The organism is Cellulophaga omnivescoria (assembly GCF_027915275.1).
Classification (GTDB): Bacteria; Bacteroidota; Bacteroidia; order Flavobacteriales; family Flavobacteriaceae; genus Cellulophaga; species Cellulophaga omnivescoria.
In genome coordinates this window covers 2,017,571-2,248,256 of the sequence record NZ_CP115819.1, presented here as the reverse complement: position 1 = coordinate 2,248,256, position 230,686 = coordinate 2,017,571, and the positions used below count along the sequence as shown (strand labels likewise).

The window sequence follows — 230,686 nt, the reverse complement described above, 5'->3', positions numbered from 1 at the left end:
TGTTAATTGGTTAAAAGATTATGCTACTAAAGCAAATATAAAAGGATTTGTAATTGGCATATCTGGCGGAATTGATTCTGCAGTAACATCTACCTTGTGTGCTAAGACAGGATTGGAACTGCTATGCTTAGAAATGCCAATACACCAGGCAGAGAGTCAAGTTACTAGAGCTAGTAAGCATATAGATTGGTTACAAAGTAATTTTAAAAACGTAAACAGGCAGCAAGTAAATTTAACTCCTGTTTTTGACAGCTTTATAGATACGCTACCAAGCGTAACCAATGAAGAAGAAAGATTTTTATCCTTAGCCAACGCAAGGGCAAGACTAAGAATGACTACTTTATATTATTTTGCAGGATTACACGGCTATTTAGTTGCAGGCACCGGTAATAAAGTTGAAGACTTTGGTGTAGGTTTTTACACCAAGTATGGAGATGGTGGAGTTGACCTTAGCCCTATTGCAGATTTAATGAAAAGTGAGGTTTATGATATAGCAAAATTTGCAGGTATTAATTCTGACATTATTAACGCCGCACCTACAGATGGTTTATGGGGTGATGACAGAACAGATGAAGACCAAATAGGAGCGTCATACCCTGAGCTAGAATGGGCAATGCTTGAAGATGCTAAGGGCAAATCTAAAAATGATTTTACAGGAAGAGAACAAGAAGTATTTATATTATACAAAAAACTAAACAATGCTAACCAGCACAAAATGAAACCAATACCAGTTTGCGACATTCCAAATGACTTAAAATAGTCAGTCATCGCAGATAATGTATTGTAAAACGAAAAAAAGTTAAATAATGGTAAATTCTAACAAAAAAGTATCATTTTTGTTGAACAAACATACAATTTAACCTTACATACTCTGTCAGAATTAATGTTGTGGAAGACAGATTATGCTTAAATTTAATTAAAACCAAAAAAAATGAAAACAGTATTTATTGCAGATAGTCACCCTGTTGTGCAAGTGGGCATTACGCAGATGTTGAGTGTTGAGACGGGCTTTAAAGTTATTGGCACTGCTAGAACTTCATCAGAACTTTTTGAAAAATTGGAAAATGAAACTCCAGACATCTTAATGTTAGAGATGGATTTCCCGGAAATAAACGGGATTGCTTGTTTAAGAAAAATGAAGAAGAATCATCCAGATGTTAAAGTACTTATGTACAGCGGACAGTCTGAAGATGTTTACGCTATTAGCTCTATTAGAGCTGGTGCACAAGGTTACTTATCTAAAAATGCAGATTTAGATTACATAGTAGCTGCATTAGAAAAAATTAGTGACGGTAAAATGTTTATCACCAATGAATTAGCACAAAGGCTAGCCTTTGATGAAGGAACACAAAAACCTAGAAGATTATTTAGAAAACTATCTACAAGAGAAATAGAAGTTTTAAAAATGCTTGCTAGCGGTAAAAGAAACAAAGATGTTGCATTAGGTCTTGGTTTAAACGAAAAAACCATTAGTACTTACAAGGCTCGTTTAATGAAGAAATTAAACGTAGACAATATGGTAGACTTATTACAACAAGCTAAAGCATTAGATATTTTCTAAGAAAATTAGTACGTATTAATAATAAAAAAAGCCAGCTAAAAGCTGGCTTTTTTTATTATTAATACAAATCTTAACTAAAACCCAAACTACCTATTACAATACAATTTGTTGTTTAATTTTGTAGCTTTTAAAAACTCACTATCAGCGGTATGCTAAAAAAAATACTTAAAAAAATAATGGTAACAATATTTACAATACTTATAGCATTAGTAATAGCCTATTTTTTATTTACTAATTTTTACCCAACATTTGGTGGTGATATTACCAAAGAGCGTAAAGAAATTTATAAAAAATCTGCTCAATACAAAAACAGCAAGTTTAACAACACTTTACCTGTACCCAAAGATTTAAGTTTTACACAAACACTATCATTAGCCTACAAATTTTTTACAACTAAAGTACCTGATGCTAGACCTAAAAAAGACTTAAATGTAAAAACAGTAGACTCTGTTGATATTGCAAATTACAACAAAGAATCTCGACTTTTTTGGTATGGTCACTCTTCTTTTCTATTACAAATTGAAGGTAAAAACATTCTTTTAGACCCAATGTTAGGTAAAGTTGCTGCTCCACATCCATTAATGGGGGCTAATAGATTTAATTCTAAATTCCCTATAGCATTAGAACAGCTTAATAAAATTGATGCTGTATTGTTTTCGCACGATCATTATGATCATTTAGATTATGAAACCATTTTAAAAATTAAAGACAAAGCCAAACACTTTTATGTACCGTTAGGTGTAGGTGTACATTTAGAAGCTTGGGGCGTAGCAAAAGATAAGATTACAGAATTAGATTGGTGGCAAAACACAAAACTAGACAACTTAACTTTTGTTTGTACTCCAGCACAACATTTCTCTGGACGTAAACTTAACAACAGCCAAAGCACACTTTGGAGCTCTTGGATAATAAAATCTAAACAAGATAACATTTACTTTAGTGGGGATAGTGGCTACTCCCCACACTTTAAAGAAATTGGAGATAAATACGGCCCTTTTGATATTGCCCTAATGGAATGCGGACAATACAACCAAATGTGGGCAGATATACATATGATGCCCGAAGAAACCGCACAAGCGGGCGTAGATGTGCAAGCCAAAAAAATTGTCCCGATACACTGGGCTGGCTTTAAATTAGCTTTACATAGCTGGACAGATCCTGTTACACGTGTAAAAGCAAAAGCTCTAGAATTAAACTTAGAGGTTCTAACCCCAGAAATTGGAGATGAAATTATAATAAAAGACGCTGTAAACAAAAGCACTAATTGGTGGGAGAACTATTAAAAATAATTACGTACTTATATAATTAAGACAGTACTCTGGCCAATTTTTTACCCAATAAAGAGTTTAGGTTTAGATAATTCATTATTTCTTGTAAAATTTCTGAATTATCTAGGCTTGGATCTTGAGTTTTTTCTTGCAGTTCTCCAATTCTCCTTTTTATAAGGTAACAGCGTAAAGTTAAAATGGTTTCACTAACCAACTGACCTATACTTACAGATTTTTCTTTAGGATATATTTCTTTACGCTCCCAATCATGTAAAATATATTTTTCTTCTTCCATTAAAATAGAAGAAATTTCGGAGACTAAATCTTGATCTAAACCACCAATAAACTTATTTGCCTCAAAATGTTCCTTTTCGTTTAGGTTCTCTATAAGCTTATAATAAATATCTCTAAACTTAGCATTAGTAAGCTCTATTTCATCTTCCTGTAAATCCAAATATATTTTCTCAAAAACACGCGCCTCTACAGTTTCTTTTTCTAAAATAAGTTCTCCTTTATCATCTTCTTTTAGTAGCAAATCATCAAACTGCTGAGTAGTATCCCCGTAAAGTAAAAGCAATTCTATTATCTTTTTTTCTAAAACATATTGTACATCTAACTTTTCTTGTACAACCTCATTTTTTACTACCTGAAAAGGTTTTTGCTCTTCTTTTTGTTTTTTAACCTCGTCTGCAATCTCCTTTTTACCTATCTGCGCTAACGTATTAAATAGTACAGATTCTGAAATATTCATTAACTGCGCGCACTCTTGTATGTAAATTTCTTTCTTAATCCTGTCTGGTATTTTAGAAATACTATTTACAATATCACGTACAGTTTCTGCTTTTTTTATTGGGTCGTTAGCTGTTTCTTTAATTAATAAGGAAGCTTTAAACTGTATAAAATCTTTAGAGTTACTTTCTAAATATTGATGAACTTCTTCTAAAGAGTTGTTTTTAGAAAAACTGTCTGGGTCTTCACCTTCAGGAAAAGTACAAACCCTAACATTCATACCCTGTTCAAGAATTAAATCTATACCTCGTAATGATGCTCGCAAGCCAGCCGCATCACCATCAAACAAAACAGTAATATTTTTTGTTAGTCTATTTATAAGTCTTATTTGGTCTGGAGTAAGTGCGGTACCACTAGAAGCAACAACGTTGTGTATACCTCTTTGATGAAATTGAATAACATCTGTATAACCTTCTACCAAATAACAATTGTCTTCTTTAGCTATAGACTGCTTAGCGTGGTAAATGCCATAAAGCACTTTACTTTTATGGTAAATATCACTCTCTGGAGAGTTTAAGTATTTAGCCGCTTTTTTATCGTTAGTTAAAATACGCCCCCCAAAACCTAACACTCTACCGCTCATAGACTGTATAGGGAACATTACGCGGCCTTTAAACCTATCAAACTTTCTGGCCTCTTTTCCTTCTTGCTGCTTAACAATTGTTAAACCTGTTTTTTCTAAATACTCTAACTTATACCCTTTATCTAAGGCAGTATTTGTAAAAGAGTCCCACTGATCTAAACAATAACCAAGACTAAACTTTTTAATGGTTTCATCTGTAAAACCGCGCTCTTTAAAATAACTTAGACCTATAGCCTTACCCAACTCACGTTCCCACAAAACTTCAGAAAAGTATTTTTGAGCATACTCAGACACCAAGTACATACTCTCTTTTTCATTTGCCTGCTCTTTTTGCTCATCAGTACGTTCGGTTTCTTCTATTTCTATATTATACTTTTTAGCCAAGTACTTTATAGCCTCTGGATACGTAAAATGTTCATGCTCCATTAAAAAAGCAACCACATTACCACCTTTTCCACTACTAAAATCCTTCCAAATTTGTTTTACAGGAGATACCATAAAACTTGGTGAACGCTCATCTGTAAACGGACTCAAACCTTTAAAGTTGGTACCTGATTTTTTTAACTGTACAAAATCGCCAATTACCTCCTCTAAACGAGCAGTTTCATAAACTTGGTCTATAGTAGATTTAGAAATCAATTTTTAAAAAATTTTAAATAAGAGGGTAAATATAATGAAACTAAATATCAAAAAAATAAACTATTCTAAAATAAGTGTTTTTACCGTTACCCCTGTTTTCAGGGTGTGTATTTAGGCTAGCCAAAGGGTAATTTAAATTCTATAATGGCCGCACCTTTGTAACATCAAAATTAAATAAACCAATATTAATCTAAAAAAAAATTAAAAATTATGAGCTGGGGAATTTCTTTAATATTATTAAGCATTTTAGCAGTACCGTCTTTATTACTTTCTAAAAAACCAAATGCAAAAGAACTACTAGAAAAAATTGAACCTTACCAAGGTTGGATTGGAATGGTGTTTTGCTTTTGGGGAATTTGGGGTATAGTTAGTGCTATTTTAACTATAGGCTGGTTAAGTACTTGGCCTATATTATGGATTACTTACTTAGTAGGTAACATTGTTACAGCTGCTTTAGGATTTATGTTAGGGTACGGACTAATTAACAAGTATGTATTATCTAAAAACGAAGCTGCCAAAGCAAAAGCTGAAGAAATGAGAGCTAAAATTGCTCCTAAACAAGGAAAATTAGGTTTAGTAGGACTTATATTGGGTGCTTGGATGATTGTTTCATCATTCTTATACGTGGTAGTCTAATAAAATTAACAATACTTATTTGGTTGATAAGGGTAAGAATCTTGACTAGTTTAAATTGTCTCCATAGTTTCCACTAGCTCAAGATTCTTCATTTATTTAAAAAATTTAAGTAAAAAGTCCTAAGCGCAATTGCTTAGGACTTTTTTTATGTTAATTAATTTACAAATCAAAACGCAAGCCAACAGAAATATTGTGTTGTTCTACTAACGCATCTTTAAATATTGGGTTTAAATCGTACTTAACATACAAGACAGTTTCTCCAAAACCAGCATAAGCACTTAAACCATAAATTAGATCTGATGTATTGTAGTCTCTCTTAAACTTATCTTTTACTTTTTCCCCATCTTCTTTATATTTAAGTTTTTGGCGAGTTCCAATATTAAATCCTCCATAAGCTCCAACTCCAATTCTTAATTTTTTATCCAAATAATAACGTAAAGTTTCCTCTGTTTCTTCTTTAGTAGATGGCCCAAACTCAAAATGTACAGGAAATACCAAGTTATCCATTCTAAGCTTTGCTTTGTCTAAATTAAAATCAAACTCCTGCAACTCTGTTTGTTTTCCGTTCTCTACAAAATATAAGTTATCATCTAATTTAAGACCATTAAACTGAAAAGAAAAACCGTAATGTAAACGTACAGCATTAGAATTTTTAAACAGTCTTGTTTTCCAATTAATTCCTATTTCAAAAAAACGACTACCACCTATTTTATAAGGAGAATCATCTAAAGATTGGCCATCTATAATTGCATTGTTTAAACCAACAGCCATTACAAGTTCAGACACAGTTCTAACATCATACTTAACTTCTTGCTTTTTTGTTTCACTGTAAAAAATAGATTTATCGTTAAATTTTATATCAAATACATCCATTTCAAATTTAGCACCTAAAGAGTCTAGAGCCACAACTTTGTCTGTACCATTACGCTGTAACAGTGCTATTTTATTATCTAAAATAGCTACCCTATTCTCTATATTTAAAGCTCTATTTTTAGCAGCTTCTGTTTTTAAATTTTGAGCTTCTTCAGCTGTGATTTCGTTTTTATTTAAACGCTTGGTTATAGCTTCTATTTCTGCTTTTAGAGCATCTTTTTCATAAATTCTAATTTGCTCTTTTTCTTTTAGTAAAAGATCTATTTTAGACTTAATTTCTTCTTGAGCAAATGAGATTTGCACACAAAAAACCGATATAATTAATAAAATGTAGTGTGTAGTTTTTTTCATAATAATTAAATTTTAGATGTGTTTTATTATTCCTCTAGCATATTGAGCACAATATGCCAGAAGAAAACCATAAAACTCTGATTGATGAATGTTTATTTGTTAGTTAGCACGTGCAGCCACCGCAGTTTTTAATTTTAGATAGCGTTGTTTAAGATTGTCAAAAATTTTATCTCTAAAACTCACGTCTAGTTCGTTTTCTGCCTCTATTAATAAAGCCATAGCGTCTATAGATATCCCTGCATTAATTGCTTTTTCTGCTAAAATTTCTTGTTGCGCATTACGTAATAAAGAGTCTACTTCTGCATCTGTTACAGCAACATTATTCTCTTCTAACAAGGCTAGTTTTTCTATAACAACATTAAGTTTAGCATCTATTAACTTTTTTTCTGGTTCTGCTAATTTTAGCTCCTTTGTATTGTTTTGTTGCACCGCAACCTCTGTATTTTGTTTTAGTGGATTTTCTTTAATGGTTAATTTAGAATTTTGTTTTGTTACAACTTCCTTTATCAGGTTTTTATTTTCTTCTTTTGATGTAACAATAGTTGCATTTTGCTCTTTTAAACTTGTATTTGGTTTTAAAATTGATTCTTTTTTAGAATTAATCTTATCTACGTCTACCACTTGTGGGGTATTTACATCTGTTTGTGCGGTGTTAAAAACCCAAACAGAAGCTATTAACAAACCAATTAAACAAGCAGCAATAGCAAAATATGCTGGTTTTTTACTTTTTTGTTTTATTGGTTGGCTTTCCAAACCCGCAGCAATTTTAGACCAAGCCTTACTAGAAGGGGCAATTTCTCTACCTTCTAGTTTTTCTTTTAAATGTTCTTCAAATTTTAAAGGTGCCATTGTATTATTTTTTTTAAGATTCTATTGTAACAGAATCTGCTTTTTTAATTTTTTCTAATTTCTCTTGTAACATTTTTCTAGCCTTAAACAACTGAGATCTTGATGTATTTTCTGAAATACCCAATTGCTCTGCAATTTCAAAATGTTTATACCCTTCAATAGCATACATTACAAATACTATTTTATAACCTTCTGGCAAAGCATCTATTAACAACTGTACTTGCTCTACATCTAAATCTGGCGTACTAGTTATATGTTTAGGTGCAGAACGCTCATATACTTCGTCATCAAAAACAATGTGCTGTTTTTTACGTAAGTAAGTTATACATTCCCTTACCATTATTCTACGAACCCAACCTTCAAAACTACCCTCAAACTTAAACGTATCTAAATATTTAAATACCTTTAAAAAAGCGCCTACCATTACATCTTCTGCAAACTGTAAGTCTTTTATATACTGCCGGCAAACACTTAGCATTTTTGGCGCATATTTATTATACAAGCGCTCTTGAGCATCCCTGTCTTCTGCAGCGGCCTTTTTTATAAGGATATTCTCGTTTTTGTAAAGTTTAATAATTTTCACAGTAATGGTGTTCTATAAGTATAGACAACAAACACTACTGTAACGTTGCCCAGAAAATAAATTTATTTTAAAATAAATCACAACGCTCTGATTTTTAAAGTAATAAAATTATTATTTTTTTCTATCTACAACGTAATTTACCATTAGTTCTAGCGAACTTTTATAGTCAGACTCTGGATATTTATTTAATAAAGTAAGAGCTTCTGTTTTAAAAGATAACATTTTTTGTTCTGCGTATGCCAATCCTCCGCTTTCTTTTACAAAGTTTATAACCTCTTTAACTCGCTTTTTGTCTTTATTGTGCTTTTTAACAGAGTTTATTAGCCAACTCTTTTCTTTTTTTGTGCAGTTATTAAGCGTATATATTAAAGGAAGCGTCATTTTTTGTTCTTTAATATCTATACCGGTTGGCTTGCCAATGGCTTCATCACCATAGTCAAACAAATCATCTTTAATTTGAAAAGCCATACCTATAAGTTCCCCAAATTTTCTGAATATCTCTACATCATCAGAATCTGGATTAACAGAGCAAGCCCCCAAGCTGCAACAAGCTGCAATTAAGGTAGCTGTTTTTTGCCTAATTATTTCGTAGTAAACCTCTTCGGTAATATCTAGTTTACGTGCTTTTTCAATTTGCAGCAATTCTCCCTCACTCATCTCTCGCACTGCTACTGAAATTATTTTAAGAAGATCAAAATCTCCATTATCTATAGAAAGCAGCAATCCTTTAGACAATAAAAAATCACCAACAAGTACAGCTATTTTATTTTTCCAAAGTGCATTTACAGAGAAAAAGCCACGACGCTTATTACTGTCATCTACAACATCATCATGAACTAACGTGGCAGTATGTATTAGCTCTATAACAGATGCACCTCTATAAGTACGCTCATTAACCTTGCCACCAGACACCAATTTTGCTGTTAAAAAAACAAACATTGGCCGCATTTGTTTCCCTTTTCTGTTTACAATATAATAAGTAATTCTATTTAATAAGGCAACCTTAGAAGACATAGAGGCGTGAAACTTTTTCTCAAAAAGTTCCATTTCTTTATTTACAGGGTCCTTAATTTGTGCTACAATTTTCAAAAAAGCAATTCGTTAAATTTGGAAAGGTAAAAGTAATTAAATTATTAGATTTCAAGGCAATGATTTACGTTTTAGTAATATTATTACCTACCCCTGAAAACAGGGGTAAAATTTTCCCTACAAATAGGTCTATTTGTTTTCTTAATTAACGCCATCTTTGCTGTGTTATTATTAACAAAAAACAATTAATAAATCACACTTAAGATGAAAAAAAATCTATTTGTAGCAGCAATGTTACTTTTTAGCTGTAGCGCAATTGTAAATGCTCAGAAACTGAAAAAATTTGGAAGTTCTGTTGAAAAGAAAATAGGACCAAAAACAATTAAAGTACCTTACACAGATAACATTAGCTACTTAGGTTATGCTAGTCCTGGTAACGAAGATGAAGTAAAAGACAACAAAAAGTTTTACTACATATACGTTTGGGTGCCATTAGCTGCTCCTGAATTAGGGGTAAGAATGGTTTCTCCTGCCAATGGCGATAAAATTAAAAACGCTGTAAAATCTGCAGATTTTGACGAGCACGCTTCTACAAAAGACTTTTTTGACACATATATTACGTTAGAAAGATCTGATATTGTATCTGCTGCAAATGTAACTACAGAAGGTGCCAAAAGTGCAAACTGGGTTACTTTAGCTTCTAATGACGACACGTCTGAGTTACCTAAGCAACCAAGTGGCAGCAGTTACAACTCTTTATTACGTTACAAAAGCGAAGTAAGTAACCCTACTAAAGCCTTAACTGCTGGTTTATACCGAGTTGGTTTTACTACGTACAAAAGAGGCGAAGTTAAAGGAACATTTTTAGCTGAAGTTGCTGCTCCTATTAAAATACCTGGAGTTGTTATGGCCAAAACTATTGATGAGTTAAAAGCTCAAATGAAATAAAAAAAACATTGTGGTTAATGTGTTTTTTTAGTTAAAGGCGGGTGATTTATTTTCACCTGCCTTTTTTAGCTTTTATTTGCTAATTGCCCGCAAGCTGCATCTATATCTTTACCTCTAGAGCGCCTTACGGTAACTGTAATACCATTTCGCTCTAATGTTGCCACATACATATCTATAGCGGTGTTATTTGCTTGCTGAAACTCGCCATCATCTATAGGGTTATACTCTATTAAATTAACTTTAGACGGTGCAAACTTGCAAAAATCTACCAAAGCATTGGCATCATTTTGTGTATCATTAATACCATCCCAGACCACATATTCATAGGTAATTCTGCTTTTTGTTTTAGCGTACCAATACTGCAACGCCTCCCTTAAATCTTTTAAAGGAAATGTGGCATTAAAAGGCATAATAGATGTTCTTATTTCATCTACTGCAGAATGTAAAGACACGGCTAGTTTAAATTTCACCTCATCATCTGCCATTTTTTTAATCATTTTAGGAACACCAGATGTAGACACTGTTATTCTCTTAGGAGACATTGCTAAACCCTCTGCAGAGGTAATTTTATCTATAGCTTTTAGAACATTATTGTAATTCATTAATGGCTCTCCCATACCCATAAATACAATATTGCTTAATTTACGATCAAAATACAATCTACTTTCGTTATCTATAGCAACTACTTGATCATAAATTTCATCTGGATTTAAGTTTCGCATACGCTTTAACCTAGATGTTGCACAAAACCTACAATCTAAACTACAACCTACTTGACTAGATACACAGGCTGTTGTTCTTGTTTTTGTTGGTATTAAAACCGACTCTACAATTAAACCGTCATGCAGTTGTACAGCGTTTTTTATAGTTCCATCACTACTACGCTGCATTTGATCTACTTTTATGTGGTTTATTACAAAGTTAGCATTTAACAGCTGCCTTGTTTCTTTAGATACATTTGTCATAGCATCAAAAGAGTGTGCCCCCTTTTGCCATAACCATTCGTATACTTGGTTACCTCTAAAGGCTTTATCTCCTTGAGCTACAAAAAATGCTCTAATTTGTTCCTTAGTTAAGGCTCTTATGTCTTTTTTCTTAATTTTTTCCACAGTACTAAAGGTAGTAGATAAAAGTTAATCCCGCCAAATTCTATAAAAATAGAAAACTGACGGGATTTTATTTGTTTGTATTAAAATACCAATTAAATAATTAGCATTGCATCTCCGTAAGAGTAAAATTTATAGCTTTCTAAAATTGCCTCCTTGTATGCTTTTTTCATAAGGTCATGACCTATAAAAGCAGAAATCATCATTAACAATGTAGATTTTGGTAAGTGAAAGTTTGTTACCATACAGTTGGCAATACTAAAATCATAAGGAGGAAAAATAAATTTATTTGTCCATCCTTCATATGTATTTAAGCGACCGTTAGATGAAACAGCACTTTCTAAACCACGCATAGCAGTTGTACCTACGGCACAAATTCTACGTTTATTATCTATAGCTGCGTTTACTACTTCTGTAGCTTTTTCATCTATAATTAATTCTTCACTATCCATTTTGTGTTTAGATAAATCCTCTACCTCTACTGGGTTAAAGGTACCTAAACCAACATGTAATGTTAATTCTGCAAAATCTACTCCTTTAATTTCTAGTCTTTTTAATAAGTGTTTAGAAAAGTGCAAACCTGCAGTTGGTGCAGCTACAGCACCTTCGTGCTTGGCGTAAATTGTTTGGTATCTGTCTTCATCAGATTCCTCTACATCTCTTTTAATGTATTTAGGTAATGGTGTTTCTCCTAAATCTTTTAGTTTTTGTCTAAAGTCTGTATAAGAACCGTCATATAAAAAACGTAAAGTTCTACCTCTAGATGTAGTATTGTCTATAACCTCAGCTACTAGAGTTTCATCATCACCAAAATATAATTTGTTCCCTATTCTTATTTTACGTGCAGGATCTACTAAAACATCCCATAAACGTTGTTCTGCATTTAACTCACGTAACAAAAACACTTCAATTCTTGCCCCTGTTTTTTCTTTATTACCATACAAACGAGCAGGAAAAACTTTTGTATTGTTTAAAACCATTACATCACCTTCATCAAAATAATTGATAAGGTCTTTAAACATTTTGTGTTCAATTTTTCCGGTTTCTCTATGTATTACCATCAATTTAGCTTCATCCCTGTGTTCTGAAGGGTACTCGGCTAACAAATTGTCTGGAAGTTCAAAATTAAAGCTAGATAATTTCATTTAATATTTTTTATGATGTTAACGGTTATACATAACCTCTGAAAATTAAAAACGATATTATTTTATGCTAATAAAAAAGCACCCAACGTTTTACGGTTTAGTGCATATTTTTTAATTTTCCTTTTATGCGATTGCAAATATACTACGCTACAATAGGCGTTGTCAAGTAAAACACCAATTAAATAACAATTTAGCTATAATTAAGCTTCTTTAATACCAAATTGAAGCTGTTTTAGGTCTGTCCAGAAATCTGGGTATGATTTAGACACCACGCCAGCATCATTTATAAATAGTGTTGTTTTTAGAGCTAATGGAGCAAACGCCATTCCCATTCTATGATCATTATAGGTATCTATAGGAATATTTTTATTAATTTTTGTTGTTGGTGTAATGGTTAGTGTTTTATCTGTAACTGTTATTGCGGCTCCTAATTTTGTCAGTTCTGTTTTTAAAGCCTCTAACCTGTCTGTTTCTTTAATTTTAAGTGTGTGTAAACCTGTTAAATGGCAACCTAGTCCTAAACCAAAAACCGTAACCGCAATGGTTTGTGCTATATCTGGCGCATTACTTAGGTCTGTTGTAATTTTTTGTTCTTGGTTATCTGTTACCTTTTTTAAAACCACTTTATTGTTTAAAAATGTAGTTTCTACACCAAAATCTTTATAAATTTCTTGTAACACGCTATCTCCTTGTAAGCTGTCTTTTTTATATGCAGATAATGATATCTCTGTACCAACAGAAGACATAGCAACAATACTGTAATAATATGATGCCGAGCTCCAGTCTGATTCTACTACCAGTGTTGTATCATTTACTGCTTTTTTAGGAGATACTTTTATTATGTTACCCTCAAAAGAGTTTTCTACCCCTATTTTAGTTAGTAAAGCCAAGGTCATTTTAATATAAGGCACAGAAGTGATTTTACCTACCAACTCTAATTCTAATCCATTATCTAAACTTGGAGCAGTTAGCAATAATGAAGAAATATACTGGCTACTTATATTTGCTGGCAAACTTACTTTATTAGCCGTTATTTTTTTTCCTTTTATATGTAGTGGAGGATAACCGTTGTTTTCTAAATAAGTAATATCTGCCCCTAAAGACTTAAGCGCATCTACTAAAACACCAATAGGTCTCTCGGTCATACGTTTAGACCCGGTAAGTACCACTTCTTTACCATTTTGGCAAGAAAAATATGTTGTTAAAAAACGCATTGCTGTACCAGCATGATGTATATCTACTTCTCCTTTAGACACCTTAATTCCTTTTTGCATAACAACTGCATCATCAGAATTAGAAAGGTTTTCTATTTTTATATTCGGATATAATGCTTGTAATAACAATAGACGGTTAGACTCGCTTTTGCTTCCTGTTATTTTAATAGCAGAATTTAGAGTTTTATTTTCTGGTGCTGATAAATGTAATTTCAATGTAAAGGTATTTTAGTGGTTTGTACAACCAGATTATTTTAATTTTTGATTGTTGTGATGACGATCATGATCTCTTTTAGTTTTAAGATCTAATTTTTTATCAAAAGCATCTTGCAAATTTATACCTGTTTGGTTGGCAAGACACAGAACAACAAACATAACATCTGCTAGTTCTTCACCTAAATCTTTGTTTTTATCAGATTCCTTTTCACTTTGTTCTCCATACCTACGCGCAATAATACGTGCCACCTCACCTACTTCTTCTGTAAGCTGTGCCATATTTGTAAGCTCATTAAAATAGCGTACTCCATGTTCTTTAATCCAATTATCTACGGCTTGTTGTGCGTTTTGAATGTTCATTATACTTTTGTTAATACAACCTTTTCGTTCTCCTTCTCTATTAAAATTTTATAATAGTTTTTAATAGCCTCGTAATACGATGGTGTTATAATTGCTTTATTAATAGACTCAATAACTAATAAATGAATCTGATTATTTTTTTCAGTAATTTTATACCTAAAAGATCCTAATTGCTCTGGAAGAGCAATACTTTTAACCTCTGGCAGTGTCTCTACTTTGTACCCTTCAGGAAGCTCTATAATAATTCTATAGGTGGTTTCTGATGGGTAACTAAAATCTATAGGGTAGCTCCTTTTATCTAATTTAAAAGGGTTACTTTTAGACCTATAAAAAAACATTGGTGAAAAATAAATTTTATCGCCAATAATATCTGCCTGACTCTCTTTTACAAATTTATAACTTTCAGAGATTGGTTTACCTAAATCTAAGCTATTTTTTACTTCAAAATCAGATATTTCTAAATCTAAAGACTTTTCTATCTTTTCTATATAGCTATCTTCATCAGACTCATTATAATTATTGCGGTATATTCTAGCATTGTGCAGTTTAGCTAGCCTTCTAAATGACCCAGATAAATCTCCATTTTCTCCTAATTTGGTTGTCATCATTATTGTTCTAGAAGATTGTTGGTTAGGATACAAACTTATTGTAGATGATTGCCCATCCTTATTAATAATTCTACCTTCCCAATTTAGAGTTCTGGTTGGCAACACGTTTGGCATACTATACATACTAGTGGCATCTAATAATACAACACCCTCCCCTGTATCTATTGCAGATATTACGTAATTATAACCTTCTCTTGTTGGAAAAAGAGGAATACCATTACCTCTAGTGCTTATTAACACGGGATTAGCATTTACCCCAGCATACCTTAACATAGAGGTTAGCATTAAATTAATATCTGCTACATTACCTACATTTTCTTTATATGCCTTACGCACGCCATTATAGGTATATTTACCATATATACCATTCCATTTTACTTTACTTTTTACAAAATTATATATTAACGCAGATTTTTGCATAGGGTCTGATACTGCGCCAACTAAAGCGTCTATGTCCTGATTGTAATAACCTGTTTTATTTAATTCTGCTCCAAAATTTGGACTTGTATATATTGTTTTTACTACATCTTTCCAGGTTCTGGAGTAATATTTAGGTATACTATTTGGGTATTGTACGTAAGAAAGCTCATATTTTACAGCTGCTCTATAATTATTTATATTATTAATGTAAGGCTCTTCTTTTAATGCTGGAATGTTTGATAAATCATACACGTGTTTGTTCTCAAAAAAATCTATTTTATCATTATTAAAAGTAGTACCCACTACTCTTGATGACATACTAGACCTAGTTTTGCTTTTTATATTTAAACTAGAGTTTTCTCTAGTTATTTTGGGATATATACCCAAATAGCCTTTTGAGTTTAACTTATAATTAAAATATTCTGGAGAAGAAAAACTAGACTCTAATTTATTTACCGGTATACTATGCTGAAACACAAACTCATCTACATTAAAAATAAAAGGAGAATTAATTTTGTATTTAAATTCTATTACACTACCATCTTTAATGTTTGGCATTGTAAACTTTGTTTGATCGTAGTATTCAGACACTTCAGACTCAAAAATCCCATCTTTTTTTAGTTTTGACTCTTCAATTTTACCATCTATTATATTGTAAGTAACAGCCTTTAAACCAATTATATTTTCTCTGTTACCTTGTGATGCCTTATAAAGTGGTATTGCTTTAGTGGCAAAATCATACCCTTCTTTATTATAAATTTTTATTCTCTCATAAACTTCAATTACTAGTTCAAAACCACTGTTATCTAAATATCTAAAATAACATTTTTTACTTTTATATAAATATGTTGCACTTGCTGCTGAATCTATTGGGTGACTTTTTTCTTTTAACTCCTCTGATGAAACTTTACCAAAAGAAAAATCTTGAGCGGTAATAAGGTTAATAGCTAAAAAAAAGTACACTATTAAATTGCATTTTTTAATCATAATTTTGGTTTTGGGTTGTTTGGTTATGGTTTTTTATGGTTATTTTTTTACTAAGACAACTTTTGCATTATCGGTTAATGATACTTTTTTTCTAAAGTCCCGATAGTCCTTATATTTTTCTTTAGGGTAATAACCTTCTTTAATAAGTAATTTTCTTTTGTATTCTACATTTTTTAAGTCTTCTGATAACTTATAAGATACACTGTACATTCCAAATTCGTTTTCTATTAAAGTGTTATTAGGCATTGCCTCAACTTTAAAACTATTAGGCAACAAAATATTAAACTCATCTTCATCTAAATAGCCTCTTTGTATTTCTAAAGGCAACTTTCTATTTCTATACCTATCTGGCACTACATTATTTCTGTTTAGCGCATTTACTCTAAACAATAGCCTATCACCACTTACCGATGCGTAATTAGCTGCCTCCAAACTAACTTTTTCTGTAAACACAATACTGTCTCTATTATTTAAAAAATTATAATCCCCTAAAGTTAAATTGTTTATATACCTCCAATAAGACTTATAATGCTTTTTAATATCATCAAAGGGTTTTCTTTCTATACTAAACCTATCATCATATTGTATTCCCTTTGTTGTTATTATTACATCTGCAGCTATTGCGCCATTGTTAGCTAGTGTAATTAGAGCTTCTGTTTTTTGGTAATTATCTTCATTTATATAACTATCTGTTTGCACCAACTCTCCACCATTTGGTTTTATAACATGCACCATTCTACCATCTGTAAAATCTCCTAAAAAACCAAAAGGATGTATTTGAGAAGTACAATCTATCCAATAATACCTACCGTTACTTTCTACCGCTAAAATTACGTGGTTACCTTCTGCAAGAGATGCAAAATCCTTTTTAAAGCTTTCTTTATAACTACCAGCTTCTACGTGTGTATAATATGCTTTTACACCTACGGCCTGCAAAAGAGCCATTGTATAATTAGATAATCCTTTACAGTCTCCATACTTTACCCTATCTACATCTATAGCAGATATAGGTTGCATACCACCAATACCTACTTGTACGCTTATATACCTTGTATTATCCTGTACATATTTATATACTATTTTAGCTTTTTCTATATCTGACTTAGCTTCTTTAGTTAATAGTTTTATTGTATTTATTGTAGGTTCTGGCAACTTATCTCTATCTACAAGTAAATTAGAATACATCCATTTACCTAGATCTTGCCACGTGTTTATAGAGGCGTCATAGCCTCCGTAAGTAAAATTTACAGGTCTTATTTGTAGCTGCGGAGAAATTTTAAAAAAAGCCGGACTTAAACTTTCTTTTTTTAAAGCTGGTATATTTTTTACAGTGTAAGCTATTTTTCCTTTGGTAATGTCTTTTTTTACATCTAAGCCTTTTAAATTTACCTCTCTAACTTCTGGTTTAAAACTTTCCTCATCATAGGTAAATGTAATACTACTTTTTTCGGTACTTAAATAAAATTCATCTAAGAAATACCAAATTGGCAACAATTCTCCGGTATTTGATGTTGTATATTCATAAGTAAACTCTACAGTATAAGGGTAAGCAATTGGCGTATACTCTAAGTACTTAATTCTGGAATCTGAGTATAACGTACTACCATCTACAGCACTAACATCTTTAAAATCTTTTTCTTTAAACTTGTCTATTTGTTTTCCAAATTGATTAAAAACCAGCGCTTGCATAGATATTAACCTACTATCCAAGTCATAACCTCTAAAAGTATGTGTGGCATTACTACCGTATTTATTTAAGACGGTAACTATTCTTTTGTGTTTAATATTCATTTTAGTTTTAGAACTAATATGAATATTCATTTTATCTAACCTTACAACTGCATTCGCATTTTTGGTTAAATTAGAATTAATTAATAAAGATTGATTAATAGTTTCTTGTGCTTCAGACAGTTGTACTGCTAAAAGCAATATAAGGCTAAAAAATATGCGCATAGGTTGGTTTTGGTTGCGGATAAAATTAAGAAAAAATCTTACAAAACATAAAAATACAATATACGATTATTCCTTATTTTTTGTGTCTATAATAATTGTTACCGGACCATCATTAAGCAAATCTACTTTCATATCTGCCCCAAAGACACCAGTACCAACTGGCTTACCTAATACAGTTTCTAATTTTGAAACAAAAGTAGTATAAAGCGGAATTGCTACATCTGGTTTAGCCGCTTTTATGTAAGAAGGTCTATTGCCTTTTTTTGTAGCTGCATATAGTGTAAACTGGCTAACAACTATTGCGTTTCCTTTATTGTCTAAAAGAGAATTATTCATAACCCCGTCCTCATCATTAAAAATTCTGAGGTTTGCAATTTTACGAGTCAACCAATCTATATCTTCTGCTGTATCTTCTTCCTCTACTCCCAGTAAAATTAGAAGACCTACATCTATTTTAGAAATTAGTTTATTGTCTACGGTAACACTGGCTTTTGTTACCCTTTGTATTACTGCTCTCATTTTTTATCTCCGTAAATATCTTGCCTGTAATTTTCCTCATCACCCGTAATCATTTGCACATAACTTTTGTATCTGGTCCAAGCAACTTCATCATTATCTAATGCGTCTTTAACAGCACATTTTGGTTCGTCTATATGTAAGCAGTTATTAAACTTACATTCACTTTTTAAAGCAAAAAATTCAGGAAAATAATCACCTATTTCCTCTTTTTCCATATCTACAATACCAAAACCACGTATACCTGGTGTGTCTATAATTTGGGCACCAAAATCTAAATCGTACATTTCTGCAAAAGTTGTAGTATGTTGCCCTTGCATGTGCTGCTCAGATATTTCTTTGGTTTTTATATTTAACTCTTTATCTATAGTGTTTACCAAAGTAGATTTACCAACCCCAGAATGACCAGAAAACATACTTATTTTACCTGTCATCATTTCTTTTACCTTGTCTACGTTTTTACCTGTTTTAGCAGATATACCAACACAGGTATACCCTATACTACGGTACAATGCTGCTAAATATTTTACATCTAAAAGTTCGTCTTCATCGTAAGAATCTACCTTATTAAATAATAAAACGGCAGGTATACCATAGGCTTCCGCTGTCACTAAAAAGCGATCTATAAAACTGGTAAATGTTTGCGGATTATTTAACGTTATCATTAAAAAAACCTGATCTAAATTTGCTGCAATTATATGTGTTTGCTTAGATAAGTTTACAGATTTACGTACAATATAATTTTTACGGTCTTTAATTTCTGTAATGGTAGCGTTGGTCTCATCTCCACTTTTTTCAATATCAAAAGATACCCTATCTCCTACCGCTATAGGATTTGTACTTTTTATACCTTTTATACGAAACTTACCCTTTATTCTACAGTCGTAAAATACGCCATCATCTGTTTTTACAGTATACCAACTTCCAGTAGATTTATAGACAGTTCCTATCATTATTAATTATTTATTTTACTTTGTTTTTACAAAGAAACAATATAAGTGCAACAATATGGTATTTTTTTTGTCGTTAAAAATTTTACAAACAACAAACAATTTAACAATTATGAAAAAATTATTATTTTTTGCATTTATTCTTTGCTTAACAACCGTAGACTTAACCGCTCAGCAGTTTAAAGTTATTACTAGTGTAGAATCTATTGTACCTAACGGATTAGGTAGATCTAGATTAATTTCTGCAAACGAAGAAAAAGATTACAAAGAATATACTTCTACACAAACTGAAGAAGATAACACAAGAAATAAGTCTAAAAGAGGAGACATTAGAGTTAAAGGCTTTGATGAAACTAAATTACTTAACTTTTACAACATTGGCGGAATTAGATTTCAGAACATAGCAGCTAACGATGCTATAATTACTTCTAAAATTAATGCAATGGTTAAAGAAGGCTGGGAACTTGCCTTTGTAACTAGCGCTGTAGAAAGTGAAGCTGGTAAAGGTGACGGTAAAGGTATTTTTATTACCAGATACATTTTTAAGAAAAAATAATTTCTTAACCCTTTTTATAAAATCCCGATGCATAACTTACATCGGGATTTTTTTATACTCTAAATTATCCTTTAATAATTTTTTCTTGGTGGTTAATAGACTCTTGGTGTATTGCTTTAAACATTTTTAAAACAAACTCCTCACTTAACCCTTTAGATTCTCCTTCTAAAATCATTGCTCCTAAAATCTCGTTCCATCTTGTAGATTGTAAAACGGCTACGTTTTTCTCTTTTTTTAGAGCTCCAATTTGGTCAGAAATTTTCATTCTTTTTCCTAAAGTTTCAATTAACTGTGCGTCAATAACATCTATTTGTGCACGTAAATTACTTAAATCTTTATTGTATTCTGCTTCTGGGTCAGACTCTTTTCTAATCTTTAAATCGCGCATAATTTGCACTAATTTTTCTGGTGTTACTTGTTGTGCAGCATCACTCCATGCATTATCCGGATCAAAATGAGTTTCAATCATTAAACCATCAAAATTAAGATCTAATGCTGTTTGCGATACATCAAAAATCATATCTCTTTTTCCTGTAATATGAGACGGATCATTAATTAAAGGCAAATCTGGAAATCTGTTTTGAAACTCAATTGCCAATTGCCACTCTGGTATATTTCTGTACTTTGTTTTTTCATAAGTAGAAAAACCTCTGTGTATTGCTCCTAAGTTTTTAATTCCAGCTGTATGCAAACGTTCTATACCGCCTAACCACAATGATAAATCTGGATTAATTGGGTTTTTAACCAGTACTATTTTATCTGTACCAGCCAATGCATCTGCAATTTCTTGCATGATAAACGGACTTACAGACGTACGTGCACCAATCCACAACAAATCTATATCATGTTCTAATGCAAGTTCTACGTGTGCTCTGTTTGCAACTTCTGTAGCTGTTTTTAAACCTGTTTCTGCTTTTACCTTTTGCAGCCACTTTAGGCCTAAAATACCTACGCCTTCAAAATTCCCAGGACGGGTTCTTGGCTTCCAAATACCTGCTCTATAATAGTTAACATCGGTATCTTTTAATTGATGAGCAATTTTTAATACTTGCTCTTCAGTTTCAGCACTACACGGCCCTGCTATTACTAGTGGATGATCTAGCTTCATGTCATCCAACCATGTTCTCATTTCTTTTGAGTTTTCCATCTTTACTTAATTTTTATTCTGGGGTATTCCTTTTAATATTTTTTTTATCTTATTCGCGTTTTCCATTTCATTAAAAATGCCTGTATAATTGTCTTCTTCAATCATTTCTTTAAAGGCTTTTAAATTTTCAATGTATTCTTCTAATGTTTCTAAAACATTTGTTTTATTCTGTTTAAAAATAGGTGTCCACATTGCTGGCGAACTTTTTGCTAAACGCACAGTACTCTCAAACCCACTACCCGCCATATCAAATATATCGCGTTCATTCTTTTCTTTCTCAATAACAGTCTTTCCTAACATAAAAGAACTAATATGAGATAAATGAGACACATATGCTATGTGTTTATCATGGGCATCTACATTCATATAACGTATACGCATCCCCATATCTCTAAAAAGATCTAAGGCTTTCTCTTGCAATTTAAAAGCAGTTTTTTCTACCTCACAAATTATATTTGTTTTGCCTTTAAACAAGTTTTCTATTGCTGCAGACGGTCCAGAAAATTCTGTTCCTGCAATTGGGTGGCACGCTATAAAGTTTCTTCTTTTTGGGTGATTTTCTACCTCCTTGCAAATTAAACTTTTTGTTGATCCAGCATCTAAAACAATAGCATCATCATTAATAGCATCTAATATTTTTGGCAACTCTACTACCAATACATCTACAGGAATACTAACAATTACTACATCTGCCAACTGTAAATCATGATAACTTGCCTTTTGGTCTATTACGCCTAAAGACAATGCCTCTTCTAAATGTGCATCATTAATATCTACACCATAAATTTTAGCACTAGCATTTATTCTTTTAATATCCTTGGCCATTGAGCCACCTATTAATCCTATGCCAATTACAAATACGTTCATTATTTATTTTATATAATAGAAAAGATGTTGGTCGTAAAATTTACTTATCACTAAACTTTAATACCCCTACTTCTTTTAAAATCTACTTATTGCTTCTTTAATTTTCTCTTGGGTTACACATAATGAGAAACGTATATAACCTTCTCCGTTACTTCCAAAAATTGTTCCTGGTGTTATAAAAACATCTTTACTGTACAATACTTCATCTATAAATTCTTCTGATGAACTACTACCTATTGGCAGCTTTGCCCATACAAACATTCCTACAGCATTTTTATCATAAGTACAATTTAACTTGTCTGCTAACTGAAAAATTAAATCTCTACGAGTAGCATATATTTTATTTAAATTTGAGAACCAATCTTTACTACTTTTTAATGCCGCTATAGCTCCTTTTTGAATGCCGTAAAACATACCAGAGTCCATATTACTTTTTACTTTTAACACTGCATTTATATGTTCTGCGCTACCTAAAACCATACCTACACGCCAGCCTGCCATATTAAAGGTTTTACTTAGCGAGTTTAACTCTAAGGTACAATCTTTAGCGTTTTCTATACTTAATATGCTTGTTGGCGCATTGTTTAAAACAAAACTATAAGGATTGTCATTTACCAATAGAATATTATTTTTTAAGGCAAATACAACTAACTTTTGTAATTGCTCCTTAGTTGCTACCGCACCTGTTGGCATATGAGGGTAACAAACCCACATTATTTTTACCTTAGTCAAGTCTTGCTTTTCTAAGGCTTCTAAATCTGGAAACCAATTGTTTTCTGCAACCAAATTATAATACTTAGGCTCTGCCCCTACTAAATTTGTAACAGATGTATACGTTGGGTAACCAGGATTAGGAATTAGCGCCTCATCTCCTTGGTTTAAAAAGGCCATACTTATGTGTAAAATACCTTCTTTAGAACCCATTAACGGTAATATTTCTGTTGCCGGATCTGCAGGAACATTAAAATTAGCTCTGTAAAAAGCCGCCATACTTTCTCTTAGCTCAGGTAAGCCTTGGTAACTCTGGTACTGGTGCGCTCCTGCATCTTCAACAGCATTTTTAATAGCCTCTACTACAACTGTAGAAGGTACCAAATCTGGACTACCAATTCCCATATTTATTATAGGTTTACCGTCCGCCATTAAACCACGTACTTCTCTAAGTTTTTTAGAAAAATAGTATTCCTGTATATGTTGTAATCTATCTGCAGTTATCATCTTCTTGCATTTTTGTATTCTCCTAAAACTTTAAACTCTTCTGCCATAATTTGCAATAGCGCTTTTGCTTTTTTATAATCTTTATACTTTAAAAAAGTTACATCTACAAAGAAAGAATATTTCCAAGGTTGCTCTATTACTGGTAGTGATTGTATTTTTGTTAAGTTTAGGTTACAATCGCTCATTACATTTAAAACTGCTGCAAGACTACCTCGCTTATGGTCTAATACAAAGCGTAATGATGCTTTATTAATTTCTTCTTCTGGCAATTCTTTATTTTCTTTTTTAAGAATAATAAAACGGGTAGCATTATTAGATATGGTTTGTATTTCTGATGCTAAAACTTCTAAATTGTATAATTCTGATGCTACTTTTGGTGCAATTGCAGCAATACCCTTAAGACTATCTTTTTCTATACGTTGTGCCGTTTCTGCAGTATCTACAGACTCTACCAATTTTATATGCGAGTATGCTTTTAAAAAATCTTTACATTGCAATAACGCCATTGGGTGTGAATGCACCTCTTGTATATCCTCTATTTTTTGACCTTTTAATGCCATTAAATGATGATGAATATTTAAGTAATGTTCACCAATTATATGTAAATCATTATTATAAACCAAAGCATAATTTGGTATTATAGAACCTGCAATTGAGTTTTCTATAGCCATAACAGCTTTATCTGCGTAACCCGTCATTAATTGATGTATTAACTCATCAAAAGAAAGACACTCTACCAACTCTACGTCTTCACCAAAAAACTCATTAGCTACTTGGTGGTGGTTAGAGCCCTTTATACCTTGTATTGCTATTTTTAATGCCATTTTTAAATATCTCCTTAAACTTCAGTTTTATGCATAAAAAAAGTCCCGTTATACACGGGACTTTAATTTATATCTATAGTTAAAATATACTACAACAGTCCCGTACCTCTCTTAAAAAAGAAGTAAAAATAAAAACCGTTCCAGAAATATCTTGTGTTCATTATTCTTGTAATATGTGGCTAAGGTAATTATTAAATTTAAAAAACAAATTTTATTATTATTTTTTTTCACTCATCTAACATTATTTAATACCGATGTTATTTTTTTAACATTATATTAAGAGTTGCGTGTTTTAAAATGTTAAAATTTTGTTAATAAACAAAACCTTAAAACGTTAAAAATCGTCTTTTTTTCTTATCTCATTTAAAAACAAAATTCACTTATTTACGTTATTTTTGATAAAAAATATAAGTATGTCTATTTCGGTACAAAACATCTGTAAAACTTTTGGAAGTCAAAAAGCACTAGATAATGTTTCCTTTACTATTAATAAAGGAGAAATTGTTGGCTTTTTAGGTCCAAACGGAGCTGGTAAGTCTACACTTATGAAAATACTTACTACTTATATTTTAGCAGATAGTGGAGATGCTGCTGTAAACGACTTTAGCGTAGCAGATAAAATTAATGTACAAAAAAGTATTGGTTATTTACCAGAGCATAACCCATTGTATTTAGATATGTATGTAAAAGAATATTTAAACTTTAATGCAAATGTTTACAACGTATCTAAAACTAGAATTGAAGAAGTTATAGCACAAACTGGTTTAACACCAGAAGCACATAAAAAAATAGACCAACTATCTAAAGGGTACAGACAACGTGTTGGTTTAGCAGCAGCTTTATTACACAACCCAGAGGTGCTAATATTAGACGAACCCACCACAGGCTTAGACCCTAACCAACTTTTAGAAATACGTAAACTAATTAAAGAAATTGGTAAAGAAAAAACCATTTTACTTTCTACGCATATTATGAAAGAGGTAGAAGCTGTTTGTGACCGCGTAGTAATTATAAACAAAGGTTTGGTTGTTGCAGATAAAAAGTTAACCGACTTAAGAGACGCTACCGAACAAATTATAGAAGTAGAATTTGATTATAGGGTTGAAGAGCAATTACTAAACAGATTACCAAACGTTGTTACTGTTAATAACACTGCTGGTTTTGTATATGAAATTACTTTTAATACTGATGTAGATATGCGCCCTGCTGTGTTTGACTTTGCACACGATAACCAATTAAAAACACTACAACTTAGTCGTAAAAACAAAAACTTAGAAAGTTTATTTACTGAGATTACTGGTTAACATTCTTTTATTGTTCTACAAACTCCAATACAACCTCATCTAAAACAGTTTGTATATTGGGATTTGTACAGTTGGTTAGTATGGTAATAACCAAACCTTGCGTAGGGTACACAAAAAAGTTAGAGTAGCCGCCTACACCATTACCAATATGGCCATAGTACACATTGCCTTTTTTATCTGTACTTACTTGCCAACCCAAACCGTAGTAGGTAGAATCCCCTTTTACTTCTTGAGCCGTTAAAAATTGTTGTTGCGTAGCTTGTTCTAACAAATTACCTTTTAAATATGCGTTTCCTAGCTTTACTATATCTGCCGTAGTAGATAAAAACCCGCCACCAGCAAGCTTGTAATAATTATCAACTTCCATAGCTTTTCTAAAGCCAAGTCTTTTTTTAGAGTAAAACTGAGTAATACCTTTTATAAAGCTACCTTTTACATCTGCAAATGTGTGCTTCATTTGCAAAGGATCTAAAACTTTTTTTTGTACATATTCTTCAAAAGGTACACCACTTACCTCTTGCATTGCTAGTGACAACAAAACCCAATCATAACTATTGTAATAATAGTCAGTTCCTGGTTTAAAAAGTAATTCATCGTCTTTAAAAATAGCAATACTATCTTTAATAGTGTATGGCATATTTAAACCATATTCTTTTCCTCTGTAACCCCGTATACCAGCAGTATGACTAGCCAATTGATTAATTGTAAAGTCGTACTTTTTTTTAGGATAATAAGGAACATAAGTATAAAAAGACTCTTCCAAATCTATTACTCCATCTTGCACCATTAAAGCTAAAGCAGTTGCTGCAATAGGTTTAGACACACTTGCTATTCTAAATACAGTTTCATCTGGATTTACAAGTGTTTTTTTTTCAAGATTAGAAAATCCATATCCTTTATCAAAAATAGTTTTATTGTGTTGTGTTACTTTAATAGCAATACCTGGAACTTTTGCATTACTAATTAAAGATTGCAGTAGTTCATCAGCCTTACTATAGCTAATACTATTTGTTGTTTTTTTTGGTTTATTTCTACCAATTCTATTAGAAAAATAAGAGAAGAATCTTTTAAAACTCAATATTAAGCAACTTTAATTATTACTCTTTAAATATAAGCTTTCCTTTATAAAGCTCCTCTACATTTACAATATTTGGTTTGTTAAAACTAATAACATCACCAACACCTCTAATTGTACCAGATATACTCTCTTCCGGATTTACCAGCATATCATTAGAACTTCTGTGGTTTACACTTACATTTTTAGCTAATAAATTTTCGGCATTTAATCTAGAGTCTCCAGCTGCAAAAACAACATTTAAACTTTCTGCTGTTCCTTTTAATTTAAAATAAGCAGCTCCGTTAGAAACCAAAGAAACTCTTGTACCTGATAATTCTAAATCAAAAGACCCAGTTGTAAAATCTGCTTCTGAGTCACCAAAATCTTCAGATAAAAGGCTCAAATTTGGGTAACTTAAAATCCCATCACTACTAATATCAAAACCAGTACTACTACGTATAGATGTTATATTTGGTGCAGTAACATAGAAAGTAGTTAAACCATAGTCTCTAGTAAAATTACAACCGTTAGTATTAGTTAAGAGCAACTTACCATCTACAACTTTTGCATCTATATCATTACGCAAATATTCTCCTGTTTCTACCTCAACTTTTTGCACAGGACCTTCTTTTATTACTAAAGCAGAGTTTTCAAAAATAGTAATAGTAGTAAACGGTTCTACTACTATTTCTTCTGTAATTATATCTCCTGCGTTCTGTAAACAATCAGATACATTTTCACTATTACAACCATACACTAAAGCAAGTGTTAAAGTGTATAACAAAATTGATTTACCCGTAATTTGTAATCCTATATTTTTAATCTGTTTTCTTGTAATCATCTTCATATTTTTAAAAACGGATTCCAACTCCAAACTCTACGGCCTCTGCTTTAGCAGCGTGAGATTTTAAAGTAACTGCAGCAAACATTTTATCTCCAAAGTAACGCTTAAGTCCCATTCTATTATACATTCTACCTTCAAAATCAAACGGGTAATATACATAATAGCCTAGTTGTGTTACTACAGACATTTTGTTTATGTACAACTCGTGTCCAACAAAAACACCAACACGTTTATAATCGTCATTAGCATCTACTTCCTTCTCAGGAAAAGCAATAGAATTGTATGTAATTAATTCCTTTAAAAATTTAGAAAAGAAAACATCTGCACCTAACTGAAATCCACTTTTTCTACCAATTCTTTTATCTGCATAAGCAGATAAAATATAAAAAGGAGATTGTCCCAAACCAATAACATCACTTTCATTAACACCACCTCTAAAAGCTACATTTAAGTGTATAGGTTGGTTGTAATTTGTAGTATCTGTAATGGTCTTGTATGGTATTTTTTTTCCTCCGTCTAGGTCATACGTTAAACCTGCATTTAATGCAATGGTGTTTGTAGATGTATTTGGCGCCTTAAAATTTGCATTAGAATAGTGCACCAATGTTAGTCCGGCTTTAAAACCCAAGCCCTTATAAATATTCTCTTTATGGTAATTAACCATTGCATAGGTACTACTTAAAATATCAGACCCATATGCATTGTTTCTAAAGTTAGTTACTTTATCATAAGGGTTTGTAGTATATGCAATACCTTGCCCTACTCTAAGCTGTACATTTCTTTTAAAAAAATAAAAATTGTAATGTGCATACGCACCATAGTTTTTACCAAGCGTACTATTATTCATATCTTGGTAAATAAACGAGTATCCTAAATCTGGATAATTATAAAGTTGTTCCCAAGCCTCATTACCAAACGTTTTTTTATTGTAACTTAAAATTAAACCAGCTGGGTGCGCACTAATTAAATGCGCAATACTATTATTATGTAATGCAATAGAGCCGTAAAACTGATTTGCATCTATTACTATTTTACTTTTCTGCTGGGCAAAACAGCCTACAGAAAATAAGGCAATAAAAAGGATTCTTATATTCATTGCGTGCAAAAATAGCAATTTTACACCTACAGCAAATCTTTATAGGCTAATACTTACAAAAATTAAAAAAGTTCTTTTGCTATAGCCTTAATATTGTCAGACTTACCCATAGAGTAGTAATGCAACACAGGTACACCAGCAGCTTTTAACTCCTTAGATTGTTGTATAGCCCAATCTACCCCAACTTGGCGCACTGCTTTATTATCCTTACAATCCTCAACAGCATCTACTAAGTCTTGTGGTACATCAATTTTAAAAACTTGTGGTAGTAACTGTAGGTGTTTTTTAACAGCAATTGGTTTTATTCCCGGAATAATTGGCACATGAATTCCAAAATCTTTAGCAGCCTTTACAAACTCAAAATACTTACTATTATCAAAAAACATTTGTGTAACCACATAATCTGCACCAGCATCTACTTTTTGTTTTAAGCGTTTTAAGTCAGTTAACAAAGATGGTGCTTCCATATGTTTTTCTGGGTAACCGGCAACACCAATGCAAAAATCAGAGCAATTATCTGTTTCTATAACCTCATGCAAATAAGTACCACAATTAAGTTTTTGTATTTGTTCTACCAAGCTCACTGCATATTTGTGCCCTCCTTTTGTAGGCTCAAAATACTTTTGCTCTCGCATAGCATCACCACGCAGTGCCATAACATTATCTATACCAAGGTAATGACAATCTACCAATAAATATTCTGTTTCTTCTCTAGTAAAACCACCACACAAAACATGTGGCACAGTATCTACATCATATTTATGTTTTATAGACGCACAAATACCAACCGTTCCTGGGCGCATACGCGTAAGTTTTTTATCTAACAATCCATCACGGTCTATATAAATATACTCTTCTCTAGACGTAGTAACATCTATAAAAGGCGGTTTAAACTCCATTAACGGATCTATGTTTCCGTATAATTCCTGAATATTTCTCCCCTTTACAGGCGGTATAATTTCAAAAGAAAACAATGTTTTTCCGTTTGCGTTTTTAATATGGTCGGTTACTTTCATTTTTATATTTTTTGGCGTTCCTACGGTCGGGCTTTCGGTAGTCGCTTTTTATGGAGAAAAACCATAAAAGAGCTTCAACAATACCTTAATCCCTAACGCAACAACATACTATTAATCATCTGCTATATTTGGCGCAAGCCATTTTAAAGCCGTTTCCAATGCTATATTTTTACGAGCTGCAAAATCTTCAACTTGGTCTTCTTTAATTTTTCCAACTCCAAAATAGCGAGCCTCTGGGTTAGCAAAATAATATCCAGAAACCGATGCAGCTGGCCACATTGCCAAACTATCTGTAAGTTCTACACCTATTATTTCTTTTACTTTTAAAATATCCCAGATAGTAGGTTTCTCTAGGTGGTCTGGACAAGCAGGATATCCTGGTGCAGGTCTTATACCTTTGTATTCCTCCTTAATTAAAGCTTCATTATCCAAAGATTCATTACTAGCATAACCCCAATGTGTAGTTCTAATATCTTTATGCAAGCATTCTGCAAAAGCCTCTGCCAACCTATCTGCTAAAGCTTTTACCATTATAGAATTGTAATCATCTAAATCTTTACGGTATTGCTCTGCAATTTCCTCAGCACCAAAACCAGTACTTACACAAAAACAACCTATATAATCTTCTTTACCTGTTTCTTTAGGCGCAATAAAGTCAGACAATGCAAAATTTGGCTTACCTGCATACTTCTTTAATTGCTGACGTAAGGTTCTAAAGGTATGTTTTCCGTTAGGTGTTTCTAGCTCAATATCATCATCATTAATTGTATTGGCTTTAAACAAACCAAAAACTGCTTTTGCGGTTAGTAGTTTTTCTTCAATAAGTTTTGTAAGCATTTGTTGCGCCTCTGCAAACAAATCTGTAGCCTGTGTACCTACAATTTCATCAGTTAAAATATCTGGAAATTTACCGTGCAACTCCCAGCTTCTAAAAAAAGGAGTCCAGTCTATAAACTCAACCAACTTATTTAAATCATATTCCTCTATAACTTGTATTCCAAGTGCATTTGGTTTTACAATTTCAGATGTTTTCCAATCTATTTTATACTTGTTTTTACGTGCATCTGCTATAGATAAATACTCCTTATGTTTGGTACGCTTTAAAAACTGTTTTCTAAACTCTTCATAATCTAATTTTATAGTTTTTTTAAAGTCGTCTTTGGTTTCTTTTTGCAACAAATCTCCAACAACAGTAACCGCTCTAGAGGCATCATTAACATATACCACAGCATTTTTATACTGCGGATCTATTTTTACGGCAGTATGTGCTTTGCTAGTGGTTGCGCCACCAATAAGCAAAGGCACAGTAAAGTTTTGGCGCTCCATTTCCTTAGCTAAAAAAACCATTTCATCTAAAGACGGTGTAATTAAACCGCTTAAACCAATAACATCTACATTTTCATCTTTAGCAGCTTGTATAATTTTTTCTGGTGGCACCATTACCCCTAAATCTACAATCTCATAATTGTTACATGCTAAAACCACGCCCACAATATTTTTACCAATATCATGCACATCTCCTTTAACAGTAGCCATTAAAATTTTACCCGCATTTTTTGAGTCACCCTCTTGCGGATTTTTAAGTTTTTCCTCTTCTATGTAAGGCAGTAAATAAGCAACCGCTTTTTTCATTACTCGTGCCGACTTCACAACCTGCGGTAAAAACATTTTTCCGCTACCAAACAAGTCACCAACAACGTTCATTCCTGTCATTAAATGACCTTCTATAACCTCTATAGGTTTTTCTACACTTTGCCTAGCTGCTTCTACGTCTTCTACAATATACTGGTCTATACCTTTTACCAATGCTCTAGTAATACGGTTTTGTATTGGTTCTTCTCTCCATGATAAATCTACCGTGCTTTCTTTAGCTTTACCTACAACAGTTTCTGCAAAATCTAGCAAACGCTCTGTAGCATCATCTCTACGGTCTAACATTACATCCTCTACACGCTCTAATAAATCTTTAGGAATATCATCATAAACCTCTAGCATAGTAGGATTTACAATTCCCATATTCATACCAGCTTGTATGGCGTGGTATAAAAACACCGAGTGCATAGCCTCACGTACAGGATTGTTACCTCTAAAAGAAAACGACACATTACTAACGCCACCACTTACACTACAATGCGGCAAGTTTTCTTTTACCCAAGCCGTAGCCTCAATAAAATCTATAGCATTACGTCTGTGCTCCTCCATACCGGTAGCAACAGGAAAAATATTAAGATCAAAAATGATATCTTCTGGTGCAAATTTTACTTTGTTTACCAAAACATCATAAGAACGTTTTGCAATTTCTATTCTACGTTCGTAATTATCTGCCTGACCAACCTCATCAAAAGCCATTACAATTACAGCAGCACCATAACGTTTAATAAGCTTTGCGTGGTGTATAAATTCTTCTTCTCCTTCTTTAAGACTTATAGAGTTTACCACACATTTGCCTTGTACCACTTGCAAACCAGCTTCTATAATTTCCCATTTAGAACTGTCTATCATAATTGGGACTCTAGAGATATCTGGCTCTGCAATAATTAGATTTAAGAACTTAACCATAGCTTCTTTGCCATCTATAAGTCCGTCATCCATATTAATATCTATAATTTGAGCACCACCATCTACTTGGTGGCGAGCAATATCTAGGGCCTCATCAAACTTTTCTTCTTTTATTAACCTTAAAAACTTTTTAGAACCCGCAACATTAGTACGTTCACCAACATTTATAAAGTTGGTGTTTTCCGTAACAATTAAAGGCTCTAGTCCGGATAGTTTTAAGTATTTTGGTTTTTCATTTTTCATTACGATACCGTTTCTGCAGAAATACTTCTTGGTTTGTAATCTTTTGCTAAATTGGCAATTGCGCTAATATGTTCTGGTGTTGTACCACAGCAACCACCAACAATATTTACCAAACTTTTATCTAAATATTCTTTTATTTGTACAGCCATTTCTTCTGCAGTCTCATCATACTCACCAAAAGCATTTGGCAAACCTGCATTTGGATGTGCAGAAACTCCAAAATCTGTTTTTGCCGCCAAAACCTCTAAGTGTGGCACTAATTGGTTTGCTCCTAAAGCACAATTAAAACCAACAGTTAAAATAGGAATATGACTTATTGATATTAAAAAAGCTTCTGCTGTTTGCCCAGATAAAGTTCTGCCAGAGGCATCTGTAATTGTGCCGCTTACCATTATAGGAACATCTATACTGCGTTCTTCTTTTACCTCTTCTATAGCAAAAAGTGCCGCTTTTGCGTTAAGGGTATCAAAAATGGTTTCTACTAATAAAATATCTGAGCCACCATCTAACAACGCTTCTACTTGTTGTTTGTAGGCTATTCTAAGTTCGTCAAAAGTAATACCTCTAAAACCTGGGTCGTTAACATCTGGAGACATACTTGCCGTTTTATTGGTTGGCCCAATACTACCTGCTACAAACCTTGGTTTGTGTGGTTCTTTTGCAGTAAACTCATCTGCTACTTGTTTTGCAATACGTGCCGACTCATAATTTAGTTCGTACACTAAATCTTCCATAAAATAGTCTGCCATTGCTATGGTTGTACCAGAAAAGGTGTTGGTTTCTACAATATCTGCACCAGCTGCAAAATATTTACGATGTACTTCTGCTATGGCTTCTGGTTGGGTTAGCGAAAGTAAATCGTTATTGCCTTGTAATGGGTGTTCCCAGTCTGCAAAACGTTTGCCTCTAAAGTCTTCTTCGGTAAACTTGTAGCGCTGTAACATTGTACCCATGGCACCGTCTAGCACTAAAATTCTTTCTTTTAATATGTCTTGTATACTTTTCATTGTACCGTATAATATTATGTTGTGCGTTAAGGATTGATGCGGCATCTTTTTGGTGGCAACGGTTTGTAAAACCTGTTTGCTAAAACCAAAAAATACAGCAGAAAGCCTGGCCATTTGTGCTTGCAAACAAATGGAACGCTATAAATAAAATATCAAGTAAGGTAAATGAGATAAGACTGTGAATGTCTTTACTAATTTGTGAGTTATCTGCCGTGTTGTTTTGTAACAACGTAGTAGAATGTAGCACCTTCTTTAAATAAGAATAAAGGGTTGCTAAGGTTTCATAGGGTCTAATCCCTCCACCTTTCTTGATAACGTTTTCAGTCTATTAATGAACTAATTGAGCCACAAAGTAACAGCACAACTTTTTTATAACCAAATATTGCTGGTAATTTTTAAGCCTACACGTGTTTTTTACACATATAGGCTTAAAATTGTAATATTTTTACGAAATGCTTTGTACAACTTCTTTTTTGGCTTCTTTTTTTGAACCATCAAAACCTTCTACGCCACCTACGGTTGTGTATTTCATTACGTAACGTTTGCCTGGGTTTATACGTTGGTATGCACTTTGACACATTACGGCTGCTTCATGAAAACCAGATAAAATTAGTTTTAATTTGCCTTTGTAAGTGTTAACATCGCCAATTGCATAAACACCTGGTATGTTGGTTTGGTAGTCATAAGAGTTGTCTACTTTTATGGCATTTTTCTCTATCTCTAGTCCCCAATTTCCTATTGGACCTAATTTAGGTGATAGTCCAAATAAAGGGATAAAATTATCTACTTCTACGTAGCTTTCTCCTTTTTCCTCGTCGTTATATTTTACAACTACAGCCTCTAAATGATCGTCTCCGTATAACTTGGTTACTTGTGCCTCTGTAAATAATTTTATTTTACCTGCTTTTGCAAGTTCTGATGCTTTTTCTACAGAATCTAAAGCGCCTCTAAACTCATTTCTACGGTGTACTAAAGATACTTCTGCTGCTACGTCTGCTAAGAAAATTGCCCAGTCTAAGGCAGAATCTCCACCACCAGCAATAACAACTTTTTTGTCTCTGTATACTTCTGGATCTTTAATCATATAAGCAACACCTTTATCTTCAAAATTAAGAATGTTCTCTATTTGCGGTTTTCTAGGCTCAAAAGATCCTAAACCACCTGCAATAACAACTACTGGTGCATTGTGCTTTGTTCCTTTGTTTGTGGTTACCACAAAAGTACCATCGTCTAACTTATCTAAAGTATCTGCTCTTTCTGCTAATGTAAAACCAGGCTCAAAAGATTTTATTTGCTCCATTAGATTGGTAACCAAATCGCCTGCTAAAATTTCTGGAAAAGCAGGAATATCATAAATTGGTTTTTTAGGATATATCTCTGCACACTGTCCGCCTGGTTGCGGCAATGCATCTATTAAATGGCATTTTAGTTTTAACAAACCTGCCTCAAAAACGGTAAACAATCCTGTTGGTCCTGCGCCAATAATTAATATATCTGTCTTAATCATAATTTTAATTTAGTACTTACTAATGAGTATTTATCCTCATTCTAATGTTTTAATTATTTTCTTTTTTATCTACTAAGGAACTTGTAATCTGGTTCATTTTATCTACTTTTTCTTCAAAATCTCCTTTTATGGTTTTCCTGTAATCGTTTAAATTCTGAACCATTTTACTAATATCTTCTGGTATTACGTCTTCAAAAAACTGACGCAAACGTTTTGCTGTTGTTGGCGACTTACCGTTGGTAGAAATACCTATTTTCACATTGCCTTTGGTTACAATTCCGCCCATATAAAAATCGCAATACGGAGGATTATCTGCTACGTTTACCAATTTAAATTGCGCTCTACAATCTTTATAAACTTGTATATTTACATCTACATTATCTGTAGTGGCAACTACCATATGTTTACCATCTAAATAGCTTACATTATAGACATCTGTAATAGTTGTAACATTAAATTTATTAGCCAATTCTAGTGTTTTTTCTGCATACCAAGGAGATACCATTGTAACTACAGCATCTGGACTAGATTTGGTTAAAAAGCGTAGTTTTTCTTCTGCCACATTACCGCCACCTACTATTAGCAAGTGCAGTTGAGACGTTTTTAAAAAAACTGGATATAAATTGTTACGTTCCATTACTTTATTTTTAGTGTTACTGTTTTGTTTACCTCATCAAAAATAACCAAATAACTGTACCACTTAATTTACTACTACTTCTTTTGTTTTTATCTGTTGTTGTACCTTATGCAATTGCGCTCTATGCCTAACAACATCACCAATAACAATAATTGCAGGATTAGACAACTCATTTTCTTGCACTACTTTTTCTATGGTTGATATGGTACCAACACCAACTTTTTCGTTAACAGTGGTTCCGTTTTGTATAATAGCCACAGGTGTTTCTGCTTTACCCTGTTGTTGAAACAGTTTTATAATTTCTGATAATTTACCCATACCCATTAAAATTACTACTGTTGCGCTAGACTTTGCTGCCAAGTGCACATCTGTAGATAATTTATGATTTTTAGTTGTACCTGTTATTACCCAAAAACTCTCTGAAGCTCCCCTTTTTGTAACGGGTATATTTTGAAAAGCTGGTACTGCTATTGAAGAAGAAATACCCGGAACCATAGCTACTGCCACACCGTGACTAGCTGCATATTCCATTTCTTCTGATCCGCGACCAAAAATAAATGGGTCGCCACCTTTTAAACGTACTACATTACCGTGACTTTTTGCTCTGCTTACAATAAGCTCATTAATTTGCTCTTGTTGGTACGCATAACAACCTTTTCTTTTACCTACAAAAATTTGTTCTGCATTTGCCGCATACTCTAGCAACTCCTTATTTACCAAAGCATCAAACAAAACAACATCTGCATTTTGCAATGCTTTTATAGCTTTTAGCGTAATAAGTTCTGCATCTCCAGGCCCTGCACCAACTACTGTAAGTAGTCCGTTTGTGTTTTGTTTGTTTGCCATAATTTTAAGCTTCTTCTAATTCTTTTTCTCTAAACTTTTGTACTACCTCTAAAAACACTTTAGAATCTTTAAGGTATGCTTCTGCAAATTCTTGCGTTGGTTTGTTGCTTTTTATTTGCAACGCCAACTCCTCAAAAGACGTCTGTAATTTTATTAAACCGTTTGACACAAAATGAGTATCAAAATCTTTAATAATACTAATATGCGTGTTTGTTTTTGTGTTTTGTGCTGTAAGTAATGCTTTAGCAGAGTTTACCATTGCAGAATACGAATGAAAAATACTAGCAGACCATTTTTTATCTTCTAATGCTGCTGCTGCGTTTTCAATTTTTTCTTCGCTCTCAAACAATAAAGTTGCAATTAAATCTATAACAACACCAGCACACTCGCCTACTCCAATAGCTTTTTCATAACGTTCTGTATTTCCCCAGTCTATAAAATCTTCCTGAGTTAAATTATCTACGTCTGTTAGGTGTTTTAGAAAATCATAAAAATAATGCTCTCCTTTTTCTTTGTAATATTCTGTAAACGATTGTCCGTTTGCATTGGCATCAAAATCGTTTAAAATTAAACGCAAGGCTTCTGGGCCTCTTTTACTTGGCACTTTTACAACTTTATCTGCAAAAACGCCATTACCATCACCTAAATTACCACCACCTAATAGAACTTGCAAAGCAGGTGCTACCAACTTATCTTTTGTACGTACAGACATCCCTTGAAAACCAATGTTTGCCATATTGTGTTGACCACAGGCATTCATACATCCACTAATTTTTATAACAACATCTTTATTGTTTATGTATTGTGGATATTCTGCTGTAATTACTCTTTCTAACTCTGCTGCAATACCAGTACTACTTGCAATACCTAAATTACACGTATCTGTACCAGGACAAGCAGTTATATCTGATGCTTTGTTATAACCAGCCTCTACAAAACCAAGTTTTTCTAACTCTGTATAAAAGAAAGGAACCAACTCCTCTTTTACATAAGGTATTAGGATGTTTTGACGCAATGACAAACGAAATTCTCCCGCTGCATACGCATCTACTAAATCTGCTAATTGACGAGCTTCTTCAATATAAAAATCTCCTAACTTTACTTTTATACCAATAGCTACATAGCCTTGTTGTTTTTGAGGCACAAGGTTTGTGCTTTTCCATTGCTGAAAAGCTTCTGTATTTTTAATTGCTACTTCTGGTACTTTAGCATTTGCTACTTTTACCTTGGGATATGCATCTACATCTACAGGAAAAGAATCTTGCGGAATTGCATTTTGCTCTTCTTCTAACAATGCTCTAAAACCATCTAAACCAATATCCTTTAGCAAAAATTTCATTCTGGCTTTAGCTCTACTTTTACGTTCTCCGTACCTGTCAAAAACACGAATAACACCATCCATTAACGGAATAATTTTATCGGCCTCCAAAAAAGTATACAACTCTTCTGCGTGGCGTGGCTGCGAGCCTAAACCACCAGCTAAAAGCACTTTAAATCCTCTAACTCCGTTTTCAATTTTAGCTATAAAACCAAGATCATGCATATAAGAAAGTCCTGTATCTGTATCACTAGAAGAAAAAGAAACCTTAAATTTTCTTCCCATTTCTTGACTAATAGGATTTCTTAAAAAGTATTGAAACATTGCGTGTGCGTATGGAGATACATCAAAAGGCTCATCTACATCTATACCAGCAGTTTCACTAGCAGTTATATTACGTACTGCATTACCACAAGCCTCTCTAATAGTTATATCATCTTTAGCCAATTGCGCCCAAAGTTCTGGTGTACGCTCTATATCTACATAATGTATTTGTATATCTTGACGCGTGGTAATGTGTAAGCGTCCTGTAGAATATTCTTCAGATACATCACAAATACGCTTAAGCTGTGTAGATGTTACTTTACCATATGGCAATTTAATACGGATCATTTGTACGCCTGGTTGACGCTGACCATAAATACCACGAGCCAAACGCAAACTTCTAAACTTTTCTTCGTCTAACTTACCGTCATTAAACTGTTTTATTTTAGCTTCTAAATCTATAATATCTTTAGCTACTACTGGATTTTCTATTTCTGTTCTAAAACTTTGCATTTGCTTGTGATTATGGCTTTTTTTATAATTACTATTATCCTATAGATATAATAGGATTTTAGATAAAAAAGTGCTTAAAATAAACACTCTTTATTACTTCTTTTGGCTTAACTTATAAATCCTGCACCAGCCGTTGTGTTGGTTTGCGCATCAATTAAAATAAAAGCTCCATTAGATTTATTATCGTTATAACTATCAAAATAAATAGGCTTGCTAAGTTTAATACTCACTTCTCCTATTTCATTTAAGGATAATTTATTATTGTTTTCTTGTTCTCCTGTATAATCTGTTGCTATAACACTGTTTATACTATCAATTTTAGATAACACACGGTTAGTATTATGTTGTACAATATACTTAGTTCCTGGCACTAAGTTTTTACTATCCATCCAACAAACTGTAGCAGTAACTTGTTTTTCAATTTTTGGAAGTTCATCTGTTTTAACAAGCATATCTCCCCTAGTAATGTTAATATCATCTTCTAAGGTAATATTTACAGAACTACCTGCTGGTGCCTCATTATAAGTCTTATCAAAAAAGAATATCTCTTTTATTTTAGACTGCGTTAAAGAAGGTAAAACAGTTACAGCATCTCCTACTTTTAGGCTTCCACCTGTAATTTTACCTGCATAGCCTCTAAAATCGTGAAACTCATCTGTTTTTGGTCTGATTACGGTTTGCACAGGAAAACGTACTTTACCTGCATCATAAACATCTTGCGCCTCTAATTCCTCTAAATGCCCTAAAATTGTATCACCATTGTACCAAGACATTGCATCTGTTTTGTCTACAATATTGTCTCCTTTTAAGGCACTAACCGGAATATAACTAACTATTTGTTCTGCGTACGTACTTTTTGCATTTAAGGCTTCAAAATCTTTTTTAATGTTATTAAAAACCTCTTCAGAATAATCTACCAAATCCATTTTATTTACAGCAACTATTACATTTTTTACACGTAATAAATTGTTGATGAAAAAATGACGGTATGTTTGCTCTATAACCCCTTTTCTAGCATCAATTAAAATAATAGCCACCTGAGAAGTTGATGCACCTGTAACCATATTTCTGGTATACTCTACGTGACCAGGTGTATCTGCTATAATGTAACTTTTTGTTGGTGTTGAGAAATAGATATGAGCCACATCTATAGTTATACCTTGTTCACGCTCTGCAACTAAACCATCTGTAGCTAATGAAAAATCTAGGTAATCATACCCACGTTGTTCACTACTTTTTTTAATGGCTTCTAGTTTATCTTCGGTAAGTGATTTTGTATCGTAAAGTAACCTACCAATTAAGGTACTTTTACCATCATCTACACTACCTGCTGTTGCTATTTTTAGTACGTTCATTTTATGTGTATTAAGTATAAAGTAGCAAGTACAAAGACTTTGTTACTCTTACTTTTTTTATTTTAAATTTCTTTTTTAACTTATATACTTTAGACTAAGTACGCTGTACTTTTTAAAAGTACCCTTGTTGCTTTCTTTTTTCCATAGCAGCCTCGGAGCGTTTGTCATCTATACGTGCACCACGTTCAGATATTTTAGAATCTCTAATTTCTGCTACTACTTTATCTATAGAATCTGCTTTAGATAACACTGCTGCCGTACAAGACATATCACCAACGGTTCTAAATCGCACCCAACGTTCTTCTACCACCTCATCTTCTGCTCTAAAAACAACATCATCTTCTGCAGACCAGATTAAGCCATCTCTTAAAAAGATGTTTCTTTTGTGTGCAAAATAGATAGATGGAATTTCAATTTGTTCTTTTTGAATATAGCTCCACACATCTAACTCTGTCCAGTTGCTAATAGGAAAAACACGTACATTTTGTCCTATTTCTATTGTTCCATTTAACATATCAAACAATTCTGGTCTCTGGTTTTTTTCATCCCATTGTCCAAAATCATCACGAACAGAAAAAATACGTTCTTTAGCTCTCGCTTTTTCTTCATCTCTACGAGCACCACCAATACAAGCATCAAATTTAAATTCTTCAATAGCATCTAAAAGTGTAGTAGTCTGTAGCATATTTCTACTTGCGTACTTACCTGTTTCTTCTACTACTTTTCCTTGATCTATAGAATCTTGTACATTTCTAACAATAAGCTCTACACCTAATTCTTTAACCAATTTATCTCTAAACTCTATAGTTTCAGGAAAATTATGTCCTGTATCTATATGCATTAAAGGGAACGGAATTTTAGCCGGCCAAAATGCTTTTTGTGCCAAGCGTACTAGAGTAATACTATCCTTTCCGCCAGAAAACAACAATACAGGTTTTTCAAACTGGGCTACTACTTCTCTAAAAATGTAAATAGCTTCGTTCTCCAAAGCATTACCCAACCCTTGTAATGAAGTGTTGGCTGTTGTTTGTGATTTTGTATCTTTTATCAATGTTTCCAAAATATTGGTGTTTTATTTTATATCTTTTTAAATCCTAGTTTATCCTAAGTGTGTAAACCACACTCTCTGTTTTCTAATACCTTAGTAGGATCAAAATATTTATGTTCGTTTGGCAAATTACGTTCTGCTAAATATGCATCTAGCTGCACATCTGACCAGTGGTAAAACGGACTTACTTTTAAAATTCCGTCTTTACTTAAGCTTAAAATTCCTAGTGAATCTCTAAGTGCCGTTTGGCCTTTTCTTAAGTTAGTAAACCATACATCTGGCTTGTGTTCTGCCATAGCTCTTTTAAAAGGCTCTAACTTAACTTGCTCTGTAAACTCTTTATGTTTTGGATCGTCTATAGATGGTATACCCATTACAGCGTCTCTGTGTGCACTAGTTTGTAAAGGCACATATAATTTTACGTTTAAATCTAGTGTAGAAATTAACTCTTCTGCGTGTTTATAGGTGTTTGGTGTATTGTAACCTGTATCACACCAAACAACAGGAATATCTTTTTTAATTGCAGTTACCGCATTTAGTATAGCAACCTCATAAGGTCTAAAATTGGTAGTAATTACAGCATTTTTTGCATATTCTATTGCCCAAGAAATAATTTCTTCTGGCGGAATACCTCTAAACTGAGCATTTAAATTTTTTATGATATCTTCTGTAAAACTCATTTTTACTATACTTATATGTTATTTACCCCACTTAATTGAATTCCAAACACGCTCGTGAAAAAAATACAATACCATTTTTGTAACTAATTCTATTAAACCTATTGAGAACGCTAATTTTAATGTTCCTGTTACAAACCAAGAAATTAAAACGGTGTCTATTGTACCCACTACTCTCCAGCTAATAGACTTGACTATGCTCCTTTTAGGACTCTCTGACTGTTTGTCTGACTTGTAACTTCCTTTAGAAGTTTCTTTATTTAAAATCAATTGATCAGCAATCATTTACTTAATTTTTATTACCCTATTTAATTAGTAGGAATTACAAATGTATAACTTTTAACGATAGTAACTGTTAAAAAACGCATAAATCCTATGGTTTTAGTAGATTATCAAAAAATAAGAAGTTTTTTTGATAAATATGAAGTATCTGTAAAAGAACACAATAGAATATTGGTAGCCTTACAAAGCTAAAATAGTATAGCGGTAAATATTTTAATCTTAGATAAGATGACTAAGAGTGGTGTTTTTATATATTTCTAAAGCGCTGTCTCTTACTTTTAGCATTAGTTTGTGAACAGAACAAGTACCTTCATCTGGGCAATCATCACACTTTTCATAAAAATTTAAACTAACACAAGGTACCATTGCAATAGGCCCTTCTAACACTCTAATAACATCTGTCATTAAAATTTCTGATGGCTCCTTAATTAAGTAATAACCACCTCCTTTACCTTTTTTAGAAGATAAAACTCCTGTTCTACGAAGCATTAATAAAATACTCTCTAAAAATTTTTGAGATATGTTATTTTGTTGCGCAATTTCTCCAATAGGAACCGGATTCCTATCTTCTTTTTGAGCTAAATAAGTTAAGGCCTTAAGCCCGTATTTGGTTTTTTTGGATAGCATAGTACAAAGATAGGCAAAATTGGGATTTAAAAAAGTGCTGATTTTTAGCTATCTATTTTTAAATTAAACCCTTATTATAAAAGCCTAAATATATACTTTATTACTACAACCTACCCCAATGCTTGTTTTATATCTGCAATAATATCATCTATATGTTCTAAACCAACGGAAACCCTAACGGTACCATCTGTAATACCCACGGCCACTCTATCTTCTGCTGCAAGTTTACTATGCGTTGTAGATGCTGGGTGAGTTACAATACTTCTAGAATCTCCTAGGTTTGCAGAGAGCGATAACAACTTTATAGCATTAAAAAATTCTTGTCCTGCTTGCAAACCTCCTTTTACCTCAAAAGCAACTATACAACCACCAGCTTTCATCTGTTTTATAGCTACTTTGTATTGTGGATGCGATTTTAAAAAAGGGTATTTAACCCAGTTTACTTTAGGGTGCGCCTCTAGGTACTCGGCTAACTGCAATGCATTTTCAGAATGCCTATCTACTCTAATTGCCAATGTCTCTAAACTTTTAGACAATACCCAAGCATTAAAAGGAGACAAAGCTGGCCCTGATATTCTAGAGAAACGATAAACCTTATCTATTAAATCTGCACTACCAACCGTTATACCTGCTAGTACACGACCTTGACCATCTATTAATTTTGTACCAGAATGTATTACTAAATCTGCTCCAAAATTTATAGGTTGTTGTAAATATGGCGATGCAAAACAATTGTCTATAATTAAAATAAGATTGTGTTTTTTAGCAATAGCACCAAGCACCTCTAAATCTAAAATATCTACAGCAGGATTGGTAGGTGACTCGGCATATAAAATTTTAGTTTTTGGAGTGATTAAAGCTTCAATACCTTCTAAATTATGAGCATCAAAATAACTTGTAGTCACATTCCATTTGGGGAAAAAGTTTACAAATAAACTATGTGTAGAGCCAAATATACTTTTAGATGAAATAATATGATCTCCGCTCTCTACTAAAGCAGCAAAAGTTGAAAATACAGCTGCCATACCAGAAGCAAAAGCAAAGCCTGCTTCCGCTCCTTCCATTTTGCATATTTTTTGTATAAATTCTGACGTGTTAGGATTAGAATATCTAGAGTAAATATTTCTATCCTTTTCCTCAGCAAAAGACGCACGCATATCTTCTGCATCTTCAAAAACATAACTAGATGTTAAGTATAAAGGTGCAGAGTGCTCTAAAAATTGTGAGCGTTCTATTTGTGTTCGTATTGCGTTAGTTTCAAATTTATTATCCATAGTATTTCTTTTATTCTTGACCATCTATTATTAGCCATTAGCGCTATATTCTTTTTTCTTTACTCTATATTCTTGTCTCTTATTTCTAAGCAAAAGCTATCCTTTTTCTGCAATTCTTAAAATATCTCCAAATACACCTCTTGCGGTTACGGCGGCTCCTGCTCCTGCACCCTGTATTACTAATGGATTTTCACCATAAGACTCGGTATAAATTTCTATAATAGAATCTGATCCCTTTACTTGACCTAATGCACTTTCTTTAGGAACAGAAACTAATTTTACATCTAAAATTCCTTTTTCTTCTTGAAGATTACCGTGTAAATCGCCTACATAACGTAAAACGTGATTTGGTTTTTGGTCTGCTTTAATTTTAGAAAATGCAGTATCTAAAGCATCAGCTTGACTCAAAAATTCTGATTTACTACCTTCTCTTAATGCCTCTGGAATTAAATTTTGAATATTAATATCTGAAAATTCATTACTTAACTCTAACTCACGTGCTAAAATCAATAATTTTCTACCAACATCATTACCACATAAATCTTCACGCGGATCTGGCTCTGTGTATCCATTTTCCATTGCCTCATTTAAAATAGTAGAAAAAGGTACATTTGCTTCAGAATACGTATTAAAAATATAACTTAAGGATCCGGAGAATACGCCTTTAATTCTGGTAATATTTTCACCAGACAAATGCAATAACTTAATAGTATCTATCAATGGCAAGCCAGCTCCAACATTAGTCTCATACAAATATTGTTTCTGATTTTTAGCTAATATCTCTCTAAGTTTTTTGTAATAATCAAACCCTAAAGTATTTGCTATTTTGTTAGATGATACAAGATCAAATCCATTTTCTACCAAATCAACATAATTAGCCACAAAAGCCTCATTTGCAGTATTATCTATGGCTATTAAATTTTCTAAATGATGTTTTTCTGCATACTCAAAAATATCTGCAAGCTCATAGGATTTTCCATTTTCATTTAACTTAGTAGGCCAATCTTCTCCAATTCCTTTTTTACTAAGCAATACTTTTTTAGAGTTGGCAACTGCAAAAACATTAAGGTTAATTCCTTTACGTTCTTCTATGGCTTTAGCAGATTTTAATAATTGCTCTATAAGTGTACCACCAACAGTACCGTGACCAAAAATGGCTATGTTTACTTTTTTAACAACACCAAATATTTGTCCGTGCATTACATTTAAAGCTTTGTGTAAACTAGCTTTTTTAACCACTAAACTAACGTTTTTACCAGACACCGTATTATTAAACAACAATGGCACAATCTGGTTTTTTATTAATGCATTGTATGGCTTATGAAACGTACTTAAATCCTGACCAACAATAGATATTACAGAAACATCTTTTTGTACAGTTATTAGGTTGATGTCTTTAGAGTAAAAATCTGAAGCAAACTCGCGCTCTAAAACCTGTTTTGCCTTATCTGCACTTACAGCATCTACCACCAAGCCAATACCGCGTTCTGATGATCCTTGGGAAATAATACTAACACTAATTTTTTCATCACCAAGTGATTTAAATATACGTGCATCTATACCAGCCTTACCTAACAAACCACGGCCTTCTAGGTTTACAAGAGCCACATTTTCTATCACAGAAAGTGATTTTATACCCTCCTTAGTTGTCTTGGCGCTAATTAATGTGCCTTCATTATCACCATTAAAAGTATTTAAAATACGTAGTGGAATATTCTTTTCTAATAGGGGAATAATTGTTTTTGCGTGTAAAATAGTCGCTCCAAAATTTGCCAGTTCATTAGCCTCAGAATAGCTTAATTGTTCTATTCTTTTGGCATCGGAAACATAATCTGGATTAGCGGTAAAAATACCATCTACGTGTGTATAACTCTGTAACTCTACAGCATTTAAAAAGTTGGCAAATAAAGAGGCTGAATAATTACTACCGTTTCTACCTAAAGTTGTTGTTTTACCTTCTTCTGTAGACGCAATAAAACCTGTAATAACAGGCACAACATTACTGGCTAAACTAGAAATTATTTTTTGTGTTTTAGCTTTAGATTCTTCCTCTAACACGTTTGCATTACCAAAATTAGCATCAGTTTTCACTACTTTTCTAGAATCTATAAACTCAGCTTTTACACCTTCTTTAGCAAGTGCTTTTACAACATATTGTGCAGAAAGCAATTCTCCGTATGCTAATACCTGATCTTTAATTTTTAGGCTATAATCACCCAACAAGGCAACACCTTCTAAAATTTGTAATATCTCTTTATATTCTGTTGAAAAATCTAATTGTAACCCATTTTGCTGATAAGCTTTAAAATCTTCAAAGGCTGCTAAATACGGTTCTCCCTTTGCCGCTAAATCTAATAATTTTTCTAATACGTTTGTAGATTCTCCTCGAGCAGAAACTACTATCGCAATATTTTCTTGTGCCTTAATCTTAGATTCTATTTTGCGTACCACATTAGAAATACCCTCACCGTTGGCTAGCGATTTACCTCCAAACTTAATTACTTTTAAATCTTCAGTACTTTTTTGGTCACTAAAAATACCATTTAGCAATTGCTCTAACTGATCAAACTCTATTAAAAAAGCATCATGACCGTGAAGCGAGTGTATTTCCCCATAGGTAACATTACTATTAGCTTGTGCTAATTGTTTAAACGTATCTTTATTTTCTTTTGCCGTAAAAAACAAATCAGAATCTACACCTACAATATGTATAGATGTATTGCTATTTTGCAGGTTGATAAAAGCCTCATTACCATTTCTAGTAATGTCTATGGTTTTTAACAACTGATTCATTAATTTATATGCAGATAATTGAAAACGCTCTTGTAATTTTTTACCATGATGCGTTAACCAACTTTCTACATTAAACAACTGTTCTTCTGTATTTGTACTTCGATTAAAACGAGCCTTAAAAGATTCTGGTGTACGGTAACACAACATTGCATGCATACGCGCATCGTGTACAGGTTGTTTAGAGTTCACCAAAAACTGTTCTTGAATTTGGCAATTGGCAATAAGCCAATCTGTAGATTTCCAATCTGATGCAACCGGAATTAAATGTTGAGTTAGCCTTGGGTTTAGCGCTGCCATTTCCCAAGCAATACCGCCGCCTAAAGAACCTCCTATTATGGCGAAAAGCGAATTTATATTTAGTTCTTTTAATCCCAATAAAAATATATGCGCTATATCTTTAGCCACAAAATCTTTATAATTTTCTATTACAAAACCATCAAAACCATTGCCAGGAATATTAAAAGATAGCACTGTATATTTTGTGGTATCTATACATTTTCCCTCGCCAATTAGTGTAGACCACCAACCATTTTCACCAGACACATTAGAGTTACCTGTTAAAGCATGGTTTACAAGTACAATTGGTGCGGTGTGCAATTCTGCTCCAAATACCTGATATGACAAGTCTATATTTTGTGTGCTACCACTTAGCGTTGTATATTTTTTTAGTTTTATGTAATGCAACATAGTAAGTTGTTTTAATCTAAAGACCAATTAGATTATTTGTAATTTATTTTGAGAACTAATTATTACTAGGCCGTAACGGCAGATACTGCCTTAAAAGCCTCTTCTAAATCTAACTTTAAGTCTTCTATATCTTCTAGACCAACAGACAAACGAATTAAATCTTGACCAACACCTGCAGACTCCTGCTGCTCTACTGTTAATTGTTGATGCGTTGTACTTGCTGGGTGAATTATTAAAGATTTTGTATCTCCTATGTTTGCTAAAAGAGAGAATATTTTAGTGGCATCTGTTAGTTTTTTAGCAGCTTCAAAACCTCCTTTTACACCAAATGTAACTAAGCCACTTTGTCCTTTTGGTAAATATTCTTTGGCAAGGTCATAGTATTTATTACTTTCTAATCCTGGGTAATTTACCCAAGCAACCTCATCTCTACCCTCTAACCAAGCAGCCAATTCTAATGCGTTTGCACTATGTTGTTTTATACGCACTGGTAAAGTTTCTAAACCTTGTATTATTTGGAATGCATTAAACGGACTTAAAGCTCCACCAAAATCTCTTAACCCCTCTAAAATTAATTTATATGTAAATGCAGCATTACCAAGAGCTTCACTATATATTAAACCGTGGTACCCAGCAGATGGCTCTGTAAACTCTGGGAATTTCCCGTTTGTCCAGTCAAACGTACCTGCATCTACAATTGCACCTCCTAAAGAAGTTCCTTGTCCGCCTATATATTTTGTTAGCGAGTGTATTACTAAATTTGCACCGTGCTCAATTGGGTTTAGTAATGCTGGTGATGCTACTGTATTGTCTACAATAAAAGGCACTTGTGCTTCTTTTGCTTCTTTAGAAATTGCTTTTAAGTCTAAAACATCTAGCTTAGGATTTCCTAATGACTCTACAAAAAATGCTCTTGTATTTTCTTGTACTGCTTTACCAAAATTTTCAGGTTCAGAAGCATCTACAAAAGTGGTTGTAATACCTAATCTTGGTAAGGTTACATTTAACAGATTAAATGTGCCACCATACAAACTGCTAGATGCTACAATGTGGTCTCCCGCTCGTAAAAGAGTTAGTAAACCTGTAGAGATTGCTGCTGTGCCAGATGCAAAAACTACTGCTCCTACACCACCTTCTGCCGCTGCTAACCTGTCTTGTAATATTTGATTTGTAGGATTGTTTAAACGTGTGTAAATAAATCCTAATTCTGATAAAGAAAATAAGTTTGCTGCGTGGTCTGTGTCTTTAAAAACGTATGAAGACGTTTGGTAAATAGGTACTGCTCTTGTTCCTCCTGTTTCTGATGGGTTGTGACCTGCGTGTAATGCGTTTGTTGCTAATTTTTGAGTACTCATAATTTTGATTTTTTAATTATTAAAATTGATAAAATAAAAAAGCCAAAACCGCGTCTTGCCGACTTTGCAAGATGGTTTAAAAATTAAATGAGTTAAAAAGAAATTGGAAATTTGCTTTTTTTGAAATAAAAAAGCTTGTTTCGTTATCTGCCTATAGTACCGCTGTACTTGGTAGAATTTAGCACCTTCTTTGTATTGCACAAAGGGTTGCTAAGGCTTCATTGGGTCTAATCCCTCCGCCTTTCTTGATAACTATTCAATAAGTGTTTTGAACTTTGAGCTACAAATATATGTTTAGAAAAATTTAATATCCTAATCTTTTTTGAAAAAATATTGATTTTAACCTTTTTAACAAGCTTAAATAACAGAAACACAATAATTGTTTGTTTTTGTAACGATTTTTTAAATTAAAACTTTATTTGTGTTAGGGATTGCAGTGAAAATCCTTTTTTATATTTCTTAAAAAAGATTGAAACAAAAAGCCCGACCCTTGCGGTAACACCCAAATAAATAGCAAAACATCAAACACAAAAAAAGTGCTTTACCATTACAGCAAAGCACTTATATAGTATTAAAAACTTTATTTTAAAGGTTAAAAGCAGCTTTTACTGCGCTTACCATATCTAATTTTTCCCAAGTAAAAAGTTCTACTTTTTTTTCTACTTTACCATTGTATGGAGACTCAAAAACTTTTGTGATTGTTTTTGGTTCTTTACCCATATGGCCATAAGCTGCGGTCTCTAAATAAATAGGGTTTCTTAGCTTTAAACGGTCTTCTATGGCAAACGGACGCATATCAAAAATTTGTGCTACTGTTTTGGCAATTTCTCCATCTGTTAAATTTACTTTTGCTGTACCATAGGTGTCTACAAAAATAGATGTTGGTTCTACTACACCAATGGCGTAACTTACTTGCACCAAAATCTCGTCTGCAATACCAGCTGCTACTAAATTTTTAGCTGCGTGCCTTGCCGCATATGCTGCACTACGGTCTACCTTACTTGGATCTTTACCACTAAATGCACCACCACCGTGAGCACCTTTACCACCGTAGGTATCTACTATAATTTTACGGCCTGTAAGACCTGTGTCTCCGTGCGGACCACCAATTACAAATTTACCTGTTGGGTTAATGTGATACTGAATTTTGTTGGTAAATAACGCTTGTACTTTCTCTGGAAATTGCGCTATTACTTTTGGCATTAAAATAGAAATGATATCTGATTTTATTTGCGCTAACATTTTTTCATCATTAGCATCAAAATCGTCATGCTGTGTAGATACAACAATAGTATCTATACCTTGCGGTACGTTATCATCTGAATATTCTATGGTTACTTGCGCCTTAGCATCTGGGCGTAAATAAGAGATTTGTTTACCGTCTCTACGCAATGCAGCAAGCTCTTGTAATATTTTATGCGAAATATCTAATGCCAATGGCATATAGTTTTCTGTTTCTTTACTTGCGTAACCAAACATCATACCTTGGTCTCCAGCACCTTGTTCTTCTTTAGAACCACGGTCTACACCTTGATTAATGTCTTGTGACTGCTCATGTATTAATGAGATAACACCACAAGAATCTCCACTAAATTGGTAAGCTCCTTTTGTGTAACCAATGTTATTAATTACCTCACGTGCTATGTTTTGCAAGTCTACATAGGTATTGCTTTTTACCTCACCAGCAAGTACTACTTGCCCAGTTGTAACTAGTGTTTCACAAGCTACTTTACTTTCTGGATCAAAAGCTAAAAAATTATCTAATAATGCATCACTAATTTGATCTGCAATTTTATCTGGATGTCCTTCACTTACAGATTCTGATGTGAATAAATATGCCATAATATTGTACTTCTATTGTTAGTAGAGAAACGGTAAGATAGATTGCAAAAAAAACAGGAAAAGGCGTCAAAAAAAATTAACTAAATCTGTTTTAGCATTTTTTGTAGTACTGAGTAACAGTATACGAGGTTGCAATCAGTCAAATCCTTCCTCTTAAATTAGACTGCAAAAGTATAAAATTAGATTGGTTCTAAAATAGTTTTAACGAAAAAATAAGAGGCTATGGTTACAAATTAATTTGCAATCCATAGCCTCTATATAAACAAACAATGCTGTATTACAGGTTGTACCTTACTTTTAAGGTTACATATCTTGGCTGTATAAAATACTCACTTGTGCTAACAAACAAGGTATTATCACTATCCTGATTTAAAGATTCTGTATTAAAAAGGTTTGTTACTCCTAAAATATACTCCCATTTGCTATCCTTTTTTTGGTAGCCCAATGTTGCATCCATAAAAGAGTATGTATTTAAACTTTCTACCTCGTTTTTATAGTTGTAATAAGAGTAGTCTGCATTAAAAATAAAATCTCTTAAAAAAGTAGCATCTAATTTTATGGTTGGCTGATGTGTAAAGTATTTTATACTAGAGCCATTTGGCTGCTCGTAATTGTTTACGGCTAAATTATAACCAAACTCTATATTTGGCGCGTTTAAAAAACGTGTTCCTAAACTACCTCTGTAAGTAGTTGTAAAAGACTCGTTAATTGCTTGCTCATTATCTACAATTTGGTTAAACTTAGAGTAGTTCATAGTTGCTCCTAAACCTGCTTTTATTTTACCAAAAGTACGCTCAAAAGATCCGTTTGCAGAAAAAGTTTCATCTGCAAAGTTAGAGTTAAACGGAGACGATATTCTGTTAGATGTTTGTATAAACTCATCATCAGAAGTTGCAGGATAATCTGGGTTGGCAAAGTTTAAGAAATCTGATATGTTACGTACTTGATCTACCCTTTTGTTATATGATAATGATGCTCTAATATTGCTAAAATTAAACATATTAAAATTGTTATAACGCAGTGTTAAGTTATGAGACAATGCACTTTCTAAATCTCTGTTACCTTGAAAAAGAGAGTTGTAATTATTCATTACAAAAGAAGATGCAAACTGGTTAACATCAGAAAAACTAGTCATCATTCTGTAATTAAAGTTGATATCCTCGCTCTTTTTAATTTGTAATCTTGTGTTAAAACTTGGCAACAAACGAACAAAATCATCTGTAACAGTAGATCCTAATTGCTCATTTTTTGTTGTATAATTGTGTACAGAAACTGCGGGAGTAAATGTAAATGCACCTACTTTTACTCTATACTCAAAAGCCATATAAATATCTGTAAAGTTGTACTTAACATCATTTTCTACAGAGCTAACAGCATCATCTAACGTAAATTTATTACCGTTATCTAAAATCTGAAAAATTTCTGAATTAAACTTTTGTGTACTTAATAAAGAACCAAGTGTAAATTTTAAATTACTCTTATCTCCTGTAATGTACCAGTAATCTATTTTTGCATCTAGTTTATTGGTCTTTACCATTTTGTCTTGCACAACATCATAACCATCTTGGTTTTGGTCCATACCTAAAACCTCATCTAACCTAAACTGATCACTTTGTGCCAAAGCTGCATTGTAAAAAGGATCTTCTTGTTGTAATAAATATTGTGCTTCTACGGCAAAAATATTTTTTGCATTTAAAGTGTAGTAATAATTAGCGTTCTGATTTATACTATACGGGTCCTGTTTTTGAACTTCATCTATATCACCTGTTAAAGTTGAGTACAAATCTTGCACTTCTTTTTGGCTAGATATTCTACCAAAAATATCATAATCAAAATGATTATCTGCATTAGGTTTGTAACTAGAACTTAACTTTAGCAAAGCCAAATCACTTCTTTGGTTTGTTACACTCTCTGTAAATTCATCTGGAGATGGTTGGCTGCCATCTGCATTAGCTTTGTATTGTCTAAATGTATTTTGCTGCATATCTGTAACGTTACCAGAGTAGATTGCAAAACCACTTAAATCCCAAGTTTTTTTAGGAGAATAACTAAAGTTAGCAGCACCAAACTTAGAGCTTATTTCTTGAGCCCTATTATTTTGTAGTGTTAAAAAGCCCATATCACTAGAACCTACATTAAAACTTGTACCTGTATTTGTGCTACCTCCATTACCAAAACCACCAGTAAACCTAAAATAGTCTCTACGTGTAAATGGTACTTCGCCAATATTATTAAAGTTTGTAATTAAGTTTATACTATAATTAGGGTTGTAATAAAATAATTTAGGGTGCGCAATGTAACGTTCTTCATTACCTACACCTGCTGTGATTTCTCCAAACCAAAAATTCTTTTTACCTTCTTTTAGTTTTATGTTAATTGCGTAATTGTCTTGATTATCTGTTACACCTTTTAACTGTCCAACCTCATTGTAGTTTTTTAAAACCTGTATTTTATCTAAAGCATTTGCAGGTATATTTTTTGATGCCAATTTGCTATCGCCGTCAAAAAAATCTTTACCCTCTACCATTACTTTACCAACAGACTGACCTTCTACTTCAATTTCACCATCGTCATTAACCTCTACTCCTGGTAAATTTTTTAAAAGATCTTCAAGTTTTTTTTCTGTACCTGTAGCAAAAGAATCTGCATTATACTCAATTGTATCTCCCTTAACGTTTACAGGCATCTCATACGTAATTTCTACACCATCTAAACTTTCTGCCTCATCTAACAAAGTAAAATTTCTGTTTATATCTGTTTCTTTAGTTTCTAAAACAATTTCTCTTGTTTTAAAACCTAAATAACTTACCTTAATATTGTATTTAGAATTTTCCTCGACATTCATTTTGTAAATACCTTTTTCATTGGTAATTCCAAAACCATCTAATGCTTTAGTTTCTGCATTAATAGCTACTACGTTAGCCATTTCTAAAGGATTATTAAGACTATCCTTAACAACACCAGTAACAGTAATTTTTTGCGCCTGTACTACTCCGGTTACGGCAATACAAGCCATAACCATAAAAAATTTTATGATTTTTTTCATTATAAATATGTATTAATACTGATGAAATTTAACGACCTCTGCCGCCTGATCCTCTGCGCTGTTGAAAATTCTGCATCATCTCCTGACGCTTTTTTACCATAAGAGCATCAAAATCTTGTTGATTAATGTCTTTTCCTTTGGTTGGAGCTTTAACCTCTACAACATCATCTGCATTCATTACAATTTTAGTACAAACCAATGTAGATCCTTCTTGCTCTATTTCTAAAATTAAACCTGGTAAACCCCAGTATTCTGCAGGACCTTGACTAATAGGAATATCTAATGTATACCAAGCCACAACTGTTTTTTCTGTAGGTATTTTTCGCTGAGACTCTCCTCCTTGCCTACCACGTCTAAACATTCTGGTCATTGCTCCCATACCAGTAGTATCTATAGGAGTTGTAAGGGTTGCTTTGTATACTGTATAATTACCAATTTTTTTAGTTTCCGAGCCCATTTTCCATTCAGGTTTTTTTAACTCATCTTTAATTAAAAAATTTTTGCTGTACATTTCTACTTGGTTGGTATAGTTTTGCTCTTTAATATTTTTGTAATATTTACCAGTAGAACCTCCACCAACAAAACGCATCCAACCGGGTCCACCACCACCTGGGGCTTCTAATTTTTCGTCTTCTACATAGTAAGACTCTGTTCTGTTAAACGTTAAAATGTATGTTTTTTCCATTGCGCTTTTCATACGCTCCATAATCTCTTTTTTACGAGCCTCTGGCATATCTCTACCTCCAAAGTCTGGCGCCTTTGTTAGTTTTGTTTCATAAATAGCCTTACCCTGAAAATCCTGAGCCGTTACGGTAAAAACCGTAGCAACTAAAGTAAGTGCAACTAAAAAAATGTTCTTCATTTGTATGTGGTTTATATCCTTGTCGGATAGTTAGCTTTCAACAACTTAGACTACCATCTTTTAATATAGTTTAATGGCGAATTGTATTTTTTTTAAAAAAATCGTTTTAGACATACGTACAAGACTTATTTTATCGTTGTAACTTTGTACAAATACAATGGTTTACTACTGGTTTTAAAAAGTATTAGGTTTATTGCCGCAAACATTTTTAGATACTAGTCTTATCTTGTATATTGTGCGACCCCTATATCGGTCTAATAAAAAATAAAACACATACAGAATATGCATATTGCAGTAGCAGGAAACATAGGTGCAGGGAAAACAACTTTAACCAGATTGCTAGCCAAACATTTTAATTGGCAACCAAATTTTGAAGATGTTGTAGACAATCCTTACTTAGATGATTTTTACAACCAAATGGAACGTTGGAGTTTTAATTTGCAGATATACTTTTTAAATAGCAGGTTTAGACAAATTTTACAAATTAGAGAAAGTGGTAAAGACATAATACAGGATAGAACAATATATGAAGATGCCTTTATTTTTGCTCCTAACTTACACGCAATGGGACTATTAACTAATAGAGACTTTGAAAACTACACAAGTCTTTTTGAGTTAATGGAAAGCTTGGTACAACCACCAGATTTACTTATTTATTTAAGGAGTTCTATTCCTAATTTAGTGAACCAAATACATAAAAGAGGTAGAGATTACGAAAACACTATTTCTATTGATTATTTAAGCAGATTAAATGAACGTTATGAAGCTTGGATACACGGTTATGATAAAGGAAATTTATTAATTATTGATGTAGATAATTTAAATTTTGTTGACAATCCTGAAGATTTAGGTTTTGTTATTAATAAAATTGATGCAGAAATAAACGGATTATTTCAACCATAAAAACTAAAAAACCACACCAAAAAGTGTGGTTTTTTTTATGAATTAAATAAAATTATATATCAGTTTTTGTAATCTAGCCCTACTGTAATAGTTTTATTAGAGTTATTGTCTTTAGATACATTAACCTCCATATCTTCTTTTTCTTTAGCAGCTTTTATTTTTTTTGTAATTTCTTCTACAGTACCATTTACAACCTGTACATTTTTATTTAGTTCTCCGTCTTTTGTAGTTATAGTTGTAATAGTTGCCACAGCCAAATCATTACTAGTGGCATCAATTTTTATGGTTACTTCTTTTTTAGTTTGATGTTCCTTAAATACTGTGCTATCCTCTATATGTCCGCCTAAAATAGGAGCTATAACCAAACCTATTAAACACGTTAGTTTTATTAATATATTCATAGATGGGCCAGAAGTATCTTTAAAAGGATCACCAACTGTATCTCCTGTAACCGCAGCTTTATGTGCATCAGAGCCCTTGTATGTCATTTCTCCGTTAATTTCTACTCCTGCTTCAAAAGATTTTTTAGCATTATCCCAAGCACCACCTGCGTTATTTTGAAAAATAGCCCAAAGCACACCACTTACTGTAACGCCTGCCATATAACCTCCAAGCATTTCTGCAATAGCCATATTATTCATACCAAATAGCATAGGAACAAATGCAATAACAAGCGGAAAACCAATAGTTAGCAAACCAGGTAACATCATTTCTTTTAAAGAAGCTTGTGTAGAAATTGCAACACACTTATCGTATTCTGGTTTTCCTGTACCTTCCATAATACCAGGAATATCTTTAAACTGCCTGCGCACCTCTTGCACCATTTCCATTGCAGCCTTACCTACAGCGTTCATAGCCAATGCAGAGAATACTACAGGCACCATACCACCAACAAATAACATTGCTAAAACTGGAGCTTTAAAAATATTAATTCCATCTATACCAGTAAAAGTTACGTAAGCAGCAAATAATGCTAATGATGTTAATGCAGCAGAGGCAATAGCAAAACCTTTACCTGTTGCAGCTGTTGTATTACCAACCGAGTCTAGAATATCTGTACGTTCACGTACAATTGGTTCTTGTTCACTCATTTCTGCAATACCACCAGCATTGTCAGATATTGGTCCAAATGCATCAATAGCCAATTGCATAGCCGTAGTTGCCATCATAGCAGAAGCAGCTAAAGCTACACCATAAAAACCAGCAAAAGCATAAGAGGCCCAAATAGCACCTGCAAATAACAATACAGAAGGAAAAGTAGAAATCATACCAGTTGCCAAACCAGCAATAATATTTGTACCTGCTCCTGTACTAGATTGTTGAACAATTTTTAATATTGGCTTTTTACCTAAACCAGTGTAATATTCGGTAACCGACGAAATTACAGCACCAACAACCAAACCAACCAAAGTTGCATAAAAAACACGTATAGATGAGATAGCAATTTTACCTTCTCCAAAAAATTCCATCTGCATTGTTTCTGGTAGCATCCAGGTAACCAATCCAAAACAAGAAGCTGCCACTAAACCTATAGATACCCAGTTTCCTAAATTTAATGCACCCATTACTTGTGCTTCTTTAGCATCGTTAGTCTTTATCTTAACTAGCATAGTACCAATAATAGAAATTAATATACCTGCACCTGCTATAGCCATTGGTAATAAAATTGGGCCAATACCACCAAAGGCATCTTGTATAGAGCCTCCCATATCTTTTATAACATAATTACCCAAAACCATAGCTGCTAAAACGGTAGCAACGTAAGAACCAAATAAATCTGCTCCCATACCGGCAACATCACCAACGTTATCACCTACATTATCTGCAATTGTTGCTGGGTTACGTGGATCATCTTCAGGAATACCAGCTTCTACCTTACCTACCAAATCTGCCCCCACATCTGCGGCCTTTGTATAAATACCTCCTCCTACTCTAGCAAATAAAGCTATAGATTCTGCTCCTAGGGAAAAACCCGCCAATGTTTCTAAAACTATAGTCATATCACCAACATTTGTCCATCCGTTAGGCATAAAAACGTATTGGTAAAAAATTATAAAAAAAGCTGTTAACCCTAATACTGCTAAACCTGCAACACCAAGCCCCATTACAGTTCCTCCGCCAAAAGATATTTTTAGAGCATTTGGCAAACTAGTACGTGCTGCTTGGGTAGTTCTAACATTTGTTTTGGTTGCAATTTTCATTCCTATATTACCAGCAAAAGCAGAGAATATAGCTCCAAAAATAAACGCAACTACAATTAACCAATGAGTTGTGGGCACTACTATAGATACTATTGCAAGTAAAACACTTACAATTACTACAAATATTGCCAAGAGCTTATATTCTGCATTTAAAAATGCCAAAGCTCCTTCGTAAATGTGATCTGAAATTTCTTTCATTTTACCATCACCAGCGTCTTGTTTCATTACCCAAGTCTGTTTTATAACCATATAAACCAGTCCTAGTACCGCCATTATAATTGGCGCATAAATAATCATTGACTCCATATTTTATAATTGTTTAATTATTAACCTAGTAAATGTAAGAAAATGAAACTTAACAAAAAAACCCTCTCATATTTATCATATAAGAGGGTTTTTAGGTTATTTATTGATGATTTCTTATTTTAAATCTTAAAAGCATTTTTAGATTTAAATTCACTCTCATCGTATCTTTCTATACATTTATTCAAGATTTCGTAAGCTTCTTTGGCATCTCCCCAACCACCAACGTCTACTTTTTTCTTTTCTAAATCTTTGTACACCTGAAAGAAATGTTCAATTTCTTTAATTTGGTGAGGATTCATATCTGATAAATCGTTTAATATGTTCCAGATTGGATCTGATACAGGAACACAGATAATTTTTTCATCTGGACCTTTTTCGTCTGCCATATGAAAAACCCCAATTGGCTTTACCTCTACAACACACATTGGAAAAGTTGGTTCACCTCCTAAAACTAAAACATCTAATGGATCACCATCTAATGCTAAAGTTTCTGGTATAAAACCATAATCTGCAGGATACATCATTGAAGAAAATAACATTCTATCAAAACGTATCTTTTTTAAATCAAAATCGTATTCGTACTTATTTCTACTTCCTTTTGGAATCTCTATTAATACATCAAAAGATGTTTTTCCGTGTTTAGTCATTCTTATTATTAATTATTGTACAAAAATAGTGTAATCTATAGTAACAAAAAGTATTTTTTAGTTTAATTTATTGATAGCATTATATTAAAAATTAAATCCAAAAGAACCTGTAACACTAAAAGGGCGTGCATTTGGGTTATCAAAATAGTTACCTCTAAAATTAAAGTCAACGCGTAATATTTTAAAAATATTGCCTATCCCAAAAGAATATTCCCAATACATCTCATCAGATGGCGCCATTAACGGAATATTAGTTGGAGCATTTAAAGCAATATTTTCTGATGAAAGCTCTCCCCAAACACCTCTTAATCCTACAATTTCTCTTAAATTAAGCTTTCTCATAAACGGTATACGAGAAAACAGCCTACCATTAAAATTATGTTCTAAATGCACAGATGCGTATGTATCTGTTACAAATTCATAAAAATCTAAATTTGGGAATGTGTTATATATTGAAAATAGCGTTTGGTTACCCGGTATTACATTAAGTAACCCCAAAGGTACCTCGCCAAAAGTTTTACCTATTTCTACAGTACTATACAACCTGCCAAAACCGCCAATTTGCCAAGGTTGGCCGTAAGAAAACTGAATCTTATCATAATCAAAATCACTCTCCATAGGTCCTTTAAACCCTTTAGAATAATTAAATAGTAATGTACTATACTCGTCATTTATACTTTTACGTTCTACGCCGTAACCAATTGTACGTTTACCTGGTGTATAAATTAAGGTTGTGGTAAAGTCTAACTGCTTAATTTGTGACGAGATCCCTGTTGGAGACTCTGCATCTACATAATCTAAACTAAACGCATTTGGTAAGGCAGAACTTAATTTCCTGTATGAGTTACCAACGCGTAGTCTTACATTATTAACGGGTTCTACCTCTATACTAAACGCAGACAAATCTATATTTGTTAACCTGTCATTAGAACCTACAGTAAATACAGATGAGGAAGCAATACTCCTGCCTAAAACATCATTAGTTGCAGTTAAACTTAAACCTAATTGTTCTATATCTTGCCTGTGTCCTCCAGAAACTATTAACCTACTTTTTTTATCTATTAACCATTTTGCAGAAATACCGTGTTTTACTTTATCGTCATCAAAACCATAGGCCAAATAACCTTCTACACGCCACGGATCATTTTGCCCAAAATAAGTCCTTGCCCCTGCACGCACACGCACACCTTCTGCGTCATTATAACCAAAAACGCTATAAACGTCTCCAATATCCAAATTCCACTTATCTATTTCTACATAACCAGAACCCAAAATACTTACTATGTTATAGTAACTTTTAAACTTAGGTACGGTTTTTAATGTGTCTAAAAGTTCGTATACACCTTTTTCGTCCTTATTTAAACGCTCCAACCTATTTTCTGCCCAAAAATTATCATCCCTACTAAATGCTTCCGGACTGTACTCATCTACACTTTGCTTGTAAAACTTTTTATCCTTTGGAATATCAAACTTATAATTATTGTAGATAGTTGTACGCTTACCATATATACCTTTAGAGTTTTCTTTTTTGTTAAGGCTAAAATCACTTAGCATATAATCTCTTTTCAATAGAAAAACAGAATCGTTAACTACATCAAACTCCTGCTCTATATAAATCTCTTTAACCCAGTTAATGTTTGCACTTTTTGTAACCTCAAGATTAATTTTTTTAATAGCATAAGTAGAATCGTTTACCCAAAAATCTCCTTTAAAAGTAAGCTCATTTTTACGTCTTGGGTAATAAATAATATTGTAGCACCACTTGTTATCTATAAAAGCACTATCTGCTAAGGCATAATTGTAAACATCTACACCTGTTTTAGAAAGCGGACTTGTAAAACTCTTATCAAAAAATTTTAAATAGTTATTGTAAATATCGTAGTCTGAGTACAAATCTTCTACAAAAGCTGTTATTGCTTGGTTATTAGAAAAACCCGAGTTTTTACTCCCTTGTAATTTTTCTTTTTTAACACCTAAAACATTATCACCATTAACTTTATGAAATGTTTCGTTTAAAAATATAGGTAAGTACGTTTTTCCTGTTACTCTAGAGGTGTCTAAATCATTAAAAACAAACTCTAAACCTCTAAACATTTTACTCTTAATTAAAGCACTGTCTATGGTATTAAGGTCAAACTCTACTTTCTCATATTTATCATATTCGTATTGTTTATACTTACGTAATCCATTTTCTCTTTTTTTTGCCCATATTTTTTTAAGAATATCTATTGCTGGGTTATTTTTTTTTGAGAGTTTTCCTGAAAAAATAACTACTTCATCTAATTGTTCTCCAGACTCTTTTAAAACAGCTTCTATTTTATAGGTAACTTTTGCTGTAAGCGGTATATCTAAAGTTTCATAGCCTACAAAAGATATTTGTAAAACCGAATGGTTATTGTCTGACTCCATATAAAAGCGACCATCATCGTTTGTAATGGTACCTTCTGTGGAATTTTTAAATAGTACATTGGCAAATGCTACGGGTTCACCAAATTCATCTAAAACAACTCCACTTACTTTTGTTTGCGCATAATTTAAAGCGTAAACAAAACAAAACAGAACAAAAAAGAATTTTTTTATCATAACTAACTCTTAAAAGCAACCCTACACTAAAGTCTTTAAAAAAAGAAAAAAGCCTTGCCGTAACAGACAAAGCTTTAGTTCTTTAGCAAAACTAAAATTTTACTTATACATAACCTTTTTAACCGCTTTAATAACGTCTTTATGATTAGGTAACCATTCTTCTAATAAAACAGGCGAATAAGGAGCAGGTGTATCTGCTGTATTAATTCTTTCTACAGGTGCATCTAAATAATCAAATGCATTAGACTGTATATGGTATGTAATTTCTGTAGCAACGTTACCAAAAGGCCATGCTTCTTCTAACACTACTAATCTGTTTGTTTTTTTAACAGAATTTAAAACTGTATCATAATCTAAAGGTTTTACAGTTCTTAAATCTATAATTTCACAGCTTATACCTTCTTTAGCTAGTTCATCTGCAGCAGTGTATGCTTCTTTTATAATTTTACCAAAAGAAACTATGGTAACATCTGTACCTTCTCTTTTAATATCAGCAACACCTAAAGGCAATGTATACTCACCTTCTGGAACTTCACCTTTGTCTCCATACATTTGCTCAGACTCCATAAAAATTACTGGATCATCATCTTGTATAGCTGCCTTTAATAAACCTTTTGCATCCATAGGGTTAGACGGCACAACAACTTTTAAACCAGGACAATTTGCATACCAGCTCTCAAAAGCTTGTGAGTGTGTAGCTGCTAACTGACCTGCAGAAGCAGTAGGCCCACGAAAAACAATAGGACAATTAAATTGCCCACCAGACATTTGTCTAATTTTTGCCGCGTTGTTAATAATTTGGTCTATACCAACTAAAGAAAAGTTAAATGTCATAAACTCAACTATAGGTCTATTTCCGTTCATTGCAGAACCAATAGCAATACCAGCAAAGCCTAATTCAGAAATTGGAGTATCTATTACTCTTTTTGCACCAAATTCATCTAACATACCTTTAGATGCTTTGTAAGCACCATTATACTCAGCTACTTCTTCACCCATCAAATAGATAGATTCATCTTTTCGCATCTCTTCAGACATAGCCTCAGCAATAGCCTCTCTAAACTGTAATGTTTTCATTTATGTGGAATAAATTATTATAATCGATAAAAACGCTAGCAAAAATAGGAAATAATCTTTCAATTACAGTTAACATACTGGCAAAAAAACGATAAAATTTATTATGCATGCATAGTAAATTAGAAATTTTATTGGTATCTTAGCCAAGTTATTATAAAATTGATAAAAGATGAAAATATTAGTCTGCATAAGTAACGTACCAGACACTACTTCTAAAATTAACTTTACAGAAGGAGATACTAAGTTTGATACAAACGGTGTACAATTTGTAATTAATCCAAATGATGAATTTGGTCTTACAAGAGCAATGTGGTTTAAAGAAAAACAAGGAGCAACTGTACATGTTGTGAATGTTGGTACCGCAACAACAGAACCTACAATAAGAAAAGCATTAGCAATTGGTGCTGATGAAGCAATACGTGTTAACGCAGAACCTACTGATGGTTTTTTTGTAGCACAACAATTAGCCGAAGTAATTAAAAACGGAAGTTATGACCTAGTAATTGCTGGTCGTGAGTCTATTGACTACAACGGTGGTATGGTACCAGGTATGATTGCTACCTTATTAGACATGAACTTTGTAAACACTTGTACTGGTTTAGAAATTGATGGTGATACTGTTACCGCAACTAGAGAAATAGATGGTGGTAAAGAAAAAATTAGCACTTCATTACCTTTAGTTATTGGAGGTCAAAAAGGGTTAGTAGAAGAAAGTGATTTAAGAATACCTAACATGAGAGGTATAATGATGGCTCGTAAAAAAGCATTAACTGTAGTAGAACCAAGTGGTGCAGAAAGCGCAACAAATGACGTTAGTTTTGACAAACCTGCTGCAAAAGGGGCTGTTAAACTAGTTGATGCAGATAACATAGACGAGTTAATTAACTTATTACATAACGAAGCAAAAGCAATCTAATTATGTCAGTTTTAGTATATACAGAATCAGAAAACGGAAAATTTAAAAAGAGTGCTTTTGAAGTAGCTTCTTACGCTTACGCAGTAGCACAACAATTAGGTACAACTGTTACCGCTGTGTCTTTTAACGCAGATAACAATGATAGCCTAGGTAACTACGGTGTTACTAAAGTGTTAAATATTAGCAATGACACTTTAAAAACTTTTAATGCAAAGGCGTATGCACACGCATTAACCGAGGCAGCAGAGAAAGAAACAGCTAAGGTTGTTATTATTGGCTCTAGTACAGATAGTAAATTTTTAGCTCCTATAGTAGCCGCAAAATTAAAAGCTGGCTACGCACCAAATGTGGTAGAAGCACCAGAAAGTACTTCTCCTTTAAAAGTAAAAAGAACAGTATTTAGCAACAAAGGTTTTGCACACACAACTATAGACACAGATGTTAAAGTTATAGGTGTATCTAATAATGCTTTTGGAGCTAAAGAAAATACGATTTCTGCAAGTGTAGAAGATTTTTCTCCTGCAATTACTGATGCAGACTTTTCTACAAAATCTATAGAAATAGACAAAGTTGTAGGTAAAGCTACTATTGCTGATGCAGATGTAGTTGTATCTGGCGGAAGAGGTTTAAAAGGTCCAGAAAACTGGGGAATGATAGAAGAATTAGCAGATGTACTTGGTGCTGCAACAGCTTGTTCTAAACCAGTGTCAGATTTAGGATGGAGACCTCACAGCGAGCACGTAGGACAAACAGGTAAACCTGTAGCAAGTAATTTATACATTGCTATTGGTATTTCTGGAGCTATACAACACCTAGCTGGTATTAGCGCCTCTAAAGTAAAAGTTGTTATAAATACAGACCCAGAAGCTCCTTTCTTTAAGGCTGCAGATTACGGTATTGTTGGTGACGCTTTTGAGGTGGTTCCTACCTTAATTGAAAAATTAAAAGAATTTAAAGCCCAAAACGCTTAATTTTTTATAAATTGTGCCCATACTAAAGGGCTGTTTAAATACAAGGTAAAACCCTTTTATTTAAACAGCCCTTAGTAATTTTAAAAGTTTATATGAGTTTAGTACGATTAAAAATAAAAGGAATTTCTTATAGCCAAACGCAAAATGGCGCCTACGCACTTATACTTAATGAAGTAGAGGGCGACAGAAAACTACCTATTGTTATTGGTGCTTTTGAAGCACAATCTATTGCTATTGCACTAGAAAAAGAAATTAAGCCACCAAGACCACTAACCCACGATCTTTTTAAAAATTTTGCAGATAGATTTGCCATTGTTATTAAACAAGTAATTATACACAAGTTAGTAGATGGTGTTTTTTACTCTAGCATTATTTGCGAAAGAGATATGGTAGAGGAGATTATTGACGCCAGAACTAGCGATGCAATTGCATTAGCACTCCGTTTTGACGCACCTATATTTACGTACAAAACCATTCTGGATAAAGCTGGTATTTTCTTAAAATTTTCATCTAAAGAAGAAGATGAGGACAAGGACAAAGATGATAGTATAATGGTTGATGAAATTCTACAAGAAAGCGAAACCGTAGAAATAGAATCTAACCCTTCTGATGCTTACAGAGAATTAAATTTAAGTGAGCTTCACGAAGAACTTAACAAGGCAGTTGCCAATGAAGATTATGAAAAAGCTGCCAAACTACGAGATGAAATCTCAAAAAGAAAATAACACTTACACAAAATTTATTATGAAAAAAAGTTGCTGGATTTTCCTCATTGCTTTTTTTGCTATACTCCCATCAATAGCTCAGGATTCAATACCTGCTCAAGTAGCTACACAAGCTATTGAAACAACAACAAACAATATTACCAACCCAATTATAGATAATGAAGGTTTTACACTAAATAGCCTCATAAGAGGGTTATTAGGTATGGTTGTTTTAATACTTATAGCCTTTTTGTTTAGCGCTAATCGTAAAGCAATTAATTGGAAAACTGTTGGTATTGGTTTAGGCTTACAACTTATAATTGCTATTGGTGTATTGAAAGTAAATTTTATAGCTACGGTTTTTGACAAAATAGGCCAAGTATTTGTAAGCATCCTAGAATTTACAACCAAAGGAAGTAAGTTTTTATTTGAGGGATTGGTCACAGATATGGACAAATTTGGATTCATATTTGCTTTTCAAGTTTTACCAACTATTATATTCTTTTCTGCGCTAACTTCTGTATTATTTTACTTAGGAATAATACAAAAAGTAGTAAAAGCGCTAGCCTGGTTACTGTCCAAAACCCTTGGTATTTCTGGCGCAGAAAGTTTATCTGTAGCTGGTAATATATTTTTAGGACAGACTGAAGCTCCACTACTAATAAAAGCTTATTTAGAAAAAATGAATAAGTCTGAAATATTATTAGTTATGGTTGGTGGTATGGCTACAGTTGCTGGTGCAGTTTTAGCAGCTTACATTGGTTTTCTAGGCGGAAGTGATGAAGTTTTAAGACTACTTTTTGCCAAGCACTTACTAGCTGCCTCTGTAATGGCAGCACCTGGTGCAATAGTAATTTCTAAAATATTGTATCCACAAACAGAAGTAGTAGACACAGACGTACACGTTTCTCAAGATAAAATAGGCGCTAACATATTAGATGCCATTGCCAACGGAACAACAGAAGGCTTAAAGTTAGCTGTAAATGTAGGAGCAATGCTTTTAGTATTTGTAGCATTAATAGCAATGATTAATGGTATTTTAGGTGGCGCTGCAAGTTTTGATGGTTTTACTATTGACTCTTTAAACATATCTTGGCATTTTACATCTCTTAATACAATAATTGACAACAACCACGACCAATATGACAGCCTGTCATTAGAATTTATTTTAGGATACATTTTTGCCCCATTAATGTGGCTAATAGGTGTAGCAAAAGAAGACATTATGCTAATGGGTCAATTATTAGGTGTTAAATTGGCTGCTAGCGAATTTATTGGCTACACACAACTTGCCGCTCTTAAAAACGCCGCAAACGACACACATTTTACCTATAATAAATCTATTTTAATGGCCACATATATGCTTTGCGGGTTTGCAAACTTTGCTTCTATTGGCATACAAATTGGCGGGATTGGATCTTTAGCTCCAAAACAAAGAAAAACATTATCAGAATTAGGACTTAAAGCTGTTTTAGGCGGTTCTATAGCCTCTTTACTTTCGGCAACAATTGCAGGTATGATATTAGGTTAACATCAACCTAAAACACAATAAATTCACAAGTTAATTAATAAGTTTTGGATATATGATTAAATCATTATTCAGAACTTATTATACTATTAGTTATTATTTAATTACTTATTTTTACATAAGACTAAACAATTTCTGTTTGCATTAAACAGAAGAAAGATGCTGCTTTAAAATGAAACAATATCACGACTTACTTAAACACGTATTAGAGACCGGCAACCAAAAAGGTGACCGCACTGGAACAGGCACAATTAGTGTTTTTGGACACCAAATGCGTTTTGACCTTAGCAAAGGTTTTCCTATGGTAACCACAAAAAAGCTGCATTTAAAATCTATTATTTATGAGTTACTTTGGTTTTTAAAGGGAGACACCAATATAGCCTACCTACAAGAAAATGGAGTAAGAATTTGGAACGAGTGGGCTGATGAAAACGGAGATTTAGGTCCTGTTTACGGGCACCAATGGCGTAATTGGAATAGTGAAGACATAGACCAAATAAAAGAAGTTATTGAAACACTAAAAAACAATCCTAACAGCAGAAGAATGCTAGTTACAGCTTGGAATCCTAGTGTTTTACCAGACACCTCTGTTTCTTTTTCTGAAAATGTAGCAAATGGCAAAGCAGCATTACCCCCTTGTCACGCATTTTTTCAGTTTTATGTGGCAGATGGTAAATTATCTTGCCAATTGTACCAAAGAAGCGCAGATATCTTTTTAGGCGTACCATTTAATATTGCATCTTATGCATTATTTACTATGATGATGGCGCAAGTTTGCGGTTATGAAGCAGGAGACTTTATTCACACTTTTGGAGATGCACACATTTACAACAATCATTTAGATCAAGTAGAATTGCAGTTAAGTAGAGAACCAAGGCAATTACCTGTAATGAAATTAAACCCAGAAGTAAAAAATATTTTTGATTTTACTTTTGATGATTTTGTATTAGAAGGTTATGACCCACACCCACACATTAAAGGAAAAGTAGCTATATAATTTTATAAATTACAAGTTGTGCAAAAAATAATAGCCATTGCAGCTGCTGCAGAAAATAATGCCCTAGGAAAAGACAATGATTTGCTTTGGCATTTGCCAGATGATTTTAAACGCTTTAAAAAACTTACTACAGGCAACCCAATTGTTATGGGGAGAAAAACTTTTGAAAGTTTTCCTAAACCATTACCAAACAGAAAGCACATTGTAATTACAAGGGACAAAAGCTACACTATAAATTATAATAATTGTGTGGTTGTACACTCTTTAGAAGATGCTTTAAAAATTACCAAAGATAACGAGCTAGTTTACATAATTGGAGGTGGTGAAATTTACAAATTAGCGTTAGAATACACACATAAAATTGAACTTACAAGAGTACATACAGAGTTTGATGCCGATACATTTTTTCCTGAATTAGATAAAAATAATTGGGAAATTGTATTTGAAGAATATCATCCAAAAGATGAAAAACATAAAATAGATTTCACGTATATTACTTATATACGCAAATGCTAATTGGATTTTTAAAAGTCTAAATAAACAACATTAATAGTCGACTTTACTTCTGTCAAAAATGACTTTAAGATAGGTACATCTGCGTTTGTATAAAACCTATGAGAGCTTTTATTGTTTAGTGTATTTAATAAACTATTCTTTGTTAAAACCGCTTTAGTTTGCCTAGCCACTGCCTCACCAGAATCTATAATATTTACGTGCTTTGGAAGCAACTCTTTTAAAACAGGCACTAAATAAGGGTAATGTGTACAACCCAAAACAAGATAATCTATATTATGCGCTAGCATTGGAGCCAAAAAAGTTTTTAATAAGGTTTTTGTTTCCTTAGAAGAAGCCTTACCAGCTTCTATTAAAGGAACCAATCCCTTACCTTCTTTTTCAATTATTTTAATGCCTTCTGCGTGACTTTTAACGGTACTATGAAACAAACTACTAGACAAAGTACCTTTAGTTGCCAATACGCCTACAGTTTTAGAATTAGACTGTAAAACAGCTGGTTTTATTGCTGGCTCAATACCAATAAAAGAAACATCTGCATACGTATTCCTTAAATACTTAATTGCATTAGTAGTTGCCGTGTTACAAGCCACTACAATTAACTTACAGTTATAACTTAGTAGAAGCTCTGTATTTTTAACACTTAATTGAATAATTTCCTCAGTAGATTTTTCTCCGTAAGGAGCATTAGCACTATCCGCCAGGTAAATCGTATTTTCTAACGGAAGTAATTTATGAATTTCCTTCCAAATAGACGTACCACCAACTCCCGAATCAAAAACACCAATAGGATTGCTTTGCATTTAACTATAAAATTTATAAACTTAAATATAACACAAATAAACAAAAAAGGCTGTGCAAAAATGCACAGCCTTTGTAATAATAAAGTCTAGTAAATTAGAATTTTAATTCTTTTTTTACGTCTGCTAAAAGATCTTTTCCTTTAGACACAAGTAGACCCGCACCTGGACTAGCATCAATTACGTAGTCATATCCTTGAGCAGCTGCTACTTTCTCTATAGCTTTCATTGCTGACTCTTGTATTGGAGCCAACAATTCTTGTTGCTTTTTTTGTAATTCTTGCTGCGCCGCTTGCTGTGCAGTTTGAATAGTTTTTTGATACGTCATTATTTCCTGTTCTCTTTTAGCATTTTCTTCTGCTGTTTTAGAAGCTGCTTCATTTTGGTATTGCGTAGCCTTGTTTCTAGCTTCTGTAACACTCGCTTGGATATCTGCCCCAAGAGTTTCATTTAATTTTTTTAATTCTGCATCTGCTTGCTTCATTGCAGGCATCTCTTGTAACAACTGTTGTACATTAATATGCGCAACTTTAGACTGTGCGTTTACAAATGCCGTTGTAGCCACAAATAATACTAATGCTACTGCTATTTTCTTTAAATGTTTCATAATAGTAATTGAATGTTAATTTAAGTATTTAGTTAATTTTAGTGTATAGACCTTTTTAATTATTGTCTTTTTCTTCTTTGGTTTTCTTTTGTTTAGCTGCTTTTTCTTCTAATAACTTTTTTCTTCTAGCCTCGTATGCTTTTTTACGTTCCTCTCTTAATTTTAACTGCTCTGCTCTTTTCTCTTCTGCACTTTTAGCTCTTGCCGCATCTGCTTCTTTGGCTTGCTCTTGTCTAATCCTTAAAGCTTCTGTAATTGGTTTTTCTTCTTCCTCATCATCAAATCTACTTCTAGCGCTTTTTTTAGGTGCACTAATTTTTCTGGTTCTGGAAATTGCTCTAAGTACTAGCTCACTAATGTCATTTCTTTTCTCTGCATACAACATTACAACATCTGCAGATTTATCAAAAATAAAATCGTAATTTTTATTTTGTCCAATTTTTTGAACTTCACTAAAAACCTGATCTTGTATTGGCTGCACCAACCTTAATTTTTGCATGACCAAGTCTCCCTGTGGACCAAATCTATCTTGCTGGTATTGCAACATTTCTTTTTCTAATAAAGCAATTTCTTCTTCTCGCTCTTCTATTAACTCATTTGTTAATAAAACTTTTTCAGCAAGCAGTGTTTGCCTCATATCAAAGATTTCCTTTTTTTCACCTTCAATTTCTAGTTTCCATTTTTCTACTTTACTAGCTAGTTGTTCGGTTGCCTCTCTGTACTCTTCTACATTTTCTAAAATGTATTCCATATCTACATAGGCAATCCTAACACCCCTTTGAGCAAAAATACTAGTTGACAGTAGCAACGTAGTTACAATTAAAAGAACTTTTGTTTTCATTTTGTTTATCGTTTTAATACATAGAAAATATCGTGCCAAAAATATTAATTACCCAAAAACAAGCTTATTAATATATGGTAAATTAGAAATATTCTTTGTAATTAAAACTGCTGACCAATGATGAAGTGCGTCTGCCATCCACTTGGTTCAGTAGAGGTTGGCAAGTTATCCTTGTCAAACCCATAACCAAAGTCAATTCCCAATAGACCAAAAGCTGGCATAAATATGCGCAACCCTACTCCGGCCGATCGTTTTATTTCAAACGGATTAAATTCAGTAAAATTGCTGAAAGAGTTACCTCCTTCTAAAAATCCTAGTGCATAAATAGATGCAGAAGGCTTTAATGTTATAGGATATCTTAGTTCCATAGAGAATTTATTATAAACCACACCACCTTCTTGCTCATTAGAACTAGCAATAACGGGTGTTAAAGATTGGTTCTCATATCCTCTTAATTGTATTGTTTCTCTTCCGTCTAAAGTAAAGTTACCTAAACCATCACCTCCAACAAAGTAACGCTCAAAAGGAACATTACCTATATCATTATTATAATTACCCAAGAAACCAAATTCTGCATTAGTACGTAAAACTAAATCTCCTGTTAAAGTTGTATACCAATCTCCTTTAAAACTAGCCTTATAAAATTCCAACCACTTAAATCTATCTTCCTCAATTTCCTCTAATCGAGTTTGCTCATAAGCAGTTAAATTTCTGGTTGTACGTGCTTCTTGTAACTCATCACTTTCCTCTTTTAACCCTTTATAATCTTTATCTGAAAATAATGAATAAGGTGGTGTTGCTTTAAATTTAAATTGGAAACTAGATCCACCACGCGGAAATATTTTACCACCTGCTAAAGATTCTCTAGACAAACCAAACGTATAAGAAAATGAATTTGCAGAACCATTACCAAAATTAAACAAACCTATATTGTAATCTTTAAAATCATATAATTGGTATGCTAAAGAGTGAGAGGCCACAAAAAAGTCATCTGGCCACTTTAACCTTTTAGCTAAACCTACAGAAATACTAGATATTGAAAACTGTCTGTCTTTATCTACTTCTCTTTCTTGATAGTCATAAGCAAATTGCTGCGTTCTAGACAAAGACATATTAAACTGCACAGGTTTTTTACCTCCTAGCCAAGGCTCAGAAAAGTTAAAACTATATACTCTGTAAGTTCTACTAGCTTGTAACCTAATAGAAAATGTTTGTCCGTCTCCCATTGGTACAGGAACATAAGCATCTTTATTAAAAATATTTTTTAAAGAAAAGTTACTAAAAGACAGTCCTAATGTACCTATAAAACCACCGCCACCGTAGCCACCTTGTAATTCAATTTGACTAGAACCAGCCTCTAAAACATTATAATTAATATCTACAGTACCAGCGTCTGGGTTAGGGTTAAGAACATCCGGTTTAATACTTTCTGCATCAAAATAACCAAGAGCACCTAATTCTCTAATACTTCTAATAATATCTGCTTTATTATATTTTTGACCAGGACGAGTTCTTAGCTCCCTAAATATAACATGGTCGTTTGTTTTGTCGTTTCCTGTTACAGTAACGTGGTCTAAAAAGGTTTCCTTACCTTCTATAATTCTTATTTCAAAATTTATAGTATCATTTTCTGCAGAAACCTCTACTGGGTTAATTGTAGAAAACATATATCCATTATTTTGATATAAACTTGTTAAATCGTTTGGATCTGGTTTCGTATTATCAGAAATTCTTTTCTTTAATAATACACCATTATACGTACTACCTTTTTTGATACCTAAGGCTCTACTTAAAATTACGTCCGGATAAACTGTATTACCAACAAAATCTATATCTCCAAAGTAGTACTTGTTACCCTCTTCTACATTAATATTAATTTTAATGTTATTATCATTAACATTAGTAATAGTATCAGAAATTACTCTTGCATCTCTAAATCCGTTTTCTGCATATTTCTCTACCAATGCAGTTAAATCGTTTTTATAATCTTCTTCTATATATTTAGATTTTTTCCAGAAACGGTAAAACTTCTTCTTTTTAGTTTTTTTAAGAGCCTTACGCAATTTTTTATCAGCTAACTGGCTATTGCCATTAAAAGTAATGTCACTAATTTTTACTTTTTCGCCTTTTTTAATATTAATAACCATTTTTTGAGCATTGGTTTCTGATGTATCTACAGCAGTAGCAATGTTTACTTTAGTATTTAAGTACCCTTGTTTTTTGTACTTATTTTTTAAGTAGTTCTCTGTGTTATTAATAAGACTTTGTGTTATTTTCTTTCCTTTTTTAAGGTCTGTATCATTTATTATATCTGCTACCTTACGTTTTTTTACTCCGTATACAGTAACATCTGTAAGCGTAGGGCGCTCTACGATATTAAGTTCTAAAAATACTTCTTCTCCCTTAATATCTGTAATATAAAAATTGATATCACTAAAAAGTTCTAAAGCCCATAATTTATTAATTACAGCACTAATTTCTTCTCCAGGAAGTGTTATTGGCTGCCCAACCCTAAGACCGGTAAATGTTATTACAGTTTGCTCGTTGTAACTTTTTACCCCTGTAATTTCTAAACCTCCTAAAATATACTTTTTACCATCTTCATAAGATGCCTCTTGCCCAAAAGCAATAAGGTTTGTAAAAAGAAAAAGGATGGTAATAATAGAACCAAAAGTAATGGTTCTTTTGGTTGTGTTAGTTGAGTTGTTCGCTAGTTTTTCCAAATCTTCGTTCTCTGTTCTGATAATTTTTAATTGCGTCTACTAAATGATGCTCTTTAAAGTCTGGCCAAAGAACATCTGTAAAGTACAGTTCTGCATACGCTATTTGCCAAAGTAAAAAATTACTTATACGGTGTTCACCGCTAGTTCTTATAAGTAAATCTACGTCTGGTAAATTTTGCGTGTAAAGATGGTTATTAATAATGATTTCATCAATATTTTCGGGAGAAATTATATTATTTTTAACTTTGATACTAATTTCCTGAACAGCTGTTCTAATCTCATCCCTAGAACCATAGCTTAACGCCAATGTTAGTGTCATACCAGTATTTACCGAGGTTTTTGACATTACATTCTTTAGTTCTTCACCAGCTTTTGCAGGTAATAAACTTAGGTTTCCTATTGCGTTAAGTTTTATGTTGTTTTTGTTAAGAGTTTTAACTTCTTTCTTTAAAGAAGACACCAAAATACGCATAAGCGTATCTACTTCTAACTTAGGTCTATTCCAGTTTTCTGTAGAAAAAGTATACAATGTTAAGTAACCTACACCAAGCTTAGCGCAATTTTCTACTACTCTACGCACTGTTTTTACGCCATTTTCATGTCCAAAAATACGCAGTTTACCTTTTTGTTTTGCCCATCTGCCATTACCATCCATAATAATGGCTAAATGATCTGGAATATTTTCTTTATTTAAATCTTCTATAGTATCCATAAGTATAATTTACTCAAAACAATCTGAGCACGGTTTTCTACCAAAGGTGTAAGTTAACGTAAAACCTGAAAAAACATACCAATCATCACTAAAAATATTTCCAAACTTAGGATCTATAAGGGTTGCAACATTAGCTTTTTCTGGATTACTAGCGTCTAAATTGTCTGTAAACGTATATCTAGCACCTATTTCGGCGCCTAAGATAAAAAATTGATTTAATCTATACTTTAAACCAACTGTCATTGGAATAGCAAAATCTCCTTCACGCTGATCTAAATCTTGCAAAAAACCAACTTCAAAATAATTATAATCATACCTAAAATAAGTTACACCTGTATATAAATAAGGTGTAAATGCAGGACCCAACTTGTGTAAATTGTACTCTACAAAATTAACCTCTAAACCTGCAGAGAATTCTGTAATAGTATTCTCCATTTTTAATTGCCTTTTTTGCCTGTATGCCAAACCAGACTTTAAATCGTCTGCAACAAACTTTCCGTGAAGTATACTAGCTCGCCAAGCATAACGTTTACTTTTATTCCATTTAAAAATACCGCCATAAGCAAAACCGCTTGGACTTATATAGTTGGTTCTACCAACGTCACCAATATTATTTAAACCACCAGTTAGCACACCAACTTCATAAGTTTGCGCACTGGCATTGCCTAAAATAAAAAATAATATAATAGCAATAAATATTCTCATAAATCCTAAAAGTTTGCAAATATAATAATATTAGATTTTAGCAGAATCCTATTATTACACCTCTGTTCTCTTCATTGAATAACAGTTTTATAGCACATTTATTGTTTAACAAACAATTAATTACGCTTATCTTCTCCCCACAAAAGTTTATTGCGCAGGGTTTTTAAAAAGCTTTCTGATGTGTACTCTATTAACTTAACGGTAAAGTCTGCTTTTTTCACAGTTATTTCCGTACCGTTTTCTAAGGTAACTATTCTAGAATCTAAAGAAAGTAAATGGTTTTTTTCTCTACCAGACACTTTTAATTTTACCACAGTATTATCAGAAATAACTAAAGGTCTTGCATTTAAGTTATGCGGTGCTATAGGTGTAATTACCAAAGATTTTGCTGTTGGGGTAATTACAGGACCTCCACAACTTAAAGAGTAGCCTGTAGAACCTGTTGGCGTAGATACTATTAAACCATCTGCCCAGTAAGAGTTTAAGTACTCATTATTTAAAAAGGTCTCTACAGTTATCATAGATGTAGTGTCTTTTCTGCTCACTGTTACCTCATTAAGCGCAAAATTAATAGCGTTAAACTCTGGTATATTTACGTTAGAGGTTACTGCCACTAAACTCCTATCTACAACAGTATAATCCTTAGACACAAACTCTTGCACTACTTTTTTTACATCTTCTTTTTTAAAGGTTGACAAAAACCCTAAACGCCCCGTATTAACACCAACAATTGGTATACCTAAATCTTTAACAAAAGTAATGGCTCGTAAAATTGTACCATCTCCTCCAAAACTTACAAACATATCAAAAGATGCATCTAAACCACTATCTTCTGTAAAAATTGAAAAATCTTCAATTTCTTTTGAGGCTGTTATAAATTTGTAAAAATCACTTTCAAAACTAATGCTCGCATTATGCAGTTTTAACTCACTTAATAGCTCAAACACATAGTCTACAGTATCATCATTATAAGTTTGTCCGTAAATGGCAACTTTCATACAGTTATACGTTTAAGTATTTATCTAAATAGTTAGAGCGTTCTTTTAAATCTTGCAGAAAAAGATCATCATCATTACCAAATAAAATACTATAATTATAACGCCTAAAAGATTGTGTAATTTCATTTAAATTGGCAGAGGTTACTTTTAATGTAATTTGCACAACATCATTTTCTATTGCTGTAATAAAAGCACCATACAACTTTGCATTGTTACTCTCTACTATTTGGGCAACCTCACTAAAAGAATAATCAGACATACCTTTTGCTACCACTAAAATTCCACCTGGCTCGGTAAAAAAAGGAGTACCAATAAACAAAGCAACAATATCTGTTAAGTCATAATAACCCGTAAAAGCTTCATCTTTATCTAAAACAGGTAAAATGTTAGCATCATTTTTAGAAAACACTTCTAAAACATCTAACCAAGAGGTGTCAGAATTTACTGTAAAGTTCTCTAATTGATATTTATAATCTTCAATTTTTTTACCTTTTTCAAAGGATTTAAAATCGTTTTCGGCAATCATACCTATCAATCTATTATCATCTACAACTGCAACGTGCGAAAAAGTAGTTGTTTTAAAAAAACGAATTACCCCTTCCATACTATCGTTTATAGAGAATGTAGGAATTGTTGTTAATATGTTAGACTGTATCTGCATAGCTTAAAATATTACTGCAAATTAATAATAATTTTTTCGACCTAGGTTATAAATTACAAGGCATTTAATAAAAATAAAAAACCTTAACAAAGTAATAACAAAAGCTATGCCTTATTTGTATTTTTGCAGTAGCTAAACAAAATAAAAATGACAAAATTAAGCGTAAACGTAAATAAAATTGCCACTTTAAGAAACTCTAGAGGAGGCAATGTTCCTAATTTATGTAAAGTTGCAACAGATATAGAAGCTTTTGGTGCAGAAGGTATAACTATACATCCAAGACCAGATGAAAGACACATTAGATACCAAGATGCGCGAGATTTAAAAAATATTGTTACCACAGAATTTAATATTGAAGGTAACCCTATTAAAAAGTTTATAGACTTAGTTTTAGAAACCCAACCTACACAGGTTACTTTGGTTCCAGACGCCATAGACGCAATTACATCTAATGCTGGTTGGGACACTGTTAAACACAAAGATTTTTTAAAAGATGTTATTGCTACTTTTAAAGCAAACAATATTAGAACATCTATTTTTGTAAATGCAGACTTAAAAATGGTTGAAGGAGCAGCTGAAACTGACACAGACCGCATAGAACTTTACACAGAAAGTTACGCAGATGCTTTTGCAGAAGGCAACAAAACAGGAGTACAACCTTTTACAGATGCTGCAATTTTAGCTCATAAACTAGGCTTAGGAATTAATGCTGGCCACGATTTAAGTTTAGAAAACATAGCTTATTTTAAAGAAAAAGTACCGCATTTGTTAGAGGTATCTATTGGACACGCATTAATTAGCGAATCTCTTTACCTAGGACTAGAAAACGTAGTAAACATGTACCTTAACAAACTAAAATAATGCCTACACTACATTCTAAAATACTTGGAGAAGGACAACCTTTGTTAATCTTACACGGATTTTTAGGAATGTCTGATAATTGGAAAACTCTTGGCAACAAATACGCAGAAGAGGGTTTGCAAGTACATTTAATAGACCAGCGCAACCACGGCAAAAGTTTTCACTCTACCGAGTTTAATTATGACATTCTTGCAAACGACATTAAAGACTATATTGCAGAGTATAATTTAAACAATTGCATTGTTCTTGGCCATTCTATGGGAGGAAAAACAGCTATGCAATTAGCATGTAGTTATCCAAACTTGGTTAGCAAATTACTAATTGCAGATATTGCTCCAAAGTTTTATCCACCGCACCACCATGAAATAATTAATGGCCTTAAAGCTTTAAACCTAAATACAATTACCTCTAGAACAGAAGCTAGTAACGAGCTAGCTAAACACATTTCTAATGCAGGAGTACGTCAATTTTTATTAAAAAATTTATATTGGGTAGAAAAAGGAACATTAGGTTTTAGGTTTAATTTAGACGTTTTAGCAGAACGTATGGAACAAATTGGAGAAAACATAGATGCATCTGCAACATACAACAAACCAACATTGTTTTTAAGAGGAGACAAATCTGAGTACATATCTCCAATGGACACAGATATTATTAAAACACATTTTCCTAAGGCAGATATACAAACCATAAGCAATGCAGGACATTGGTTACACGCAGAAAACCCTAAGGAATTCTTAGAAAAATCGCTTACCTTTATAAAAAGTTAACCCATAAAATACATTAAGCTATGAAAACTATACTACGTATATTATTAAGCGCTATTGCCGTTGTTGTATTATCTAAAATTTTACCTGGCATTGGTGTAGATACTTACACTACCGCAATAATTGTTGCTATTGTATTAAGCCTTTTAAACTTTTTTATAAAACCACTTTTGGTAATACTAACTTTACCAGTTACAATAGTTACACTAGGCCTATTTTTGTTAATAATAAACGCTTGCATAATAAAATTAGCCGGATATTTTGTAACAGGATTTACTGTAGATAGTTGGCTGTGGGCCATAGTATTTAGCTTATTATTATCATTATTACAATCCGTATTATTTTCAGTCTTAAAAACAGATAAAGAAAAATAACATAGTCTTTTGTATTACAACAATTTAAAAAGTTGTAGACGTAATTAAAAAGTACTATTTTTGCAGCCCATTTTATTTAAGTAAAATCAGATTCAAGAAATGAATATTACAAAAGAGCAGATTGATGCATTAAATGCAGTTGTGAAAGTTGCTATCACTAAAGAGGATTACCAAGATAAGGTACAAGCAATTCTTAACGATTATAGAAAGCAAGCAAACATACCAGGTTTTAGAAAAGGACATGTACCAATGGGCCTTATTAAAAAACAATACGGTAAGGCTGTTTTAGTAGACGAAGTAAACAAACTTATACAAGACAACCTAAACAAATACTTAACTGAAGAAAAGTTAGATGTTCTTGGTAACCCGCTACCTAAGCAACAAGATGACTTTAACTGGGATGCAGAAAATCTAGATTTTGAATTTGAATTAGGTTTAGCTCCAGAATTTGAAGCTCCAATTAAGACTAAAAAAGCAATTACTCAATATAAAATAGTTGCAGATAAAAAAATGATAGACGAGCAAGTAGAACGTATTGGCAAGCAGTACGGAAAACTTATCTCTAAAACTGAAGTATCTAAAAAAGATGAAGTAACTGGAGTTTTTGCCAACGAAGAAGAAGAAATTAACAACAAAACAACTATAGAACTTAGCAATGTTAAAGCTAAAAAAGCTTTAGATGCATTAGTAGGTAAAAAAGTTGGTGATGTGGTTACATTAAAAACCAAAGGTCTTTTTAAAGAAGATTACCAATTATCTAGTGCTTTAGGTTTAGCTGCTGATAAATCTGCTGATTTAAATACAGAGGTTACGTTTACAATTGAAGAAATTAACGAACGTGAGCCTGCAGAAATGAACCAAGAGTTGTTTGACAAGTTATTTGGAGAAGAAAAAATTACTTCTGAAAAAGAACTTAGAGAAAAAATAAAAGAAGATACAGAAAAGCAATTTGAGCAACAAGCAGATCAAAAATTGTTAAATGACATTACTGAAAACTTTATTGAAAATGTAAAGTTTGATTTACCTACTGAATTCTTAAAAAAATGGATTCAAATGACAGGTGAAAAGCCATTAACAGAAGAAGAAGCTGCTGCTGAATTTGAAAAATCTGAAAAAGGTTTACGTTACCAGTTAATTGAAGGTAAAATAATACAAGAAAACAATTTACAGGTAAATTTTGACGAACTAAAAGAATTTGCCAAAGGTTTTATTAAGTCTCAAATGGCACAATACGGACAATTAAATCCTGCTGAAGAAGAATTAGACAATATTGCAGCAAGAATTATGTCTAACCAAGATGAAGTAAAAAGATTGTCTGAGCAGTTAATGAGTCAAAAATTATTAACGCTTTACAAAGAAAAAGCAAACCTTAAAGTTAAGGAGCTTTCTTATGACGATTTTATTAAAGAAGTTTACGGAAAAGAATAAATTTTACCCTGTGCATTGTTAAAAAAACACTAGCACATATATGGTAAAACAAAAAATTCCGTTAAATTTAGTATCAAACTATAGCAAATAGCTTTAAAAGCAAATTACACTATAGGTCGTCACTAAAAAAAATAAGTATATTTACGGTGCCGAAAGTATAAATTTTCGGCACCTTTTTTATTTAAAAATACCAAATACTACATATGGACTACGGAAAAGAATTTAAGAACTACGCCATAAAGGACCAAGGGATAAACAGCATGTACTATGATAAAATATTAAGTACAATGTACCCAAGTAATATGACGCCTAACATTATTGAAGAAAGACAACTAAATGCCATTGCAATGGATGTTTTCTCTAGATTAATGATGGATAGAATTATATTTTTAGGAACTGGTATTAATGACCAAGTTGCTAATATAGTGCAAGCACAATTATTGTTTTTAGAAAGTGCAGATGCATCTAAAGACATTCAAATATATATTAACTCTCCAGGTGGTAGTGTTTATGCTGGCTTAGGTATTTACGACACTATGCAATTTATAAAACCAGACGTTGCAACAATATGTACTGGTATGGCTGCATCTATGGGTGCCGTATTATTATGCGCAGGAGAAAAAGGAAAACGTAGTGGCTTAACACACTCTCGTGTAATGATTCACCAACCATTAGGTGGCGCACAAGGGCAAGCTAGCGATATAGAAATTACTGCTAGAGAAATATTAAAGCTAAAAGATGAGTTGTACAATATTATAGCAACCCACTCTGGCCAAACTTTTGACAAGGTTAGTAATGACAGTGACAGAGATTACTGGATGAAAGCTGATGAAGCAAAAACCTACGGTATGATAGACGAAATATTAGTAAGGGAAAAAAATTAAAAAACCGACTAATAAACACCTTACTCTAAAAGAGAAGAAGTAGACTTATGGCAAAGGAAAATTTAGAATGTTCTTTTTGTAAAAGAACCAAAGCAGAAACAAACATATTAATTGCTGGTGAGGGCGCACATATTTGTGACCGTTGCATAGAGCAAGCATATGGCATTGTTATAGAAGACACTAAACAGTCTAAAACAGACAGTTTATCTGCAGAATTGGTTCTTAAAAAACCTATGGAAATAAAAGCCTTTTTAGACACTTTTATTATAGGACAAGAACGTACAAAAAAAGTAATGTCTGTTGCAGTATACAATCACTACAAAAGATTATTACAACCTTCTAGCGCAGATGATGATGTAGAAATACAAAAAAGTAACATTGTTATGGCCGGGCAAACCGGTACTGGAAAAACATTAATGGCAAAAACAATTGCCAAAATGCTTAACGTACCATTAGCCATTGTAGACGCTACTGTACTAACAGAAGCTGGTTATGTTGGTGAGGATGTAGAAAGTTTACTAACGCGCCTTTTACAAGCTGCAGACTACAATTTAGAAAAAGCAGAGCGCGGCATTGTTTTTATAGATGAGATTGATAAAATTGCTCGTAAAAGCGATAACCCTTCTATTACTAGAGATGTATCTGGCGAAGGCGTGCAACAAGGTTTATTAAAACTTTTAGAAGGTACTGTTGTTAATGTACCACCAAAAGGAGGACGTAAACACCCTGATCAAAAATTTATAGAGGTTAATACAGAAAACATCTTATTTATTGCTGGTGGCGCTTTTGACGGCATAGAACGTATAATAACCAAACGCCTAAATATGCAGGCAGTAGGCTACAGCGCATCTAAATTAGAGGACAACGTAGACAATACTAACATTTTACAATACATTATTCCAAAAGATTTAAAAGAATTTGGTTTAATTCCTGAAATTATTGGCCGTTTACCAGTGTTAACACATATGAATCCGTTAGACGAAAAAACGTTACGTGCTATACTTACAGAACCTAAAAACGCAATTATAAAGCAATATGAGAAGCTTTTTGCTATGGACGACATTAAGTTTTCTATAACAGACCAAGCCTTAGATTATGTAGTTTCTAAAGCAATTGAATACAAGCTAGGCGCAAGGGGACTGCGTTCTTTGTGTGAAGCAATTTTTACAGACGCTATGTTTGAGCTACCAAGTAGCCAAGACAAAGAGTTTAAAGTAACACAAGAATATGCAGAACAAAAATTATCTTATGAAACAGTTAAAAAGCTAAAAGCCGTTTCATAAAAAAACGGCTTTTTAAAACTATACTATAAATATCCTAAAGGTATGCTTTAGGATATTTTTTTTGCCAATACTTTAACCTTAGCCTCTTTCTTAACCTGTTCTGGTTTTACCATTACTTTTTTTAAAAGATCTAAGCTTACTTTTTTTATAATTTCTGAGTCAGAGTACATCTCGTGACCATAATTATCTACAACTTCTAAATCTACTCCAATAGTTTCAGACCATTTTACAGAAGGCCTGTACAAATCTTTGCTTCCAAAAAGCATTTTTACATCTACATCTACACGCTCTACTTCTTTACGTATTCTTGTTGCAGACACTGTGTACAAAGATTTCATTGGTAATCCTTTTAAGTTTGCCTTCCAAGCAATAGAACCACCCATACTAAAAGCAAGGTAGTGAGCTGGTTTAGTTTCTTTTTTTAACAAATGAGATACAGCAGTATCAATACCTCCTTCTACAAAAGCGCTGTGTATATTTTTCTCGTTTTGTTTTAACAAATTTACATTTGCTAACTCCTGAATATCATAATATTCTATATCATAATACTGCTGTAAATATGCTAAATATGATGTAATCCACATTCCTTTTTTTGGACCCCACATATCTGACAAAACAACTAGTCTTTCTGAATTCATAATTTATAGTTTTATACACTGGTTAGGTTTATATATGCAATATGATATATAACCAGTAAATAAACCAATTTATTTGTTCATTAGAAGCAATTCATCGATATAGTCCCTTTTATTAGACAATCTAGGTATTTTATGTTGCCCTCCCAGTTTGTTTCTATCTTTTAACCAGTCATAAAAAAGATTCTCTCTGGCACTGTGCACTTTAGGCATAGTAAGTGTTATATTATTGTAACGCTTAGCTTCATAATCAGAATTTAAAGATTTTAAAGCATTATCTAACAATTCTGTAAAATGGTTAATATCCTGCGGCTCTTTTCTAAATTCTATAATCCATTCATGTGCACCTTTTTCTTTACCTACCATAAATATTGGCGCAACTGTATAGTCTTTAATTTGCGCACTTGTTTTTTTACACACCTTTTTTAATGATTCCTCTGCATTTTCAATAATTAACTCTTCGCCAAAAACATTAATATGATGTTTTGTTCTACCAGTAATTTTAATTCTATACGGATTTAAGGATGTAAACCTAATAGTATCCCCTATTCTATACCTCCACAAACCAGCATTTGTGGTAATTACAATTGCATAATTTTTATGTAACTCTACATCCCATAAAGCAACTACTTTTTGGTCTTCTAAACCATAAGCATCCATAGGTATAAATTCATAAAAAATACCATAATCTAGCATTAAAAGTAAATCATCCGCATTGTTTCTATCTTGTATAGCAAAAAAACCTTCAGATGCATTGTATATTTCGTAGTAATTAAATTGCTTACGAGGCAACAAGGCCTTGTACTGGTCTTTATACGGACTAAAACTTACACCTCCATGAAAATAAACCTCCAGATTTTCCCAAATTTCAAACAAATGATTTTTTCCGGTTTGCTCTAACATATTATTTAGTAATACCAACATCCATGAAGGTACACCCGCCAAACTAGTTACATTTTCTAACTTACTTTCGTTAATAATGGCGTTTAATTTGGTTTCCCACTCACTCATTAAAGACACCTTATTACTTGGCGTGCTACTCATTTCTGCCCAAAAAGGCATATTATCTATCAATATTGCAGATAAATCTCCAAAAAAACTCCCGTTATCTTCATACAACTCTTTACTACCACCCAAGCGCAAACTTTTTCCTGTAAACAACTGAGAGTTTTCATTATTGTTAAGGTATAAACACAGCAAATCTTTACCAGATTTGTAATGACAGTCTTCTAAAGCCTCTGAGCTAACAGGTATAAATTTACTTTTGGCATTGGTAGTACCGCTACTTTTAGCAAACCATTTTATACTTGTTGGCCAAAAAATGTTTTGCTCCCCTTTTCTTGTTCGTTCTATTAAAGGCTCTATCTCTTCATAAGAAACAATTGGCAAACGCTCTGCAAATTCTTTGTAATTTGTAATAGTAGCAAAATTATATTGCCTCCCCACTTCCGTATCTTTAGCAATACTTAAGAGTTTAAACATTACTTCTTCCTGCACCTCTGCAGGATATTTTAAAAAAAGTTCTATCTGGTGATACCGCTTTTTAAGCAACCAAGAAGCAATAGAATTAACAAAAGGTATTGACATTTTTAGGTATCTTTATCCTGAAAAATTTCAGTGGTTATTTTGATAAAAATAGCCTATACAACTTTAATATTCAAATACATTTTATGCAGTACCAAGGTGTTTTACAAAAAATGCAAACAGAGAACGGAAACCCTATACAATATTATTTACTTTTTGAGAATGATTTTTTAAATGTGAACCAGATTTTAAATAAAACTATAGAGATTAACTTTATAAAACACCAGTGCCTTAACTGCAAGTTAGACAAGCCAATATACAGACAAGGGTTTTGTAAATCTTGTTTTTTTGAGATCCCAACTGCCGGAGATTGGATAATGAGACCAGAGTTAAGCACAGCCCACTTAGACCAAGAAGACCGCGATTTGGCCTATGAAAAAAAAGTTCAATTACAACCACATATTGTTTATTTAGCAAACTCTAGCAACGTAAAAGTAGGTGTTACTCGCAAAGCACAAATACCTACAAGGTGGATTGACCAAGGTGCACATGAAGCCATAGAAATTGTTGAAGTACCAAACCGCTATTTAGCAGGAATTACAGAAGTTGCATTAAAAGAATACGTAGCAGACAAGACCAATTGGCGTAAAATGCTTACCAATACGGTAGATGATGAAAACTTAATAGAATGGCGCAACAAACTAAAACAATATATACCTAAAGAAGCCTTACAGTATTTTATAGAAGACAACCAAGAAACTCATTTACAATTTCCAGTAATGCAATATCCAGAAAAAGTAAAAAGTCTTAATCTGGATAAAACACCAACCTACAAAGGCACTTTAAAAGGTATTAAAGGCCAGTATTTAATTTTTGAAGACAATACTGTTTTTAACATTAGAAGCAACGAGGGCTACTACGTTAGTTTAACTATTGTTTAGTAGTATCTTTTTCGGTTTCTTTTTTCTTTTTGCCAAACAAGCCTCCTAAAATTTCCTTAACAGCTTCTTTTTGGGTTTCTTGTTTGGTAGTTGTAGTTGTATTTTCTTTAACCGCAGTAGTATCTTTTTTTCCTAACAACCCACCTACAACGTCCTTAACTACAGAAGTTTTTGCATCCTCCTTAGTTAATGAGTCGGTTTTAGACTTATTTTTGTTTAACAAATCACTAATAACACTAGTAGCTTTGTCTTTGCCTTTTGCTATTAGTTTTTGCTTTTCTATTTCTATTAACTGGCTAGTTAAGTTTTTTACACCACTAGTTAAGTCTGTTTTTACCTCTGGATTTGTAAAATTACCACCAATATTAGCTGTAACCGGTATTGTTAAATCTTCTAGCTTTTTATCATCAATTTTAGCAATTAACTTAGTTACATCACTTCCTAAATATTTTGCAGGCACCTCTACAGTTGCATTATAAGCCAACTTGCTATCAAAAGTATGGCTACCAGCAACATTCATTGTAATATCACCATAGTTAAGCTTAAATGGTTTTACCGCCACTTTTCCATTATCAAAAGATAAAGCAGTTTTTAATCCGTTTAAGTTTAATTTTTCTGGTTTTAAAAAGCTAAGCTTATCACTTAAAGCTGTTACAAATTTTTCTTGTTTTCCATCTAATTCCGTTTGCATTAACTCTGCCAACACTTTACCGGATATTGTAGCTAAATCTGGTGTAAAATCATCCTTTAAATTACCTGCAACAGAAATATCTGAATTTAAATTACCTCTTATAATTTTTGCTACAGGAGCTAACACCTCTAACATTTCTAACCCTTTTAGAGCCTGACTTATGTTAAACTGATTCATTCCCAAATTCATAGCAAAAGTAGCAGCTTCATTTTTAGTAGAAACCTCACCATTAAAAGCCATTTTACCACCAAATAAAGAGGTAGTCATATTAGACAATGTAGCAGTTTCATCTTTAATACGCAAAGTTCCTTTTACATCTTTAAGCGTTAAATTGTCATACAATACGGTATTAGCATTAGCAGTAATTGTAGCATCTAAAAACGATGGAATTTTTAATTTTTCATCGGCTACAGTTTGCTTTTCTTCTGTTGTTTTAGTTGACGTTTCTGTCTCCTCAACCTCATCAACCATAAAATCATTTAAAGCAAACGTATTAGAATTTAAAGCAAAATCTCCTTTTACCTTTTCATCCTTAAACATAAACCCTAACAAGTTTGTAATTGTACCCTTTGCTGAAAAATCAGTCTTACCAGTTTTTCCTTGAAACTCATTTAATGATACCGTTTTTGGATTAAATGACAAAGAAGTTGTTGTAATTTGTACAGGATTTTTAAGCTCATTAGAATTATACTCAAAATCTTTTAAATCTAACGTGCCACTTGTTGCTGTATTTTGATATTGTTCTTTTTCTATAGAAGCCATATCAAAAGCTGTAGTAACATCTGCCTTTAGTAAACCTTTTAAATTTAAGTCTGCTGGTACAGGATATGCTTGTGATATGTTTGCTAAGTTCATATTACCATCTAAATGCGCTTTTACCTTAGTGTTACCCATTAAATCTGTAATCTGAGAATTAAGATTAAACCTATCTTGATCTATTGCAAAAGCTAATTTTTTAATATCTACAGAAGTATCCTCTACCAAACCAGTTGTATTATCTATAGCGGCATTTATAAATATATTAGTAACAGACTTTGGTAAGTCTGGATATTTAAATGACGCATTGTCCGAATTTAATTTTACAGAAAACTTAGGAATATGTGTTTCATCTACAATACCATCTAACTTACCTTCTATCGTAAATTTTCCGGTTGTTTTTACATTCTCTATACTCTTAGTATATTCTTCTGGCACCAATGCTAAAAAGTTTTTAAACTCACTAGACAAAGTTTTAAAGTTGATGTTTACTTCTTGGTTATCATCATTAACCTTAACAAAACCATCAAAAACTAATGGCAACTGATTAATTAAAGCCTCATTCTTTAAAAAAGAATATTTACTCTGCTTTAAGTCTATACCTATTAAAGCATCTAAACCAACTTTATTTCTGTTTAAATAATTTGTACCGCCCATACCAAAAGATACCAGTGCATTTGTTTTAGTATCCAACTCAGACTTCTCCAAGGATAAATCTCCTGTACCGGAGTGCTGCAAATCTGTTAAAGCTAAAGCCATACCAGACGTTTGGTCTACATACACAATACTAGAGTTGGTAATTTTATAAGACTCCATTGCCAAAGTAAAGCTACTACCCTCTTCTTCTGTTGTCTCTGGCGTTACAGCAACTGCAGGATCTTTTTTGGCAATATCATAATTAGCAATACTATCTTTATTTACTATAATATTTAAAGTAGCACCATCTACAGCCAAACTCTTTATACCAATAGCCTCAGAAGAATCTTTAAAAAGTTCAGTTATTGCCATATCTAAAGCAATTTCTTTAGAGGCAAACAAGGTGTCGCCAGCAAAAGGAGCCTTATTTGTTAACACTAAATCATTAATGGTAACCTTAGCATTAGGAAAACTAGAAAATAAACTTAAGTCTGCACTAGCAAAGTCTAATGTAGCCTCTATATTATTGTTTACTTTATCCTTAATAATTTTTTCTATTTTTCCTTGTAAAAAGAAAGGCGCAGCAATTAATAAAATTACAATTAGCAACACTACAATACCTACAATTTTTAATATTTTCTTTTTCATACAGAACTATTTTTATCTTTTAAATTTAGCTAAACCAGACAAACAAATTATTGTTTTTAAAGCTGTGATATAAATCTTACAATTAAAACAATAATAAGCCAGTTTTATTATGACTCTAATGTTATTTCTTGGTTTATTTTTAAATTAAATCTTTTTCTCATTATATATACGAATAAATACAAGAAAGGGGTGTCTACAAATGCTATAATTATCTTAAAAATAAAACCGCTAATTAACAAACCCGTAAACTTATCCCATGCAATTTCTCCAAAAGAACACAAAAGCAACAAAACTGTACCCGTATCTACAAGCTGAGAAAAGAATGTAGAAAAGTTATTACGCAACCAAAGATGTTTACCTTGTGTTAATTTTTTCCAGAAATGATACACCTGTATATCTACAAATTGCGCAAACAAATACGCCAACATAGACGCTGTAACTGCCAAAATGGTATTACCAAAAACATCTTTAAACATTGCGTTATTAACAGAAGACCAACTTGTGGCTTGAGCTGAGGATGCCAAATACACAATTAATAACGAAAAAAAAGATGCAAATATACCTGCAACCACAATTTGGTTGGCATTTTTTTTACCGTAGATTTCAGAAATTAAATCGGTTAACAAAAAAGTAACAGGATAAGGCAAAACCCCTACAGAAATCTCAAACAAAGTAGCGCTAAAAATAGTAACGTCTCCAAAAGGTTGCCAAATAAAAAACTTTTGAAAAATTAAATTAGAAACTACCAAAGAAGTTATAAAAAGTGCTCCTAGGTATAAATAAATTTTAAAGGCTAATTTTTTATCTGTTTTGTTCATAAAAAGCAACTACTAATATAAATTACAACTAATTTGTAAAGATACTTAAGTTAAGCTTTTAATACCTTTACAAAAAAGATATTTAATTTTAAGATAGTGCCTTAAAAACTATTTTATTTACTTTGTTTTTAAATGAAGAAGAACGTTACAACTGCATACCTATCTATAGGTAGTAATTTAGGTGATAAAATAGTAAACCTACAAGATGCCATTTTTTTATTAAAAGAAAAAGCTGGTGATATTGTAGGTATATCTAAAGTTTACAAGTGCCAATCATGGGGTTTTGAGTCGGACGACTTTTTAAACGCCTGTGTATCTATTAACACAACTAAAGATGCTTTTGAGCTTTTAGATATAATTTTAAAAATAGAAAAAGATTTAGGCAGACAACGTACAGATGAAGCTGGTTACCAAGCCAGAACCATAGATATAGACATTATATACTTTGGCAAAGAGATAATTAACACAGATAAATTAGTGGTACCACACCCAAACTTGCAATTTAGAAGTTTTGTATTACGCCCACTTGCAGATGTTGGTCCGCAATTTTACCATCCAATATTAAACAAAGACTCTAGAAACCTTTTTCAGGAATGTAAAGACAAAGGCACTATAGAACGTACAGAAAGAAGGTTATACCCTAACAGAGAAAGCTTATTGGCAAAAGCTCAGTTTTTAGCAATAGAAGGTAACATTGGTGCAGGTAAAACTACTTTAGCTAATAAAATATCTGAAGACTACAATGCCAAACTTATTGTAGAACGTTTTGCAGATAACCCGTTTTTACCTAAGTTTTATGAAGACCAAACAAGGTATGCTTTTCCTTTAGAAATGTCTTTTTTAGCAGACCGTTACCAGCAATATTCAGATGATACATCACAGCTAGACTTATTTAGGTCTTTTATGGTTAGTGATTATGACATTTTTAAATCGCTAATATTTGCAAAAGTAACCTTACACCAAGATGAGTTTAAACTGTACCGTAAGTTATTTGATTTAATGTATAAAGATGTAAAAAAGCCCGATGTTTTTGTATACCTATACCAAAACACAGAGCGCTTAATTGCTAACATTAAAAAGCGTGGTCGTGAATATGAACAGGATATACAGACTGATTATCTAGAAAAAATTAACAAAGGTTATTTAGATTTCATAAAAAGTTACCCACAACAAAATACCTTTATTATAGACGTAAGCGACCTAGATTTTGTAGCTAATGACGCTGATTATGAGCACATTTTACACGAAATACAAGGTTACATATTACGTAATCTTTAAAAAAAGACAAGTATTAAATTAACAGTTATTTCACAATTTATTTGCAATATTGAAAACGTTTTCTTTAATTGCATATCTCTTAACAGAGGAACTAACTAACTCAAACTACATAATGGACCCAACTTAGTTGGGTCTTTTTTTATGCCTTAAAACTAAAAAGGTGTTTTATTTGTCTTGTAGTTTAGACCACAAATCCCAAACCACAACACCTGCACTTACAGAAATATTTAAAGAATGTTTTGTACCGTATTGGGGAATTTCTAAAACCACATCACTAGCTGTAACTACATCTTGTGCCACACCTTTAACCTCGTTACCAAAAATTAGTGCATACTTTTGGTTTTCATTAACCTTATAATCATTTAAAAAAGTAGCATTTTCTGCTTGTTCTACAGCAAGTGTTTTATAACCATTGCTTTTTAACTCTTGCACTAGAGGCAGTGTTTCTTCTACATATTCCCAAGCAACGCTATCTGTAGCGCCCAAAGCTGTTTTTTGTATGTCTTTATGTGGCGGTTTTGCCGTAATACCACACAAGTATATTTTTTCAATTAAAAAAGCATCAGCTGTTCTAAAAACAGACCCAATGTTGTTTAAACTTCTAATATTATCTAAAACAATAACAATAGGCGTTTTTTCTGCTTGTTTAAACTCTTCAATATTTAATCGCTCTAATTCGTTATTTTTTAATTTTCTCATTCTATTTATATCTAGTAAACTTATCCACAAATATCAACAAAGGTTTTGTAACCAAAGAGAAAAACTTAAATTCGTTTTGTAATTTTTAAGTTAATCATTAAGATTTTTCAATTTGCCTAAAACAAGTACACCAAAGAAGAAAAAGGTAACTCCTTTAATGCAGCAATACAACGCTATAAAAACAAAGTACCCAGATGCTATGTTGCTTTTTCGTGTTGGAGATTTTTATGAGACATTTGGTGATGATGCCGTTAAAGCATCTAAAATACTAGGGATTATATGCACACACCGTAACAATGGTGGAGAAAAAACAGAATTGGCTGGTTTTCCGCATCATTCTTTAAATACCTATTTACCAAAATTGGTAAAAGCCGGACAACGTGTTGCAATTTGCGACCAGTTAGAAGACCCCAAGCAGACCAAAACCATTGTAAAAAGAGGCGTTACAGAATTGGTTACTCCCGGTGTGGCTTTAAATGATGATATTTTATCTGCCAAAACCAACAATTTTTTATGTGCTGTACATTTTGGAAGAAAAAAAGTAGGTGTATCTTTTTTAGATATTTCTACCGGAGAATTTTTAACATCAGAAGGTACAGAAGAGCAAATTGATAAATTGTTACAAAACTTTGCTCCCAATGAGGTCCTAGTTTCTAAAACACATAAAAAAGACTTTTTAAAAATATTTGGAACCGAGTTTCATACCTTTTTTATAGAAGATTGGATTTTTCAGGAAGATTATGCACAGGAAACACTTACCAAACATTTTAATACCGCTACTTTAAAAGGTTTTGGCGTTGCACATTTAGAGCAGGGCATTATGGCATCTGGTGCTGTTTTACATTATTTATCTGAAACGCAACACCACAAACTACAACACATCAATACGCTACAACGTATTGCTGAGGAAGAATACATTTGGATGGATAGGTTTACCATTAAAAACCTGGAGTTATACCACTCTTACAATCCAAATGCAGTTACACTTTTAGATGTAATAGACAAAACCATATCTCCTATGGGTGGGCGTATGCTAAAACGTTGGTTGGCTTTGCCTTTAAAAAATGTAGAAAAAATAAAAAGAAGACACCAGGTTATTACCTATTTACAAGCTAATGATACCATTTTACACCAGTTACAACAATCTATAAAGCAAATGGGAGACTTAGAACGTTTAATTTCTAAGGTAGCAACAGCCAAAATATCACCCAAAGAAGTAGTACAACTTAAAAACTCTTTAGAAGCCATACTACCTGTTAAACAACTTACAAGCACTAGTAAAAACGAAGCTGTAAAACTTATAGGAGACCAATTACACGGTTGTGATCTACTACGCGCTAAAATTAAAGAAATGATTAGCGAAGATGCCCCAGTTAATATGCTTAAAGGCGAAACTATTGCCAAAGGATATTCTGCCGAGTTAGATGAGCTACGTGGTTTGGCATTTTCTGGCAAAGATTACTTAAATAAAATGTTAGAAAGAGAAACCGAACGTACCGGTATTACCTCTTTAAAAATAGCTAGCAATAATGTATTTGGTTATTATATAGAAGTACGTAATACCCACAAAGACAAGGTACCACAAGAATGGATACGCAAGCAAACCTTAGTAAATGCAGAACGCTACATTACAGAAGAACTAAAGGAGTACGAGAGCAAAATATTAGGAGCAGAAGAACGTATACAAGTTTTAGAGTTAGAACTTTTTAATAAATTAGTAATTTGGATGCAAGAATATATTGCGCCAGTACAGCACAACGCACAATTAATTGCGCAATTAGATTGTCTTTGTGGTTTTACACAATTGGCAACAGACAATAAATATACCGCTCCTGTTATAGACAATTCTACAGATTTAGAAATTGTAAACGGAAGACATCCTGTTATAGAAAAACAATTACCTGTTGGAGAAACTTATATTGCCAATGATGTTACTTTAAACAGAGAAGAACAACAAATAATAATGATTACAGGGCCAAATATGAGTGGTAAATCTGCCATATTACGCCAAACAGCCTTAATTGTGTTATTAGCACAAATGGGTAGTTTTGTACCTGCAGAGTCTGCAAAAATTGGTTATGTAGATAAAATATTTACCAGAGTTGGTGCCAGTGACAACATCTCTATGGGAGAATCTACTTTTATGGTAGAGATGAACGAGACTGCATCTATTCTAAACAACCTTTCAGATCGTAGTTTGGTATTGTTAGATGAAATTGGACGTGGCACAAGCACCTATGATGGTATTTCTATTGCCTGGGCAATATCAGAATACCTACACCAACACCCAACACAAGCAAAAACATTATTTGCTACCCACTACCATGAGTTAAATGAAATGACAGCAACATTTAACAGAATAAAAAATTACAACGTATCTGTAAAAGAACTAAAAGATAATGTTCTGTTCTTGCGCAAACTTACTCCTGGTGGTAGCGAGCATAGTTTTGGTATACACGTAGCAAAAATGGCTGGTATGCCACAGCAAGTTATTTCTAAAGCTAATAAAATACTTAAAAAGTTAGAGAAATCTCACTCTAGTGAAGAGCTCACAACAAAGCTAACAGATGCCCAAAACGAAATGCAACTGAGCTTTTTTAATATGGATGATCCTCTTCTTTTAGAGCTAAAAGAAGAAATAATTGATTTAGATATTAACACGCTAACACCGGTTGAAGCCTTAATGAAACTAAATGAAATAAAAAGATTGCTTTCCGCACAAAAAAAAGATGAAGTGTAAAACGCTCATTTTATGTTATTTGAAAATAAATTCTAAAATTAGATAAAAAATATTGATATTTTTTTTGAAAATAGCTTTGTGGTTTAGAAAAATGTCTTAAATTTGCACCCGCATCTGATAAAGATGTACGCTCATAAAAATTGCGAAAGTAGCTCAGGGGTAGAGCATCACCTTGCCAAGGTGGAGGTCGAGGGTTCGAATCCCTTTTTTCGCTCAGAAAAAATTATACCAATTGCCTGTTAGTAATAACAGCTAATTTGCTCGAGTGGTGGAATTGGTAGACACGTTGGACTTAAAATCCAATGGACATTAGTCCGTATGGGTTCAAGTCCCATCTCGAGTACAAAACCCTTGTTAATCTAACGATTTTCAAGGGTTTTTGCTTTTTATACCTTTTTGCCTTTTACCTATTTTAACTTACTCTAAAAATTTTAATTCGCATAACTTATAAAATAAGGTACTATTTTACCCACTTATTTTTATATTGCCATAAAATACAGCCAATTTTTATGAGTGACATTACACCACACAACCAAGAAGACAACCAAAAACAGCAACAACAAGAAACTTACCAAGCGCAACCTATTATTATTAATCAAAACAATAATAATGGCAAATCTAACCCAATAGGCATTGCAGGTTTTATAATCTCTATACTTGCTTACATTTTATATTGTATTCCTATTGTGGGGCACTTAATATGGATTTTAGGACTTGTTTTATCTATAATTGGACTTTTTAATCGTCCGCGAGGGCTTGCCATTGCAGGTGTAGTTATCTCTTTAATATGGATAATTTTTTATGTTATGCTTATTGCAGGATTATTGTTTTTTGATGCGGCGTCAACAGGTTTAGAAGGGTTTTAGAAAATATATTATGACTATAAAAACCTACGCCTTACTCTTTTTTCTATTTCTTGTAAACGTCACCGGCACTTGTCAATATACACAAGAAACAGACACAACAAGCCATTTAAAATCTGGCTTTTATATTTTAAACGATTCTGTTGGAGTAAAAGTTTTTGTTCCAGATTTTAATAAACTACAATACGTAAACACAAAAACATTAATTCCTATTACAGCTATTAAAAAGTGTTCTACTGTTGGTATAGATGCTACATTTAGAAATACCGGAGAAAAACAATTTGGTTTAAATTTAACCTTTACACCCAAAGGAGATATTAAAATGCAAATTGCTACAGACATAGCTTTTGAAGAGCGTAAAAGCATAGGTTTGTTTATAGATAACAAAATTATTAATGCCTTTTACGTAAATAGTAAAATTAGAAACGGAAATTATTTTTTAGCCCTTAATTTACCTTTTGCAGAGATTAAGAAATTGGAAAAGAAAATTAATTCGGAACTTAAAAAAAAGAAATAAAACACTAGTTTTAACAGCTATGAGAAAAACAATATTAATTATTGGTGTAGCACTTGCCCTTGTAAATGTTGTATATAGTTTTATGAGAGATGCAGAAACTGTGCTATTTTTTGGCAAGGATATAAATATATGGGTATATAGGTTAATTTGGGCATTTATGGCTATACTTATTTTAAATGCTTACCGTAAAGAAGCTAAAAAATAAATTATTTAGCAACGGTAATATGCCTAACTCCTACAAATAAACATTAGCGCATTACAATACCCTTTATATACCTTAATTTGTACTTTTTAATTTAGGTACAAAATGATGCGTAACAACATAAGAAATGCAACCATAACCAGCAGATTTAACTTTCTGTACATATTTTTACTATTTTTTTTTATTACCATTTTGGTTTTTCTTTATGTACTTCTAATTACTAAAGAAGAAATTATATTATTTTTAATAGCCTTTATGGCCTTTGTAACGTATGGCATTTATTATGCCTTAAAAAGTCTCATTTTTTATAGAGCAAACGCTAAAAACATTAAAATTGGCATATTTAAAACATATACTTATAATGAAGTAAAAAGTATTGAGTTACATAGTTCTGTACCTTCAAAATTTATGTTTTTTACCATTTACGAAAAAGGACTTACCATACACCTAAAAAACAATAAAAAAATATACCTAAAAGAAGCCTACTACACTAACTTTTGGAAACTACGTTTACACTTAGACAACACCTTTGGTAATAAACAAATAAAAATAAGTAAACCTGTTACTAATAGCACTATTGCTATTACCAACAAAACCACACCCATACCATTTTATATTACACTAATAAAAGTAATTATATTAATAGCATTAACTTCCTCTATTATATTATTGCTAGAACTGTTTATTTCCAACTACCTAGATCCAGGATATTTTATATTTAGTACAGGTACATTTCTTTTTTTGTTACTTTTTACAACACAAATGGGCTATATAGAAAGTTCTAAAAATTACATCATTATTAAAAACTTAATAAATCCGTTTGTAAAAAAAATAATACCTACAAATGTTATTACCCACACAACTAAAGAAACAGTGGGCGGTGGCAGAAACAAAAGAACATTTATAATTATACACACCGTGTATCATAAAAAATATAAAGTTACCATAGATTTTATAAGTTTTAAAAGAGAAAAAAATATTATTAAACAAATTAATAAACTAGAAATCCCTTATAGCGATTACACATAAAATTATATGGTATGAAAATAATAAAACGACTTAAAATTCTATTATTTGCATTCTGTATGTGCAATAATGCATTTGCCCAAGAAGATTACAATTATTCTGACGAGCTACTTACAACCACATTTAAAGCCTACCAAGCAGTAGATTTTGATATGGCAAACAGTATGTTTCCTTTTGTAAAGGAGCGTTTTTTAGAACATTTAAAAGACTCCACTAGTTTTACAAACCCATATGATAGTTTATCTAAACATATAAGCATAAAATACAGCTTAGACAGTGTAGTAAAAACATATACTTGGAGCCAAAGAGACCCTGGCTGTTGCCACAGCTCTGTTAGTTATGCGCAATACAAAAACAGTACTGGAGCTATTACATATATAAACTTAAAAGATAAAGATGATGGTGACCAAGATGTGTTTATACTTGGTGTACACCATATAGAAATTAACAACAAACCGCACTACTTGTTATTAGGCTGGGGAACCTGTTGTGGAGGCAAACATTACAGCACAGCAAAAGTGTACAGTATAATTAATGGTGTCTTACAAAAAAGTAAGTCTGCCTTTATTAATGAAGATTATATTTTTACAGAAGCCAACCGCGGGCAAGACATTAAAATAACATACAATGAAGAAAAAAAAATATTGTCTTATTTTAGTTACCAAGAAGATGAGGAAACTGGTTTTTACAATAACGAACAAACACATACCCAATGGAAACTAACTAACAAAGGATTTAAAAAAGAAAAATAATAGTGCAACCACAACTACCAAAACATAAAGGAGATACAGCAGCCGTAGCCAACTTAAATAACTATAGCTATAAGCAAGTAAAACCAATAGTGCCAGAGCTATTAACTTGGTTGCAAGATTTAAACTGGCCAGTTGCAGGCCCAATAGCATTGTATTTACAGTCTATAACAGAACATATTACAGATGATATTATTGTCATTTTAAAAGGTAAAGATGAAGTTTGGAAATACTGGCTTGTGTTAGTTTTTGGCACTAATGCAACAGCTCCAATAACCCCAAAACTAATGGCCGAATTTAAACGAATTGCCACACAACCTACAAAAGCAGAAATAGCCGAAGAAACACAAGAATTGGCTTTAGAGGTGATTAAAAAAATGAATACTAAAACCTAGAAAAGTAACTGCTTTGCTTAATACTCCATAATTAATCCTATGACCCTAAAAGAATACAAAAATAAATATACAGAAGAAGATACTGTTGGTTGGGACTATATAGACTCTGCAATAGAAAAAATATACCCTGAGCAAAACCCACAACATTATGCTCCACAATTACCTTATGCATTAGGTGGCACAGAACCTATAGATGGTATTAGCGTTTACAATAGCACCTTGCAAGAACCACACTTTCATTACATTTCATACGGATTTTCTGAGCTATATTATAACGAGGAATCTGTAGAAGAAGAATATAGTAAACTTGGTTTTGAACTTACGTTTAGACTAAAAAAATATAGTGATGACGATAATGTTAATTGGGCTTGTAATTTAATTCAGAATTTAGGAAAGTATGTTTTTAGCAAAGAAAAATGGTTTGAGGAGTACCATCTTATACCTGCAAACGGCCCAATAAGAAGTAATTACAATACAGATATTACTGCTCTGGCCTTTGTTATAGACAAAGAATTAGACATATTAAACACTCCACACGGTGAAGTTCAGTTTTTGCAAATGGTTGGCTTAACCAACACAGAATATGAGGAACTAAAACAAAATCCTAGTACCACAAAAACAAAAGAATTACTAGATAAACTAAAACAAAACAACCCTTTGCTTGTTACAGATTTACAACGTAAGTAAAAATTAACTACACTAACACTACACCTACTCCAACTTTATGTAAATTAGCTTTACTGCATTACGTCTCTTAAACCAATAATAACTATGCCTAAAAAATTGTTTACTTATTTATTTTTTACACTAGTTACTTTTGGTGGCATATCTCAAACCAAAAACAACGCAAATTTATTAGGTAGTTTTCCGTTTACTTTCACTCCTAAAAACAACATTGCAGTACAGGCTATTTTAAATAAAAAAGATACTGTTAGCCTAATGCTACACACAGCTGCAGAATCTATCACTTTAATAAAAGATAGCGCTGCAAAAACAACTAGCGTACAATGGAACACAGAAGATACTGTAGAAAGTTGGGGCGGAAAAAGCACATCTAGACATAGTAATAGCAACACATTACAAATAGGAGATTTTAATTGGGAAAATTTACCTATTTGGGAAAATAAAAACTCGGGACCAGGAACAGATGGTAAATTTGGCCCTAGTTTATTTAAGGGCAAAGCCCTACATATTAGCTTTACAAACCACAAAATAACGGTATACAAAACAATACCTAAAAAAATAAAAGGGTATAAAAAAATCCCTTTAAATTATAAAGACGGATTTATGTTTTTGGGCGGAGAAAGTAGTATAGCATCAAAAAAATATGAGAATTCATTTTTAATTCACTCTGGGTACACTGGTTTTATTTTGTTTGATGATGATTTTGCTAAAACCAATACATTAGATTCGCTTTTAAAAATTATAGACACCAAAGAACTTAAGGATTCTTACGGTAATGTACTAAAAACACAAAAGGCTATTTTACCTAAATTTAAAGTTGGCAAAACTACATTTAAAAATGTACCTATTGGCTTTTTTAAAGGCGCAATTGCCAAACAAAGTATGAGTGTTGTTGGCACTGACTTTTTAAAAAGGTTTGATTTTTACATTAGTGCAAATCGAAAATTTACATACTTAAAGCCAAACAGAAACTATAATTTACCTTACGGCAAGTAGTTATTTATATTATTCAGAGAACTTAGACGGACTAACTCCTGTATGTTTTTTAAAAAATCTAGAAAAGCTACTTAAAGACTCAAAACCCAGCTCAAAAGCAAGCTCTTTAATTGTTACTTCTTTTTTTACAAGTTGCCTTTTGGCTTCAGTAATTTGACGTTGTTGTATAATTTGTTTAGCCGTTAAGTTTAATTTTTCATTCAAAATCTGATTTAATCTTTTTTCACTTAACCCTAGCTCTTTTGCATAAAAGCTAGCTTGTGTTTCATTTAAAAAATAAGTTTCCATCAACTCTAAAAAATCAAAAACTCTTTTTTGTTTCAGATCTTGCTCTATAAAATTGTCATTACCAATACGTATTAAATGTAATAGTAAAACTTTTAATAGTGTTTTTATCATTATATATGATGCAGTAGTGTTATACTCTTCTACCACCAAATAAACCACACTTTTTACTTTTGCTACTTGCGCTTTATTTTTTAAAACCAATTGTGGTTGTTTGTTAAAAAGCGACATCACATCTAAAGCATATTCTATATCATCTTCTTCTATTAAATCTCTTTCAAAATTTAGTAATATTCCTTTTTTATGAGAAAATGCTTCTTCTAAGAAATAATCATTTAAAGGTTTAAAAAACACTAGTGAATCTTTATTTGTATAAAAACAAAAAAAGATTCCAAAAGAATTATCTGAAAGCATTTTTGTGCCTTTAGTTACCTTTTTATCAATTTTTATTTTGTGTTTTAAACCAGTTTTAGGCATCTATATTTAAAATTTAATTTAAATATAGGCATACTATACTTATTTGCTATGTACTTCTATTTTTTTAAACGCATAGTAAAGTAAAATACCAATAACCAATGCTAATAAAGACGCTACACCATATACAATAGCATAATTTGCAGATATATACTCTATAAAAGTTGATAAAAATTGCCCACCAAAAACGCCCATTGAGTAAAGACCTAAATTTTTACCTAAATTTTTTGTAGCACTAGCCTCTATCATCATGTGGTTTAAAAGTGGTATGGTAAATCCAAAGCCTGCGCCAATAAATATTGCGCTTAAAATTAGTAAAGGTAAACTGCCAACTATGGCTAGTGTTATGTACCCTAACATAAACAACAAAAAGCCTAAAGCAACTACGCAACCATCTCCTATTTTTTTTACTACTCTTGGCATTTGACTTGCCGTTACAATTGCTACTAAAGAGATAAATGCCATAAAATAACCTGTATAAGACTCTGTAAAACCAATAGATTTTGGCAAATAAATTGGTAAAGTAACAAAACTAACAAAGAACAATACCATTGAAAGCAATGAGGCATAAAAAATGATTTTTATAGCTAGTTTGTCTTCTTTTTTATCTTGAGTAGCTACAGCTATGTCTTTTTTAACCGCCTTAGGTAATGATTTTACTACTAACAACAAACATATAATTGCAATAAGGTATAGGAAAAATGGGTACTGCCAATGCCACTGCCCAAGTATACCTCCAATAGAAAGAAAAATTACACCACCTAACTCTATAGACATACCTTGCCAAGCAATAAGTTTCATTCTTTTTTCACCCGTAAAAAAATCTGCAATAAAAGAAGTTACAGACACTTGCACTGCAACTGTAGCAGCACCTAATAAAAACCGGTCTAGCATTAAAATATAGTCGTTTGTAATATACGCCCCAGCAAAGCCTAAAAAAGCATAAGGCACCAACCCCAAACACAACATAATAAAAGAACCTTTTTTATGTAAAAGTTTACCCACAATAGGAGCAAATACCACAACACCTAAAGACGGCAATGTTATTAACCAACCTGGCGAAAAACCAAAATTTAAATTATCTACAATTCCTGTTAAAGAAGGCGCTATAACGGTACCTACCATTATGGTTAAACTACTTACCAATAACAAGGTAAATATTCCTAAGTTTGTTATCTTTTTCATAGTGCAAAATTGCAACACTAATTTTGCACTTAGTATTCTGTTTTTCTAATAGAGTATACCAAAATGGAAATAACAAAGCTACTCCCAAATAAATTCTTTATATTTAATAACATATCAATTATAATCCCCAAAATAAATAGTAAATGGATGTTTTAGATCATTTTACAGAATTAGTAAATAAGCACTTTATTACACAACACGAGATTTCCTTCTACGAAAAAGAACTTGGTTTAAAACCCAAGTATTTAAGTAAACTTGCTAAAAAAAAGAATTTGCAACCACCTTGTCAAGTTTTATTAGAAAAGCAAATAACACACGGCAAACAATTACTAAAACAAACAGATAAAACCGTTAAAGAAATAGCTTTTGAAATGAACTTTGAAGATCATTTTTATTTTAGCAAAGTATTTAAACGCAAAACTGGGCAAACGCCTACAGAATACAGAAGTTCTTTAAAGTGAACCTTTGTCCATTGCCAATTGTTGTGCACGGCCATACCTTTGCTCTATTAAAAATTAAAAATGAGCAGAATGAAAAATTTTACAAAGCATAGCATAGAAAGCGCTCCAGAAGCATCTAAAGAACTCTTAAAATACGGAGAGCAAAAATACGGAGCTGTGCCTAACTTGTTTAAATATATGGCTGGCGCACCTGCAACTTTAGAAGCGTATAACAGTTTATTTAAAATATTTTCTACTACATCTTTTACAGCTGGTGAGCAACACCTAATATTACTTGCTGCTAGTGTTGTAAACAAATGTGATTATTGTACTGCTGCACATACTAGAGCCGCTAAAGCAAATGGTGTAGCTTCTAAAACCTTAAATGCTATACGCAAACAAAAACAGCTAGAAGACACTAGGTTAGATGTACTTATAAACACTACTAAAAAAATTACAGAGACCAGAGGTAACGTTTCTAAAAATGATTTAGAAGTTTTTTACAATGCAGGTTTTTCTCCAGAAAATATAATGGAAATTATTGTTGGTGTATCCTTAAAAACTTTAAGTAATTATATTAACCACATTACAGAAAATGTAATAAACGAATCTTTAGAGCCTTTTGCGGTTGGTAAAGAAATTGAAGATTAAGAAATACAGATTGTCATTATTCTATTACAAAAACCACCACTTAGGTGGTTTTGTTTTTTTAACTTGTGTACTATTAAGTAGCCTGGTTAAATAACCAAAACAACACATTGTATTATGAACAAATTATTGGAAAAAGATTTTAATAGTTTTGACAAATTATTGCATAAAATAGCTGAGCAAGGAACAGAATATTTTAAAAATGTTGACTTAGAAAAAACAAGTTTACCTGTATTAAAAACGTCTAAAAAAATCTTAAATAACGAAGGCATAGGCGGATTAAAAACTCTAAAATTATTTAATGAAAAATTTAGACATACAATTGTTGCTTCTTCTGGCCCACGCTATTTAGGTTATGTTGTTGGTGGCACTACACCAGCTGCGGTTATTGGAGATTGGCTAACAACCATTTATGACCAAAACCCACAAACAACTACTGCCCAAGGTGATGTTTCTGTACAAATAGAACAAGAAACCATAAAATTATTACTAAACTTATTTCATCTTCCTAATAACTTTTTAGGTGGATTTGTCTCTGGTGCTACAATGTCTAACTTTACTTGTTTGGCAGTAGCCAGACAATGGATAGGTAAACAGGAAGGAAAAGATTTTGCAAAAAATGGTATTACCAGCACCATAAATGTACTATCTGCAGTGCCGCATTCTTCTGCTATAAAATCTTTATCTATGCTTGGTATTGGTAGTGCCAATGTTATAAAAATAAAAATTGAAGAAGGTAACAGAGAATCTATAAATATTAATGATTTAGAGGTAAAAATTAAAACCTTAAATAATAAACCATTTATACTTATCTCTAGTGCAGGAACCGTAAATTCTGCAGATTTTGATAATTTTGAAGCTATAAACGCCTTACATAAAAAATATAATTTTTGGTGGCATATTGATGGTGCCTTTGGCGCTTTTGCATCTTGCTCTCCTAAATACAGACACCTTGTTAAAGGCTGGGAAAACGCAGATAGCATTACTATAGATTGCCATAAATGGTTAAATGTTCCTTATGACAGTGCTGTATTTTTTGTAAAAGAAAAACATAACTTATTACAGTTAGAAACATTTCAAAATTCTAATGCACCCTATTTAGGAGACCCATCAGAAAACTTTAATTATTTAAATTTTTTACCAGAAAATTCCAGAAGATTAAGAGCGTTACCTGCTTGGTTTTCTCTTATTGCTTACGGTAAAGATGGCTACAAAGACATTGTAGAAAACTCAGTTAACATGGCACAAAAGTTAGAAGAATTTATCTTACAAAATGAAGAGCTTACACTACTAACTCCAACACGTTTAAACAATGTTTGTTTTTCTTTAAAGGATAAAAATAAACAAGATAAAATACCTCTTTTTATAACCGAACTTAACAAAGAAGGTAAAGTGTATATGACACCAACAGTATATAGAAATACTAAAGGAGTTAGAGCTTCTTTTGTTAATTGGCGTACTAATGAAAAGGATATTTTGATAATAACCAAAGAAATTGAAAAAGCTCTTAAATACATTAAATAAATTAGTTTATGCTAGAATACACTAGCTACCTAAAAACTGTATCGTAGGTTTTTTTCTACAGATTTAACATCATATTAATTACAACTCTGCTCTAAATTTATATTTTAGCAAATCCTAAATAACTACCAATTATGATGAATAAAAGTTTTAGCCTACTGTTGTGTGCCGTTTTATTACTAGCAAGTTGCAATAATAACAAACCAAAATGGAAACAACTTTTTAACGGTAAAGACCTTAAAGGCTGGCAAGTAAAAATTAAAAACCACCCTTTAAATGACAACTACGCAAACACGTTTAGTGTAAAAGATGGCAACATACAAGTTCGTTATAACAACTACGGAGATTTTAATCAGCAATACGGACACTTATTTTACAAAAAACCATACAGCGCATATTTAATAGGTGTAGAGTACAGGTTTGTAGGTGAGCAAGCTAAAGGTGGTGAAGGTTGGGCTACTAGAAATAGTGGTATTATGATACACGGACAATCTCCTAATACAATGGCGGTAGAGCAAGATTTTCCTAATTCTATAGAAGTACAACTTTTAGGCGGTAATGGTAAAGACGACCGCCCAACTGCTAATATTTGCACACCTGGCACACAGTATGTTTTTAATAATGAGATAATACAAGAACACTGTGCAAAATCTACATCTAAAACATACCACGGAGACCAATGGGTACGTGTTGAAGCTTTGGTTTTAAAAGATTCTTTAATAGTACACTATGTAAATGGTGAAGAAGTGCTGCGTTATACAAAACCTCAACTAGATCCTGTAAACGGAGCCAAAGAAGGAAAACCATTAACTAGTGGTAGCATCTCTTTACAAAGTGAGAGTCATCCTGTAGATTTTAGAAAAGTAGAAATAGTAAACCTAGAAAAATACATTACAGATAAAGGTAAGCTTACAGAAGTAATTAACGAACTACTTACCAAAAACTAAAAAAATTAAAGCCTTTAGCAATACTAAAGGCTTTTTTTATACAGCTCGTTTATTAAGCCGTTTGTAATTTAGAACGCATTGTTTTTGCTGCAGCTACCAAATTCTCTAAGGCAGCTTTTGTTTCTGGCCAATCTCTAGTTTTTAATCCACAATCCGGATTTACCCAAATATTGTCTGTTGGCAGTAACTTACTTGCTTTTTCTAAAAGATCTTCTATCTCTTGCAATGTAGGTACACGTGGCGAGTGTATATCATAAACACCAGGACCAATTTCATTAGGATATTTATAATCTACAAGCACGTTTAATAAATCCATTTTAGATCTAGAGGTTTCTATAGTAATTACATCTGCATCTAAGGCTGTAATATGCTCTATAATATCATTAAACTCAGAATAGCACATATGCGTATGTATTTGTGTTTTATCTGCCACTCCAGAAGTTGCTATTTTAAAACTCTCTACAGCCCAAGTTAAATATGCATCTCTATATTCTTTTCGTAATGGTAAACCTTCTCTAATAGCTGGTTCATCTACTTGAATAGCCTGTAAACCTGCATTTTCTAAATCTACAACCTCATCTCTAATTGCTAAGGCTATTTGCTTACAGGTTTCAGACCTTGGCTGGTCATTACGTACAAAAGACCATTGTAAAATAGTAACCGGCCCTGTTAACATACCCTTTACTACTTTAGAACTTAAAGACTGTGCATAGGCAGACCAATTAACTGTCATTGGTACAGGTCTAGACACGTCTCCAAATAATATTGGAGGCTTTACTGCCCTACTACCATAACTCTGCACCCAACCAAAACTAGAGATTGCAAACCCTTCTAGTTTTTCTCCAAAATACTCTACCATATCATTACGCTCACACTCACCGTGCACAAGTACATCTAACCCTATTTTTTCCTGAAAACGTATGGTTTCTTCAATCTCTTGCTTAATAAGTTCGTTATAAGCATCTAAACTAAGTTCTTTTTTCTTTAATTTAGATCGCCAACTCCTTACCTCTTTTGTCTGCGGAAAAGATCCTATAGTTGTTGTTGGGTATGCAGGTAATTTTAGTTGGTTTTTTTGTATTTTTTGACGTGATGAAAACTCTGCATTACGCAAACTATCATTTTCAGTTAAAAAACTAACTCTTGCTTTTACCGCAGCATTATGTATTACTGAAGATTCCTTTTTTGCCCTATGGGCTCTTTTATTATTTAATAATTTAGCTGCTACATCTTTACTAGCATTTCCTGTAGCCAGTTTTTTTAGTGTAACCAACTCATCTACTTTTTGCTTGGCAAAAGCCAACCATTGCTTTACACTAGCTGGTAGTGTTTCTTCATTCTGTTCTAAATCTAAATCGTATGGCGTATGTAGTAAAGAACAAGATGTTGCTAACCAAACATTCTCTTCTCCTATTTTCTCTTCAACCTTTTTTACAGTTGCTAAGGTTTCTTCAAAATTGTTTTTCCAAATGTTTCGCCCATCAATTAAGCCTAAACTAAGTATTTTATCATTCTTAAAATTAGCTGCATCAAAAACATCATCTAACTGTAAAGAACAACGTACCAAATCTAAATGTAAAGCGTATACTGGTAACTGAAGTACGGTTTCTAAATTATCTCCATAACAATCAAAATAACTAGTTAAAATAATTTTTAAGTCAGGAAACTTATCGGCTAATTGGGTATACAATTTAGTTACTGCCTGCCTATCTGTATCTGTAAGGTTTAATGCCAAACAAGGTTCATCTAATTGCACGTGTGTTGCCCCAGCTGCAACTAACTCTGTTATCAACTCAAAAAATACAGGCAACAAATTGTTTAACAAATCTATTTTATTAAAGCCCTCCTCTTTTTCCTTTCCTAAAAGCAAATAAGTAACCGGACTTAATACTACTGGCTTTGTGGTAATGTTATGTGCTAATGCTTCTTTAAACTCCTCCACAGGTTTTAAAGAGAATAATTCAAAATCTTGATTAGCTGTAAACTCTGGCACTAAATAATGGTAATTGGTATCAAACCACTTAGTCATTTCCATAGCAGTAACATCAAACTCATTATTTTGTAAGCCTCTTGCCATTGCAAAATACAGATCTAGTTTAGACTCTTTTTCTTTTATTGTCTGATATCTTGCAGGAATACAACCGTAGGTTAAGGTAGCATCTAAAACTTGATCGTAAAAAGAAAAATCGTTAGACGGAATAAGATCTACTCCTGCCTTTTGCATTAATTTCCAATTGTAAAGTTTTAATTGCTTACCCATTTCTAGCAATTCGGTTTTAGTAGCTGTACCTTTCCAGTACTTCTCGCTTACTTTTTTTAACTCTCTTTTAGCTCCAATTCTTGGGTAACCTAAAACATTAGTTTTCATAGCATTGTAAATTTATTATTCTATGCAAAGGTTAGTATAATAAATATTTAAGCTAAATAACTTACAAAATTTAGAAATAAGAACTACAAATAATATAGTAAAAAGAATAATAATCTTTTATACATTTGTTTTTTATCAACTTTTAGACAAATTTTCTATGAGTAATTTAGATCAGATAGACGTACAACTTTTGCGATTACTACAATTAAATGCAAACCTAACCTCTAAGGAGCTTGCTAATAAGGTAAATTTATCTACAACTCCTGTTTTTGAACGCATAAAAAGATTAGAAAGAAACGGGTATATAAAAAAATATGTTGCCGTTTTAGATGCTGAAAAGTTAGAGAAGGGGTTAACTGTTTTTTGTAATATTAAACTAAAACAGCACACAAAAGATATAGGACACAACTTTGTAAAAGAAATTAAGTCTATAAAAGAAGTAACAGAGTGTTACAATATATCTGGAGATTTTGATTTTTTACTTAAAGTACAAGTAAAAGATATGAAGCATTACCAAGATTTTGTGTTAAATGGTTTAGGCTCTGTAAAAAGTGTAGGTAGTACACACAGTACATTTGTAATGGGAGAAATAAAAAACACTTACGCTGTACCTATTTAAAGCAAACGCAAGTGTTTGTATTGTGGGGTGTTTTTATTAAAATCTCTTTATGGTTTTTATAGTATGCAATATTCCTATAGTTACTGTAGACCACTCTGTATTATTACCTAATTGTATGCCAGTGTAAGACAAATTTAGCTCGGTACTTTCTCCCATTAAATAACCTATTTGAGGCCTGTAATAAAAGCCACCATCAATGTCATCATTTAGTCCAAAACCTTGACCTAAATCTGCTCCAAAAGAAAAAGAATTGGACGTCCATACACGTACTGAAGCAGCCGCCTTTAAAAACTGAATATCAGGTAAATCTTCTGTTAAATCTGTATGGTATTTTTCTGCAAAGCCGTGTATGTAACCAGCTGTTACACCTAAATCTACCACTTCTCCTAAAGCCCACATATGGCCAACATCTGCTGCAACCATTAAACTTACTTTATCTGTAAAATCATCTAAAGGAATACCTCCTTGTATACCTATTTTTAATCCTTCTTGGGCAGATAAGTTTACAGTAATTACTGCAAACGCAATTAGTAATGCTATCTTTTTCATTTTTTTGATTGGGGTTTAGTTATTTATTATCAAAACTAAACGCTTATAAAAAAAATGCATAATTAATGTTGCAAAACACTTGTTTACCGTTGTAGAACATCTGTTTTGTATTCCTTTAATTAAAATTATTGTTTGTTTATTGTATTTAAAATCCACTCTAACTCTGGGTCAAAATTATTTTCACGGTCTTTTAAGGTTGGTGTAATAGCAACGTCTGGTTTAACACCATACCCTTTAACCGTGGTTTTATAAGGCGTTTCTAAAACCATTAACCCAAAGTACAGCATTAACTTAGAGTTTGGTAGTCTTACATATTTTGTTTGACCTGCTACAGTACTATTGTAAGCTCCGCCTGTTTCCTCACCAACAATAACTCCTCTTTTACGTGCTTTTACAACATTAGAAAACACAGAAGATGCAGAAAAAGAACGGCCATTTATTAATACGTACACGTTACCTTTATAATTATTTTCTTTAGGCTCTGCTACTTTAGTTTCCTTAAACTTATATACCAACTTGCCATTTTTTTTGCGTGCTTTAAAAACTTCTTTAAAAAATACAAATGGCACAAATAAAGACTTGTATGCTGCTCCATAAATTGTTTTATTACGAGACATATAAGACTTTATAATTGGGTATCTTGTGTTTACCTCTCCTTCTTCAATAAATTTAAATTCTTCTTTTGCTAAATAAGAATATAAATCGTGAATTTCTACCAATCTACCACCTCCATTATCACGTAAATCTATAATTAAATTTTCAGTTTTTGCAGAGTCTATTTTTTTAAAAGCCTCTTCATAAAAAGCTTCGTAATCACCTCTTGTAAAGCTTCTAATTTTCATATAGGCAACGCTACTATCTGCACCTATAAAATCTAAATTTCTGTTGTAATATTTTTCAGAATAACTATACCCGTATTTATGATAATTCTTTAGCTTTTTCTTTAACTTTTTTGAAGCAAGTTTACGCTCTTCTTTTGTTTTTTTGATTGGTTTTTGTCCCTTTAAACTATCTTTTTTTGCTTTAGGGAACCTTGTAGAGTCTCTTGGTATTCTCCTAAAAACTTTAGTGTATAAACTATCATTTTTAGAAAATGTAACCATTAAACTATCTAATCTTCCTTTGTCTTGATAGTAATATCTGGCTAGTTTCTGCGCAGCATATTTATCATGAAAAGTTGTGTTATACCCGTCTGAAGAAAAATAAGTTTTGTACTTATTTAGTAAGTCATCAATAGAGTCATCTCCTAACTTTACCACTCTGCTTCCTACCATTGTACTGTCTTCTCCAAGAGTATTTTTAACCAAAACAGCATCTTCTACGTTTTCAAACCTTAAATAAGACCATTCATTTTTTAGCTTATTTTGAGCTTTTCTTTCTTTACGTGTGTACTTTTTTGTTGGCACCGAAATACCTGCATGTCCTTGTTTAACCTCTGCTACAACAGGAACCAATTTTTCATAAAAGGCATAAGTAGTCATTGGTTCTGTAATACTACTTTTTAAAGCCAAAAACTTTGCATCTAACTCGTTTTTTGGCGTATAAAGGTATAATTGAGGGTGCAATTTTTGTAGTTTTCTATAGGCTACATCAACATCTTTATGAAGTACATTTACACTATGTAACTTGGTTATTTGCTCGTTGTGTTTTTTTACACTAGCACAAGAAGTAATTAGTAGTATGACAAATAAAGAACTTATTATTTTTTTCAAAAGCTTATGGTTTAATGAATTAAAGTTATATCATTTTTAACAAATAACACAACACATAGTATGCCAATAAAGTTAAAATATTGAATTTACTAAAAAGTATGTTTAACAAAATTTTATTTTCATCAATTCTAAGTCACTATTTTGTACCTTTAACTTGTATGAGGAAAAAAATTTACATATCCATTTGTATTTTAATTGCATTGCCATTATTGGCAATTTTTTGTTCTAATAGCGTTATTAAAAATGCTGCTAAGGGCAAAACATATTTTACAGTAAATAACATACCACACAATAAGGTTGGTTTGGTTTTAGGCACAACCAACAAACTAACAAACGGAAGCCCTAACCCTTACTACGTAAACCGTATTAATGCTACTGTTGCTTTGTACCAGGCTAAAAAAATAGATTATGTTTTAGTAAGCGGAGATAATGGAACTAAATACTATAACGAGCCAGATACGTTTAAAAAAGAGCTTATAAAGCAAGGTATACCTGAAGAAAAAATATTTTTAGATTTTGCGGGCTTTAGAACTTTAGATTCTATGGTACGTGCACACGTTATTTTTGGACTTAACAATGTTACCGTAATATCTCAAAAATTTCATAATGAAAGAGCTATTTATATTGCAGATAAAAAAGGACTTACTGCAGTAGGTTTTAATGCCAAAGACTTAGACGGCAAGGCCGGATTAAAAGTACAAACAAGAGAATATTTGGCCCGTGTTAAAGTATTTTTAGATATTATATTTAATACAGAACCCAAGTTTTACGGCGAAAAAATAGTGATAGAATAGTACATACTACAATGCAAAAAATTACAACTTTACTTAAAAATTTAGGACCAGGGTTACTTTTTGCAAGTATGGCAATTGGGACATCGCATTTGGTATTATCTACAAAGGCTGGCGCACAATACGGTTGGATTATGTTAATACCCATTGTACTGGCTAACATTTTAAAATATCCTTTTTTTGAGTTTGGAATTAGGTATACCAATGCTACCAATAAAACATTAATTGAAGGCTATTTAAACAGGGGAAAAGGCTACTTATGGTTTTATGCCTTAATTACGCTAGTATCTACCTTTACCATTTTGGCTGCTTTGTACTTGGTTACATCCGGACTATTAATAAACCTTTTTAAGCTCACAAATGTATCAATAAATTTAGTTGCTTTTGTGTTGTTTGGTTTTATATCTGCACTATTAATTATTGGTAAATATGTTTTTTTAGAGAAGTCTTTAAAAATTATAGTATCTATTTTAGGAATTGCACTTTTAGTTACTACTGTAATTGTAGTTTTTAAGGGTAAGGTTGATGAAGTAGCCAACTTTAAGCCTCCAACACTTTTTAGCAATACCAGCATTTTATTTATTATTGGCTTAGTGGGTTGGATGCCTACTGCCGTAGAAACTTCTAGCTGGTTAAGTATGTGGACTATTGAAAAGCAAAAACTAACTAGCAAAAAATTAAACCTTAAAGAAGCATTGTCTGAATTTAACTTTGGCTACATTATTACTGCAATACTTGCTATATTTTTTATGACAATTGGGTGCTTATCTCTTTATGGCACAAATACCGAAATGAGCAGTAGTGCTGTTGGTTTTGCAGACCAGCTTATAAATTTATTTACTGTGCATATTGGTGAGTGGACAACCATTTTTGTTGCTACAGCTGCTTTTGCTACTATGTTTAGTTCTTGTATGACGGCTCATGATGCTATAGCAAGAGTTAGTATTGATGTACTACAAAAACTAAAAAACAAAACAAATAATAACACTATAGGAACAAATAAACGCAGTAAATCTTACTTTACGCTAGCCGTACTTGTACTTGCGGTTATAAATTTAGGGGTAATTGTATTTTTTAATTCTAATATGGGCAAAGTTGTAGCCTTAGCTACGTTTGTATCATTTATTGTAGCTCCAATAGTTGGTTATATGAATTTAAAAAATGTTATGAGTGATGATGTTGCGTCCGAAGACAAACCGAAAAAATGGCTAAAGTTGCTTACCTATGCAGGTATTTTATTTTTAAGTCTTTTTGCGGTGTACTATTGTTATATAGAAATTATTGTATAAAAAACCGACTCTATAAAAAAGTCGGTCTAAATTACATACTGTGTTTTATAGTGAGTTATCCATAATTTCCTTAACAATTTCTGGGTTTAGCAACGTACTAATATCACCTAAATTCCCCGTATCATTAGAAGCTATTTTACGTAAAATACGGCGCATAATTTTACCACTTCTAGTCTTAGGCAAACCAGTGACAAATTGTATTTTATCGAGCTTTGCTATAGGCCCAATATGTTCTGTTATTTGCTGATTAATTTCATTGCGTAAATTATCTCTATCTCTAGTTTCTCCAAATTCTTTTAAAATAACATAGCCATACAATGCATTACCTTTAACATCATGCGGAAATCCTACAATTGCAGATTCTGCTACAGCCGGATGCTCATTTATGGTATCTTCAATTGGTGCGGTTCCTAAATTATGGCCAGATACAATAATAACATCGTCTACACGACCGGTAATTCTGTAATAACCAACACCATCTCTTAAGGCACCATCACCTGTAAAATATTTGTCTTTATAGGCCGAAAAATAGGTATCTCTATACCTCTCATGATTGCCCCATATGGTTCTGGCAATAGAAGGCCAAGGGTATTTAATACACAAACGCCCTTCTACCTGGTTTCCTTTTATTTCTTGTCCTTTTTCATCCATTAATGCAGGTTGTATACCAATAAAAGGCAACGTTGCATATGTAGGTGTTGTTGGTGTAACATAAGGTATAGGAGAAATCATAATTCCACCAGTTTCTGTTTGCCACCACGTATCTACAATAGGACTATTATTTTTACCAACATTGTTGTTGTACCAATGCCAAGCTTCTTCATTTATAGGTTCTCCTACAGAGCCCAAAACTTTTAAAGAAGATAAATCATGGTTTTCTACAAAATCCATATTTTCTTTTGCTAAAGCTCTAATAGCCGTTGGTGCGGTATAAAACTGAGTCACTTTATGTTTCTCTACAACTTCCCAAAAGCGTCCAAAATCTGGATAAGATGGCACACCCTCAAACATTACTGTAGTAGCGCCATTTGCTAAAGGACCATAAACAATGTAAGAGTGGCCAGTAATCCACCCAATATCTGCTGTACACCAATAAATATCATTTTCTTTATACTGAAAAATATTTTTAAATGTATACGCTGTGTATACCATATAACCACCAGTTGTGTGCACCATACCTTTTGGCGTACCAGTAGAACCAGATGTATACAAAATAAATAATGGATCTTCTGCATCCATAATTTCTGCCACACAATCTCCGTAAGCTTCATCTAACAGTGGTTGCAACCACTTATCTCTACCTTCTACCATTGTAACCTCTGCATTGGTACGTTTTGCTACCAAAACAGTTTTAACCCCAGGGCAATCATTTAAAGCAACATCTACAATACCTTTTAAATCAATGGATTTTTTACCTCTAAAAGATCCGTCAGAAGTAATTACAAGTTTACAGTCAGAGTCATTAATTCTTGTTGCCAATGCATTAGAAGAAAAGCCAGCAAAAACAACCGAATGTATAGCTCCTATTCTTGCACAAGCTAATAAAGAAACAGCCAATTCGGGAATCATAGGTAAGTAAATACAAACCCTATCTCCTTTTTTAACACCGTTTTCTTTAAGCACATTTGCCATTTTACAAACACGCTTATGCAACTCATAATAACTAATATGCTGTGCCTCTTCATTAGGATTGTTAGGCTCAAAAAGAATTGCTGTTTTTTCTCCTCTAGTTGTTAAATGTCTATCTATACAATTCTCCGTAATATTGAGTTTAGCATTTTCAAACCATTTAACCTCTGGTTTAGAAAAATCCCAACTTAGAACATTATCCCACTTTTTCCTCCATAAAAAATGTTCTTCAGCTATTTCTTCCCAAAATGCTTCTGGGTTACGTACAGATTTTCGGTATACCTGAAAATACTCCTCTAAATGCTTAATGTGATAATTACTCATACGTTATTTGTTTGTGCTTATGGTTACCAATAACTAGTATTACATCATTAAAACAATAGTTATTTTGTTTGATGATAATACACATCAACCTAAAAGAACTAAAAACATAAACACAATAAATTTACTAAATATGTGATTTTTTGCTCTTAAAACTATGTTTTAAAGAATGATTCCCTATAAAAATTAATTGAATTATTAAATATAGGAAAATATAGAAAAGTATCCGTTTAATTAGCATAAAAAAGTTATAGTAATATTCAATAAACTTAACTAGCTATAAGAAACACATTTAAGCATACTATAATTACAAAAAAAGAGCTGTATTAATACAGCTCTTTATAATTTAAAACAACAATGTTGCACCTACGGTTTTCTGCGTGAAAGTAGTCTATACAATACACACCATTTACACATTTGTTTAGTACGTGATCTTCTCCGTAACCAATGGTGTATAAAATATTTTTAGAAGGTACACCATTACTTAACAAGTAGTTTTTTATATTGTCTGCGCGAGCTTGTGAGACTCTAAAATTAGAAGAAGAACCTCCCTTACTATCTGTATGCGATTCTATTTGAAGGTTAAACTCTGGGAACTTTTTAATTATTGTTATTGCCTTATCTAACTCTTTTATAATGTCTGGTGTAAGTTTACTGCTTTTGGTTTTAAACACAAACTTATTTAACTTAAGCATTGTTTTTCCTTCTTTTTCTACAACAAAATCATCGGCAAAATCTAAATAAATAGGGGTCTGTTTTTTATCTTTTAAATCTTCTGCTGTATAAAACTGTCTAAATAAAGAGTATTTCTTTTTTGAGGCTATTACTGTAATTTTTTCTTGCCAAGGCACTTCTATTTCGTAAGAACCGTCATCCGCAGACTCTAGTTCCTTTATAACTTTGTTGTTTTGGTCTAACACCTTTATAATTACATTGGCAACCCTAATATTAGTTAACGGATTTAAAGTCTTTCCTTGTAATACAATGGTGTTTAGTTTAGGCTTTTCTGCAACTGTAAAACCATAAATATCATCTTTACCTTTACCTCCATCTCTATTAGACGAAAAATAACCTTCTAAACCACCAGTAGTATTGTTTTTTACAATAAAACCAAAGTCGTCTTTAACTGAGTTAATACCTTTTCCTAAATTTATTGGCACACCTGCACTGCCATCTGCCTTTAAATTAGACTTGTAAATATCCATACCGCCATAGCCATAAAAAACATCAGAAGAAAAATACAATCCATTTTCAAAAACAAAAGGAGAAATTTCATTTCCAGGAGTATTAACCCTTGGTCCCAAGTTTATTGGCGCAGACATAATTTGTCCGTTACTGGTATTTACATAATAAATATCTGTACCACCATAGCTACTATCTTCAAAATTAGCAGCAAAATATAAACGCTGAGAATTTGCATCGTAAAAAGGATAATAAAAACTAGTACTTAAGTGCTTAAGTATAAAATTAAACCTATTGTTACGGTCTACTTCTGCTATAGACAGTGCATTTTTACCTTTTTCATCGTATAACATTGCGCCATCTTTTTCATTAGAAAGTACATAAAATAACTTATCTAAGCTAGCTGAATAGTATGGTGTTGCTTCATGAAAGTTAGCTTTAGGAATATTATCAAATGGTTTTACATTGGTAATATCTCCATCGTTCTCTATTTCACTTTCATAAATATCTAAATATATTCTCTCTTCCTTTTTCTTTTTTTTCTTAGTTATAGTAAGCACCCTATCACTAGTAAAAAGTAATTTATCTTTGTAAAATGATGGGGAGAAGTCTGCCGCAATACTATTACCTTTAACATTAAAAATAGTATAGTTAGGTAGTACTACGTCTTTTTTATTTTCAATATCAAAATTAAACTTTGCATTTTCTGCCCAAGATGCTTCTTTTAAAATAGTATCGTTTTCTAAATACTTATTCATTTCATCTTTGCCAGAAATTGCATATAAGCTACGTAGCATTTTGTTGTAATGAAATGGAGACACAATGGCATCACTTTCCAATATCAATTTATAAGTATCCCAAGCTTTTTGGAACTGTTTTGTATTAAAATATGCCTCAGCATAATTTAAAAACTGTTGCGTAGTGAGTACAGTTTCTTTACTTTCTTTTTCATATTCTTTAACTGCTAGCTCATATTTATACTGAAAAAAATAACGATCTCCTGCCGATTTTAAATTTTGAGCACAAACAGATAGTACAACTAAATTTAAAAGTAAAAAGCTAAGTTTAAATTTCATATTGTTTGTATTAAAAGAATCTTGGTGTATCTATTTGTTTAGGCTTTTTATTGTCTTTTGGACCTTTGTTTCTTTTTACTCCTCCAGATCTACCTAAATAAAACTTTAAAATAACCTCGTGAGAACCATCATTATAGTTCTTAAATGCATTTGTAGAATAATCATAAGAATAGCCTACATAAATAGAGTTAGACACTTGAAAACCTGCTAAACCACTTACCGCATTATTAAACCTATATGATGCACCTACGGTTACCAAATCACTAATTAAAAAATTAGTAGATAAGTTTACGTTTAAAGGAGAATCGGTAATATAATTTACCAAAAATGCTGGTTTAAACTTTAGTTCATCACTTAAATCAAAAACAACACCACCAATAAAGTTAACCTGAGTTTTATCTTCTTCAATAACAGCAACCTCATCATTATACAGCGTACTTGTTAGCAAGTTAGGCACAGAAAGCCCTAAATACCAATTGTCTGCATAGACAAATGTACCTGCGCCAATAATTGGGTAAAACTCATTGTACTGTGTATCTTGTATTGCTGGTTCATTCTCATATTCAAAATCTCCTTTTGTAAAATCGATATCCAAAATTGAGGCTCCTGCATTTATACCAAAAGACCATTTTACATTGTCTGATAATTTTACTTGATAGGAATATGATATATTTATTAAAGACTGACTCATTGGCCCTAACTTGTCTGAATATGCATTAAAACCAAGTCCTGTTTTTTCATTAGAAAAAGGAATATTTGCTCCTAAGCGTATTGTGGTAGGTGCACCAGGAACACCAACCCATTGGGTTCTATACAAACTTATAATTTCTGGATCCTCTACACTACCAACATAAGCAGGGTTAAAGCTGCCTATATTATACATATACTGTGTATACTGAGGCTCTTTTTGAGCGTGTAAATTAGCGTTAACAAAAAACACTATTAGTAAGCCTATGTATTTATATATCTGAAGGGATTTTTTCATTTGTTTTTGTATCATCTTATGATTTGAATCCATCCTTTTTTAACTTCTGAACCATCTGCCAAATCTAAAACATAAAAGTAAGTTCCGTTTGGTAAGTCCCCTTTTTTCCAAGTACCGTCCCAATTGTTTTGGTAATTGGTTGCGCTGTAAACCTCGCTACCCAATCTATTAAAAATAGTTAAAGTATTATTTGGATAAGTCTCTATACAATTAATGCTAAGAAAATCGTTTATACCGTCGGAATTAGGAGAAAACTGATTAAATAAAAATCCGCACTCGTCATTACTTCTTGGCTCTATACTTATGGCAACAGATGCTATATTATTATCTACATTAGCCTCATCAACAGGGAAAGAATCTGTAATTTCTACAGTATTTACGTGTGAACCTTCTTCTAAAACCATAGCTGTAATTTCTAGAACCTGAGTTTCATTCCCTAAAACCTCATCTAAAAACCATATACCAGTTGTAGCATTATAATTACCTGCTGTAGCTGTATTAGATACGTATGTAAAGCCATTGGTATTATTTAAAAAATCTGTAATGCTAATGTCTGTAACTAAACCATCTGTCTCATTTGTGAGTGTAATTGTAAACACAACTACATCTCCTACAGTGGCGGTAGTTTTGTTTACAGTTTTAGAAACAGACATATCTATTTGTTTGATACCTACTGTAACAGAACTCTGGTTATTTGTTGTTTCTGTATCTATAGGGTTACTACTTGTTATTTCTGCGGTATTTATGTGTGTACCCCCATCTATAACAGTAGCTGTAATTTCTAATGAGGTACTTTCACCAGCTGCTAATTCTGCAATTGACCAAATACCTGTTGCACTATTAAAACTGCCTATTTCAGCAACATTAGAAACATACTCAAAACCAGTTGTAGCATCTAAAACATCTGTAACTTCTATATCAGTTACCGGATCACCAGTTAAGTTCTCTACTGTAATTGTAAAAACCACATCTTCGCCAGTAAAAACCTCATCTCTGTTTACTGTTTTTGTTACAGACAAATCTGTATCTGTAGGAGCACAATCTAACACCGTAATAGTTATATTAGTTGTTTCTGCTTCACAAGGAGTAACAAAACCAGTAGTTGTATATGTAAACTGATATTCTCCTAGTGGCTGATTTGCAAAATCTACACTATTTGCATCTATAGTAATAGAACTAGATGCAGGTTGCGAAGTTAATGTCCACTCACCAGTATCTGCGCCTGTTAATTGATCATCTAAATTTACTACTGTAACTCTACCATTACCTGGCAAAGAACAAGCCGTAGCGTCTGTACCAGTACCTGAAGATGGTTGTTGATTTATAGTAGCAATAACTTCTACCCTTGCAGAGGTACAACCATTTGCTGTTGCCTCTACGTAATAAGATGTAGTTGTTGTTAAAGACGGAGTGTCAAAATTTAATCCTGTGTGTACTAATGTACCACCTGTTTCAGCATTATACCAACGTAATGTACCGTCTGTAGTGGTTCCTGATAATGTTACAGAACCTTCTCCACACCTAGATGCAGAAGTTCCAGTAACAGTTGGACTATTATTTTGAACAATTGTAATTTTTAAAGGTGGACTAACACAACCATTTGCTTCATCTAAATAAAAACCATAAAACTCACCAGAAAATCCTATTATAGAACTATCATAATATGAAGAATCATCTAACAAATCATCACTACTACTCCACGTAAGTACAGTACCAGAGGGTGTAGCACTAGATACATAATCATTTAAGTCTTTAGTAAAGCTATCACAAAAAGTAGTTTCTTCTCCTGTTCTAAACTCCGGCGCATTAGGAGTTGTGGCACAAACTGGCTCATTATCTATAATTGCTATTCTAGCGGAACCCGCTAAAGGATTTATGGTATAGTTTGAGTTTTCTGAAATTGTTATAATTATAGTTTCATCTCCTTCAATCAAAGTATCATCTACAATACCATCTATATCTAAATCTGCACTGCTACTAAAAATAGGAATTAAAATAGCACCTCCTACTGAGCTATAATCTGTTCCGTTTGTAGCTGTACCTGTAACGGTAAAATTTACACGCAAACCCGTAAATGTATTTCCTGTTCTGGTGATCCTAAACCTACCAGGTACTTGCCCTGCTTCTTCTGCGTTAGTAATACTCTGCACAGAAACTTGTTGTCCTATAGCTAAAAAACTAAAACAAAAGAAGAACACTAAAAGACATAATCTCCTGTGTTTAGTAATACATATAAAATTGCCTAGTAGTTTAATTTTCATTTTTTTTATAGATAGTGTTACTCAACTATAATTTATAACATATAGACTACAATATTAACCAAAATGCCATTCGTCGATAAACATAATCGACAAAGGACATATTTTACCCCTCAGTAACAGTTATTGCCAGTAACTTTACTTATTTATTTTGAGGTATTTAAGCTAATTCTGCCGAAGTAGTTTCTGATGCTCTATTAATTTTTTTCACCAATCCCTGTAAAACTTTACCAGGACCAACCTCAGTAAATAAAGTTGCGCCATCTGCAACCATATTTTGTACACTTTGTGTCCATTTTACAGGAGCTGTTAATTGTGATATTAAGTTCTTTTTTATTTCTTCTGCACTTTTTACCGCTGTAGTAGGTACATTTTGGTAAATTGGACAACTTGGCTCACTAAAAATAGTGTTTTCTATTGCCGCAGCTAATTCTTCTCTGGCAGGTTCCATTAATGGAGAATGAAATGCGCCACCAACTGGCAATAACAATGCTCTCCTAGCTCCTGCTTCTTTTAACTTTTCGCAAGCTGTGTTTATTGCTTCTACTTCTCCTGAAATAACCAATTGACCAGGGCAATTATAATTTGCAGCAACAACAACACCATCAATCTCTTCACAAACTTTTTCTACAACAGCATCTTCTAAGCCTAATACCGCTGCCATTGTACTAGATTGCATTTCACAAGCTTTTTGCATTGCCATTGCTCTTTTAGACACTAATTTTAAACCGTCTTCAAAAGTTAATGTGCCATTTGCAACTAAGGCAGAAAATTCTCCTAAAGAGTGACCAGCAACCATATCTGGTTTAAAAGCATCTCCCATAACCTTACTCATAATTACAGAGTGTAAGTATATAGCTGGTTGTGTAACTTTTGTTTGTTTTAAGTCTTCTGGCGTACCTTCAAACATAATGTCTGTGATACGAAATCCTAAAATATCGTTAGCTTTTTCAAATAATTCTTGTGCCAAAGGGTACTTTTCATAAAGGTCTAACCCCATTCCTACAAACTGTGCTCCTTGACCAGGAAATATATATGCATTCATTTTTTTTATTTTTAAGTTGATTGACAAAAATAAGTAAACTTATGTAGAACGCATATTGCTTTTACCAAAGTTTATTCCTTGTCCTTAAACCAACTAGAATAAGTTACGTAATTATTAGCGATACGGTTTACTTCACCCTCGCTTAATTCTATGCTTATGTCTTTTATCTTCTTTGCTGGCATACCTGCAAATACCGTTCCAGAAGGGATATGTGTTCCTTTTGTAACCACAGCACCTGCGGCTATAATACTATTACTTTCTACCACACAATCATCCATTACAATACTTCCCATACCTACTAAAACATTATCTTTAATAGTACAACCGTGCACAATTGCATTGTGACCAATAGAGACGTTATTACCAATTGTAGTAGGACTCTTTTTGTAAGTACAATGTACAACTGCACCGTCTTGTACGTTTACTTTATCTCCCATTTTTATAAAATGTACATCACCACGTAATACAGCATTATACCAAACACTACATTGTTTACCCATTACCACATCACCAACAATAGTTGCATTTTCTGCAATAAAACAATCTTCCCCAATTTTAGGTGCTTTCCCGTTTACTTCTTTAACTATCATATATCAGTTTGTTTTTTTATTTTATTCAAAATAAGATAAAAGTATTTTCTTTTTTGATGCAGAAACCAGCAACTCTTTGCCATTATGCAAAACTACACTACCGCCTTTACCTTTCTTATATTTAGTTATTGCATTTACGTTAACAAGGTAAGATTTATGGATGCGTGCAAACGGAAAATCTTCCATTGCTTCTTCAAAATACTTTAGTGTTTTGCTCACTAATATCTTTTTATTCTCTAGGTAAATTTCAGTATAATTATCATCTGCCTTACAAAAAAGAATATCAGCAACATTTAAAACCTGAAAACCATCTTGTTGTGGCAGTGTTATTTTACCGTCTATTTTATTTGTTTTTGGTTGTAAAATTTGGTCTTCTAAAGCATTTTCCTTGCTTCTAATTTCACCTACATAATCTACGGCCTTAATTAGTTCATCTATATTAATGGGTTTCATTAAATAATATGCGGCGTGGCTGTTTAAAGCCTCCATAGCATATTGATTATAGGCAGTAACAAAAACGGTTTCAAAAGTTCTGTTTGGCACCTGGTCTAGCAAATCAAAAGCATTACCAAAAGGCATTTCTACATCTAAAAAAATTAAATCGGGTTGGTGTTTCTTAATTAACTCTAAACCTTGTTTTATAGATGAAGCTTCTCCTAACAAGTTTACAGATGGACAATATTTAGTTAAGTAGTTAGTTAAAATTTCTCTACTATTAGCTTCGTCTTCAACAATTATTGCATTTAATTTCATATTCCTTATTTTTAATACAAGACTACTATTAGTCCTTTTTTAAGGTTAATGTAACTTTTGTTCCTATGCCATTACTAGTTAAATCTGTAATTACAACAGCTACTTTATCTTTATACATACTATTTAAAATAGCAACTCTTTTTTTAATATTACCCATTCCTTTGGAGCGTTGCTTTTTTTGATTTTGTGTTTTTAACTCGGCAGATTTTTTTCTACCAATACCATTATCCTCTATAGTAATTTCTATGGCCTCTTTATTTTTTTGTTTTAGGTTGATGTTTAAATATCCTAATTCGTTTTTGTAACGCAAGCCGTGCCAAATGGCGTTTTCTATATAAGGTTGTAGCAACATAGGCGGAATTTTAAATGCAGCAACATCTATATTTGGATCTGTTGTTATGGAGTAATTAAATTTATCTGGAAACCGAGAATGCTCTAATTTCACATACAACTCTAGCAACTCTAATTCTTTTGTTAAGGGTATAAAATCTTCTTCAGAGTTTTCTAAAACGGCACGCATTAAGGTTGAGAATTCACTTAAAAAACGATTAGCACTACGCTCATCATTTTTAGAAATGTAGTTGTTTACAGAGTTTAAAGCATTAAAAATAAAATGGGGATTCATTTGTGACCGCAATGACTTTAAGGCCAAAAGGTTGTTAGCTAACTTTTGCTGCTTGTTACTTCTGTAAAAGAAGAAAGCTGCAACACCCAATAAAAACATTCCTAAAACTAAAGCATAAATTAATATTTTTTGTTTAGTAGATGTTGTTGTATCTAAATCTTGTTTCGTTTGCGCTAAGCTAGATTTACTCTCGTACAATTCTTTATCTTTTTCTAAACCAGTAATACGATTTTGTTTTTCTGCTATTTGTTTGCTTAAGCGTTCTGCTCTAGATATTTCTTGCTCTTTACGGGCATATAAAGTATCTGCAACAGCTGCATATTTTTTATAGGTTTCTAAAGCTCTAGCATAATCTCCCTTATCATCATACACCTCCGATAACTTACGTGTTGCGTCCTTTTGCACTACAAAATCATCTTCAATGGCTGCCTCATATATACTTTCTTCTAAATATGGGATTGCCTCGTCTAACTTATCTTGTACAATTAAATTATTGGCAATTTTATAGTTAATACGCTGCCTAGTTATAGGCACTTCAACTTTATCTAATGTAGCACTTCTTGCAACTGTTTTTTTCTTAGCAGAGTTTTCTAGGAGTTGTATATCTTCCAAACTTTGTTGGCGCAATTTCATTTCCTCATTATACAAACTATTTTTATTATAAAAATCTGCTGCCTTTTCACTAATTTCTAGTGCGCGCTCTGGTGCTTCTGACTCGGCAGATTTTAAAGAATTTTTAAAATAACCTACAGCCTCTTCGGTCTGGTTTGCATCACCATAAGCCTCTGCTATTTTAGTATTTAAATCTGTAATTTTAGGTTTTACCAGTTCTTTTTGGGCTATTTTTAATCCTTTTGTATAGTTTTCTACTGCTTGCTTGGTATTTTTTAAACTTTTGTAAGCATCACCCAAACCCTCATATATTACTATTTTTTGATAAACGGACAGCTTATTGTTCTCTAATAATTTAGCATACAGCACTTGAGCCTTATTATAATTTTTATTTAATAAGTAAGCATTTGCTAATTTTAATTGAGAATCACTAATTGTATTATAAGTTAAAGATTCTGAGTAATTCTCCACGGCCAAATCATACTGCTTATGGTATTCATAAATTTCACCTAATAATAAAAAAGACATTGCACGGTCTTTGTTATTACCTCTTTTTCCTAATTGCTCTAAAGAAAGCCTAATATAGTCTATACTTTTACCTATATCTGTTTTTTTAAATTGCTTGGCAGAGTCTATGTATATTTTATGCAAAGCACTTTTGCTTAGTTGCACATCTTCATCTAAACCTTCTACTAAAACGTCTACATCCTCGTCATCTTTTATACGATATTCTACGGTCTCAAAATCAAGACTTTTAAACAGTAAATAATCTCCAACTTCTGCTTTTATGCGGTAGGCTCCAAAAGCATCTGTATATACAACACTGCCACTGGTTGCAGACACCTCTACACCAGAAATAGGGTTTCTTTTTTCTTTAGTTTTTACCGTGCCTTTTATAGTTAGTTTTTTGCCAGTATTTACCTGAGAAAAAGCAATTGCTGTTACAAACAACAATAAAAATAGTATGTGCTTTTTTAACTTCATTTTTAAAATTAGATATGGTAAACTTAGTTGTTTTATTTGACTATAAAAAATGTGAAAATGCTGCTTTAACCATAAAAACTAGTGCTTTAAACAGGCTTACAAAGTTTACAGGTTTGTTTACTCACTCAAAATACTAGTTCCCTCATTACCTGTTTTTAATTGCAAACATTAAAAATACTTTTACCCTGTAACAAATAAAAATAAGCAAGATGAAAAATGTAAAACAAATAGCAGGCATAGCATTACTAACCTTTTTTGTAGGGAGCACTTTAAGTTGCGAGGCAAAAAATAAAAAGGAAATAACTTTAGCCACACAAGCTTTTGTAGAAACTAAAAAGCCTGATAAAAATGTAGTTAAAGTAGCCTTGTTACTAGACACTAGTAATAGTATGGATGGATTAATTAACCAAGCAAAGGCACAGCTTTGGGATATAGTAAATAAATTTAGTTATGTAAAATGTGGTAATGAAGACAGACCCCAATTACAAATTGCATTATATGAATATGGAAACAGCAGTATAGAAAAGCAAGACGGGTACATTAAACAAGTAATTGGTTTTAGTACAGATTTGGATGAAATATCTGAAAAGCTATTTTCTTTAACTACCAACGGTGGAGATGAGTATTGTGGCGAAGCAATAAGCACCTCTATTAAAGATTTAGATTGGGGCAAAAACCCTGATAACTTAAAAATGATATTTATTGCTGGCAACGAACCCTTTAACCAAGGTAAAATAAACTATAAAGATGCCACATTAGACGCAAAAGAAAAAGGGATAATAGTGAATACCATTTTTTGTGGAGACTATAACCAAGGTGCAAATAGCCATTGGAAAAGTGGTGCACAATTAACAGGAGGAGAATACATTGTTATTAACCACAATAAAAAAGTAATACACATAGATACTCCTTATGACGATGTAATTATTACGCTTAATAAAAAATTAAACAAAACATATGTGTCTTACGGTAGTTTAGGTAGTTCTAAAATAGCATTACAATCTGTACAAGATGATAAAGCTGCAGAAATGGAAGAAGCTGTTATGGTAAAAAGAGCAGTAAGCAAAAGCTCTAGATTGTATAACAATGCTTCTTGGGATTTAGTGGATGCTTCTAAAAACAAAAACTTTAATGTATCTAAGATAGAGAAAAAGCAACTACCAAAAGAACTACAAAATAAAACTAACAAAGAAATTGAGGCTTTTATTGAAACTAAAAAACAAGAACGAGAAAACATTCAGCAACAAATTAAAGAAGCAAACCAAAAACGTGAAGCTTACATTGCTAAAAACCAAAAAGAAGGTGCCAAAGGCGAATTAGAAAATGCAATGATTTCTGCCATTGTAAAACAAGGAAAAAGTAAAAACTACACTTGGGATAAATAACCTTTAGTAAAAAAAGAAAAAGCCTGTGACTTTAAAGTTACAGGCTTTTATATATTTGTTTATTCGTTTTAATAATTTACAGCAGGACACTTACAGTCAAACCTTTTTTCTGATACTTGACCAAAATTATACCCTAAAGTTAGTTGATGAAAACCTCCATTATCAAACCTAATGTCTCCCATTTGGTAAGAGTAATTGTAAGACACCAAAAAGTTTTTATAGTTTACACCAACAATAGGTGTAATTAATTGTAATCTTTGTTCCTTAGTGCTACCACTTGTATTTTGGTACAAAGCACCATCAAAACTACGCCTGTAAGATATTCCTCCCCAAAGCGTACCAAAGTCCATACTACGGTAAACTTTAGCATTCATATCTATAGTTTTTTCCTTTGTAAAATCTGTCATTTGCAACATAACAGAAGGCTCTAACTGCCAATCTCCTTTGCCAAAAACATAGCCTGCAGATAATACATATCTTCTTAAATTGTCTACAACAGTTGCATTAGGGTCATCTGCTCTATCTTTATAATACACATTACGTTTACTATTTAGCACGTTTAAAATAGTAGCGTGTGCATAAAACTCCATATAGTTGTATGATGCTCCCAAATCCATATTGTAATATGATGAGCTAATATTACCGCCAGTAATAATTGGGTCTGGAGTAACAGAATTAAATTCACTCTCATCTAAATTACTTTGCATTATACCTGCACTAATACCAAAAGAAAGCTGATTTAAGTTTCGTAAATCTCTAGAAAAACGTAAATGGTGTGCATACGTTAATTTTACACCTGTTTGTGAATGGTAACCGTTAGCGTCATTAAAAATAATTGCACCAACACCACTCTTCTCATTTAGTCTAAAATGTGCGTTTATTGTTTGTAAGTTTGGCGCCTCTTCAACATCAAACCATTGTTTTCTAATAGTTGCTCTAATTTTTCCTCCTTCACCTATACCTGCCATAGACGGGTGTACTAGGTAGTAATTATCTGATAAATAATCAAAATAGACCGGTATTCCTTCTTGTGCTGTTACACTAGAAACACCAAGTAACAAGAAAGAAAACAAGGCTAAGTATATGTTTTTCATAAATAAGGGCTAAAAGTCCAAAAGTATTAAATTTATATTAAAACGTTTACAACCACAATATTATTATGTATGCTATGAGTGATTTTGTTTGTACTTTTGTAAAAATTATTTTTTTAAGATGAAAGAGCACAATATAACTATATATACAACCACAAATCCTGCTATTTTAAAGTTTGAAACAAATCACTTTATAACAAAAAATAATAGCTACGAGTATAAAAATATTGATGAAGCTAAAAACTCTCCTCTAGCACAACAGTTATTTTATTTACCTTTTATAAAAACAGTTTATATCTCTGGTAACTTTATAGCGCTAGAACGTTTTGATATAGTTGCTTGGGATGATGTTAGAGATGAAGTTGCACAACAATTAGTAGATTATTTAAATAGTGGCGAAGTTGTAGTACATGAACAAGAAGATCCGCAAAGTGTGCCTGCAACAGTGTATGCAGAAAACACACCTAACCCAGCAGCAATGCGTTTTGTTGCTAATAAATTAATTGTTCCTACAATTTTTGAGTTTAAAAATAAGGAAGAGGCTAAAGACTCTGACTTAGCTACAACACTATTTCAATTCCCATATGTTAAAGAAGTTTTTTTAGACGAAAACTATGTTTCTGTTACTAAAACTGAAGCTGCAGATTGGAATGAAATAACGCTAGAATTAAGAGAAAGTATACAAGCATTTTTAACAGAAGGTAAAGAAGTTGTATCTGCAAACAGTATTAGCAAACAAAAACAAGAAGCCCCTGCTACGCAATTACAAGATGAAAATTTAGATGACACCTCTAAACAAATTATAGATATTTTAGAAGAATATGTAAAACCGGCTGTAGCGAGTGATGGCGGTAACATTATGTTTAAGTCTTATGACGAAAGTACTAAAAAAGTAAATGTTATTTTACAGGGTGCTTGTAGTGGATGCCCTTCTTCAACTTTTACCCTTAAAAACGGTATAGAAAATATGCTAAAAAATATGATGGGAGACAAAATTGGAGAGGTAGTTGCCTTAAATGGTTAACAATCAGTTTTAAATGTGAATTAATTTTGCTATTTTTAGAGAAATCTAAACACATTAATTATGGCAATTTTAAAAGTTATTGAAGTATTATCTAACTCTGATAAGAGTTGGGAAGACGCAACAAAAAAAGCAGTTGTGCAAGCATCTAAATCTGTAAAAAACATTAAATCTGTTTATGTGCAGGACCAAAGTGCAATTGTAAATGATGGTGAAGTAACAGAATTTAGAGTAAACCTTAAAATTACTTTTGAAGTAAAATAACGTTTACTACACAGAATAACACAAACAAATAGCGCCTAACGGGCGCTATTTGTATTTTAAAGCACTATTAATTTTACTTTAAATTAACTTTTTAAACTATTAGTAAATATTGGCGAAATAAGCCATTACAAGGTCTTTGCAGTCTTAAATTAAAATTTACATACAATTACCAATACAACAAATAAACAATTGATAAAGACAGCCTAATAAAGTTACACGACATTATTTTTAAACCATTAAAAGGAATATGAATATAATGTTAAAGCCCATTTATAAAACTATATTTTTTCTTTGCTTTGCATAAAAACATTAAATAAATATGAAGATGGATTTCTTATCAGACTACGAAGAATATGCAGAAAAATTTATAGGAAAGTTTTGGGAGTTTTTACCAGACCTAATAGCGGCAGCTTTAATATTAATTGTTGGACTATGGGTAACTAAATTTATTAACCGTATGGTTGCTAAATTCTTTTCGGTTAAGGATTATGATCCAACTCTAGAATCTTTTTTACAGAGCTTTATAAAAATTGCTCTTAAAGTAGTTTTATTTGTATTAGTTATTACGCAATTAGGCGTACAATCTTCTTCTCTAGTTGCAGTTATTGGTGCTGCAGGTTTAGCAATTGGTTTAGCTTTACAAGGTTCTTTAGCTAATTTTGCTGGTGGTGTTTTAATTTTATTGTTTAAGCCTTTTAAGGTTGGAGATTTTATAACAGCACAAGGTATAGATGGTACAGTTAAAGAAATATCTATTTTTACAACTAAGCTAAATACTTTTGGCAACCAAGTAGCAATTATACCAAACGGCGAATTGTCTAACAACAACATTGTAAATTACAATATAGAAAGTACACGTAGAGATAAAATTACTGTGGGTATTGGTTACAGCTCTAACTTAAAATTAGCTAAGGAAATATTATTACAAATTTGCAACGAAAAAGACACCATATTAAAAGATCCTATGCCTGAGGTGTATGTAGGAGAACTTGCAGACAGTTCTGTAAACTTATCTTTACGTTTTTGGGCTAAAAATGAGGATTTTTGGGCTGCTCATTTTTACGTTTTAGAAGAATTAAAACTTAGGTTTGATGATAATGATATTGAAATTCCATTTCCGCAACGTGTTATGTACCAAGGAAAATAAATTTTAATTTTATAAAACCATAGCCTTATTTAGCAAAAGTTAAATGAGGCTATTTTTTTGGTTTAGGTTTTTGAAGCACAAAGTCCTTAAGGTAATAAGGTTCAAAATAAGCTACATCTTCTAACTCTAAATTTTTAAATTTCACAAAAGACAATGCACACATTTCCTTTGCTGATGGCACTGCATCTAAAATATACACTGTATTTGTAGCCTGTATAGTGTTTTTAATTTTTTCTGCTCCAGAACCTACAAAGTGCACTTTACTATACGCACCTAACACATCACTATATGAAGTTTCATCAATAATTATTGCTTCTGTTTCTTTAATTTGATTAAAATCATTAGTGAAAACAGCAGAATATACCTCCATACGTCTAGCATCTAGCACAGCTACAATCGCTTCATTCTCTTTTGGTTTTGTTTGATGTGCCAAACTAGATAATGTAGCAACAGAAATTAGCGGTATATCTAAAGAAAAACATAAACCTTTAGCCGCAGAAACTCCAATTCTTAAACCAGTATATGATCCTGGACCTTTACTTACCGCAATAGCATTTATGTCTGCAACCAATAACGATGCCTCTTTTAGAACGTCTTCTATAAAAATATGCAACTGTTCTGCATGCGAAAAACTAGCGCTATTAAATTCTTTTAGCGCTAACATTTTACCGTCTTTAGCCACACTTACAGAGCAGTTTGTAGTAGCTGTTTCTATATTTAAGATAATTGCCATAGCTTACAAATATACAAGTTAATACATAAAAAAAGTCCATTAAACAACTAGCTCAATGGACTTTTTTAGTATTGTATTCTATTTTATTCTAACGTAACAGGTATACCGTAGTAAATTTCTAATATTTTAATTCTAAAAATATAATTATACTTTGCATTTACCACATCTATAGCCGCATTATCTAATCTAGACTGTGACTGACTAAAGTCAAAAGCATTCATTAACCCAACATCAAAACGATCTTTAGCAAAATCATACGCTTGTTTTCTGGCATCATATGTTTTTTGTGCTGCCTCATACCTTTTTCCAAAAGATCTAACATCTAAATAAGCTTGGTTTATGTTAGCTTCTAATGTTAACTTTTCTTGCTTAGCTTGTAGTTTAGTTTGTTCTAAATTTAGTTTAGATCGTTTTATATTATTACGTACACTAAACCCGTTAAAAATAGGAATATTTAAGCTCATACCATAACCAATACCATCATTCTCTGACAACTGGTCTGTGAAACTAGCATTTGTAATTCTTTTTACGAAACTAGAGTAACTTGTGTTATAACCTATAGATGCACTTAGTGTTGGATATAATAATCCTTTAGCTATTTTAACATCTTTCTCTGCAATATCTATATTAGTTTCAGCTAATTTTATATTACCTCTAATTGTAAGTGCTTTATCATAAACCTCTTTAGCCGTATAGTTATAAATTTCAGATGGAGGAACATCGTAAGTAGACTCTGCAATATCAAAATTTTGATAATCTGTAATTTGTAATAATTGAGCCAAAAATAATCTTCTTAACACCACATTGTTTTCTCCGTTTACCTTCTGTTGCTCATAATCTGCAATGGTAGCCTCTAACTCTAGTAAATCTCCCTTTGGTACTGTACCTGCTTCCACTAAAGCCTTTGTACGCTCATAATCTTGATTAGAAAGTTTTGCTTGTAGCTCTACAACTTTTAAAGACTCTTTAGCTGCTAAAACATCTAAATAAGCATTTGCAACATTAAGCACTATATTATCTTTAATACCATCTAATCTGTACTGGCTTGCAATAGTATTAAGTTTAGCTTTATTGTAATTATGTATGTTACGCAGGCCATCAAAAAGTGTTACTCCAGATGAAATACCTGCGTTTAATGAGAAAAAAGTACCAGAAACCCTTTGGTTAGTAGTTTGGTCAAAACCAGAACCTTTACTCCATGAACCATTACTAGATGCGTTTAAACTTGGTAAAAAGTCTCCTAAAGCATCAGATTCTCCTAACTTTGTACTTTGCAATTGCAACTCTAGCTGCTCTACGTCTATATTATTTTCTAGTGCATAATTTATACACTCTTCAATACTCCATTTTTTTTGTTGTGAGTAAGATAACCCAACAACAAACAAAAGGAATACTACAGTTAATTTAATTTTCATATAATTTATATTGATGATTTTAGTGTATTTAGCTACTATTCTTCGTCAGTAGTTTTTTCTTCATCATCACCCTTTTTAATAGGCTCAGTTTTGTTCCAAATTTTAACAGCATCGTCCTCTGTAAGTCCAGATAATATTTCTACGTTTACACCATCAGAAATACCAATTTCTATGTCTTTTCGTTTAAATTGTTGGTCTCCTGTTGCAACCTCTACATAAGGCTTATCTGTGTTTTTATCAAACTGTAATAATGCTTCTGGCAAAACCAATACATCGCTTTTCTTTTCTAAAGTAAAAGAAGCATTTGCACTATAACCAGCACGTATCATTACTCCTTCATCTATAGCAACATCTCCTTCTATTTTAAATTGTACAGCTCCGGTTTCTTCAACTCCTTTAGGTGCTATAAATCTTAATTTAGCGTCAAATTCCTTATCATCAACAGCTCCCAAACTAACTTTTAATGGCATACCAACCTTAAGTTTACCTACTTCACCTTCATCAACTTTACCTTCAAAAATCATTTTTTTAAGATCTGCTATAGATGCTATAGTAGTACCATCATTAAAGTTATTACTTTCAATTACTTGGTCTCCTTCTTCTACAGGAATTTCTAAAATTGTACCACTTACAGTTGCTCTAATATTTGTATTTGCACTAGAAGAACCACCGGCAGAACCTTTTCTAATTATTTGATAATCTGCTTGTGCATTAGATACATCTTGCAATGCCTGATCATACCTTAGCTTAATATTATCATACTCTTGTTTAGAAATAACGTCCTTTTCAAACAACAACTTATTTCTTTCAAACTCTAACTTTACATTATTTAAAGCTAATTGAGCCGTTTTTACTCTACCACTTGCTTGATTTAAAGATTGTTCATTAGGTACAACCTTTATAACAGCTATTAAATCTCCAGACTTAACTTCTACGCCTTCTTCTAAATATATTTTTTCAATAATTCCAGAAATTTGAGGCTTAATTTCTACCTCTTCCTCTGGAACAACTTTACCTGTAGCAACAGATTTTTTTTCGATATTAGAAATAAATGGTTTTTTAGTTTCATAAGTTATTGAAGACTTACTATTTGTCTTAATAAAGAAGGCTGCTGCCCACAATACAGCCAATACAGCTACCACAATTAGTGTATATTTTAGCACTTTATTCATTTTGATTGATTTAGTTATATTTAGTTATTATTTTTATTCTTCTCTTAATGCGTCTATGGGCTTAATACTTACAGCTCTCTGTGCAGGTATTAACCCTATAAGTGTTCCTAATACCACCATTATACCCAATGCTCCTAATACATAAGAAATTGGCAATGTTGGATTGGTATATGGAAAATCTGAGTCGTGTGTAGCAGAATCTATCCCATATAATACTAATGCTCCTAATACAATACCCATTATACCAGAAACAACAGTTAAAAAAACAGATTCTAATAAAATTAAATTACGCACTTCCCTAGGTGTTGCGCCTAATGCACGCCTTACACCCAACTCCTTAGTACGTTCTTTTACAGATATTAGCAATATATTACCAATACTTATAACACCAGCTAATATTGTTGCTATACCTACAATTAAAGACAAAAATGTAAGTCCTTTAGCAAAACCAGTAATTCTATTAAATATCTCACCTAAATTAAAGGCTCCTATAGCTCTTTCATCATCAGGGTTAACTCTGTGTATGCTTTTTAATACCGCTTTTACATCTTTCTCTGCTTGTATTACATCTGCATCATCATAAGCTGCAATAGTTAACCAATCTACATTTTCTCCAGTGTTATATAATTTTTTATAGGTAGAATAAGGAATGTACATATCTGTATCTCCTTCAAAACCACCTCCAGGCACATATTTATGTACACCTACAATCTGAAAATAGATATTATCTACTCTTATAAATTCTCCTATTGGGTTTTCTTCCTCATCAAATAATTCTTTTTGGGTACGCTCTCCTATCACAACAACTTTACGTGCCTCTTCTATATCCTCGTCGTTTATAAAACGACCTCCATCATATATTTTTTTAGTTGCAATTTTAGTATAGATAGGAAAATCTCCGTAAACAGGTGCCGTACCAGATTTTTGCCCTCTAACAACAGCTGCTTGGCTACCCCCAAATACCCCTTTTGCATTTCTTGGAGCTATGTATTGTATTTCTGGAATTCTGTTTTTTAGAGTGTTAACATCGTCTAACTTTAACTGTAAAGATCTACCTGTTTTAAACCCTTCATAAGGCATACTTGTACTTTGTGCCCAAACAAACATACTGTTCATTGCTGTGCTCTCAAAAGCACGTTCAAAACCATTATCTAAACCTTTGGCCGCACCAGCTAGTGCTATGTAAATAAAAATTCCCCAAAGAACTCCAATTACGGTAATTGCTGTTCTAGTTTTATTTTTTCCAATAGAACCAAAAATCTCTTGCCAAGTATTGCTATCAAATATAAACTTCATACTATTCGTCTCTTAATGCTACAATTGGTTTAATTTTAGCCGCTTTTCTAGCTGGTACATATCCTGCAAGTGCTCCACATATAATTAATAGTATGGTTGCAAAAATTGCAATTCCGGTATCAATATAAGGGTCTGTAATAAAATAGTCTTCTAATGTATCTCCCATTGCATTAAGGAGTACAGTGCCTAAAATCATACCCACAAAACCAGATATTGTTGTAATAAAAATAGATTCTAATAAAATGGTACTTATTACAGATTTTGGTGTTGCACCTAGTGCTTTTCGTATACCCAGCTCCTTAGTGCGCTCCTTTACCACAAAAACCATAATATTACTTATACCTATAATACCCGCTATAATTGTCCCAAATGCTACAAAAGAAACTATAATTTGCAATACACTTGCTAGTTGCTGATTTTGTTTTAATTGATCTGCAATGTTTCTAATAAACAACCCATTTTCATCATTAGGATTAATAAACTTTTTACTCTTAAGATATTTCTCCAAGCTATTTTCTAAAGACATAGCTCCAGAATATCCTATTTGAGGTTTAAAGCCTAGTACTATTTGACCAATTTTATCAGTGTTTTTCTCTATAAGTTGTCTTGTAGTGTACGGAATATAAATTTTACGCTCTTCATTATCTCCACCATCATCCTGAAAAACCCCTATAACTTTAAAAGAACTACCTCCAATATCTACATATTTACCTAGCGCATCTTCTCCTTTAAACAAATCCTTTTCTACCAACCTACCAATAACCGCGTATTTTGTTTTATCCTTAATATCTTGATTATTGACATAACGCCCCTTCATCATTATGGTTTTCTCATTAAATTGATGAGAAGGAGCTACACCCATATTAGTATAGTTGTTAGACTCGTTCTTGTATTTAACTAAACCGCCTCTAGTAATTCTTGGTGTAACATAGTCTACAAACATTGCAAAGTTCTTTTCAATATCTGCCAAATCACTATTATCAAACTCTATTTGTCTGTCTGCCTTATAACCAGAGTAAGGAACAGATGTTCTACCAGGAAATATAAAGAATACGTTGGTTGCATCATCTCCAAAAAATTTAGCGAACGTATTTGTAAGTCCGTTACCAAAGCCAAAAAGCACTACAAAAATGAAAATACCTATTGCTACTGTAAAACCAGACAAAAAAGTCCTAAGCTTATTTTTTTGAATAGTTTCAAAAATTTCTTTCCAAGCGTCTCTACTAAACATATTGCGAAGCTCTTACTTGGTCTACCATTTTATCTTCTACTATAACACCATCTTTTAAGTGCACTATACGCTTACACATATCTGCTATATCTGGCTCATGAGTAACTATTAAAATAGTATTACCAGCATCATTAATCTTTTGTAAAAGATCCATAACTTCATATGATGTTTTACTATCTAAAGCACCTGTAGGCTCATCTGCCATTAACACTTTAGGCTCTGCTGCCAAAGCTCTAGCAATAGCCACACGTTGCTTTTGTCCACCAGAAAGCTCACTTGGTAAGTGGCCTGCCCATTGTTTTAAACCAACTTGTTCTAAATATTTAAGTGCTTTTACCTGACGTTCTTTTCTGCCAACACCTTGGTAATATAATGGCAGTGCCACATTTTCTGCAGCACTCTTGTAATTAATAAGATTAAAAGATTGAAAGATAAACCCTAGGAATTTGTTTCTGTATTTAGCAGCTTTTGTTTCGTTAAGATTTATAATTGGCACGCCATCTAAAGTGTAAGTTCCCTCATCTAAAACGTCTAACATTCCTAAAATGTTTAGCAGTGTAGATTTTCCAGATCCTGAAGAACCCATAATGGCTACAAGTTCTCCTTCTTCTACATTAAAATTAATGCCTTTTAAAACGTGTAACGAGTTGCTACCCATTTTGTAAGACTTATGAAGGTCTTTTATTTCTATCATTGGTGTTAGTTTTTTTGGCTTTGTACTTAGTACACCTGTAAGACTACACAACTTATATTTAGTTACACATAAAATGTGAAAAAAATGTTAAAGTTATATAAGATGTAAATTACAACAACCCTAAAGCCTTTAAATGTGCACTTTTTTTAACCTAAAAGAAATTAAATAATAGGTTACAATAGCAAAGCATTAGCAACATTTACACTGATAAAACTAAAATTGTAGTGTGTTTATACTAAAAGAATGTTTAAAAAATTAAGCTTTCATTTTTTTGTAAACAAAATAAAACAACACTCCAACCAAAACATAAGGTACTGCCATAAGATATTTAATACCATTGTTTACCCCTTCTGCAACAGCAACATTTCCTTCACTCTCTAAAACAGCTCTGCACATTGCGCATTGAGCCTCTGATGACTGCGGAATTAAAAACAGGAATACAAAAGCAATAAATAATACTTTTTTCATAATAGCTGGTTTAATAAACATAATAAGGAGATATCATAACATAAACAACAACACCTGTAACGGCTACATACAACCAAATTGGAAATGTAATTTTTGCTAATTTTCTATGCGCATCATACTGTTTTAGGTATGCTTTTGCATAAGTTTTCATAACTAAAGGAATTATAATAATTGACAATATTATGTGCGTTATAAGAATAAATAAATAAACATATTTTACAATACCATCACCACCAAAAGAAGTAGATTCAGATGTCATATGATAGGCAATATACATTACTAAAAATGCTAATGAAAAAACAATACATGTAGTCATTAAATTTTGATGGAGTTTTTGTTTGCCATTTTTTATAGCTACAACGGCTGCAATTAAAAACACCGCTGTGATGCCGTTAATAGTAGCATAAATAGGAGGCAAAAAGGACAAAGGTTCTACATTTGGTATTTTAACACGAAATAAAAGTGCTACAACAACAGGCACAATAATGGATACAACAGTAATTATTGTATTAAACCTTTTTTCCTTAAAATTCACATCTTCAATCTTACTCATCTAACAACTTTTTAATATCTTCTTTTAATATGCTAATTTGTTCTTTTTCTCCTTCATCATTAGCACCATCTTCCTCAGAAATTGTTCCCCTGTAATATATAATTGGGTTACCAAATTCATCTACCCTAGAGCGTATATATCCTCTTTTATCTACTAAGGCAAACATACCAGAATGCTCAAAACCGCCAGGCACATTAGGGTTTTGCTGTGCAAATATATTAAAGCCCTGGTTAGCAAGCTTATATATTTCATCTCTTTGCCCCGTCATTAAATGCCAATCTAAATTTGTAATACCGTACGTTTCTGTATACTTTTTTAATGTAGTTGGCGTATCTGTTTTAGGGTCTATACTAAATGATGCTATTCCAAAATTCTCTACATCTTTAAAACTATTTTGAATCTGTACTAAGTTTTTGGTCATTACAGGACAAATGGTTGGACAAGAAGTAAAAAAGAATTCAACAATATACACTTTACCTAAATAATCTCTATTGGTTACAACTAAACTATCTTGATTAATAAAAGTAAACTCTGGTACTCTTTTTTTACTACCATTAATTTCTACGTATGCAAGAGCTCCCTTATTGTCCTTTTTGTTCATACGGTCATTCTCTACTATGGCATCATCCTTAATTCTGCTTACTATTTTAGGTATAAAAATAATTCCGAACACTAAAATTATAAACGAAATCCAGATATAGTTATAATTTTTCTTCTTCATAACATAAAGTTTATTACTTACGCTCTGCGTTATTCTTTTTTAAAGCCATACGGTATTCCGCTAAAATGATTTTTACATCATCTTCCATCTTATTATTTAACTCCGCCACAGAAATGGTATTAAAACCATATTTGGTACCCTCATCTTCATCATCTGTTCTTCCACGCAGGTTTAAATCTTTATCTACTATAAAAACATAAGGAGAGCTTAAATCGTCTTGTAAAACAATATCGGTTTTTAAATTTTTATGAAAAGCCTGTATTTGAGATGCATTACCATAAACAAATTTCCAATTTTTAATATCTGCTAAAACAGACAATTCTTTTTTTAGTTTTTGTACCTCTTGTTCTTGCCCATTGGCAACAAGCATTACAAATTGAAAATCTTTAAACTCGAAAAAATGTTTATAAATTTTTTGATTTAAATTAAAAGCAGTCCCTTTTTTCTGATCTACATTATTACCTAAAAAGCCAACAATAGATATCTTGTTTTTTAATTGGGTGTCTGTAGTAAAACTAGATAAGTCACTAACATTTTTGGTTAGTACAGGTAGCCTCCCAAAATTATGTATGCCACTTGCAAAAAAAAGGTATGCTACAATTGGCAGTATAAATAAAACTACCATTACAAAGGTTTTTTTCATAATGGTACAAAAATAAAAAAAGACGGTCTAAAAACCGCCTTTATATATTGTTAAATGATGCTAAATGTTAGAAGTTCCACTTAATAAAACCACTATGGTACACATCATAAATATAACTACCTTCAGTAAGTAGTATAAACACTAAGTAACTAATTAAAAATACTGGTGTCCAAACTATAGATCTTCTTAACCCTTTTTTCTCGTCACGCAAGTGCATAAAATCCCATGCAATGTAATAAGCCTTAACTATTGTAAGTACAATAAATATTAAGTTTAAAGGCTTTAAATAGATAAACGGAGACAATAAAAAGTTAAGTGTAGAACCTATTATACCTGGCTCAAAAGCAGATATTAATGGTTTCATAAAAATTGCTGGTTTATAAATACCTAATATTACCTCTACTAGAGTTACAATAGATAAAAAAATTAAAACACCCCAAATCTTTTGGACATTATCTTTAAATTTTAATCTTCCTCTAAAAATCGCTAATTTATGTTCGTGTGCCATTTTATACTATATTATTATACGTAATGTAATTTTTTAATGATATTATACTAAGTAGAAAAAAGTAAATACAAATACCCATACTAAATCTACAAAGTGCCAATAAAGACCAACTTTTTCTACCATTTCATAATGTCCTCTACGCTCATAAGTGCCAATGATAACGTTAAAGAAAATAATGATATTTAGTACCACTCCAGAAAATACGTGGAATCCGTGAAAACCAGTAATAAAGAAAAAGAAATCTGCAAACAATCTGCTTCCGTATTCATTGTGTATTAGGTTTGCTCCTTCTACTACGTATTTAGAACCGGCCAATCTTTTTAAAGATTCTTCTCTTGACAATACTATTTTATGTCCGTCCTCATTAATATTTTCTACCCTCACTAATATATTTGGATCTGCTTTAAAACCAGTTACCACCTCGTTAACCGAGTATGATGGCAAAGCACTTTCTCCGTAGAACCATACACCTTTATTATTTGCATGGTCTATTCTTTCTTCATGTAAAGGGGTAGCAAAATCTCTAATGGCAGCTCTTTCGCCTGTATCTGCTTTAACAAACTGTAATATTCTACCACCTTTAGTTTCAATAGCTCCAAAATCTCCTTTAATAAAGGTAGCCCATTCCCAAGCTTGTGAACTTAAAAATATAATACCTCCAATTACGGTAAAGAACATATACCAAATAACACTATTCTTTTTCATTTTATGACCAGCATCTACAGCTAATACCATAGTTACAGAAGACATAATTAAAATAAATGTCATTATAGCAACATAAATCATAGGATAATTACCGTGAACTAAAGGAACGTGTGTAAACACTTCATCCGCTATTGGCCAGCTATCTGCAAATTTAAATCTAGAAAATCCGTAAGCAGCTATAAAGCCCGAAAAAGTTAATGCATCTGAAACGATGAAAAACCACATCATCATTTTACCATAGCTAGCGCCTAAAGGTTTGTTATTACTTCCTCCGCTCCAAACACTTTCTGCTGTACCTGTTGTTACCGTAGTATCCATATACAATTTAAAATTTATAAACTAAGAACGTTTAACTACGCTCTATTATTTTTAAAAAACACTTAAATACACCTTAAGCATAATTAAGTTTCGCAAATTTACATTTTTTTCGGCTATACAAAAACCAAATTTTAACTGAAATTAACTTTATTTCTATTTATTATCGATATAAATAGAAAAACAAGATTAAATAAACCCATAACAAATCTAAGAAATGCCAAAAGGTTGCTCCAATTTCTAAACCATTAACCTCTATAGATGAGTACTTACCTCTCATTTGGTTTACAATAACCACTATTAAAGATACAAGTCCGGCTACAACGTGAGCAACGTGTACTACAGCAATTAAAAATATATAAGACATTGTTATGCTACTTGTTGGCCCTGTAAAGTAAAAACCATTCCCTATTAACTGAGAAAAACCAACAAATTGTAATACGATAAAAGCTATACCCAACACTAAAGTAGTCCACAAATATATGGTTGCTTGTGACTTTTTATCTTTTTTAGTTGCTTGTACAGCTAAAAAGTATGTAATACTACTTACTACAATAATTAAAGTACTCCAGAAAAAAGCAGATGGTAAATCAAAATCTTTTAACCAATCTTCTCTAGAGCTACTAACAATGTAAGCACTTGTCCAGCCTGCAAATGCCATAATTAAACTAACAATACCAAACCAAAGCATCATTTTTTTTGCATTGTCTGATTTTTGTTTTTCTGACTTATGAGTTAAATCCATTTAGTAAAACTTATTTATTTTATAAGGCAATATTATAGTTGCCCACTACTATTTTATTACACAAACTTATCTACCACATATACCACTTGCATAAGTGTAATATAAGTAACACTTGCTAACATTAGTTTTCTTGCAGATGCATTGTCTCTATTATCAAACAAACGAAAAGCAAAAAACAACATTACGCCACCCATTATAAATACAATTACGGCTGCCACTACAGATAACTGTAATGCTCCTGTAACACCAAAAGCAGGCACTACAGAAATTAGCATCATCCAAACTGTATACATAATTATCTGAATAATTGTTCCTTTATCTTTTTTACCTGTAGGAAGCATTTTAAACCCTCCTTTTTTATAGTCTTCATCTAACATCCAACCCAAGGCCCAAAAATGAGGAAATTGCCAAAAAAACTGAATCATAAAAAGAGTTCCAGGCTCAATTCCAAATTCATTTGTCGCTGCAACCCAACCAAGCATAAAAGGTATAGCCCCAGGAAAAGCACCTACAAAAACCGCTAACGGAGTAATAGTTTTTAATGGTGTATAAACGCAGGTATATAAAAATATAGATATTGCCCCAAACATTGCCGTTTTAGGATTTACAAAATATAATGAAACAATACCAGCAATGGTCATAGCTATAGCTACTACAGATGCAGTAGTCACCGTCATTCTTCCAGAGGGTATTGGTCTGTTTTTTGTACGGTTCATTAACGCATCTAAATCTTTTTCTATAATTTGATTAAATGCATTTGATGCGCCTACCATACAGTAACCGCCAAAAGCTAAAAGTAATAGAACTGTAAAATCTATTTTATCTGCGCCTAAGAAATAACCAGCTATTGAAGAAAAAACTACACTTACAGCTAGCCTTGCCTTTGTTATTTCTTTAAAATCTGCAAATGCCGAAACATCTGTAGCTTCTTTTACTGTACCAACCGCAGTTTTCATTCTTATTTTTTATGGACTGCAAAGATATAACCTAAATGATTTCTTTACAACCAATTATGAAGGTTTATATTTTTGTTAAAATTTTTACCCAAAACAAATAAAAAGGCCTGCCTATTTACCATAAGCAGACCTAATATTGATAGACAATTAACACTATTCTAATTTAAAGTTAATTGGTATTGAATAAGGTACTACAACGTTGTTTTTACCTTGCTTACCTGGAGTCATTTGTGGCAACTTAGAAATAATGCGTTGCGCTTCTTTTTCTAATATTTTAGAAGGGCCTTTCATTTGAACATCTTTTACCACACCATCTGTACCAATTTTAAACATTACACTTACTCTACCTTGCTCTCGCAATTCTATAGCTGCATTTGGATATCTAAAATATCGTTTAACGTGCTTTTGCATTTTATCATTAAAACATTCTTTTCTTTTTTCTTTAGCAACTTTTTCGCAACCAGGAAATATTGGAACCTCTTCCACAACATCTAAAGGAATTATTGGATCTTCAATAATTTTATGCTCTACAATACTGCTAACTGCTAATGGCTCTTCTGGTTCTGACTCCGTATCATCTATAAAGTCATTAAAATCCTCAATTGCATCATCTGGAGCAATTTTAATTTTATCGGGGTTTACAACAGCTTTTGCTAACACTTTTTCTTTTGGCTTATTTTCTTCTACTTTAAAATTATCTAAATCTGGATGGTACTCTACCATCTCTGCTTCTAGCTCTGCTGGCCTAACCTCTTTGTCTTCTACATAGGCATAAGAAGATTCTAAAGCCAAATAAACCAAGCCCATTGCCACAACTAAGCCAATTTGAAAGTTTAAGAAGCTGTTTTTTCGTAAATTTGCATCGTGCTTACTCTTTTTTGGAGTTGCATTGGTAGACGCTCTGTTGTTTCCATTGCCGTGGAAACCAACAGAATTTTCTGTGTTTGTTTTCATAATACTATTTTTTATTTGTTACAATTATGTTAAAACACAAATAGTATACCAAAAAACCCCAAGCAAGTGCTTGGGGTTTAATTTTTTACATTCACACGTATAAAAAAATCCGAATCAGTCTAAGTTCGGATTTTTTTGTATAATTTAAAGCTTGTACTGCCTATTGCAATCTAAAAGTAATAGGTAAACTAAATGGAACACGTACAGCTCTACCTCTTTGCTTACCAGGAGTCATCTTAGGAAGTTTACCAATAATTCTGGCAGCTTCTTTTTCTAAGTTTTTGTCTGGACCACGCATTTGCACTTGCCCAATAGACCCGTCTTTCTGAATAACAAAACGAACACTTACTCTACCTTGAATACCCATTTCTTGAGCAATTTCTGGATATTGGAAATGCTTTCTAATGTGCTTGTTCATTTTCTCATTAAAACAATCTCTTAAAGCTTTTGCTCCTTTTTTCTTTTCTTTTTCACATCCTGGAAAAATTGGTACATCTTCAATTACAGAAAAAGGTACATCTACATCTACTTCTACTTCTTCTTCTACAACGTCCTCAACGTCCATTACCTCTTCTTCCTCATCAGATTCAGTATCTTGAATAACAGATTCCTCAACCTCAACATCATCTTCTACAACGGCAATTTCTTCTGGCGCTGCTGGTGGTGGCGGTGGAGGTGGTGGTGTTTTAATTTGTTCTGTCATTGGAACTTCTTCATCTAACATATCATCAACATTCTGAGTAATGTCATATGTATTATCTTCATCGTATTTTTTGTACTCTAATGCACGCCAAACTATAAACATAACAAGAGCAAGTCCTATTGCAAAATAAAGACCGCTGTTTTTTGTTAAGTCAGCTTGTGGATTTTTCTTTGGTTCCATAGGTTTTAATTTAGTGTTCGCTAATTTAAATAAATATTATCTAATTAAGCAATTAATTTTTTCATTTTAATATTCTTTCTTTTAAAAAAAGTTGTTTGGCTATAAATAAGCCTATAAAAACACCAATTGTATTGGCAACAAAATCTAAAAATTCTGCACTTCTAGTAACGGTGATTGTATCTTGCAATATCTCAATAATTATGCCATAGCCAACTAAAACAACTACTAAATACCAAACAATTACCGTTTTAACTTTTTTTAAAGTAAAATGTTCTTTTAAAGACAGCACACCAAGTAATGTTGCTATACCGTAAAAAGTAAAATGTACCAACTTGTCTATATATGGTATTTTTACCGACGGCAAATCTGTATTACTAAAAGAAAATAAGCTGAGTAATGTAATGAACACTACCCAGCTTATAAACAATATGGTATAAATTGGCTTTTTAACCACCAATTAAATCTTTATAATCAGCATCAGACATTAAGTTTTCTGTCTCAGAAGCATCACTTATTTTAATTTTAATCATCCAACCATCTCCATAAGGATCTGAATTCACTTTTTCTGGTTCGTCTTCTAAAGACTCATTAAACTCTATTATTTCTCCTGATAATGGTAAAAATAAATCTGAAACCGTTTTAACAGCCTCCACGGTACCAAAAACCTCATCCTTACCTAAGGTTTCATCTAGCGTTTCTACCTCAACATAAACAATGTCTCCTAGTTCTCCTTGAGCAAAATCTGTAATTCCTACAGTAGCTATGTCGCCATCTATTTTAACCCACTCATGATCCTTAGTGTACTTTAATTCTGATGGTATGTTCATTTTAGTATAATTTAAATTAGTGCAGCAAATGTAACAGATAAATAATGATTTGAAAATTATTTAATTTGAAAAATCATAAGAAACTTATTATTTAAAACAAGTCTACCGTAATTATCAACTAAACCGTTTTAAGTGATACAGTTAATTTAGTTACCAAAGTTGTACTTAAATGTAAAACCTGTATTTATTGTTGTTTGTGGGAAAGCAGTTGAAACCGCAAATTTAGAGAATGAATGATCATAAAAGAAAGCGACCTCTAGCGATTTACTTAACGCATAATCTGCACCAAATTTTAATGAAAATACATTTTGCCCAGATGTAATTTGGTTGTTATTTAACTCCAGGTTTCTAATTATAGTAATATTGTCTTTTAAAGTAGCATCTAACTTTAAGTTTAAATCTCCTTTAAAACGCACTTTATCACCACCTATATTGGTAACAAAATTTACATCTTTAAACCTGTAACCTAGACCAACTGTATAGTCATTACTATTTAATTCTGTTAGTAAATTATTATCAAAACTCATTGTTAAGGCCCTCATTGTTTGTAATTCTGCAACAACACTCATAGAGTTTTTCATTTCAAAATCTAAACGCACTAAGGGATTAAACTGGTCTGTTAACACAACATTTGCCATAATATTCTCTGGTAAGAAATCTTGAGTTTCTGGATCTATTGTTGTGTTTTCTCTTTCTAAATTAGTTTGAAAAGAATTGATATTATATGAGGCTCTATAACCGTGACTAATAGAGAAACGCTTAAATTTTTCTTTAAACCAATTTATACGCATTAAACCAGTATATTTTAATCTCCAGTTAGGAATAGGAAAGTTTCTAAATGCTCCTAATTTAACTTTTGAAGCGTCTTGACCTGTATATGCAGCTACAAATGCAGGCAACAATACATCCTGACTAGTTTTACCGTAACGCTCTGGGTAACCTTCTGCATCTCTTGCCCCAGTATTACCCGCCAAACGATTAGCTATAACTAACCTGTTCTCTTTAAACTGATCAAAAGTTGCTGACTCAAACTCATCGCTTTTTGCAAAGGCTGTTTTTATCATTATTGTAGATATACCAAAATTACCATAGTTGTTACCTAATAGGTTTTGATATTCATATTCTCCATTTTCAAAAGCTACTGAGAAATTTTCTTGATAACGCTCAGATAAATTTCTATTTGCTGTTATATCTATAGTTAAATCTCTTATTGGCTCCGCTACAGCAGTAATATCTAACTGCCTGTTTGTCTCTTGAACAAACTGCTCGTTAAAGTCTGAAAATGTTGTTAACCAACCTCTTTTTGCCGCATCATAACGTATATCTTCTTGACTACCAAAAACAAACCCTAAGCTAGGTTTTGTTGTACCAACAAAACCAATTGAATTTGTATACCCTGGCAATTGCTTACCCCTAGTTTCTGTGTAATTAAAGTTTACACGTTTAACCATAGTTACCAGGTCTGTAGCAATCTTACCAAATCCGCCTTTTTTAGCTTTAGGTGTATTACCTGCCTTATCCTGGCGTGTAGTTGTTAACTGAGTTTTTCCTTTAGATTTTTTTAAACCAATCATATCATACAACTTTTGCATTGTTAAGTTTGCTGCTATTGTATGTGTACTAGCATTTTGAATTCTATTAATATCTTCACCTGCAACTTCCTTTAGGGCATCACCACCACGTTGCCAGTCAAAATTACTAGTATAAACATATTGTGCATTTATAAAGTCTAAAGCAGGTATTTTACTAAATGGAATATCATAATTTAACTCAAACTGTTGTGCGTGCCTATTTGGCTCACCAATGTCAAAAAAGCCATCCCATATATTTAATTGATCATCTATATCTACTCCTGTATCATCTTTATAATAATTACGAATTATATTATTGTTAGAAGCAGAAATATTAAAACGTAAGGACTTAGTTAAATTATAATTTATATTGTATTGCCAGTTAAACATATAATTACGCTGCTGCAATTCTGGCAACGCTAATGCATCTACTCCAGGCTCTACAACATCTCTAAAACGTTGTTGATTAAACTGACGGTTTATATTTGAGTTAACCGCTATGCTTGTTGGCAATAAATTTAAATTGATGTCTTTTAACCATTTTAAATATTTACCTGTAAATAATGAATCTTTTTTAGCAAAAGGGGCAACCTCTACTGGCTCAAAATTATGCGCATATGTTAAACCAGCAACAACGTTTTGATCTTTTAGTTTTGCAATTTCAAAATCTCTATGATTAACCTCATTGTAAGAATAATTAAAGGTAAAGTTTTCTATATCATAAAAATTAGCATCTGCTTCTTCTCCTCTATTTTTACGTACACCTATAAAATTTATACTGGTTCTTTTTGTATAATCTTCTGCTTGCTCCTCTATAGCTTTTGCATCCTCTGGCGTTTGGGCTGCTGCTATTCTATCTTCTAACTTTAGATCGTCATAAACAGGGTCAAACTCTGGTGTAATTAATTGTTCAGAAATTCCATAATTAAACGGTAATTGTATACCTAATTTCTTAGGTAATAATTGCCCAAGGTTAATATTTGTAACAGCATCATAAGACATTGCATCTTCTCTTGCACGCTCATTTGGCATTTGATCTATACCTCCAAAACCAGATGTACTTTTACTACCAGTAACAGATACGTCTGCAAAATCTGCAAGATTTAAATCTACCGCACCAATTGCTGCCCATCCGCCATTACTATCTAAACCAGCCAAACGCAACTCGTTAAACCAAACCTCTCCACGTGCAGCAGCATCACTAGTGTTTTTTACACCCACCATCATACTACGTATGCTACCTAAAGAAGGGTTACCTCTTAAACCTATACGCATTACACCAGGTTCACGAGCATCAAACTCACCTACAGGAACAACTTCCCCGTCTATAATTTCGTAATAATTTATTTGGTTTAGTGTTTGCCCCGCAATACCATAAGATTTTATTTTATTTAGGTCTGACAACTCAATAAGTATCTCGTTATCTTCTGGCCAAATTTTTTCTCTATCACTTTCTCCGTGTGCGGTAAACTCCAAAGGAACTTCTATTTGGTAAAAGTTTTCACTAAAATCTGTTCCAATCCTTAAAAAACCAACTAAAGGTCTTTCGCCATCCGGGAAATCTGATTCTAAAATTTCTTCTGCGTGAATAAACATTTTAAGACGCTCATACTGTCTAATATCAATATTTATATTTTTAAATACACCCCTGGAATCCTGAGACTCTAAATTTTCAATTTTGAACGAAAGAGATTGTTCGTTTTGTTGTACAATAGTATTGTTATTGTTTAGTTGCTCTCTACGTAAACCCGGAGGCAAATCATAAATAATTGGAGATCTTGTATTGTTTTCTTCAATATTAACTGTTGCCACATCTACAAAAGTGCCATCATCATCAGGATTATTATCTACATCTGGCTCTAAAGATTTAGTATAAGTACGCCAGTCACCCCTAACCAAATCTAAAGTTGCAAAACGCATTACAACATCATCAGAAAAACCAGTTAAATACATACGCATAAAACTAATAGATCTAAAATCTGTAATACCTCCAATGGCATCTGTAAAATCACTTAACGGAATTTTATACTGTATCCATCTTCTATTTAAAACCGTACCATTTGGTAAAGTTGGCGTTTGCCCTTCTTTAATATCTGTTACATACTTATCATTAATAGTTGTATTAGGCTTAATAGGAATTCTGTACTCATAGTAACTGTTTACAGTATTCATTGTTAAATCTCTATCAATATCTTCTACATCTGGCAATGTAGTAGAACCCCTGTTTGTATTAGTTACCTGTACAGGAGAATTTCCTTGCGGATTGTTGTAATTTATGTAACGCTCTAAAATACTACCTTCTTTATTTAGGTAATACTCATAATTATCTAAAGCAGGATCATTAGCAGGGTTATTTGTAAAAATTGATGTTTCATCTGCATCACTTAAACCATCATACCCTAAATCCTGTAATGTTCTGTTGTTTTCTTCTGCATCAAAAGCATACACTAAAGATTGTGTTGCTGGCACTTTACCCCATGATGTTTCAGAAACCAAGTCGTTACTAGAAATACCTGGCAAACCATTTTCATACTGTTTTTTACCATCTTTTAAAATATCTTCAGATATATTACCAATGTTAAATACCAATTCTCCAGAACTTGTAGTTTCTCCGTCTACATAAGGATCTAAAACCCAAAACTGCACAAATTCTACGTTTGCTTGTTCAAAATTTGTACTACTCATTGGACGCATAATTCCTGCCCATTTGTCTTCTGGATTAGTAGTATTAAAATCTGCATTGTTGTTATACGGACCTTTTAGGTTTGGGTAATAAGCCAAATCTAAAGTTCCTTGAGTTGTAGATTGTCCCTGTGCAATTTCTACCTTAGGAAAAACCTCATCTATAAATATTCTCCTAGTTGCATTTAAAGAAATATCGTTATCATTAATTCCTGATGGTCTTTGGTTAGAATAAAAAAGACGATCTATAGAATACCAAGCCATTTTAGCTCTTCCAAATCCATTTCTAAGATTTTCTGTATCATCTGGAGAACTACCATACAATTGTCCGCTTGGATCTGCAAACTCTAAAGGCGTACTTGCTAAATACCAACCTAATGAAGACCTTATATCAATTAAAGATTGTGCTCCTTCAAAATCATCTACATAGGTTGTAGTTTCTCCTTCAAAATTTGCATTTTTAGGCGAGTTTGGTTTTAATAAAGCTACCTCACCACGTATAGATAAGTTAGAAGGAACATCTGTATCTATATTTGGCAACTTATTAACTAACCTAGTTAAAAATGGTATTTCTGTAGAGAAATTTCCATTTAAACCAAACATGGTATTATTTACGGGTTCTACTCCATAAGAAGATTTTTGAGTAAGCGGACGCTCATTTAAATTTAAGAAAGTACCACCTAAAACAAATTTTTCGTTAAACTGATGCTCTACATTAACACCTGTAAAACGTCTGGTTTGCTGCCCAAACACCGCATTATTCTCTACAGAAATATTTATTGGCGTATTACTAGCCTCCAAACTAGGATCTAAAATTTGCACTGTTCCTGCAGAATAGTTTACGGTATAATCTATACCTTCTTGTAATTGTCTTCCTCCTGCGGTTACACGTACAGAACCTCTTGGAACATTAAAAGCGCCAATTGGAATACCATTAATACCTTGCGATTTATACTTACCTTTAATTATGAATTTATTTTTATCTGCATCTTCTAAAGCGGCAGATTTAGTGCGTGAGTACATATTTCGGTACACATACTTTTTTTGGTTATCATTATAACCTTGGTCATTATCTACATCATACACACCACCACCTAACTCTTCAAAAATATACTCACCAAAAGGTTCTACTTTTGTAAAAATTATATTTCCGTTTTGAGAATCTATAGTTAAACCTTCTACATAATCAAAAAAACCATCTCCACCAGATTGCACATCATTATACGCATTTAACCTATCTAAATTAAACACATCTAATAAAATACGCTCTTGCAATGGCTTTGGTGTTGTAGGCCAACCAGAACCTGCACCCTCTGCAACAGGAGTTATATAGTTTCTTGGCGTTGGGTCTGTATATAAAATATTAAGTTTAAAATCTTCTTGACTTAATTGATACGCCCCTGTGTTGTAGATGTTTTTCATCATTAAATCCCAAATAGGATCTTGCACAGCAGTAATATTACTCTTAAGTAACTTTAACACCAAAGTATTGTTTTCAACTACAGGAGTAGCACCTGCTGAAACCGATGTTGCCTCTAAACCTCCATTTGCAAACTCACCTACTTGGTAAACATTACCTTGGTAAGTATACTGAAAGGCAACAGCTAAAACCTCATCATTACTTAAACGCTGACTTAATGAGATATACCCTAGTTGTGGATGAAAAGTATACTCTCCTTTTCCTATATCTAATTTTCTAGCATTCTCCAAAATTGTATAATCAAAGCCTTGATTAACAGTATAACCTGGCACATTAAAACCAGCTTGTACGGTTGCTATATCTCTAACTTGACTTGTTAACGCACCACCATTGCCTATTAAAGCAGGATCATAATCATTGGCATTGTTTAGAGGTAAATTACCTGCCGCACTAGCATTAAAAAATCCTGCTGGAGCTCCGCCACTTTTACCAATTCTTGTTTGATCTGTGTTAGACTCTCCTAAATCTTGTATTGCAACAACGTTTCTAACATTTAATGTTTCTTGCCTTCTGTTTGTTACCCATACCTCTAACCTTGTAATTTGTACTTGACTACGGATATACGGGTAGTTTTCTAAAGCACTATCATAGTTATCTCTAAAATACTGCGCTAAAAAAAAGTGCTTATCCTCATCATAATCTAAAGCAGAGAAAGAGAACTCTTCTACTGTACCACCACCTTGGGCAACAACTGTATTATTTTGAGATCTTTGTTCCGATAAAACTGCTGTAACCAATGTTTTACCAAACTGAAGCTGTGTTTTAACACCAAATAAACTTTGTGCTCCAGTAATTAAAGAGCTATTTAATGGCATACTAATATTACCAACTTCTATTTTTTGTATAATATCATCCTCTGTAGGCGTATAATCTAACTTCACTAAGTTCTGAAAATCAAAAGTAGCCTCTGTGTTGTAGTCTGCACTAACTTGTAATCTTTCTCCAATTTTACCCAGCATACTTAACTGTATCTGCTGATCAAAGTCAAAACTAGTATTGGTACGTTGCCTAGGAGACAAAGATGGATTGTCATTTTTTTGCCAAATAACACCTAAATCCATAGCAACAGAACCTGTTGGAATAACCTCTATTGTATTGCCACCAAAGATAGATTGAAAGAAATTATTGTTTACATAAAAGTTTGGCAATAAGTTTTTTCTTGCCTCCTCACTACCTGCTTTTTTACCAGAAAAAGCATCTGCTTTTTCTTTAAAGTAGTTTTTCATTCCTTCTTTACGTGCTAACTCAAAATATTCATCTGGAGTTAAATAAATAGGATAACTTATATTAAATTCTCCTACTTTTTCTGAATATACATATTTATCTAAATTTGGGTCATAGGTATATTTAGATACAATACTATTAGGATTAGGCAAATTAATTTTACCAAGTGCAACACCTGTTTTTGTAGAATCTTGTTCTTGCTCCTGTTCTTCACCATCTTGTGCATATGCAAAAGTTGGCGCACCTAAGAAAAGCACACATATAATTAGTAACCTATATAATGGTGAAAGATTTTTTTTTGCCCCTGTTTTCAAACTTATTACAAATTTTTCAGCGCCAACTTAATAATGTTTTCAACGCTTAATGTTGGATCCTTGCTTACAACAGCATCTACAGTTTTTTCTGCTTGCTTACGTGCAAAACCAAGAACCTCTAAAGCAGATAACGCTTCTTCTTTATTTGTATTGTTTGAAGAAGTAGAAACTTCATCAATATCGTATATTTTTAATACTTTATCCTTTAAATCTAATATAACACGCTGTGCTGTTTTTGCGCCTATACCTTTTACAGATTGTATAGTTGCAACGTCTCCTCCAGCAATTGCATCTCTTACCTGAGCAGGTGATAATGATGATAACATTGTACGCGCAATACTAGGACCAATACCCGACACAGAAATTAACAACCTAAAAATTTCTCGTTCAGATTTTTCTGCAAAACCAAACAGTGTATGCGAGTCTTCTTTTACTTGTAAATGTGTAAACAGCTGTATATTTTCTTCGTCTGAAACCTTAGATAAGGTATGCAGTGATATGTTTACAAAGTAACCTACACCATTACACTCAATTACTAAAAATGTTGGATTTTTCTCTACTAATTTTCCTCTTAAATGTGTAATCATATGAATGGTATAGGTTGGTTTGTATTATTTATTTACTGATTGTTTTTAGCTTTTTTTCTTTTCTCTCTCTCTTGTGCATCTATAACAGCAACTGCTGTCATATTTACCATTTCATCTACATCTGCTCCTAATTGAAGAATATGTACAGACTTTCTCAAGCCTAACATAATTGGACCAATTGAGTCTGCATCATTTAACTCTTTAAGCAACTTGTAGGTAATATTAGCCGACTCTAAGTTTGGAAAAATAAACGTATTAACCTTTTTACCTGCTAATTTAGAAAACGGAAACTGACTTTGTAATAATTCTTTATTTAAAGCAAAATCCATTTGTATTTCTCCATCTACAACTAAATCTGGGTGTTTGGTGTGCAATATTTCTACCGCTTTTCTAACCTTAACTGCATTTGGCTCGTTAGAAGATCCAAAATTAGCATAAGATGTCATAGCCATAACAGGATCAAAACCAAAAGTTTTAGCTACGTTAGCCGTCATTAAAGCTATATCTGCCAATTCTTCTGCGTTTGGATTAATATTTATTGATGTATCCGCTACAAATAAAGGACCTTTATCTGTCACCATAATATTTACCGTTGCTGCTTTTTGCACATTAGATGCTCTTCCAATAACTTCAAAAACAGGTTTTACAACAGTAGGATATGCTCTAGAGTAACCAGAAATCATACCATCTGCGTCACCAACCTCTACCATCATAGAACCAAAATAGTTACGTTCTCTCATTTTAGCTTTAGCGTAGTAAAACGTAACTCCTTTACGTTTTCTGTTTTCCCAAAACTTAGTAGCGTATAATGTACGCTGCCCTTTAGACTCTGTTGCTTTAGTATCTATAATTTGTACGTCTGCATCAAACTCTAATTCTGCTTTAAGCTCTAAAATAGTTTCTTTTTTACCTAACAAAATTGGTTCTGCAATACCTTCTTCATAAGCAATTTGAGCAGCTTTTAGCACATCTAAATGGTCTGCCTCTGCAAATACAATTCTTTTAGGATTTACTTTTGCTCTGTTGTGTAATAAACGTACAACTTTATTATCGTTTCCAGAACGCCTAATTAACTCTTCTTTATATTTATCCCAATCCTCTATAGGTTGTTTAGCAATACCACTATCCATAGCTGCCTTTGCCACCGCTAAAGGAATTTCTGCAATTAATCTTGGATCAAAAGGTTTTGGTATAATATAGTCTTCACCAAAAGTTAATCTTGTTTCTCCGTAAGCAATATTTACTTGCTCTGGCACTGGTTCTTTTGCTAACTTAGCTATGGCTTTAACTGCTGCCATTTTCATTGCTTCATTAATACCTGTAGCCCTTACATCTAGTGCTCCTCTAAAAATAAAAGGAAATCCTAAAACATTATTTACCTGGTTAGGATGGTCAGACCTTCCTGTAGCCATTATAATATCTTTTCTTGTTTTTACGGCTAAATCGTAATTTATCTCTGGATTAGGATTTGCCATTGCAAAAACAATTGGGTTGCTTGCCATAGACAATAACATATCTGGAGAAACAATATCTGCAATAGAAAGACCTACAAAAACATCTGCATCTTTCATAGCCTCATCTAAAGTGTCTATTTTTCTGTCTGATGCAAACTCTAATTTTTCTTTTGATAGGTTATCTCTGTCTGATCTTATAACGCCTTTACTATCTAGCATTACAATATTTTCATCCTTAGCTCCAAAAGCTTTGTATAATCTTGTACAAGAAACAGCTGCTGCTCCCGCACCACTTACAACAATACGTACTTCTTCAATATTTTTACCTGCTATTTCTAATGCATTTAATAATGCCGCTGCAGAAATAATTGCTGTACCGTGCTGGTCATCATGCATTACAGGAATATCTAATTCCTCTTTTAATCTGCGCTCAATTTCAAAAGCAGCAGGTGCACTTATATCTTCTAAATTAATACCACCAAAAGTAGGTGCTATCATTTTTACAGTTTCTACAAACTTATCTACATCTTTAGTATCAACCTCTATGTCTACACCATCAATATCAGAAAAAATCTTAAACAATAAAGCTTTTCCTTCCATAACAGGTTTAGATGCCTCAGGGCCAATGTCTCCTAAACCTAATACAGCAGTACCATTAGATATTATAGCTACTAAATTTCCTTTAGAAGTATATTTATATACGTTTTCTTTATCTTTTTCTATTTCTAAACAAGGCTCTGCTACGCCAGGAGAATAAGCTAATGCCAAGTCTCTTTGTGTTGCATAAGGCTTAGTAGGAACAATTTTTATTTTACCAGGCTGTGGTTTTGCGTGGTAAATTAAAGCTTCTCTTCTATTCTTCTCGTTGCTCATTGCTTCTAATTTTAAGGTGCAAATTTAAGGGTATAGCACCAATTAAATTATAATATTAATCTAAAAAATCTATGTTACGTTGCAAACCAGAGAATTTAGTACGTTTTACTGCAGATTTTTTAAAAACTTTTCTAAAAACATCTTCAGTAATTTCTACCCAATCTTTTTTGGTCATAGACAACAAATCTGGGTGCGGATTAAATAGCGGCTCATTGTGTGGTTTAGAAAATCTGTTCCACGGACATACATCTTGGCAAACATCACAGCCAAAAATCCAATCATCAAACTTTCCTCTAACATCAGCAGGAATTTCATTTTTTAACTCTATGGTAAAGTAAGATATACACTTGCTACCATCTACAACATACGGATCTACAATTGCCTGCGTAGGGCAAGCATCTATACAGGCGGTACAAGTACCACAATGGTCTGTTACAGCACTATCATAAGCCAGTTCTATATCTACAATTAACTCTGCAATAAAATAAAAAGAACCTACTTTTTGCGTTATTAAGTTACTGTTTTTACCTATCCAACCTAAACCACTTTTTGCTGCCCAGGCCTTATCTAACACAGGAGCAGAATCTACAAACGCCCTACCTTCTACCTCACCAATATTGTTGGTAATAAACTCTTGTAACTCTCTTAATTTAGATTTTATAACGTGATGATAATCTTGACCATAAGCATATTTAGAAATCTTTAAAGCATCTGTATTCTGAGTTTCCTCTGGATAGTAATTTAACAATAAAGAAATTACAGATTTAGAACCTTCTACAAGCTTTGTTGGATCTAAGCGTTTGTCAAAATGGTTTTCCATATAAGACATTTGCCCATTCATATTTTTAGTAAGCCATTTTTCTAGTCGCGGAGCCTCTTCCTCTAAAAACTCAGCTTTAGAAACACCGCAAGACATAAACCCTAAGCGTTTGGCTTCATCTTTAATTAAAGCCGTTGTTTTTTCTTTATTTACTAGTGGTAACTTCACATCACAAATTTAATGGTTTACAAGCAATAAAAATTATTTAGTAAGTGTATTAAATACAAACACAACTTAAAAGCTGCACATACAATAACTTAACAAAATACTTACATAACTTTATTTTAAAACATATAAATTGCTTATTTTACTATTTATGAGCAAGCTTTACAATTCTAAATACTATCACAGAGATTTATCGTGGTTACGTTTTAACCACAGAGTACTGCAAGAAATAAAAGACAAAAGAAATCCGCTATACGAACGCATAAAATTTCTAGCAATTTTCTCATCTAATTTAGACGAGTTTTTTAAAGTTCGAGTGTCAGATATTAGGCAAATAAAAAGTATAGAGAAACCTTTGCGCAAAAAACTAATTACAAAGCCAAATAAGGTATTAGCTGAAATAAAAAAACAAGTAGACCTACAGCAGCAAGAGTTTGGAGACATTTTTTTAAATGAAATTATTCCCGATTTAAAATCTGAGGGCATACATCTAATTAATTATAAAGACTTTACCCTAAAACAAAAGCAGTTTGCAGAAGATTACTACAACACCAACCTAAAAAACACACTTAACATACAAACAGAAAAAACAGCAACTAAAAACTCTCTTTTTGCAGAAAATGAAGCATCATACCTAGTAACATTAAAAAATAATGAAGAAATAGAACTTGTAGAAATTCCTGAAAACAAACCTCGCTTTATTGTATTTCCTTCTACCAGCCAAACGCACTATATTACTTTTATAGATGATGTTTTAAAATACAACCTAAATAAAGAAAACAATAACAATTATTATGCTTTAAAAATTTCTAGAGACGCAGAATTGTATATAGAAGATGAATTCTCTGGCAATTTAATGCAAAAAATAATAGATGCTTTACCCAAAAGAAAAACAGGCCAAGCAACACGTGCATTAGTAGATGCAAGTGCACCAACTACGCTTTTAAATGCAATTAAAAGCACACTAAACCTATATAATACAGACATTATTTTAGGCGGAATTTATCATAATTTTAAAGATTTTTTTAGTTTTCCAAATCCAACTAAAAAACAGTTAAGCAATTCTAAATTAGAACCATTACAACACCCTTTACTAACACAATACAACTCGGTTTTTAACGCAATAGACGCAAAAGATCAGTTAATACATTACCCTTATCAATCTTTTGAACCTGTTATAAAACTATTAGAAGAAGCCGCAACAAATGATGAAGTTAAAACCTTAAAAATAACACTGTATCGCTTAGCAAAAACATCTAGATTAAATACTGCTATTGCTAAGGCTGCAAAAGCTGGTAAAAATGTGGTGGTGTTTATAGAAGCTAAAGCTAGGTTTGATGAAGACAATAATTTAAAATGGGGTAAAATTTTTAAAGATAATGGCGCAAAAGTAATCTATAGTTATCCTGGCATAAAAGTACATTCTAAAATTATCTATATAGAAAAAGAAAGCAAGGGCATACTTACAACTTACAGCTATATTGGCACCGGAAATTTTAATGAAAAAACAGCTACCTTGTATACAGATTTTGGTTTAATGACTACAGACAAAAAAATCTGCAAAGAACTAAATCGAGTTTTCTTAGTGCTCCAAGGCGCCTTAATTGTTCCTAAAGCAAAAAAATTACTAGTATCTCCTTTTACAACCAGACACGTTTTTTCTAGATTAGTAGAAAAAGAAATTGAGTTTGCAAAAACAGGAAAAGAAGGATTAATTATTCTTAAAATGAACAGCCTTGAGGATAAAAAAATGATTCAACTATTATACAAAGCAAGTAATGCTGGGGTAAAAATTCATCTAATAATACGTGGCATTTGCTGTTTAGTACCTGGCATAAAAGGACAAAGTGAAAATATTACAATAACAAGTATTTTAGACCGATATTTAGAACACGGACGTGTATATCTTTTTGGAAATAATGGAGACGAAAAACTTTTTATTGGCTCTGCGGATTGGATGACGCGTAACCTATCTCACAGAATAGAAGTAATTACACCCATACTAGACAAAGACAATTTTAAAATAGTAAAAGATATTTTACAAATTCAGTTGTTAGACAACGTTAAAGCCCGAGTTATAGATGCTAAACAACAAAATAAGTACGTAACAAATAGTAAAAACCCAACACACTCACAATTAAAAACTTACAACTATTTTAAAAATACTTAGATAAAATTGCAAGCACAATAGTTTTATTTTTTATTAGGTCTTATCACAAAATATTTAATACATTTGTTATGTAAACTTTAGGGGTGTTCTTTTTAAGAACTGAGAAATACCCTTTGAACCTGATGCTGTTAGTACAGCCGAAGGGAAAAGTTGAATTCTTTTTATGATTTCTATCTTTTAGTGTTTTTTCCGTTTTCCGGAGAATGCATTTTCACACACAGTTTACGATTTAGTTGGATTTTTTAACGCTATAACCTAGCACTTAAAATGTATCGTTATGATACCCATAAACGTAAATAACAAAGAGCACTTAATTCCTAGAGAAACTAATGTGTCTCAACTAATACAAACTCTAGAAATTACCATTTTTGGTGTTGCCATTGCTATTAACGGCAATGTAATACCAAAAACAAACTGGAGCACTACTATTTTACAACCTCATGACAATGTATTGTTAATACGTCCTGCTCAAGGAGGCTAACCTAAAACTTTAAAAGATTTTATTATGAAAAAAAAAGACACCGCACCTAAACAAGACGGTATTACAAGACATCCTTTTCCTAATTCTAAAAAAGTGTATGTTTCTGGCAAACTATTTCCAGAATTAAAAGTTGCTATGCGAGAAATAGAGTTAAGTGACACCGTAGATTCACTTACCAAAAGTCGTACTCCAAACCAACCTGTAACTGTTTATGATACTTCTGGTCCTTATACAGACCCTAATAAAGATATTGACGTTCATAAAGGAATAGAACGCATACGTGAGCAATGGATTTTAGACCGAGGCAACGTAGAACAATTAGATGGTTTTTCTTCTAAATACTGTAACGAGCGTTTAAATGATAAAAGTTTAGACCATTTACGTTTTGGACACTTAAAAAAACCAATGCGTGCAAAAAAAGGAGAAAACGTATCACAAATGCATTACGCAAAAAAAGGTATTATTACTCCAGAGATGGAATACGTTGCTATCCGTGAAAACCAACGTATAGATGAAATGACTCGTTTGTCTAAACAACACCCTGGTCAAGATTTTGGTGCTAGTATTCCTGCAAAAATAACACCAGAATTTGTAAGAGATGAGGTTGCCCGTGGCCGTGCAGTTATCCCTAGTAATATAAACCACCCAGAGGCAGAACCTATGATTTTAGGTCGCAACTTTTTGGTGAAAATTAATGCAAATATTGGAAACTCTGCCACTACATCGTCCATAGAAGAGGAAGTAGAAAAAGCAGTATGGGCTTGCCGTTGGGGAGCAGATAATATAATGGATTTGTCTACAGGACAAAACATCCATGAAACACGTGAATGGATCATACGCAACTCTCCAGTACCAATTGGAACCGTACCTATTTACCAAGCCCTAGAGAAAGTTAACGGTGTTGCAGAAGATTTAACCTGGGAAATTTTTAGAGATACTTTAATAGAACAGGCAGAACAAGGTGTAGATTACTTTACCATACATGCAGGTGTACGTTTACGTTATGTACCAATGACAGCAAAACGTATTACTGGAATAGTTTCTCGTGGTGGATCTATAATGGCAAAATGGTGCTTGGCACATCATAAGGAAAGTTTTTTATACACGCATTTTGAAGAAATTTGCGAAATAATGAAAGCCTATGATGTTGCTTTTTCTTTAGGAGATGGTTTACGCCCTGGTTGTATTGCAGACGCTAATGATGAAGCTCAATTTGCCGAATTAGAAACACTAGGTGAGCTTACAAAAATTGCTTGGAAACATGATGTACAAACTTTTATAGAAGGTCCAGGACACGTGCCAATGCATATGATAAAAGCAAATATGAACAAACAGTTAGAGGCTTGTGACGAGGCTCCTTTTTACACATTAGGGCCACTTACCACAGACATTGCTCCGGGTTATGACCATATAACATCTGGTATTGGTGCTGCAATGATAGGCTGGTTTGGTTGCGCAATGCTTTGCTACGTAACACCAAAAGAACACTTAGGCCTACCTAATAAAGATGATGTACGTACAGGTGTTGTTACTTATAAATTAGCTGCACACGCGGCAGATTTAGCCAAAGGGCATCCTGGTGCTCAGCACAGAGATGACGCCTTAAGTAAAGCAAGGTTTGAGTTCCGTTGGGAAGACCAGTTTAATCTAGCACTAGACCCAGAATTAGCTCGTGAATATCATGATGAAACACTACCCGCAGATGGTGCTAAAATAGCCCATTTCTGTTCTATGTGCGGACCAAAATTTTGCTCTATGAAAATATCACAAGAGGTTAGAGATTTTGCCGCTGTAAACGAAATAAAAGGAGACGAGGTTTTTACTAAAGGTATGGAGGAAAAAGCTAAAGAATTTAAAGACAAAGGATCAGAAGTGTATTTGTAAAATAAAGTGGAAGTTCCTACGCCTTTTACAAAGTAAGGCGTAGGCGGGCTTTCCGTTATATCTTTTGCAAAAAAGCAAAAGGATGCCACTACAATCCCTAACTTAAAAGCAACTTATGATAATACTTATAGCACCAGAAAAAGATATCCCTAATGAAATAGAAATACTTCATCAGTTATTTAATGCTGGTTTACAATACTATCATTTAAGAAAGCCTCATAAAAATATCCAAGAACACAAAGCATACTTAAATCAAATAAAACCAGAATACTACAACCGTGTTATTATACATCACCATCATGAACTAATAAATAGTTACAACTTAAAAGGTATTCATTTTCAAGAACAAAAACGTAGAGATACTATAGACAATCCTACACGGTATTTTAAAGACTTAAATATGTTTGGCAAAACCATAAGTTCATCATTTCATAATCCAGAAGAATTAAACAGTTGTTATTTTGAGTTTGATTATCACCTGCTTAGTCCTGTTTTTAACTCCATATCAAAAAAAGGTTATGAGGGGCTTGGCTTTAATGTAAATCATATAAACAAAACAATTGTTGGTATGGGAGGGGTTACAGCAGAAAACCTTAGCAAATTTAACACATTAGGTTACAAAGGAATTGGCGTTTTAGGAGGAGTTTGGAATAGCAAAAACCCTTTAGAAGCATTTAAGCAAATAAATGAGGCTTACATTACTAGCCTAAAAAACAGAAATAATGATTAGTAAATTACATTATATAAGTCAAGGTGATACTCCAGAAATACATTTGGCTAACATACAAAAAGCATGTTCTTCTGGTGCAGATTGGGTACAATTACGTTTAAAAAATGTAGATAAAAAAACCTTATTGCAAACTGCTTTAAAGGCAAGAGAAATAACTTCTCATTTTCAGACTAGATTAATTATTAACGACCATTATAAAATTGCTAAAGAAGTAAATGCAGATGGTGTGCATTTAGGAAAAACAGATGCTTGCCCGTTAGAAGCACGTGAGCATTTAGGAAAATGGATTAGTATTGGCGGCACAGCAAACACATTAGAGGATTGCGAAAATTTATTAAAAAAAGAAGTAGACTATATTGGTTTAGGTCCGTTTAAATTTACCACAACAAAACAAAATTTAAGTCCAACTTTAGGACCACAAGGATACCAAGCAATCTTAGACGAGCTACAAACAACTACACCTATAATTGCCATTGGCGGCATTACTATAGCAGATGTTCCTGAGTTATTAGAAACAGGAATTTACGGTATTGCAGCATCAACAGAAATTACAAGCAATTTTAACAACATTGCCACATTAAATAAAATTTTAAACACACCTGCAACACAAGAGCAAGTGTATAAGTTTGATAAAAACAAAAACGATGAAGGATAATTTAATACTAGCAGACAAAGAGTTTTCATCTAGACTATTTACCGGAACAGGAAAATTTAGTTCTTCAACCGTAATGAAAAATGCGTTACTAGCATCAGAAAGTGAACTAGTTACAGTTGCCTTAAAACGCGTAGATTTAGCAGATGAAGATGACGATATTTTATCACATTTAAATCATTCTAGAATAAATCTTTTACCAAACACCTCTGGCGTGCGTACTGCAAAAGAAGCTGTTTTTGCTGCGCAGTTATCTAGAGAAGCATTAGAAACCAATTGGGTTAAATTAGAAATTCATCCAGATCCAAAATATTTATTACCAGACCCAATAGAAACTTTAAAAGCTGCAGAAGAACTTGTAAAACAAGGTTTTGTAGTAATGCCTTATATACACGCAGACCCTGTTTTATGTAAACGTTTAGAAGATGTTGGCGTACAGTGCGTAATGCCATTGGGCGCACCAATTGGTAGCAATAAAGGATTAAAAACAGTAGATTTTTTAGAAATAATTATAGCACAAAGTAACGTTCCTGTAATTGTAGACGCTGGCATTGGCGCTCCTTCACATGCTGCCTATGCAATGGAACTTGGTGCAGATGCTGTTTTGGTAAATACCGCAATTGCAGTATCACAAAACCCAATTGCAATGGCAAATGCTTTTAGACTTGCAGTAGAGGCTGGTCGTATGGCTTACAATGCAAAATTAGCACCTATAAAGCAAACAGCAGAAGCAAGCTCACCTTTAACCTCCTTTTTAAATGAGTAATTTTACATCACTTTTTAATAATTATAATTGGGACGCCGTTGTTACAGATATTTATAGCAAAACTGCTGTAGATGTAGAAATTGCATTGCAAAATAACAAACGTACTTTAGAAGATTTTAAAGCCTTAATTTCTCCTGCTGCAAAGCCATACTTAGAGCAAATGGCACAAATGAGTAGTGCATTAACTAAAAAACGCTTTGGCAATACAATGCAAATGTATGCACCAATGTACCTAAGCAATGAGTGCCAAAACATATGTACTTACTGTGGTTTTAGCTTAACCAACAAAATACCTAGACGCACGTTAACAGATGCTGAAATTTTAAAGGAAGCTGCCTTTTTGCGTAGTAAAGGCTACAAGCATATTTTATTAGTTACCGGTGAAGCCAATAAAACTGTTGGTGTAGACTACATAAATAATGCTATTAAGCTGTTAAAAAAAGAGTTTGCTAATATTACCATAGAAGTACAACCATTAGACCAAGATGAGTATGAATTACTTGTTAAAAATGGCTTGTATGCTGTTTTAGTGTACCAAGAAACATACCACAGAGACGAATATAAAAAACACCACCCAAAAGGTAAAAAATCTAATTTTGATTACCGATTAGAAACACCTGACCGATTAGGCAAAGCTGGCGTACATAAAATTGGCGTAGGCGCTTTATTTGGATTAGAAGATTGGCGAGCAGACAGTTTTTTTACTGCATTACACTTACAGTATTTACAAAAAACCTATTGGCAAACTAAATACTCTATCTCGTTTCCTAGACTAAGACCACACACAGGTGGTTTAGAACCAAAAGTAGTTATGAAAGATGCGGATTTAGCGCAGCTTATATGTGCTTACCGTTTGCTAGACGAAGATGTAGAGCTCTCTATGTCTACCCGAGAAAGCGAAAAATTTAGAAATAATATTATTAACCTAGGAATAACATCTATAAGTGCAGAATCTAAAACAAACCCTGGGGGTTATGTGGTAGAACCACAGTCTTTAGAACAATTTGAAATTTCTGACGAACGCAGCACAGAAACTATTGCAGAGATGTTACAAAGTAAAGGTTTTGAAGTTGTTTGGAAAGATTGGGAAAATACGTGGTAAACTCTATTTTGTAATTCTCCTATAAAATAGGACTACCTCATATAATATGTCAAAGTACGAAATTTCAGCTAATTGACAATTTTTATTTTGCTTTGAAACTCCATTACATTTTGATTCTAAAACATTGTGCCTCTTTGCTGATATCTCACACTTAAAAGTATAATCCTTAAATTCAATTACCTCTATGAAAGGCTCAAACACTCTTAAGCGATCAGCTATTAATTTTTCACTATTTAAAAAGATTAATAATTCAGCTATTGCAACACTTTTTAAATTAGGAGAATAACTCTCAATATAATCAACACTTAACTCCCTGATTCTATCCAATTTATTAAGGAACGAGCTGTCATTTTTAAAGAAATTTAATAGAAAGTAAATTACAATTGACGCGTTAAAATTATAATCTATCAAGATTGAATCAATAGCAGCATTTTTTTTAATAATATTCTTTGAAGTAGTTAGCTTAAAACTTTTATTATACTTTAAAATCTCCCTAAATGTTAACAAATTGTTTTTTATCAAGTTTTGTAAAACATATTTTATCTGATCTCCAACTTGTTGGTTGTAGGTGAATAAATCATATCCTACATCTAAACTTATACTTTTCAAATACTCACCAACAATTACGGTTAAATATTCAGATGGAGAATACCAATAAATTGAGCTATAAAACTTATCAATATACCCACTAAAATCTGCATTAAAACCATATTTATGACTAAAAACGCTTTCAATATTTTTATAATCACAAACTAGAAGAACTTTATCAAAATCAAACTTATTGTCATTATCTACTCCTCTAAAATCAAAATGACAAGAAAAAACATTAAGGATTCTGAAAATATGTTCAGGATCTAATCTATCCAAATCATCTACAACCAAAACAGTTGATTTTTTCTTTTTTTCTTTTAGCTTTACTATAAGCTTCCTAATTAGTTCTGTGTAAAAATCTTCTTCGTAAATATGACCAGTTTCATTTACAGGAGCTTTTAAATACTCTTCTAAAGGCTTAGAATCATCCTGCTGAAATTTTTTATGGTAATCCAGAAAGCCAGATCTCATTCTTTTGATTTGCTCAAAAACTTTTAAAGCTGCACTTCCGTACTTACCTGCAAACGAAAGAAAAGAAGCTAAGAAATCAACCTTGTTTTCTAGATCTTGAGTACTGGCTAAATAAGAATATAATGTTAGGTGATAAGGTATTTCTACCGTTTCAAAATCTTCTTTGGTTATTTTACCTAATAACTGAAATAAAATATCGTATTTAATAAGTTCAAAAATGTCTTTGTTAGAAACAACAGAATAGCCTACAGGGTATAAATGAATAGCCTGATAATCATTATTATTTGAAAAGAAATCATTTAAAAAAGTGGTTTTTCCACTGCCAAATACTCCAGAAAAAAGAACCTTAGAGTTAGCATCTAATTTTTTCTTGAAATCATCAAATGGTATTTCAACTTTCTCTAATCTATCGTTCATAATTAAGAATTAAAACAAACCTCCTTGCACACTCCCTTTTATTCTTCCCAAATGTTTGTATGCTAATTCTGTTACCTCTCTACCACGAGGTGTACGCATAATAAAACCTTGTTGTATTAAAAAAGGCTCGTACACTTCTTCTATAGTTTCTGCACTTTCAGACACTGCTGTTGCCAATGTAGTAATACCTACTGGACCACCTTTAAATTTATCTATAATAGTGGTTAATATTTTATTGTCCATTTCGTCTAAACCATGTGCATCTACATTTAAGGCATTTAGTCCAAACTTAGATATTTCCACATCAATTTTACCATTACCCTTTATCTGTGCAAAATCTCTTACTCGTCTTAACAGTGCATTACAAATTCTGGGGGTGCCCCTACTTCTACCAGCTATTTCTATTGCCGCTTCTAAATCTATAGGCACATTTAAAATATCTGCACTACGTTCAGCTATAGTAGACAGCAACTCTGTAGTATAATATTGTAACCTACTTTGTATACCAAAACGAGCACGCATAGGAGCCGTTAAAAGCCCAGAACGTGTTGTTGCACCAATTAGGGTAAAAGGGTTTAAATTTATCTGTACAGAGCGTGCATTTGGCCCTGACTCTATCATTATATCTATTTTATAGTCTTCCATAGCAGAATACAAGTATTCTTCTACAATAGGACTAAGTCTGTGTATTTCATCAATAAAAAGAACATCTCTTTCCTCTAAATTGGTAAGCAAGCCTGCCAAATCTCCTGGCTTATCTAAAACAGGACCAGATGTAACCTTTATACCAACACCTAACTCATTAGCTAAAATATGGGCCAAAGTAGTTTTTCCTAAACCTGGAGGTCCGTGAAACAAAGTATGATCTAAAGCTTCTCCTCTTTGGTTTGCTGCTTCAACAAAAACTTTAAGATTTTCCAAAACTTGATCTTGACCTGCAAAATCATCAAAACTCAAGGGTCTTAATGCTCTTTCTATATCAAACTCTTCAGAAGAGAAATTTTCAGATGTTGGGTCTAGGTTTTCATTCATAGTCTAACAAAGATACTAGAAATTATAGGCTTTCATAATAGAAAACATCAATCTAAAATAGTCTATTATTCCTTTTTTATTAATTGTGATGCATTTAGGAAGTCAACTATTGTAATTTTAGGTGTACCGTACAAATATGTTCTAGAACCACCTTTAGAAGAAAGTTCTAAGTTTTCTGATACAAATATTTTCGCATCTGGAGATTCATCTAAATTTAAAGATACATTAGTACTTTTTAAGCCATCTGCCCTTAACTGTGAATTACCAAAAAGATCTATATTAAAATCTGTAACGGCTCCTTGCAACTTTGCATCTGCACTACCGTGCATTGTAAGTTTGGCAGATTTGGTGACTAAATACAAGCCTAAGTTACTTTTTTGATCGAGAGAAACCGATACATCATCACAATCTACATTTAACTCAGCATTACTAGATCCAGACATACTTATACCTATGCTTGTAGCCAAAGCGTTTAAATTTAACTTAGATCCCCCTTGAAGGTTAATGTCTAAATAATCTGTAGTAACAATGTCTTTCATATCTATACGGCCATCTAACATTGTTATACTATTTAAGTTTACATAATTAACTATAAGTTCCAACTTTTTTTTAGAAGCAATTCTATAAAAGGAACTAATCTCTAAAACACTATCAATAACTTCAAATTTAAGAACATCTAAAAGGTTATCATCCCCAATAAACGTATAACTATTTTCTCTTGCTTTTTTTAGTTCTAAACGCAAGTTGTCTGCTACCTTAATACCATTATAAGGAGTTAAATCATTTGTAACTTCAATTACGGTTTTACTGCCCTTAATTTTTGGTTTTTTCTGTGCAAAACTTGTTGCAATAGCAAGCAAGAACACACTTAGAATAAATTGCTTAAACATATTTTGTATTTAATGGTTAGTTTGTGTTAGTAAACAAGATACTAAAATACTATTTAACCTCATATAAAGATGTAATTCAAATCAAAAAAAAAAGCCTTTTAAATAAATTTAAAAGGCTTTTAAAATTTTTATAAAATTCTAATGCGTAAGTTCTTCCTCACCATCTTGAAGAGGTACTACCTGAGGAACAAAATCTTGCCCCGGCAAAACATATTCTCCATTTTCATTAGTTTTACTATAATCATATGCCCATCTGTGAACTTCTGGTATAGCACCAGGCCAGTTACCGTGAATGTGCTCTACAGGAGTTGTCCACTCTAACGTAGTAGCATTCCATGGGTTTTGTTCAGCTTTTTTACCATAGAAAATACTATAGATGAAATTACCAACAAATACTAATTGTGTTGCACCAGCTATTAAAGCAAAAACAGTAATTAAAATATTAACATCTGTAAGCTCATCAAACATAGGAAATGCAGTGTTTTCATAATAACGTCTTGGAACACCTGCCATACCTACAAAATGCATTGGAAAGAAAACTCCATAAGCACAAATTGCAGTTATCCAGAAATGAACATAACCTAAGTTTTTATTCATCATTCTACCAAACATTTTAGGGAACCAGTGATAAACACCAGCAAGTAAACCATATAATGCAGATATACCCATTACTAAGTGGAAGTGAGCTACAACAAAATAAGTATCATGAACGTTGATATCTAATGTACTATCTCCTAAAATTATACCAGTTAAACCACCAGTAATAAACGTAGATACAAAACCAATAGAGAACAGCATTGCAACATTCATTTGTAAGTTTCCTTTCCAGATTGTAGTAATCCAGTTAAATGCTTTTACTGCAGAAGGAATTGCAATTAATAATGTTGTAAATGTAAATACAGATCCCAAGAAAGGATTCATACCTGATATAAACATATGGTGACCCCAAACGATAGTAGATAAGAATGCAATAGCTATAATTGACATTATCATTGCTCTGTAACCAAATATTGGTTTACGAGCGTTTGTTGCCATAACATCAGATACAATACCCATTGCAGGTAATATTACAATATATACTTCTGGGTGACCTAAAAACCAAAATAAGTGCTCATACAAAACAGGAGAACCACCCTGGTAATGTAATACTTCACCTTGTATAAATATATCAGACAAGAAGAATGATGTTCCAAAACTTCTATCCATAATTAACAACAATGCAGCTGATAAAAGCACTGGAAAAGATACAACCCCAATTATAGCTGTAACAAATAAAGCCCAAGTAGTTAAAGGTAATCTTGTCATAGACATACCCTTAGTTCTTAAGTTAATTACAGTAACTATATAATTTAATGATCCCAATAATGAAGAAGCAATAAATATAGCCATAGACACCAACCATAATGTCATACCTGCACCAGAACCAGATTGCGCCATTGGTAGTGCAGAAAGCGGCGGATAGATTGTCCAACCCGCTGCTGCTGGTCCAGACTCCACAAATAAAGAACAAACCATTATAACTGCAGAAGTAAAGAACAACCAGTATGATATCATATTTAATAAACCAGAAGCCATATCTCTAGCTCCAATTTGTAACGGGATAAGCAAGTTACTAAAAGTACCACTTAGGCCAGCAGTAAGCACAAAGAATACCATTATGGTACCGTGCATTGTTACTAATGCTAAATATACATCAGCATCCATAACACCACCAGGTGCCCATTTACCTAATACTGCTTCAAATAATGGAAAAGACTCACCTGGCCAAGCCAATTGCATTCTAAATAATAATGACATTGCTATACCAATGAAACCCATTATTAAACCAGTAATTAAATACTGTTTTGCAATCATCTTGTGATCCATACTAAATATATATTTAGTAATGAAGGTTTCTTTGTGATGATGTCCGTGATCGTCGTCGTGTTCGTGTGTTCCTGACATAATCAGATATTCTATTTTTGTTAGTTAACTTAGTTTCTTAAATCAATTATTTTATAGCTACTCCTGTTGCAGCTTCGCCACCAAAAGTTTTTTGAGAAGCTATCCACTTGTCATACTCTTCCTGAGTCTCAACAATTATTTTCATTTGCATATTGTAGTGAGATTTACCACAAATCTTGTTACAAAGTAAAATATAATCATACTCCCAAGGATCGCTATTTGGCTCTCCAGCCGCAGCTTTAGCAGCTCTAATTTTATTTGCTCTTTTTACCTTATCAATTACATCCGGATCTTGACGCATTTCTGCTGTAGTCTTAATTGGTGTAAAAGAAAATTGAGTAATCATACCTGGAACACAGTTCATTTGTGCTCTAAAGTGAGGCATATAAGCAGAGTGTAATACATCTTGAGAACGCATATGAAAATTAACTTTTCTTCCAACCGGCAAATGTAATTCTTTAACAATAATATCATCTGCTCCATTAGGATCAGACTCATCTAAACCTAAAATGTTTGCATTATCAATATCAATCATCCTAACATTAGCATCACCAAGAACATTATCTTCACCTGCATATCTAGCAGTCCAATTAAATTGTTGTGCATATAATTCTACTACTAAAGGATCATCTTCGTCATTAATATCCATAATGTTTGTCCAAGTATATAATCCCCAAAGTATTAAACCTGCCAATACAATAACCGGAATGATAGTCCATATAAACTCTAATTTATGGTTATCTGCGTAAAACAAAGCTTTTTTGCCTTTTTCACCACGGTATTTATAAGCAAAATAGTGTAGTAAAAACTGAGTAATTGTCTGAACAAAGAAAATGATAAGCATTGATACAAACATCAAGCTATCATACTCTGCTCCGTGTGCAGAGGCAGACTCAGGAAGTAATACTTTAGTATACTTATAAAAGCTAAATATAGTAATACCGTAAATAAAAACTAAGAAAGCAAACATCAGGTAACCATTAACTTTGTTATCGTTATCTGTTGCTGTTTCATTTTTAGCCGCTCTAAGTTGCGACAATTCAAAAATTTTAGTCATTTGCCAAATTGCAATCGCTATTAAGACTAAAACCGTTATAGTTAAAACTGTAATCATTGTATGATTTATTTTATGCTGTTGTAAACTTCCTTATTAATAATGAAAATGCTTGCTTTCGCCAATAAATGGGTTTCTTTTTGGCTGTAAAGGAGCAGTAGCTAAAGCTCTAAATACAACAAAAATAAACAAACCTGCAAAGAACAACACAGAACATATTTCTGATAATCCTATTGACCATTGATCGCCAACCGTTGCAGGCATAATCATATTAAATATATCTAAGTAGTGACCTGCAAGTATAACTACACCTGCCATAACAACAAACCAGTTAACTCTTTTATAATCACTATTCATTAACAATAATAATGGAAACAAGAAGTTCATAGCTATCATCCCAAAGAACGGTAAGTTATAATCCTGTATCCTTGTTACATAATAAGTAACCTCTTCCGGAATATTAGCATACCAGATAAGCATAAACTGTGCAAACCATAAGTATGTCCAGAAAATACTAATACCAAACATAAATTTAGCTAAATCATGTATATGGCTATCATTAACATCCTCCAGCAAGCCTTTAGACTTAAGGTAAATGGTTACCATAGCTATAACTGTTATACCAGAGACAAACATACTAGCAAATACATACCAACCAAACAAAGTACTAAACCAGTGTGGATCTACACTCATTATCCAATCCCATGACATCATAGATTCTGAAACTAGATAGAATACTAAGAAGCCAGCAGACCATCTAAAGTTTTTTATAAAATTTGTATTATCATCAGCTTCATCTTGAGCTAAAGATAATTTACGAGATATAGTTCTGTAAGCAATCCATCCTCCTAAGAAAATAGCAGCTCTAATTAAAAAGAAAGTTCCGTTTAAATATCCTGCTTTTCCTTGTAATAATTTATCTTCAGCTACAACATCTGCATCCATCCAAACAAATAAATGGTTCATATGCGCAACAGAAGCTGCAAGAATTACAAATACAATTATACCCCCTGGAACAATATAAGATGTTATACCTTCCATAACTCTAAATAACAATGGAGACCAACCCGCTTGAGCCGCTCTTTGTATTGCATAAAATGCTAACACACCCAATGCTATCATAAAGAAAAAGAAAGCCGCTACATACAATGCAGACCAAGGCTTATTTTGCAATTGATGTAATAAATGCTCATCATGTTTGCTATCATGTCCTTCTGCGTGCGCAGTTTCTCCATGAGTATTAGTGTTATGCGTTTCTGCACCAGCTTGGTGATCGCCGTGACCATCACTATGACTTGCTACAATTTCTTTAGCGTCTTCTACTGTACTAGGCATTGTAATAAAACCTATAGCGATACCTATAGCACCAACAGCCATTAATATAAAAGAAGCTATTTTTAGTCTGTTTGAAAAAGTGTACATATTCTTAATCTATGTATTATTTAGTTAAGTCTTGTTTCAATTGCATTACGTATTCAGCAACTTGCCAACGCTCTTCATGATTTAGCTGATTAGCGTATGAACCCATTGAGTTTAATCCGTAATAAATAGTATGGTAAGTGCTACCTACAGTAATATTTCTACCTGCATCTGCATAACTAGGAACACCTAATATTTTTTCTCTTTTCACTAAATTACCCTGACCATCTCCCTTATTACCGTGACATATAGCACAGTTGATAGCGTACAATTCTTTTCCATTAGCTAAATTAGCTTCAACTTTTAAAGAATCTAATGGGCTAGCCTGCAAACGAGCTAATTCTTTACCTTCTAGATCATTCGCAAACTCATAAGGCATATGACCTCTAGAAATTGTATTTTCTACAGGTAAACCAGCTTCCATACCAGTAGGTAAAAAATCCACTTCTTGGTAAGTTTCATAACCTACTGCTTCGTACATATTAGGCATATACTGGTAATTAGGGCTATTCTTATCTGCACAAGATGCTAAAAGAAGAGCAACTCCCAAAACCAAACCTATATTTTTAAATATCTTCATAACTATTATTAAGACTATTTTTCTGAAATATTAATTTCTACTGCTCCTGTATCTGCTAATAAAGATTTTAACTCTTCTTCATTATCATGAATTTCTATTTCCATTAAAAATAGATCATCAGTAGTTCTTACGTCTGGATTCTCAGCTTGTTTAAAAGGCCATAATTTACTTCTCATATAAAAAGTAATAACCATTAAGTGTGCTGCAAAGAAAACCGTAAGTTCAAACATAATAGGAACAAATGCTGGCATATTTTCTAGGTAACTAAAACTAGGTTTACCACCTATGTCCTGAGGCCAATCTTCTATCATGATGTAATTCATCATAAGAGTTGCTATTGTAATACCTATACATCCATAAATAAAGGCAGTTATGGCTATTCTGGTAGGAGCAAGCCCCATAGCTTTGTCTAATCCGTGAACTGGAAAAGGACAATATACCTCTTCTATATGATGCTTAGCTGCTTTTACTTTCTTAACAGCGAGCATCAATATATCATCATCATTATAAAATGCGTGAATAACTTTAGATGCCATAATTATTTATTGTTATTTAAGTTCTTGGCTTGTCCAGCCCAATCATCTCTTTGTGCTCTTCCTGGGAAAGATCCTGTTATAGAATCTAACAAATCATACTCTTTCTGAGTCATTTTACTAACCTGAGCAAAGCTATATATCCCAATCTGATTTAGTGTATGTTCCATCTGTGGACCAATACCTTTAACCTGTTTAAGGTCATCTGGCGTATCTGTTGCCACATCAAACTTACCTATAGAACTTAATAAGTCTGAAACCTTTTCTTCATCATTATTAACAACTACCTCTTCTGAAGGAACTGCTGTTGCAGCAACCGTATTTGTATATATTGTTTTTTCTGGCATAGTATATAATGGTTTCCCAGCATCTCTTAATTTCTTGTATTTACTACCAGAAGACTTAAGAATTGATTTAACTTCTGCCTGAGCTATTACAGGGAATGTTCTAGAATATAACAAGAACAATACAAAGAAGAAACCTATTGTACCAATAAAAATGCCTATATCTACAAATGTAGGAGAGAACATTGTCCATGAAGATGGTAAATAATCTCTATGTAATGATGTTACAATAATCACAAAACGCTCAAACCACATTCCTATGTTTACTACAATAGATATAGCAAAAGAGAACATAATACTAGTACGTAATTTTTTAGACCACATAAACTGCGGAGAGAAAACGTTACAAGACATCATTGCCCAATATGCCCAAGCGTAAGGACCTGTTGCTCTGTTTAAAAATGCATACTGCTCATACTCTACTCCAGAATACCAAGCCATAAACAGCTCTGTAATGTATGCACAACCAACTATAGAACCAGTAATCATAATTACAATGTTCATTAATTCTATATGCTGAATTGTAATATAAGCTTCTAAACTACATACTTTTCTCATAATTATAAGCAATGTGTTTACCATTGCAAACCCAGAGAAAATTGCACCCGCCACAAAGTAAGGAGGGAATATTGTTGTATGCCAACCTGGAATTACAGATGTAGCAAAGTCAAAAGATACAATTGTATGTACAGAAAGTACAAGTGGAGTTGCCAAACCAGCTAAAACAAGAGAAACCTCTTCAAAACGTTGCCAATCTTTAGCTCTACCTGTCCAACCAAAACTTAATAAACTATATATTTTTTTCTGAAATGGCTTAATTGCTCTATCACGTAACATTGCAAAATCCGGTAAAAGACCCGTCCACCAGAAAACTAATGATACCGATAAGTACGTAGAAATTGCAAATACATCCCATAATAAAGGTGAGTTAAAGTTTACCCATAATGAACCAAATTGGTTTGGAATAGGTAATACCCAGTACGCCAACCAAGGACGCCCCATATGTATTATTGGAAATAAACCTGCTTGTACTACAGAAAAAATTGTCATTGCTTCTGCAGAACGGTTAATTGCCATTCTCCATTTTTGTCTAAAAAGCAATAGTACTGCAGAAATTAATGTTCCTGCGTGCCCAATACCTACCCACCATACAAAGTTGGTAATATCCCAGGCCCAGCCTACTGTTTTATTTAATCCCCAAGTACCAATACCTGTAGATACTGTGTAAATTATACAACCAACTCCCCAAAGGAATGCTATTAGTGCAATAGAGAAAACAATCCACCACTGCTTATTTGCTTTCCCTTCTACAGGAGCAGCAATATCCACAGTTACATCGTGGTATCCTTTATCTCCAATTACTAGGGGTTTTCGTATAGGTGCTTCGTAATGCGACGCCATAATTTATGTTCTAGTTACGTTCCGTTAATTAATTATGATTCTTGTGTATTTCTCACTTTAACATGATAGAAAACATTTGGCTTTGTACCAATGTGCTCTAATAAATGATACATACGGTTGCTTTCTTTTAACTCAGCAACTTCACTCTCCTTATCATTTACATCTCCAAATACCATTGCACCACTACTACATGCAGCAGAACAAGCTGTTTGGAATTCACTATCTTTTACTGTGCGTCCGTCTCTCTTAGCATCTAAAATAGACTTTTGAGTCATTTGAATACACATAGAGCATTTCTCCATTACTCCACGAGAACGAACATTTACATCTGGGTTAATTACCATTTTACCTAAATCATTATTCATATGGTAATTAAACTCGTCATTGTTATTATACAAGAACCAGTTAAAACGACGTACTTTATACGGACAGTTATTTGCACAATATCTTGTACCAACACATCTGTTATACGCCATATGGTTTTGACCTTGTCTACTGTGAGACGTTGCAGCAACAGGACAAACTGTTTCACATGGAGCGTGATTACAGTGCTGACACATTACTGGCTGGAAAGCTACTTGAGGATTAGCAGAAGGATCTTCCAACTCACCAAATCCACCTAAAGAACCCTTATCTCCAGTTAAACCATCAAATTCATCTTTCTTAACATTATCTCCTTCAAATGTATCTTCAGAAGAATAATATCTATCTATACGCAACCAGTGCATATCTCTAGACTTACGCACTTCATCCTTACCAACAACAGGCACGTTATTTTCTGCGTGACAAGCTATAACACAAGCTCCACAACCAGTACATGCATTTAAATCTATTGATAAGTTAAAGTGATGACCAACAGAACGATCAAAATCATCCCAAAGACTTACTGAAACAGCGTCTACCTCGTTATGATTTAAAGATACCTTAGGAACAGGATTCCATTCTGCGTGATCTTTAGTATTAAAAATTTCTAATGTAGTTTCTTTGATTATATCACCTCTACCCATTAATGTCTTATGAAGCTGCACACAAGCAAACTCATGCATTCCTTCTGCCTTAGACACAGATACAGATTGATTAGAAACACCTCCTTGATATAATGCATAAGCATTAACACCAGTCTGCATTTCTGCTTGTAAGCCAGCTTTTCTTCCATAACCAAAAGAAAGACCTACAGAACCAGGAGCCTGACCAGGCTGAATAATTACTGGAACAGCCTTTAACTCTACATCTCCTACTTTAAGATTTACTTTACTACCATCTAAACCTCCGTTAGCAACATGATCATTAACAAGCTCTAGCTTTTCTGCATCAGCTTTAGATATAGTAACGTAGTTATCCCAAGAAACTCTTGTTATTGGATCTGGAAACTCTTGTAACCAAGGATTATTAGCCTGCTGACCATCTCCCATACCCACTTTAGAGTATAAAGCTAACTCCATACCAGACGAAGATGCTTTAGACAATTTTGAAGCCGCCATAGATAAGTCCACAAGAGACGACACTATTGACTCTTCTTCAGAAACAACTGAAGCTACAGTTTCTTCTACGACATCTATAATAGTTGACGGAGCTTTATAAACACCATCATGCAATGCTTGATTCCACTTACCGTCTCCTAATATAGAAGAACTCCAAGTTTCCTTTATATAATCATAATACGTTTTATCAGACCCCATCCACACTAATAACGATGATTGGAACTGACGCGTATCAAAAATCTCCTTAATTGTTGGTTGCATTAAAGCGTAATGTCCTTTTTTAATTTGAACATCACCCCAAGACTCTAAATAATTAGGTGCAGCAGCAGCATATGAAGCTACAGCTACAGTTTCATTATTACTCTGTGAGAAAACCACCGACAAATCTACCTTAGCCAATGCATCTGTAAATTCACCCGCATTTGGCATTGTATAAGCAGGGTTAACACCATCCATAATAAGCGCACCTACTTTACCAGCTTTCATATCTGCTAATAATTTAGCAACAGCTTTAGCATTACCTTGTCTTACATATTTTGGAGCTCTAGCATCAAAAGCAACACTTGCTTGCTTCTCATTAATTGCTAAAACAACTGCTTGCGCATCTTTATCGTCTAGCCCCGTAACAACAACAGCCTTACCTTTAGCCTTTTTAAACTCTTCAGCCGCAGCCAAAACAGCTTTCTCAATATTTACAGGCAATTCACCACCTACAGACACATTCATTACTTTAGCATAAAATTTTGCCAAAGCAACTTTTTGTTGCGTAGGAGTTAACAAAACCCTTTTATCTGCATTAGCACCAGTTAACGACATATTTGCCTCAAACTGGATATGCCTAGACATCTTTCCATTTTTAGGAACACGACCAGCAGCATAACCACTATCATATCCACCACCTTGCCAATCACCAAGAAAATCTGCTCCAAAAGAAACAATTAACTCCGCTTTTTCAAAGTTATAATCAGCAAGAGCTCTCTCTCCATACTTTTCCTCAAAAGCATTTAAAGCAGCATCGGCAGAAATAGCATCATAAGTAACATGATTTATATTTTCTCCGTAAACACTCTTAAACTCAGCTATCAACCTAGACGTAGACGGACTAGCGTAAGTTTGCGTTAATAACGCTATTTGCTTATCAGCACCCTTTAACGCGCTAAGTTTTGATTTTACCGCAGCATCTAAAGCAGACCACTCTACAGCCTCTCCCTTAGCCAAAGGACCCTGAAGCCTTTTACTATCATATAATGACAAAACAGAAGCTTGCACACGAGCATTTGCAGACCCGTTAACCTTAGCATCTGTATTATTTTCAATCTTTATTGGCCTACCCTCACGAGTTTTAACTAAAACACTTGCAAAGTCAAAACCATCTGCTATTGTAGTTGCATAATAATTAGCAACACCAGGAATAATTTGGTCTGGCTGAACAACATAAGGTATTGATTTTACAACAGGCCCCTCACAAGCAGCCATTGTTGCAGCAGCAGTACTAAAACCTACATACTTTAAGAAATCCCTTCTGTTTGTAGAACTAGAAGCCAAACCTTCCTTATTACCTAAGAAATCTTCAACCGGAATCTCCTGAACAAATTCGTTCTGTTTTAGCGCCTCAACAATGGAATCGTTAGGATTTAACTCCGCTTCGCTTTTCCAATATTTTTTGTTTGATGACATACGATATATCTGAAATTATCTTCTTTTACAATCAATTAATAGTGACACTTACCACATTCTAAACCACCTTGCATAGCAGCCGTAAGCTTCTCTACACCATATTTCTTAGAAAGCTCTTCATGAATTTTATCATAATAAGCATTACCTTCCATTTTCACATTTGTTTCTCTGTGGCAATTAATACACCAACCCATAGTTAAAGGAGCATGTTGACTTACAATTTCCATTTCCTCTATAGGACCGTGACAAGTTTGACACTCTACACCTGCAACACTAACGTGTTGCGAGTGATTAAAGTAAACAAAATCTGGTAAATTATGTATCCTAACCCACTCTACAGGCTTAGACTCACCAGTATATTTTTGATTTTCCTCATCCCACCCTACAGCAGCATAAAGTTTCTTTATCTCTTTTGTATAGAATTCATTTGTATAACCATTTTCAATATCAGACTGAGAAGGACCTTCTGGATTGCCCTTATACTCATAAATTGACTTATGGCAATTCATACAAACATTTAGTGACGGAATACCAGAAGTTTTAGAAACCCTAGCTGAAGAATGACAATACTTACAATCAACCTTATTATCACCCGCATGCACTTTATGAGAAAAATGTATTGGCTGAACAGGCTCATAACCCTGATCTACACCAACTTGCATAAAGTAACCATAGACAAAATAAGCACTTGTAAGCAATAAAAATATGACAGAAACCAACACCAAAAATTGATTCTGAACAAAAGCCTTCCAAATTGGAATTCTTTTTTCAGCCTTTTCGCGCTCTACATCAATACCATTAGCTTTAGCAATATTACGTAAGGTTTTATTAACCATAAACAACATTGCAACCAACAAAGCAAACACTAAAGCCAAAGCCCCCAATATTACCTCATTAGAAACCCCACTAGAGGAACCACCTGACACATCACCTGAAGCAGGAACAGCAGCACTAGCAGCAGGCTTCTCTTCTACTGCAGCAGTATAAGCCAAGATATTATCAATATCCCCATTACTTAATGTAGGAAAAGCAGTCATTGCAGTATTATTATACTCTGCAAAAATCTTATTCGCATAAGAGTCCCCAGACTTAATAACACCTGAACTATTTTTAACCCACGCATAAATCCACTCACGATCCAAACCTTCTTCCTCTAAACGAGACTCCACATTCCTTAAAGCAGGACCAGTTCCTTTTCTATCAAGAGCGTGACATGATGCACAATTCTGATTAAAGATCTGTTTCCCCTTTGCAGGATCAGCATTTTCTGATTGAGAAAATAGGGATACTGAAAATAGCATTGCAGCTATCAGATTGACACCCAAAAATTTAGAAAGTTGATTACGGTATAAAACCTTTTTCATATTTAAAATATTTCTATCGAAATCCTGGCACGATAATTACTATATAACAGGCACACGCCCTATATCGCTTCTTAAATTGAAGGCAAAAATACGACATAGACTTAAATTTGGAAATGTTAAGGGATTGATAATTTATAATTTATAATTGTTCTAAATAATAATTATGCCTTATGTTTGATTTATAATATTTTACATTTGTATACGCTTATTAATATTAACTTACACTACTAATGAAAACATTCTACACTAGTTTACTATGCTTAGGTTTTAGCGCTTTTTGTCTTGCCCAAGAAGGACAAGTAACACTAAAGCAAGACGAAGGACTAGAAAAGCTTTTAAACCTTTACAAGGAAAGCAACAAAACATCTAGATATTACACTATACAAATACACTCTAGCAAAGCATCACAAGGCGCACAAAATGCCAAGGAAAAAGCAGCAAAAGAATTCCCAGATTGGCCTTCAACTTTAGATTTTATTAACGAATATTACAAAGTAACTATTGGAAAATTCAACACCAAGTTTGAGGCTCAACAAAAATTAATAGAAGTTAAAAAAGAATATCCAAACGCCTTATTAATTGCAGACCAAAAAGAAGAATAAACAAATAAAATTACACCCTAAAAAAAGAGCAACTTATTTATAAGTTGCTCTTTTTTTTACATCACACATTTAGACAAATTTTCACATCATAAAATAAAACGCTAATTTTATAAGGAACAAAACCCAATACAAATGAAAAAAACAAAAATCTACATCAGTCTATTTTTAATAACATTTTGTTGCAGCTTATCTTTTGCTCAAGAAACCGAAATATTAAACAAAGGAGATAACAAAACAACAACAATTAACCAAAACACATTACTAACTCCTCCCTTCGCCATACAAATACACCAAAGCACAACCATAGCCGAAGCCAATAAAATAAAATCTGAAGCAAAAAGGAATTTCCCAGGAATGAGTACTAAGCTAAATAGCAACCAAAACATACACAGCATTACGCTTGGCAACTTCAATAACATAAGTGAAGCCCAACAGAAACTAAAGACAGTTAAAACAAAATATCCAGCAGCAATATTAATATCTAATCAAAAGGAATAAATAATAGTTTAACACAAAACAAAAGAGCGACTCATTTCTGAGTCGCTCTTTTGTTTTATAATTTAGAAATTATTATTTCAATTTCTTTTTAACTGCTACCTCTTGGAAAGCTTCAACTATATCACCTTCCTTAATATCATTGTAGTTCTTAACCTGAAGACCACAATCATACCCTTTAGCAACCTCTTTAGCATCGTCCTTAAATCGTTTTAAAGAAGCAAGCTCACCCGTGTAAATTACCACACCATCACGTATTAAACGTATACCTGCATTCCTAACCAATTTACCTGTTAACACCATACAACCGGCAATTGTACCAACCTTAGATATTTTAAAGGTTTCACGTATCTCTGCAGTACCAAGAATCTCTTCTTTCATCTCTGGAGAAAGCATACCCTCCATAGCATCCTTAAGATCATTAATTGCAGCATAAATAATAGAATACATTCTAATATCTATTTCTTCTTTTTCTGCAATTGCTCTTGCATTACCCATTGGCCTAACATTAAATCCGATAATAATTGCATCAGAAGCCGAAGCTAACAACACATCAGACTCTGTAATAGGACCAACCGCTTTATGTATAATATTTACTTGTATCTCCTCTGTAGATAGCTTCTGGAAAGAATCCGTTAACGCCTCAACAGAACCATCAACATCACCTTTAAGTATAATATTAAGCTCCTTAAAGTCTCCTAGAGCAATACGTCTACCAATTTCATCTAGTGTAATATGACGTTGCGTACGCACAGATTGCTCTCTTTGTAATTGAGAACGCTTAGAAGCAATTTGCTTAGCCTCACGTTCATCTTCTAAAACATTAAACTTATCACCTGCTTGCGGTGCACCATCTAAACCTAAAATAGATATTGGTGTTGAAGGACCTACTTTCTGAACATTATTACCTCGTTCATCTTGCATTGCCTTAATTTTACCACTACAAGTACCCGCTAAAACATAATCTCCTATCTTAAGCGTACCTGCCTGCACTAAAATTGTAGAAACGTAACCCCTACCTTTATCCAAGAAAGCCTCAACAACAGTACCAGATGCAAGTTTTTTAGGGTTAGCTTTTAACTCTAACAACTCTGCCTCTAACAATACTTTTTCTAAAAGCTCTTTAACACCCGTTCCTTTTTTAGCCGAGATATCTTGAGATTGTATTTTGCCTCCCCAATCTTCAACTAATAAATTCATTTGCGCTAGACCTTCTTTAATTTTATCTGGGTTAGCCGTTGGCCTATCAATCTTATTTATAGCAAAAACAATAGGAACACCTGCAGCTTGAGCATGACTAATTGCTTCTTTTGTTTGTGGCATAATATCATCATCTGCCGCAATAACTATAATTGCAATATCCGTTACCTGAGCACCACGTGCACGCATAGCCGTAAAGGCCTCGTGACCCGGAGTATCTAAGAACGCAATTTTTTGTCCATTATCTAACTGCACACCATATGCACCAATGTGTTGCGTAATACCACCACTTTCACCAGCAATTACATTTTCTTTACGTATGTAATCTAGTAAAGATGTTTTACCATGATCTACGTGTCCCATTACAGTAACAATAGGAGCTCTTTCTTTTAAATCTTCTGGCGCATCTTCTTCTTCTACAATAGACTCTTCAATCTCAGCAGCAATAAACTCAACCTCATAACCAAATTCCTCAGCTACTATAGACAATGTCTCAGCATCTAAACGCTGATTCATTGTTACCATAATCCCTAAAGACATACATGCAGAAATGATTTGTGTACTAGAAACCTCCATCATAGTTGCAACCTCACCAACAGTAACAAACTCTGTTACCTTAAGGATTTTACTTTCTGCTTCCTGTTTCTCTAAATCTTTCTCTGTCTGCTGACGGTGTTGATCTCTTTTATCTCTTCTGTACTTAGCACCTTTACCTTTTTTAGATTTCCCTTGAAGTTTCTCCAAAGTTTCTCTAACCTGCTTTTGCACTTCTTCTTCAGTAGGCTCAACCTTTACAACAGGAGCATTAAACCTCCCTTTTCCTTGACCACCTTTACCTCTATTGCCACCTTGACCACCAGGTCTATTATTACCACCAGGCTTATTATTACTAACAATTCTTTTACGACGCTTTTTCTTATCCGCCCCAGCAGCACCTGTGTTTTTAGGAGCTTCTTTCTTTTTAGGCTTATTAAACTTAGATAAGTCAATTTTTGCACCTGTAAGCTTAGGACCAGATAGCTTCTGATACTGAGTAGTTATCACAGTATTTTCCTTAGCTTCCGTCTCCTTTGCCTCCTCTGGCTTTTTCTCTGCCTCTACCTTTGGTTTAGGCTCCTCTTTTTTAACAGGAACTGGTTTTTTAGCCACTGGCTTCTTTTTTCCAGCATCTAAATCTATTTTACCAACAGTTTTAGGACCAGGCAACTCTACCTTACCTGTTTTAACCGTAGAAGACTCCTTAACAACTGGCTTTTCAACCGGCTTAGACTCTTCTTTTACCTTAGGCTTTTCTACCTCAACAGGTTTTTCTTCTTTTGGAGCTGGTTTTTCTTCTGCAGGCGCTGGCTTATTTTTACCGGAATCAAGATCTATTTTACCAACAGTCTTTGGCCCAGACAATTCTGCCTTTGCTCTAACAACTTCTTGAGCAGCTGCTCTTTTTTCTCTTGCCAAACGCTTTTCTTCTTGCTCTTGTTCCAATTGCAATCTAAGCGCTTCTTTTTCTTTACGTTTTTCCTCGCCAACTTCCTTAGAAGCAACTTTCTTACTCATGTCTGTTTGGAACTCATCCAAAAGAACTTGGTATACCTCATTGGAAATCTTAGTAGTAGGCCTTGCCTCCACCTCATGTCCTTTGGACGAAAGGTGGTCTATAGCCCTATCTAAAGAAATATTTAATTCCCTGAGGACCTTATTGAGCCTTATTGTTGCATTCTCTGCCATAAACAAGTATTCGTATTCTTAAATTTTTGCTAATATATAGCTTAATCTTCTAATTCTTCTTTAAGTATGCGTACAACTTCTAAAATAGTTTCAACTTCTAAATCTGTACGCTTTGCTAAATCTTCAGAATCTTGCTCCAATACGCTTCTTGCCGTATCTAAACCAATCTTCTTAAATTCTTCTATAATCCAGTTATCAATTTCATCAGAGAACTCTGTTAACTCAACATCCTCTTCTACTCCTTCACGGAATACATCAATTTCATAACCAGTTAATTGTCCTGCCAATCTAATATTATGACCACCCCTACCAATTGCTCTTGAAACCTCGTCTGGTTTTAAGTAAACTTGAGCCGTTTTCTTCTCTTCGTTTAATTTAACAGATGATATCTTTGCAGGACTTAATGCTCTTGTTACAAGCAACTGCGGATTGCTTGTCCAGTTAACAACATCAATATTCTCATTACCTAATTCTCTAACAATACCATGTATCCTAGACCCCTTAACACCCACACAAGCACCTACAGGATCTATACGATCATCATAAGAATCTACAGCTACTTTTGCTTTTTCTCCCGGGATACGAACAGCTTTTTTAATAGTAATTAAACCATCAAAAACCTCTGGTATCTCTTGAAAAAACAATTGTTCTAAAAATTTAGGTGATGTTCTAGACATAATGATAGAAGGCTTATTACCTTTTAACTCTACACTCTCTATAATACCACGGACATTATCACCCTTTCTAAAGAAATCTGAAGGTATCTGTCTATCCTTAGGCATCACTATTTCATTACCTTCATCATCCACTAAAATTACAGCTCTGTGCCTAATATGATGAACCTCTGCTGTATATATTTCACCTTCTAAATCCTTAAATTGCTTATAAATTGTAGTATTATCATGCTCATGAATTTTAGCAATCAAATTTTGACGCAAAGCTAAAATTGCACGTCTACCTAAATCTATAAGCTTAACCTCTTCAGATACATCTTCTCCTACTTCAAAATCTGGTTCAATCTTGCGCGCATCTGTTAATGAAATCTCCTCATTAGGTTCTTCTACTTCTCCATCTTCAACAACAATACGGTTTCTCCATATTTCTAAATCCCCTTTATCTGGATTTATAATGATATCAAAGTTATCATCAGAACCAAATTTCTTTTTCAAAGCATTACGAAATACTTCTTCCAAAATTGCCATTAACGTTACCCTATCTATGAATTTATCATCCTTAAATTCTGAGAAAGATTCTATTAGCGCAATATTTTCCATATTGATTTATTTATTAAAATTTTAATATAACTTTTGCTTCCTTAATATCAGAAAATAAAATTTCTTCTTTTTTCTGAACGGTCACTTTTCCTTTACCAATGGGCTTTTGCTCTCTCGCTTTCCACTCCAATGTAATAGTTTCTTCCGTAGCAGCAGTTAATTCTCCTTCAAAATTATGACCTTCTATTGTTTTTACCTCTAATTTTCTACCAATATTTTTTTTGTATTGCCTTGGCAAAACTAAAGGAGAAGATGCTCCTGCCGAAGCAACCTCTACAGAAAAATCTTGTTCCTCTCTATCTAAGTTGTGATCTATAGCTCTACTCACCGCCACACAATCCTTAAGTGTAACACCGTTATCCCCATCTAAAACTATATTAATTTTAAAGTCTGGTGTTATTCTAAAATCTATTAAGAATAACGATGGGTTTTCTTTTAAAGCCCCTTCTAACAAAGATGTAACTTGCTCTTTAAACATAACTCTTTTTACAGAAATTTTATTAAACCAAAAAAAGTATAGTTAATAAAAGAGGGGACTAATAAGTCCCCTCATGAATACATTATATTCTTTCAGCGATGCAAAGATACATAATAATTTTCACAAATTAAAGTGATCCTAACTGTAGTTTAGGTAATTATGTATATTTTTAAAAACTAAACACAAACTAACATCCAAAAATGGAAATATTATCTTCATACAATCTAATTATAGCCGCTTCAGTAATAATTATTATTTCTTTTCTCTTTAACGGTATTTCAAAAAAAACCAACATTCCCTCCGTTTTAATGCTCATTGTACTGGGGGTTATACTAAAATATGTTTTAGAATTTATAGGAGAAGACAACATTAACTTTTTTCCGTCCCTAGAACTACTTGGCATTGTTGGTCTAATAATGATTGTTTTAGAAGCCGCACTTGAACTAAAATTAAAGCGAGAAAAACTAGTACCTATTTTAAAATCTATGGCAATTGCCCTTATAGGCTTAATAGCATCCGCCTATGTTGCAGCTTTAATTTTACATCAATTTATAGAAGGCATGACTATGCAATCTGCATGGTTATATGCAACACCCTTATCTATTTTATCTAGCGCCATTATTATCCCTAGTGTAAGTGGCCTTCCCGAAAACAAAAAAGAATTCCATATTTACGAAAGCACATTTTCTGACATTATGGGTATTATGATGTTTTACTTTTTAACAGGAAACCTTAACCCAACAGAAGACGCAGGAAATGGAGCTGCAAGTTTTGCCGGAAACATTGGACTAACAATTGCAATATCTATTGTTGCTAGCTACGCCATTATATTGGTTTTCCAACAAATAAAATCACAAGCAAAACAGTTTTTATTAATTGCTGTACTCTTGCTATTATATGCCCTAGGTAAAAAATTTCATTTATCCTCGTTAATAATTATTTTAATATTTGGATTAATAATTGCTAATATGAATTTATTTTTTGGTGGGTTTTTATCTAAATACCTAAACAAAGAGCGTGCAGAACAAATTTATCATGAACTACACATTATAACATTAGAGACCGCTTTTGTAGTACGTACATTTTTCTTTGTAATTTTTGGTATAACCATAGTTATATCATCCTTGTTTAGCATAAACGTAGCAATTACAAGCATTTTAATAATTGCATCTATATATATCATTAGATTTGTTGTATTACGTGTTTTTGTTGGTGGCGATATTTTTCCACAGTTATTTATTGCCCCAAGAGGATTAATAACAGTATTACTTTTTTACGCGATACCACAAGAAGCACAAATAGAAACTTTTGATTCTGGCATTTTACTTTTTGTAATTATTGGCACAAGTTTAATTATGACAGCTGCTATGATTAAAGACAAACGCAAAATGAACACTATCTTGGATGAAATAGATGACGACATAGACGAACTAGACAAACTTCATGACGAAAATGCGGATGAAAACAATGAAGAATACGAAAGCAGTAGTACCGCTTTAGAGAACCTTGAAGAAAATAATACAGATAACACAGAAGACAACGAGCACATAAACCATTAAAAACAAAAAGCCCGATACCATATTGATATCGGGCTTTACTTAACATTGGTTGGCCCACAAGGACTCGAACCTTGAATGACGGTACCAAAAACCGGAGTGTTGCCAATTACACCATGGGCCAATGTTTGTTTTGAGGGTGCAAATTTATAATAAACTTTCGTTTACACAAAACATTTTTTAAAAAAATTTTTAAACTTTGTTAAACCTTTATAAAATTTTATCTCTCATATCTCAATTTATTACTAAATTCGCCTTAATTCATAAACAAAAAAACTATATGTTCTCTAACAATTTTAAAAAATGGGATACTATCCTTGGCTGGGTTGCTTTTTTAATTGCATTTATTACTTACTTAATAACTGTAGAGCCTACAAGTAGTTTTTGGGATGCTGGTGAATACATAGCCACTTCTGCCAAATTACAAGTTGGCCACCCACCTGGAGCACCATTACTACAAATGATAGGCGCTTTTTTTGCAATGTTTGCCACAGATAAAACACAAATTGCAAGTATGGTAAATTTTGTTTCAGGAGCATCTAGTGCCTTTACAATTTTGTTTATGTTTTGGTCTATTACCAACTTATCCAAAAAACTTATTTTAAAAGAAGCAAACAGTGTTTTAACCAATAGTAAGGCTATAGCTATTTTAGGCAGCGGACTTGTTGGTTCTTTAGCCTTTGCTTTTTCTGACAGTTTTTGGTTTAATGCTGTTGAAACAGAAGTATATGCTATGGCAAGTTTTATTATGGCTTTACTTTTATGGCTTGGATTAAAGTGGGTTGATGAATTAGACCAACCTAGAGGTAACAGATGGATAATTATGATATCCTTTGTTGTAGGACTTACATTTGGTATACAATTTATGGGCTTTTTAGCAATACCTACAGTTGGGCTGTTATTCTACTTTAAAAAATACAAAGAAACAACAGTTAAAAACTTTTTAATTGCAAACGTAGCTGTAATTGCAGTTTTAATGCTAGTATATAAATTTTCATTAACATACGTTTTAAAACTATTTGGATGGAGTGAAGTCTTTTTTATTAATAGCATAGGATTACCTTTTAATTCTGGATCCATAATTATGGGTATACTTTTTATATGCGCTTTTGCTTTTGGATTAAACTACACCAGAAAAAATAATTTTAAAACTGCCAACACAATTGTACTATGTTTAATGTTTCTGTTTTTAGGTTTTTCTACTTGGTTAATGTTACCAATTAGAGCAAACGCTAACGTAGTTATTAATGAAAATGATCCATCTGACGCAAGATCATTACTAGCATACTACAACAGAGAGCAGTACCCTGGTGTAGATAGCCCAATATATGGCGCATATTATTCTGATGCTTTTTCTTCTGGAGGAGAACCTAAAGATGGTAAACCAAAATACGAAAAAGATCTAAAACTAGGAAAGTACATAATTGTAAACAATTATAAAGACGCTGACCAAGGTGCAGACAAAAACCACACAGGTTTTTTACCTAGAATGTGGTCTAGAGAAAATGCAGAAAACTATATGAAGTATTATGGTGCTTTAGATTTTAAAATTAAACCAAAATACTTAAGCAATCAAGATTTAAGAAACATATCTAACCAACTTAAAGAAGGTCATGCCAGAGGTGAAATAGGAACAGAACAGTACATTGGCTTTTTAAGAGAAGCCAACAGTGAAGGCTATATAGATGTTATACCACCAAGCATTTGGGACAACATTAAATATATGATGGATTTTCAGTTTGGCTATATGTATTGGCGCTATTTTATGTGGAATTTTGTAGGTAAACAAGATGATATACAAGGAAGATACAACAACCATGGCAACTGGATTAGCGGAATAAATTTTATAGACAATCAACTGGTTGGAAGCCAAGATAACCTACCAAGTGACGTTGCTAATAACAAAGGAAGAAATGTATATTACTTTTTACCTCTTATACTAGGTATTATAGGTATTCTCTTTCAGATTAAAAAAGACCCTAAACAATTTTGGGCATTATTGGTATTCTTTTTATTTACTGGCTTAGCCATACAGTTTTACACCAATCCAACTATTTTTCAACCAAGAGAAAGAGACTACTCATTAGTAGGTTCTTTTTATGTTTTTGCTCTTTGGATTGGCATAGGAGTTGCTGGTTTGTATGACGAACTAAAAAAAATTACCTCTGCAAAAATTATAGCTCCAGTAATTACTGTTATTTGTCTACTTGCCGTACCTACACTTATGGCTTTTCAAAATTGGGATGACCATGATAGATCTAACAGATTTACCGCTAACAGTACTGCCAGATCTTATTTAGACTCCACACAAGAAGATGCCGGAGCAATTTTATTCACCATTGGAGACAATGATACTTTTCCGCTTTGGTACCTACAAGAAATTGAAGGCTACCGCACAGACGTACGTATTATTAACACTAGTTTATTTGCTACAGATTGGTACATAGACCAAATGAAAAAGAAAGCTTACACAAGCGACCCTATACCATCACAATTGACACATGAAAAGTATAGATTTGGCTCTAGAGATGTTGTATACGGAAACCCTTTAGAACAATTTAAAGACAAAAGGCTAGATATTAAAGATTTCATGAACTGGGTTGCTAGTGACAAACCACAAAACAAACTAAGATACCTTTACCAAAGACAAGGGGCAGACCTTAGTCAATATCCAGATAACATATTAGACCTAATTTACTACCCTACAAACAAAATACGTGTTCCTGTGAACAAGAAAAATGTTTTAGAAAGCGGGTTAGTAAAACCAGAAGACGCAGATTTAATTGTAGATTATATAGATATTGACTTACCAGGATCATTAAGCAAAAATCGTTTGCTAATGCTAGATTTATTAGCTAACAATGACTGGAAGCGACCAATATATTTCTCTGGAGGTAGCTTTGACAGTGGCGAGTATATTTGGATGAAAGAATACTTACAGCTAGATGGCTTAGCATACAAATTAGTACCTATTAAAACTAGAAACGCTAGTCCATACGATATGGGGCGCATAGATAGTGATTTAATGTACAGTATAGTTAAAAAGTGGAAATGGGGCAACTCTGGCAGTTCAGATATTTACCACGACCCGCAAACAAGGTCACAATCTATTAGCTTTAGAGGCAACCTTGCAAGACTTGCAGAACAACTTATAGAAGAAAAGAAAATAGAAAAGGCAAAAGATATTATAGACATTGCTGTTACTAATATGCCTGTAGACTATTTTGGATACTACGCCTTTGTAGAGCCTTTTGTAGACGGTTATTTTAAAGTTGGTGAAACCCAAAAAGCAAAAGATTTGTTTGCTCAACTAAAAACCAAATACCAAGAAAACTTAAGTTATTACAACACACTAGATCTAAGTCAACAATACATTAGAGAAAATGATATATTAGGAGATCTTGAAAGCTATTTTAGACTTGTAGATATACTTAAATCTAATAATGAGACCAAGTTAGCCGAGCAAGAAGAATTAATTGCCACAGAGTTTTTAAATAAATTTTCTCATTTTAACAGATCCAGAAGACTTTTAGAGGATGACACTCCTGAAGAACTACCAATGTCAGATCCTGATTTGCCAGACTCTAGTACAGTAGACACAAGCGCTACTGTACTACAAGATAGCATAAACTAACACAAGAACAACTTGTGTTAGTTTACAGTATAATATAATACTATCACTATTTTTTATAGGTATTCTTTAAGCAATGCAATAAGTGTATTTGCATCTTGCTCTCCGCTTTGGCGCCAAACCATTTCGCCATTTTTGTAGATCATTAATGTAGGCAAGCCTTTTACGCGCAAAGCTTGCGCAAGCTCTTTATTTTTATCTACATCAATTTTAATAATTTTACCTTTATCACCTAAAGCCGCAGCCACATCCCTTAAAACAGGGTGCATTTGTGATGATTGCTCATTCCATTCTGCATAGAAATCTAGCAATACCGGTACTTGTAAATCTATTAGTTCTCCAAATTTAGACATAAATAAATATTTGGGTTGTTAATCAAAAGTAAGAAAAATTGTTAAATTATAAAGTTTAACCGATATTTTTACCACTTTTACAGTTTTAAAACTAAGCCAACTCTTTCTTTTTAAGTGTAATTACCGTAATTTCTGGCCATATACCTACCCTACCAGGATAACCTAAAAAGCCAAAACCACGATTAACATTTATATACTGTCCCATTTCTTTGTAAATACCAGCCCAATAGCGGTACCTCCATTTAATAGGACTCCATTTTATCCATCCTGGAATTTCAATTCCAAATTGCATACCGTGTGTATGTCCACTTAAGGTTAAGTGATAATGGTAATCATCATTAATAACCTCATGCTCCCAATGAGAAGGATCATGACTCATCAATATTTTAAAATCATCCTTACTTACGTTTGCAGTAGCCTTTTTTAAATCTCCCGCTTTTTTAAATCCACCAACACCCCAGTTTTCTACTCCAACTAATGCTATTTTATCACTACCTTTTTGCAGAAATCTGCTATCATTTAAAAGTAAATCAAAGCCAATCTCTTTCTGTATCTCTTTCAACTTATTTAAATTAGCTTCTTTTAGCTCATCAGAATCCCAGCTAACATAATCACCATAATCATGATTACCCAATACAGAATACTTACCATCTTTAGCTGTAAGTTTAGAAAAAATATCTTTCCAAGGCTCCATTTCATCTGCTGTATTATTTACCATATCGCCAGTAAACAACAAAACATCACTTTTTTGCTCATTAATTAAGTTAATAGCATACTTAATTTTTTCTTCATCATCAAAACTACCACTGTGTATATCTGATATTTGAGTAATTTGATACCCGTTAAAAGCATCAGGCAAATCATCAAAAGCTAATTCATATTTTAATACTTTAAAGTTATACTTACCCTTTGCCATACCATAAAGCAAAGCCCCAAATGGTAATGATGCCAAACCTAAACCTATTAAACTCAAAAAACGTCTTCTACTAGGCATTACAAATTCTTTAGAATCACCAAAAAACTTTGTGTAAAGCCCCGCAATAAAACGAATAATATCCTCGGAAAAAAGAAATACAATAAGCACCAAATTAAATGCCATTACACTTAATAAAAAACCAAAAGCATAACTCATAGGCACACTAATTACTCTACCTTCATTACCAATACTAAATTGATAAATAAAATTGACCACAACTAAAACAGTAACAGCTACATACAAATAATGTAACCAATTAATTTTAGTTGCTGTTTTTAGTGCCTGAAAGGCATAAAACCCTAAAACAGAGTAAATAAATGCAAAAATAATCCAACGAAGCATAATTTATTTTTTTGCAAAGGTATTTGTTTGTTAAAGAGAAACACCTTTTTAAGACTTATTTAACAAAGCTACAACCTGCTGTATGGTCTCTACACTAGATACCGCAATTTTATTTTCCTCTAAAAAAGAATTAGAAATCATAGATAAAGGTACATCTGAATTTAAAGTTTTTACCAGAGCTACACCAGACATATGTAATGCTTTAAACCCTTCATTTTTAAAATTCACAACATTATCTACTCTTAAGCCGCCCCCGGGCATTACCACACAACTAGATGCTATTTTATTTAATTTAGAGAGTAATGAAATACCGAATACTGCAGAAGTTTTTTGCCCAGAAGACAACAAATAATTAACTCCAATTTCCTGCAAGTTTAAAAAATCCAACTCAGGATTAACAACCCAATCAAAAGCTCTATGAAAAGTAAATTGCAAATTATTTGACGCATCAATTAACAGTTTTGTTCTCTCTATATCAACTGTAAAATTAGAACACAAAACTCCTGTTACTATACCTGCACAACCAAGTTCTACACACAAAGCAATATCTTGCTTCATAACCTCAAACTCAGATTTAGAATACGTAAAATCCCCACTTCTTGGTCTAATTAGCACATGTACAGGAATATTTACTGCTTTTAACACCTGTTTTAATAAACCATAAGAAGGTGTTACCCCACCAACACCAAGTTCTGCACACAACTCTATTCTTGTAGCACCTGCTTTTTCTGCGTTTATAGCAGATTCCAATGAATTTGCGCACACTTCTAAAATCATATTCATTATATTTAAAGCCTAAAATTAGTTAACCTACTATAATGAAACGAAGAAAGTTTTTAAAAAATTCATCTTTAAGTACAGCTGTTTTTTTATCCGCTCCACTATTTGCATCTGGTGAGAACAAAAAAATAAAAAAGCCAACTAATGAAGATAAAACCATAAAACCTATTGTTATTTGCACATGGAATTTTAAAAACGCAAACAACAAGGCCTGGGAAATACTTTCTAAAGGTGGGAACTCTTTAGATGCTGTAGAACAAGGAGTAATGGTTGAAGAAGCAGACGCAAACAATAATACAGTAGGCTTAGGAGGAAGACCAGACCGTGACGGGAACGTTACATTAGACGCTTGCATTATGGACAAAGATGGCAACTGCGGATCTGTAATTTATTTACAAAACATTGTACACCCAGTATCTGTAGCACGCAAGGTTATGGAAAAAACACCGCACATAGTTTTAGCAGGCAAGGGAGCTGAGCAATTTGCTTACGAACAAGGATTTAAAAAAGAAAACTTACTTACCGAAAAATCCAAACAAGATTGGCTAGAATGGAGAAAAACCTCTAAATACAAAACCATAATTAACATAGAAAACCACGATACTATTGGTATGCTAGCTATGGATAAAAATGGCGACATCTCTGGCGCTTGTACCACTAGCGGTATGGCATACAAAGTTGCTGGACGTGTTGGCGACTCCCCAATAATTGGAGCAGGTTTGTTTGTAGATAATGAAGTTGGTGGAGCAACCGCCACTGGTGTAGGTGAAGAGGTTATAAAAACAGTAGGTAGTTTTTTAATAGTAGAATTAATGCGACAAGGAAAATCACCACAAGAAGCTTGCGAAGAAGGTGTAAAAAGAATAATGGCTAAAAATAAAAACCGTGAAGATTTTCAGATTGGCTTTTTAGCTATGAACAAAAAAGGAGAAACAGGTGGTTACTGTGTACATCCAGGTTTTACATATCGCAAAGCAACAAAAGATAGCAATACTAATGAACAAGTAAATTCTTTTTACAAGAAAGACGAAATACAAAACAACAATTAGTAGTTTTGACACTTAATTAAGATTATAAAATGGCAGATCAAAAAAGACTTTTTTTACTAGATGCATATGCACTTATTTTTAGAGGATATTATGCGTTTATAAAAAACCCAAGAATTAACTCTAAAGGATTAGACACATCAGCAATATTAGGTTTTACCAACTCCTTACTAGATGTTATTAAAAGAGAAAGACCAGACCATTTAGCTGTATGTTTTGACCGCGGGGGCAGTGTAGACCGTGTAGAAATGTTTGAAGCCTACAAAGCCAACCGAGATGCCACACCAGAAGCCATAAAACTTGCCATTCCTTATATAGAAGATATTTTAAAAGCAATGCACATACCTGTTGTTGTAAAAGAAGGGTATGAAGCAGATGATATTATTGGAACACTTGCCAAAAAAGCAGAGAAAGAAAACTACAAAGTTTTTATGGTTACGCCAGACAAAGACTTTGCACAGCTAGTCTCGGAAAACATTTTTATGTATAGACCAATGTTTGGTGGCGGATATGAAACTTGGGGAATACCCGAAGTACTAAAAAAGTTTGAAATTGAAAGACCTGAACAAGTTATAGACTACTTGGGGATGATGGGAGACTCTGTAGACAACATACCAGGATTACCGGGTGTTGGTGAAAAAACAGCCAAAAAGTTTTTAGCAGCCTATGGCAGTATGGAAAACTTACTAGACAATACCCATGAGCTAAAAGGAAAAATGAAAGAAAAGATAGAAGCAAATAAGGAACTTGGCTTACTATCTAAAAAATTAGCTCGTATAATGTTAGATGTCCCTGTAGATTTTAACGAGAAAGAATATGAACTAGACCAACCAGATTTACCAAAAGTTACTGAAATTTTTGAAGAACTAGAATTTAGAAGACTAGCAGACAATCTTATAAAAACTTTTGCTACAGAAACAACAACCAAATCTGAAGACAACACCGACAAACCTTCTAAGAAAAACACAAAAACAAGTACCGCAGGAGCAGGCCAATTTTCTTTATTTGGAGGTGGGAACAGCGCATCTGCAACACAAGTACAACAAGAGTTGTCCAGCAGAAAAACAAGTAAAGACATTCCGCACATATACCAAAGTGTTGCTCCAGGAATGGCTATGAAATTGTTTTTACAAGGTTTAATGAAACAAACATCTGTTTGTTTTGACACAGAAACAACAGGATTAAATCCGCTAACAGCAGAATTAGTAGGAATTGCTTTTTCATGGGAAGCAAGTAAAGGTTTTTACATCCCTTTCCCAGAAGACCAAGCCCAAGCCCAAGAATTAATAGAGCAATTACGTCCGTTTTTTGAAGATGAGAACATTGAAAAAATAGGTCAGAATTTAAAATACGATATAAAAGTATTACGCAAATACAACCTTATTATTAAAGGAGCATATTTTGACACTATGCTGGCTCATTACCTAATAAATCCTGATATGAGACATAATATGGATGTATTAGCTGAAACATACTTAAACTACACACCTATTTCTATTACAGAATTAATTGGCAAAAAAGGTAAAAACCAATTATCTATGCGACAGGTACCTGTAGAAAAACAGACAGAATACGCAGTAGAAGATGCAGATATTACTTACCAATTAGCAAGTCACTTTAGACCAGAACTTAAAGACGCTAAAACGGAAGACTTATTTAACAACATAGAAATTCCGCTACTAAGCGTTTTAGCCGATATGGAGCTAGAAGGAATAAACCTAGATGTTAATTTTTTAAACTCATTATCCGAGGAACTAAATACAGATATTAAAAATCTAGAAACTAGTATTTATGAAGCCGCTGGGGAAGAGTTCAACATTGCATCACCAAAACAATTAGGAGAAATACTTTTTGGGAAACTAAAACTTGTAGACAAACCTAAAAAAACAAAAACAGGTCAGTATTCCACCGCAGAAGATGTACTATCATACCTTGCACAAGACCACGAGGTAATTAAAAACATTTTAGAATACAGAGGACTTGCTAAGCTTAAAAGCACATACATTGACGCATTACCAGACCAAGTAGAAGAAAGTACTGGGCGTGTACATACAGACTATATGCAAACAGTTGCAGCAACAGGAAGACTAAGCAGCAACAACCCCAACTTACAAAATATACCTATACGTACAGAACGCGGGAGGCAAGTACGTAAAGCGTTTGTTCCTAGAGATGAAAACTACACACTACTTGCTGCAGATTACTCACAAATAGAACTGCGTATTATTGCAGCTTTAAGTGAAGAAACAACAATGATAGAAGCTTTTAAAAACGGAGAAGACATTCATGCTTCTACAGCTTCAAAAGTATTTAACGTTCCTTTAGACCAAGTTACAAGAGAGCAACGTAGCAACGCAAAGACAGTAAACTTTGGAATTATTTACGGTGTTTCTGCTTTTGGACTAAGCAACCAAACAGATTTAAGCAGAGGAGAATCTAAAGAGCTTATAGATGCTTATTATGAAACCTACCCTAAACTTAAAAAATATATGGGTGAGTTGGTAGATTTTGCAAGAGACAACGGTTACGTGCAAACAGTTTTAGGAAGACGTAGGTATTTAAAAGATATTAATTCTAGAAATGCCGTAGTACGTAGCGCAGCAGAACGTAATGCCGTTAACGCTCCAATACAAGGTAGCGCTGCAGATATTATAAAAATTGCAATGATAAACATTCACAAAAAACTTACTGAAGGCAATTTTAAAACAAAAATGCTTTTACAAGTACATGATGAACTTGTTTTTGACGCACATAAAACAGAACTAGAAGAAGTAAGAGCACTTATTAAAACAGAAATGGAAAATGCTTATTCACTTGCAGTTCCTTTAGACGTAGAGATAGGAACAGGAGATAATTGGCTAGAGGCACATTAAAAAATAATAAGATTAAAAAAAGGGACACTAGATTTTTCTAATGTCCCTTTTTTAATGTTTTCACTTCTAAAGATTTTAATTTTTTGTAAAAACAACATCTAAATCTTCATAATTATCAGCATCTATATCTTCACCTGCAATAATTAATGTATTACCGTTTAAGTCAACCTTAATAACAGTCTCCCCTCCTGTAGGGTCTGTAATAGTTAACTGGTTTCCATTTAAATCCCAAGTACCAACTAAAGTATCCGTTTCATCCGGACAATCTACTTCTATACCAGATCCATTAGATTCAACTTCAAAATAATTTAACTTATCCTTACCCACAAACGTATCGTCTGCATTAAAAGTATATGTAATTATTTTACATCCTTTATCTATCAGGTTTTTTGCAATCTCTTGAGGAAAGCTCACATTTGAAGACTCTTCCCTAGTGACATCAGAAATTACCCAAGTACCCACTAAGCTATTTTCAGAAAATAGTTCTTTTTCACTATCGGTAGAACAAGAAAAATTAAAAAAACAAATAGATGCTATTAGTAATATGCTTTTTTTCATCATTTTTTAGTTGATTTTTTTATTTAAAAAACGCAAAATACTTTAATATAGTATAATAACACTAATTTTACCTTATAATATAAACCTATAAGTAGCCTTAAGCAAAATAGTATTATCTTTCTTACGATCTAAAATTTGCCTATTTAAACTTCTACCAAGAGAATCATCTGGGCTTGCATTACCCGTTAAACCTTGAGACCATACAAGAAAAATTTCTGAACCAGGAATGTATTCCCAACGCAATACTAAATTAGATCTAAACTGCACAAATGAAAAATCTGGATCTCTAAACTCATAATCTGTAGTAGCATCTAAATCTTCATCAATAATATATGCACCATTTTCTAGTGTTATTTGGTCAGGATTATATAGCGTAATCCTATCATCAATTGTACTAGCAATAGGATTATCTACATAGTTAAAATTGGAATAAGTCCCTCTAGAAATAAAAGGCTGGCCATAATATTGAAGACTTAAGTTAGGGTTTAAATTATAATTTAAACGTATAGAACTACTAAATGTATTCTGATCTATTTCACCTAAAATATACCTTGTCACAGTGTTAGTTGAACGTTGTGTAACGTACTGTGTTTTAGTTTTTTCTGTAGAAAACTCGTTATCCATTGACAAACTAAAAGCATCTATAGGCTGATACGTAAACCTAAATACATATCTATTATAGGCAAATGTATTTTCTGCCCCTCTATTTCCCACAAAACCCAAAGTAGCATAAAACTTTTTTCTATTATCTGATCCTGCAAATAATGCCAAACCACCTTCTTTTGCATAGCGCCAACGTGGTCCGCTACGCAAATGAGCATTACTATAAAAAACAGGGTTATATGTTGCCTCTACCTCTGTCCACCAATTATTTTTATAACTTATATTACCATTAAACTGGTATGACATTATATTATAGTTTCCATCAAAATCAAAAGTAGAATATTGCCCTAACTGCAAACGTATATTTCGGTAAAAATCTGTAGGCTTTAAAAATAAACGTTGCACCTCTGCAAACTGAGTAATTTTATCTGCCTGACGTAAAAAACCAATATCATTTAATTCCAATTCTGGGGAATACCAAAGTACACCACCCTCATAACGCCAATTACCACCACCAGCTTTACCAAATTCTAACTTACCACCGGTACCAGACAAAGATGTTCTAGACGTATCTAACCCAACATGATTAGCATCTACCCTATTAAACAAATGCGTAATAGATTTTTGAGTATTAGTAATAGCCTCTTTAGAACCACGAACAGAACTTGCAACAAAGTTACCCTCTACATAATATTCTCTATTTTTCCAATTGTGCTTAAAATCTACACCAGCAGAAACAGCAGATTTACGTAAAAAGTCTAAATTATCTTCTAATCTTCTATTTGTTGATGTAAAAATTGCACCAACATAAGAATTCCTATTATTAAAATCTTTTTGAGCTCTAGCAACCAAATAATTAGTAAGCGGCTCTACAAGTTCATCTCTTTTTTCTCCGTTAGCATCTATTTCTGCAAACATCTTACCCGTAACACTCTCTAAAAGTCCTAAAGACCAACCACTTTTAGTTTTACCAGAGAATTTAGCTGCCCCAAGAATTGTTGTATTTTTAGGCACATCTGCATACTCACCATCTCCCAAGGAAGGTCTTCCGTGAGGGTTTCGCCCAATACGTCTGCTGTAAAATAAATTATCTTGACCACTACCAAATTCATAATCAAAAATGTTTTTATTTTCTATAAAAAATGGACGTTGTTCCCTAAAAAATATCTGAAAACCATCTAAAGCTATAGCGCCAGGATCAGCTTCAACCTGACCAAAATCTGGATTAACAGTTAAGTCCAAGGTCAAATCGTTTGTAATCCCAATTTTAGCATCTAACCCTCCATTAAGCTTATAATCAGATCCATCCCTATAAGGATTGCCCACTTCTTTTGGATAACTATCATATTGATTAACTACAAAAGGTTGAATTTCTAATTGTTTTTGAGGCTTAATATCAAACAAACCGCGTAACACACCAAATTCACTTACATAACCAGATGACTCTAAAGGAATACGCTGCCAAATAGATCTTTCCTCGGCTCTAAAAATTCTACGTTTAACTTGTAAACCCCAAATCTGCTCTTTAGCATCACCAAATTTGAGTTGACTAAACGGTATTTTCAGTTCTGCTGTCCAACCTTCATCATCTAACTTAGAGCTACCATACCAAATAGGATTCCAGCTACTATCCCAGCTACTACCATTTTCAGATATAAATTCATCTCCCTTTACACCTGCAACAGTAAAAGTAAAAGAAAAAGCTGTTCTTTTATCGTTATAACTATCAATATTAATTTCTACCCAATCTCCTTGAAAACCATCTCTTCTAGACAAACGCTTTTCAATTTTATCTAAATCAGCATCATAACATTTAAAAGCAACATAAAGAAACTTATCATCATATACTATTTTAAATTTGGTAGGCTGGGTAGGAGATGTATTTTCATCCGGTCTCCACTCCACAAAGTCTCCTTGCCACTCAACATTATCCCATGCACTATCTGTTAAATAACCATCAATAATGGGAGATTTTTTATTTTCTACACTATTTGTAGTGTACACCCTCTTAGGAACTTGTATATTTGCACTTTCTTGAGAAAAAAGAGCTGTAGTTAAAAATACTAAAGCACTTGTTAGACTAAACTTTAACATTGGTTATAATGGTTATTTTTTAAAACAAGGTGTAAAAATAGCACTCCTATTATATATTTAGAGGTAAAAAAGGCTAAATTTTGTTAAAATCGAAAAAATAAAACCTTTAAAAATCAAGAAAACAATAGCATTTTAAAAAAACAATAAAAATAAACGGAAATAAGCATTTGTATTTCAAGTAAATAATTGTACATTTGCACCCCGTTTATCGGGATTAAGTAAATAATAAAAATATATTAGTGTGGATACATTAAGCTACAAGACAATTTCAGCCAATAAAGCAACCGTTTCTAAGGAGTGGTTATTGGTTGATGCTGAAGGAGAAACGTTGGGTCGTCTTGCTTCTAAGGTTGCAAAAATCTTAAGAGGAAAGAACAAACCTAATTTTACACCACATGTGGACTGTGGGGATAACGTAATTGTTATCAATGCAGAGAAAGTTACTCTTAGCGGTAACAAATGGCAAACTAAGACTTATATAAGACACACAGGTTACCCTGGTGGACAAAGGTCTCAGACAGCTATTGAAATGTTGGAGAAAAACCCAGCACGTGTAGTGGAAAAATCAATAAAAGGTATGTTGCCTAAAAACAGATTAGGAGCAGAACTTTTTCGTAATTTAAAAGTTTACGTAGGTCCTGAGCACAACCAAGAGGCACAAAAACCAAAAGCAATAAACTTAAAGGATTTATAATGGAGGTAATTCATAAAATAGGCAGACGTAAAACTGCTGTTGCACGTGTATATGTTTCTGAAGGAAAAGGTAACATTACAATCAACAAAAAAGATTTAAATGAATATTTCCCTACTGCTACTTTACAGTACAAAGTAAAACAACCATTTGCTTTAACTAGCAATGAAGAAAACTTTGACGTAAAAGTAAATGTTTACGGAGGAGGTATTACTGGACAGGCAGAAGCTATTAGACTAGCTCTTTCTAGAGCAATGTGCGAAGTAGATGCAGAAAACAGATTGATATTAAAGCCAGAAGGTCTTTTAACTAGAGATCCAAGAATGGTAGAGCGTAAGAAATTCGGTCAGAAGAAAGCCCGTAAGAAATTTCAATTCTCTAAGCGTTAAGAATATATTCCGGAACATTGTTCCGGTTTTTTTACATCAGAATTTTTCTGATTTTTATACCCGTTGGTTCTGCCAACAAAAAACAAGTTCATTGAGAAGTCTTTAGAAAAAAATTCTAAAGCATAAATTAAAACAAGTTGTCGTTGTTTTCTGCTACCATACAGAAAACACTAGTTTAGCATCTAAATGTTAAAGACTGCATACGCACTACTTTAGCATTGCTAAGTAAAACGGAACGTAAACTATTACAAAAAAAATGGCAAACAAAATTGAAGTAAAAGACTTATTAGAAGCAGGTGTACACTTTGGTCACCTTACAAGAAAGTGGAACCCGAATATGGCACCATACATTTATATGGAGCGTAACGGAATACACGTTATTAACTTATACAAAACAGCTGCAAAAATTGAAGAAGCTAACGAAGCTTTAAAAAAGATAGCAGCATCTGGTAGAAAAATACTTTTTGTAGCTACCAAAAAACAAGCAAAAGACATTGTTGCAGACAAAGCAGGAAAAGCAAATATGCCTTACATCACAGAAAGATGGCCAGGTGGTATGTTAACTAACTTTGTTACTATTCGTAAAGCTGTTAAAAAAATGGCTTCTATTGATAGAATGAAAAAAGATGGTACGTTTTTAACCTTATCTAAAAAAGAACGTTTACAGGTAGATCGTTTAAGAGCTAAATTAGAGAAAAACTTAGGTTCTATCTCTGATATGACTCGTTTACCAGGAGCTTTGTTTATTGTAGATACAATGAGAGAGCACATTGCAGTTAAGGAAGCTTTAAAATTAAATATTCCAATCTTTGCAATGGTAGATACAAACTCTGATCCTAGACCAATAGACTACATTATACCATCTAACGATGATGCTTCTAAATCTATTGAAGCCGTACTATCTCACGTTTCTGAGGCTATTATTGAAGGTTTAGCAGACCGTAAGTCTGATAAACAAGCAGAAAAAGAAGGAAAAGATTCTACTCCTAAAGCAAAAGCAGCTCCTAAAGCAGAAGCTAAAACTGCTGCTGATGATTTAACAAAAGTTGAAGGAATTGGACCTAAAATTGCTGAGATTTTCCAAAACGAAGGCATTAAAACTTACGCAGACTTAGCTGCTAAATCTGTTGAAGATTTAAGCGCTATATTAACTGCTGCTGGTTCTAGTTTTGCATCTAAAAACCCTGGTTCTTGGCCAAAACAAGCTAAAATGGCTGCTGATGGCAAATGGGATGAGTTAAAAGTTTGGCAAGACAACACTAAAGGTGGTATAGAATAATCTAAACACAACCTTTTATATAAATAAAACAAAATATTAATTTAACATCGTTCTAAAAAAATAATATTTATTTAGAGCAATATTAAAACTTAAAATAAGATGGCAAAAATTACAGCTGCAGAAGTAAATAAACTAAGAAAAGCTACTGGCGCAGGAATGATGGACTGCAAAAAAGCTCTAGTTGAAGCTGAAGGTGATTTTGACAAAGCAATTGACGTATTACGTAAAAAAGGTCAGAAAGTAGCAGAAAAAAGAGCTGATCGTGACTCTAGCGAAGGTGCTGCTGTTGCTAAAGTAAACGCAGATGCTAACAAAGGTGTTGCAATTGTATTAGGTTGTGAAACTGATTTTGTTGGTAAAAACGAAAACTTTTTAGCACTTGCTAACCAATTAGGAGAATTAGCACTTAACTACAACTCTAAAGATGAGTTTTTAGCAGCTGATTTTGGCGGAATGACAGTTGCAGAGAAATTAGTTGAGCAAACTGGTGTAATTGGAGAGAAATTAGAAATAAACGCTTTTGAGACCGTAGAGGCTCCTTACGTTGGATCTTACGTTCACATTAATAAAATTGCTGCTGTTGTTGGTTTTACTGCCAAAGTAGACAATGTAGAAACTTTAGCTAAAGACGTTGCAATGCAAATTGCATCTATGGGAGCTACTACATTATCTTACAAAGATTTTGACCCAGCTTACATAGCCTCTGAAACTGAAGCTAGAATTGCTGTTATAGAAAAAGATAATATTGAGTTAGAGCGTTTAGGAAAAACTCTTAAAAACGTACCTCAATACATTTCTATGGCTCAATTAACTCCAGAAGTTATGGCCGCTGCTGAAGAAAGTGCAAAAGAACAATTAAAAGCAGAAGGTAAACCAGAGCAAATTTGGGATAAAATTTTACCAGGTAAAATGGAAAGATTTGTATCTGATAACACTACTCTAGACCAAGAGCAATGTTTATTAGACCAAAACTTTATTAAAGATGAAAAAATAAACGTAGCATCTTACGTTTCTTCTTATGGCGATGTTGCTGTATCATCTTTTAAAAGAGTTGCTCTTGGATAATAAGACACAAAACTTTTAAAGTCATAATTTAAGCCGTTTTCTATTTTTAGAAAACGGCTTTTTTTTATCATTAATCAATAACAAATTCAAAACAAAATAATAGAATTAAATATAACACATTCTTAACCGTTCGTTTTTTTCATTATTTTTGCTAACCATAAACAACACCAAAATGCAATACAAAAGAATACTTTTAAAATTAAGCGGAGAAGCCTTAATGGGCTCTAGACTATACGGCATAGACCCTGTAAGACTTGCAGAATATGCAACAGAAATAAAACAAGTAACAGACAAAGGTATTCAAGTAGCAATAGTAATTGGTGGAGGTAATATCTTTAGAGGTGTTGCCGGTGCAAGCAATGGTATGGACCGCGTACAAGGAGACCATATGGGAATGCTAGCTACCGTAATAAACGGCTTAGCATTGCAAAGCGCATTAGAGGATGCAGGAGTACAAACAAGATTACAAACAGCCATAAAAATTAACGAAGTAGCAGAACCTTTTATTAGAAGAAAAGCTATGAGACACCTTGAAAAAGGGCGTGTTGTAATTTTTGGAGGTGGTACTGGAAACCCGTATTTTACCACAGATTCTGCAGCGGTATTGCGCGCTATAGAAATAGAAGCTGATGTAATCTTAAAAGGAACAAGAGTTGACGGTATTTACACATCTGACCCAGAAAAGGATGCCAACGCAACTAAATTTGATAAAATATCTTTTCAGGATGTACTAAATAAAGGACTAAAAGTAATGGACACTACCGCTTTTACTTTAAGTCAAGAAAATGAATTACCTATTGTTGTATTTGATATGAATACTAAAGGAAATTTATTAAAATTACTATCAGGAGAAAATATAGGAACAGAAGTAAATTTATAAGTGGCACAGTATATGTTGAGCCAAGATTAAATAGTAAAACAATGAACGAAGAAATTAATTTTATATTAGACAGCACTAAAGAGAGTATGAATGGCACAATAGACCATTTAGAAAAAGCATTTATTAAAATTAGAGCAGGTAAAGCAAGCCCAGTTATGCTATCTAGCGTTATGGTAGACTACTACGGATCTGCGACACCGCTTTCTCAAGTAGCTAATGTAAACACTCCTGACGCCAGAACTATTTCTGTACAGCCTTGGGAAAAAAATATGCTTCAAGAAATAGAAAAAGCCATAATGAATTCTAACCTTGGCTTTAACCCAATGAACAATGGTGATTTTGTTATCATAAACGTTCCGCCATTAACAGAAGAAAGAAGAAAGGATTTAGCAAAGCAAGCTAAAGGTGAGGCTGACGATGCCAAAATTGGAATTAGAAACGCCAGACAAGAAGCAAACAAAGAAATTAGAGCTTTAGATGATGCGTCTGAAGATTTAAAAAAGAATGCAGAAGCAGACGTACAAGACCTAACCAATTTATACACAAAAAAAATTGACGCACTACTCGTTACAAAAGAGGCAGAAATTATGAAAGTATAACTCTACTAAAATTGATATGACATTAAATTACAGAGAAGATTTAAACGAAGTGACAATTACAGATAGTATTAGCACACAAAAAACAAACGCAATAATCTTCTCTGTACTTACTATTACAAGCTCCACCCTAAACATCATAAACAACAGAAGCAACCTCCTTTTTTACGCATCTGTCATTTTAGCTATTGCTTCCATCGGCTACGCTATATATTTAATTAGCAAAAAATCATATAAAAAAAGTTACAAACTAGCTCATATCACTCAACTTAAAACTATTACAATACTAGGCCAACAATATTATAGGTTTCAACTAATCACTAAAAAACATAGAGACTTAGAAGTTTCTAAGCAAGGCACATCACTAGCAGATCTCATAGAATTTTGCAAACAATATAAAATACCAATAAAAGATTAAGTTTTATTTAGGTTTAGCACGTATTTAAACCGCATTTTTTGGGAACACTAACAATCATTCTTTACCTTTGCGCACCTTAAATACATATAATGGTTGCAAAGATTACGCAAGGTTTTTGGGCAAAAACTGCTAGGATAATTCTAAGAAATAGAATTCTTATTATACTTCTTATTATAGCTTTTACGGTTTTTCTGGGCTTTCAATGGAAAAACATGAAGTTCTCTAACTCAGAAGCTAACCTATTACCCGATCATCATCCGGTAAACATTAAATACCAATCTTTTTTAAAATTGTTTGGTGAAGAAGGCAACGTTATAGCTATTGCAGCAAAAGACAGCACTCTGTATACCCCAGAAAAGTTTAACCGCTGGAACAAACTAAGCAAACAACTAGACGCATTTCCAGAGGTAGATTTTGTTTTATCTACAGACAATTTAAAAGAACTTGTTAAAACTGAAGACGGCCAAAAGTTTTTACTTCAAAACTTTATAAAATCTAAGCCTAGAACAACTAAAGAAATAGACAGTTTAAAACAGCATTTATTTAAAAACATGCCGTTTTATGAAAACCTATTGTACAATAAAGAAACTGGTACCATTAGAACCTTAGTATATCTAGACAAGGACATCGTAAATACATCCGTACGTAAAGATTTTATTTTAAAAGATTTTAAAAACCTTACAGAAAGATTTGAAAACGAAACAGAAATGAATTTACATATATCTGGCATGCCATATATACGTACAATGAATTCTAAAAATATTATAGATGAAATAAATAAATTTATACTTGCAGCCTTAGGAGTTACATCTTTAATTTTCTTTTTCTTTTTTAGAAGTTTTAGAGCCACATTTATATCTATGTGTGTTGTTATTATAGGAGTAATGTGGGCTTTTGGAATACTAGGCTTACTACAGTACGAAATTACCGTACTAACCGCCTTAATACCACCACTTATTATTGTAATAGGTATTCCAAACTGTATTTTTTTAATAAACAAATACCAGCAAGAAGTTAAAAAACACGGCAACAAAGCACTTTCTCTACAACGTGTAATATCTAAAATTGGTAACGCAACCTTAATGACAAATATTACCACAGCATCTGGCTTTGCCACTTTTATAATTACAGACAGTCAGTTGCTTAAAGAATTTGGTATAGTAGCATCAATAAATATTATTGGAATTTTTATTTTATCACTACTAATAATACCTATTATTTACAGCTTTTTACCAATGCCTAAAGACAAACACTTAAAGCACCTAAACACTAAGTGGATTGATACTTTTGTAAGCTGGATGGAAAACATTGTAAGAAATAAAAGAATTAGCGTTTACATTGTATCTGTTTTATTATTAACAGTAAGTATTATTGGCATTTATCAGATAAATATTTCTGGTAGCCCAATAGAAGATATGCCCAAAAAAGCAGAATTCTTTAAAGATATACGTTTTTTTGAAAAAGAATTTAAAGGCATTATGCCAGTTGAAGTTGTAATAGATACCAAAAGAAAAAATGGCGTTTTAAAGCCAGCCACCTTAAAAAGAATGGATAGGTTTGGAGAAGTTATTGAAGAAATCCCAGAACTATCTCATCCAATATCTGTTGTTAATCTAGTAAAATATTCTAAACAGGCCTTTTACAACGGCATACCTAAATACTATCAATTACCTACAACACAGGAAAATAATTTTATTATGGATGTGGCCCGTAACTCCAGCAGTAATGGTAATTTACTAGAAAGCTTTGTAGACTCCACAGGACAAACAGCGCGCATAACAACATTTATGAGAGATGTAGATACTGAGCGTATGCAAGATATTGAAAGTCGTTTGCAAGAAAATTTAGATAAAATATTTCCTAAGGAGAGGTACAACACATTTTTAACAGGGAAAGCTTTGTTATTTTTAAAAGGCACAAAATACCTAGTAAACAATTTAGTTTTATCATTAGCACTAGCAATAGGACTTATAGCACTATTTATGGCCTATTTATTTAGGTCTTTTAGAATGATTATTATATCACTAATACCAAACCTTTTGCCACTAATTATTACAGCGGGCGTTATGGGCTTTGTTGGCGTACCTATAAAACCCTCTACTATATTAGTTTTTAGTATTGCTTTTGGTATATCGGTAGATGACACCATTCACTTTTTAGCAAAATACAGACAGGAACTTGTAGTGAATAAATGGGCAATTAAAAAATCTGTATACGCCGCATTAAGAGAAACTGGAGTTAGTATGTTTTATACCTCAATAGTATTATTCTTTGGTTTTTCTGTATTCATCATATCTAATTTTGGCGGCACAGTTGCATTAGGTGCATTAGTCTCTGCAACATTATTATTTGCTATGTTAGCCAATTTAATTTTATTACCATCGCTTTTACTTTCATTAGAGCGCAGTATAGCAAATAAAGAAGTACTTAAAAAACCGCAAATAGATATTTTACCAAAAGAAGAGGTAAAAATTAAGAAAAAAAATCAAATCAAAAATCAAAACTAATTTAAGTGCTTTAATGACGATTTAAAAAAAGTTATCTTTATCACTTAAAATAAGAAGCATATTTTATAATGAACACAAACAGCATTAAGGATTTATTGTCCGGAAAACATCTTTTACAAGAAGTAACCGTTAGTGGTTGGGTAAAAACATTTAGAAGCAACAGATTTATTGCTTTAAATGATGGTTCTACTATACAAAACATTCAATGTGTTGTAGATTTTGAAAAATTGGACGAAAGCCTATTAAAACAAGTATCTACAGGCGCTGCAATAAAGGTAAAGGGAACCCTTGTAGAAAGCCAAGGAAAAGGACAATCTGTAGAAATACAAGTAGCTTCTTTAGAAATACATGGAGGCGCAGACCCAGAAACATACCCTATACAACCTAAAAAACACACCTTAGAGTTTTTAAGAGAAAAAGCACACTTACGTGTTAGAACCAACACTTTTTCTGCTGTAATGCGTATGCGTTCTGCATTATCGTTTGCAGTACACCAATATTTTCAACAAAACGGATTTTACCACGTACATACACCAATAATTACTGGCTCTGATGCAGAAGGTGCTGGTGAAATTTTTAAAGTATCTACCTTAGATAGCAAAAATCCACCTTTAAAGGAAGATGGAGCTGTAGACTATAGCGAAGACTTTTTTGGAAAAGAAACAAACCTTACCGTTTCTGGTCAATTAGAAGCAGAAACCTACGCAATGGGTCTTGGTAAAGTATATACATTTGGGCCAACGTTTAGAGCAGAAAACTCTAACACATCTAGACACTTAGCAGAGTTCTGGATGATAGAACCAGAAATGGCTTTTTACGATTTAGATGCTAATATGGACTTAGCTGAAGATTTTATAAAAAGTGTAATATCTTATGTGCTAGAAAACTGTAAAGCCGACTTAGAGTTTTTAGAAAAACGTTTGTTAGACGAAGAAAAAACTAAGCCCGCAGCAGAACGTAGTGAAATGCCTTTAATAGAAAAATTAAAGTTTATAACAGACAACAATTTTAAAAGAGTTAGCTATACCGAAGCTATAGAAATATTAAGAAACTGCAAGCCAAACAAAAAGAAAAAATTTAAGTATATTATTGATGAATGGGGAGCAGATTTACAAAGTGAACATGAACGTTATCTTGTAGAAAAACATTTTAAATGTCCAGTTATATTGTTTGATTATCCAGCAAAAATAAAAGCATTTTATATGCGTTTAAATGAAGATGGAAAAACGGTGAGAGCTATGGATATCCTTTTCCCAGGTATTGGAGAAATAGTTGGCGGCTCACAAAGAGAAGAGAGGTTAGATGTGCTTTTAGAAAAAATGAAAGCATTGGATATAGATGAAAAGGAACTTTGGTGGTATACAGACTTACGTAAATACGGAAGCGCCGTACACAGTGGTTTTGGTCTTGGCTTTGAACGTTTAGTACTTTTTGCTACAGGAATGGGGAACATTAGAGATGTTATTCCTTTTCCTAGAACACCACAAAATGCAGAATTTTAATAAGTAAAATATAAAAGTCATAAAAAGAATTAACATTAATGCTTAAACAACACCTACAATTTAAGTTATCACAAAAGTTGTCTCCACAGCAGATACAGCTTATGAAGTTAATTCAACTTCCCACTCAAGCTTTTGAACAACGATTAAAACAAGAGTTAGAAGAAAATCCAGCATTAGAGAGCGGCAAAGAAGAAACCGAAACTATTGAGGATGAATATGACGATTTGTACGACAATGATACCGAAAAAATTGAAGCAGAAGATATTAATATAGACGAATATCTTTCTGATGACGAAGTACCTGACTACCGTACACAGGCAAATAATTACAGTGCAGATGATGATGAAAAGAGTATTCCTTATGCAGCAGGAACCTCTTTTCATCAACATTTAATGACACAATTAAATACCGTTTATTTAGATGATAAAGACTGGGCAATTGCCGAGTTTTTAATTGGTAGTGTTGATGAAAGCGGTTATATACGCAGACCAATTACAGATATTATGGACGATCTGGCATTTACACAAAATGTATTTGCAGAAGAAGCAGACATAATTAAAGTACTAAATTTAGTACAAGAATTAGATCCGCCTGGTGTGGCCGCAAGATCTTTAGAAGAATGCTTAATTATACAGCTTTCTAGAAAAGAACAGACGCCTGCTATTGAATTAGCAATTCAAATACTAGAAAAGTCTTTTGATCAGTTTACTAAAAAGCACTACAAAAAGCTTCTGCAAAAACACAACATTACAGAAAATGAACTAAAAGAAGCTATTTCTGAAATTGAAAAATTAAATCCAAAGCCAGGAGGCTCATATGCTGGTAATACTAGAATAATAGAACATATTGTACCAGATTTTTCAATTAAAATTACAGACGGAGAGCTAGAACTTACTCTAAACGGAAGAAATGCTCCTGAATTACACGTATCTAGACAGTATAATAATATGCTAGAAGGCTACAAAAATTCTAAAACAAAATCTAAATCACAGAAAGACACCGTTTTTTTTATAAAACAAAAACTAGATGCTGCCAAGTGGTTTATAGACGCTATTAAACAAAGGCAACAAACGCTTTATGTAACAATGAGCGCTATTATGAACTACCAAAAAGAATATTTTTTAACCGGAGATGAGCGGAAGCTTAGACCAATGATTTTAAAAGATATTGCAGATACCATTGGCATGGATGTATCCACTGTTTCTAGAGTAGCCAACAGCAAGTATGTAGACACCCCTTACGGAACAAAATTAGTAAAAGAATACTTTTCTGAGTCTATGAAAAATGAACAAGGAGAAGATGTGTCCACAAAAGAAATCAAAAAGATTTTAGAAAATGTTATTAGTGAGGAAGAAAAAAGAAAACCTTTAACTGATGATAAATTAGCTGCAATATTAAAAGAAAAAGGATATCCAATTGCGAGACGTACCGTTGCTAAATACAGAGAACAACTAAATATACCTGTTGCTAGGTTAAGAAAGCAAATATAAAAATGAAAGGGTTTTACAAAATTATATCTACCATATTTCACCCTTTACTTATCCCTGTTATTGGCTGTATTTGCTATTTTAAAATTACACCGCAATATTATACACAAAACTACTTTTTAGGAAATACATTGCCAATTTTAATACTTACAGTTATTGTCCCAATTGTGTGCTACATTATACTTAGAAGTACAGGATATATAACATCATACACGCTACCAACAATAAAAGAAAGAAAATACCCTTTGTATATAAGCCTATCACTATTACTTTTGGTTATATATAAAGTTATACCAAATAACTACAGCTCAGAACTCTATTTTTATTTTATAGGATTAATTACTGCTGTATTTTGCTCCCTAATACTTCTTTTTATTCATTTTAAAAGCAGTTTGCACGCCACAGGTATGGGAAGTCTACTTATGTTCTTAATTAGTCTAAGCGTACATTTTGAGATTAATATTATTTACGCCATTGCAATTACTATATTTTTCACAGGACTAGTTTCTACCTCTAAATTATATTTAAAAACAAACAGCTCGTTAGAAATAATAGTTGGATTTATAATTGGCTTAGTATCACAACTAATAACAATAAAATATTGGCTATAAAATATAGAAATTAAATCCTATTCGTATTGGCCTCATAAGTAGTTGATCATCGTCTACAAAAGCATCATCTAGCAAACTATTTAAGCCATAATACACATGAATGTTCCAGGTATTATAACCTATATTAAATTGTAAGCCATATCTAAAATTAATAACATCATTGTTATTAAAAACTTCCTTATAGTCATCAGACACAAACTTAGACCTAGAAGAAAAAACATAACCAAGTTTAGCGCCGCCATATATTCTAAGAAATTTATACTTAGTAGGTGTAGACTTTCTCCATCTAAATTCTATAGGCATCTCAAGTAAATGCGTTACAATTTTACTTCTTTGATAGTCTGTATCCTCATCTGCAAAAGAGTAACTAATTTTGCCGTCTACTTTTGTAGCAATTAGGTTAGAATAGTAATTATTAACCGCATAGCCTAAACCAATACCAAAACCAACATTTCTATTTTTATTAATTGGCAAATCTTTTATAAAACCCAATTGCAATCCATAAGGTAAATTACGCTGCTCTAAACTAGCTGGTTTACTACCAAAGGTATTATATGTTAAACCTACATAAAACTGATCCTCTAAATAAAGACTATCTACGGCAGTGTTTTGAGCCGAAAGAGAAAAACATATAAGTCCAAATAAAATACATAAACGAATCATATAGTACGCATAAAAGTTACTGTATAAAAAAACGCTTCAAATAGTTTTACCTATTTGAAGCGCATATAATAGTTTAACTATCTAAATTATTGTAAATTTTTAAAAGCATCACCTTCATACGTAGTGTAGTTCACTTTTAAAGCATTTACTTTTCTCAACTCTTCTTTAATATCCATAACAATACCCATATTGGCATTTTTATCAATTTTTAAAGCAGTTGTAATAGAACTTTGAACCTCTTGAGGTTTCTTAGCTATTTCTTCTAAAACGTAATCTCCTACTTCAGAAACATTAGCAAACTTATCGTTTAACTGTATTTTTGGCTCTTTACCAAAAGCGCTCTGATATTTTTCTGTAGGTTGACCAACAAAAATATAAACTACTCTATCTTTCTTTTCTAGTTTCTTAATTTCAGATGCGTTTGGCAACTCATTTGCTACCAATGGCTCGCTATCTTTCATTACTGTAACCGTCATAAAGAAAAACAAAAGCATAAATACAATATCCGGAAGAGAAGCCGTAGAAACTGGAGGTAATTCTCCGTCTTTTTTCTTTTTAAATTTTGACATATTCCTTTGTATTAAATGTTATTAGTTTGTTGTAGTTTCAGCTTCAGATAATTTTTGAGGATAAAGATCTTGAATTTTCTTAATCTTTACCTTTAATTTCTCCTTAACATCATCTGGAGTTTCTTGATTAGAATATGCTTCTTCCATTTCTGTAAAAGACATATTATAACCTAACTTTTTAGCTGCTCTATTACGTAAAAAATTGTACGCTGCAACTAACTCATTCTGTACAGTTATATAAACAGAGTACTTAGTTTCACGATCATTTTTTAATGATATAACCGCTTTTATAGGGTTATCTGAAGACTCTGGACTTCTTGCACCTTCACAATAGCTACAGTAGTCAGGATCTCCTTTTACTGCTCCACCATTATCTAAAAATGCAATAGCTTTTTCTCTTAAATCTTTTAAATCTAAAAGGTCTTCTTCTACAAGCAACTGACCATCTTTACCTATTTGTACAGTAAAATATTTTTTTGCTTAAGTATTACTTGCTCATCAGTAGGCGGCTCTTTAGGAGGCAACATACGATCTAAACCTGCATCTGTTTCTATAGTAGTAGTTACTAAGAAAAAGATAAGGAGTAAGAAAGCAATGTCTGCCATAGAACCGGCATTTACTTCTGGTGCTCCACCTCTTCTTGCCATAATTATTCTTTTTTATTTACCAATTAGTTTTTTTACACTTGGTACAACCATAAGAACAACAGCTACTGCTACTAAAATTAAGAAAGTATAAATACCTGTTCCAATGTTTTTTACTGTACTAGTTGTAGTATTATTATCTGCTAAAAACTGAGGGTCTAAATCCTCTCCGTTTGAGATAAAATAAGAAACAATTACTACAAGTGCAAATCCACCTAAAGCAAATAAAGCTTTTTTAAGGTTTTCTGGTGTAGAAAACAAGTTCTTTAGTGTATAAACCAATGCTACTACAACTGCAACCCCTAATAAAAGGTAAGTTATAATAAACATAAAATTCATTGCACTACTATTTGCTGCCTCAGCTGCTACCTCAGGAATAGTAAAATCCCCTGATGGTAAAAAATACCATAGCACAGCCGATAGAATGCCTATTACTATTAAGGCTATTTTAATTATTTTTTGCATAATGCTTTTGTATTAAGGTCCGACTTATTTTTTGTGATCTACCAACATATCAATCAATGAGATTGATGAATCTTCCATATCATTTACAATACTATCAATTTTAGCAATGATGTAGTTGTAAAAAATCTGAAGAATAATGGCAGTAACAAGACCAAATACAGTTGTTAATAATGCAACCTGAATATCACCTGCAATTAAAGATGCACTTAAGTTACCAACTGCTGCAATCTTTTGGAAGGCCTGAATCATACCAATTACCGTACCCATGAAACCAAGCATTGGCGCAATTGCAATAAATAAAGACAACCAAGATACGTTTTTCTCTAACTGACCCATTTGTACACCACCATAGGCAACAACAGCTTTTTCAGCAGATTCAATACTCTCACCAGCTCTATCTAATCCTTGGTAGAAAATAGACGCAACAGGTCCTTTTGTGTTTCTACATACTTCTTTAGCTGCTTCTACACCACCAGATGCTAATGCATCCTCTACTCTTTGTTTTAATTTAGTAGTGTTTGTGCTTGCCATGTTTAAGTAAATTATTCTTTCAATTGCCACTGCAAGACCAAGAATTAAACATAAAAGTACAATACCCATAAAAGCAGGTCCACCAGTAATAAATTGTTCTTTTAATACTTGAACAAAACCTTTTGGCGCCTCTTTCTCCGCTGCATCTTGTAATAATGTAGCTGCATTTACTGTATTTGTACTAAAAACAAACAACCCAGCTACAGCTAGGATAGATGATAATCTTTTCATTTTCGAAACTTAATTTAGTTAGTTAATAGGGTTAAAGATAAAAAAAAAATGTTATAATAAAATTAAACGCAAACTTATCTGCAGAGAGGAAGGGATTCGAACCCTCGATACACTTGTGATGTATACACACTTTCCAGGCGTGCGCCTTCGACCACTCGGCCACCTCTCTCTTAATAAGTTTAACGGCGTCCAAATAACAAAAAAAATATTAGTTAAAGAAATATAATATGTTATTTTTATTGCAATTCTCCTCGCAAAGGAGTTTCAAAAAGTGTTTTAAATAGCTTTGGAGAGACTCCTGTTCCTAACAAATACATTAGCTTAGTAACAGCTGCCTCTGTTGTAATATCCTTACCATTAATTATTTGCAAGCTTTGTAATTCCTCACTAGTTTCATATTGCCCTAGTAAAACACTACCTCCAGAGCACTGGGTAACGTTAATAATGTACAATCCGTTTTTTATTGCTTTTTTTATTTCATTTAGCAACCATTTGTCTGTTGGAGCATTACCAGCACCATAAGTCTCCAAAACAAGTCCTTTTAAGTTAGGAATATTTAACACACTTTTTAGTACATTTTTGTTTAAACCAGGGAATAACTTTAATACAGCAACATTATCATCTAAGTTTTTATGCACCTTTAAAGCTTTGTTATGTTTCTTTTTTCTTAAATACTCCTTATTTACTTTTAAATGCACTCCAGATTCCGCTAACTCTGGATAATTTAATGACGCAAAAGCTTCAAAATGTTCTGCATTAATTTTTGTAGTTCTATTCCCTCTATACAATTTGTATTCAAAATACAAACATACTTCCTGTATAGTTGCTTTACTATTTTCTGTTAAAGCAGCAATCTGTATTGAGGTTATTAGATTTTCTTTTGCATCGGTTCTTAAATCGCCTATTGGCAATTGAGACCCTGTTAATATTACCGGCTTACTTAAATGCTCTAACATATAGCTTAATGCCGAAGCAGTATAACTCATAGTATCACTACCATGTAACACTACAAAACCATCAAAAGCATTATAGTTTTGTTCTATAATACTTGCAATTTTTACCCAATGTGTAGGGTTCATATTAGATGAATCTATTGGTTCTTCAAAAGAAACGCTATCCACAGAACAATCTAACTGCTTTAACTCTGGTATACTCTTCATTAAATTATTAAAATTAAAAGCCTTTAAAGCTCCTGTTTTATAATCTTTAACCATACCAATGGTACCGCCAGTATATACCAATAATATTTTTGTAGTATTTGCCATTTTAATAAGTTATTTTATACACCAAAAACGTCTACAGAATTTTTTGTTGTTATTTCTGCTATTTCTTCTATGTCCTTATTATATATATCTGCTAATTTTTCAGCTACATTTATAAGGTATGCACTTTCATTTCTTTTACCTCTAAAAGGTGTTGGCGCCAAATAAGGAGCATCTGTTTCTAAAACAATATGTTTAAGATCAATTTCATTTAAAAACTTATCTATTTTTCCATTCTTAAAAGTAACTACTCCTCCAATACCTAATTTCATATTATAAGATATAGCTAATTTTGCCTGCTCCAAAGTACCCGTAAAGCAATGAAAAATCCCTCTTAAATCATTACCTTTTTCTTCTTCTAAAATTTCAAAAACCTCATCAAAAGCATCTCTACAATGTATAACTATTGGCAATTTGTATTTTTTTGCTAGTTGTATTTGATGCTTAAAAGCTTGCTGTTGTTCTTTTAAAAAGGTTTTATCCCAAAATAAATCTATTCCTATCTCTCCAACAGCATAAAATTTACGCTGCTCTAGCATTTCTTCAATATGTACCAACTCTACATGATAATTGTCTTTTACATGTGTTGGATGCAAACCCATCATCAAAAAAACATTATCTGGGTAAGCCTCCTCTAAACTCAACATAGAACTTGTGTAAGTTGAGTCTATAGCAGGAATAAAAAATCGTTGCACTCCTTTATCAATTGCATTTTGTATTGCAACAGCCCTGTCTTCATCAAAAGCCTCACTATATAAATGTGTATGTGTATCTGTAAATATCATACCGCAAAAATAGAATTATCTTATATATTTTATTGTTTTTAAATTGATATAGTTTGATTTTATCTTTTCTGATAAAGATTGATATATATTTGCACTAAAATTGAATATATGTCTAGCTTAAAAAAATTCTTGCTTCAAAAAGATTACACCAAAATTAAACTTACATTAACTCCTACTAATCATTTTGAAATTAAAGCTAAGATTAACAATGTAGCCGGGAAATTTATTTTAGACACAGGAGCCTCCAACACCTGCATAGGTATAGATAAAATTGAAAACTTTAAGCTTACCTCTGAAGATTCAGAAATAAAAGCTGCTGGTGCTGGTGCTACAGAAATGGAAACATTAATCTCTTCTAACAACACCATAAAAATTGGAGATTGGAAATACAAAAAATTAAAAATTGTTTTGTTTGATTTGGTACACGTTAACCAGGCTCTTATTAACCATAATGCATTACCAGTAGATGGTATTATTGGAGCAGACATATTAAAAAAGACAAAAGCTATTATAGACTACAACAAAAAATGTGTTTATCTTAAGCTGTAAATAACAAATATCTTATTTATTAGTATTGTACCGATTTTTTAATGTTATGTTTTAGCAAAAACACACTTTTGTTTGCAAAACATTCTAACCATGTCTACATCTAAAATAAATCTATATTGCATACTAGCAATTGGCATTTTATTTACAACCAGTTGTTCTAATGACGACAACAACTACCAAAAAGCAGAAACAAGTATTTTAAAAGAGAAAATTACAACTCTTTATGGCTCACTAGAAACACTACAATTACCAGAAGAAACAAATTTAAGCAATATTCCTAGTGATCCTAAAAACCCGCTTACTCCAGAAAAAGTTGCCTTAGGAAAATTACTTTTTCACGAAACAGGCTTAGCCTTAAACCCAATAAAAGAAATTGGCACCAACACTTACTCATGTGCTAGTTGCCACCACGCAGCGGCAGGTTTCCAAAGCGGCAACATACAAGGTATTGGTGAAGGTGGTTTTGGCTATGGAGCAAAAGGAGAATCTAGACATATGTCTGTAGATTATTTAGAAGAAGATTTAGATGTACAACCCATAAAATCTCCAAGCATACTAAACACTGCATACCAAAAAGTAATGTTATGGAACGGACAGTTTGGAGGAACCTCAGAAAATACAGGTACCGAAAGTAGCTGGACAGCTGGCACTCCCAAAGAACGCAATAATTTAGGTTTTGAAGGCGTAGAGATACAAGCTATTGCTGGCCTGGGTGTTCACAGGCTTTTAATAGACACCAACTTCCTAAACAACAACGGATACAAAAGTATGTTTGACGCTGCTTTTCCTAACACCCCAGAAGAAAATAGATACACAACCATAACTGCCGGCTTAGCCATTGCTACCTATGAGCGTACAGTGCTTGCAAACCAAGCTCCTTTTCAAGAGTTTTTAAAAGGAAATGAAGCTGCATTATCCCCTAAAGAAATAAGTGGCGCTAACTTATTTTTTGGCAAAGCAGAATGCTATAAATGCCACAACGGACCAGGCTTAAACAAAACAGGGTTTTATGCTTTAGGAATGAACGACTTGGATCCAAACAGCTCACACATTAGTATTGATGAAGCTACAAAAAAAGGCAGAGGTGGTTTTACAGGAAAAGAAGAAGATAATTACAAGTTTAAAATACCATCTTTATACAACTTAAAAGATGTATCTCATTTTGGTCATGGAGGAAACTTTACGTCTATAAAAGAAGTTATAGAATACAAAAACAAAGCTATACCAGAAAACAGTAATGTTCCTAAAAGTCAATTAGCATCAGAATTTGCACCTCTTAATTTAACAACAGAAGAAGTTGATGATTTAACTGCCTTTATAGAAAACGGACTTTACGACAACAATCTTAAAAGATACACTCCAGAAAATCTGCCTTCTGGAAATTGTTTCCCAAATGCAGATAGCGAATCCAAATCTGACATGGGATGTAATTAAAAAAAAAGCATTAAAAAAGGGCTGAAGTTTAACTTCAGCCCTTTTTTTTATCTCTAGATTTAAGACTACATTTCTAACGCCTTCTTAACATCATTATTCATTAATAATTCCTCTGGATTCTCTAATGCTTCTTTAACAGCAACTAAGAAACCAACAGATTCTTTACCATCTATAATTCTGTGATCATAAGACAAAGCAACATACATAATTGGAGCAATTACAACCTCACCATTTTTAGCAATTGGACGCTCTACAATATTATGCATACCTAAAATAGCACTTTGTGGCGGGTTAATAATTGGTGTAGACAACATAGAACCAAAAACACCACCATTGGTAATTGTAAATGTTCCACCTGTCATTTCATCTACAGTAATTTCACCTTCACGAGCTCTAATAGCCAAACGCTTTACCTCTGCTTCTACACCTCTAAAAGTTAAGTTTTCTGCATTTCTAATTACAGGAACCATTAAACCTTTTGGTCCAGATACTGCAATACTAATATCTGCAAAATCATAAGAAATCATTTCCTTACCATCTATCATTGCATTTACAGATGGGTACATCTCTAATGCACGTACAACCGCCTTAGTAAAGAAAGACATAAAACCTAAACCAACACCGTGTTTAGCTCTAAAGTCATCTTTATACTGGCTACGCAATGCAAAAATAGGAGACATATCTACCTCGTTAAAAGTAGTAAGCATAGCTGTTTCATTTTTAGCTGAAACCAAACGCTCTGCCACCTTACGACGTAACATTGATAATTTAGAACGAGTTTCTCCTCGGTTACCTCCTGTAGTTGGCGTTCCCATAGATGGCACTGCTTTTACAGCATCATCTTTAGTTACTCTACCATCTTTACCAGTACCTTTAACGGCAGAAGCCTCAATTCCTTTTTCACTTAATATTTTTTTAGCTGCAGGAGACGCTGTTCCTGTTGCGTATGTCTTAGTTGTTTCAGCAGCCTTAGGAGCTTCTGCTTTTGGTGCTGCTTCTTCTTTTTTCTCTTCTTTAGCAGGAGCATCATCTGCACCTTCTGGTTTTGCAGCAGATGTATCTATTAAACAAACAACGGCACCTACTGCAACAGCATCACCTTCTTCTGCTTTTAATGTAATTACTCCGCTTACTTCTGCTGGAAGTTCTAAGGTAGCTTTATCTGAATCTACCTCTGCAATAGCTTGATCTTTCTCTACATAATCTCCGTCTTGCACTAGCCACTCAGCTATTTCCACTTCGGTTATCGATTCTCCCGGTGAAGGGACTTTCATTTCTAAAATCATCCTACTTTATTTGATGTGTTATTGTATTTATCTTTTTGTCATATTGTCTTTGGTTTTATCAAAGACATAATCTATTACTTGTTGGTGTCTACGTTTAGAACGTACTGCACTACCAGCTGCTGGCGAAGCATAAAAACGTCTAGACGCTACTCTTAATTTATTAGCATCTGCAAAATGCATCATTATATGACTCCAAGCTCCCATATTTCTTGGTTCTTCTTGTGCCCACACAATATCATCTGCATTAGTATACTTGCTAATAATTTCTGTTATTTTTTCTGTTGGTAACGGAAACAATTGTTCTACTCTTACCAAAGCAACATCTTCTCTGTTTTGCTCCTCTTTTTCTGCTAGCAAATCATAGTAAAATTTACCCGTACAGAAAACTAACGATTTAATTTTACTTACATCTGCTGTAGTATCATCTAAAACCTCCTGAAAAGTTCCGTTAGCAAGCTCATCAATTGTAGAAACAGCTTTTGGATGTCTTAATAAACTTTTTGGTGTAAATATTATTAAAGGCTTTCTAAAATTAACCTTCATTTGCCTACGTAAAATATGGAACATTTGTGCTGGCGTAGACACATCTGCAATGTACATATTATCTCTAGCACACAATTGCAAATATCTTTCCATACGTGCAGAAGAATGCTCTGCACCCTGCCCCTCATAACCGTGTGGCAACAACATTACTAATCCGTTCTGAAGTTTCCATTTATCTTCGGCAGCAGAAATGTACTGATCTAACATAATTTGAGCACCATTACTGAAGTCACCAAATTGCGCCTCCCAAATAGTAAGTGTTTTTGGACTAGCCATAGCGTAACCATAATCAAAACCAACAACACCATATTCAGACAACAACGAATTGTAAATTTGAAATCTGGCTTGTTCCTCTGACAAGTGGTTTAACAATATAATTTCTTCTTCACTTTCTTCAACTTTCATAACCGCATGACGGTGAGAGAAAGTACCTCTTTCTACATCTTGCCCAGACATACGAACACCAAAGCCTTCTTGCAACAATGTACCGTAAGCTAAAAGCTCACCCATTGCCCAGTCTAACTTGTCAGTTTCAAAGAACATTTTTTTACGATCTTTCACCAACTTTTCAACCTTACGCAAAAACTTTTTATCACCAGGTAATTCTGTTATCACCTTAGCAATTTCTGTTAATTTGTCTTTATCATAAGTGGTATCTACAGCCTCCATCATCTCCCACTCCCTAACAGAGTCAAAGCCACTCCACTCGTCTGCCATAAAAGGCGTAATAACTGTTTTATCCTCTTTTCTAGAGTCTTCTAATTCTTCTTCTAAAGAAGCCTTATACTCATCTTCTAATTCTTTTACAAATCCTTTCTCAATAACACCTTCTGCAAGCAAACGCTCTGCATAAATATCTCTAGAATTACTATGTTTAGATATAGCTTTATACAGCTTAGGCTGAGTAAAACGAGGTTCATCACCTTCATTATGCCCATACTTTCTATAACCTAATAAATCTATAAATACATCTCTATTAAAACGCATTCTATATTCCAACGCAAATAACGAGGCGTGTACAACAGCCTCTGCATCGTCTGCATTTACGTGCAATACAGGACTTAAAGTCACCTTAGCAACATCTGTACAATAAGTAGATGACCTTGCGTCTAAATAATTAGTTGTAAAGCCTATTTGGTTATTTACTACAATGTGTATTGTACCGTTAGTTTTGTAACCATCTAAATTAGCCATTTGAACTACCTCATACACCAAGCCCTGACCTGCGATGGCAGCATCTCCGTGCACAACAATTGGCAATACTTTTGAAAAATCTTCAGGAAAATGAGCATCTTGTTTAGCTCTAGCAATACCTTCTACAACCGCACCAACAGTCTCTAAGTGAGATGGGTTTGGCGCAATATTCATTTTTATTCTATTGCCATTACTAGCTTTACGCTCAGATGTCCACCCTAAGTGATACTTTACATCACCATCAAAAATCTCTTGCTCGTAATCTTTACCATCAAACTCGCTAAATATATCTTTAGCAGCTTTACCAAAAATATTGGTAAGTACGTTTAACCTTCCACGGTGAGCCATACCCATAACAAACTGCTCTACTCCCATTTCTGCTGCACGTTCTACAACGGCATCCAAAGCAGGAATTAAAGACTCGTTACCTTCAATAGAAAAACGCTTTTGCCCAACATATTTTGTATGCAAAAAGCTCTCAAAAGAAACAGCTTGATTTAACTTTTTAAGGATATGTTTTTTTCTGTCAGCATTAAATTTTGGGTGATTATCATTAACGTTTAACCAGTTTTGTATCCACTCTACTCTTTCTGGTTTACGTATGTACATATACTCCACACCAATAGCATCACAATAAATGCTTTTTAAGTGTTTTATAATTTCCTCTAAAGAAACAGCTCCAATACCCAGAATTTCTCCTGCTGTAAAAACAGTGCTTAAATCTTCGTTAGACAATCCAAAATTATCTAACTCTAATGTTGGTGTATATTTTCTTCTTTCACGAACTGGGTTTGTTTTAGTGAACAAGTGCCCTCTACTTCTATACCCATCTATTAACTTAATTACTTTAAATTCTTTCTGTAAAGACTGCGGCATTGCAGCTTCTATTGCCGGTCCATTTTCAGAAAACTCTTCTAGTGCTGTCTCTTGACCAAAGTCAAAACCTTGAAAAAAAGCACGCCAACTAGGCTCTACACTATCAGGGCTAATTAAGTATTTATCATATAAAGTCGCAAAAAATGATGTATGCGCTGCGTTTAAAAACGAATATTTATCCATTGAAATTATTCTCTGTCTTGTGAACAAAATTTATTCAAAAATACAACTTTTAGCTTTTATAAGCATATCTTAGTGCGTAATAATGTAAAAAAATAACAAGAATGAGAAAAAAGAAGCATTTCCTTTCAAAATTATTGATTTTAAGTGTCTTGATAACAGCTTTTACAAGCAATACTACAACTGCACAGGTTAGTACAAGCAAAGCTAACTTTTGGGAAAACGTGCGTTTTGGAGGTGGTTTAGGCATTGGATTTGGAAACGACAGCTTTAACGCTAGCGTATCTCCAAGTGCTATTTACCAGGTTAATCCAATGTTTGCTGTTGGTACAAGCTTAAATTTTAACTACTCTAAATTTGGAGATCACAAACTTACCGCTTACGGCGCTAGCGCATTAACGTTATTTAATATTGTACCAGCCGTACAGCTATCTGCAGAGTTTGAACAAATGCGAATAAACCGTGATTTTGGCGTAAATGGCAGCATTACAGAAGATAATTACTGGAATTCCGCCTTATTTTTAGGCGTAGGATACAGTAACCAAAATGTAACTTTTGGTGTTCGTTATGATGTTTTGTATGATGAAGAAAAAAGCATTTATGCAGATGCATTAATGCCTTTTGTTAGGGTTTACTTTTAATCTACTATTTGCATTTTTTTAAGCAGGAATGAGGCATTCATATTTTTGCAAATACCATTTTTAAATTTGTAATCAAAATGCAATTCATTATTAATAATTTCTGCATCAAAGTAGTGGTTTTTAACACCTGGCAACTCATCTGCAGCCTTACACAAACTAAGATCGTGAGTAGCTATAATTCCGGTAGATTGTGACCCCACCAACTTCTCTACAAATTTACGAGAACCAATAGCTTTATCTGTACTATTTGTTCCTTTTAAAATTTCATCTAAAACTATAAAATAACGATCGTTTTGTATTTCATCAACAATAAACTTTAATCGTTTTAACTCAGAAAAAAAGTACGACTCATCATCTGTAAGTGAGTCTGTTGTACGCATACTTGTAATTAATTTAATAGGCGAATATTCCGCTGCAGTACCACAAACTGGCAACCCCATATTTGCCATAACAATTTGTAATGAAACGGTACGCAAAAAAGTACTCTTACCTGCCATATTTGCTCCTGTTACTATAAAAAACTCCGCATTATTAATAGTGATATCATTTTTTATACTTTTTGCAGGATCTAATAATGGATGTGCCGCATTTTTAACCTGTAGCACTTTACCTTTATCAGCAATTGTAGGATACACATAACTTGGATTATTAAACGCAAAATTACCTAAACTGTTATATGCATCAAAAAAAGCTATAACACTAAACCAATCTTGCACTAAACCTCCGTGCAACTTTATCCATTGTTCAATTTTATAAGATTGATGAATATCCCACAATAAAAATCCGTTTCCAAGAAAACCAAAAATCATATTATTACGCTGCTCTAAAGCTCCTAAAATTCTAGAAAACTCGTGCAGCACTGCAGACGTTTTTTTACCATTAGCAACAACAACCGCTCTTTTTTCGTTAAGTAAACCAGAGACAAACTCTACATTTTCTATTTCTACAATTAATTTTTGATACTGCTGAAAAGTACTCTGTATTTTACCCATATCCGCAGCTAAGCTACTCACTTTTTTAAAGTAAAACCCTGTAATAAATAGTCCAAGAAAAAACCAACCAGCAACTAAAAAGCCCGAAATAAACCCCATAAAATACAACACAAAAAACAGTACAGAAACTACCGTAAAAATTGTTGGTATATACTTCATAAACCCAGGGATAAAAGCTGTATGTTTCTGCATCCAAGAAACAATTGTTTTATAGGACACCTCTGCTTTTACAAGCGTAGCTATTGCAGCAAACTCCTGCCTCCATTTTGGCTTAGAAGCCAACTCCTTTACCGCTTCTTGTTTTTGCGCTATATTATCTATATCATTTGCCGTAAATTGATTAGCCAGCTCCTCACTACCTTGCTCCAAAGCAGTTCTATTACTGTATTGGTAAAAAGAACCTTTACCAAACAAATCTATATCTTGACTATAAAAATGAAGCGGATCTGCAAATTCCTCTCCATCTGGAAGGTTATGAAATTTACGATGCAAAACATCAATCTCAATTTCATTAATTTTTATAAGTGCCATAAATTTATGATACACATATTGCAAATCTGAATGTCTAGACACCAAAAACACAAACAACACTATAGCCAATAAAATAACCGCCATTACTGCTTTGGTGTTTCCTATAAAAAAATAAATACCAAAACCAGCTAATAAAAATACCGCCAACCTTAACAAACTAGACAGTAATAATTTAGATTTAACCTTTGCAGATTCTTCTTTGTAGTTAGTAATATTTTGTTTGTAAAATTCAATAAGTTCTTTCATAAAAATAATGTAGTGGTGCGTAATGTATTATGTAACTAAAAAAATATTATTCCTTTAGCTTAGCTAACTCTGTTTGTTGTTTTTTGGTAAGTTTAGATACTACTAAATTGTATGAATGATCTATTAGTTCTTTTAGTAAACTAGGAGAAATACGTTCTATTAGTATTGTATTCCAGTGTTTTTTATTCATATGAAAACCGGGAGTAATTGCACCATCATATTTTTCTCTTAACTCCAATGCAAGTTCAGGATTACACTTTAAATTAATTTGAGGTGGCAAGCGCTCTAACGGTAACAAGGCAAACATTTTACCCACAACTTTAAATACCAAAGTATGCTCATCAAAAGGAAACTCTTCTGTAATTCCTTTTTTTAAAATGCAATATGCCCTAACCTCTTCTACATTCATACACAGCAAGTTTAAACTGTTGTAGAATCATATACCACAACCTTACTCCATAAATGAGCAGATTCTTCTATAAAAGTTAAGTGTGCCTCTTCATCCTGGTATTTCTGCTGGTTTTCCGCTGATGTAAAGGACACCAACAAACTAAACGTAAAGCTACCATCTACCACATCTCTAGTAGCTGCTGGCGGTACACCTATAAAATTAGTATTTGCATATTTAGAAGCATTTAAAAACTTGCGTAATGATGCTACAAAAGCTTTTTTATCATCTTCGCTATCCGGATTTTTTAACCAAAAATATACGTTATGCACAAATGCTGATTCAAAATTATTTACGCTCATAAAACACTATTTATTTATTTCCTTTTCTATTTGCTTTACCTCTTGTTTATTTTCAATTTTTAACGCAGAATAATCTAACGTCCACCCAATAGTTTCTACAATAGACTCTATTAAAAGTATTGCCTCTAACGCTTCTTTACGGGCCGTATCCATTAAACCACTTACTGGTATTTTCTCTAAAATATGCTCCTTTGCTTCTTTATTCACATTAGTTAAATCCTCTGGAGAAAACGAGTTAAATAATCCGTTTTTAATATCATAAAACTGAAGCTCAGGAGAAACTGACAACACCTCTGGCTCTGGAAAATTCTTGAGTATAATTCTCTTTTTACTATCATCTGCATTTAAAAGAATTTTTTTTAGATCGTACCCAATTTGCACTTTAGCATTTATAATTACTAATGCCTTTTTTTTACTACTTACCAAACTCATAAAATGCTCTTTGGTATTGTGGTATTGGTATACTTCTGCAAAATCTCCTTCTACAGATATTAATTTACAAACCCTTTTTATTTTTTCTAATAAAACAGTAGACTGTGTATGTGTAACTTCTTTGGTCTTTTTAGTTCTAAAAAAGGAATACACCCAATACATAAGTATAGCCCCTAAAATTAACCCTAAAAAAACCTCTATTAAACTATCCATTATTTATTTTATACGTTACAAAACAGCACTATTTAATACTGTTTTACTCTTCAATTTTATACAAAACAGGCCTACTAGGACTTGCATCATTCTCAAAAGGAGCTACTTGCAAATTTAAAAAATATGTACCATCTTCAATAGTATTAGCAACATATATAAATTCTGTTATAGTGGCATTTTCTCTAATTTTACCTTCAAAATTCCAAAATGCCTTATGAGAAACTAACTTACCATCATCTTTTTCCTTATCAACAGATGGCAAATCTATTAGCAAGTGCTCTACTCCTTTTTCTCTTAAAAAAACAGCTCCTTCCTCTAACAAGTAAGGTGGATTGGTATTAGAATATTGCGCTCCTATTTTATCTTCTAAATTAGGAATTGTACGAATAACAACAGCCTCTCTCTTTTTTTTACCTAAAGCATATTGCAATTGCTTTTTAGAAATAACAAAATCGTCTCCTATTTTTTCTGGTGCAATAGTAATTACTTCTGCCAAAAAGAAAAATTGTTTTAATTTTTGATTTACAGACACAAATTCCTCTGTAATATGCCCCACACACTCTGTATGCGTACCGTGTGCATGCGGATTAAACGTTATGTTTTTAAAGTTTACAGATGAACCCTCACTTACCAAACCAACAAAATCACCATCTGTATGTGGCTCTATAACTGGCGCACCAACATACCAAGCATTTACATTAGACTTATCCCCTTTTAAAGGCATACTAATATCTAATGCATCATTTAAATTAATTGAATATTTTTTTGTTCTTACTGTAATAACTGCCTTCATGAATCTCTTTCTATATTAATTTATAAGTTAATAATAAACAAATCTGCTGCTATACCATCACTTAAAAATTTACCTTTTGCTGTTACTAAAAGTGTATTATTTTTAAGTTGCAACAAACCTTTTTCAATTTTTTTATTTGCCTCTTTTTCTAAATAACTCACATATTTTAATCCAAAATCTTCCTGTACCTTTTGTAGTGAAACACCCCAAATAGTTCTTAAACCAGTCATAACATACTCATTATACCTATCCACTACAGACAATTTTTCTATCTCTTGTGGCAGCTTATTTTGCACTAATGCTTTTATGTATTTGGGGTTATTATTCACATTCCAACTCCTACTTTCCCCGTTAAAAGAATGTGCAGAAGGCCCAACACCAATATATTTTTTACCCAACCAATATGCAGTATTATTTTTAGAAAAAAAATCTGGTTTTCCAAAGTTAGAAAACTCATAATTTACAAAACCCTCTTTAGCCAATTCTTTTACCAAAATTTTATGATGTTCTTGAGCAACACTATCTTTTACAGGAGCTATTTCTCCTTTTTTAATAAATTTTTCTAAAGCAGTTTTTGGCTCTACTGTAAGTGCATAACTAGAAATATGTGGCAAACCAAAAGATAACGCTTTGTGTATGTTTTGCATCCATTTATCATTGCTCATTCCTGGAATACCGTAAATTAAATCTATAGAAATATTAGAAAAATACTTTGTCGCTTCAATTATACAACTCTCTGCTTCATAAGCATTATGCGCCCTATTCATCAGTCGTAAATCATCTTCAAAAAAAGACTGCACTCCAATACTAAGCCTGTTTACCTTTGATGCCGCAAGTTGTTCTATTTTTAAAGTAGATAAATCATCCGGATTAGCCTCCAAAGTTATCTCTGGATTTTTAACAACATTGTAATTTTCGTAAACTGTTTTGATAAGCCTATTTATTTCATTCGCATTTAAAACAGAAGGCGTACCACCACCAAAATAAATAGTTTCTACACTGGTTAGCAAAAACTCGTTTTTACGCAAAACAAGCTCTCTTGCAATTGCCTCTAGCATCTCATCTTTTTTCCCCATAGTGGTAGAAAAATGAAAATCGCAATAATGACAAGCCTGTTTACAAAAGGGAATGTGTATATAAATGCCTGCCATTTTTTTATTTTTTTACCCTATTTTGGTTTTGCTTTACAAAAGAATCCCAACCAGAGTAACTTTTACCTGTTTCTATTTTTCCGCTATTGTAAAAATGGCAAACCGCTGCTGCCAAACCATCTGTGGCATCTAAGTTTTTTGGTAATTCTTTTAACCCTAGAGTACTTTTTAACATACCAGCCACCTGTTCTTTACTTGCATTACCATTACCCGTAATTGCCATTTTAATTTTTTTAGGCATATACTCCGTTATTACTAGTTGTCTAGACAAACCTGCTGCCATTGCCACGCCTTGTGCACGGCCTAATTTTAACATAGACTGTACATTTTTGCCATAAAAAGGAGCCTCTAATGCCATTTCATCTGGGTGATACGTATCTATAAGCTCTATAGTGCGCTCAAAAATAAGTTTAAGTTTGGTGTAAGGGTCTTTATACTTCTGTAATAAAAGTTCATTCATTTGCAAAAACTCCATTTTTTTACCCACCACTTTTATAAGGCCAAACCCCATAATAGTTGTACCAGGATCTACACCTAATATAATTCTTTCTTTAGCCACTATTTTTATTTGGTATTTATTACTAAAGGAATTCTAAATTTGGCCCTTACCGGTATTCCTCTTTTTAAAGCGGGCTTTAATTTTGGTAGGCTTTTAATACCACGAGAAATTATACCATTAAAACCTGGTATTTGACTAGTAATAATTGAATCTTGCTCTATATCTAAAACAGAAATTTCTCCCTTACTATCTATTAACACATCAATACGTATGGTATCTTTAATGGTTCTATCTAAAACAAACTCAAAATCTCCTAGTATTTCTGAGTAATGCAACAATAACATTTCTTCAAAACATTTTTTCTGTACTTCTTTCGAAGCAAGTTCATCGCACCCTTCAAACAACGGAAATTGATCTATAGCATTCCAATTAATACCCTCCATTTCTTGCTTAATAATCTTCTGAGTTTTTTCTGCTCTAGAATCAAAAAAATCGCAAGAAACGCAAAGAAATATCATAAGAAATAAAGCTGCTCTTTGCATAAAAACTAAATTCTAGGCGAAATTTACAATTTTTTAATCAAGTGAACAGCATAGCACCAAAATTAGCAACACAAACTAAGCTATAAGTTAACTTTAAAAAGTAGGCATTACAAAAGATATAAATTACATATAACTAACAAAAACACACCTATTAGCACTATTTTACCTAAAAAAAATAATAATTAACATATATCAGGTTAATTTTTTATATTTATAACCACTTCAGAAATAAAAACTTATTTTTTTATTACGAAATTAAATTAAACTGCTATGAAGTTAACATACAAACAAACAGAGAAAAGGCCTGAAAACTCTTTCCTAGCTCGCCAAGATAGAATGCCTTGCATTGAGCAAAATTGGCATTTTCATAAAGAGCTAGAACTTATCTATTTTATAAAAAGCACAGGCACTCGTTATGTTGGCAACTCTATAGGAAATTTTGCGCCAGGGGAATTGTATTTAATAGGAAGCAACGTACCACACTTATTTAAAAACCATAAAGAATATTATGCAGACAAGCTAGAAGACGAAGCCGTAAACCTTATAGTTATTAAATTTGAAAATGATTTTTTAGGATCTGATTTTTTAGATTTGGCAGAAGCAAAAAAATTACAAGTTCTTTTTAAAAAGGCCAATATGGGGCTTCAATTTTCTAAGGCTGCAACATACTTAGCTCATAACCACATACTAGGTTTAGTGGGGAACAAAGGCTTATCTAGAATAATTGGCTTGTTAAAAATTTTAGATATTTTATCTGTAAGTGAAAACTATAAACCTTTATGCTCAGAGGTTATAACAAACACATACAACAAAAACGAAAAAGACCGTATGGCAAGAGTAATTTTATTTTTAACTGAAAATTTTGACAAAAAAATAGAGCTAGAAGAAGTTGCCTCTATTGCTTTTATGACTCCAAATGCCTTTTGCAGATACTTTAAAAAAAGAACCCATAAATCTTTTACGCAATACCTTAATGAAATTAGATTAAGGCACGCTTGCAAACTTTTAATAGAGGGGGAAATGCAAATTTCTACAGTCTGCTACCAATCTGGGTTTAATACACTCACTAACTTTAACAGGCAATTTAAAGCATTAATGAAAGTTACACCATCTGAGTATATGGAAAAGTATAACAAAAAAATAACCACTCTAATTTAAAATGGTAGTATAATGCTACTAACAGGTAAATACGTTGCACAATTAAAGAAATATTACGCCTATTTTTGTTTTATTATTTATAACCACACCTCACTATGCTCGCTTTAATTACGCTAACTGTTTGTATTGCTTTATTAATTATAGCCGTTACTGTATTTAAGGTTCATCCCATACCCGCTTTACTTGTTTTTGGACTATTACTTGGCTTAGCAACAGGCGGTAACGTAACAAGCGTAACAGAAAGCCTTTTAAATGGTTTTGGAAACACCTTAAAATGGATTGGTCTAATAATTTTATTTGGAGCCTTACTTGGAGAGATTTTGTCTAACACCGGAGGATCTGACTTAATAGCCGATAGTATTATAGCCCTCTTTGGCACAAAGTATTTACCCCTAAGTATGGCCATAATAGGCTTTTTAATAGGAATACCAGTTTTTATGGATGTTGCTTACTTAACACTACTACCCACATTGCACGTATTGTCAAAAAAGTCAGGACACTCCATATTAGTACTAGGCCTCTCCTTAGCAATTAGCTTAACTGTGGCGCACGCTCTAATACCACCAACACCAGGGCCATTAGCAGTGGCATCCGCATTTAATATAAGTGTAGGTAAAATTATACCCTTAAACGTTATTGTAGCTATTGCCGCTATAGCTGGGTGTTTAATGTGGCTAAAAATCAATAAAAAAAATTTACAAACTAGCAATAATATAGATACCAATAAGCTGCAGAGCACTACAAAAAAGAAACTAACAGGATACAAAAAAATTCTACCTTTTGCAGCCCTACTTATACCTCTTGTATTAATGTCTGTTGGTACAATAATAAAACAAGAAAACGCCTTTGTCGCGTTCATTAAAAACCCCATTTGGGCACTGTTAATAGGGATTATTTTTGCATTACCGCTACTAGAAAAAAAATCATTTTCTACTAAGTTAAATTCATACTTAAATACAGCTGGCGCTAAAACCGCTATAGTTATTTTAATTACAGGCACAGGCGGCGCTTTTGGTCAGGTTATAAAAGATACTGGTATTGTTAGCTCCCTTTTCTCAAACACAGACTCTATCTCTTCAATGGGTATAATTGTGCCATTTTTACTTAGCATGCTTTTTACAACTGTAACTGGCTCCATTACCGTTTCACTAATAACTACTGCATCTATAGTTGCACCACTAATTAGTAATGACACACTGGATCCTACCTTTACAACTGCTGCAATTTGTACAGGTTCATTAGGAGTTATACACGTAAATAGCAGTTTCTTTTGGCTATTTAAAGAAATACATCATATAACAGTCCCAAAACTGCTAAAATCCTTTAGCCTGTTAACCGCAATTGTTTCTTTATCTGGCGGATTAATGGTTTTTATAGCATATACATTTTTTAACAACTAACTCAATTGTCAATTTTGTGCTTAAAGGGTAAAATAGTGCTGCTGTAAGGTAAAATTCTTCAATAATCACATTCTATATTAAGGTTTCTTTGTGATATACAAATGAAAAGTAAATTATTTGCGCTTCATTATTCAAATCAACTATCACAAAAACCACTCATTAAATGAACACTTATTCATTAGCAATTATCTTAGTCATATTTGCGAGCTTTTTTCAAGGAACTTTTGGACTAGGAATGAAATACATAGCACCATTAAAATGGGAAGCTTGGTGGCTAATACAATCTTTTGTTGCTATGATTGCAGTTCCTGTAATCTGGGCATTTATTGTAATTCCAGATTTGTATAGCGTTATTACAGCTACAGATTCTAGCACGTTCTGGACCGCTGCATTATACGGCTTTTTATGGGGAATTGGAGGTATTCTTTTTGGTGTTAGTGTAGAAAAAACAGGAATATCTATTACATACGGTATAGTTATGGGACTAGCTGCTTCTATGGGGTGCATTATTCCGCTATTTCAAATTGAAGGTGCATTTTCGGAACCTTCTTTTCCTATTATTTTAACAGGCGTACTTTTACTTTTAATTGGTGTGGCCGTTACAGCTGTTGCTGGTGTTAAAAGAGATAAACTTAAAAGCAGTAACGATTCTAACACAACTAACAAATCTATAAAACTGGGTGTCTTAATTGCAGTTGCATCTGGTGTTTTATCTGCATTTTTAAATGTAGGTTTTTCTAATGCAGCTCCTGTAGCAAAAATAGCCGTAGATAATTATGATGTTAGCACACAAAATGCAAGTTTAGCTTCATGGGTTGTTGTTTTAATTGGCGCTTTTGCAATGAATGGTGGCTATGCAATTTTTAGATTAGTTAAAAATAACACTTGGAGCTCTTTTAAAGTAAAAAACAGCAAAAAAGCATACATATGGGCAATTGCTACTGGGATATTCTGGTTTGCTGCTCTTGGTGTATACGGGCAAGGCGCAGCCTTAATGGGAGATTTAGGTCCTGTTATTGGCTGGCCAATTCTACTAGGTTTAGCTCTTATAATAAGTAATTTTTGGGCATATAGAGCAGGCGAATGGAAAAATGCTAATGGTCCTTTTAAACTATTAATGGGAGGCCTAGCAATACTTATAACTGCTATATGCATTTTAGGATATGCCAATTATTAGATTGTAACACACATTAACCATAATTATAAAAATACACCCCTAATTGTTTATCAAATCTCTTAGGTGTCTAAAAATCCACTTTGGTATGAAAATAAAAAACATAGAGCCTTACGTAATTAGCCACGAG

At 32.9% G+C, this 230,686-nt stretch carries 199 protein-coding genes, 4 tRNA genes, 1 pseudogene and 3 riboswitches (2 of these 207 cut by a window edge); of the genes and pseudogenes, 75 read left to right on the top strand and 129 right to left on the bottom strand.

The features are described 5' to 3' along the window. From nadE to PBN93_RS09950, 3 genes are all read left to right on the top strand, one after another. A protein-coding gene (nadE, locus tag PBN93_RS09960; RefSeq protein ID WP_077407143.1) for an NAD(+) synthase crosses the window boundary here: on the top strand, positions 1 to 760 show its 3' portion. 29 nt of this gene lie to the left of the window's left edge; only the last 760 of its 789 coding nucleotides appear in the window; the start codon falls outside the window, past its left edge; it ends in the stop codon at positions 758 to 760. Between the two features lie 171 nt (positions 761 to 931). Beyond that, on the top strand, positions 932 to 1,561 hold the full coding sequence (locus tag PBN93_RS09955; RefSeq protein WP_077407146.1) for a response regulator: 630 nt from the start codon (positions 932 to 934) through the stop codon (positions 1,559 to 1,561). 176 nt (positions 1,562 to 1,737) lie between these two features. Next, positions 1,738 to 2,844 (top strand): MBL fold metallo-hydrolase, encoded by a 1,107-nt coding sequence (locus PBN93_RS09950; RefSeq protein WP_271080558.1) that lies wholly within the window; start codon positions 1,738 to 1,740, stop codon positions 2,842 to 2,844. 22 nt (positions 2,845 to 2,866) lie between these two features. Here PBN93_RS09950 and dnaG read toward each other — a convergent pair whose 3' ends face one another. Beyond that, complete coding sequence (gene dnaG, locus PBN93_RS09945; RefSeq protein WP_077402206.1) at positions 2,867 to 4,840, bottom strand: DNA primase; 1,974 nt, start codon at positions 4,838 to 4,840, stop codon at positions 2,867 to 2,869. Positions 4,841 to 5,050: 210 nt separating this feature from the next. On the opposite strand from dnaG, the gene PBN93_RS09940 reads away from it, so the two are divergent. Next, positions 5,051 to 5,476 (top strand): hypothetical protein, encoded by a 426-nt coding sequence (locus PBN93_RS09940; protein ID WP_077402203.1) that lies wholly within the window; start codon positions 5,051 to 5,053, stop codon positions 5,474 to 5,476. 159 nt (positions 5,477 to 5,635) lie between these two features. Here the strand turns inward: PBN93_RS09940 and PBN93_RS09935 are convergent, their stop codons facing one another. The 4 genes from PBN93_RS09935 to PBN93_RS09920 form a co-directional block, all read right to left on the bottom strand. Continuing rightward, entirely contained in the window at positions 5,636 to 6,700 is a 1,065-nt protein-coding gene (locus PBN93_RS09935) for a hypothetical protein (RefSeq protein WP_077402200.1), read from the bottom strand. Between the two features lie 99 nt (positions 6,701 to 6,799). After that, positions 6,800 to 7,549 carry a hypothetical protein gene (locus PBN93_RS09930; protein WP_271080557.1) on the bottom strand — a complete coding sequence of 250 codons (750 nt, stop codon included), beginning with the start codon at positions 7,547 to 7,549 and terminating at the stop codon, positions 6,800 to 6,802. Between the two features lie 13 nt (positions 7,550 to 7,562). Next, positions 7,563 to 8,132, bottom strand: coding sequence for an RNA polymerase sigma factor (locus PBN93_RS09925; RefSeq protein ID WP_271080556.1), 570 nt, complete (start codon positions 8,130 to 8,132; stop codon positions 7,563 to 7,565). A 111-nt stretch (positions 8,133 to 8,243) separates the two neighbouring features. Further along, positions 8,244 to 9,221 carry a polyprenyl synthetase family protein gene (locus PBN93_RS09920; protein WP_077402191.1) on the bottom strand — a complete coding sequence of 326 codons (978 nt, stop codon included), beginning with the start codon at positions 9,219 to 9,221 and terminating at the stop codon, positions 8,244 to 8,246. 204 nt (positions 9,222 to 9,425) lie between these two features. Between PBN93_RS09920 and PBN93_RS09915 the strand changes: the two genes are divergently transcribed. Continuing rightward, positions 9,426 to 10,109: a Lipl32 family lipoprotein gene (locus PBN93_RS09915; protein ID WP_077402188.1), complete on the top strand. Its 684-nt coding sequence runs from the start codon at positions 9,426 to 9,428 to the stop codon at positions 10,107 to 10,109. Between the two features lie 65 nt (positions 10,110 to 10,174). Here PBN93_RS09915 and rlmN read toward each other — a convergent pair whose 3' ends face one another. The 8 genes from rlmN to rsgA all read right to left on the bottom strand — a co-directional run bounded on the left by rlmN (position 10,175) and on the right by rsgA (position 19,587). Further along, the gene (rlmN, locus tag PBN93_RS09910) at positions 10,175 to 11,218 is read right to left on the bottom strand and encodes a 23S rRNA (adenine(2503)-C(2))-methyltransferase RlmN (RefSeq protein WP_271080555.1); all 1,044 of its coding nucleotides are present in this window, start codon (positions 11,216 to 11,218) and stop codon (positions 10,175 to 10,177) included. Between the two features lie 92 nt (positions 11,219 to 11,310). Further along, the gene (gene queA, locus PBN93_RS09905) at positions 11,311 to 12,360 is read right to left on the bottom strand and encodes a tRNA preQ1(34) S-adenosylmethionine ribosyltransferase-isomerase QueA (protein ID WP_077402183.1); all 1,050 of its coding nucleotides are present in this window, start codon (positions 12,358 to 12,360) and stop codon (positions 11,311 to 11,313) included. 200 nt (positions 12,361 to 12,560) lie between these two features. After that, positions 12,561 to 13,790: a 3-phosphoshikimate 1-carboxyvinyltransferase gene (locus PBN93_RS09900; protein WP_077402180.1), complete on the bottom strand. Its 1,230-nt coding sequence runs from the start codon at positions 13,788 to 13,790 to the stop codon at positions 12,561 to 12,563. Positions 13,791 to 13,823: 33 nt separating this feature from the next. After that, a complete protein-coding gene (locus tag PBN93_RS09895; RefSeq protein WP_077402177.1) occupies positions 13,824 to 14,150 on the bottom strand; it encodes a nucleotide pyrophosphohydrolase in 327 nt (108 codons plus the stop codon). Next, entirely contained in the window at positions 14,150 to 16,165 is a 2,016-nt protein-coding gene (locus PBN93_RS09890; RefSeq protein ID WP_271080554.1) for a transglutaminase domain-containing protein, read from the bottom strand. The genes PBN93_RS09895 and PBN93_RS09890 overlap by 1 nt, the downstream gene beginning before the upstream one ends. Before the next feature lie 39 nt (positions 16,166 to 16,204). After that, on the bottom strand, positions 16,205 to 18,118 hold the full coding sequence (locus tag PBN93_RS09885) for a DUF3857 domain-containing transglutaminase family protein (RefSeq protein ID WP_271080553.1): 1,914 nt from the start codon (positions 18,116 to 18,118) through the stop codon (positions 16,205 to 16,207). A gap of 66 nt (positions 18,119 to 18,184) precedes the next feature. Beyond that, the gene (gene dtd, locus PBN93_RS09880; protein ID WP_271080552.1) at positions 18,185 to 18,637 is read right to left on the bottom strand and encodes a D-aminoacyl-tRNA deacylase; all 453 of its coding nucleotides are present in this window, start codon (positions 18,635 to 18,637) and stop codon (positions 18,185 to 18,187) included. Then, positions 18,634 to 19,587: a ribosome small subunit-dependent GTPase A gene (gene rsgA, locus PBN93_RS09875; protein ID WP_077402165.1), complete on the bottom strand. Its 954-nt coding sequence runs from the start codon at positions 19,585 to 19,587 to the stop codon at positions 18,634 to 18,636. Before rsgA ends, dtd begins: the two co-directional genes overlap by 4 nt. 109 nt (positions 19,588 to 19,696) lie before the next feature. Between rsgA and PBN93_RS09870 the strand changes: the two genes are divergently transcribed. Then, the gene (locus PBN93_RS09870; RefSeq protein WP_077402262.1) at positions 19,697 to 20,140 is read left to right on the top strand and encodes a hypothetical protein; all 444 of its coding nucleotides are present in this window, start codon (positions 19,697 to 19,699) and stop codon (positions 20,138 to 20,140) included. Positions 20,141 to 20,204: 64 nt separating this feature from the next. Here the strand turns inward: PBN93_RS09870 and PBN93_RS09865 are convergent, their stop codons facing one another. From PBN93_RS09865 to PBN93_RS09850, 4 genes are all read right to left on the bottom strand, one after another. Continuing rightward, entirely contained in the window at positions 20,205 to 21,287 is a 1,083-nt protein-coding gene (locus tag PBN93_RS09865) for a bifunctional 3-deoxy-7-phosphoheptulonate synthase/chorismate mutase type II (RefSeq protein WP_077402162.1), read from the bottom strand. A 6-nt stretch (positions 21,288 to 21,293) separates the two neighbouring features. Next, positions 21,294 to 22,154 carry a prephenate dehydrogenase gene (locus PBN93_RS09860; protein ID WP_077402159.1) on the bottom strand — a complete coding sequence of 287 codons (861 nt, stop codon included), beginning with the start codon at positions 22,152 to 22,154 and terminating at the stop codon, positions 21,294 to 21,296. A 75-nt stretch (positions 22,155 to 22,229) separates the two neighbouring features. Next, a complete protein-coding gene (locus PBN93_RS09855) occupies positions 22,230 to 23,372 on the bottom strand; it encodes a pyridoxal phosphate-dependent aminotransferase (protein WP_271080551.1) in 1,143 nt (380 codons plus the stop codon). Then, entirely contained in the window at positions 23,369 to 24,196 is an 828-nt protein-coding gene (locus PBN93_RS09850; RefSeq protein WP_077402153.1) for a prephenate dehydratase, read from the bottom strand. The genes PBN93_RS09855 and PBN93_RS09850 overlap by 4 nt, the downstream gene beginning before the upstream one ends. Positions 24,197 to 24,609: 413 nt before the next feature. Between PBN93_RS09850 and gldA the strand changes: the two genes are divergently transcribed. Then, positions 24,610 to 25,500 carry a gliding motility-associated ABC transporter ATP-binding subunit GldA gene (gene gldA / locus PBN93_RS09845; protein ID WP_077402150.1) on the top strand — a complete coding sequence of 297 codons (891 nt, stop codon included), beginning with the start codon at positions 24,610 to 24,612 and terminating at the stop codon, positions 25,498 to 25,500. Between the two features lie 7 nt (positions 25,501 to 25,507). Here the strand turns inward: gldA and PBN93_RS09840 are convergent, their stop codons facing one another. From PBN93_RS09840 to PBN93_RS09740, 21 genes are all read right to left on the bottom strand, one after another. After that, positions 25,508 to 26,578, bottom strand: coding sequence for a serine hydrolase domain-containing protein (locus PBN93_RS09840; protein WP_271080550.1), 1,071 nt, complete (start codon positions 26,576 to 26,578; stop codon positions 25,508 to 25,510). 19 nt (positions 26,579 to 26,597) lie between these two features. Beyond that, positions 26,598 to 27,398, bottom strand: coding sequence for a head GIN domain-containing protein (locus PBN93_RS09835; protein ID WP_271080549.1), 801 nt, complete (start codon positions 27,396 to 27,398; stop codon positions 26,598 to 26,600). A 10-nt stretch (positions 27,399 to 27,408) separates the two neighbouring features. Continuing rightward, a complete protein-coding gene (locus PBN93_RS09830) occupies positions 27,409 to 28,497 on the bottom strand; it encodes an acyloxyacyl hydrolase (RefSeq protein ID WP_271080548.1) in 1,089 nt (362 codons plus the stop codon). 62 nt (positions 28,498 to 28,559) lie between these two features. Beyond that, entirely contained in the window at positions 28,560 to 29,513 is a 954-nt protein-coding gene (gene metF / locus PBN93_RS09825; protein WP_013621545.1) for a methylenetetrahydrofolate reductase [NAD(P)H], read from the bottom strand. Positions 29,514 to 29,624: 111 nt separating this feature from the next. Continuing rightward, entirely contained in the window at positions 29,625 to 32,315 is a 2,691-nt protein-coding gene (gene metH / locus PBN93_RS09820) for a methionine synthase (RefSeq protein ID WP_271080547.1), read from the bottom strand. Continuing rightward, entirely contained in the window at positions 32,315 to 33,322 is a 1,008-nt protein-coding gene (locus tag PBN93_RS09815; RefSeq protein WP_271081903.1) for a homocysteine S-methyltransferase family protein, read from the bottom strand. The genes metH and PBN93_RS09815 overlap by 1 nt, the downstream gene beginning before the upstream one ends. A 200-nt stretch (positions 33,323 to 33,522) precedes the next feature. Next, positions 33,523 to 33,640, bottom strand: a riboswitch (SAM riboswitch). Between the two features lie 127 nt (positions 33,641 to 33,767). Further along, entirely contained in the window at positions 33,768 to 34,829 is a 1,062-nt protein-coding gene (locus PBN93_RS09810) for an NAD(P)/FAD-dependent oxidoreductase (protein WP_077402131.1), read from the bottom strand. Between the two features lie 49 nt (positions 34,830 to 34,878). Continuing rightward, positions 34,879 to 35,466: a precorrin-2 dehydrogenase/sirohydrochlorin ferrochelatase family protein gene (locus tag PBN93_RS09805; protein ID WP_271080546.1), complete on the bottom strand. Its 588-nt coding sequence runs from the start codon at positions 35,464 to 35,466 to the stop codon at positions 34,879 to 34,881. 63 nt (positions 35,467 to 35,529) lie between these two features. Continuing rightward, entirely contained in the window at positions 35,530 to 36,312 is a 783-nt protein-coding gene (gene cobA, locus PBN93_RS09800) for a uroporphyrinogen-III C-methyltransferase (protein ID WP_271080545.1), read from the bottom strand. 4 nt (positions 36,313 to 36,316) lie between these two features. Beyond that, positions 36,317 to 38,407 carry a HEPN domain-containing protein gene (locus tag PBN93_RS09795; protein ID WP_271080544.1) on the bottom strand — a complete coding sequence of 697 codons (2,091 nt, stop codon included), beginning with the start codon at positions 38,405 to 38,407 and terminating at the stop codon, positions 36,317 to 36,319. 107 nt (positions 38,408 to 38,514) lie between these two features. Beyond that, positions 38,515 to 39,762 carry a sulfate adenylyltransferase subunit 1 gene (locus PBN93_RS09790; RefSeq protein WP_077402119.1) on the bottom strand — a complete coding sequence of 416 codons (1,248 nt, stop codon included), beginning with the start codon at positions 39,760 to 39,762 and terminating at the stop codon, positions 38,515 to 38,517. 112 nt (positions 39,763 to 39,874) lie between these two features. Next, entirely contained in the window at positions 39,875 to 40,813 is a 939-nt protein-coding gene (gene cysD / locus PBN93_RS09785) for a sulfate adenylyltransferase subunit CysD (protein ID WP_408612218.1), read from the bottom strand. Positions 40,814 to 40,866: 53 nt separating this feature from the next. Next, positions 40,867 to 41,490, bottom strand: a complete 624-nt coding sequence (locus PBN93_RS09780) for a phosphoadenosine phosphosulfate reductase domain-containing protein (RefSeq protein WP_077402116.1) — start codon at positions 41,488 to 41,490, stop codon at positions 40,867 to 40,869. A gap of 18 nt (positions 41,491 to 41,508) precedes the next feature. After that, positions 41,509 to 41,772 carry a DUF2061 domain-containing protein gene (locus PBN93_RS09775; protein ID WP_013621535.1) on the bottom strand — a complete coding sequence of 88 codons (264 nt, stop codon included), beginning with the start codon at positions 41,770 to 41,772 and terminating at the stop codon, positions 41,509 to 41,511. Between the two features lie 216 nt (positions 41,773 to 41,988). After that, a complete protein-coding gene (locus tag PBN93_RS09770) occupies positions 41,989 to 42,396 on the bottom strand; it encodes an RrF2 family transcriptional regulator (RefSeq protein WP_077402113.1) in 408 nt (135 codons plus the stop codon). Between the two features lie 110 nt (positions 42,397 to 42,506). Then, positions 42,507 to 43,670, bottom strand: a complete 1,164-nt coding sequence (locus tag PBN93_RS09765) for a trans-sulfuration enzyme family protein (RefSeq protein WP_271080543.1) — start codon at positions 43,668 to 43,670, stop codon at positions 42,507 to 42,509. 96 nt (positions 43,671 to 43,766) lie between these two features. Further along, a complete protein-coding gene (gene thrA, locus PBN93_RS09760; RefSeq protein ID WP_271080542.1) occupies positions 43,767 to 47,150 on the bottom strand; it encodes a bifunctional aspartate kinase/homoserine dehydrogenase I in 3,384 nt (1,127 codons plus the stop codon). Positions 47,151 to 47,215: 65 nt separating this feature from the next. Next, complete coding sequence (locus PBN93_RS09755) at positions 47,216 to 48,505, bottom strand: O-acetylhomoserine aminocarboxypropyltransferase/cysteine synthase family protein (protein WP_077402104.1); 1,290 nt, start codon at positions 48,503 to 48,505, stop codon at positions 47,216 to 47,218. 140 nt (positions 48,506 to 48,645) lie between these two features. Further along, a riboswitch (SAM riboswitch) is annotated at positions 48,646 to 48,760 on the bottom strand. Between the two features lie 330 nt (positions 48,761 to 49,090). After that, positions 49,091 to 50,347: a methionine adenosyltransferase gene (gene metK, locus PBN93_RS09750; protein ID WP_077402101.1), complete on the bottom strand. Its 1,257-nt coding sequence runs from the start codon at positions 50,345 to 50,347 to the stop codon at positions 49,091 to 49,093. 277 nt (positions 50,348 to 50,624) lie between these two features. Beyond that, complete coding sequence (locus tag PBN93_RS09745; RefSeq protein ID WP_077402098.1) at positions 50,625 to 53,393, bottom strand: carboxypeptidase-like regulatory domain-containing protein; 2,769 nt, start codon at positions 53,391 to 53,393, stop codon at positions 50,625 to 50,627. A gap of 28 nt (positions 53,394 to 53,421) precedes the next feature. After that, positions 53,422 to 54,255 carry a GLPGLI family protein gene (locus PBN93_RS09740; protein ID WP_077402095.1) on the bottom strand — a complete coding sequence of 278 codons (834 nt, stop codon included), beginning with the start codon at positions 54,253 to 54,255 and terminating at the stop codon, positions 53,422 to 53,424. 282 nt (positions 54,256 to 54,537) lie between these two features. Here PBN93_RS09740 and PBN93_RS09735 point away from each other — a divergent pair, with 282 nt between their 5' ends. Next, complete coding sequence (locus PBN93_RS09735) at positions 54,538 to 55,158, top strand: deoxynucleoside kinase (protein ID WP_077402092.1); 621 nt, start codon at positions 54,538 to 54,540, stop codon at positions 55,156 to 55,158. A 59-nt stretch (positions 55,159 to 55,217) separates the two neighbouring features. Here PBN93_RS09735 and PBN93_RS09730 read toward each other — a convergent pair whose 3' ends face one another. From PBN93_RS09730 to PBN93_RS09715, 4 genes are all read right to left on the bottom strand, one after another. Further along, entirely contained in the window at positions 55,218 to 57,665 is a 2,448-nt protein-coding gene (locus tag PBN93_RS09730; RefSeq protein WP_271080541.1) for a sodium-translocating pyrophosphatase, read from the bottom strand. 119 nt (positions 57,666 to 57,784) lie between these two features. Continuing rightward, positions 57,785 to 58,312 carry an inorganic diphosphatase gene (locus PBN93_RS09725; RefSeq protein ID WP_077402086.1) on the bottom strand — a complete coding sequence of 176 codons (528 nt, stop codon included), beginning with the start codon at positions 58,310 to 58,312 and terminating at the stop codon, positions 57,785 to 57,787. Positions 58,313 to 58,396: 84 nt separating this feature from the next. Further along, positions 58,397 to 60,895: a DUF5686 family protein gene (locus PBN93_RS09720; protein ID WP_077402083.1), complete on the bottom strand. Its 2,499-nt coding sequence runs from the start codon at positions 60,893 to 60,895 to the stop codon at positions 58,397 to 58,399. Between the two features lie 99 nt (positions 60,896 to 60,994). After that, complete coding sequence (locus tag PBN93_RS09715; protein WP_077402080.1) at positions 60,995 to 61,972, bottom strand: pyruvate dehydrogenase complex E1 component subunit beta; 978 nt, start codon at positions 61,970 to 61,972, stop codon at positions 60,995 to 60,997. A 169-nt stretch (positions 61,973 to 62,141) separates the two neighbouring features. Between PBN93_RS09715 and PBN93_RS09710 the strand changes: the two genes are divergently transcribed. The 6 genes from PBN93_RS09710 to PBN93_RS09685 all read left to right on the top strand — a co-directional run bounded on the left by PBN93_RS09710 (position 62,142) and on the right by PBN93_RS09685 (position 67,604). Then, positions 62,142 to 62,888: an electron transfer flavoprotein subunit beta/FixA family protein gene (locus tag PBN93_RS09710; protein WP_271080540.1), complete on the top strand. Its 747-nt coding sequence runs from the start codon at positions 62,142 to 62,144 to the stop codon at positions 62,886 to 62,888. Between the two features lie 2 nt (positions 62,889 to 62,890). After that, entirely contained in the window at positions 62,891 to 63,859 is a 969-nt protein-coding gene (locus PBN93_RS09705; RefSeq protein WP_271080539.1) for an electron transfer flavoprotein subunit alpha/FixB family protein, read from the top strand. Between the two features lie 92 nt (positions 63,860 to 63,951). After that, on the top strand, positions 63,952 to 64,584 hold the full coding sequence (locus PBN93_RS09700) for a bifunctional nuclease family protein (RefSeq protein ID WP_075695112.1): 633 nt from the start codon (positions 63,952 to 63,954) through the stop codon (positions 64,582 to 64,584). Positions 64,585 to 64,603: 19 nt separating this feature from the next. After that, the gene (locus PBN93_RS09695) at positions 64,604 to 66,094 is read left to right on the top strand and encodes a NupC/NupG family nucleoside CNT transporter (protein ID WP_077402255.1); all 1,491 of its coding nucleotides are present in this window, start codon (positions 64,604 to 64,606) and stop codon (positions 66,092 to 66,094) included. 169 nt (positions 66,095 to 66,263) lie between these two features. Continuing rightward, positions 66,264 to 67,088 carry a thymidylate synthase gene (locus tag PBN93_RS09690; RefSeq protein WP_271080538.1) on the top strand — a complete coding sequence of 275 codons (825 nt, stop codon included), beginning with the start codon at positions 66,264 to 66,266 and terminating at the stop codon, positions 67,086 to 67,088. Positions 67,089 to 67,106: 18 nt separating this feature from the next. After that, on the top strand, positions 67,107 to 67,604 hold the full coding sequence (locus PBN93_RS09685; RefSeq protein WP_271080537.1) for a dihydrofolate reductase: 498 nt from the start codon (positions 67,107 to 67,109) through the stop codon (positions 67,602 to 67,604). An 8-nt stretch (positions 67,605 to 67,612) separates the two neighbouring features. Here the strand turns inward: PBN93_RS09685 and murI are convergent, their stop codons facing one another. From murI to PBN93_RS09645, 8 genes are all read right to left on the bottom strand, one after another. After that, positions 67,613 to 68,404 (bottom strand): glutamate racemase, encoded by a 792-nt coding sequence (gene murI, locus PBN93_RS09680; protein WP_077402068.1) that lies wholly within the window; start codon positions 68,402 to 68,404, stop codon positions 67,613 to 67,615. A gap of 94 nt (positions 68,405 to 68,498) precedes the next feature. Beyond that, positions 68,499 to 69,008 (bottom strand): OmpH family outer membrane protein, encoded by a 510-nt coding sequence (locus tag PBN93_RS09675; protein WP_077402065.1) that lies wholly within the window; start codon positions 69,006 to 69,008, stop codon positions 68,499 to 68,501. Between the two features lie 55 nt (positions 69,009 to 69,063). Next, positions 69,064 to 69,849: an OmpH family outer membrane protein gene (locus PBN93_RS09670; protein ID WP_077402062.1), complete on the bottom strand. Its 786-nt coding sequence runs from the start codon at positions 69,847 to 69,849 to the stop codon at positions 69,064 to 69,066. A gap of 101 nt (positions 69,850 to 69,950) precedes the next feature. Further along, entirely contained in the window at positions 69,951 to 72,572 is a 2,622-nt protein-coding gene (locus PBN93_RS09665) for a BamA/OMP85 family outer membrane protein (protein ID WP_271080536.1), read from the bottom strand. Further along, on the bottom strand, positions 72,544 to 73,284 hold the full coding sequence (locus PBN93_RS09660; protein WP_077402056.1) for an isoprenyl transferase: 741 nt from the start codon (positions 73,282 to 73,284) through the stop codon (positions 72,544 to 72,546). The genes PBN93_RS09665 and PBN93_RS09660 overlap by 29 nt, the downstream gene beginning before the upstream one ends. A gap of 9 nt (positions 73,285 to 73,293) precedes the next feature. Next, the gene (gene porG / locus PBN93_RS09655; protein WP_077402053.1) at positions 73,294 to 73,989 is read right to left on the bottom strand and encodes a type IX secretion system protein PorG; all 696 of its coding nucleotides are present in this window, start codon (positions 73,987 to 73,989) and stop codon (positions 73,294 to 73,296) included. 116 nt (positions 73,990 to 74,105) lie between these two features. After that, positions 74,106 to 74,987, bottom strand: a complete 882-nt coding sequence (locus PBN93_RS09650) for an NAD kinase (RefSeq protein ID WP_077402049.1) — start codon at positions 74,985 to 74,987, stop codon at positions 74,106 to 74,108. Positions 74,988 to 74,991: 4 nt separating this feature from the next. Next, positions 74,992 to 75,648 (bottom strand): CBS domain-containing protein, encoded by a 657-nt coding sequence (locus tag PBN93_RS09645; RefSeq protein WP_077402047.1) that lies wholly within the window; start codon positions 75,646 to 75,648, stop codon positions 74,992 to 74,994. 147 nt (positions 75,649 to 75,795) lie between these two features. Between PBN93_RS09645 and PBN93_RS09640 the strand changes: the two genes are divergently transcribed. The 6 genes from PBN93_RS09640 to clpX all read left to right on the top strand — a co-directional run bounded on the left by PBN93_RS09640 (position 75,796) and on the right by clpX (position 81,245). After that, on the top strand, positions 75,796 to 76,509 hold the full coding sequence (locus PBN93_RS09640) for a pyridoxine 5'-phosphate synthase (RefSeq protein ID WP_271080535.1): 714 nt from the start codon (positions 75,796 to 75,798) through the stop codon (positions 76,507 to 76,509). Beyond that, the gene (locus tag PBN93_RS09635) at positions 76,509 to 77,279 is read left to right on the top strand and encodes an alpha/beta fold hydrolase (protein WP_077402042.1); all 771 of its coding nucleotides are present in this window, start codon (positions 76,509 to 76,511) and stop codon (positions 77,277 to 77,279) included. The genes PBN93_RS09640 and PBN93_RS09635 overlap by 1 nt, the downstream gene beginning before the upstream one ends. 20 nt (positions 77,280 to 77,299) lie before the next feature. Beyond that, entirely contained in the window at positions 77,300 to 77,650 is a 351-nt protein-coding gene (locus PBN93_RS09630; RefSeq protein WP_271080534.1) for a phage holin family protein, read from the top strand. Between the two features lie 99 nt (positions 77,651 to 77,749). Then, positions 77,750 to 79,078 (top strand): trigger factor, encoded by a 1,329-nt coding sequence (tig, locus tag PBN93_RS09625; RefSeq protein ID WP_077402036.1) that lies wholly within the window; start codon positions 77,750 to 77,752, stop codon positions 79,076 to 79,078. Between the two features lie 203 nt (positions 79,079 to 79,281). Then, on the top strand, positions 79,282 to 79,962 hold the full coding sequence (clpP, locus tag PBN93_RS09620) for an ATP-dependent Clp endopeptidase proteolytic subunit ClpP (RefSeq protein ID WP_077402034.1): 681 nt from the start codon (positions 79,282 to 79,284) through the stop codon (positions 79,960 to 79,962). Positions 79,963 to 80,009: 47 nt separating this feature from the next. After that, on the top strand, positions 80,010 to 81,245 hold the full coding sequence (clpX, locus tag PBN93_RS09615) for an ATP-dependent Clp protease ATP-binding subunit ClpX (RefSeq protein WP_077402031.1): 1,236 nt from the start codon (positions 80,010 to 80,012) through the stop codon (positions 81,243 to 81,245). Between the two features lie 47 nt (positions 81,246 to 81,292). Here clpX and PBN93_RS09610 read toward each other — a convergent pair whose 3' ends face one another. Both PBN93_RS09610 and PBN93_RS09605 read right to left on the bottom strand, forming a co-directional pair. Further along, a complete protein-coding gene (locus PBN93_RS09610) occupies positions 81,293 to 81,883 on the bottom strand; it encodes an alpha/beta fold hydrolase (protein ID WP_271080533.1) in 591 nt (196 codons plus the stop codon). 69 nt (positions 81,884 to 81,952) lie between these two features. After that, positions 81,953 to 83,467 carry a GH3 auxin-responsive promoter family protein gene (locus PBN93_RS09605; protein WP_077402025.1) on the bottom strand — a complete coding sequence of 505 codons (1,515 nt, stop codon included), beginning with the start codon at positions 83,465 to 83,467 and terminating at the stop codon, positions 81,953 to 81,955. A gap of 83 nt (positions 83,468 to 83,550) precedes the next feature. Between PBN93_RS09605 and PBN93_RS09600 the strand changes: the two genes are divergently transcribed. Further along, positions 83,551 to 84,345 carry a DUF2797 domain-containing protein gene (locus PBN93_RS09600; RefSeq protein WP_271080532.1) on the top strand — a complete coding sequence of 265 codons (795 nt, stop codon included), beginning with the start codon at positions 83,551 to 83,553 and terminating at the stop codon, positions 84,343 to 84,345. Here the strand turns inward: PBN93_RS09600 and PBN93_RS09595 are convergent. Both PBN93_RS09595 and PBN93_RS09590 read right to left on the bottom strand, forming a co-directional pair. Next, on the bottom strand, positions 84,335 to 87,076 hold the full coding sequence (locus PBN93_RS09595; protein ID WP_271080531.1) for an AsmA-like C-terminal region-containing protein: 2,742 nt from the start codon (positions 87,074 to 87,076) through the stop codon (positions 84,335 to 84,337). The genes PBN93_RS09600 and PBN93_RS09595 overlap by 11 nt on opposite strands. 107 nt (positions 87,077 to 87,183) lie before the next feature. Continuing rightward, the gene (locus PBN93_RS09590) at positions 87,184 to 87,894 is read right to left on the bottom strand and encodes a queuosine precursor transporter (RefSeq protein WP_271080530.1); all 711 of its coding nucleotides are present in this window, start codon (positions 87,892 to 87,894) and stop codon (positions 87,184 to 87,186) included. A gap of 132 nt (positions 87,895 to 88,026) precedes the next feature. Between PBN93_RS09590 and folK the strand changes: the two genes are divergently transcribed. Beyond that, a complete protein-coding gene (folK, locus tag PBN93_RS09585; protein WP_271080529.1) occupies positions 88,027 to 89,172 on the top strand; it encodes a 2-amino-4-hydroxy-6-hydroxymethyldihydropteridine diphosphokinase in 1,146 nt (381 codons plus the stop codon). A 165-nt stretch (positions 89,173 to 89,337) separates the two neighbouring features. Here folK and PBN93_RS09580 read toward each other — a convergent pair whose 3' ends face one another. Next, complete coding sequence (locus PBN93_RS09580; protein WP_271080528.1) at positions 89,338 to 89,871, bottom strand: RNA methyltransferase; 534 nt, start codon at positions 89,869 to 89,871, stop codon at positions 89,338 to 89,340. 157 nt (positions 89,872 to 90,028) lie between these two features. On the opposite strand from PBN93_RS09580, the gene mutS reads away from it, so the two are divergent. The 11 genes from mutS to PBN93_RS09525 all read left to right on the top strand — a co-directional run bounded on the left by mutS (position 90,029) and on the right by PBN93_RS09525 (position 98,043). Then, positions 90,029 to 92,611, top strand: coding sequence for a DNA mismatch repair protein MutS (mutS, locus tag PBN93_RS09575; protein ID WP_271081902.1), 2,583 nt, complete (start codon positions 90,029 to 90,031; stop codon positions 92,609 to 92,611). A 142-nt stretch (positions 92,612 to 92,753) separates the two neighbouring features. Beyond that, positions 92,754 to 92,825 (top strand) — tRNA-Gly (locus PBN93_RS09570). 45 nt (positions 92,826 to 92,870) lie between these two features. Beyond that, a tRNA-Leu gene (locus PBN93_RS09565) sits at positions 92,871 to 92,954 on the top strand. A gap of 166 nt (positions 92,955 to 93,120) precedes the next feature. Then, positions 93,121 to 93,477 (top strand): hypothetical protein, encoded by a 357-nt coding sequence (locus PBN93_RS09560; protein ID WP_271080527.1) that lies wholly within the window; start codon positions 93,121 to 93,123, stop codon positions 93,475 to 93,477. Positions 93,478 to 93,487: 10 nt separating this feature from the next. Then, complete coding sequence (locus tag PBN93_RS09555; RefSeq protein ID WP_271080526.1) at positions 93,488 to 93,991, top strand: hypothetical protein; 504 nt, start codon at positions 93,488 to 93,490, stop codon at positions 93,989 to 93,991. Positions 93,992 to 94,010: 19 nt separating this feature from the next. Continuing rightward, positions 94,011 to 94,196 (top strand): hypothetical protein, encoded by a 186-nt coding sequence (locus PBN93_RS09550; RefSeq protein WP_077402001.1) that lies wholly within the window; start codon positions 94,011 to 94,013, stop codon positions 94,194 to 94,196. Between the two features lie 102 nt (positions 94,197 to 94,298). Then, the gene (locus PBN93_RS09545) at positions 94,299 to 95,222 is read left to right on the top strand and encodes a hypothetical protein (protein WP_077401998.1); all 924 of its coding nucleotides are present in this window, start codon (positions 94,299 to 94,301) and stop codon (positions 95,220 to 95,222) included. An 11-nt stretch (positions 95,223 to 95,233) separates the two neighbouring features. After that, positions 95,234 to 95,971 (top strand): hypothetical protein, encoded by a 738-nt coding sequence (locus tag PBN93_RS09540; protein ID WP_139344219.1) that lies wholly within the window; start codon positions 95,234 to 95,236, stop codon positions 95,969 to 95,971. Between the two features lie 2 nt (positions 95,972 to 95,973). After that, a complete protein-coding gene (locus tag PBN93_RS09535; protein WP_171974482.1) occupies positions 95,974 to 96,363 on the top strand; it encodes a DUF5071 domain-containing protein in 390 nt (129 codons plus the stop codon). A 39-nt stretch (positions 96,364 to 96,402) separates the two neighbouring features. Further along, positions 96,403 to 97,050, top strand: coding sequence for a suppressor of fused domain protein (locus PBN93_RS09530; protein ID WP_077401989.1), 648 nt, complete (start codon positions 96,403 to 96,405; stop codon positions 97,048 to 97,050). An 84-nt stretch (positions 97,051 to 97,134) separates the two neighbouring features. Continuing rightward, the gene (locus tag PBN93_RS09525) at positions 97,135 to 98,043 is read left to right on the top strand and encodes a pepsin/retropepsin-like aspartic protease family protein (RefSeq protein ID WP_077401986.1); all 909 of its coding nucleotides are present in this window, start codon (positions 97,135 to 97,137) and stop codon (positions 98,041 to 98,043) included. 9 nt (positions 98,044 to 98,052) lie between these two features. On the opposite strand, the gene PBN93_RS09520 is transcribed toward PBN93_RS09525, so the two are convergent. Further along, positions 98,053 to 98,805, bottom strand: coding sequence for a helix-turn-helix domain-containing protein (locus PBN93_RS09520; protein WP_271080525.1), 753 nt, complete (start codon positions 98,803 to 98,805; stop codon positions 98,053 to 98,055). A gap of 39 nt (positions 98,806 to 98,844) precedes the next feature. After that, positions 98,845 to 99,987 carry an MFS transporter gene (locus PBN93_RS09515; RefSeq protein ID WP_271080524.1) on the bottom strand — a complete coding sequence of 381 codons (1,143 nt, stop codon included), beginning with the start codon at positions 99,985 to 99,987 and terminating at the stop codon, positions 98,845 to 98,847. A 143-nt stretch (positions 99,988 to 100,130) separates the two neighbouring features. Here PBN93_RS09515 and PBN93_RS09510 point away from each other — a divergent pair, with 143 nt between their 5' ends. The 4 genes from PBN93_RS09510 to PBN93_RS09495 all read left to right on the top strand — a co-directional run bounded on the left by PBN93_RS09510 (position 100,131) and on the right by PBN93_RS09495 (position 103,543). After that, positions 100,131 to 100,448, top strand: coding sequence for a helix-turn-helix transcriptional regulator (locus PBN93_RS09510; RefSeq protein ID WP_271080523.1), 318 nt, complete (start codon positions 100,131 to 100,133; stop codon positions 100,446 to 100,448). A gap of 69 nt (positions 100,449 to 100,517) precedes the next feature. Beyond that, positions 100,518 to 101,078, top strand: coding sequence for a carboxymuconolactone decarboxylase family protein (locus PBN93_RS09505; protein ID WP_171974481.1), 561 nt, complete (start codon positions 100,518 to 100,520; stop codon positions 101,076 to 101,078). 114 nt (positions 101,079 to 101,192) lie between these two features. Then, the gene (locus PBN93_RS09500; RefSeq protein ID WP_271080522.1) at positions 101,193 to 102,599 is read left to right on the top strand and encodes a pyridoxal phosphate-dependent decarboxylase family protein; all 1,407 of its coding nucleotides are present in this window, start codon (positions 101,193 to 101,195) and stop codon (positions 102,597 to 102,599) included. 131 nt (positions 102,600 to 102,730) lie between these two features. Beyond that, complete coding sequence (locus tag PBN93_RS09495) at positions 102,731 to 103,543, top strand: 3-keto-disaccharide hydrolase (protein WP_271080521.1); 813 nt, start codon at positions 102,731 to 102,733, stop codon at positions 103,541 to 103,543. 52 nt (positions 103,544 to 103,595) lie between these two features. Here PBN93_RS09495 and metE read toward each other — a convergent pair whose 3' ends face one another. Further along, positions 103,596 to 105,911 carry a 5-methyltetrahydropteroyltriglutamate--homocysteine S-methyltransferase gene (gene metE / locus PBN93_RS09490; protein WP_271080520.1) on the bottom strand — a complete coding sequence of 772 codons (2,316 nt, stop codon included), beginning with the start codon at positions 105,909 to 105,911 and terminating at the stop codon, positions 103,596 to 103,598. A 157-nt stretch (positions 105,912 to 106,068) separates the two neighbouring features. On the opposite strand from metE, the gene PBN93_RS09485 reads away from it, so the two are divergent. Then, on the top strand, positions 106,069 to 106,530 hold the full coding sequence (locus PBN93_RS09485; protein ID WP_077401962.1) for an Lrp/AsnC family transcriptional regulator: 462 nt from the start codon (positions 106,069 to 106,071) through the stop codon (positions 106,528 to 106,530). Between the two features lie 36 nt (positions 106,531 to 106,566). On the opposite strand, the gene PBN93_RS09480 is transcribed toward PBN93_RS09485, so the two are convergent. Both PBN93_RS09480 and PBN93_RS09475 read right to left on the bottom strand, forming a co-directional pair. Then, positions 106,567 to 107,079 carry a hypothetical protein gene (locus tag PBN93_RS09480; RefSeq protein WP_077401958.1) on the bottom strand — a complete coding sequence of 171 codons (513 nt, stop codon included), beginning with the start codon at positions 107,077 to 107,079 and terminating at the stop codon, positions 106,567 to 106,569. A gap of 125 nt (positions 107,080 to 107,204) precedes the next feature. Then, on the bottom strand, positions 107,205 to 108,791 hold the full coding sequence (locus PBN93_RS09475; protein ID WP_271080519.1) for a S41 family peptidase: 1,587 nt from the start codon (positions 108,789 to 108,791) through the stop codon (positions 107,205 to 107,207). Positions 108,792 to 108,949: 158 nt separating this feature from the next. On the opposite strand from PBN93_RS09475, the gene PBN93_RS09470 reads away from it, so the two are divergent. Both PBN93_RS09470 and PBN93_RS09465 read left to right on the top strand, forming a co-directional pair. Further along, a complete protein-coding gene (locus tag PBN93_RS09470; protein WP_271080518.1) occupies positions 108,950 to 109,585 on the top strand; it encodes a SanA/YdcF family protein in 636 nt (211 codons plus the stop codon). Between the two features lie 11 nt (positions 109,586 to 109,596). Then, positions 109,597 to 110,871 carry an NRAMP family divalent metal transporter gene (locus tag PBN93_RS09465; protein ID WP_271080517.1) on the top strand — a complete coding sequence of 425 codons (1,275 nt, stop codon included), beginning with the start codon at positions 109,597 to 109,599 and terminating at the stop codon, positions 110,869 to 110,871. A 45-nt stretch (positions 110,872 to 110,916) separates the two neighbouring features. Here PBN93_RS09465 and acs read toward each other — a convergent pair whose 3' ends face one another. The 8 genes from acs to PBN93_RS09425 form a co-directional block, all read right to left on the bottom strand. After that, complete coding sequence (acs, locus tag PBN93_RS09460; RefSeq protein ID WP_077401946.1) at positions 110,917 to 112,824, bottom strand: acetate--CoA ligase; 1,908 nt, start codon at positions 112,822 to 112,824, stop codon at positions 110,917 to 110,919. Positions 112,825 to 113,147: 323 nt separating this feature from the next. Further along, positions 113,148 to 115,079 carry an OmpA family protein gene (locus PBN93_RS09455; RefSeq protein ID WP_271080516.1) on the bottom strand — a complete coding sequence of 644 codons (1,932 nt, stop codon included), beginning with the start codon at positions 115,077 to 115,079 and terminating at the stop codon, positions 113,148 to 113,150. 10 nt (positions 115,080 to 115,089) lie between these two features. Next, a complete protein-coding gene (locus PBN93_RS09450) occupies positions 115,090 to 116,064 on the bottom strand; it encodes a PorP/SprF family type IX secretion system membrane protein (protein WP_271080515.1) in 975 nt (324 codons plus the stop codon). Positions 116,065 to 116,075: 11 nt separating this feature from the next. Then, positions 116,076 to 118,325: a T9SS type B sorting domain-containing protein gene (locus PBN93_RS09445; RefSeq protein WP_271080514.1), complete on the bottom strand. Its 2,250-nt coding sequence runs from the start codon at positions 118,323 to 118,325 to the stop codon at positions 116,076 to 116,078. 157 nt (positions 118,326 to 118,482) lie between these two features. Next, complete coding sequence (gene fabD, locus PBN93_RS09440) at positions 118,483 to 119,367, bottom strand: ACP S-malonyltransferase (RefSeq protein WP_077401937.1); 885 nt, start codon at positions 119,365 to 119,367, stop codon at positions 118,483 to 118,485. 71 nt (positions 119,368 to 119,438) lie between these two features. Beyond that, entirely contained in the window at positions 119,439 to 119,957 is a 519-nt protein-coding gene (locus tag PBN93_RS09435) for a gamma carbonic anhydrase family protein (protein ID WP_077401934.1), read from the bottom strand. A 21-nt stretch (positions 119,958 to 119,978) separates the two neighbouring features. Further along, a complete protein-coding gene (locus tag PBN93_RS09430; protein ID WP_077401931.1) occupies positions 119,979 to 120,710 on the bottom strand; it encodes a LytR/AlgR family response regulator transcription factor in 732 nt (243 codons plus the stop codon). Positions 120,711 to 120,738: 28 nt separating this feature from the next. Next, complete coding sequence (locus PBN93_RS09425; protein ID WP_077401927.1) at positions 120,739 to 122,931, bottom strand: histidine kinase; 2,193 nt, start codon at positions 122,929 to 122,931, stop codon at positions 120,739 to 120,741. 209 nt (positions 122,932 to 123,140) lie between these two features. On the opposite strand from PBN93_RS09425, the gene PBN93_RS09420 reads away from it, so the two are divergent. After that, entirely contained in the window at positions 123,141 to 124,316 is a 1,176-nt protein-coding gene (locus PBN93_RS09420; protein ID WP_271080513.1) for a vWA domain-containing protein, read from the top strand. Positions 124,317 to 124,384: 68 nt separating this feature from the next. Here the strand turns inward: PBN93_RS09420 and PBN93_RS09415 are convergent, their stop codons facing one another. Then, complete coding sequence (locus PBN93_RS09415) at positions 124,385 to 125,410, bottom strand: PorP/SprF family type IX secretion system membrane protein (protein WP_077401922.1); 1,026 nt, start codon at positions 125,408 to 125,410, stop codon at positions 124,385 to 124,387. Between the two features lie 118 nt (positions 125,411 to 125,528). Here PBN93_RS09415 and PBN93_RS09410 point away from each other — a divergent pair, with 118 nt between their 5' ends. The 3 genes from PBN93_RS09410 to PBN93_RS09400 all read left to right on the top strand — a co-directional run bounded on the left by PBN93_RS09410 (position 125,529) and on the right by PBN93_RS09400 (position 127,839). Next, complete coding sequence (locus PBN93_RS09410; protein ID WP_077401920.1) at positions 125,529 to 126,431, top strand: NifU family protein; 903 nt, start codon at positions 125,529 to 125,531, stop codon at positions 126,429 to 126,431. 60 nt (positions 126,432 to 126,491) lie between these two features. Then, positions 126,492 to 126,692: a dodecin family protein gene (locus PBN93_RS09405; protein ID WP_013621465.1), complete on the top strand. Its 201-nt coding sequence runs from the start codon at positions 126,492 to 126,494 to the stop codon at positions 126,690 to 126,692. 325 nt (positions 126,693 to 127,017) lie between these two features. After that, on the top strand, positions 127,018 to 127,839 hold the full coding sequence (locus PBN93_RS09400) for a mechanosensitive ion channel family protein (protein ID WP_077401916.1): 822 nt from the start codon (positions 127,018 to 127,020) through the stop codon (positions 127,837 to 127,839). Positions 127,840 to 127,888: 49 nt separating this feature from the next. On the opposite strand, the gene tsaB is transcribed toward PBN93_RS09400, so the two are convergent. The 22 genes from tsaB to queG form a co-directional block, all read right to left on the bottom strand. Beyond that, positions 127,889 to 128,572, bottom strand: coding sequence for a tRNA (adenosine(37)-N6)-threonylcarbamoyltransferase complex dimerization subunit type 1 TsaB (gene tsaB, locus PBN93_RS09395; protein WP_077401913.1), 684 nt, complete (start codon positions 128,570 to 128,572; stop codon positions 127,889 to 127,891). Positions 128,573 to 128,655: 83 nt separating this feature from the next. Further along, on the bottom strand, positions 128,656 to 129,987 hold the full coding sequence (locus tag PBN93_RS09390) for a TolC family protein (RefSeq protein ID WP_077401909.1): 1,332 nt from the start codon (positions 129,985 to 129,987) through the stop codon (positions 128,656 to 128,658). Positions 129,988 to 130,022: 35 nt separating this feature from the next. Next, a complete protein-coding gene (locus PBN93_RS09385; RefSeq protein ID WP_271080512.1) occupies positions 130,023 to 131,159 on the bottom strand; it encodes an efflux RND transporter periplasmic adaptor subunit in 1,137 nt (378 codons plus the stop codon). A gap of 33 nt (positions 131,160 to 131,192) precedes the next feature. After that, entirely contained in the window at positions 131,193 to 132,455 is a 1,263-nt protein-coding gene (locus PBN93_RS09380; protein ID WP_077401903.1) for an ABC transporter permease, read from the bottom strand. A gap of 1 nt (position 132,456) precedes the next feature. Then, positions 132,457 to 133,686, bottom strand: coding sequence for an ABC transporter permease (locus PBN93_RS09375; RefSeq protein ID WP_077401900.1), 1,230 nt, complete (start codon positions 133,684 to 133,686; stop codon positions 132,457 to 132,459). Then, entirely contained in the window at positions 133,679 to 134,380 is a 702-nt protein-coding gene (locus PBN93_RS09370; protein ID WP_077401897.1) for an ABC transporter ATP-binding protein, read from the bottom strand. The genes PBN93_RS09375 and PBN93_RS09370 overlap by 8 nt, the downstream gene beginning before the upstream one ends. Positions 134,381 to 134,635: 255 nt before the next feature. After that, positions 134,636 to 134,848 carry a hypothetical protein gene (locus tag PBN93_RS09365; RefSeq protein ID WP_077402247.1) on the bottom strand — a complete coding sequence of 71 codons (213 nt, stop codon included), beginning with the start codon at positions 134,846 to 134,848 and terminating at the stop codon, positions 134,636 to 134,638. 10 nt (positions 134,849 to 134,858) lie between these two features. Further along, positions 134,859 to 135,401 carry a DUF420 domain-containing protein gene (locus PBN93_RS09360; RefSeq protein ID WP_077401894.1) on the bottom strand — a complete coding sequence of 181 codons (543 nt, stop codon included), beginning with the start codon at positions 135,399 to 135,401 and terminating at the stop codon, positions 134,859 to 134,861. Next, entirely contained in the window at positions 135,394 to 136,122 is a 729-nt protein-coding gene (locus PBN93_RS09355) for an SCO family protein (protein WP_271080511.1), read from the bottom strand. The genes PBN93_RS09360 and PBN93_RS09355 overlap by 8 nt, the downstream gene beginning before the upstream one ends. 13 nt (positions 136,123 to 136,135) lie before the next feature. Beyond that, complete coding sequence (locus PBN93_RS09350; RefSeq protein WP_271080510.1) at positions 136,136 to 136,765, bottom strand: hypothetical protein; 630 nt, start codon at positions 136,763 to 136,765, stop codon at positions 136,136 to 136,138. A 67-nt stretch (positions 136,766 to 136,832) separates the two neighbouring features. Then, positions 136,833 to 137,273: a cytochrome C oxidase subunit IV family protein gene (locus tag PBN93_RS09345; RefSeq protein ID WP_077401886.1), complete on the bottom strand. Its 441-nt coding sequence runs from the start codon at positions 137,271 to 137,273 to the stop codon at positions 136,833 to 136,835. Positions 137,274 to 137,315: 42 nt separating this feature from the next. Next, entirely contained in the window at positions 137,316 to 138,296 is a 981-nt protein-coding gene (locus tag PBN93_RS09340) for a cytochrome c oxidase subunit 3 (protein WP_271080509.1), read from the bottom strand. A gap of 160 nt (positions 138,297 to 138,456) precedes the next feature. Continuing rightward, on the bottom strand, positions 138,457 to 139,038 hold the full coding sequence (locus PBN93_RS09335) for a cytochrome c oxidase subunit 3 (protein ID WP_271080508.1): 582 nt from the start codon (positions 139,036 to 139,038) through the stop codon (positions 138,457 to 138,459). Positions 139,039 to 139,094: 56 nt separating this feature from the next. Continuing rightward, positions 139,095 to 139,994 carry a heme o synthase gene (gene cyoE, locus PBN93_RS09330; protein ID WP_077401877.1) on the bottom strand — a complete coding sequence of 300 codons (900 nt, stop codon included), beginning with the start codon at positions 139,992 to 139,994 and terminating at the stop codon, positions 139,095 to 139,097. Positions 139,995 to 140,147: 153 nt separating this feature from the next. Beyond that, positions 140,148 to 140,948, bottom strand: coding sequence for an energy transducer TonB (locus PBN93_RS09325; RefSeq protein WP_077401874.1), 801 nt, complete (start codon positions 140,946 to 140,948; stop codon positions 140,148 to 140,150). A gap of 160 nt (positions 140,949 to 141,108) precedes the next feature. Further along, a complete protein-coding gene (locus tag PBN93_RS09320) occupies positions 141,109 to 141,831 on the bottom strand; it encodes an energy transducer TonB (RefSeq protein WP_077401871.1) in 723 nt (240 codons plus the stop codon). Positions 141,832 to 141,892: 61 nt separating this feature from the next. Then, positions 141,893 to 142,240 carry a VanZ family protein gene (locus tag PBN93_RS09315; RefSeq protein WP_171974479.1) on the bottom strand — a complete coding sequence of 116 codons (348 nt, stop codon included), beginning with the start codon at positions 142,238 to 142,240 and terminating at the stop codon, positions 141,893 to 141,895. 37 nt (positions 142,241 to 142,277) lie between these two features. Further along, positions 142,278 to 142,658 carry a glycine cleavage system protein GcvH gene (gcvH, locus tag PBN93_RS09310; protein WP_271080507.1) on the bottom strand — a complete coding sequence of 127 codons (381 nt, stop codon included), beginning with the start codon at positions 142,656 to 142,658 and terminating at the stop codon, positions 142,278 to 142,280. 146 nt (positions 142,659 to 142,804) lie between these two features. Further along, positions 142,805 to 149,929, bottom strand: coding sequence for a T9SS outer membrane translocon Sov/SprA (gene sov, locus PBN93_RS09305; RefSeq protein WP_408612176.1), 7,125 nt, complete (start codon positions 149,927 to 149,929; stop codon positions 142,805 to 142,807). 5 nt (positions 149,930 to 149,934) lie between these two features. Further along, positions 149,935 to 150,516: a Holliday junction branch migration protein RuvA gene (gene ruvA, locus PBN93_RS09300; protein WP_077401856.1), complete on the bottom strand. Its 582-nt coding sequence runs from the start codon at positions 150,514 to 150,516 to the stop codon at positions 149,935 to 149,937. A gap of 32 nt (positions 150,517 to 150,548) precedes the next feature. Then, the gene (locus tag PBN93_RS09295) at positions 150,549 to 152,843 is read right to left on the bottom strand and encodes an NADP-dependent malic enzyme (RefSeq protein WP_077401853.1); all 2,295 of its coding nucleotides are present in this window, start codon (positions 152,841 to 152,843) and stop codon (positions 150,549 to 150,551) included. Positions 152,844 to 152,898: 55 nt separating this feature from the next. Further along, positions 152,899 to 153,831 carry a tRNA epoxyqueuosine(34) reductase QueG gene (gene queG, locus PBN93_RS09290; protein WP_271080505.1) on the bottom strand — a complete coding sequence of 311 codons (933 nt, stop codon included), beginning with the start codon at positions 153,829 to 153,831 and terminating at the stop codon, positions 152,899 to 152,901. A 148-nt stretch (positions 153,832 to 153,979) separates the two neighbouring features. Here queG and ppk1 point away from each other — a divergent pair, with 148 nt between their 5' ends. From ppk1 to thiH, 7 genes are all read left to right on the top strand, one after another. Further along, entirely contained in the window at positions 153,980 to 155,998 is a 2,019-nt protein-coding gene (ppk1, locus tag PBN93_RS09285; protein ID WP_271080504.1) for a polyphosphate kinase 1, read from the top strand. Between the two features lie 69 nt (positions 155,999 to 156,067). Continuing rightward, positions 156,068 to 156,161: riboswitch (TPP riboswitch) on the top strand. Between the two features lie 114 nt (positions 156,162 to 156,275). Further along, positions 156,276 to 156,479, top strand: a complete 204-nt coding sequence (thiS, locus tag PBN93_RS09280; RefSeq protein WP_271080503.1) for a sulfur carrier protein ThiS — start codon at positions 156,276 to 156,278, stop codon at positions 156,477 to 156,479. A gap of 24 nt (positions 156,480 to 156,503) precedes the next feature. Continuing rightward, the gene (gene thiC / locus PBN93_RS09275; protein ID WP_271080502.1) at positions 156,504 to 158,363 is read left to right on the top strand and encodes a phosphomethylpyrimidine synthase ThiC; all 1,860 of its coding nucleotides are present in this window, start codon (positions 156,504 to 156,506) and stop codon (positions 158,361 to 158,363) included. Positions 158,364 to 158,478: 115 nt separating this feature from the next. Further along, positions 158,479 to 159,093, top strand: coding sequence for a thiamine phosphate synthase (locus tag PBN93_RS09270; RefSeq protein ID WP_271080501.1), 615 nt, complete (start codon positions 158,479 to 158,481; stop codon positions 159,091 to 159,093). Next, complete coding sequence (gene thiE / locus PBN93_RS09265; RefSeq protein WP_271080500.1) at positions 159,086 to 159,748, top strand: thiamine phosphate synthase; 663 nt, start codon at positions 159,086 to 159,088, stop codon at positions 159,746 to 159,748. Before PBN93_RS09270 ends, thiE begins: the two co-directional genes overlap by 8 nt. Next, positions 159,738 to 160,511, top strand: a complete 774-nt coding sequence (locus PBN93_RS09260) for a thiazole synthase (protein WP_271080499.1) — start codon at positions 159,738 to 159,740, stop codon at positions 160,509 to 160,511. The genes thiE and PBN93_RS09260 overlap by 11 nt, the downstream gene beginning before the upstream one ends. Continuing rightward, the gene (gene thiH, locus PBN93_RS09255) at positions 160,504 to 161,613 is read left to right on the top strand and encodes a 2-iminoacetate synthase ThiH (RefSeq protein WP_271080498.1); all 1,110 of its coding nucleotides are present in this window, start codon (positions 160,504 to 160,506) and stop codon (positions 161,611 to 161,613) included. The genes PBN93_RS09260 and thiH overlap by 8 nt, the downstream gene beginning before the upstream one ends. Positions 161,614 to 161,616: 3 nt before the next feature. Here the strand turns inward: thiH and PBN93_RS09250 are convergent, their stop codons facing one another. The 11 genes from PBN93_RS09250 to PBN93_RS09200 form a co-directional block, all read right to left on the bottom strand. Continuing rightward, a complete protein-coding gene (locus PBN93_RS09250) occupies positions 161,617 to 163,092 on the bottom strand; it encodes a P-loop NTPase fold protein (protein WP_271080497.1) in 1,476 nt (491 codons plus the stop codon). A 9-nt stretch (positions 163,093 to 163,101) separates the two neighbouring features. Further along, a complete protein-coding gene (ruvB, locus tag PBN93_RS09245) occupies positions 163,102 to 164,124 on the bottom strand; it encodes a Holliday junction branch migration DNA helicase RuvB (protein ID WP_077401823.1) in 1,023 nt (340 codons plus the stop codon). 65 nt (positions 164,125 to 164,189) lie between these two features. Continuing rightward, positions 164,190 to 165,014 (bottom strand): GIN domain-containing protein, encoded by an 825-nt coding sequence (locus PBN93_RS09240; RefSeq protein ID WP_077401820.1) that lies wholly within the window; start codon positions 165,012 to 165,014, stop codon positions 164,190 to 164,192. Between the two features lie 138 nt (positions 165,015 to 165,152). Beyond that, on the bottom strand, positions 165,153 to 166,958 hold the full coding sequence (locus PBN93_RS09235; RefSeq protein WP_271080496.1) for a cytochrome c oxidase subunit I: 1,806 nt from the start codon (positions 166,956 to 166,958) through the stop codon (positions 165,153 to 165,155). Positions 166,959 to 167,004: 46 nt separating this feature from the next. After that, positions 167,005 to 168,072, bottom strand: coding sequence for a cytochrome c oxidase subunit II (locus tag PBN93_RS09230; protein WP_271080495.1), 1,068 nt, complete (start codon positions 168,070 to 168,072; stop codon positions 167,005 to 167,007). 36 nt (positions 168,073 to 168,108) lie between these two features. Continuing rightward, complete coding sequence (locus tag PBN93_RS09225) at positions 168,109 to 169,434, bottom strand: quinol:cytochrome C oxidoreductase (RefSeq protein ID WP_271080494.1); 1,326 nt, start codon at positions 169,432 to 169,434, stop codon at positions 168,109 to 168,111. A gap of 16 nt (positions 169,435 to 169,450) precedes the next feature. Beyond that, complete coding sequence (locus PBN93_RS09220) at positions 169,451 to 170,011, bottom strand: c-type cytochrome (RefSeq protein ID WP_077401808.1); 561 nt, start codon at positions 170,009 to 170,011, stop codon at positions 169,451 to 169,453. Between the two features lie 14 nt (positions 170,012 to 170,025). After that, entirely contained in the window at positions 170,026 to 170,547 is a 522-nt protein-coding gene (locus PBN93_RS09215) for a DUF3341 domain-containing protein (RefSeq protein ID WP_013621427.1), read from the bottom strand. Positions 170,548 to 170,549: 2 nt separating this feature from the next. Beyond that, a complete protein-coding gene (nrfD, locus tag PBN93_RS09210; protein ID WP_271080493.1) occupies positions 170,550 to 172,289 on the bottom strand; it encodes an NrfD/PsrC family molybdoenzyme membrane anchor subunit in 1,740 nt (579 codons plus the stop codon). A gap of 32 nt (positions 172,290 to 172,321) precedes the next feature. After that, positions 172,322 to 175,447, bottom strand: a complete 3,126-nt coding sequence (locus tag PBN93_RS09205) for a TAT-variant-translocated molybdopterin oxidoreductase (RefSeq protein ID WP_271080492.1) — start codon at positions 175,445 to 175,447, stop codon at positions 172,322 to 172,324. A gap of 35 nt (positions 175,448 to 175,482) precedes the next feature. Next, complete coding sequence (locus PBN93_RS09200; RefSeq protein WP_077401795.1) at positions 175,483 to 176,811, bottom strand: c-type cytochrome; 1,329 nt, start codon at positions 176,809 to 176,811, stop codon at positions 175,483 to 175,485. A gap of 230 nt (positions 176,812 to 177,041) precedes the next feature. Between PBN93_RS09200 and PBN93_RS09195 the strand changes: the two genes are divergently transcribed. Further along, positions 177,042 to 177,413, top strand: coding sequence for an SPOR domain-containing protein (locus tag PBN93_RS09195; protein WP_077401792.1), 372 nt, complete (start codon positions 177,042 to 177,044; stop codon positions 177,411 to 177,413). 132 nt (positions 177,414 to 177,545) lie between these two features. Beyond that, positions 177,546 to 177,911: an SPOR domain-containing protein gene (locus tag PBN93_RS09190; RefSeq protein WP_271080491.1), complete on the top strand. Its 366-nt coding sequence runs from the start codon at positions 177,546 to 177,548 to the stop codon at positions 177,909 to 177,911. A gap of 72 nt (positions 177,912 to 177,983) precedes the next feature. Here the strand turns inward: PBN93_RS09190 and infB are convergent, their stop codons facing one another. Genes infB through rimP form a run of 3 tightly spaced genes read right to left on the bottom strand, consistent with a single transcriptional unit; the run spans position 177,984 to position 182,585 of the window. Further along, positions 177,984 to 180,833, bottom strand: a complete 2,850-nt coding sequence (infB, locus tag PBN93_RS09185; RefSeq protein ID WP_077401785.1) for a translation initiation factor IF-2 — start codon at positions 180,831 to 180,833, stop codon at positions 177,984 to 177,986. 41 nt (positions 180,834 to 180,874) lie between these two features. Next, the gene (gene nusA / locus PBN93_RS09180; protein WP_077401783.1) at positions 180,875 to 182,107 is read right to left on the bottom strand and encodes a transcription termination factor NusA; all 1,233 of its coding nucleotides are present in this window, start codon (positions 182,105 to 182,107) and stop codon (positions 180,875 to 180,877) included. A gap of 13 nt (positions 182,108 to 182,120) precedes the next feature. Then, the gene (gene rimP / locus PBN93_RS09175; RefSeq protein WP_271080490.1) at positions 182,121 to 182,585 is read right to left on the bottom strand and encodes a ribosome assembly cofactor RimP; all 465 of its coding nucleotides are present in this window, start codon (positions 182,583 to 182,585) and stop codon (positions 182,121 to 182,123) included. Positions 182,586 to 182,785: 200 nt separating this feature from the next. Here rimP and PBN93_RS09170 point away from each other — a divergent pair, with 200 nt between their 5' ends. Beyond that, complete coding sequence (locus PBN93_RS09170; RefSeq protein WP_077401777.1) at positions 182,786 to 184,144, top strand: cation:proton antiporter domain-containing protein; 1,359 nt, start codon at positions 182,786 to 182,788, stop codon at positions 184,142 to 184,144. 46 nt (positions 184,145 to 184,190) lie between these two features. Here PBN93_RS09170 and PBN93_RS09165 read toward each other — a convergent pair. Next, positions 184,191 to 184,265 (bottom strand) — tRNA-Gln (locus tag PBN93_RS09165). A gap of 156 nt (positions 184,266 to 184,421) precedes the next feature. Between PBN93_RS09165 and PBN93_RS09160 the strand changes: the two genes are divergently transcribed. Further along, on the top strand, positions 184,422 to 187,775 hold the full coding sequence (locus PBN93_RS09160; RefSeq protein WP_077401774.1) for a glycosyltransferase family 117 protein: 3,354 nt from the start codon (positions 184,422 to 184,424) through the stop codon (positions 187,773 to 187,775). 53 nt (positions 187,776 to 187,828) lie between these two features. Here PBN93_RS09160 and PBN93_RS09155 read toward each other — a convergent pair whose 3' ends face one another. From PBN93_RS09155 to PBN93_RS09145, 3 genes are all read right to left on the bottom strand, one after another. Continuing rightward, positions 187,829 to 188,125, bottom strand: a complete 297-nt coding sequence (locus PBN93_RS09155) for a thioredoxin family protein (RefSeq protein WP_013621416.1) — start codon at positions 188,123 to 188,125, stop codon at positions 187,829 to 187,831. Positions 188,126 to 188,216: 91 nt separating this feature from the next. Continuing rightward, on the bottom strand, positions 188,217 to 189,443 hold the full coding sequence (locus PBN93_RS09150; protein ID WP_077401771.1) for a metallophosphoesterase: 1,227 nt from the start codon (positions 189,441 to 189,443) through the stop codon (positions 188,217 to 188,219). Between the two features lie 48 nt (positions 189,444 to 189,491). Further along, on the bottom strand, positions 189,492 to 190,220 hold the full coding sequence (locus tag PBN93_RS09145; protein ID WP_077401769.1) for a copper homeostasis protein CutC: 729 nt from the start codon (positions 190,218 to 190,220) through the stop codon (positions 189,492 to 189,494). A 41-nt stretch (positions 190,221 to 190,261) separates the two neighbouring features. Here PBN93_RS09145 and PBN93_RS09140 point away from each other — a divergent pair, with 41 nt between their 5' ends. Beyond that, entirely contained in the window at positions 190,262 to 191,272 is a 1,011-nt protein-coding gene (locus tag PBN93_RS09140) for an isoaspartyl peptidase/L-asparaginase family protein (protein WP_077401766.1), read from the top strand. A gap of 29 nt (positions 191,273 to 191,301) precedes the next feature. Beyond that, complete coding sequence (gene polA, locus PBN93_RS09135) at positions 191,302 to 194,142, top strand: DNA polymerase I (protein WP_271080489.1); 2,841 nt, start codon at positions 191,302 to 191,304, stop codon at positions 194,140 to 194,142. A 75-nt stretch (positions 194,143 to 194,217) separates the two neighbouring features. Here the strand turns inward: polA and PBN93_RS09130 are convergent, their stop codons facing one another. Next, complete coding sequence (locus tag PBN93_RS09130; protein WP_271080488.1) at positions 194,218 to 194,703, bottom strand: lipocalin family protein; 486 nt, start codon at positions 194,701 to 194,703, stop codon at positions 194,218 to 194,220. A 69-nt stretch (positions 194,704 to 194,772) separates the two neighbouring features. Next, entirely contained in the window at positions 194,773 to 197,397 is a 2,625-nt protein-coding gene (locus tag PBN93_RS09125; protein WP_271080487.1) for a DUF5916 domain-containing protein, read from the bottom strand. A 241-nt stretch (positions 197,398 to 197,638) separates the two neighbouring features. On the opposite strand from PBN93_RS09125, the gene rplM reads away from it, so the two are divergent. The 11 genes from rplM to PBN93_RS09070 all read left to right on the top strand — a co-directional run bounded on the left by rplM (position 197,639) and on the right by PBN93_RS09070 (position 208,822). Then, positions 197,639 to 198,091, top strand: coding sequence for a 50S ribosomal protein L13 (gene rplM, locus PBN93_RS09120; protein WP_013621409.1), 453 nt, complete (start codon positions 197,639 to 197,641; stop codon positions 198,089 to 198,091). Further along, complete coding sequence (gene rpsI, locus PBN93_RS09115) at positions 198,091 to 198,477, top strand: 30S ribosomal protein S9 (protein WP_077401755.1); 387 nt, start codon at positions 198,091 to 198,093, stop codon at positions 198,475 to 198,477. Before rplM ends, rpsI begins: the two co-directional genes overlap by 1 nt. 256 nt (positions 198,478 to 198,733) lie before the next feature. Further along, a complete protein-coding gene (gene rpsB / locus PBN93_RS09110; protein ID WP_077401752.1) occupies positions 198,734 to 199,756 on the top strand; it encodes a 30S ribosomal protein S2 in 1,023 nt (340 codons plus the stop codon). Positions 199,757 to 199,855: 99 nt separating this feature from the next. Beyond that, positions 199,856 to 200,821 (top strand): translation elongation factor Ts, encoded by a 966-nt coding sequence (gene tsf / locus PBN93_RS09105; RefSeq protein WP_077401749.1) that lies wholly within the window; start codon positions 199,856 to 199,858, stop codon positions 200,819 to 200,821. A 172-nt stretch (positions 200,822 to 200,993) separates the two neighbouring features. Next, the gene (gene pyrH / locus PBN93_RS09100; RefSeq protein ID WP_271080486.1) at positions 200,994 to 201,701 is read left to right on the top strand and encodes a UMP kinase; all 708 of its coding nucleotides are present in this window, start codon (positions 200,994 to 200,996) and stop codon (positions 201,699 to 201,701) included. A 41-nt stretch (positions 201,702 to 201,742) separates the two neighbouring features. After that, positions 201,743 to 202,300, top strand: coding sequence for a ribosome recycling factor (gene frr / locus PBN93_RS09095; RefSeq protein WP_077401743.1), 558 nt, complete (start codon positions 201,743 to 201,745; stop codon positions 202,298 to 202,300). A gap of 16 nt (positions 202,301 to 202,316) precedes the next feature. Beyond that, complete coding sequence (locus tag PBN93_RS09090; RefSeq protein WP_077401741.1) at positions 202,317 to 202,715, top strand: hypothetical protein; 399 nt, start codon at positions 202,317 to 202,319, stop codon at positions 202,713 to 202,715. Positions 202,716 to 202,804: 89 nt separating this feature from the next. Next, a complete protein-coding gene (locus PBN93_RS09085; protein WP_077401738.1) occupies positions 202,805 to 205,222 on the top strand; it encodes an efflux RND transporter permease subunit in 2,418 nt (805 codons plus the stop codon). A gap of 68 nt (positions 205,223 to 205,290) precedes the next feature. Continuing rightward, positions 205,291 to 206,724 carry an asparagine--tRNA ligase gene (gene asnS, locus PBN93_RS09080; protein WP_077401735.1) on the top strand — a complete coding sequence of 478 codons (1,434 nt, stop codon included), beginning with the start codon at positions 205,291 to 205,293 and terminating at the stop codon, positions 206,722 to 206,724. A gap of 38 nt (positions 206,725 to 206,762) precedes the next feature. After that, positions 206,763 to 208,214: an RNA polymerase factor sigma-54 gene (gene rpoN, locus PBN93_RS09075; protein ID WP_077401732.1), complete on the top strand. Its 1,452-nt coding sequence runs from the start codon at positions 206,763 to 206,765 to the stop codon at positions 208,212 to 208,214. A 2-nt stretch (positions 208,215 to 208,216) separates the two neighbouring features. Beyond that, entirely contained in the window at positions 208,217 to 208,822 is a 606-nt protein-coding gene (locus PBN93_RS09070; RefSeq protein ID WP_077401729.1) for a hypothetical protein, read from the top strand. Here PBN93_RS09070 and PBN93_RS09065 read toward each other — a convergent pair. The 8 genes and pseudogenes from PBN93_RS09065 to PBN93_RS09030 all read right to left on the bottom strand — a co-directional run bounded on the left by PBN93_RS09065 (position 208,817) and on the right by PBN93_RS09030 (position 213,972). Continuing rightward, on the bottom strand, positions 208,817 to 209,485 hold the full coding sequence (locus tag PBN93_RS09065; RefSeq protein ID WP_271080485.1) for a porin family protein: 669 nt from the start codon (positions 209,483 to 209,485) through the stop codon (positions 208,817 to 208,819). The two genes, PBN93_RS09070 and PBN93_RS09065, sit on opposite strands and share 6 nt — an antisense overlap. Positions 209,486 to 209,571: 86 nt before the next feature. Further along, complete coding sequence (locus tag PBN93_RS09060) at positions 209,572 to 210,054, bottom strand: ExbD/TolR family protein (protein WP_077401723.1); 483 nt, start codon at positions 210,052 to 210,054, stop codon at positions 209,572 to 209,574. 21 nt (positions 210,055 to 210,075) lie between these two features. Next, positions 210,076 to 210,701 (bottom strand): annotated as a pseudogene (locus PBN93_RS09055) (ExbD/TolR family protein). A 12-nt stretch (positions 210,702 to 210,713) separates the two neighbouring features. Further along, on the bottom strand, positions 210,714 to 211,163 hold the full coding sequence (locus PBN93_RS09050; RefSeq protein ID WP_077401717.1) for a hypothetical protein: 450 nt from the start codon (positions 211,161 to 211,163) through the stop codon (positions 210,714 to 210,716). 24 nt (positions 211,164 to 211,187) lie between these two features. Next, a complete protein-coding gene (locus PBN93_RS09045; RefSeq protein ID WP_013621394.1) occupies positions 211,188 to 211,925 on the bottom strand; it encodes a MotA/TolQ/ExbB proton channel family protein in 738 nt (245 codons plus the stop codon). Between the two features lie 81 nt (positions 211,926 to 212,006). Next, positions 212,007 to 212,094, bottom strand: a tRNA-Ser gene (locus tag PBN93_RS09040). A gap of 67 nt (positions 212,095 to 212,161) precedes the next feature. Then, positions 212,162 to 213,190, bottom strand: a complete 1,029-nt coding sequence (locus PBN93_RS09035; RefSeq protein ID WP_077401714.1) for an asparaginase — start codon at positions 213,188 to 213,190, stop codon at positions 212,162 to 212,164. A gap of 14 nt (positions 213,191 to 213,204) precedes the next feature. Further along, positions 213,205 to 213,972: a TatD family hydrolase gene (locus PBN93_RS09030; RefSeq protein WP_077401711.1), complete on the bottom strand. Its 768-nt coding sequence runs from the start codon at positions 213,970 to 213,972 to the stop codon at positions 213,205 to 213,207. Between the two features lie 108 nt (positions 213,973 to 214,080). On the opposite strand from PBN93_RS09030, the gene PBN93_RS09025 reads away from it, so the two are divergent. Together PBN93_RS09025 and PBN93_RS09020 are read left to right on the top strand one after the other, a co-directional pair. Beyond that, positions 214,081 to 214,521 (top strand): retropepsin-like aspartic protease, encoded by a 441-nt coding sequence (locus tag PBN93_RS09025; RefSeq protein ID WP_077401708.1) that lies wholly within the window; start codon positions 214,081 to 214,083, stop codon positions 214,519 to 214,521. A gap of 90 nt (positions 214,522 to 214,611) precedes the next feature. Continuing rightward, entirely contained in the window at positions 214,612 to 215,955 is a 1,344-nt protein-coding gene (locus tag PBN93_RS09020; RefSeq protein ID WP_077401705.1) for a cytochrome-c peroxidase, read from the top strand. 65 nt (positions 215,956 to 216,020) lie between these two features. On the opposite strand, the gene odhB is transcribed toward PBN93_RS09020, so the two are convergent. Both odhB and PBN93_RS09010 read right to left on the bottom strand, forming a co-directional pair. Next, positions 216,021 to 217,241 (bottom strand): 2-oxoglutarate dehydrogenase complex dihydrolipoyllysine-residue succinyltransferase, encoded by a 1,221-nt coding sequence (gene odhB, locus PBN93_RS09015; protein WP_077401702.1) that lies wholly within the window; start codon positions 217,239 to 217,241, stop codon positions 216,021 to 216,023. A gap of 27 nt (positions 217,242 to 217,268) precedes the next feature. Continuing rightward, the gene (locus tag PBN93_RS09010) at positions 217,269 to 220,037 is read right to left on the bottom strand and encodes a 2-oxoglutarate dehydrogenase E1 component (RefSeq protein WP_077401699.1); all 2,769 of its coding nucleotides are present in this window, start codon (positions 220,035 to 220,037) and stop codon (positions 217,269 to 217,271) included. Between the two features lie 101 nt (positions 220,038 to 220,138). Between PBN93_RS09010 and PBN93_RS09005 the strand changes: the two genes are divergently transcribed. Further along, positions 220,139 to 220,675 carry an alpha-ketoglutarate decarboxylase gene (locus PBN93_RS09005; RefSeq protein ID WP_077401696.1) on the top strand — a complete coding sequence of 179 codons (537 nt, stop codon included), beginning with the start codon at positions 220,139 to 220,141 and terminating at the stop codon, positions 220,673 to 220,675. Here the strand turns inward: PBN93_RS09005 and PBN93_RS09000 are convergent. From PBN93_RS09000 to PBN93_RS08965, 8 genes are read right to left on the bottom strand one after another with little or no spacing between them, the layout of a single operon-like run. Beyond that, positions 220,672 to 222,444 (bottom strand): MutS-related protein, encoded by a 1,773-nt coding sequence (locus PBN93_RS09000; protein WP_077401693.1) that lies wholly within the window; start codon positions 222,442 to 222,444, stop codon positions 220,672 to 220,674. The two genes, PBN93_RS09005 and PBN93_RS09000, sit on opposite strands and share 4 nt — an antisense overlap. Positions 222,445 to 222,490: 46 nt before the next feature. Next, the gene (locus PBN93_RS08995; protein ID WP_077401690.1) at positions 222,491 to 222,853 is read right to left on the bottom strand and encodes an MmcQ/YjbR family DNA-binding protein; all 363 of its coding nucleotides are present in this window, start codon (positions 222,851 to 222,853) and stop codon (positions 222,491 to 222,493) included. Positions 222,854 to 222,864: 11 nt separating this feature from the next. After that, positions 222,865 to 223,194, bottom strand: coding sequence for a Dabb family protein (locus PBN93_RS08990; RefSeq protein ID WP_077401687.1), 330 nt, complete (start codon positions 223,192 to 223,194; stop codon positions 222,865 to 222,867). Positions 223,195 to 223,200: 6 nt separating this feature from the next. Further along, positions 223,201 to 223,839, bottom strand: a complete 639-nt coding sequence (locus PBN93_RS08985) for a DUF4230 domain-containing protein (protein WP_013621383.1) — start codon at positions 223,837 to 223,839, stop codon at positions 223,201 to 223,203. A gap of 43 nt (positions 223,840 to 223,882) precedes the next feature. Then, positions 223,883 to 224,632 carry a cyclase family protein gene (locus tag PBN93_RS08980; protein ID WP_077401684.1) on the bottom strand — a complete coding sequence of 250 codons (750 nt, stop codon included), beginning with the start codon at positions 224,630 to 224,632 and terminating at the stop codon, positions 223,883 to 223,885. A 20-nt stretch (positions 224,633 to 224,652) separates the two neighbouring features. Further along, positions 224,653 to 225,783, bottom strand: coding sequence for a radical SAM family heme chaperone HemW (gene hemW, locus PBN93_RS08975; RefSeq protein WP_077401681.1), 1,131 nt, complete (start codon positions 225,781 to 225,783; stop codon positions 224,653 to 224,655). A gap of 4 nt (positions 225,784 to 225,787) precedes the next feature. Then, on the bottom strand, positions 225,788 to 226,342 hold the full coding sequence (gene ruvC, locus PBN93_RS08970; RefSeq protein WP_077401678.1) for a crossover junction endodeoxyribonuclease RuvC: 555 nt from the start codon (positions 226,340 to 226,342) through the stop codon (positions 225,788 to 225,790). Positions 226,343 to 226,347: 5 nt separating this feature from the next. Continuing rightward, on the bottom strand, positions 226,348 to 226,800 hold the full coding sequence (locus tag PBN93_RS08965; protein WP_245799597.1) for a hypothetical protein: 453 nt from the start codon (positions 226,798 to 226,800) through the stop codon (positions 226,348 to 226,350). 294 nt (positions 226,801 to 227,094) lie between these two features. Between PBN93_RS08965 and PBN93_RS08960 the strand changes: the two genes are divergently transcribed. The 4 genes from PBN93_RS08960 to PBN93_RS08945 form a co-directional block, all read left to right on the top strand. Then, a complete protein-coding gene (locus PBN93_RS08960; protein WP_077401672.1) occupies positions 227,095 to 227,982 on the top strand; it encodes an AraC family transcriptional regulator in 888 nt (295 codons plus the stop codon). A gap of 95 nt (positions 227,983 to 228,077) precedes the next feature. After that, complete coding sequence (locus PBN93_RS08955; protein ID WP_271080484.1) at positions 228,078 to 229,382, top strand: GntP family permease; 1,305 nt, start codon at positions 228,078 to 228,080, stop codon at positions 229,380 to 229,382. A 163-nt stretch (positions 229,383 to 229,545) separates the two neighbouring features. Further along, complete coding sequence (locus tag PBN93_RS08950; RefSeq protein WP_077401666.1) at positions 229,546 to 230,559, top strand: L-rhamnose/proton symporter RhaT; 1,014 nt, start codon at positions 229,546 to 229,548, stop codon at positions 230,557 to 230,559. Positions 230,560 to 230,644: 85 nt separating this feature from the next. Further along, positions 230,645 to 230,686: the 5' portion of a mandelate racemase/muconate lactonizing enzyme family protein gene (locus PBN93_RS08945; protein ID WP_077401663.1), read on the top strand. The gene runs 1,125 nt beyond the window's last position; only the first 42 of its 1,167 coding nucleotides appear in the window; it begins with the start codon at positions 230,645 to 230,647; the stop codon falls past the right edge of the window.

Bases quoted from the DNA above. Each gene is read 5' to 3' on its own strand.
- PBN93_RS09195 (WP_077401792.1), top strand. From the start codon at position 177,042: ATGAAAACATTCTACACTAGTTTACTATGCTTAGGTTTTAGCGCTTTT.
- PBN93_RS09155 (WP_013621416.1), bottom strand. From the start codon at position 188,125: ATGTCTAAATTTGGAGAACTAATAGATTTACAAGTACCGGTATTGCTA.
- ruvB (WP_077401823.1), bottom strand. From the start codon at position 164,124: ATGAATGAAAACCTAGACCCAACATCTGAAAATTTCTCTTCTGAAGAG.
- PBN93_RS09020 (WP_077401705.1), top strand. From the start codon at position 214,612: ATGTCTACATCTAAAATAAATCTATATTGCATACTAGCAATTGGCATT.
- PBN93_RS09815 (WP_271081903.1), bottom strand. From the start codon at position 33,322: ATGAAAAGTATACAAGACATATTAAAAGAAAGAATTTTAGTGCTAGAC.
- PBN93_RS09510 (WP_271080523.1), top strand. From the start codon at position 100,131: ATGGATGTTTTAGATCATTTTACAGAATTAGTAAATAAGCACTTTATT.
- PBN93_RS09035 (WP_077401714.1), bottom strand. From the start codon at position 213,190: ATGGCAAATACTACAAAAATATTATTGGTATATACTGGCGGTACCATT.
- mutS (WP_271081902.1), top strand. From the start codon at position 90,029: ATGCAGCAATACAACGCTATAAAAACAAAGTACCCAGATGCTATGTTG.
- PBN93_RS09600 (WP_271080532.1), top strand. From the start codon at position 83,551: ATGCAGTACCAAGGTGTTTTACAAAAAATGCAAACAGAGAACGGAAAC.
- PBN93_RS09780 (WP_077402116.1), bottom strand. From the start codon at position 41,490: ATGAGTTTTACAGAAGATATCATAAAAAATTTAAATGCTCAGTTTAGA.
- PBN93_RS09340 (WP_271080509.1), bottom strand. From the start codon at position 138,296: ATGGATACTACGGTAACAACAGGTACAGCAGAAAGTGTTTGGAGCGGA.
- asnS (WP_077401735.1), top strand. From the start codon at position 205,291: ATGAACACAAACAGCATTAAGGATTTATTGTCCGGAAAACATCTTTTA.
- PBN93_RS09580 (WP_271080528.1), bottom strand. From the start codon at position 89,871: ATGAGAAAATTAAAAAATAACGAATTAGAGCGATTAAATATTGAAGAG.
- PBN93_RS08980 (WP_077401684.1), bottom strand. From the start codon at position 224,632: ATGAAGGCAGTTATTACAGTAAGAACAAAAAAATATTCAATTAATTTA.
- clpX (WP_077402031.1), top strand. From the start codon at position 80,010: ATGGCAAAGGAAAATTTAGAATGTTCTTTTTGTAAAAGAACCAAAGCA.
- PBN93_RS09380 (WP_077401903.1), bottom strand. From the start codon at position 132,455: ATGAAGTTTATATTTGATAGCAATACTTGGCAAGAGATTTTTGGTTCT.
- PBN93_RS09695 (WP_077402255.1), top strand. From the start codon at position 64,604: ATGAAAAAAAGTTGCTGGATTTTCCTCATTGCTTTTTTTGCTATACTC.
- PBN93_RS09930 (WP_271080557.1), bottom strand. From the start codon at position 7,549: ATGGCACCTTTAAAATTTGAAGAACATTTAAAAGAAAAACTAGAAGGT.
- PBN93_RS09730 (WP_271080541.1), bottom strand. From the start codon at position 57,665: ATGGAGTCAATGATTATTTATGCGCCAATTATAATGGCGGTACTAGGA.
- tig (WP_077402036.1), top strand. From the start codon at position 77,750: ATGAATATTACAAAAGAGCAGATTGATGCATTAAATGCAGTTGTGAAA.
- PBN93_RS09430 (WP_077401931.1), bottom strand. From the start codon at position 120,710: ATGAAATTAAATGCAATAATTGTTGAAGACGAAGCTAATAGTAGAGAA.
- PBN93_RS09590 (WP_271080530.1), bottom strand. From the start codon at position 87,894: ATGAACAAAACAGATAAAAAATTAGCCTTTAAAATTTATTTATACCTA.
- porG (WP_077402053.1), bottom strand. From the start codon at position 73,989: ATGAGAATATTTATTGCTATTATATTATTTTTTATTTTAGGCAATGCC.
- PBN93_RS09725 (WP_077402086.1), bottom strand. From the start codon at position 58,312: ATGACTAAACACGGAAAAACATCTTTTGATGTATTAATAGAGATTCCA.
- PBN93_RS09045 (WP_013621394.1), bottom strand. From the start codon at position 211,925: ATGAAAAGATTATCATCTATCCTAGCTGTAGCTGGGTTGTTTGTTTTT.
- PBN93_RS09420 (WP_271080513.1), top strand. From the start codon at position 123,141: ATGAAAAATGTAAAACAAATAGCAGGCATAGCATTACTAACCTTTTTT.
- PBN93_RS09270 (WP_271080501.1), top strand. From the start codon at position 158,479: ATGATAATACTTATAGCACCAGAAAAAGATATCCCTAATGAAATAGAA.
- PBN93_RS09425 (WP_077401927.1), bottom strand. From the start codon at position 122,931: ATGAAGTTAAAAAAGCACATACTATTTTTATTGTTGTTTGTAACAGCA.
- PBN93_RS09225 (WP_271080494.1), bottom strand. From the start codon at position 169,434: ATGTACACTTTTTCAAACAGACTAAAAATAGCTTCTTTTATATTAATG.
- PBN93_RS09390 (WP_077401909.1), bottom strand. From the start codon at position 129,987: ATGAAAATTAAATTAACTGTAGTATTCCTTTTGTTTGTTGTTGGGTTA.
- PBN93_RS09555 (WP_271080526.1), top strand. From the start codon at position 93,488: ATGACTATAAAAACCTACGCCTTACTCTTTTTTCTATTTCTTGTAAAC.
- hemW (WP_077401681.1), bottom strand. From the start codon at position 225,783: ATGGCAGGCATTTATATACACATTCCCTTTTGTAAACAGGCTTGTCAT.
- PBN93_RS09835 (WP_271080549.1), bottom strand. From the start codon at position 27,398: ATGATTACAAGAAAACAGATTAAAAATATAGGATTACAAATTACGGGT.
- PBN93_RS09545 (WP_077401998.1), top strand. From the start codon at position 94,299: ATGATGCGTAACAACATAAGAAATGCAACCATAACCAGCAGATTTAAC.
- PBN93_RS09640 (WP_271080535.1), top strand. From the start codon at position 75,796: ATGACAAAATTAAGCGTAAACGTAAATAAAATTGCCACTTTAAGAAAC.
- PBN93_RS09370 (WP_077401897.1), bottom strand. From the start codon at position 134,380: ATGATAGAAATAAAAGACCTTCATAAGTCTTACAAAATGGGTAGCAAC.
- PBN93_RS08985 (WP_013621383.1), bottom strand. From the start codon at position 223,839: ATGGATAGTTTAATAGAGGTTTTTTTAGGGTTAATTTTAGGGGCTATA.
- thiH (WP_271080498.1), top strand. From the start codon at position 160,504: ATGAGTAATTTTACATCACTTTTTAATAATTATAATTGGGACGCCGTT.
- PBN93_RS09050 (WP_077401717.1), bottom strand. From the start codon at position 211,163: ATGCAAAAAATAATTAAAATAGCCTTAATAGTAATAGGCATTCTATCG.
- PBN93_RS09230 (WP_271080495.1), bottom strand. From the start codon at position 168,072: ATGATTACAGTTTTAACTATAACGGTTTTAGTCTTAATAGCGATTGCA.
- PBN93_RS09070 (WP_077401729.1), top strand. From the start codon at position 208,217: ATGAAAGGGTTTTACAAAATTATATCTACCATATTTCACCCTTTACTT.
- PBN93_RS09710 (WP_271080540.1), top strand. From the start codon at position 62,142: ATGAAAATATTAGTCTGCATAAGTAACGTACCAGACACTACTTCTAAA.
- thiC (WP_271080502.1), top strand. From the start codon at position 156,504: ATGAAAAAAAAAGACACCGCACCTAAACAAGACGGTATTACAAGACAT.
- rpoN (WP_077401732.1), top strand. From the start codon at position 206,763: ATGCTTAAACAACACCTACAATTTAAGTTATCACAAAAGTTGTCTCCA.
- PBN93_RS09205 (WP_271080492.1), bottom strand. From the start codon at position 175,447: ATGTCATCAAACAAAAAATATTGGAAAAGCGAAGCGGAGTTAAATCCT.
- PBN93_RS09145 (WP_077401769.1), bottom strand. From the start codon at position 190,220: ATGATTTTAGAAGTGTGCGCAAATTCATTGGAATCTGCTATAAACGCA.
- nrfD (WP_271080493.1), bottom strand. From the start codon at position 172,289: ATGGCGTCGCATTACGAAGCACCTATACGAAAACCCCTAGTAATTGGA.
- PBN93_RS09170 (WP_077401777.1), top strand. From the start codon at position 182,786: ATGGAAATATTATCTTCATACAATCTAATTATAGCCGCTTCAGTAATA.
- PBN93_RS09650 (WP_077402049.1), bottom strand. From the start codon at position 74,987: ATGAAAGTTGCCATTTACGGACAAACTTATAATGATGATACTGTAGAC.
- dtd (WP_271080552.1), bottom strand. From the start codon at position 18,637: ATGAGAGCAGTAATACAAAGGGTAACAAAAGCCAGTGTTACCGTAGAC.
- PBN93_RS09860 (WP_077402159.1), bottom strand. From the start codon at position 22,154: ATGAACGTATTTGTAATTGGCATAGGATTAATAGGTGGCTCAATGGCC.
- PBN93_RS09215 (WP_013621427.1), bottom strand. From the start codon at position 170,547: ATGGCATCTAAAGTTATTCACGCATTTTATAATGATGATGATATATTG.
- rpsB (WP_077401752.1), top strand. From the start codon at position 198,734: ATGGCAAACAAAATTGAAGTAAAAGACTTATTAGAAGCAGGTGTACAC.
- cyoE (WP_077401877.1), bottom strand. From the start codon at position 139,994: ATGAAAACTGCGGTTGGTACAGTAAAAGAAGCTACAGATGTTTCGGCA.
- PBN93_RS09260 (WP_271080499.1), top strand. From the start codon at position 159,738: ATGAAGGATAATTTAATACTAGCAGACAAAGAGTTTTCATCTAGACTA.
- PBN93_RS09350 (WP_271080510.1), bottom strand. From the start codon at position 136,765: ATGAAAAAAACCTTTGTAATGGTAGTTTTATTTATACTGCCAATTGTA.
- thiS (WP_271080503.1), top strand. From the start codon at position 156,276: ATGATACCCATAAACGTAAATAACAAAGAGCACTTAATTCCTAGAGAA.
- PBN93_RS09375 (WP_077401900.1), bottom strand. From the start codon at position 133,686: ATGTTTAGTAGAGACGCTTGGAAAGAAATTTTTGAAACTATTCAAAAA.
- PBN93_RS09940 (WP_077402203.1), top strand. From the start codon at position 5,051: ATGAGCTGGGGAATTTCTTTAATATTATTAAGCATTTTAGCAGTACCG.
- PBN93_RS09855 (WP_271080551.1), bottom strand. From the start codon at position 23,372: ATGATAACTGCAGATAGATTACAACATATACAGGAATACTATTTTTCT.
- PBN93_RS09675 (WP_077402065.1), bottom strand. From the start codon at position 69,008: ATGAAACATTTAAAGAAAATAGCAGTAGCATTAGTATTATTTGTGGCT.
- PBN93_RS09810 (WP_077402131.1), bottom strand. From the start codon at position 34,829: ATGATTAAGACAGATATATTAATTATTGGCGCAGGACCAACAGGATTG.
- tsf (WP_077401749.1), top strand. From the start codon at position 199,856: ATGGCAAAAATTACAGCTGCAGAAGTAAATAAACTAAGAAAAGCTACT.
- PBN93_RS09935 (WP_077402200.1), bottom strand. From the start codon at position 6,700: ATGAAAAAAACTACACACTACATTTTATTAATTATATCGGTTTTTTGT.
- PBN93_RS09365 (WP_077402247.1), bottom strand. From the start codon at position 134,848: ATGAAAAAAGTATTATTTATTGCTTTTGTATTCCTGTTTTTAATTCCG.
- nusA (WP_077401783.1), bottom strand. From the start codon at position 182,107: ATGGAAAATATTGCGCTAATAGAATCTTTCTCAGAATTTAAGGATGAT.
- PBN93_RS09885 (WP_271080553.1), bottom strand. From the start codon at position 18,118: ATGCGCATATTTTTTAGCCTTATATTGCTTTTAGCAGTACAACTGTCT.
- PBN93_RS09335 (WP_271080508.1), bottom strand. From the start codon at position 139,038: ATGGATTTAACTCATAAGTCAGAAAAACAAAAATCAGACAATGCAAAA.
- infB (WP_077401785.1), bottom strand. From the start codon at position 180,833: ATGGCAGAGAATGCAACAATAAGGCTCAATAAGGTCCTCAGGGAATTA.
- PBN93_RS09595 (WP_271080531.1), bottom strand. From the start codon at position 87,076: ATGAAAAAGAAAATATTAAAAATTGTAGGTATTGTAGTGTTGCTAATT.
- PBN93_RS09485 (WP_077401962.1), top strand. From the start codon at position 106,069: ATGAGTAATTTAGATCAGATAGACGTACAACTTTTGCGATTACTACAA.
- PBN93_RS08990 (WP_077401687.1), bottom strand. From the start codon at position 223,194: ATGAGCGTAAATAATTTTGAATCAGCATTTGTGCATAACGTATATTTT.
- ppk1 (WP_271080504.1), top strand. From the start codon at position 153,980: ATGAGCAAGCTTTACAATTCTAAATACTATCACAGAGATTTATCGTGG.
- murI (WP_077402068.1), bottom strand. From the start codon at position 68,404: ATGCAAAGCAATCCTATTGGTGTTTTTGATTCGGGAGTTGGTGGTACG.
- PBN93_RS09450 (WP_271080515.1), bottom strand. From the start codon at position 116,064: ATGAAAAAATCCCTTCAGATATATAAATACATAGGCTTACTAATAGTG.
- pyrH (WP_271080486.1), top strand. From the start codon at position 200,994: ATGCAATACAAAAGAATACTTTTAAAATTAAGCGGAGAAGCCTTAATG.
- PBN93_RS08950 (WP_077401666.1), top strand. From the start codon at position 229,546: ATGAACACTTATTCATTAGCAATTATCTTAGTCATATTTGCGAGCTTT.
- PBN93_RS09560 (WP_271080527.1), top strand. From the start codon at position 93,121: ATGAGTGACATTACACCACACAACCAAGAAGACAACCAAAAACAGCAA.
- PBN93_RS09295 (WP_077401853.1), bottom strand. From the start codon at position 152,843: ATGAGCAACGAGAAGAATAGAAGAGAAGCTTTAATTTACCACGCAAAA.
- frr (WP_077401743.1), top strand. From the start codon at position 201,743: ATGAACGAAGAAATTAATTTTATATTAGACAGCACTAAAGAGAGTATG.
- PBN93_RS09645 (WP_077402047.1), bottom strand. From the start codon at position 75,648: ATGCAGATACAGTCTAACATATTAACAACAATTCCTACATTCTCTATA.
- tsaB (WP_077401913.1), bottom strand. From the start codon at position 128,572: ATGGCAATTATCTTAAATATAGAAACAGCTACTACAAACTGCTCTGTA.
- PBN93_RS09790 (WP_077402119.1), bottom strand. From the start codon at position 39,762: ATGAACGTACTAAAAATAGCAACAGCAGGTAGTGTAGATGATGGTAAA.
- PBN93_RS09670 (WP_077402062.1), bottom strand. From the start codon at position 69,849: ATGAAAACAAAAGTTCTTTTAATTGTAACTACGTTGCTACTGTCAACT.
- PBN93_RS09765 (WP_271080543.1), bottom strand. From the start codon at position 43,670: ATGGATAATAAATTTGAAACTAACGCAATACGAACACAAATAGAACGC.
- PBN93_RS09345 (WP_077401886.1), bottom strand. From the start codon at position 137,273: ATGGCACACGAACATAAATTAGCGATTTTTAGAGGAAGATTAAAATTT.
- PBN93_RS09890 (WP_271080554.1), bottom strand. From the start codon at position 16,165: ATGATTAAAAAATGCAATTTAATAGTGTACTTTTTTTTAGCTATTAAC.
- PBN93_RS09125 (WP_271080487.1), bottom strand. From the start codon at position 197,397: ATGTTAAAGTTTAGTCTAACAAGTGCTTTAGTATTTTTAACTACAGCT.
- PBN93_RS09240 (WP_077401820.1), bottom strand. From the start codon at position 165,014: ATGTTTAAGCAATTTATTCTAAGTGTGTTCTTGCTTGCTATTGCAACA.
- ruvA (WP_077401856.1), bottom strand. From the start codon at position 150,516: ATGATTACACATTTAAGAGGAAAATTAGTAGAGAAAAATCCAACATTT.
- PBN93_RS09740 (WP_077402095.1), bottom strand. From the start codon at position 54,255: ATGAAGAACATTTTTTTAGTTGCACTTACTTTAGTTGCTACGGTTTTT.
- PBN93_RS09000 (WP_077401693.1), bottom strand. From the start codon at position 222,444: ATGAAAGAACTTATTGAATTTTACAAACAAAATATTACTAACTACAAA.
- PBN93_RS09500 (WP_271080522.1), top strand. From the start codon at position 101,193: ATGAACAAATTATTGGAAAAAGATTTTAATAGTTTTGACAAATTATTG.
- PBN93_RS09090 (WP_077401741.1), top strand. From the start codon at position 202,317: ATGACATTAAATTACAGAGAAGATTTAAACGAAGTGACAATTACAGAT.
- gcvH (WP_271080507.1), bottom strand. From the start codon at position 142,658: ATGAACATACCATCAGAATTAAAGTACACTAAGGATCATGAGTGGGTT.
- PBN93_RS09870 (WP_077402262.1), top strand. From the start codon at position 19,697: ATGAAAAAATTATTATTTTTTGCATTTATTCTTTGCTTAACAACCGTA.
- PBN93_RS09530 (WP_077401989.1), top strand. From the start codon at position 96,403: ATGACCCTAAAAGAATACAAAAATAAATATACAGAAGAAGATACTGTT.
- PBN93_RS09415 (WP_077401922.1), bottom strand. From the start codon at position 125,410: ATGAAAAACATATACTTAGCCTTGTTTTCTTTCTTGTTACTTGGTGTT.
- PBN93_RS09755 (WP_077402104.1), bottom strand. From the start codon at position 48,505: ATGAGTACTCAAAAATTAGCAACAAACGCATTACACGCAGGTCACAAC.
- PBN93_RS09465 (WP_271080517.1), top strand. From the start codon at position 109,597: ATGCAAAAAATTACAACTTTACTTAAAAATTTAGGACCAGGGTTACTT.
- PBN93_RS09745 (WP_077402098.1), bottom strand. From the start codon at position 53,393: ATGAAAAAAATCATAAAATTTTTTATGGTTATGGCTTGTATTGCCGTA.
- PBN93_RS09470 (WP_271080518.1), top strand. From the start codon at position 108,950: ATGAGGAAAAAAATTTACATATCCATTTGTATTTTAATTGCATTGCCA.
- odhB (WP_077401702.1), bottom strand. From the start codon at position 217,241: ATGATTTTAGAAATGAAAGTCCCTTCACCGGGAGAATCGATAACCGAA.
- PBN93_RS09505 (WP_171974481.1), top strand. From the start codon at position 100,518: ATGAAAAATTTTACAAAGCATAGCATAGAAAGCGCTCCAGAAGCATCT.
- PBN93_RS08960 (WP_077401672.1), top strand. From the start codon at position 227,095: ATGAAGTTAACATACAAACAAACAGAGAAAAGGCCTGAAAACTCTTTC.
- PBN93_RS09515 (WP_271080524.1), bottom strand. From the start codon at position 99,987: ATGAAAAAGATAACAAACTTAGGAATATTTACCTTGTTATTGGTAAGT.
- thrA (WP_271080542.1), bottom strand. From the start codon at position 47,150: ATGTTGCATTACATAAAACTAAAAAAATATACAACGCTAAGTGGTAGC.
- PBN93_RS09010 (WP_077401699.1), bottom strand. From the start codon at position 220,037: ATGGATAAATATTCGTTTTTAAACGCAGCGCATACATCATTTTTTGCG.
- PBN93_RS09495 (WP_271080521.1), top strand. From the start codon at position 102,731: ATGATGAATAAAAGTTTTAGCCTACTGTTGTGTGCCGTTTTATTACTA.
- PBN93_RS09605 (WP_077402025.1), bottom strand. From the start codon at position 83,467: ATGTCAATACCTTTTGTTAATTCTATTGCTTCTTGGTTGCTTAAAAAG.
- PBN93_RS09715 (WP_077402080.1), bottom strand. From the start codon at position 61,972: ATGAAAACATTACAGTTTAGAGAGGCTATTGCTGAGGCTATGTCTGAA.
- PBN93_RS09325 (WP_077401874.1), bottom strand. From the start codon at position 140,948: ATGAAAACAAACACAGAAAATTCTGTTGGTTTCCACGGCAATGGAAAC.
- PBN93_RS09480 (WP_077401958.1), bottom strand. From the start codon at position 107,079: ATGAAAAAGATAGCATTACTAATTGCGTTTGCAGTAATTACTGTAAAC.
- PBN93_RS09520 (WP_271080525.1), bottom strand. From the start codon at position 98,805: ATGCCTAAAACTGGTTTAAAACACAAAATAAAAATTGATAAAAAGGTA.
- PBN93_RS09540 (WP_139344219.1), top strand. From the start codon at position 95,234: ATGAAAATAATAAAACGACTTAAAATTCTATTATTTGCATTCTGTATG.
- PBN93_RS09660 (WP_077402056.1), bottom strand. From the start codon at position 73,284: ATGGATACTATAGAAGATTTAAATAAAGAAAATATTCCAGATCATTTA.
- PBN93_RS09805 (WP_271080546.1), bottom strand. From the start codon at position 35,466: ATGGAACGTAACAATTTATATCCAGTTTTTTTAAAAACGTCTCAACTG.
- PBN93_RS09025 (WP_077401708.1), top strand. From the start codon at position 214,081: ATGTCTAGCTTAAAAAAATTCTTGCTTCAAAAAGATTACACCAAAATT.
- PBN93_RS09775 (WP_013621535.1), bottom strand. From the start codon at position 41,772: ATGATTGCTGATCAATTGATTTTAAATAAAGAAACTTCTAAAGGAAGT.
- PBN93_RS09720 (WP_077402083.1), bottom strand. From the start codon at position 60,895: ATGATAAAAAAATTCTTTTTTGTTCTGTTTTGTTTTGTTTACGCTTTA.
- PBN93_RS09700 (WP_075695112.1), top strand. From the start codon at position 63,952: ATGAGTTTAGTACGATTAAAAATAAAAGGAATTTCTTATAGCCAAACG.
- rimP (WP_271080490.1), bottom strand. From the start codon at position 182,585: ATGTTTAAAGAGCAAGTTACATCTTTGTTAGAAGGGGCTTTAAAAGAA.
- PBN93_RS09060 (WP_077401723.1), bottom strand. From the start codon at position 210,054: ATGTCAAAATTTAAAAAGAAAAAAGACGGAGAATTACCTCCAGTTTCT.
- PBN93_RS09140 (WP_077401766.1), top strand. From the start codon at position 190,262: ATGAAACGAAGAAAGTTTTTAAAAAATTCATCTTTAAGTACAGCTGTT.
- metF (WP_013621545.1), bottom strand. From the start codon at position 29,513: ATGAAAGTAACCGACCATATTAAAAACGCAAACGGAAAAACATTGTTT.
- PBN93_RS09220 (WP_077401808.1), bottom strand. From the start codon at position 170,011: ATGAAGATATTTAAAAATATAGGTTTGGTTTTGGGAGTTGCTCTTCTT.
- PBN93_RS09005 (WP_077401696.1), top strand. From the start codon at position 220,139: ATGAGAAAAAAGAAGCATTTCCTTTCAAAATTATTGATTTTAAGTGTC.
- rsgA (WP_077402165.1), bottom strand. From the start codon at position 19,587: ATGATAGGAACTGTCTATAAATCTACTGGAAGTTGGTATACTGTAAAA.
- PBN93_RS09525 (WP_077401986.1), top strand. From the start codon at position 97,135: ATGCCTAAAAAATTGTTTACTTATTTATTTTTTACACTAGTTACTTTT.
- polA (WP_271080489.1), top strand. From the start codon at position 191,302: ATGGCAGATCAAAAAAGACTTTTTTTACTAGATGCATATGCACTTATT.
- thiE (WP_271080500.1), top strand. From the start codon at position 159,086: ATGATTAGTAAATTACATTATATAAGTCAAGGTGATACTCCAGAAATA.
- PBN93_RS09865 (WP_077402162.1), bottom strand. From the start codon at position 21,287: ATGGAAAACTCAAAAGAAATGAGAACATGGTTGGATGACATGAAGCTA.
- PBN93_RS09850 (WP_077402153.1), bottom strand. From the start codon at position 24,196: ATGGCATTAAAAATAGCAATACAAGGTATAAAGGGCTCTAACCACCAC.
- PBN93_RS09950 (WP_271080558.1), top strand. From the start codon at position 1,738: ATGGTAACAATATTTACAATACTTATAGCATTAGTAATAGCCTATTTT.
- PBN93_RS09610 (WP_271080533.1), bottom strand. From the start codon at position 81,883: ATGAATTCAGAAAGACTAGTTGTTTTGTCAGATATGTGGGGTCCAAAA.
- metE (WP_271080520.1), bottom strand. From the start codon at position 105,911: ATGAAAACTAATGTTTTAGGTTACCCAAGAATTGGAGCTAAAAGAGAG.
- PBN93_RS09455 (WP_271080516.1), bottom strand. From the start codon at position 115,079: ATGAAATTTAAACTTAGCTTTTTACTTTTAAATTTAGTTGTACTATCT.
- gldA (WP_077402150.1), top strand. From the start codon at position 24,610: ATGTCTATTTCGGTACAAAACATCTGTAAAACTTTTGGAAGTCAAAAA.
- PBN93_RS09690 (WP_271080538.1), top strand. From the start codon at position 66,264: ATGAAACAATATCACGACTTACTTAAACACGTATTAGAGACCGGCAAC.
- PBN93_RS09915 (WP_077402188.1), top strand. From the start codon at position 9,426: ATGAAAAAAAATCTATTTGTAGCAGCAATGTTACTTTTTAGCTGTAGC.
- PBN93_RS09435 (WP_077401934.1), bottom strand. From the start codon at position 119,957: ATGATAGTTAAAGAAGTAAACGGGAAAGCACCTAAAATTGGGGAAGAT.
- PBN93_RS09190 (WP_271080491.1), top strand. From the start codon at position 177,546: ATGAAAAAAACAAAAATCTACATCAGTCTATTTTTAATAACATTTTGT.
- PBN93_RS09410 (WP_077401920.1), top strand. From the start codon at position 125,529: ATGAAAGAGCACAATATAACTATATATACAACCACAAATCCTGCTATT.
- PBN93_RS09355 (WP_271080511.1), bottom strand. From the start codon at position 136,122: ATGAAGAAGAAAAATTATAACTATATCTGGATTTCGTTTATAATTTTA.
- PBN93_RS09770 (WP_077402113.1), bottom strand. From the start codon at position 42,396: ATGCTATCCAAAAAAACCAAATACGGGCTTAAGGCCTTAACTTATTTA.
- PBN93_RS09445 (WP_271080514.1), bottom strand. From the start codon at position 118,325: ATGAAAATTAAACTACTAGGCAATTTTATATGTATTACTAAACACAGG.
- cobA (WP_271080545.1), bottom strand. From the start codon at position 36,312: ATGGCAAACAAACAAAACACAAACGGACTACTTACAGTAGTTGGTGCA.
- PBN93_RS09320 (WP_077401871.1), bottom strand. From the start codon at position 141,831: ATGGAACCAAAGAAAAATCCACAAGCTGACTTAACAAAAAACAGCGGT.
- metH (WP_271080547.1), bottom strand. From the start codon at position 32,315: ATGAAAAATGAAAAACCAAAATACTTAAAACTATCCGGACTAGAGCCT.
- PBN93_RS09895 (WP_077402177.1), bottom strand. From the start codon at position 14,150: ATGAACATTCAAAACGCACAACAAGCCGTAGATAATTGGATTAAAGAA.
- PBN93_RS09795 (WP_271080544.1), bottom strand. From the start codon at position 38,407: ATGCAAAGTTTTAGAACAGAAATAGAAAATCCAGTAGTAGCTAAAGAT.
- PBN93_RS09550 (WP_077402001.1), top strand. From the start codon at position 94,011: ATGAGAAAAACAATATTAATTATTGGTGTAGCACTTGCCCTTGTAAAT.
- PBN93_RS09705 (WP_271080539.1), top strand. From the start codon at position 62,891: ATGTCAGTTTTAGTATATACAGAATCAGAAAACGGAAAATTTAAAAAG.
- queA (WP_077402183.1), bottom strand. From the start codon at position 12,360: ATGAAATTATCTAGCTTTAATTTTGAACTTCCAGACAATTTGTTAGCC.
- rpsI (WP_077401755.1), top strand. From the start codon at position 198,091: ATGGAGGTAATTCATAAAATAGGCAGACGTAAAACTGCTGTTGCACGT.
- PBN93_RS09955 (WP_077407146.1), top strand. From the start codon at position 932: ATGAAAACAGTATTTATTGCAGATAGTCACCCTGTTGTGCAAGTGGGC.
- folK (WP_271080529.1), top strand. From the start codon at position 88,027: ATGAAGAAGAACGTTACAACTGCATACCTATCTATAGGTAGTAATTTA.
- PBN93_RS09635 (WP_077402042.1), top strand. From the start codon at position 76,509: ATGCCTACACTACATTCTAAAATACTTGGAGAAGGACAACCTTTGTTA.
- PBN93_RS09250 (WP_271080497.1), bottom strand. From the start codon at position 163,092: ATGAACGATAGATTAGAGAAAGTTGAAATACCATTTGATGATTTCAAG.
- PBN93_RS09830 (WP_271080548.1), bottom strand. From the start codon at position 28,497: ATGAATATAAGAATCCTTTTTATTGCCTTATTTTCTGTAGGCTGTTTT.
- PBN93_RS09385 (WP_271080512.1), bottom strand. From the start codon at position 131,159: ATGAATAAAGTGCTAAAATATACACTAATTGTGGTAGCTGTATTGGCT.
- acs (WP_077401946.1), bottom strand. From the start codon at position 112,824: ATGAGTAATTATCACATTAAGCATTTAGAGGAGTATTTTCAGGTATAC.
- PBN93_RS09405 (WP_013621465.1), top strand. From the start codon at position 126,492: ATGGCAATTTTAAAAGTTATTGAAGTATTATCTAACTCTGATAAGAGT.
- clpP (WP_077402034.1), top strand. From the start codon at position 79,282: ATGGACTACGGAAAAGAATTTAAGAACTACGCCATAAAGGACCAAGGG.
- PBN93_RS09400 (WP_077401916.1), top strand. From the start codon at position 127,018: ATGGATTTCTTATCAGACTACGAAGAATATGCAGAAAAATTTATAGGA.
- PBN93_RS08995 (WP_077401690.1), bottom strand. From the start codon at position 222,853: ATGAATGTAGAAGAGGTTAGGGCATATTGCATTTTAAAAAAAGGAATT.
- PBN93_RS09030 (WP_077401711.1), bottom strand. From the start codon at position 213,972: ATGATATTTACAGATACACATACACATTTATATAGTGAGGCTTTTGAT.
- PBN93_RS09200 (WP_077401795.1), bottom strand. From the start codon at position 176,811: ATGAAAAAGGTTTTATACCGTAATCAACTTTCTAAATTTTTGGGTGTC.
- PBN93_RS09735 (WP_077402092.1), top strand. From the start codon at position 54,538: ATGCATATTGCAGTAGCAGGAAACATAGGTGCAGGGAAAACAACTTTA.
- PBN93_RS09085 (WP_077401738.1), top strand. From the start codon at position 202,805: ATGGTTGCAAAGATTACGCAAGGTTTTTGGGCAAAAACTGCTAGGATA.
- PBN93_RS09150 (WP_077401771.1), bottom strand. From the start codon at position 189,443: ATGCTTCGTTGGATTATTTTTGCATTTATTTACTCTGTTTTAGGGTTT.
- fabD (WP_077401937.1), bottom strand. From the start codon at position 119,367: ATGAATGCATATATATTTCCTGGTCAAGGAGCACAGTTTGTAGGAATG.
- PBN93_RS08955 (WP_271080484.1), top strand. From the start codon at position 228,078: ATGCTCGCTTTAATTACGCTAACTGTTTGTATTGCTTTATTAATTATA.
- PBN93_RS08965 (WP_245799597.1), bottom strand. From the start codon at position 226,800: ATGATATTTCTTTGCGTTTCTTGCGATTTTTTTGATTCTAGAGCAGAA.
- PBN93_RS09160 (WP_077401774.1), top strand. From the start codon at position 184,422: ATGTTCTCTAACAATTTTAAAAAATGGGATACTATCCTTGGCTGGGTT.
- PBN93_RS09130 (WP_271080488.1), bottom strand. From the start codon at position 194,703: ATGATGAAAAAAAGCATATTACTAATAGCATCTATTTGTTTTTTTAAT.
- PBN93_RS09360 (WP_077401894.1), bottom strand. From the start codon at position 135,401: ATGAGTAAGATTGAAGATGTGAATTTTAAGGAAAAAAGGTTTAATACA.
- PBN93_RS09065 (WP_271080485.1), bottom strand. From the start codon at position 209,485: ATGATTCGTTTATGTATTTTATTTGGACTTATATGTTTTTCTCTTTCG.
- metK (WP_077402101.1), bottom strand. From the start codon at position 50,347: ATGGCATATTTATTCACATCAGAATCTGTAAGTGAAGGACATCCAGAT.
- PBN93_RS09235 (WP_271080496.1), bottom strand. From the start codon at position 166,958: ATGTCAGGAACACACGAACACGACGACGATCACGGACATCATCACAAA.
- PBN93_RS09630 (WP_271080534.1), top strand. From the start codon at position 77,300: ATGAAAACTATACTACGTATATTATTAAGCGCTATTGCCGTTGTTGTA.